The organism is Staphylococcus sp. NWU MK-U1, from assembly GCF_033283505.1.
Taxonomy (GTDB): Bacteria; Bacillota; Bacilli; order Staphylococcales; family Staphylococcaceae; genus Staphylococcus; species Staphylococcus haemolyticus.
The window spans coordinates 57,672-288,357 of the sequence record NZ_JAVSMG010000003.1; the positions used below are offsets into that span (position 1 = coordinate 57,672).

The 230,686-nt window shown below is 33.6% G+C and carries 204 protein-coding genes, 11 pseudogenes and 4 riboswitches (2 of these 219 only partly in view); of the genes and pseudogenes, 150 read left to right on the forward strand and 65 right to left on the reverse strand.

What is annotated here, in order from left to right; genetic code table 11:
• Window positions 1–117 carry the final stretch of a polysaccharide deacetylase family protein gene (locus SBL16_RS05825; RefSeq protein WP_107611209.1) on the forward strand. 1,023 nt of this gene lie to the left of the window's left edge, so only the last 117 of its 1,140 coding nucleotides appear in the window; its start codon lies off the left edge, out of view; its stop codon occupies window positions 115–117.
• Between the two features lie 213 nt (window positions 118–330).
• Window positions 331–1,482, forward strand: coding sequence for a penicillin-binding protein PBP4 (gene pbp4 / locus SBL16_RS05830; RefSeq protein WP_107611210.1), 1,152 nt, complete (start codon window positions 331–333; stop codon window positions 1,480–1,482).
• A gap of 86 nt (window positions 1,483–1,568) precedes the next feature.
• Here the strand turns inward: pbp4 and SBL16_RS05835 are convergent, their stop codons facing one another.
• On the reverse strand, window positions 1,569–2,156 hold the full coding sequence (locus SBL16_RS05835) for a TetR/AcrR family transcriptional regulator (protein ID WP_107611211.1): 588 nt from the start codon (window positions 2,154–2,156) through the stop codon (window positions 1,569–1,571).
• A gap of 162 nt (window positions 2,157–2,318) precedes the next feature.
• Here SBL16_RS05835 and SBL16_RS05840 point away from each other — a divergent pair, with 162 nt between their 5' ends.
• Window positions 2,319–4,100: an oleate hydratase gene (locus tag SBL16_RS05840; RefSeq protein WP_107611212.1), complete on the forward strand. Its 1,782-nt coding sequence runs from the start codon at window positions 2,319–2,321 to the stop codon at window positions 4,098–4,100.
• Window positions 4,101–4,177: 77 nt separating this feature from the next.
• Here SBL16_RS05840 and SBL16_RS05845 read toward each other — a convergent pair whose 3' ends face one another.
• From SBL16_RS05845 to SBL16_RS05870, 6 genes are all read right to left on the reverse strand, one after another.
• Entirely contained in the window at window positions 4,178–6,436 is a 2,259-nt protein-coding gene (locus SBL16_RS05845) for an ATP-binding cassette domain-containing protein (RefSeq protein WP_107611213.1), read from the reverse strand.
• Window positions 6,437–6,480: 44 nt separating this feature from the next.
• Window positions 6,481–7,266: an arylamine N-acetyltransferase family protein gene (locus SBL16_RS05850; RefSeq protein WP_107611214.1), complete on the reverse strand. Its 786-nt coding sequence runs from the start codon at window positions 7,264–7,266 to the stop codon at window positions 6,481–6,483.
• Between the two features lie 165 nt (window positions 7,267–7,431).
• Window positions 7,432–8,067 (reverse strand): ABC-2 transporter permease, encoded by a 636-nt coding sequence (locus SBL16_RS05855; protein ID WP_053016247.1) that lies wholly within the window; start codon window positions 8,065–8,067, stop codon window positions 7,432–7,434.
• Window positions 8,067–8,912 (reverse strand): ABC transporter ATP-binding protein, encoded by an 846-nt coding sequence (locus tag SBL16_RS05860; protein ID WP_107611215.1) that lies wholly within the window; start codon window positions 8,910–8,912, stop codon window positions 8,067–8,069. The genes SBL16_RS05855 and SBL16_RS05860 overlap by 1 nt, the downstream gene beginning before the upstream one ends.
• A 90-nt stretch (window positions 8,913–9,002) precedes the next feature.
• Window positions 9,003–9,719, reverse strand: coding sequence for a DUF3169 family protein (locus SBL16_RS05865; protein ID WP_107611216.1), 717 nt, complete (start codon window positions 9,717–9,719; stop codon window positions 9,003–9,005).
• A complete protein-coding gene (locus SBL16_RS05870) occupies window positions 9,716–9,919 on the reverse strand; it encodes a helix-turn-helix transcriptional regulator (RefSeq protein WP_011274640.1) in 204 nt (67 codons plus the stop codon). The genes SBL16_RS05865 and SBL16_RS05870 overlap by 4 nt, the downstream gene beginning before the upstream one ends.
• Before the next feature lie 53 nt (window positions 9,920–9,972).
• Between SBL16_RS05870 and SBL16_RS05875 the strand changes: the two are divergent.
• The 3 genes and pseudogenes from SBL16_RS05875 to gtfB all read left to right on the forward strand — a co-directional run.
• A pseudogene (locus SBL16_RS05875) lies at window positions 9,973–10,380 on the forward strand (accessory Sec system translocase SecA2); the annotation flags it as partial.
• 16 nt (window positions 10,381–10,396) lie between these two features.
• Window positions 10,397–11,905 carry an accessory Sec system glycosyltransferase GtfA gene (gtfA, locus tag SBL16_RS05880; protein ID WP_107611217.1) on the forward strand — a complete coding sequence of 503 codons (1,509 nt, stop codon included), beginning with the start codon at window positions 10,397–10,399 and terminating at the stop codon, window positions 11,903–11,905.
• Complete coding sequence (gtfB, locus tag SBL16_RS05885) at window positions 11,898–13,235, forward strand: accessory Sec system glycosylation chaperone GtfB (protein WP_107611218.1); 1,338 nt, start codon at window positions 11,898–11,900, stop codon at window positions 13,233–13,235. The genes gtfA and gtfB overlap by 8 nt, the downstream gene beginning before the upstream one ends.
• A gap of 359 nt (window positions 13,236–13,594) precedes the next feature.
• On the opposite strand, the gene SBL16_RS05890 is transcribed toward gtfB, so the two are convergent.
• The 3 genes from SBL16_RS05890 to SBL16_RS05900 are packed head-to-tail and all read right to left on the reverse strand — an operon-like array spanning window position 13,595 to window position 15,478.
• Window positions 13,595–14,605 carry a sensor histidine kinase gene (locus SBL16_RS05890; protein WP_107611219.1) on the reverse strand — a complete coding sequence of 337 codons (1,011 nt, stop codon included), beginning with the start codon at window positions 14,603–14,605 and terminating at the stop codon, window positions 13,595–13,597.
• 3 nt (window positions 14,606–14,608) lie between these two features.
• On the reverse strand, window positions 14,609–15,265 hold the full coding sequence (locus SBL16_RS05895) for a response regulator transcription factor (protein ID WP_158260250.1): 657 nt from the start codon (window positions 15,263–15,265) through the stop codon (window positions 14,609–14,611).
• 21 nt (window positions 15,266–15,286) lie between these two features.
• Window positions 15,287–15,478 carry a hypothetical protein gene (locus tag SBL16_RS05900; RefSeq protein ID WP_053016272.1) on the reverse strand — a complete coding sequence of 64 codons (192 nt, stop codon included), beginning with the start codon at window positions 15,476–15,478 and terminating at the stop codon, window positions 15,287–15,289.
• A 252-nt stretch (window positions 15,479–15,730) separates the two neighbouring features.
• Here SBL16_RS05900 and SBL16_RS05905 point away from each other — a divergent pair, with 252 nt between their 5' ends.
• From SBL16_RS05905 to SBL16_RS05920, 4 genes are all read left to right on the forward strand, one after another.
• Window positions 15,731–16,729: a DUF4352 domain-containing protein gene (locus SBL16_RS05905; RefSeq protein WP_233641236.1), complete on the forward strand. Its 999-nt coding sequence runs from the start codon at window positions 15,731–15,733 to the stop codon at window positions 16,727–16,729.
• Between the two features lie 14 nt (window positions 16,730–16,743).
• Window positions 16,744–17,100 (forward strand): hypothetical protein, encoded by a 357-nt coding sequence (locus SBL16_RS05910; RefSeq protein ID WP_107611221.1) that lies wholly within the window; start codon window positions 16,744–16,746, stop codon window positions 17,098–17,100.
• 74 nt (window positions 17,101–17,174) lie between these two features.
• A complete protein-coding gene (locus SBL16_RS05915) occupies window positions 17,175–17,651 on the forward strand; it encodes a peptide-methionine (S)-S-oxide reductase (protein ID WP_107611222.1) in 477 nt (158 codons plus the stop codon).
• Between the two features lie 141 nt (window positions 17,652–17,792).
• The gene (locus SBL16_RS05920) at window positions 17,793–18,632 is read left to right on the forward strand and encodes an SDR family oxidoreductase (RefSeq protein ID WP_107611223.1); all 840 of its coding nucleotides are present in this window, start codon (window positions 17,793–17,795) and stop codon (window positions 18,630–18,632) included.
• 70 nt (window positions 18,633–18,702) lie between these two features.
• Here SBL16_RS05920 and SBL16_RS05925 read toward each other — a convergent pair whose 3' ends face one another.
• On the reverse strand, window positions 18,703–19,062 hold the full coding sequence (locus tag SBL16_RS05925) for a DoxX family protein (RefSeq protein ID WP_107611224.1): 360 nt from the start codon (window positions 19,060–19,062) through the stop codon (window positions 18,703–18,705).
• Between the two features lie 18 nt (window positions 19,063–19,080).
• Entirely contained in the window at window positions 19,081–20,133 is a 1,053-nt protein-coding gene (locus tag SBL16_RS05930) for an LLM class flavin-dependent oxidoreductase (RefSeq protein ID WP_107611225.1), read from the reverse strand.
• Window positions 20,134–20,365: 232 nt separating this feature from the next.
• Between SBL16_RS05930 and SBL16_RS05935 the strand changes: the two genes are divergently transcribed.
• The 4 genes from SBL16_RS05935 (at window position 20,366) to SBL16_RS05950 (ending at window position 23,755) form a co-directional block, all read left to right on the forward strand.
• Entirely contained in the window at window positions 20,366–21,544 is a 1,179-nt protein-coding gene (locus SBL16_RS05935) for an MFS transporter (RefSeq protein WP_182703519.1), read from the forward strand.
• A gap of 294 nt (window positions 21,545–21,838) precedes the next feature.
• Window positions 21,839–22,840 (forward strand): NADP-dependent oxidoreductase, encoded by a 1,002-nt coding sequence (locus SBL16_RS05940; RefSeq protein ID WP_182477428.1) that lies wholly within the window; start codon window positions 21,839–21,841, stop codon window positions 22,838–22,840.
• A gap of 20 nt (window positions 22,841–22,860) precedes the next feature.
• Window positions 22,861–23,553: a type 1 glutamine amidotransferase domain-containing protein gene (locus tag SBL16_RS05945; protein ID WP_107611227.1), complete on the forward strand. Its 693-nt coding sequence runs from the start codon at window positions 22,861–22,863 to the stop codon at window positions 23,551–23,553.
• A 28-nt stretch (window positions 23,554–23,581) separates the two neighbouring features.
• A complete protein-coding gene (locus SBL16_RS05950) occupies window positions 23,582–23,755 on the forward strand; it encodes a hypothetical protein (protein ID WP_182477430.1) in 174 nt (57 codons plus the stop codon).
• 40 nt (window positions 23,756–23,795) lie between these two features.
• On the opposite strand, the gene SBL16_RS05955 is transcribed toward SBL16_RS05950, so the two are convergent.
• From SBL16_RS05955 to SBL16_RS05975, 5 genes are all read right to left on the reverse strand, one after another.
• Entirely contained in the window at window positions 23,796–24,365 is a 570-nt protein-coding gene (locus SBL16_RS05955; RefSeq protein WP_038812901.1) for a TetR/AcrR family transcriptional regulator, read from the reverse strand.
• 348 nt (window positions 24,366–24,713) lie between these two features.
• Window positions 24,714–25,658 carry a glycine betaine ABC transporter substrate-binding protein gene (locus tag SBL16_RS05960; protein ID WP_107611228.1) on the reverse strand — a complete coding sequence of 315 codons (945 nt, stop codon included), beginning with the start codon at window positions 25,656–25,658 and terminating at the stop codon, window positions 24,714–24,716.
• A 23-nt stretch (window positions 25,659–25,681) separates the two neighbouring features.
• Window positions 25,682–28,363 (reverse strand): MMPL family transporter, encoded by a 2,682-nt coding sequence (locus SBL16_RS05965; protein ID WP_317953235.1) that lies wholly within the window; start codon window positions 28,361–28,363, stop codon window positions 25,682–25,684.
• Window positions 28,364–28,664: 301 nt separating this feature from the next.
• A complete protein-coding gene (locus tag SBL16_RS05970) occupies window positions 28,665–28,832 on the reverse strand; it encodes a hypothetical protein (protein WP_185955913.1) in 168 nt (55 codons plus the stop codon).
• A gap of 330 nt (window positions 28,833–29,162) precedes the next feature.
• Entirely contained in the window at window positions 29,163–30,035 is an 873-nt protein-coding gene (locus SBL16_RS05975; RefSeq protein ID WP_053016281.1) for a LysR family transcriptional regulator, read from the reverse strand.
• A gap of 151 nt (window positions 30,036–30,186) precedes the next feature.
• Between SBL16_RS05975 and SBL16_RS05980 the strand changes: the two genes are divergently transcribed.
• The 3 genes from SBL16_RS05980 (at window position 30,187) to SBL16_RS05990 (ending at window position 34,946) form a co-directional block, all read left to right on the forward strand.
• On the forward strand, window positions 30,187–30,798 hold the full coding sequence (locus SBL16_RS05980) for a metallophosphoesterase (RefSeq protein ID WP_016930621.1): 612 nt from the start codon (window positions 30,187–30,189) through the stop codon (window positions 30,796–30,798).
• A 182-nt stretch (window positions 30,799–30,980) separates the two neighbouring features.
• Window positions 30,981–33,005: a hypothetical protein gene (locus SBL16_RS05985; RefSeq protein ID WP_317953240.1), complete on the forward strand. Its 2,025-nt coding sequence runs from the start codon at window positions 30,981–30,983 to the stop codon at window positions 33,003–33,005.
• A gap of 366 nt (window positions 33,006–33,371) precedes the next feature.
• Entirely contained in the window at window positions 33,372–34,946 is a 1,575-nt protein-coding gene (locus SBL16_RS05990; RefSeq protein ID WP_107611231.1) for a YfcC family protein, read from the forward strand.
• A 79-nt stretch (window positions 34,947–35,025) separates the two neighbouring features.
• On the opposite strand, the gene SBL16_RS05995 is transcribed toward SBL16_RS05990, so the two are convergent.
• Complete coding sequence (locus SBL16_RS05995; RefSeq protein ID WP_107611232.1) at window positions 35,026–37,188, reverse strand: amidase domain-containing protein; 2,163 nt, start codon at window positions 37,186–37,188, stop codon at window positions 35,026–35,028.
• A gap of 209 nt (window positions 37,189–37,397) precedes the next feature.
• Here SBL16_RS05995 and SBL16_RS06000 point away from each other — a divergent pair, with 209 nt between their 5' ends.
• The gene (locus tag SBL16_RS06000) at window positions 37,398–40,214 is read left to right on the forward strand and encodes a YhgE/Pip domain-containing protein (RefSeq protein WP_107611233.1); all 2,817 of its coding nucleotides are present in this window, start codon (window positions 37,398–37,400) and stop codon (window positions 40,212–40,214) included.
• Window positions 40,215–40,307: 93 nt separating this feature from the next.
• Here SBL16_RS06000 and SBL16_RS06005 read toward each other — a convergent pair whose 3' ends face one another.
• Window positions 40,308–40,820 (reverse strand): hypothetical protein, encoded by a 513-nt coding sequence (locus tag SBL16_RS06005; RefSeq protein ID WP_317953243.1) that lies wholly within the window; start codon window positions 40,818–40,820, stop codon window positions 40,308–40,310.
• 201 nt (window positions 40,821–41,021) lie between these two features.
• Between SBL16_RS06005 and isaB (SBL16_RS06010) the strand changes: the two genes are divergently transcribed.
• Entirely contained in the window at window positions 41,022–41,552 is a 531-nt protein-coding gene (isaB, locus tag SBL16_RS06010; protein WP_107611235.1) for an immunodominant staphylococcal antigen IsaB family protein, read from the forward strand.
• A gap of 110 nt (window positions 41,553–41,662) precedes the next feature.
• Here the strand turns inward: isaB (SBL16_RS06010) and SBL16_RS06015 are convergent, their stop codons facing one another.
• The gene (locus tag SBL16_RS06015; RefSeq protein ID WP_037558359.1) at window positions 41,663–42,076 is read right to left on the reverse strand and encodes a YolD-like family protein; all 414 of its coding nucleotides are present in this window, start codon (window positions 42,074–42,076) and stop codon (window positions 41,663–41,665) included.
• A 386-nt stretch (window positions 42,077–42,462) separates the two neighbouring features.
• On the opposite strand from SBL16_RS06015, the gene isaB (SBL16_RS06020) reads away from it, so the two are divergent.
• From isaB (SBL16_RS06020) to SBL16_RS06060, 9 genes are all read left to right on the forward strand, one after another.
• A complete protein-coding gene (gene isaB, locus SBL16_RS06020) occupies window positions 42,463–43,038 on the forward strand; it encodes an immunodominant staphylococcal antigen IsaB family protein (protein WP_037538237.1) in 576 nt (191 codons plus the stop codon).
• A gap of 186 nt (window positions 43,039–43,224) precedes the next feature.
• On the forward strand, window positions 43,225–43,689 hold the full coding sequence (locus SBL16_RS06025; RefSeq protein WP_107611236.1) for an arginine repressor: 465 nt from the start codon (window positions 43,225–43,227) through the stop codon (window positions 43,687–43,689).
• A gap of 356 nt (window positions 43,690–44,045) precedes the next feature.
• Window positions 44,046–45,281: an arginine deiminase gene (gene arcA / locus SBL16_RS06030; protein ID WP_011274693.1), complete on the forward strand. Its 1,236-nt coding sequence runs from the start codon at window positions 44,046–44,048 to the stop codon at window positions 45,279–45,281.
• Window positions 45,282–45,449: 168 nt separating this feature from the next.
• Complete coding sequence (arcD, locus tag SBL16_RS06035; RefSeq protein WP_317953247.1) at window positions 45,450–46,880, forward strand: arginine-ornithine antiporter; 1,431 nt, start codon at window positions 45,450–45,452, stop codon at window positions 46,878–46,880.
• 34 nt (window positions 46,881–46,914) lie between these two features.
• Entirely contained in the window at window positions 46,915–47,598 is a 684-nt protein-coding gene (locus SBL16_RS06040) for a Crp/Fnr family transcriptional regulator (RefSeq protein ID WP_317953249.1), read from the forward strand.
• A gap of 193 nt (window positions 47,599–47,791) precedes the next feature.
• Complete coding sequence (locus SBL16_RS06045; RefSeq protein ID WP_107611238.1) at window positions 47,792–48,553, forward strand: alpha/beta hydrolase; 762 nt, start codon at window positions 47,792–47,794, stop codon at window positions 48,551–48,553.
• Window positions 48,554–48,984: 431 nt separating this feature from the next.
• Window positions 48,985–49,980 carry a LacI family DNA-binding transcriptional regulator gene (locus SBL16_RS06050; protein ID WP_107611239.1) on the forward strand — a complete coding sequence of 332 codons (996 nt, stop codon included), beginning with the start codon at window positions 48,985–48,987 and terminating at the stop codon, window positions 49,978–49,980.
• A gap of 160 nt (window positions 49,981–50,140) precedes the next feature.
• Window positions 50,141–50,989: an N-acyl homoserine lactonase family protein gene (locus SBL16_RS06055; RefSeq protein WP_317953253.1), complete on the forward strand. Its 849-nt coding sequence runs from the start codon at window positions 50,141–50,143 to the stop codon at window positions 50,987–50,989.
• 24 nt (window positions 50,990–51,013) lie between these two features.
• On the forward strand, window positions 51,014–52,141 hold the full coding sequence (locus SBL16_RS06060; protein WP_107611241.1) for a zinc-dependent alcohol dehydrogenase family protein: 1,128 nt from the start codon (window positions 51,014–51,016) through the stop codon (window positions 52,139–52,141).
• Window positions 52,142–52,228: 87 nt separating this feature from the next.
• On the opposite strand, the gene SBL16_RS06065 is transcribed toward SBL16_RS06060, so the two are convergent.
• Window positions 52,229–52,561 (reverse strand): SdpI family protein, encoded by a 333-nt coding sequence (locus SBL16_RS06065; RefSeq protein WP_107611242.1) that lies wholly within the window; start codon window positions 52,559–52,561, stop codon window positions 52,229–52,231.
• Window positions 52,562–52,759: 198 nt separating this feature from the next.
• Between SBL16_RS06065 and SBL16_RS06070 the strand changes: the two genes are divergently transcribed.
• Window positions 52,760–53,902 carry a CapA family protein gene (locus SBL16_RS06070; protein WP_411861523.1) on the forward strand — a complete coding sequence of 381 codons (1,143 nt, stop codon included), beginning with the start codon at window positions 52,760–52,762 and terminating at the stop codon, window positions 53,900–53,902.
• Between the two features lie 62 nt (window positions 53,903–53,964).
• On the opposite strand, the gene SBL16_RS06075 is transcribed toward SBL16_RS06070, so the two are convergent.
• Window positions 53,965–55,605, reverse strand: a complete 1,641-nt coding sequence (locus SBL16_RS06075; RefSeq protein WP_107611244.1) for an alpha-keto acid decarboxylase family protein — start codon at window positions 55,603–55,605, stop codon at window positions 53,965–53,967.
• Window positions 55,606–55,756: 151 nt separating this feature from the next.
• On the opposite strand from SBL16_RS06075, the gene SBL16_RS06080 reads away from it, so the two are divergent.
• A complete protein-coding gene (locus SBL16_RS06080) occupies window positions 55,757–56,206 on the forward strand; it encodes a MarR family winged helix-turn-helix transcriptional regulator (RefSeq protein ID WP_033079678.1) in 450 nt (149 codons plus the stop codon).
• Between the two features lie 63 nt (window positions 56,207–56,269).
• Here the strand turns inward: SBL16_RS06080 and SBL16_RS06085 are convergent, their stop codons facing one another.
• Window positions 56,270–56,896 carry an FMN-dependent NADH-azoreductase gene (locus tag SBL16_RS06085; RefSeq protein WP_107611245.1) on the reverse strand — a complete coding sequence of 209 codons (627 nt, stop codon included), beginning with the start codon at window positions 56,894–56,896 and terminating at the stop codon, window positions 56,270–56,272.
• A gap of 219 nt (window positions 56,897–57,115) precedes the next feature.
• On the opposite strand from SBL16_RS06085, the gene SBL16_RS06090 reads away from it, so the two are divergent.
• The 16 genes from SBL16_RS06090 to SBL16_RS06165 all read left to right on the forward strand — a co-directional run bounded on the left by SBL16_RS06090 (window position 57,116) and on the right by SBL16_RS06165 (window position 73,729).
• Window positions 57,116–57,217 (forward strand): SE2200 family small protein, encoded by a 102-nt coding sequence (locus SBL16_RS06090; RefSeq protein WP_016930637.1) that lies wholly within the window; start codon window positions 57,116–57,118, stop codon window positions 57,215–57,217.
• A 604-nt stretch (window positions 57,218–57,821) separates the two neighbouring features.
• Window positions 57,822–58,484, forward strand: coding sequence for a Wzz/FepE/Etk N-terminal domain-containing protein (locus SBL16_RS06095; protein WP_107611246.1), 663 nt, complete (start codon window positions 57,822–57,824; stop codon window positions 58,482–58,484).
• Window positions 58,485–58,503: 19 nt separating this feature from the next.
• Window positions 58,504–59,202 carry a polysaccharide biosynthesis tyrosine autokinase gene (locus tag SBL16_RS06100; protein ID WP_107611247.1) on the forward strand — a complete coding sequence of 233 codons (699 nt, stop codon included), beginning with the start codon at window positions 58,504–58,506 and terminating at the stop codon, window positions 59,200–59,202.
• Window position 59,203: 1 nt separating this feature from the next.
• Complete coding sequence (locus SBL16_RS06105; RefSeq protein WP_107611300.1) at window positions 59,204–59,971, forward strand: tyrosine-protein phosphatase; 768 nt, start codon at window positions 59,204–59,206, stop codon at window positions 59,969–59,971.
• 29 nt (window positions 59,972–60,000) lie between these two features.
• Complete coding sequence (locus tag SBL16_RS06110; protein ID WP_107611248.1) at window positions 60,001–61,821, forward strand: polysaccharide biosynthesis protein; 1,821 nt, start codon at window positions 60,001–60,003, stop codon at window positions 61,819–61,821.
• Window positions 61,822–61,935: 114 nt separating this feature from the next.
• Entirely contained in the window at window positions 61,936–63,234 is a 1,299-nt protein-coding gene (locus tag SBL16_RS06115) for a hypothetical protein (RefSeq protein WP_107611249.1), read from the forward strand.
• Complete coding sequence (locus SBL16_RS06120) at window positions 63,218–64,432, forward strand: lipopolysaccharide biosynthesis protein (protein ID WP_107611250.1); 1,215 nt, start codon at window positions 63,218–63,220, stop codon at window positions 64,430–64,432. The genes SBL16_RS06115 and SBL16_RS06120 overlap by 17 nt, the downstream gene beginning before the upstream one ends.
• The gene (locus SBL16_RS06125; RefSeq protein WP_107634667.1) at window positions 64,432–65,592 is read left to right on the forward strand and encodes a glycosyltransferase; all 1,161 of its coding nucleotides are present in this window, start codon (window positions 64,432–64,434) and stop codon (window positions 65,590–65,592) included. Before SBL16_RS06120 ends, SBL16_RS06125 begins: the two co-directional genes overlap by 1 nt.
• A 1-nt stretch (window position 65,593) precedes the next feature.
• On the forward strand, window positions 65,594–66,595 hold the full coding sequence (locus SBL16_RS06130; RefSeq protein WP_107611253.1) for an NAD-dependent epimerase: 1,002 nt from the start codon (window positions 65,594–65,596) through the stop codon (window positions 66,593–66,595).
• An 11-nt stretch (window positions 66,596–66,606) separates the two neighbouring features.
• On the forward strand, window positions 66,607–67,971 hold the full coding sequence (locus SBL16_RS06135; protein ID WP_107611254.1) for a phenylacetate--CoA ligase family protein: 1,365 nt from the start codon (window positions 66,607–66,609) through the stop codon (window positions 67,969–67,971).
• Entirely contained in the window at window positions 67,964–69,235 is a 1,272-nt protein-coding gene (locus tag SBL16_RS06140) for a nucleotide sugar dehydrogenase (RefSeq protein WP_317953269.1), read from the forward strand. The genes SBL16_RS06135 and SBL16_RS06140 overlap by 8 nt, the downstream gene beginning before the upstream one ends.
• A 27-nt stretch (window positions 69,236–69,262) precedes the next feature.
• Window positions 69,263–70,393: a glycosyltransferase family 4 protein gene (locus tag SBL16_RS06145; RefSeq protein ID WP_107611256.1), complete on the forward strand. Its 1,131-nt coding sequence runs from the start codon at window positions 69,263–69,265 to the stop codon at window positions 70,391–70,393.
• 23 nt (window positions 70,394–70,416) lie between these two features.
• Window positions 70,417–71,010 carry a sugar transferase gene (locus SBL16_RS06150; protein ID WP_107611257.1) on the forward strand — a complete coding sequence of 198 codons (594 nt, stop codon included), beginning with the start codon at window positions 70,417–70,419 and terminating at the stop codon, window positions 71,008–71,010.
• Window positions 71,010–71,627, forward strand: coding sequence for an acetyltransferase (locus SBL16_RS06155; protein ID WP_107611258.1), 618 nt, complete (start codon window positions 71,010–71,012; stop codon window positions 71,625–71,627). The genes SBL16_RS06150 and SBL16_RS06155 overlap by 1 nt, the downstream gene beginning before the upstream one ends.
• Window positions 71,628–71,633: 6 nt before the next feature.
• Window positions 71,634–72,764 carry a DegT/DnrJ/EryC1/StrS family aminotransferase gene (locus SBL16_RS06160; RefSeq protein ID WP_107611259.1) on the forward strand — a complete coding sequence of 377 codons (1,131 nt, stop codon included), beginning with the start codon at window positions 71,634–71,636 and terminating at the stop codon, window positions 72,762–72,764.
• Between the two features lie 20 nt (window positions 72,765–72,784).
• A complete protein-coding gene (locus tag SBL16_RS06165) occupies window positions 72,785–73,729 on the forward strand; it encodes an LCP family protein (protein ID WP_107611301.1) in 945 nt (314 codons plus the stop codon).
• 52 nt (window positions 73,730–73,781) lie between these two features.
• Here the strand turns inward: SBL16_RS06165 and SBL16_RS06170 are convergent, their stop codons facing one another.
• Both SBL16_RS06170 and SBL16_RS06175 read right to left on the reverse strand, forming a co-directional pair.
• A complete protein-coding gene (locus SBL16_RS06170) occupies window positions 73,782–74,708 on the reverse strand; it encodes an NAD-dependent epimerase/dehydratase family protein (protein WP_107611260.1) in 927 nt (308 codons plus the stop codon).
• Between the two features lie 174 nt (window positions 74,709–74,882).
• Window positions 74,883–76,352, reverse strand: coding sequence for an alkaline phosphatase (locus tag SBL16_RS06175; protein WP_107611261.1), 1,470 nt, complete (start codon window positions 76,350–76,352; stop codon window positions 74,883–74,885).
• Window positions 76,353–76,577: 225 nt separating this feature from the next.
• Window positions 76,578–76,678: riboswitch (SAM riboswitch) on the forward strand.
• A 72-nt stretch (window positions 76,679–76,750) separates the two neighbouring features.
• Here SBL16_RS06175 and SBL16_RS06180 point away from each other — a divergent pair.
• The 24 genes from SBL16_RS06180 to SBL16_RS06295 all read left to right on the forward strand — a co-directional run bounded on the left by SBL16_RS06180 (window position 76,751) and on the right by SBL16_RS06295 (window position 102,858).
• A complete protein-coding gene (locus SBL16_RS06180; protein WP_182477408.1) occupies window positions 76,751–76,921 on the forward strand; it encodes a hypothetical protein in 171 nt (56 codons plus the stop codon).
• A 185-nt stretch (window positions 76,922–77,106) separates the two neighbouring features.
• Window positions 77,107–77,271, forward strand: coding sequence for a hypothetical protein (locus SBL16_RS06185; RefSeq protein ID WP_011274729.1), 165 nt, complete (start codon window positions 77,107–77,109; stop codon window positions 77,269–77,271).
• A 29-nt stretch (window positions 77,272–77,300) separates the two neighbouring features.
• Entirely contained in the window at window positions 77,301–77,969 is a 669-nt protein-coding gene (locus SBL16_RS06190) for a response regulator transcription factor (RefSeq protein WP_107611262.1), read from the forward strand.
• A gap of 2 nt (window positions 77,970–77,971) precedes the next feature.
• Entirely contained in the window at window positions 77,972–78,868 is an 897-nt protein-coding gene (locus SBL16_RS06195) for a sensor histidine kinase (RefSeq protein ID WP_107611263.1), read from the forward strand.
• 172 nt (window positions 78,869–79,040) lie between these two features.
• On the forward strand, window positions 79,041–79,790 hold the full coding sequence (locus SBL16_RS06200) for an ABC transporter ATP-binding protein (RefSeq protein WP_317953278.1): 750 nt from the start codon (window positions 79,041–79,043) through the stop codon (window positions 79,788–79,790).
• 91 nt (window positions 79,791–79,881) lie between these two features.
• Window positions 79,882–81,333, forward strand: a complete 1,452-nt coding sequence (locus SBL16_RS06205; RefSeq protein ID WP_317953279.1) for an ABC transporter permease — start codon at window positions 79,882–79,884, stop codon at window positions 81,331–81,333.
• Window positions 81,334–81,366: 33 nt separating this feature from the next.
• Window positions 81,367–81,783 carry an FtsX-like permease family protein gene (locus tag SBL16_RS06210; RefSeq protein ID WP_317953281.1) on the forward strand — a complete coding sequence of 139 codons (417 nt, stop codon included), beginning with the start codon at window positions 81,367–81,369 and terminating at the stop codon, window positions 81,781–81,783.
• An 89-nt stretch (window positions 81,784–81,872) separates the two neighbouring features.
• Window positions 81,873–83,066, forward strand: a complete 1,194-nt coding sequence (locus SBL16_RS06215) for a DUF4064 domain-containing protein (protein WP_107611266.1) — start codon at window positions 81,873–81,875, stop codon at window positions 83,064–83,066.
• Window positions 83,067–83,421: 355 nt separating this feature from the next.
• Window positions 83,422–83,523: riboswitch (TPP riboswitch) on the reverse strand.
• A 359-nt stretch (window positions 83,524–83,882) separates the two neighbouring features.
• The gene (locus tag SBL16_RS06220) at window positions 83,883–85,082 is read left to right on the forward strand and encodes a 5,10-methylene-tetrahydrofolate dehydrogenase (RefSeq protein WP_107611267.1); all 1,200 of its coding nucleotides are present in this window, start codon (window positions 83,883–83,885) and stop codon (window positions 85,080–85,082) included.
• Complete coding sequence (locus SBL16_RS06225) at window positions 85,079–86,197, forward strand: 5,10-methylene-tetrahydrofolate dehydrogenase (protein WP_107613232.1); 1,119 nt, start codon at window positions 85,079–85,081, stop codon at window positions 86,195–86,197. Before SBL16_RS06220 ends, SBL16_RS06225 begins: the two co-directional genes overlap by 4 nt.
• A gap of 191 nt (window positions 86,198–86,388) precedes the next feature.
• Window positions 86,389–87,186, forward strand: coding sequence for a zinc ribbon domain-containing protein (locus SBL16_RS06230; RefSeq protein WP_107611269.1), 798 nt, complete (start codon window positions 86,389–86,391; stop codon window positions 87,184–87,186).
• Window positions 87,187–87,382: 196 nt separating this feature from the next.
• The gene (locus SBL16_RS06235; RefSeq protein ID WP_037538321.1) at window positions 87,383–88,114 is read left to right on the forward strand and encodes a phosphoadenylyl-sulfate reductase; all 732 of its coding nucleotides are present in this window, start codon (window positions 87,383–87,385) and stop codon (window positions 88,112–88,114) included.
• Window positions 88,115–88,288: 174 nt separating this feature from the next.
• Window positions 88,289–90,157, forward strand: coding sequence for an assimilatory sulfite reductase (NADPH) flavoprotein subunit (locus SBL16_RS06240; protein ID WP_107611270.1), 1,869 nt, complete (start codon window positions 88,289–88,291; stop codon window positions 90,155–90,157).
• An 18-nt stretch (window positions 90,158–90,175) separates the two neighbouring features.
• Entirely contained in the window at window positions 90,176–91,897 is a 1,722-nt protein-coding gene (gene cysI / locus SBL16_RS06245) for an assimilatory sulfite reductase (NADPH) hemoprotein subunit (RefSeq protein ID WP_107611271.1), read from the forward strand.
• A 36-nt stretch (window positions 91,898–91,933) separates the two neighbouring features.
• Window positions 91,934–92,698 (forward strand): uroporphyrinogen-III C-methyltransferase, encoded by a 765-nt coding sequence (gene cobA / locus SBL16_RS06250; protein ID WP_107611272.1) that lies wholly within the window; start codon window positions 91,934–91,936, stop codon window positions 92,696–92,698.
• Window positions 92,699–92,741: 43 nt separating this feature from the next.
• Entirely contained in the window at window positions 92,742–93,353 is a 612-nt protein-coding gene (locus SBL16_RS06255; protein WP_107611273.1) for an NAD(P)-binding protein, read from the forward strand.
• Window positions 93,354–93,373: 20 nt separating this feature from the next.
• Complete coding sequence (locus SBL16_RS06260; RefSeq protein WP_011274744.1) at window positions 93,374–94,243, forward strand: sulfite exporter TauE/SafE family protein; 870 nt, start codon at window positions 93,374–93,376, stop codon at window positions 94,241–94,243.
• 51 nt (window positions 94,244–94,294) lie between these two features.
• A complete protein-coding gene (gene sat, locus SBL16_RS06265; RefSeq protein ID WP_107611274.1) occupies window positions 94,295–95,473 on the forward strand; it encodes a sulfate adenylyltransferase in 1,179 nt (392 codons plus the stop codon).
• Window positions 95,474–95,489: 16 nt separating this feature from the next.
• Complete coding sequence (gene cysC / locus SBL16_RS06270) at window positions 95,490–96,089, forward strand: adenylyl-sulfate kinase (RefSeq protein ID WP_107611275.1); 600 nt, start codon at window positions 95,490–95,492, stop codon at window positions 96,087–96,089.
• Window positions 96,090–96,237: 148 nt separating this feature from the next.
• A complete protein-coding gene (locus SBL16_RS06275; RefSeq protein ID WP_107611276.1) occupies window positions 96,238–97,608 on the forward strand; it encodes a CitMHS family transporter in 1,371 nt (456 codons plus the stop codon).
• A 519-nt stretch (window positions 97,609–98,127) separates the two neighbouring features.
• Window positions 98,128–98,907: a CHAP domain-containing protein gene (locus SBL16_RS06280; protein WP_107613230.1), complete on the forward strand. Its 780-nt coding sequence runs from the start codon at window positions 98,128–98,130 to the stop codon at window positions 98,905–98,907.
• Between the two features lie 181 nt (window positions 98,908–99,088).
• Window positions 99,089–99,355 carry a hypothetical protein gene (locus SBL16_RS06285; RefSeq protein WP_107611278.1) on the forward strand — a complete coding sequence of 89 codons (267 nt, stop codon included), beginning with the start codon at window positions 99,089–99,091 and terminating at the stop codon, window positions 99,353–99,355.
• A gap of 223 nt (window positions 99,356–99,578) precedes the next feature.
• The gene (locus SBL16_RS06290) at window positions 99,579–100,871 is read left to right on the forward strand and encodes an anaerobic C4-dicarboxylate transporter family protein (protein ID WP_107611279.1); all 1,293 of its coding nucleotides are present in this window, start codon (window positions 99,579–99,581) and stop codon (window positions 100,869–100,871) included.
• A gap of 361 nt (window positions 100,872–101,232) precedes the next feature.
• Window positions 101,233–102,858, forward strand: a complete 1,626-nt coding sequence (locus SBL16_RS06295; protein WP_037538340.1) for a BCCT family transporter — start codon at window positions 101,233–101,235, stop codon at window positions 102,856–102,858.
• 60 nt (window positions 102,859–102,918) lie between these two features.
• On the opposite strand, the gene cudC is transcribed toward SBL16_RS06295, so the two are convergent.
• Window positions 102,919–103,473 carry a choline uptake/conversion transcriptional regulator CudC gene (gene cudC, locus SBL16_RS06300; protein ID WP_037551526.1) on the reverse strand — a complete coding sequence of 185 codons (555 nt, stop codon included), beginning with the start codon at window positions 103,471–103,473 and terminating at the stop codon, window positions 102,919–102,921.
• Window positions 103,474–103,736: 263 nt separating this feature from the next.
• Between cudC and betB the strand changes: the two genes are divergently transcribed.
• From betB to mbcS, 9 genes are all read left to right on the forward strand, one after another.
• Window positions 103,737–105,227, forward strand: a complete 1,491-nt coding sequence (gene betB, locus SBL16_RS06305) for a betaine-aldehyde dehydrogenase (RefSeq protein WP_107611281.1) — start codon at window positions 103,737–103,739, stop codon at window positions 105,225–105,227.
• A gap of 141 nt (window positions 105,228–105,368) precedes the next feature.
• Entirely contained in the window at window positions 105,369–107,075 is a 1,707-nt protein-coding gene (betA, locus tag SBL16_RS06310) for a choline dehydrogenase (RefSeq protein WP_053016335.1), read from the forward strand.
• A 303-nt stretch (window positions 107,076–107,378) separates the two neighbouring features.
• Window positions 107,379–109,643, forward strand: a complete 2,265-nt coding sequence (aryK, locus tag SBL16_RS06315; RefSeq protein ID WP_119472102.1) for a transcriptional regulator AryK — start codon at window positions 107,379–107,381, stop codon at window positions 109,641–109,643.
• Window positions 109,644–109,789: 146 nt separating this feature from the next.
• Window positions 109,790–110,965 carry a M20 family metallopeptidase gene (locus SBL16_RS06320; RefSeq protein WP_107611282.1) on the forward strand — a complete coding sequence of 392 codons (1,176 nt, stop codon included), beginning with the start codon at window positions 109,790–109,792 and terminating at the stop codon, window positions 110,963–110,965.
• Window positions 110,966–110,977: 12 nt separating this feature from the next.
• Window positions 110,978–112,360: an MFS transporter gene (locus SBL16_RS06325; protein ID WP_107611283.1), complete on the forward strand. Its 1,383-nt coding sequence runs from the start codon at window positions 110,978–110,980 to the stop codon at window positions 112,358–112,360.
• A gap of 182 nt (window positions 112,361–112,542) precedes the next feature.
• Window positions 112,543–113,724, forward strand: coding sequence for an amidohydrolase (locus SBL16_RS06330; protein WP_053041300.1), 1,182 nt, complete (start codon window positions 112,543–112,545; stop codon window positions 113,722–113,724).
• A 116-nt stretch (window positions 113,725–113,840) separates the two neighbouring features.
• Window positions 113,841–114,053, forward strand: coding sequence for a sterile alpha motif-like domain-containing protein (locus SBL16_RS06335; RefSeq protein WP_037538349.1), 213 nt, complete (start codon window positions 113,841–113,843; stop codon window positions 114,051–114,053).
• 71 nt (window positions 114,054–114,124) lie between these two features.
• Window positions 114,125–114,598, forward strand: coding sequence for an antibiotic biosynthesis monooxygenase family protein (locus SBL16_RS06340; protein ID WP_011274761.1), 474 nt, complete (start codon window positions 114,125–114,127; stop codon window positions 114,596–114,598).
• 165 nt (window positions 114,599–114,763) lie between these two features.
• Window positions 114,764–116,359, forward strand: coding sequence for an acyl-CoA synthetase MbcS (gene mbcS / locus SBL16_RS06345; RefSeq protein ID WP_107611284.1), 1,596 nt, complete (start codon window positions 114,764–114,766; stop codon window positions 116,357–116,359).
• A gap of 117 nt (window positions 116,360–116,476) precedes the next feature.
• Here mbcS and SBL16_RS06350 read toward each other — a convergent pair whose 3' ends face one another.
• Window positions 116,477–117,247: an SDR family NAD(P)-dependent oxidoreductase gene (locus SBL16_RS06350; RefSeq protein WP_317953302.1), complete on the reverse strand. Its 771-nt coding sequence runs from the start codon at window positions 117,245–117,247 to the stop codon at window positions 116,477–116,479.
• A gap of 120 nt (window positions 117,248–117,367) precedes the next feature.
• On the opposite strand from SBL16_RS06350, the gene SBL16_RS06355 reads away from it, so the two are divergent.
• The 4 genes from SBL16_RS06355 (at window position 117,368) to lqo (ending at window position 123,720) form a co-directional block, all read left to right on the forward strand.
• Window positions 117,368–118,249 (forward strand): LysR family transcriptional regulator, encoded by an 882-nt coding sequence (locus SBL16_RS06355; protein ID WP_107613225.1) that lies wholly within the window; start codon window positions 117,368–117,370, stop codon window positions 118,247–118,249.
• Between the two features lie 208 nt (window positions 118,250–118,457).
• Window positions 118,458–121,085, forward strand: coding sequence for a pyruvate, phosphate dikinase (gene ppdK, locus SBL16_RS06360; RefSeq protein WP_317953304.1), 2,628 nt, complete (start codon window positions 118,458–118,460; stop codon window positions 121,083–121,085).
• A 1-nt stretch (window position 121,086) separates the two neighbouring features.
• Entirely contained in the window at window positions 121,087–121,917 is an 831-nt protein-coding gene (locus tag SBL16_RS06365) for a pyruvate, water dikinase regulatory protein (RefSeq protein ID WP_107611287.1), read from the forward strand.
• A gap of 309 nt (window positions 121,918–122,226) precedes the next feature.
• On the forward strand, window positions 122,227–123,720 hold the full coding sequence (gene lqo, locus SBL16_RS06370) for an L-lactate dehydrogenase (quinone) (protein WP_053016342.1): 1,494 nt from the start codon (window positions 122,227–122,229) through the stop codon (window positions 123,718–123,720).
• A gap of 53 nt (window positions 123,721–123,773) precedes the next feature.
• Here the strand turns inward: lqo and SBL16_RS06375 are convergent, their stop codons facing one another.
• A complete protein-coding gene (locus SBL16_RS06375; protein ID WP_107611288.1) occupies window positions 123,774–124,478 on the reverse strand; it encodes a GntR family transcriptional regulator in 705 nt (234 codons plus the stop codon).
• Between the two features lie 214 nt (window positions 124,479–124,692).
• On the opposite strand from SBL16_RS06375, the gene SBL16_RS06380 reads away from it, so the two are divergent.
• From SBL16_RS06380 to SBL16_RS06400, 5 genes and pseudogenes are all read left to right on the forward strand, one after another.
• Window positions 124,693–126,132, forward strand: coding sequence for a 6-phospho-beta-glucosidase (locus SBL16_RS06380; RefSeq protein WP_107611289.1), 1,440 nt, complete (start codon window positions 124,693–124,695; stop codon window positions 126,130–126,132).
• A 172-nt stretch (window positions 126,133–126,304) separates the two neighbouring features.
• Entirely contained in the window at window positions 126,305–127,156 is an 852-nt protein-coding gene (locus tag SBL16_RS06385; protein WP_107611290.1) for a class I SAM-dependent methyltransferase, read from the forward strand.
• A gap of 141 nt (window positions 127,157–127,297) precedes the next feature.
• The gene (locus SBL16_RS06390) at window positions 127,298–127,486 is read left to right on the forward strand and encodes a YciI family protein (protein ID WP_233641257.1); all 189 of its coding nucleotides are present in this window, start codon (window positions 127,298–127,300) and stop codon (window positions 127,484–127,486) included.
• A 116-nt stretch (window positions 127,487–127,602) separates the two neighbouring features.
• Window positions 127,603–128,181 (forward strand): annotated as a pseudogene (locus tag SBL16_RS06395) (PadR family transcriptional regulator).
• Between the two features lie 19 nt (window positions 128,182–128,200).
• Window positions 128,201–129,375: pseudogene (locus SBL16_RS06400) on the forward strand (FAD-dependent oxidoreductase).
• Between the two features lie 326 nt (window positions 129,376–129,701).
• Here SBL16_RS06400 and SBL16_RS06405 read toward each other — a convergent pair.
• Window positions 129,702–130,592, reverse strand: a complete 891-nt coding sequence (locus tag SBL16_RS06405) for a fructose bisphosphate aldolase (RefSeq protein ID WP_107611291.1) — start codon at window positions 130,590–130,592, stop codon at window positions 129,702–129,704.
• Window positions 130,593–130,765: 173 nt separating this feature from the next.
• Between SBL16_RS06405 and SBL16_RS06410 the strand changes: the two genes are divergently transcribed.
• The 3 genes from SBL16_RS06410 to SBL16_RS06420 all read left to right on the forward strand — a co-directional run bounded on the left by SBL16_RS06410 (window position 130,766) and on the right by SBL16_RS06420 (window position 133,833).
• Window positions 130,766–131,248: an AAA family ATPase gene (locus tag SBL16_RS06410; RefSeq protein ID WP_107611292.1), complete on the forward strand. Its 483-nt coding sequence runs from the start codon at window positions 130,766–130,768 to the stop codon at window positions 131,246–131,248.
• A 196-nt stretch (window positions 131,249–131,444) separates the two neighbouring features.
• On the forward strand, window positions 131,445–132,191 hold the full coding sequence (locus SBL16_RS06415) for an HAD family hydrolase (RefSeq protein ID WP_107611293.1): 747 nt from the start codon (window positions 131,445–131,447) through the stop codon (window positions 132,189–132,191).
• 316 nt (window positions 132,192–132,507) lie between these two features.
• Window positions 132,508–133,833: a putative glycoside hydrolase gene (locus SBL16_RS06420; protein ID WP_053016350.1), complete on the forward strand. Its 1,326-nt coding sequence runs from the start codon at window positions 132,508–132,510 to the stop codon at window positions 133,831–133,833.
• A 160-nt stretch (window positions 133,834–133,993) separates the two neighbouring features.
• Here SBL16_RS06420 and SBL16_RS06425 read toward each other — a convergent pair whose 3' ends face one another.
• Both SBL16_RS06425 and SBL16_RS06430 read right to left on the reverse strand, forming a co-directional pair.
• The gene (locus tag SBL16_RS06425; RefSeq protein WP_202112059.1) at window positions 133,994–134,620 is read right to left on the reverse strand and encodes a cell surface protein; all 627 of its coding nucleotides are present in this window, start codon (window positions 134,618–134,620) and stop codon (window positions 133,994–133,996) included.
• A 202-nt stretch (window positions 134,621–134,822) separates the two neighbouring features.
• Entirely contained in the window at window positions 134,823–135,245 is a 423-nt protein-coding gene (locus SBL16_RS06430; protein ID WP_107611295.1) for a hypothetical protein, read from the reverse strand.
• A gap of 147 nt (window positions 135,246–135,392) precedes the next feature.
• A riboswitch (SAM riboswitch) is annotated at window positions 135,393–135,499 on the forward strand.
• A gap of 113 nt (window positions 135,500–135,612) precedes the next feature.
• On the opposite strand from SBL16_RS06430, the gene SBL16_RS06435 reads away from it, so the two are divergent.
• Together SBL16_RS06435 and SBL16_RS06440 are read left to right on the forward strand one after the other, a co-directional pair.
• Complete coding sequence (locus SBL16_RS06435) at window positions 135,613–136,428, forward strand: MetQ/NlpA family ABC transporter substrate-binding protein (protein WP_053016353.1); 816 nt, start codon at window positions 135,613–135,615, stop codon at window positions 136,426–136,428.
• 379 nt (window positions 136,429–136,807) lie between these two features.
• Window positions 136,808–138,145, forward strand: a complete 1,338-nt coding sequence (locus SBL16_RS06440; protein ID WP_107611297.1) for an aspartate aminotransferase family protein — start codon at window positions 136,808–136,810, stop codon at window positions 138,143–138,145.
• 57 nt (window positions 138,146–138,202) lie between these two features.
• On the opposite strand, the gene SBL16_RS06445 is transcribed toward SBL16_RS06440, so the two are convergent.
• On the reverse strand, window positions 138,203–139,654 hold the full coding sequence (locus tag SBL16_RS06445; protein WP_317953308.1) for an APC family permease: 1,452 nt from the start codon (window positions 139,652–139,654) through the stop codon (window positions 138,203–138,205).
• A 740-nt stretch (window positions 139,655–140,394) separates the two neighbouring features.
• Here SBL16_RS06445 and alsS point away from each other — a divergent pair.
• The 3 genes from alsS to SBL16_RS06460 all read left to right on the forward strand — a co-directional run bounded on the left by alsS (window position 140,395) and on the right by SBL16_RS06460 (window position 143,874).
• Window positions 140,395–142,059, forward strand: a complete 1,665-nt coding sequence (gene alsS / locus SBL16_RS06450; protein WP_107619613.1) for an acetolactate synthase AlsS — start codon at window positions 140,395–140,397, stop codon at window positions 142,057–142,059.
• A 34-nt stretch (window positions 142,060–142,093) separates the two neighbouring features.
• Complete coding sequence (gene budA / locus SBL16_RS06455; RefSeq protein WP_037537340.1) at window positions 142,094–142,798, forward strand: acetolactate decarboxylase; 705 nt, start codon at window positions 142,094–142,096, stop codon at window positions 142,796–142,798.
• 140 nt (window positions 142,799–142,938) lie between these two features.
• Window positions 142,939–143,874, forward strand: coding sequence for a zinc ribbon domain-containing protein (locus tag SBL16_RS06460; RefSeq protein ID WP_107612422.1), 936 nt, complete (start codon window positions 142,939–142,941; stop codon window positions 143,872–143,874).
• Here SBL16_RS06460 and SBL16_RS06465 read toward each other — a convergent pair.
• A pseudogene (locus SBL16_RS06465) lies at window positions 143,838–145,525 on the reverse strand (CocE/NonD family hydrolase). The gene SBL16_RS06460 and the pseudogene SBL16_RS06465 sit on opposite strands and share 37 nt — an antisense overlap.
• Window positions 145,526–145,682: 157 nt before the next feature.
• On the opposite strand from SBL16_RS06465, the gene SBL16_RS06470 reads away from it, so the two are divergent.
• From SBL16_RS06470 to SBL16_RS06485, 4 genes are all read left to right on the forward strand, one after another.
• On the forward strand, window positions 145,683–146,276 hold the full coding sequence (locus SBL16_RS06470) for a TetR/AcrR family transcriptional regulator (RefSeq protein WP_053041321.1): 594 nt from the start codon (window positions 145,683–145,685) through the stop codon (window positions 146,274–146,276).
• 575 nt (window positions 146,277–146,851) lie between these two features.
• The gene (locus SBL16_RS06475) at window positions 146,852–147,364 is read left to right on the forward strand and encodes a DUF3278 domain-containing protein (protein ID WP_317953317.1); all 513 of its coding nucleotides are present in this window, start codon (window positions 146,852–146,854) and stop codon (window positions 147,362–147,364) included.
• 3 nt (window positions 147,365–147,367) lie between these two features.
• A complete protein-coding gene (locus tag SBL16_RS06480) occupies window positions 147,368–147,871 on the forward strand; it encodes a hypothetical protein (RefSeq protein ID WP_107612424.1) in 504 nt (167 codons plus the stop codon).
• Window positions 147,872–147,933: 62 nt separating this feature from the next.
• Window positions 147,934–148,650, forward strand: coding sequence for an epoxyqueuosine reductase QueH (locus SBL16_RS06485; protein WP_011274794.1), 717 nt, complete (start codon window positions 147,934–147,936; stop codon window positions 148,648–148,650).
• A 52-nt stretch (window positions 148,651–148,702) separates the two neighbouring features.
• On the opposite strand, the gene SBL16_RS06490 is transcribed toward SBL16_RS06485, so the two are convergent.
• Window positions 148,703–148,996: a hypothetical protein gene (locus SBL16_RS06490; RefSeq protein WP_053041323.1), complete on the reverse strand. Its 294-nt coding sequence runs from the start codon at window positions 148,994–148,996 to the stop codon at window positions 148,703–148,705.
• Window positions 148,997–149,068: 72 nt separating this feature from the next.
• On the reverse strand, window positions 149,069–150,136 hold the full coding sequence (locus SBL16_RS06495) for a quinone-dependent dihydroorotate dehydrogenase (RefSeq protein WP_107612426.1): 1,068 nt from the start codon (window positions 150,134–150,136) through the stop codon (window positions 149,069–149,071).
• Window positions 150,137–150,366: 230 nt separating this feature from the next.
• Here SBL16_RS06495 and SBL16_RS06500 point away from each other — a divergent pair, with 230 nt between their 5' ends.
• Window positions 150,367–151,221 (forward strand): fructosamine kinase family protein, encoded by an 855-nt coding sequence (locus tag SBL16_RS06500; RefSeq protein ID WP_107612428.1) that lies wholly within the window; start codon window positions 150,367–150,369, stop codon window positions 151,219–151,221.
• Between the two features lie 52 nt (window positions 151,222–151,273).
• Here SBL16_RS06500 and SBL16_RS06505 read toward each other — a convergent pair whose 3' ends face one another.
• The 7 genes and pseudogenes from SBL16_RS06505 to SBL16_RS06535 all read right to left on the reverse strand — a co-directional run bounded on the left by SBL16_RS06505 (window position 151,274) and on the right by SBL16_RS06535 (window position 156,198).
• Entirely contained in the window at window positions 151,274–152,221 is a 948-nt protein-coding gene (locus SBL16_RS06505) for an amidohydrolase family protein (protein ID WP_317953323.1), read from the reverse strand.
• A 4-nt stretch (window positions 152,222–152,225) separates the two neighbouring features.
• A complete protein-coding gene (locus tag SBL16_RS06510; RefSeq protein WP_223197237.1) occupies window positions 152,226–152,585 on the reverse strand; it encodes a hypothetical protein in 360 nt (119 codons plus the stop codon).
• Between the two features lie 180 nt (window positions 152,586–152,765).
• Window positions 152,766–152,969: pseudogene (locus SBL16_RS06515) on the reverse strand (bile acid 7-alpha dehydratase); the annotation flags it as partial.
• A gap of 25 nt (window positions 152,970–152,994) precedes the next feature.
• A pseudogene (locus SBL16_RS06520) lies at window positions 152,995–153,830 on the reverse strand (alpha/beta fold hydrolase).
• 73 nt (window positions 153,831–153,903) lie between these two features.
• A pseudogene (locus SBL16_RS06525) lies at window positions 153,904–154,909 on the reverse strand (amidohydrolase family protein).
• A 27-nt stretch (window positions 154,910–154,936) separates the two neighbouring features.
• Window positions 154,937–155,641 carry an SDR family NAD(P)-dependent oxidoreductase gene (locus SBL16_RS06530; protein WP_107612435.1) on the reverse strand — a complete coding sequence of 235 codons (705 nt, stop codon included), beginning with the start codon at window positions 155,639–155,641 and terminating at the stop codon, window positions 154,937–154,939.
• Window positions 155,641–156,198, reverse strand: a complete 558-nt coding sequence (locus SBL16_RS06535; protein WP_107612437.1) for a TetR/AcrR family transcriptional regulator — start codon at window positions 156,196–156,198, stop codon at window positions 155,641–155,643. The genes SBL16_RS06530 and SBL16_RS06535 overlap by 1 nt, the downstream gene beginning before the upstream one ends.
• Before the next feature lie 122 nt (window positions 156,199–156,320).
• Here SBL16_RS06535 and SBL16_RS06540 point away from each other — a divergent pair, with 122 nt between their 5' ends.
• From SBL16_RS06540 to SBL16_RS06550, 3 genes are read left to right on the forward strand one after another with little or no spacing between them, the layout of a single operon-like run.
• Complete coding sequence (locus tag SBL16_RS06540; protein ID WP_107612439.1) at window positions 156,321–156,620, forward strand: DUF2316 family protein; 300 nt, start codon at window positions 156,321–156,323, stop codon at window positions 156,618–156,620.
• A 12-nt stretch (window positions 156,621–156,632) separates the two neighbouring features.
• Window positions 156,633–157,451, forward strand: coding sequence for an NmrA/HSCARG family protein (locus SBL16_RS06545; protein ID WP_107612441.1), 819 nt, complete (start codon window positions 156,633–156,635; stop codon window positions 157,449–157,451).
• Window positions 157,452–157,476: 25 nt separating this feature from the next.
• Window positions 157,477–157,854, forward strand: a complete 378-nt coding sequence (locus SBL16_RS06550) for a VOC family protein (protein WP_107612443.1) — start codon at window positions 157,477–157,479, stop codon at window positions 157,852–157,854.
• 236 nt (window positions 157,855–158,090) lie between these two features.
• Here the strand turns inward: SBL16_RS06550 and SBL16_RS06555 are convergent, their stop codons facing one another.
• From SBL16_RS06555 to SBL16_RS06565, 3 genes are all read right to left on the reverse strand, one after another.
• The gene (locus tag SBL16_RS06555) at window positions 158,091–158,327 is read right to left on the reverse strand and encodes a DUF896 domain-containing protein (protein ID WP_011274805.1); all 237 of its coding nucleotides are present in this window, start codon (window positions 158,325–158,327) and stop codon (window positions 158,091–158,093) included.
• 12 nt (window positions 158,328–158,339) lie between these two features.
• Window positions 158,340–159,284: an LLM class oxidoreductase gene (locus SBL16_RS06560; RefSeq protein ID WP_107612445.1), complete on the reverse strand. Its 945-nt coding sequence runs from the start codon at window positions 159,282–159,284 to the stop codon at window positions 158,340–158,342.
• Window positions 159,285–159,492: 208 nt separating this feature from the next.
• On the reverse strand, window positions 159,493–160,059 hold the full coding sequence (locus SBL16_RS06565) for a TetR/AcrR family transcriptional regulator (RefSeq protein ID WP_016931230.1): 567 nt from the start codon (window positions 160,057–160,059) through the stop codon (window positions 159,493–159,495).
• A gap of 336 nt (window positions 160,060–160,395) precedes the next feature.
• Here SBL16_RS06565 and SBL16_RS06570 point away from each other — a divergent pair, with 336 nt between their 5' ends.
• The 11 genes and pseudogenes from SBL16_RS06570 (at window position 160,396) to SBL16_RS06620 (ending at window position 173,212) form a co-directional block, all read left to right on the forward strand.
• A complete protein-coding gene (locus SBL16_RS06570; RefSeq protein ID WP_390894804.1) occupies window positions 160,396–160,935 on the forward strand; it encodes a M23 family metallopeptidase in 540 nt (179 codons plus the stop codon).
• A gap of 310 nt (window positions 160,936–161,245) precedes the next feature.
• A complete protein-coding gene (locus tag SBL16_RS06575; RefSeq protein WP_016931231.1) occupies window positions 161,246–162,304 on the forward strand; it encodes a PTS transporter subunit IIC in 1,059 nt (352 codons plus the stop codon).
• Between the two features lie 155 nt (window positions 162,305–162,459).
• A pseudogene (locus SBL16_RS06580) lies at window positions 162,460–163,884 on the forward strand (phosphate--AMP phosphotransferase).
• A gap of 452 nt (window positions 163,885–164,336) precedes the next feature.
• Window positions 164,337–165,056, forward strand: coding sequence for a transglycosylase (locus SBL16_RS06585; protein WP_107611604.1), 720 nt, complete (start codon window positions 164,337–164,339; stop codon window positions 165,054–165,056).
• Window positions 165,057–165,223: 167 nt separating this feature from the next.
• Window positions 165,224–165,739, forward strand: coding sequence for a hypothetical protein (locus SBL16_RS06590; RefSeq protein WP_053016384.1), 516 nt, complete (start codon window positions 165,224–165,226; stop codon window positions 165,737–165,739).
• Window positions 165,712–167,220, forward strand: coding sequence for a phytoene desaturase family protein (locus tag SBL16_RS06595; protein ID WP_107611605.1), 1,509 nt, complete (start codon window positions 165,712–165,714; stop codon window positions 167,218–167,220). The genes SBL16_RS06590 and SBL16_RS06595 overlap by 28 nt, the downstream gene beginning before the upstream one ends.
• 13 nt (window positions 167,221–167,233) lie before the next feature.
• Window positions 167,234–168,361: a glycosyltransferase gene (locus SBL16_RS06600; RefSeq protein ID WP_107611642.1), complete on the forward strand. Its 1,128-nt coding sequence runs from the start codon at window positions 167,234–167,236 to the stop codon at window positions 168,359–168,361.
• Between the two features lie 20 nt (window positions 168,362–168,381).
• A complete protein-coding gene (locus SBL16_RS06605; RefSeq protein WP_053018480.1) occupies window positions 168,382–169,239 on the forward strand; it encodes a phytoene/squalene synthase family protein in 858 nt (285 codons plus the stop codon).
• A gap of 9 nt (window positions 169,240–169,248) precedes the next feature.
• On the forward strand, window positions 169,249–170,754 hold the full coding sequence (locus SBL16_RS06610) for a phytoene desaturase family protein (RefSeq protein WP_107611606.1): 1,506 nt from the start codon (window positions 169,249–169,251) through the stop codon (window positions 170,752–170,754).
• 79 nt (window positions 170,755–170,833) lie between these two features.
• A riboswitch (SAM riboswitch) is annotated at window positions 170,834–170,941 on the forward strand.
• 79 nt (window positions 170,942–171,020) lie between these two features.
• Window positions 171,021–172,181 (forward strand): aminotransferase class I/II-fold pyridoxal phosphate-dependent enzyme, encoded by a 1,161-nt coding sequence (locus SBL16_RS06615; RefSeq protein ID WP_107611607.1) that lies wholly within the window; start codon window positions 171,021–171,023, stop codon window positions 172,179–172,181.
• Window positions 172,182–172,213: 32 nt separating this feature from the next.
• Window positions 172,214–173,212, forward strand: coding sequence for a D-lactate dehydrogenase (locus SBL16_RS06620; RefSeq protein WP_107611608.1), 999 nt, complete (start codon window positions 172,214–172,216; stop codon window positions 173,210–173,212).
• Window positions 173,213–173,381: 169 nt separating this feature from the next.
• On the opposite strand, the gene copZ is transcribed toward SBL16_RS06620, so the two are convergent.
• From copZ to SBL16_RS06635, 3 genes are all read right to left on the reverse strand, one after another.
• Complete coding sequence (gene copZ, locus SBL16_RS06625; RefSeq protein WP_029376679.1) at window positions 173,382–173,588, reverse strand: copper chaperone CopZ; 207 nt, start codon at window positions 173,586–173,588, stop codon at window positions 173,382–173,384.
• 88 nt (window positions 173,589–173,676) lie between these two features.
• Window positions 173,677–176,064 (reverse strand): heavy metal translocating P-type ATPase, encoded by a 2,388-nt coding sequence (locus tag SBL16_RS06630; protein WP_107637521.1) that lies wholly within the window; start codon window positions 176,062–176,064, stop codon window positions 173,677–173,679.
• Window positions 176,065–176,273: 209 nt separating this feature from the next.
• The gene (locus SBL16_RS06635; RefSeq protein ID WP_011274822.1) at window positions 176,274–176,480 is read right to left on the reverse strand and encodes a hypothetical protein; all 207 of its coding nucleotides are present in this window, start codon (window positions 176,478–176,480) and stop codon (window positions 176,274–176,276) included.
• Window positions 176,481–176,713: 233 nt separating this feature from the next.
• On the opposite strand from SBL16_RS06635, the gene SBL16_RS06640 reads away from it, so the two are divergent.
• The 3 genes from SBL16_RS06640 to SBL16_RS06650 all read left to right on the forward strand — a co-directional run bounded on the left by SBL16_RS06640 (window position 176,714) and on the right by SBL16_RS06650 (window position 181,057).
• Window positions 176,714–177,583, forward strand: a complete 870-nt coding sequence (locus tag SBL16_RS06640; RefSeq protein ID WP_053016392.1) for an SDR family oxidoreductase — start codon at window positions 176,714–176,716, stop codon at window positions 177,581–177,583.
• 144 nt (window positions 177,584–177,727) lie between these two features.
• Entirely contained in the window at window positions 177,728–178,303 is a 576-nt protein-coding gene (locus SBL16_RS06645) for a sugar O-acetyltransferase (protein WP_107611609.1), read from the forward strand.
• A gap of 249 nt (window positions 178,304–178,552) precedes the next feature.
• Window positions 178,553–181,057: a glycosyltransferase gene (locus SBL16_RS06650; RefSeq protein ID WP_107611610.1), complete on the forward strand. Its 2,505-nt coding sequence runs from the start codon at window positions 178,553–178,555 to the stop codon at window positions 181,055–181,057.
• A gap of 180 nt (window positions 181,058–181,237) precedes the next feature.
• Here SBL16_RS06650 and SBL16_RS06655 read toward each other — a convergent pair whose 3' ends face one another.
• On the reverse strand, window positions 181,238–182,188 hold the full coding sequence (locus SBL16_RS06655) for an NAD-dependent epimerase/dehydratase family protein (protein WP_107611611.1): 951 nt from the start codon (window positions 182,186–182,188) through the stop codon (window positions 181,238–181,240).
• A 277-nt stretch (window positions 182,189–182,465) separates the two neighbouring features.
• Here SBL16_RS06655 and pruA point away from each other — a divergent pair, with 277 nt between their 5' ends.
• Complete coding sequence (pruA, locus tag SBL16_RS06660) at window positions 182,466–184,010, forward strand: L-glutamate gamma-semialdehyde dehydrogenase (RefSeq protein ID WP_317953343.1); 1,545 nt, start codon at window positions 182,466–182,468, stop codon at window positions 184,008–184,010.
• A gap of 873 nt (window positions 184,011–184,883) precedes the next feature.
• On the opposite strand, the gene SBL16_RS06665 is transcribed toward pruA, so the two are convergent.
• Together SBL16_RS06665 and SBL16_RS06670 are read right to left on the reverse strand one after the other, a co-directional pair.
• Entirely contained in the window at window positions 184,884–185,330 is a 447-nt protein-coding gene (locus SBL16_RS06665; protein ID WP_107611613.1) for a VOC family protein, read from the reverse strand.
• 112 nt (window positions 185,331–185,442) lie between these two features.
• A complete protein-coding gene (locus SBL16_RS06670) occupies window positions 185,443–185,991 on the reverse strand; it encodes a TetR/AcrR family transcriptional regulator (RefSeq protein WP_107611614.1) in 549 nt (182 codons plus the stop codon).
• Window positions 185,992–186,311: 320 nt separating this feature from the next.
• On the opposite strand from SBL16_RS06670, the gene SBL16_RS06675 reads away from it, so the two are divergent.
• Both SBL16_RS06675 and SBL16_RS06680 read left to right on the forward strand, forming a co-directional pair.
• Window positions 186,312–186,782, forward strand: a complete 471-nt coding sequence (locus SBL16_RS06675) for a hypothetical protein (protein WP_011274829.1) — start codon at window positions 186,312–186,314, stop codon at window positions 186,780–186,782.
• A 176-nt stretch (window positions 186,783–186,958) separates the two neighbouring features.
• The gene (locus tag SBL16_RS06680) at window positions 186,959–187,909 is read left to right on the forward strand and encodes a CorA metal ion transporter family protein (RefSeq protein ID WP_107611615.1); all 951 of its coding nucleotides are present in this window, start codon (window positions 186,959–186,961) and stop codon (window positions 187,907–187,909) included.
• 56 nt (window positions 187,910–187,965) lie between these two features.
• Here the strand turns inward: SBL16_RS06680 and SBL16_RS06685 are convergent, their stop codons facing one another.
• On the reverse strand, window positions 187,966–188,283 hold the full coding sequence (locus SBL16_RS06685) for a YrhK family protein (RefSeq protein WP_107611616.1): 318 nt from the start codon (window positions 188,281–188,283) through the stop codon (window positions 187,966–187,968).
• Window positions 188,284–188,373: 90 nt separating this feature from the next.
• On the opposite strand from SBL16_RS06685, the gene SBL16_RS06690 reads away from it, so the two are divergent.
• Window positions 188,374–188,895 carry a methylated-DNA--[protein]-cysteine S-methyltransferase gene (locus SBL16_RS06690; RefSeq protein ID WP_317953348.1) on the forward strand — a complete coding sequence of 174 codons (522 nt, stop codon included), beginning with the start codon at window positions 188,374–188,376 and terminating at the stop codon, window positions 188,893–188,895.
• An 89-nt stretch (window positions 188,896–188,984) separates the two neighbouring features.
• Here SBL16_RS06690 and SBL16_RS06695 read toward each other — a convergent pair whose 3' ends face one another.
• Window positions 188,985–190,151 (reverse strand): hydroxymethylglutaryl-CoA synthase, encoded by a 1,167-nt coding sequence (locus tag SBL16_RS06695; RefSeq protein WP_107611618.1) that lies wholly within the window; start codon window positions 190,149–190,151, stop codon window positions 188,985–188,987.
• 294 nt (window positions 190,152–190,445) lie between these two features.
• Between SBL16_RS06695 and SBL16_RS06700 the strand changes: the two genes are divergently transcribed.
• Together SBL16_RS06700 and SBL16_RS06705 are read left to right on the forward strand one after the other, a co-directional pair.
• Window positions 190,446–191,597, forward strand: coding sequence for a thiolase family protein (locus SBL16_RS06700; RefSeq protein WP_053016095.1), 1,152 nt, complete (start codon window positions 190,446–190,448; stop codon window positions 191,595–191,597).
• A gap of 4 nt (window positions 191,598–191,601) precedes the next feature.
• On the forward strand, window positions 191,602–192,879 hold the full coding sequence (locus SBL16_RS06705; protein WP_107611619.1) for a hydroxymethylglutaryl-CoA reductase, degradative: 1,278 nt from the start codon (window positions 191,602–191,604) through the stop codon (window positions 192,877–192,879).
• 102 nt (window positions 192,880–192,981) lie between these two features.
• Here the strand turns inward: SBL16_RS06705 and SBL16_RS06710 are convergent, their stop codons facing one another.
• Both SBL16_RS06710 and SBL16_RS06715 read right to left on the reverse strand, forming a co-directional pair.
• On the reverse strand, window positions 192,982–193,416 hold the full coding sequence (locus SBL16_RS06710; protein WP_107611620.1) for a CHAP domain-containing protein: 435 nt from the start codon (window positions 193,414–193,416) through the stop codon (window positions 192,982–192,984).
• Between the two features lie 530 nt (window positions 193,417–193,946).
• A complete protein-coding gene (locus SBL16_RS06715; protein WP_107611622.1) occupies window positions 193,947–194,162 on the reverse strand; it encodes a sterile alpha motif-like domain-containing protein in 216 nt (71 codons plus the stop codon).
• A gap of 192 nt (window positions 194,163–194,354) precedes the next feature.
• On the opposite strand from SBL16_RS06715, the gene cidR reads away from it, so the two are divergent.
• The 5 genes from cidR to ptsG all read left to right on the forward strand — a co-directional run bounded on the left by cidR (window position 194,355) and on the right by ptsG (window position 200,858).
• Window positions 194,355–195,239 (forward strand): cidABC operon transcriptional activator CidR, encoded by an 885-nt coding sequence (gene cidR / locus SBL16_RS06720; RefSeq protein WP_107611623.1) that lies wholly within the window; start codon window positions 194,355–194,357, stop codon window positions 195,237–195,239.
• A 292-nt stretch (window positions 195,240–195,531) separates the two neighbouring features.
• Window positions 195,532–195,918 carry a CidA/LrgA family protein gene (locus SBL16_RS06725; protein ID WP_107611624.1) on the forward strand — a complete coding sequence of 129 codons (387 nt, stop codon included), beginning with the start codon at window positions 195,532–195,534 and terminating at the stop codon, window positions 195,916–195,918.
• A gap of 1 nt (window position 195,919) precedes the next feature.
• Window positions 195,920–196,606, forward strand: a complete 687-nt coding sequence (locus SBL16_RS06730; protein WP_053016100.1) for an LrgB family protein — start codon at window positions 195,920–195,922, stop codon at window positions 196,604–196,606.
• Between the two features lie 48 nt (window positions 196,607–196,654).
• On the forward strand, window positions 196,655–198,394 hold the full coding sequence (locus tag SBL16_RS06735) for a pyruvate oxidase (protein WP_037538548.1): 1,740 nt from the start codon (window positions 196,655–196,657) through the stop codon (window positions 198,392–198,394).
• A 397-nt stretch (window positions 198,395–198,791) separates the two neighbouring features.
• Complete coding sequence (gene ptsG, locus SBL16_RS06740; RefSeq protein ID WP_107613179.1) at window positions 198,792–200,858, forward strand: glucose-specific PTS transporter subunit IIBC; 2,067 nt, start codon at window positions 198,792–198,794, stop codon at window positions 200,856–200,858.
• Window positions 200,859–200,922: 64 nt separating this feature from the next.
• Here ptsG and SBL16_RS06745 read toward each other — a convergent pair whose 3' ends face one another.
• Entirely contained in the window at window positions 200,923–201,450 is a 528-nt protein-coding gene (locus tag SBL16_RS06745) for a LysE family translocator (RefSeq protein ID WP_107611644.1), read from the reverse strand.
• 231 nt (window positions 201,451–201,681) lie between these two features.
• Window positions 201,682–202,734 (reverse strand): zinc-dependent alcohol dehydrogenase family protein, encoded by a 1,053-nt coding sequence (locus SBL16_RS06750; protein ID WP_107634536.1) that lies wholly within the window; start codon window positions 202,732–202,734, stop codon window positions 201,682–201,684.
• Between the two features lie 202 nt (window positions 202,735–202,936).
• On the opposite strand from SBL16_RS06750, the gene SBL16_RS06755 reads away from it, so the two are divergent.
• Both SBL16_RS06755 and SBL16_RS06760 read left to right on the forward strand, forming a co-directional pair.
• The gene (locus SBL16_RS06755) at window positions 202,937–203,341 is read left to right on the forward strand and encodes an acyl-CoA thioesterase (RefSeq protein ID WP_053016104.1); all 405 of its coding nucleotides are present in this window, start codon (window positions 202,937–202,939) and stop codon (window positions 203,339–203,341) included.
• A 20-nt stretch (window positions 203,342–203,361) separates the two neighbouring features.
• Window positions 203,362–203,694 carry a thioredoxin family protein gene (locus SBL16_RS06760; protein ID WP_053016105.1) on the forward strand — a complete coding sequence of 111 codons (333 nt, stop codon included), beginning with the start codon at window positions 203,362–203,364 and terminating at the stop codon, window positions 203,692–203,694.
• A 170-nt stretch (window positions 203,695–203,864) separates the two neighbouring features.
• Here the strand turns inward: SBL16_RS06760 and SBL16_RS06765 are convergent, their stop codons facing one another.
• Window positions 203,865–204,821: an L-lactate dehydrogenase gene (locus tag SBL16_RS06765; protein ID WP_107611627.1), complete on the reverse strand. Its 957-nt coding sequence runs from the start codon at window positions 204,819–204,821 to the stop codon at window positions 203,865–203,867.
• Between the two features lie 163 nt (window positions 204,822–204,984).
• Here SBL16_RS06765 and SBL16_RS06770 point away from each other — a divergent pair, with 163 nt between their 5' ends.
• The gene (locus tag SBL16_RS06770) at window positions 204,985–205,956 is read left to right on the forward strand and encodes an alpha/beta hydrolase fold domain-containing protein (RefSeq protein ID WP_107611628.1); all 972 of its coding nucleotides are present in this window, start codon (window positions 204,985–204,987) and stop codon (window positions 205,954–205,956) included.
• A gap of 110 nt (window positions 205,957–206,066) precedes the next feature.
• Here SBL16_RS06770 and SBL16_RS06775 read toward each other — a convergent pair.
• Window positions 206,067–206,995, reverse strand: a pseudogene (locus tag SBL16_RS06775) (EamA family transporter).
• Between the two features lie 99 nt (window positions 206,996–207,094).
• Here SBL16_RS06775 and SBL16_RS06780 point away from each other — a divergent pair.
• A complete protein-coding gene (locus SBL16_RS06780) occupies window positions 207,095–207,979 on the forward strand; it encodes an AraC family transcriptional regulator (protein ID WP_233664033.1) in 885 nt (294 codons plus the stop codon).
• Between the two features lie 18 nt (window positions 207,980–207,997).
• Here the strand turns inward: SBL16_RS06780 and SBL16_RS06785 are convergent, their stop codons facing one another.
• Window positions 207,998–208,318, reverse strand: coding sequence for a hypothetical protein (locus SBL16_RS06785; RefSeq protein ID WP_317953362.1), 321 nt, complete (start codon window positions 208,316–208,318; stop codon window positions 207,998–208,000).
• A gap of 426 nt (window positions 208,319–208,744) precedes the next feature.
• On the opposite strand from SBL16_RS06785, the gene pgsB reads away from it, so the two are divergent.
• From pgsB to SBL16_RS06835, 10 genes and pseudogenes are all read left to right on the forward strand, one after another.
• Window positions 208,745–209,902, forward strand: coding sequence for a poly-gamma-glutamate synthase PgsB (gene pgsB, locus SBL16_RS06790; RefSeq protein ID WP_011274856.1), 1,158 nt, complete (start codon window positions 208,745–208,747; stop codon window positions 209,900–209,902).
• Between the two features lies 1 nt (window position 209,903).
• Window positions 209,904–210,356: a poly-gamma-glutamate biosynthesis protein PgsC gene (gene pgsC / locus SBL16_RS06795; protein WP_011274857.1), complete on the forward strand. Its 453-nt coding sequence runs from the start codon at window positions 209,904–209,906 to the stop codon at window positions 210,354–210,356.
• A 23-nt stretch (window positions 210,357–210,379) separates the two neighbouring features.
• Window positions 210,380–211,453: a CapA family protein gene (locus SBL16_RS06800; protein WP_048667803.1), complete on the forward strand. Its 1,074-nt coding sequence runs from the start codon at window positions 210,380–210,382 to the stop codon at window positions 211,451–211,453.
• Window positions 211,428–211,604, forward strand: coding sequence for a hypothetical protein (locus SBL16_RS06805; protein WP_011274859.1), 177 nt, complete (start codon window positions 211,428–211,430; stop codon window positions 211,602–211,604). The genes SBL16_RS06800 and SBL16_RS06805 overlap by 26 nt, the downstream gene beginning before the upstream one ends.
• Before the next feature lies 1 nt (window position 211,605).
• Window positions 211,606–213,201 carry a gamma-glutamyltransferase gene (locus tag SBL16_RS06810; protein WP_107611629.1) on the forward strand — a complete coding sequence of 532 codons (1,596 nt, stop codon included), beginning with the start codon at window positions 211,606–211,608 and terminating at the stop codon, window positions 213,199–213,201.
• A 377-nt stretch (window positions 213,202–213,578) separates the two neighbouring features.
• A pseudogene (gene xylB, locus SBL16_RS06815) lies at window positions 213,579–215,066 on the forward strand (xylulokinase).
• A 412-nt stretch (window positions 215,067–215,478) separates the two neighbouring features.
• On the forward strand, window positions 215,479–216,525 hold the full coding sequence (locus SBL16_RS06820; protein WP_016930797.1) for a PTS sugar transporter subunit IIC: 1,047 nt from the start codon (window positions 215,479–215,481) through the stop codon (window positions 216,523–216,525).
• 2 nt (window positions 216,526–216,527) lie between these two features.
• Window positions 216,528–217,214, forward strand: a complete 687-nt coding sequence (locus SBL16_RS06825; protein WP_011274863.1) for a serine dehydratase beta chain — start codon at window positions 216,528–216,530, stop codon at window positions 217,212–217,214.
• A gap of 13 nt (window positions 217,215–217,227) precedes the next feature.
• The gene (gene sdaAA / locus SBL16_RS06830) at window positions 217,228–218,124 is read left to right on the forward strand and encodes an L-serine ammonia-lyase, iron-sulfur-dependent, subunit alpha (RefSeq protein WP_011274864.1); all 897 of its coding nucleotides are present in this window, start codon (window positions 217,228–217,230) and stop codon (window positions 218,122–218,124) included.
• 323 nt (window positions 218,125–218,447) lie between these two features.
• Window positions 218,448–218,615, forward strand: a pseudogene (locus tag SBL16_RS06835) (hypothetical protein); the annotation flags it as partial.
• 112 nt (window positions 218,616–218,727) lie between these two features.
• On the opposite strand, the gene SBL16_RS06840 reads toward SBL16_RS06835, so the two are convergent.
• Window positions 218,728–219,222, reverse strand: coding sequence for a GNAT family N-acetyltransferase (locus SBL16_RS06840; protein WP_107611630.1), 495 nt, complete (start codon window positions 219,220–219,222; stop codon window positions 218,728–218,730).
• Between the two features lie 158 nt (window positions 219,223–219,380).
• On the opposite strand from SBL16_RS06840, the gene srtA reads away from it, so the two are divergent.
• Window positions 219,381–219,983: a class A sortase SrtA gene (gene srtA / locus SBL16_RS06845; RefSeq protein ID WP_107611631.1), complete on the forward strand. Its 603-nt coding sequence runs from the start codon at window positions 219,381–219,383 to the stop codon at window positions 219,981–219,983.
• A gap of 269 nt (window positions 219,984–220,252) precedes the next feature.
• A complete protein-coding gene (locus SBL16_RS06850) occupies window positions 220,253–221,050 on the forward strand; it encodes a Cof-type HAD-IIB family hydrolase (protein WP_107611632.1) in 798 nt (265 codons plus the stop codon).
• 60 nt (window positions 221,051–221,110) lie between these two features.
• On the opposite strand, the gene SBL16_RS06855 is transcribed toward SBL16_RS06850, so the two are convergent.
• The gene (locus tag SBL16_RS06855) at window positions 221,111–222,103 is read right to left on the reverse strand and encodes a D-lactate dehydrogenase (RefSeq protein ID WP_037538390.1); all 993 of its coding nucleotides are present in this window, start codon (window positions 222,101–222,103) and stop codon (window positions 221,111–221,113) included.
• Between the two features lie 318 nt (window positions 222,104–222,421).
• Between SBL16_RS06855 and SBL16_RS06860 the strand changes: the two genes are divergently transcribed.
• The 3 genes from SBL16_RS06860 to SBL16_RS06870 all read left to right on the forward strand — a co-directional run bounded on the left by SBL16_RS06860 (window position 222,422) and on the right by SBL16_RS06870 (window position 225,962).
• A complete protein-coding gene (locus tag SBL16_RS06860; RefSeq protein ID WP_107611633.1) occupies window positions 222,422–223,078 on the forward strand; it encodes an NAD(P)H-dependent oxidoreductase in 657 nt (218 codons plus the stop codon).
• A gap of 240 nt (window positions 223,079–223,318) precedes the next feature.
• Window positions 223,319–224,812 carry an aldehyde dehydrogenase family protein gene (locus SBL16_RS06865; protein ID WP_107611634.1) on the forward strand — a complete coding sequence of 498 codons (1,494 nt, stop codon included), beginning with the start codon at window positions 223,319–223,321 and terminating at the stop codon, window positions 224,810–224,812.
• A 241-nt stretch (window positions 224,813–225,053) separates the two neighbouring features.
• Entirely contained in the window at window positions 225,054–225,962 is a 909-nt protein-coding gene (locus tag SBL16_RS06870; protein WP_107611635.1) for a phosphate/phosphite/phosphonate ABC transporter substrate-binding protein, read from the forward strand.
• A 352-nt stretch (window positions 225,963–226,314) separates the two neighbouring features.
• Here SBL16_RS06870 and SBL16_RS06875 read toward each other — a convergent pair whose 3' ends face one another.
• Together SBL16_RS06875 and SBL16_RS06880 are read right to left on the reverse strand one after the other, a co-directional pair.
• Window positions 226,315–227,121, reverse strand: coding sequence for a VOC family protein (locus SBL16_RS06875; RefSeq protein ID WP_107611636.1), 807 nt, complete (start codon window positions 227,119–227,121; stop codon window positions 226,315–226,317).
• 238 nt (window positions 227,122–227,359) lie between these two features.
• Entirely contained in the window at window positions 227,360–227,641 is a 282-nt protein-coding gene (locus SBL16_RS06880; protein WP_053016119.1) for a GNAT family N-acetyltransferase, read from the reverse strand.
• A 173-nt stretch (window positions 227,642–227,814) separates the two neighbouring features.
• On the opposite strand from SBL16_RS06880, the gene SBL16_RS06885 reads away from it, so the two are divergent.
• A complete protein-coding gene (locus SBL16_RS06885; protein WP_107611637.1) occupies window positions 227,815–228,777 on the forward strand; it encodes a metal ABC transporter solute-binding protein, Zn/Mn family in 963 nt (320 codons plus the stop codon).
• Between the two features lie 48 nt (window positions 228,778–228,825).
• Here the strand turns inward: SBL16_RS06885 and aldA are convergent, their stop codons facing one another.
• Window positions 228,826–230,253 (reverse strand): aldehyde dehydrogenase, encoded by a 1,428-nt coding sequence (gene aldA / locus SBL16_RS06890; RefSeq protein ID WP_107611638.1) that lies wholly within the window; start codon window positions 230,251–230,253, stop codon window positions 228,826–228,828.
• Window positions 230,254–230,430: 177 nt separating this feature from the next.
• Between aldA and mhqR the strand changes: the two genes are divergently transcribed.
• On the forward strand, window positions 230,431–230,686 hold the 5' portion of the coding sequence (mhqR, locus tag SBL16_RS06895; protein WP_011274878.1) for a MarR family transcriptional regulator MhqR. The gene runs 179 nt beyond the window's last position; only the first 256 of its 435 coding nucleotides appear in the window; it begins with the start codon at window positions 230,431–230,433; the stop codon falls past the right edge of the window.

A 230,686-nucleotide genomic window follows, 5' to 3' on the forward strand; every position in this document is an offset into this window, starting at 1 on the left:
ATCGATGGTTTGAATCTATATGACTTTAAATACAAGTTGAAACCATTTGTAGATCCAGACAAAGTTTATAGCAAAGAAGATCGTAGTTATTTTAAAGGTGAGAAGGGTTATAAATAATTAGTCGAACTCTGAGAATTGCATTATGGTAGTTCTCAGAGTTTCAATTTTTCATTAAAAGCAGGCAAAATTTGATTGATATCAAAAATGTATTGTAAGTAACAACAATATATTTAAGTGGTTATGATTTTGAATGTAGTTGTATTATTCCTATAATATTGTTATAAAAAGTATTGTGCAACATTATTAATATTAAAAAAAGTAGGGGATATTTTGTTTGGTAAATTTGTAAAAGGAATAGGTATTATCGCTACGATTTCGTTATTACATACTTCGATAAGTGATGCGAGTGAATCGCCAGTAACTATTGCTAATAAAGAAAAGAATAGTAATATTAGTACGAAATATCAGCCTAGTGGTGTCATGCTTACTACTGATCAAGGGCAAATTCTATATAATTACCGGGGAAATAATCAGGTTGACCCTGCTTCTATGTCTAAAATGATGACCTTATATTTAACTTATGAAGCGATTGAGAATGGGAAGTTAAAGCTCAATGACAAAGTGAAAATTACAAATAAGTATGCTACCATGTCCAACCTACCAAACCTATCATCAGTATCATTGAAACAAGGTCAAACGTATACTATTGAAGAATTAATTAAACAAACCACTTTAGCATCAAGTAATGCCGCAGCAATGATATTAGGTGAGAAAGTAAGTGGCGATAATAATACATTTACTAATAAAATGAATCAACAAGCTAAATCGTTTAATATGGATAATACAAATTTTGTCAATCCAGCAGGTGCGCAGAATAGTTTATTAGATCAATATGCACCTTCAAAATTTAAGAAACAAGATTACCCTAAAAGTACCGCTAAAGATATGAACCTTTTAATGCAAGCGTTAATTAAGAAGTACCCTCAGATATTACAAATATCTAAGTTGCCACGGGATACTCAAAAAGGAAATACTTTTAAAAGTACGAATCTATCTTTAAAAGGGCAACCACTATATTTACCTGGTACAGATGGCTTAAAGACAGGTACAAGTAATAAGGGTTATAACATTGCACTAACAAATAAGCAAGATCAATTACGTCTAAATGAAACAATAATGAATGTGAAACACTTTGGTGATGTAAATGCGAAGTACAATAGAAATAGAATAGGTAATCAAATCATTAAACAATATCGTCAAAAATATGAATATAAGAAAGTGTTAACTGAAGGAGACCATGAGATAGATGGCAAGAAATATCATGTAAAAAAAGATTTATATGATGTTGTCCCTAAAGACAAATCCAAATGGCATCTGGCTATCAATAGTAAAGGTAAAGTTTATGTTCATTATTATAGGGACTTCTTACCAGGCAGTCATTATCCACGTGTAGCTGCTGATAAAAAATGGAAATGGTTCTAAATCAATAAATTAAATTAGAAAAAATGTCGCTAAGTTTTCATCTTGGCGACATTTTTCAAATAATGAATATCTTAAATAAAGGCGTTTTAGCTCAGTTTCTTCAAATGTACTTCTCTTGCGCCACATATCATATTAACAATTTCTTTCGTCACTTTATCAATCGATTGCTGTTGTCCATGTTGAATCCAATTCATGATGACGCTCAAAATACCTCCAGTTAAAAATTCTCCATATATTGTTACATCTACATAAAATTGACCACTCTGTCGATCAAATTCAATTTGCTTTTGAACTGCTTTATAGATTTGTTCATAAAAAATAGTATAAACTTCGCCGTAAAAATTGAGTGTTATAACGCTACGGACAATGTCTTTATTATCGTGAATAAATGTCAAAACATCTCTCATCAATTTTTCAAAAAATTGTCGTGGATTGTCGGGATTAATGTCGGGTAAATATAGCTCTCTAAAATGATCAATCAACGTGCCGACAACGTGATTTAACAAGTCATACTTATCATTAAAATGACGATAAAAAGTTGATCGTCGTAAATTTGCTTTTGCACATAAGTCTTGAACCGTTATTTGTTCAAAAGATTTAGTTTGTAGTAAATCAGAAAATGAAGTAATTAGGGCTTGATGTGTTTTTTGGACGCGTAAATCTTGTTTGTTCAACTTAATCACTCCTCATATCGGACAGTTTGAATAAATTGTCGCTTATGTTACAAACACACATAAGTGACGCACAATTCTTGCCCCTCGTCATTTTATAATACTATCGAAGGGTAGATTAATTTCTTTAATATTACTTATAGTTTACTACTTTTCAATCTAAAAATTAAAAACTATGAAAACTATGGAAATTATGAAGCATTTGCACGTCCTAAAAAACCAGAAAATGTAAAGCGTAAATCAGCTTATCTTATTGGTTCCGGATTAGCATCTCTAGCTGCTGCATGTTTCTTGATTAGAGACGGACAAATGGATGGGTCAAAAATCCATGTTTTAGAAGAATTATCTAAACCTGGTGGAAGTTTAGATGGAGATGAACTTCCTTTAAAAGGCTATGTTGTGAGAGGTGGAAGAGAAATGGAGAACCATTTCGAATGTTTGTGGGATTTATTTCGCTCCATCCCGTCACTTGAAATGGATAATGCTTCCGTTCTAGATGAGTTTTATTGGTTAAATAAAGAAGATCCTAATTACTCACGTTGTCGTGTTATTGAGAAAAGGGGGCATCAGTTATCTACTGATGGTGATTTTACTTTGACGCCACAAGCCATTAAAGAAATCATTCATTTATGTTTAATGAAAGAAGAGACATTAAACGATGTGAAGATTACGGATGTCTTCTCAAATGACTTTTTGCATTCGAATTTCTGGATCTATTGGAAAACGATGTTCGCATTTGAGCCATGGCATTCTGCAATGGAGATGCGTCGATATTTAATGCGCTTTGTACATCATATTGGAGGATTAGCAGATTTCAGTGCCCTTAAGTTCACCAAATATAATCAATATGAATCACTAGTTCTTCCGATGATTGCTTACTTAGAGTCCCACGGTGTGCAATTTCAATATGATGTTCAAGTGTTGAATATCAAAGTAGATATCACAACGAAAGAGAAGGTTGCGCGTGAAATACAACTTAAGCGTTCAGGTAAAGATGATATCATTCCTCTAACGTCAGATGATTTAGTATTTGTTACAAATGGTAGTATCACTGAAAGTTCAACTTATGGAGATAACAACACACCCGCACCCCCTACAAAAGAAATCGGTGGTAGTTGGACGTTATGGCGTAATCTTGCCAAACAGAGCCCTGAGTTTGGTTGTCCCGAAAAGTTCTATCATCGTTTACCAGACAAAAGTTGGTTTGTATCAGCAACTGCGACGACAAATAACATGACAATTATTAATACAATCGAGCAAATTTGTAAACGAGACCCTCTAGCCGGCAAGACAGTGACTGGTGGTATTGTTACTGTTAATGATTCTAAATGGCAAATGAGTTTTACTGTTAATCGTCAACAACAATTTAAAAGCCAACCCGTAGACGAGGTGAGCGTTTGGATCTATGCATTATACTCAAACGTAAACGGGGATTACATCCATAAACCTATCACTGAATGCAGTGGAAATGAAATTTGCCAAGAATGGTTATATCATATGGGCGTTCCTATCAATCAAATTGAAGACCTCGCTAAAACGCAATGTAATACGATACCAGTCTATATGCCATATATCTGTTCTTATTTCATGCCTAGATCCGTTGGAGACAGACCACTTGTCGTGCCTAAAAATGCTCGCAACATAGCCTTTATTGGTAATTTTGCAGAAACAGAAAGAGATACTGTATTTACCACTGAATATTCGGTAAGGACTGCTATGGAAGCAGTATACCAATTATTGGACATAGATAGAGGTGTCCCTGAAGTGGTTGCAACAGAATTCGACCTTCGTATATTGATGGATGCCTTATATGAACTTAATGATGGTAAAAATCTATCAGAACTCTCAGAACATAACAAAATACAGAAACTCGCTCTTAACGCTTTCTTGAAGAAAATAAAAGGTACCTATATCGAAGAATTGTTGCACCAACACAAGTTACTATAAGTGTAGATAAAATTCATAATGGCAAAATTATGCCCCCACGTGTCTAATCAGCATGTGGGGGTATTTGTTTAGTTTATTTATTGGCCAATATATCGTTTTAAATGTTTAGCGGTTACGGAATTGTCGATGTCAAAAATGCCTTTAGGTTCACCCGCATAAAGTAATTGGCCACCTTTATCACCAGCATAAGGCCCAATATCAATTAACCAATCCGCCTGAGTCATCATCGTTAAATTATGTTCAATCAAGATAACCGTATTGCCTTCTTCAATAAGATGATTAAAGCAATCGATTAGAATTGGCAAATCATCTTCATGTAGCCCAGTTGTTGGCTCATCAAAGATAAAAATCTTATCGGTCACATCTTGTGTCAGGTAACGGCTTAGTTTCACACGTTGAATTTCACCACCTGAAAGGGTATCTAATGATTGTCCGAGAGTCATATAGTTTAATCCTGTATCCGCTAATGCTTGAAGCGGTCGTGTAATACCTGGACTGTCGCTAAATTTCTCAATGGCTTCATCCACGGTTAATGCTAAAATATCCGCAATAGAATAGCCTTCTACTTTTGCTTCTAACACTTCTGGACGATATCTTGTACCACCACATAATTCACATACTTGTGAAAAGTCTGGCATAAATGCAAGTTCCGTTTTTAAAACACCTTTACCATGACATTCCGGACAGGCACCTTCTGAATTATAGCTGAACATACTCTTTTTAAGACCAGTATGTTGACTAAAGAAACTACGTACATCATCAAAGATATCTAAATAAGTAAGTAGATTAGAACGATTTGATGCATGGACAGGTTTCTGGTCAATAAAGATAGCCTCTTGTTCACGTTCAAATCCTGCAGTGATGAGTGAACTTTTACCTGAACCTGCAACACCTGTAACAACAGTCATTGCATGCTTAGGTAGTTCAGTTGAGACATTTTGTAAGTTATTGCGACTAATATTAGCAATTTGAAGCATGTCTTTCGCTTTACGTGGCGTTTTTTTAAGTTGATGCTGTCGGTTCAACGCTTGACCAGTACTTGTGTCCGAACTGAGTAATTCATTATAAGAGCCAGTAAATGTAATTTCACCACCATTTTTGCCTGCTAAAGGTCCTAAATCAATAATATGATCAGCGGTCTTTATAACATCTGGATCATGTTCTACAACGAGGACTGTGTTGCCCTTATCCTTTAAAGATTGAATGATATCGTTGATACGCTGAATATCCTCTGGATGTAGTCCGACACTTGGTTCATCAATAATATAGACTAAGTCGCTTAAAGGACTATTAAGGTGACGAATGAGTTTAATACGTTGTGACTCACCACCAGATAGTGAAGTTGTTTCTCGCGCTAATGTTAAATAATTCAACCCAATATAACTTAATGCTTCTAGTTGTTTCTTAAGTGGCTCTATAATCACACGGGCTTTGTCTGATTTTATTTTTCTTAAAAAGGCTAACGCCTCATCGATTTGTAGGTTTGTAAATTCTGCAATATTTAAGCCATTGATTTTACAGCTTAATACAGTGTCATTAAGACGTTGTCCATGACAATCAGGACAATCATGTTTCGATACTACACGGTCAATATCTTCTTTAAAACGTTTCTTTTCAAAATTATCATTGAGTAAAAATGAACGACGGAAACGATGAATAAGACCTTCAAATTTAGCAGTTCTAGGCCAATTTGAAGGTGGATTCTTTAATTTAGTTGGTTCGGTGTATAAAAACGTATCCATTTCTTCTTTCGTATAATCTTTTAATTTCTTATCATTATCAAATAAACCTGTATATAAATAACGTTTACCTCGCCAACTATCAGGTCTAAATGAAGGGAATTTAATTGCATCCTCATTAAGTGATTTATCATAATCAAGCAATTCATTTAAATCAATATCTTCAACATAACCTAGTCCTGAACATGTTTCACACATACCTTTAGGATTATTGAAAGAAAAGATATCTGAATAACCGACAAATGGTTCGCCGATACGTGACCATAGCAGTCGGACGGACGCGTAAATATCAGAAATTGTACCTACAGTTGAACGAGAGTTACCTCCAAGTCGTTTCTGATTAATAATCATTGCGACAGGAAGATGCTTAATTTGATCGACGTCTGGTTTCTCATATTGTGTCATTTGATGTTGCACATAACTTGAATATGTTTCATTTAACAATCTTTCAGATTCTGCAGCTACAGTATTGAAGACGAGGGAAGACTTACCCGAACCTGAACGCCCTGTAAAAACTGTTAATTGGTGCTTCGGAATTGATACATTTATATTTTTTAAGTTATTTTGTTTGGCACCGATAATGTCTATATTTGTCATAATTACACCTCTTAAATCTAGATTACCTTGCTGGTCATATTAAATTATGCTTCTAGTGGCTTGATTTTAACATCAAGATTAAAGTATTCCTTTAAAATGTTTCGGTAGTTATCTGAAGTTACATCATATTTATCTTTGCCATCTTGTTTGCTTAGCGTAAGATGGTGTAAGGACATCGTTGCACGTCCAAATGATTGTGGTTGAGTAACGATAAGTTGTTGTACAAAAATAGAATCTGGATGTTGTGAATTATATTGAATCATATCTTCAAAATCTTCTATTTGTTTAGGTTGGAAACGAGCCTCGTAACGTGTGATCCAACTATCGTCTTCGAGTTTCTGAATGCTATAAGTTTCTTCATGTTCTGAAATTGCTCGGAATTCACCTGTAATATCTGTAACAGGATGAGTAGGATCTATATTTGTAATAGGTAAGGCCTGTAAAGGTAAGTCACCAAAGCCTACATCTGCAACATAATTTACATCATTAATTGGAACAACAAGTGACATGTGTGAACCTTCTGGACTGCGATTGCCATTAGGCTGTTCTACAGTTGCAGACATACGATATACGGTGAAACCTTTTTCTTCAAGGTAAGTCCCAAAGAAATGATTCATTTCGTAACAGAATCCACCACGATGCTGATTGATCAATTTATCATACAAATCATTAATTTCTACAGAAACAGGCATGCCATTTTGGACATTGATATTTTCAAAAGGAACCGTCAACATATAGCGTTTAATATAATAATTGAGTGCTTCAAGTGAAGGTTCATGATATTTTGATGAATCAATATTTAAATAGTGTTCGATAGCTTGAATATCCATTAGATGAGGACTCCTTTGTTAAAAGCTTTTAGTAATCCATACCCTATAATGATGGAATGACGCATGTAAGAATAGAAACGAAAAAGGTTCTAAACACTTGATAGCAATTGATGCCTCGTGTTTAGAACCAGTATTAATATATTAAACTATGTTATTATTCAAAAATTACAGTTCTTGTTTGTTGAAAATGGCTATTGAAATGAAATAAGAAGCCACTAAACAAATTAAACCGAGTATTGCATATAATCCGATGAAGAGTATATCTGTAGGATTTGTTCCTAAATCAGAGAATGAACCTGAACGTACAATGGCAGACATAATAACACCAAAGTAAGTAATAAAGAATAAAATAAGAACGATAACCGATGTTGAAATCATGATGACATTTGAATTTTCAGGACCAAATTTAAATGTTAACGGGAACATGATAGCATATGTGCCTGCCGCACCAATACCTACTAATCCTGAAATAAGTGTTAACATTAAATTCTGATGTATCGCTAATACTGCAATTAATCCAATAATTAATCCGATAAAGATGAGTATGCCATAAAATGCGAAATAACTTTTAATGTAAGCACTTCGATGTGTTGGCAATGTTGAAATATAATACATCCATTTAGAATCTTTTTCTCGCTTTAAGTTATCCGTCACTGGTGACAATAAGAAAATCATTGGTAAGAAACATGCCATTGCTGGATTTATAAAAGCGAATAAGAAACTTGCTACAATAGCTACAATTAAATATGTGATAAGTGATTTTTTAGATGCATAGAAACTACTTAAAATTAGACCTTTCATTATTTATCACCTCTCATAATTAATTTTGTTGCGTCATCAATAGTGTTAAGTGGGTGAGCGTTTGTCACACTAGACCAATCCTTGACTAAGATTTGGCGTTGACCTTGTCTCACTCTTGATGCAATGATGATGTCTTGTGGAATATTTAAATCATCATGCTCATCAACTTCGACAATACCGTATTGATTTAACAATTCTTCCTTGCTTTCTTGAAGTACAATTTCACCATCACGCATAAAGATTAACTTTGTAGCTAAATGTTCTATATCTTCTGAAATATGAGATGAAATGAGTATGCCATTGCCCTCTGAAATATAGTCTTCCAACATTTCAATGACTTCTTCACGTCCTGATACGTCCATACCAGCAGTTGCTTCGTCCAGTATGAGTAATTTTGTATCATGCGCTAGAGCCATGGCTAAGGCTGCTTTCATACGCATTCCTCTTGAGAACGTCTTAATTTGAGCGTTAGTTGGTAATTCGAAACGCTGAATGACTTCAAAGAAACGATCACTGTTCCACGTTTTGAAAATATTTGCAAAAACTTTATCCATATCTTTAATTTCGAGTTTATCAGGCACACGTAAGTCATCAAATACAACACCAATATGCTCTTTGTATGCATAATCCTTATCTGAGACAACTTGATCAAAAAATGAAATCTCTCCAGAATCTTTAAAACGGTTACCAACTAATGTGTTAATCAATGTTGATTTGCCTGAACCATTCTTACCAATTAAACCAATCACTTCGCCAGGTTGAAGCGTTAAAGAAATATCTTTCAAATGGAAATTCGATTTCTTGTACGACTTGTTGAGATCTTGCACTTGCAATAGATGTTCCATAATAATCCTCTCTTTCTGTTGATTAGTATTAGATTTAATTCAATTAAAGATTAGTTACTTTTATCATAATATAGATTAATTAATAAATAACTAGGATTTGTAAAATTTACGTACTTTTAACATATAACCTAAGCTGTTATATGCGAAAATAATGATTAAGAATAGTATACCTAATGTTTGATTTGAGCCAGTATCAATAGAGAAGATACCTAAAAATATAATTGCGAACATTAATAGTGCTAAGTTTACTCCGTAATTTTTATACATACTTACTATAGCGATATGACGTTCACCTTCATCCAATAGTGCTAAGGTTTTTTCAGTATAATTTTTTTCTCCTATTTTAGGATAACGTGAATCGAAACGACGATTGAAAAAGCCTAGCATTATTGAAGGTATGATGGTCAACATATAAGGGATGATTGCGTACAATACATCAATATTTGAACCATGGCCAAAGACGATTAATAAAAGCGCAACAAAACTTATAATTAATTGAATATATGAGATGATACTAGATTTATTGAAGTTTAAGTTGGATTTCTTTTCGAATAAATCAGCATCATCATCTTCAATCGAATTGAGACTTTGATTTTTAAATTTAAGCGCATCTTTTTGAACTTTCCACAAATAAAATGTAAGACCAATGATAATTAGCGATGCAATGATACAAGTGATTAACCCAAAATGGGTATGTGCAAAATTAACATTTGATAGAAAAGTACTAATACTTCCCATTGAAGAACCCACAAAACCACCAATAATGCCACCAAGTACAAGTAATAGAAGATAGCGTTTTACTTTCATAAATCTCCCTCCTCAAATATAAAGACATTTTCAACTGGTTCATTGAATATACGCGCAATTTTAACGGCTGTTAAAATGGACGGCATAAAATCATTCCGTTCAATCAAAGAAACTGTTTGCCGAGAGATACCGGCTTGTTTAGCGAGTTGTGTTTGATTGAAGCCATCGCGAGCACGTAATTCTTTAAGACGATTTCGCAATATTCATCAACTCCTTGGCTTTTACGTTACATTATCTTTGTCATTTTGACAAGTATATTAGTCAAAAAGACTTATTTTTTTGTCAAAGTAGAGCTATTAGCCAACAGATTCAAACACGTGAACAAACCATTGATTATCTAGTGCAACAATTTAACAAACAATTAAAAGAGAATATGAAAATTGCAAATAACGATTATTTTAAATTACGATTTCTTCAAAAAGCAATATTGAAAGCTATAGATGTAGAATGGATAAATCAAGTTGATCAACTTCAACAACTTAAAGCGAGTGTTAATAATCGACAAAATGGTCAACGTAATGCAATATTCGAATATCATAAAGTGGCTTTAGAAACATATGAAATGATGCTGATAAATATTAAACGGGCAACGATTCGTAATTTATGTTTAAGTATTCTAACGTTTGATAAAGATCAAGATTTAGTAGTACATTTTCCTTAAAATGAGGTGTTCATAGATGACAGTATATAATATTAATTTTGGCATTGGATGGGCGAGCAGTGGTGTAGAATATGCTCAAGCTTATCGTGCCAAATTATTAAGAGAGGTAAATCAACCAGCTAAATTCATCTTTCTAGACTTTATTTCCGCAGAGAACATTCAAACGTTAACTGACAATATCGGGTTTAAAGATGATGAAGTGATATGGCTATATCAATATTTCAGTGATATACCTATCGCACCAACAACGTATACGGTTGATGACTTGAAAAAGGATTTAGGTAATCCTGTTACTGCTCAAACGATTACTGGTAAAACTATGCGCTTATACATCGGGAATGATAAATCCTATGTGAGCTGTTATTTAAAGAATGAAGATGATAATATTGTCGATCGTGCAGAATTTGTCGTTAACGGTATGTTAGTTCGGAAAGATTACTATAGCTATGTTAGAACTTTCTCGGAATATTATGCACCACATGAAAATCGTGCCAAATTATATAAGCGACAGTTTTACAATGAGGATGGCTCTATTGCTTATAAAGAATATATAGACGGAGAATCGAGTGTCTATGTATTTGATGATGCTCGCTTATATAGTAAACAGGAATTTGTAGCTTATTTTATGAAAAAGTTGCATCTGACTGAACAAGATATCGTTATTATTGATAGATCGACTGAAGTTGGTCAAAGTATATTAGAACATAAAGGATCAAGTAAAGTCGGTATTGTTGTACATGCGGAACATTATAGCGAAAATGCTACAAATGATAGCTACATTTTGTGGAATAACTATTACGAATATGTATTTGCACAAGCACCATATATCGATTTTTATATCACTGCGACGGATTTACAAAATCAAGTTTTATCCGAGCAATTCCAAAAATATACATCACATCAACCTCGTGTCAAAACTATCCCGGTAGGTAGTCTACATCAATTAAGTTATCCAATTGGGGAAAGAAAGCGATATTCTATGCTTACGGCTTCTAGGTTAGCTAGTGAAAAACATGTAGATTGGATAGCGAAAGCTGTAATTAAAGCTAAAAAGAAAGTGCCGCAATTAACATTTGATATATATGGTCATGGTAACGAAAGATCGAAAATTGAAGAAATCATTAAAGATAATGAAGCACAAGATTATATTCAACTTAAAGGTCATAAGAAGTTAGATGAAATCTATGCGAACTATGATTTATTTGTATCGGCTTCAACAAGTGAAGGGTTCGGTTTGACCTTAATGGAAGCGGTAGGTTCTGGACTAGGCATGATAGGATTCGATGTGAATTACGGTAATCCAACATTTATTAGTCACGGTGAGAATGGATATCTCATACCAATCGATAAAGATGACCAAGATGTCGAAGTCATTACAAATCATATGGCTGAAAAAATTGTTCAGTATTTTAATGATGGGCCTAAGCATTCGCATGAGAAATCTTATAAAATTGCAGAACCGTTTAAAACTGAGCATATTACGCAAAAGTGGCAAAATCTAATTGATGAGGTGCTATATGATTAATTTATTTGAAATATTTGATGAAGCATCACAAAAACTTCAACAATCACTTCAATTTGCAGGATTCAAACATGAGACCATTGTAATGGATGATGACGGTTTTTTACCCGATAACGTCATGACACCGTATCAATTTTTTGCAAATTATAAACGAAATGACGACGATAAACCAGCATTTTTTAATGAGGTTCAAGTGCCGCCATTATGGGAAATTAAAGGTAATCATAATCATGCAGAAATTATAGATAATGGCAATGTAAGAGGGCGAATATTTTATCGCGAGCATTTTAAAAATCGAATTGTGAGTTTTGTGGAGTGGTTTGATACAAAGGACCGTTTGCGTTCGGTTGATTTTTATAACAAAGATGGATTTAAATTTGCGGAAACGGTATATGATTTAAATAAAAAGCCCATCTTGAAGACTTATGTTGATCGTCAAGGGAAAGAAGTATTATATGAAAACTTTGTCACTAAAGATATTATATTGGATTGGCAAGGTCAATCGCATTTCTTTGCATCAAAACAAGACTTCATTAGCTTTTATTTAGACCAAATAGATGTTGATACTTCAACTGTATTCATCAATTCATTGGCAACACCATTCTTCGTGTTATATCAAACGAATCATGTGTCGAATGCAGTGTTATTCTGGCAAGAACAAAGTCATGGTAATGTCCCGGGAAATATGAAGTTATTGTTAGATAAAGAGACGCTGAATTCAAAAGTAATTATCCCAGATTGTGTAGAATTTGAGGCTATTACATCAAATGTTGAAGCACAGTATCGTCCTTTAATCAGTCAATTGGGCTACTTGTACGATTATCAGAAGTCTAATAATTATAACAAGCAAGTACTTAATTTAACGAATTCTGACGATCTTCCAAATTTAGAAGAAATTATACGACAGTGTGAAGATTATGAATTTCACATTGGTGCTATTACCGAAATGTCAGCTAAATTAATGGGCTTGGGTAAATATGATAACGTTAAACTTTATCCAACAATCACCCAAGCGAAGATTGATCAATTATTCCAAACATGCGATGTTTATTTAGATATCAATAAAGGTGGAGAAATCGTTAATGCTGTTGAACGTGCAATGCTCCATAATCAATTAATTTTGGCTTATGATGAAACTGCGCATCGTCGTTCATTTATTGCTAAAAAGAATATTACAAAGCAAGACGAACCACAGCAATTAATAGATATACTGAATGAAATCGCTAAGGAACCAAGTGTATTTAAAGAGCGAGTCATTGCACAACAAGAACAGAATAATCGTATTGATGAATCTACGTTTAGAAATGTCATTATGACTGCGTTAAATCATTAAATGAGGATAATAAAGCTTTTGAGATGAATGAAGACTTACAAAAAGTCGACTTTTATCTCAAAAGCTTTTTTGTTTTGTAAAGGCGTTCTTAGATAGATGATTACTCACATAAGCTGCTTCGCGTTCCTGGGGTGCCGTCTCTATAGCAGTTCTTTGATTTTAATCATTTGAACTACTTACATAAGTGTGTGAACGCTTACGTTCATTTACGGCACTGCTCCCCTAGGCGTCTTCGCAATTATGTTTCGTATTCTATCTTAGAACTACACACGAAAGAATGTGAACGCTTATGTTTTTTATGTGGTTTTAATTTAAAACAATTTTCAAGAAAGTATATCTAGTTTTAACAAATAAATGATTTATATAAATAGTTGCTCTCTGTTGTTTTCAATAGTGATTATAGTACCGTTAGAATCAGATTTAATATTTAATTTTAAAGAGAATCTTTCGCAAATATCTTTAATAATAGTTAACCCTTTAGATTTAGTAGACATATCATTAAAGCCAGTGCCATTATCCTGAATAGTAATATAATCCTCATTTAGATAAATAGTAATACGCGATGAATTAGAATGTTTATAAACATTAGAAATAATGTTATCGAATAAGCGCTCATACCATAATTGGTCACCAAGCCAATAAATACGGTCACCTTCAACATTTAGAATGGTTAATATGTTCTTTGAATCTAATAGATAGTGCCATTTATCAATTGTTGTGTTTATACATGCTTGTATATCAACTTGGTGGTTAAACGTATAAAATTTAGAAATATCATCTTTGTTAGGTAATGCCTTAATTAAATTAGAAATATAGTTTATCTTTTCATAAGATAATTCTATATCATTATCATTAATTTGGTATTGAAATCCGAGTTGGTATAACTCTAAATTTAATGCAGTTAGAGGCGTATTAATATCATGGGCAAGTTGATTAATGTAATTTTGTTCTTGCTTTTTGTTTTCGATAATTTCTAACTCTCTATATCTTAGTCTGTCTATTAAGATATTTATAGATTGGCCAACTTCATCAATTTCGTCATTTATATGAGTAGGTATGTCTAATTTATTAGGTAATTTGTCACTATTAGCAATGTCTAATAATTTATCATTAAGTAAACGTAAACGATCCACAATTTTATATACATAGCGTGAAGCAATAATAACTAAAGTAATTAGAATTAAGAAGAAAAAGATATAAAAAATTATTGTAAGACCACTGGATTTAAAATTTAAACCGATTGGATAACCCAAGACTTTTTCAATAAATAGAATACATAGTAGTATCATGCTATTGATAGCTAAAAAAACTAGAGGTATCGATAATAAACCCAATCCCATGAACATATAGTATTTTTTTAATAGTCTCATAAATTAGCCCCCATTTAATCTATAACCAATACCATAAATAGTCTCAATAATTGTTCCAGAATCTAATAACTTAGTTCTTAATTTTTTTACATAAGCGTTCAAAGTATTTTCAGAAGCGGATTCAAATTGCCAAACGTAATCAATAATTTGATCCTTAGTTAAAATCAAATCTCTATTTTCATACATATAGAAAAATAATCGACGTTCCGTTTTAGTTAAAGATAATTGGTTTCCATCGTTAGATTTGATTATCTTGTCTTTAGCATTAACTTTAAACTCATAAAATTGAGCCTCTTTATCAGCATAATGGATAGTTAAAAGATTATTAATTCTAGAAATAAGTTCTCTTGGATTGAAAGGTTTGGTAAGGTAATCATCGCCATTATTCAAACCTTTAACTTTAGAATCGATATCAACTCTTGCTGATAAATAAATAATAGGTGTAGTAGAAATGCTTCTTATTTCATCAGTGATAGACAAACCATCATTATTGGGTAACATAATATCCATAATAATGATATGAACGTCATTCAATACGTTAAAAACGCTATCTCCAGTTCTATCTAATGTCACCTGTGCACCTTTTTGTTGTAATATTTGTTTTAAATTTTTAGCGATGGTTTCATCGTCTTCTACTAATAAAATATGAAACCCCTCCATATATTTCACCTCCATGTTTTATTAATTAATTAATATAAATGTTGGTATATAGAATAGCACGTATAAACCAAAGAACAATACGGGAATTTTAAATTTAGGAGAATAATCTTTATCTCTTAACCATGAAAGTATTTCGTATATTCCTGTTAAAAAAGCTATTGCTAAACTCCCCATTGAAATGAGTAATAATACAGATGATATGATACCAGTCATTCATATGCACTCCTTTATCTGATTTTGTAATTCCAGTTTAAAAACTAATTCTGAAAAAGTTATGAATAATTCGTATTATCTTCTTAAATTCATATAAAAGAGTTTGAAAGGATGGGATATCAATTAATTATTAATGTTACTAAAAAATTTAAATCAAATATAAAAAATATATTGCTTTTTAAGTTTTAAAATATAAAATAATATATGTAAATAGTATCTTTTCAATTTACAAAAAAAGATGAGGAGGCTAATATGAAAAGATTATTTTTTATAAGTATTATATTTTTAGTGTTTTTAGGAGGATGTTCCTTCAGTGACAACAAAGATAAAGCAGAAGGTGAAGAAGCCAATAACAAGGCTAAAGCTACAGACAAAATGAAAAAATTTAAAATAGGTCAAGTCGTGGATGCTGACGGTGTAGATATTAAAGTAGTTAAAGCAGAATTCGTAGATAACTATGATGAATATAGTGCGCCTGTAAATGGCAAAGCCTTGAGAGTATACATAAAGTTTAGAAATAATAACGATGATCAAGTTTTAATGGATAATACTGATTTCAGTATGAAAGTAAATAACGAGAATTATGAAGAATGGTATGGTAGTGAAGATATGCATGAAGGATTTAGCCACCAATTAAATCAGCATAACACTGCATCAGGCTACATTACTTATGATGTACCGGATAGTGATCAATATACTTTAGAATTAGATACCGTACCTAATTTCAACAAAGTTAGGGCACAATGGATTATTAATAAATCAGAAATTAAGAATTCAAATAGCACTAAAGATACTTCGGCTAGCTCAACTACAGATGTTGAGGACGAATCAGATACAACATCTTCTAGTAAAAAAGAAAATGATGATTCTGATCAAGCGGACGTGGGCGTGACATACCCTGCTTATATGTACAATGCTTTAGTAGATGAATATAATTCACTCACTGATGGTGAAAAGATGAACCATGTATCTAAAGATGTGTTAGAAATTGAGTATGATCAATTAGAAGCTCGTGTAGAAGCATTGTATGAGAAAGAAAATGCTAAAGCGGAAAAAGAATACGAAAAAGCAATGCAAGATTATGAAGATCAATTGGCACAAGAAGAATATGAACAACAGCAAGCAGAAGAAGCTGAAAATGAAGCATCTGAATCTGATGACAATTCAAATGGTCCTGGTTCTGATGATCCATCATTAGACAGTGGAACAGAAGATACAGAAGATACTTCTTCTGAAGATGACGCAGCATAGAGAAGGAGACAACAATGGAACATAATTATATGAATGAACCTAAGCCAACTAACAGAATTATTGAAATGATTCTTGGAATAATAGGAAGTATATTTGGAATTATTGGTGGATTGATTGCGCTAATTCTAACAAACTATGACAAAAGTTATGGTTCAGAACTTGTTGGATTAATGACTATTGTGGCAACCAGCTCTATTATTTTATCAGCAATAACTTTAACATTAGGCTGTTTAATTAATAAAAGACGTGTCTTAATTGGTATTATACTTATTGTTGCTGCAATAATTCATATATATTTATTAGGATTTTTTGGTTATTTATCAGGTATTTTAATCCTCGTTGCTGGGATTATCGCATTAGTTAGGAAATAATTTGATAGAATAGAAGGAAACTATGACAAAGTCCTTCTATTTTTTTAATTATAAATTGAAATGAGTTGTTAGAGATGGAAACTGTATACATTGCAGGTGGATGTTTATGGGGAGTTCAAGCGTTTATAAAAACATTGCCAGGTGTCTTATCGACTGAAGCGGGACGTGCAAATGGAATATCTGAAACACTCAGTGACAAATATGATGGCTATGCAGAATGTGTCAAAACGTCATTCGACCCTATGCAGACATCAATTACTGACTTAATGAATTATCTTTTTGAGATTATAGATCCATATAGTATTAACAAACAGGGCGTTGATGAAGGACCCAAATATCGCACAGGTATTTATAGTGATGAACAGAAGCATCTTGAAGAAGCACGCCACTTCATCTCAAAACGACCTGATAAAGAGCGAATTGCCGTAGAAGTGTTACCTTTAAATAATTACGTTGCAAGTGCTGAGGAACATCAAGACAGACTCGATAAACATCCAGAAGATATCTCATACTGTCATGTTACGCTTGAAATGTTGAATAAATATCTTTGAAAAATATGAGCTGTTACAATAATCACTATTTTGTGTAGGTTAGTTCGAAACAATGTCATTATGAATACACATATCCAGACAAAATTGGGCAATACAGTACTATAGAAGATAATTTAATTATAAAAGAAAGAAGAGATAGTAATGACAATTTTACTGACAGGCGCGACCGGGCATCTTGGGTCACATATCACTGAACATGCAATTAAAGAACAGGTTCCTGATTTTAATATTGGGATACGTAATCCAGATAAAATGCCATCACACTGGAAAGATAAAGTAGGCGTTAGAGAATTAGATTATTTTAATGAGGAAAGTATGGTTCGTGCATTCAAAGGTATTGATACGGTTATATTTATTCCGAGCATTATTCATCCGTCATTTAAACGACTCCCTGAAGTGGAGAATTTAGTTAATGCAGCTCATAAAGCGCATGTCGCACACATTATGTTTATTGGATACTATGCAGATCAACATAATAATCCTTTCCACATGAGTCCATACTTTGGCTATGCTGAACGTTTACTTGCATCTAGTGGTCTTAAATATACTTATGTCAGAATGGCGATGTATATGGATCCATTGAAACCTTATTTATCAGAACTTGCAGATATGCAGAAACTCATTTATCCAGCGGGTGATAGTCGTATTAATTATATTTCTAGAGGTGATATTGCTAGAGGTATCGTAGCATTATTACAACAACCAGATAAATTTGGGCACAGATACTTACTATCTGGCTATAGTTATTCTATGACAGAGTTAGCAGCAATCTTGTCTGAAGCAGCAGGTTCTAAGATTGAATATAGTCCTGTTTCTTTGGAAAAATTTTCAGAAATGTATGATGAACCTAAAGGGTTTGGTGCATTGCTTGCATCAATGTACGAAGCAGGTGCAAGAGGGTTACTTGATCAACATTCAAATGATTTTGAACAACTAGTGCATGATAAACCACAAACTTTCCCAGAATTTTTAAAAAAGTGAACAATAAAAAAGAGGACGTGTGATGATAGTCATCGCACGTCCTACTCTTACATTATAAAGTTTAACGATATTATTTGTTATCGCAATCGAAAGTATCAGCAAAGCTTAATGCAGCTAAACCTAATAAGTCTAAAGCGTGTTGAGCGCCTTCTTTACCATGTCCAGCTTCAAAGTGTTTGTAAGCAGCAACGCCTAATACACCGAAAGTAGCAATTGAACCTAAACGAGATAAGTTTTTGTTTAAGAAACTAGGAGCATAAAAAGCAGCGGCAGCAGCTTCTACAGTACCAGCTAATTTAACTGAGCTTTCTGGTAAACCGAATACATTTTGGAATGTATCGATCATACCTTGATCACCTTTTAATTTTGGTTTAGCAGAGCTATATAATTCTTTAGCAAGTTTTAAGTTTGCAGCATAACGTAAAATCATAATTTAAAAATCTCCTTTTTATTTGTTTTCAAAGTATTTATCAACAATAGGTTTAACGCGTTCGCCAAATAGACGGATTGATTTCATTACATACTCATGAGGCATTGAACCTACAGGTGTATGAATCATAAAACGGTTAAGACCTAACGTTTCAACAGTTTCAATAATTTTTTGGGCAACTGTTTCAGGACTACCCAGATAGATTGCGCCTTGACTTCCTACTTCTCTTTCAAACATATTCTCGTCAAAGCTAGGCCATCCACGTTCACGACCTAAAATATCATGGTGTGCTTTTAAAGAAGGGAAGAATTCTTTCTTAGCGTCCTCGTCTGTTTCAGCGATGTACCCCCATGAGTGTACCGATACGGATAATTCGTCTGGATTATGACCGTAAGATTCTGCGACAGATTTATAAATCTCAATATTACGTGTAAATCGTCTAGGATTACCACCAATAATCGCATACGTTATTGGTAACCCAAAGGCACCTGCTCTTAATGATGATTCAGGTGTACCACCAGTTGCAATGGAAATAGGTAACTTACCATGTTCGACACGTGGATAAATACCTGTTGGGTCGAAACTTGGACGTAATTTACCATTCCAACTTACAACTTCATGTTCGTTGATTTTTAGTAATAATTGCAGCTTTTCATTAAATAAGTCTTCGTAGTCATTTAAATTATAACCGAATAATGGGAAAGATTCGATGAATGACCCTCGTCCAATCATAATTTCAGCACGTCCATTAGATACTGCGTCTAATGTCGCATATCGTTGATACACACGTACTGGGTCATCTGATGATAACACAGTTACTGCAGATGACAGTTTAATATGCTCAGTACGTGATGCTGCAGCAGCAAGTACGGTCACTGGATCTGATACAGCATAATCAGGACGATGATGTTCACCTAATCCATATATATCTAATCCTAATTGATCAGCTAGTTCAATTTCTTCTACAATATCGCGAATTCTCTGAGCATTTGAAACAGCAGCTTGTGTACCATCAGGCATAACCATATCACCATTATCTGCAAATGAAGTCAATCCTAATTCTATTTTCAACACGTCACCTCCATTGGTATAAATTTTATACTAGAATTGTAGTCCTTATTTTAGGATTAGTCAATAGAAATGTTTCGAATTAGAGATTTTATTTTACAAAGTGAATATGTGATTTTTAAATGAAAGAACTTTAAAAGTATTTTGTCAATTTCAAGTAGTCTTTTGAAAAATAAGTGAAAGTGTCATAATAGAAATGTTGTAGAAAATAGAAAGAAGGGAGAAGCAAATGTCTATCCAAAAAACAATGAATTACAACAAAATAACAACCATATTCTTTATTGCAGGAATTATAGTAATGAGCAGTTTATATACGGCAATTCCATTAACTGCAGAGTTTGCTAAAGACTTCAAAATTCCACAATCAATTGCAACTTTAAATGGTGTTGCATTTTCCGTTACATATTCAATAAGTTGTTTGTTTTATGGGACTATTTCAGAAAAATATGGGAGAATTCGCACCATATTATTTGGAATTTGTGGGCTTGTAATGATTTGTATAGTTATAGGTTTTGTACATTCTTTCGCGATACTGGTCGTTTTAAGAGCGATACAAGGTATATTTGCTGCTGCCTTTTCACCAGTATCTATCACATACGTGACAGAAACTTATTCACCGGTCAAACGTATGACTGCGATTAGTTTCATTAGTACGAGTTTCATGTTATCAGGGATTATTGGTCAAAATTTAAGTGAGATCATAGTAGGTTTTTCAAATTGGCATATGGTTTATTTCACTTTAACGGTGCTATATATCATCTTAGCTTTCGTAATTCATAGACAAATTCCTGAAAGTCCAGTGAAGAATCCCAACATTCAATTACTTAAATTCTTTAATAATTTTAGTGATTTTAAAACGAATAAAGCCGTGCTCTTGTGCTATGGGGTGTCGCTCACATTGTTAACTATGTTTATTAGTATGTATACAGTGTTTAACAATTACGTCACGTCCGATACGATTGGTGGAAATGAAACGACTGCGATTAACGCTAAATTGTTCGGTATTATAGGTATGCTATTGTCACTTGTAGCGGGGCGTATTAGCGACCGTATTGGCGTTAAAAATCTTATCTTAGGTGCACTCATTGTGAGCACAGGTTCGCTTATCTTGATGTCTATGACAACGAATATCGTATTACTCATTTTTTGGAGTGTGCTATTTGTAAGTGGCATTGCCTTCGCAATCCCATCAACTATTTCTAAAGTAGGGTTAACCGTGAATGGTAACCAAGGCTTCTTTTTATCAGTTAATACATTTATTTTATTTTTAGGTACAGCGATTGCACCAGTTTTAAGTATTGTTCTAAATACGATTTCAAGTTTCACAGTACAATTTAACATTATAGCTGTGATTGGTATTATCGCTATCATAATTGCTTTATGCCTGCCACGTAGGAAGAATGAAGTAAGATAACGAACGCGTCTATTATTAGTCTGCTTTGCAAAGTTATAGTAGCTGCCTGAGCTATCAAGTCGCTTATATCAATCTTTTCTAAATTTTAGGTTATCCTTGCGGGAAGGAATCTAACATATAAAATCTCAAAATAGATTTTACAAGCTATGCAAGACAGAGTGGAATAATGAATTCTGAATGAATTCTATTCCACTCTTTTTTGTTTAATCAGATTATTAGTAAACAACTATCAACCGTACTATAATGGATAACAATTCAAATAGAGATAAAGGAGAAGTGCCTATGAAAACGGATATGCGCGCAATGGTTGTACATCAATATGGTGATTACCCAGTACAAGAAACACGTATGCCTTTACCAAACATGAATCCTAACGAGGTTCGTGTTCAAATTAAAGCGGCAAGCGTTAATCCAATTGATTTTAAAATTAGAGATGGCGGACTTAAAATACTGTTGAAATATGAATTTCCATTAATTCTAGGAAACGATTTCTCAGGTGTTATCACAGAAGTGGGTGCTAATGTTACAGCGTATCAGGTCGGTGATAAAGTCTATGGTCGACCACGTAAAACTAAAATTGGTACTTTTGCAGACTATATTTCAATTGATGCGTCAGAAATAGCACCGATGCCTAAAAACTTATCTTTTGAAGAAGCAGCCAGTATTCCATTAGTCGGTTTAACATCATACCAAGCCCTTAATGAAGTCATGCAATTACAGCGTGGTGATAAAGTATTTATTCAGGCGGGATCAGGTGGTGTCGGCTCATTTGCGATTCAATTAGCAAAAGCTATGGGACTATATGTTGCTACTACAGGAAGTCATCGTGGTAAAGCACTTATCGAGTCACTCGGTGCAGATCAATTTATTAATTATAAAGAACAAGACTTCGCACAAGAACTTAATGATTATGATGGTGTCTTCGATACATTAGGTGGAGATAACTTAGAAAAATCATTCGAAATCTTGAAACCAGGTGGCACAATTGCATCAGTGTCTGGTGTTCCAACAGATAAAAATGCTAGAGATTTAAATCTAAATATTGGTAAAGAAGCGTTATTACGCGTTGCTTCTTATAAATTAAGACGACGTGCCCAACAGTTTAACGTCAATTATGACTTTTTATTTATGCATCCAAGTGGCACTCAATTAAAAGAAATTAGTCAATTAATCGAAGAAGGCAAGATCAAATCAATTATTGATAAAGTGTTTGATTTTAAAGACACTCAGGCTGCGTTAGATTATTCAACGAGTGGTCGTGCTAAAGGTAAGATTATTATTAAAATGAATAATTAAGAAGGGTGGGTGTTAAATTTATGAAAAATATTATGATAGTGAACACAAGTGCAGATTATTTTGGTGATAATAGTAAACCAACTGGGCTGTGGTTAGGAGAACTTGTCCACTTTTACAATCAATTCAAAAATGAGGATGTAAATATTGATATTTATAACATGACTGGTGGGAATACACCAATAGATCCAGTTAGTTTATCTCCATTTATGTTAGACAAAGTAACAAAAGCATATTATAAAGATAATGACTTTATGAATCAATTGCGCTATGCACAACCAATATCTGAAGCCCTTGTAGAAGACTATGACGTCATATACTTCACAGGCGGGCATGGTGTGATGTTTGATTTCCCGGAAAATAGTGCCGTACAAAACGCTATCGAAACGATATACAATAAAGGTGGCATCGTTTCAGCAGTGTGTCATGGTATTGCAGCACTACTCAACGCAAAGAATAGCAGTGGAGAATATTTAATTAAAGATAAAGACATCACAGGCTTTTCTAACGTAGAAGAAGTATTAGCCAACCGTGACACATTAGTACCGTTTCATTTACAGAATGAAATAAAAAAACGTGGTGCGCATTATTCATTCCGACGACAACCATTTACGCCATATGTACAAGTTGATGGTCGATTAATTACAGGACAAAATCCACAGTCACCTAAATTAGTTGCCGAAGAAGTAAAAAAACAATTAAATTTAATAGATTAGGTTATAACATAGTAAGAGGTGATGCTAAGTGGATAAATCGTTGATGATTTCAAATGCAATAAATCTTATTTTGATGATAATACTTATTGTATTCAATATGGTTAATATAGGTACTTGGCCAATGGTCATTCTGGCACTATTAATCGTAGCTAATAGTATTTTTATGGTTTATAAAACAGTAGACACTAAAAAACGCAAATGACAAAAAAGCAATCTCACTCTTAATTTATGTGAGATTGCTTTTATTTATCATAACAATATAATGACGTTTCAAGCACATTATTTAATGTTTCAAACACTTCTTCAACAGTATAGTTATAGTCATTTTCTACCCAACGTCGTAGTACTTCTATTACGCCACTACTGTAAAAATCGGCTACAATTTCAGGATGTTTACTTTCTCTAATCTTTTGCGCTAATGGGTCACGCTTACGAGTTGAGTTATTTAACATCATTTCGCGACTCACATTCGTTAAACTTCTAAATACATCTGCCTGTCGAGACGAAACTAATAAATGTTTGAAAATCTTTTTATTATTACCAATGTAATAAATAAAGTCTTCAAATGATTCAGGGGTTGTAATGTCTGCTGATGTGTCACCTTTAGCTATAATTTGTTGTGTAATAAAGTCAGGTAAAGTGTAGAGTAATTCATATTTATCTTGGAAGTATCTGTAGAACGTACTGCGGTTGATTTCTGCAATATCACATATTTTTTGTACGGTGATTTCATCAAAATGATAGTCATGTAAAAGTATAAACACTGTTTCATGAATATGTTTAATCATACGTTTTTGATTTGCTGACGGCATTATCTGATTCTCCTATATATTTAATCTAGTCAGATAGCCTGACGTAATAAGAGTAATTTATCACAATAAAATTGATTTTTCCAAACATAACAACTGATACCACGTTTAAATTTGTTTATAAAAAAAGAGTAAATGAGTTATTTGAAACGTTTAATACTATAAGAGCGATATAAAAAGAGGGAGCGAAACTGAGTTTAGTTTCACTCCCTCGCAATAATAGCTACGATTGAGAAGAGAATGTCTTAAGCGCCTTCTCAACTCGGTTTGCTACTGTAAATTTGCATTATAAGTTTTAAATATGCTGCACCAAACGAGCATATGCTTTATTTGTCTTTCTTAACTATGCAATTAGTTAGTCTCAATACCTTCTAACCATTCATCTACTTTATTATCATTATCATCCACATAGTCTTTAGCTACTTGTTCTGGATTTTTGTTATCAACAAAGATTTTTTTAGCTAATTTGTCTTCGTCAGATTTACTCCAGTCATCTGCGATACGTGTTGCAATTGTGTATGCAGCTGGATGTGCTTCTTTAAAGTCTTTGTTAAATACTAAGTCAATGTGTTGATTATTATTACCATAAATGTTGTCTGGATCTTTCAACATTTTAACGTCTAATTCTTTAGAGAACCAGCTAGGTTCCATTGCTGTGAAGACGATAGGTTCTTGTTGTTTAAAAGCAGATTGAATTTTCTTGAATTGGTCTTGGTCAGAACTTTCTTTCAAGCTATATTTATCCAAGTTGTCACTATCAAGTTCATCTTTAGTTTCTTGCATAACACCATTACGTGCGTCTGTGCCTTGAATTGTCCAGTCTACAGATTTTCCGAATTCACTGTTTTTTAAGTCACTAATTGAGTCGACATCTTGCACGTACTTAGGTACGGCTAAACCTACTTTTGCGTTATCAATTAAATGTTTATCATCATAAATTGTTAATTTACTTTTAAATTTATCGTAGTAACTTTTATCAGTAGTAGGGAAGATACCTGATGCATGGAATGAATCAGAGTTCTCTGATACAGCAGCATATAATGGGCCACTTGCTGTTACTGGTGTTGTTGTTACATCATAACCTGCTTTTTTCAATACTTCTGCTATAACTAGTGAACGTGGTGTTGAATTATCACTCGCGATATAAGGTATTTCGATTTCTTTATTACCAAGTGATGTTTGACTATCGTCTGATGAACCACTACCGCTACCACTATTACCACAAGCACTTAGCACTATGGCTAAGGCTAGTGTGGCTAGTAGTCCTAAGAATTTCGAACTACGTCGTTTTAACATAACGTGTTTCCTCCTTTTTAATTTTAGTCTCTAAGTTCGTCATCATGACGATGTTGAGATGATCGGTTATATCTATCGTAAACACCTTTGTTGTTTTCACGAGCGTATAACATTAATGCTTTGAATAATACATCTTGATCAATATTGCTATCAGTTAATTCTTTGTATAAGTTTGTTGTTTTATCGAAATTTGAATCATGATAATCATCGTTATCATTGTGTTGATCATGATTGTTATGACGATAATCATCGTTTCTATAGTAATTGTCTTGATAGTGTCGATCATTATAATTATGTTCATCATGATGAGTATGGTCGCCATCTTGAGTATAAAGTGATTCATAGTCTATATCATCACGTTGATTATCATAGTGATGTTGGCGATTATGCTGGTCATGATGATTATCTAAATGCACAGAACGGTTATAATCTTCGTCATTATAATTACGATTGTGGTTATGTTTGTCATTTTGATAAACATAGTTATCTTTGTTTTGTCTAGAGTATTCATTATTTTTATCGTTGACATGACCTTTTTCAGAAGATGTGTCGTGATGATTATCTTCTTCTAAAGCTTTACCTTCAACGTCAACGTTTGGCAATACTGCACCTAACCATTTAGGAAGGTACCAAGAAGCTTTACCAAAGAGTTTCGTCAATGCTGGAATTAATGTCATACGTACGACGAATGCGTCGAATAACACACCGAAACCTAGTGCGATACCCATTGACTTAATTGCACTGTCATCTTGGAAGACGAATGCGATGAATACACTGAACATAATAAGTGCAGCAGCTACGATAACAGGTCCACTTTCTTTGATACCTACACGGATTGAATGATCATTGTCGCCAGTCTTACTATATTCTTCATGTACACGTGTCATTAAGAAGAGCTCGTAGTCGATGGCAAGTCCGAATAACAATCCAATTGTGATTACTGGAAGGAATGCAAGTAATGGTCCTGTGTTTTCAATACCAAATAAGCTACCCATAAAGCCATGTTGAATGACTAATGTTGTGAAACCTAATGTAGCCATTAATGAAAGGATAAAGCCTAGTACTGCTTTTAATGGAACTAAGATTGAACGGAACACAATCATTAATAAGAAGAATGCTAATACAACGATAACGCCTGCAAATACTGGAATAGCGTTGTTTAGTTTTTCTGACATATCGATGTTAATAACACTTTGTCCTGAAATTTCAGTGCCATAGTCATATTTTTCTTGTGCTTGGCTATGATAATCACGTAAATCATATACTAGATTTTCTGTTGACTGTGAGTTCGGTCCTTTTTCAGGAATGATTGTGAATAATGCGTAATTGTTGTTGTCAGTTAGTTGTGCTTTTGAAACTGTATCAACATTATCAATGTCTTCTAAATCGCTGCGCATATTATTTAAGTCACGTTCGATAGTGCTTTTACTTCCACCATCTTTTGTATTTACTAACATGACAATTTGTCCGTTATAACCTTCGCCAAAATTATCTGAGATTAATTTGTATGCTTTGTATTCTGATGAGTCAGTTGGTTTTAAACTATCATCTGGAATACCTAAACGCATGCCACTGACTGGTATAGCAGCTAAAATTAAAATAATTAAACTTACAATAACAGCGATAACTGGCTTACCAACAATAAATTTTGCCCAAGGATGATCTTTAGGGTCTTTACTTTTAGATGGTTTATCTTTAATTTTAATACTTTTATGGAAGATACTGATTAGGGCAGGTAATAGTGTTAATGCTGCTAATACTGCAAATAATACACTAATCGCTGAAGCGAATCCCATAACCGCTAAGAAGTCGATTCCTACAAGTGATAAACCACAAACAGCAATCATAACTGTAAGACCAGCGAATATTACAGCACTACCTGCTGTACCCACTGCTGTTGCGATAGCTTCTAAAGTATCGACATCTTTTTTCTTAAGTTCCTTAAATCTAAATAGAATAAAGAGTGAGTAGTCAATACCAACAGCTAAACCTATCATTACAGCTAGTGTAAGAGTGAAGTTTGGAATATCAAAGATATATGTTAATAATGCGATGATACCAACACTTGAACCTAAACCGATGATTGCACTAATAATTGGCATACCAGCTGCGATAAGTGAACCAAAGGTAATAAGTAAGATTACGAATGCTACGACGATACCGACAATTTCTGATGTACCACCAGGTTCAGCATTCATAGCGCCACCTTGAGTTTTTTCAATTTGCACATTGTGGTTGTCAGTTACATCTTTTAATTCTTTGTCGATGATATGTTTAGAAGAATCTTTTAATCCAGTTTGTGGAACTACATAACTTACGTTAGCGATAGCAGTATCGCCTTCATCATTAACTTGACCACTGTCATATGGATTAGAGATATTTTGGATATAATCATCATTTTGTCTGATATTGTCTAAAGCATCTTCAATATCTTTCTTCGTATCTTTATTATTGAGTCCATCATTCTTATTAGAATGGAATACTATTTTCATCGAGGCTTTCTCGCTGTCCTGATGAAATTCTTTACTGATTTTATCGTTTGTGTCTAATGACTTAAGGCCGTTCATAGTGATGTCACTGTCAAACTTCGGTGAGTTTATCATTAATGGCGTGATAATGACACCTAGTATAACAAGCCATCCTATAACACTTAGCCATTTGTTCTTAGCTATAAATTTTCCTAGTTTGTATAATAGCTTTGCCAAGACATTTCCCCCTATTTCATTAATTTATATCGCTTAAAGTATGGGTAGTGTGTTGATGTTTTGTGAGCAATTACATTAAATCGATACCTCAAATTAAGCATATTTAAAATGTTACATTTGATAATGTAACAAGTTATACCCACGTTCGGTACCATTAAAAGTTTTACGTCGTTGGAAAATGCAACACTTTGGAAAAATTGTTGGTGAAAATAGCGTGTATTAAGGGGATATATAAGAAAACAGGTAACCTCGTGATGATGGTATACCTGAAAATAATTTGGTATGTAGACTTGCGATGTAGTTAGTTTATTAAATAAAACAGGAGAAGTAATGCGCCTATTAAGACAAAAATTACGCCAGGAATATAAATTTTTTCTCTGAGGTCAATGTCACGTTGGTATGCAACAAATCTACTAATACCGATTAAAATTAGACCTAAAAGTAATAAAATGATGGAAAGAACGAGCATTAACCGTACCTCCTAATCAAAAAAGTACAAATAGCAAATTGATTAATATGTATATCTTTCTTTCACATCTATTATATTATGTAAGCGTATTTTTTTATAGCGATTTATTAATATATTGTAAAATTGTTATAACTTTTCGGAATGTTTATTAACAAAATTTATACATTCTTAATATTTTATAAAGGTAATAATAAACTGACTTTTCAAACTATACGTACTTGAATTATTTTGAAAAAAGAAACAGAAAGCAACTGTAGAAGGGCGGATAGTATTAAAGAGCAATCATGTTAATAAATATTTAATCAACGTGATTGCTCAAATTTGCAGGAACTATTTAGTGTTATATATTAATGTGATGAAATCTTGGATAATAGAAGTGAGATGTCTATCATTACGGTATATGAGTGAGATGTAACTTGTGGTTGGGGCATTAGGCAAAGTCTTACTAATAATGCTTGAATGATGACTTATAGCATTTTCACTGACTAAACTTAAATAATTTGAATCTTTTATTGTTGTAAGGATACTACTAATACTATTGGTTTCCATGTGAACGTCTAAGTTGATAAAGTTCTTTTTACGCCATTCGTCTATACTGTCTCGAGTTGCTCCGCTATTATGAATGATAAAACGGTAACTACTAATATCTTCTAAAGTAAGATGATCTTTTTGAGCAAGTGGGTGACGTTTGTCCATAGCAAGCACTAATGGATTCTCATGAAGACGTTTAACTTGTAGTTCCCCCTCGTTAAACCCTTTTTCAGCTATGACAGCAATATCAATCTTACGGTTTTTAACTTTCTCGATAATAATTGGCGCAGTATCTACTGTTAAGTTAATATCTATATTCGGATGTTCATGCATATAGTTTTTAAATGTTGATGGTAAAATGCTATAGATCGGAGCGTGACTCGCACCAATTCTTAAAGTTCCTCGTTTAGATTGTTTGAAATCTTCCATCATATCTGTTGTTTCTTCTATTAAATTAAGCATTTTATTCGCATTCCGATAGAGTAATTCACCGGCTTCAGTGAGGTTGAAATGTTTACCTTTTTTGAAATAAAGAGGTAATCCACATTCTTTGCTTAAGTTTTTTAAATGAAAAGTTACCGTTGGTTGTGTGATACCAAGTTTTTCAGCGACGGCGTTTTCGTTTTGTGCTTCAACGAAATGTTTAAAGATGAGTAATTGCTTTGTATTCATAAATTGATTTCCCCAAAATATATATTTTGTTTATACTATTTTCTATAATAAATAAAGAATTTTGAGGATACGTTAATAATTTGTTTAAAGTTAGTTAAACAGTGGTTTTATATTAATATGCAATAAGTCGTAGGTTAGGAGAGAAGAAAGTATGAAAGAAAGGATACTTGTGGTTTCTGATATTCACGGTCATCGGAAGGCACTCGTCACTCTTTTAAAGGCAGTTAATTTTAATGTGAGAAAAGATCAACTCGTTTTAATGGGAGATTATGTTAATAATGGACCCGATTCATTTGGGACTTTGAAGTTAGTGAAACGCTTAAAACGTCGAGGTGCACTTGCCTTGGCTGGCAATCATGAGATGCGTTGGTTAGAAAGTAAAGATAAAAAAATCAAACGCTGGCACAAATTTTTAAGAGAATTGTCGACAATCGAGGTCATAGATAATTACATATTTGCGCATGCTGGTATAGATACGTCTAAGCCTTTAAATAAACAGATTAAGGAATATACTACTGGTCATTATAACCATAATTTAAATAGAAACATCCCTAAAAATAAATATTTGATACATGGACATATTCCAAATTATCGCTATGGGTTAAAAAATGATGAATTATATAAAAAGAAAAATATACTAGATATTGATACAGGTGCTGGTCATAATAAATTCTTATCTCTTATAGATTTAACTAATGCGTACCAATACTCTGTTAAGGTTACAGATACTAAAAAAATCAACACTAAACGTATAAAATTATAAAAATCTAAGACTGGTCAATGTTTGGTACCTTTAATTAATTTTCAAAAAACAGAAGTATAAGTTTTAAATTAAATGTTATATAATGAAGTGGAATATTAATAAAAAGGGTGACATGCGTGAAGAAGCTTAGACAACATTCTAAATTTAATTCGTATTTAAAAGTGTCATGTTCAGTGTTGTTAATGAGTGGAACATTAGTGGGTTATGGATTTACCAAAGATGGATTTGCACAATCAAATGACCGCATTGACAACGTTTCAAGTGAAATGACATCTGTTCAAAATAAACTTGATAAAGCGATAGATAAAGCGAAAACAAAAATTGACCGTTTGAAGTACCTACAAGCCACTGATATTAAGAGTTATAAAGAAGATATTGAAGATGCACGTAATCAGTCTGAAATTGATCAAATTTTAAGGGATGCACAGGAAGAAGACCGTATATCAAATGAGGAAAGTACTAAAGAAACTGGTGAAAAAGCAAGCACTTCAAATGAATCTTCACTCTCAACTGCTAAGCAATCATCAACGAATGAAGAAAATAAGCTAGATGAACTAGATAAAGTAATAGCCGATTTAGATTCTTTATCTGAAAAGGTTGATACCCATCAACAAAATGGCGATATGAAGACGGAACAAGATTCCACAAATAATAATGAAAATAGCCAAATAAGTAGTGGACAATCAGCATCTTCTCAAAACAATAAGAATCAAATGAATGATAAAAATGATGATACCTCAATATTGGATGAAATGGATAATGTTAAAAATGACATAGAATCAACTAAAGAAAGTGCACATTCATCTGTAGAAGATATTCGAGATCAAACTGACTCATCCATTCAAGATGACAATTCAACAAAATCGCATTCAAAAGATAATACTAATACTGCATCAGATAAAAGTATTCTAAATGGTATCAAACAGATAGATAAAGATGATGTCAGCCATAAGTCAAACAAGATTGATTCAAAAGAGGGCCATGTTGATGCATTAACTGACGAATTATCTGCTAATCAAAAAATTGACCAAGCCATTACAAAAGTTGAAAATCAACAAGATAACACATCGAAACGTTATAGTGACCATAAACTTGAGCAATTGAGACAGTTAGAACAACAAGTAAAGCAAAACAACAATTTGACTAATGAGCAAAAGCAAAATGTTGAAAAAGATATTAAAATTGTTCGACAAAATGTTAAAGCGAACCGAGATGAAATAAGTGGTCGCTTAGAACAATCTTCAAATAAGCAAGCAACAGTCGAACAAATCTTAGGAAGTGTCTTTAGTAAAAACGAAGCTCAAAAGATAGCCAAGCAGATTAAAACTAACGGTCAGTCAGATAAGCAAATAACAGATCAAATGATGAAACATATCGACAACCTCAAAACGACAACAAGTGATGATATTTTGGCATCCATGTTTGATCAAGCGCCTGATAATGAGGCCTTAATCAAAACATTGCTTTCAACACGTTTAGGAAATAATGAGGCATCACAAATAGCTAAACAGCTTGCTAAAGAGAACTTATCTAGCTCAGAATTAGTAAATCAAGTGAAGCAAAAAATTAACGCAAATCAAAAAATAACAGCTGATGATATTCTTAAAGACATACTTGATAAATCGTCAGACCCTAAGCAAACCATCGAAACGTTATTAGCTACAAAGTTAAATCAAACACAAGCGAAGGCGTTGGCAGATCTTATTGCTAGAGCTCAAACGGATAAAGCTGATGCGTTAGATTTAGTGAAAAATGCATTAAACGGTACAGCTGGTGATTTATTACAGTTGCAAAATAAACTCGACACTGCAAAAAATAATTTGAATTATATCTTAGATCCTATTACCAATAGACCTTCACTATTTGATCGCATTAATGGTAGTACATCAAGTTCTAATCTTCTTAATCAAGGGCCTCATTTATTAGATGGACTAACTGGTGGTGGTCTATTAGATGGCCTTAATTCAGGAGGAAGTCTGTTAGACAATATTGAAGATATTCCTAATCCTGTACAAGGATTATCATTGGGACAATTAGGCAATGATGATGGATTTTTAAGTGGCTTATTTGATGATGAGGGGAATCTATCTTTACCAAGTACTGGAGAAGTAGTTAAAAAGTCTTGGCTACCAGTAACAGTGTTATTAGTGATTGCTGGGGGCACATTAATAGGGTTAGGTCGACGTAAACAACAAAAAACAAAATAATAAATACAAACTTAAAGCGTAGATAACAGAGTAATCATTACTTACCTATGTTATCTACGCTTATTTTTTGGAAAAGAGGCTCAACATCGGTTAAGAAAGCGTTTGCACAATTTCCTGAAAATAGCAAGTGAATTTTGAGAAATTATTGGTAAAGTTATGTGAAATAATTATGGAATATCAAAAATATTTACACTTTATTTAATATTCATATTGATTGTAAAGTGCATTAGACATACACTAATAGTGGAAAAAGAAATTGAGAAATTTTTCACAAAGTTGCTTAATTAACAAATTTTCACAAAGTATACGTTTTAAATGTGTATAGCATTTTCAAAGATAAAAAAATACTTGAAGGGGTTGAAAAGCATGACACACACTAACGAAGTTACTAATAGCACTAGCAAAGGACGGAAAAAACGATTCTCGCTTAAGATGCCTGGCGCATTTACAATTTTATTCATTTTAACTGTAATCGCTGTTATGGCAACGTGGATGATACCGGCTGGTGCATACTCTAAGTTATCTTATGATGGCGGTGCTCATGAATTTAAAATTGTCGATGCTCATAATAAATCAAAAACAGTCCCTGGAACACAAGAACAATTAGATAAATTAGGTGTAAAAATCGATGTAGACCAATTTAAATCAGGTGCCATCAATAAACCTATCTCAATTCCTGGAACATACGAACGATTAGAACAAAAACCTGCTGGACCAGATCAAATTACATCAAGCATGGTTAACGGTACAATTGAAGCAGTCGATGTAATGGTATTTATTTTAGTATTAGGTGGACTCATTGGTGTTGTACAAAAGAGTGGTTCATTTGAATCAGGACTTTTAGCACTTACTAAAAAAACTAAAGGTCATGAATTTTTACTTGTATTCATGGTATCAGTATTAATGGTACTAGGTGGTACGCTTTGTGGTATTGAAGAAGAAGCGGTAGCATTTTATCCAATACTCGTACCTATCTTTATCGCCATGGGATATGACTCAATTATCTGTGTTGGGGCAATCTTCCTAGCAAGTTCTGTAGGTAGTACATTCTCAACAGTTAACCCATTCTCAGTTGTTATCGCATCAAATGCAGCAGGTACAACATTCGTAGATGGTTTATATTGGAGAATTGTTGGCTTAGTTGTGGCAACAATATTCACAGTAGGTTATTTATACTGGTACGCTAAAAAAATTAAAAAAGATCCTAAAGCATCTTACACATATGAAGATAAAACTAAATTTGAAAATCAATGGTCAGTTATTAACGATGATGGCGGAGAAAAACCATTTACACTACGCAAAAAAATTATTTTAATTTTATTCATCTTACCATTCCCAATCATGGTGTGGGGCGTTATGACACAAGGTTGGTGGTTCCCAATCATGGCCTCAATGTTCCTAGCATTTACAATTGTAATCATGTTAATGGTAGCATTAGGTAAAGATGGACTTGGCGAGAAAGTGGTCGTCGATGCATTTGTAGAAGGTGCATCAAGCTTGGTAGGGGTATCACTAATCATTGGTTTGGCACGTGGTATCAATATGATTATGAATGATGGATTAATCTCAGATACAATCTTGAACTTCAGTTCATCACTTGTACAAGGTGTAAGTGGACCAATCTTCATTGTAATATTGTTGATTATCTTCTTCTTCCTAGGCTTCATTATTCCATCATCTTCTGGTTTAGCAGTGCTTGCAATGCCAATCTTTGCACCACTTGCTGATACAGTAGGTATTCCTAGATTTGTTATCGTAACAGCATATCAATTTGGTCAATATGCAATGTTATTCTTAGCACCAACAGGATTGATAATGGCAACATTACAAATGTTAGACATGAAGTACTCTCACTGGTTGAAATTCGTATGGCCAGTCGTTGCCTTCGTATTCATCTTCGGTGGTGGCATGCTTATCACTCAAGTATTAATTTATTCATAATAGATGAATTAAAAAGGTGGTTCACCCAAATCGGGTGCACCACCTTTTTATATGTTATCTTATTTAACTCACATCAGCATTATTTAGGCTGAATATAGTGTAAGGCTTCAGCTGTGCTAGCATCAATTGTACGATATGACACAATGCCTAAACCTTTGACATTAGATTCTGAGATGACGATAGAGCCATCTTTATTTACTTTTTCAACAAAGGCAACATGACCATATATATCATGCGCACCAGCTTGTCCTGCTTCAAAGACGACTGCGCTATGTGTAGACGGTGTTTGACTGACATCATAGTTATCACGTTCTGCACGATTATCCCAGTTATGGGCATCTCCCCAGTCGCTACCTACTTTCTTACCAAATTGTTGAACACGTTCGTATACATACCATGTACATTGACCTTGAGGATAAGGTGAAGATGAATCTGTGATTTCAAATGATTTAAACTCACTACCTGAAGTATCTTCTCCACTAGATGTTTGTTTAGCATATTGATCTAAATCTGGCATTTTTTTCTTATCAAAATCAGTTAAGTGATAGTGCTTGATTAAGCTATTTAATTTAGTGGCATAGTTAGGATCTGTAGCATACGTACGGCTTAAATGTCGTGTCGCGTCACGATAATCTATAGCTTCATGCTTCCAAGTAGGTTTATAAATTGTTGGATTACCGTCGATACCATTTTTAATTAAATCAGCATAATCTTCCAATGATGCTTTAGTACTTGGATATTTACGGAACCCAGCATTAATACTAAACATACTGTTGTCACTACCAGCTTCTAGCGTATTAAAGTTTACAGATTGTCCTTTATAACTACCTTTAATACCAAATAAATTATAATTAGGTGCTTGTGCTAAGGTACTGTTTCCTGAACTAGATTCAAGAATAGCTTGAGCAATCATAACTGAGGCATAAAGATCTTTATCTTGACCAATCTTATGTGCATCTTTAGCGATAGACTTAATAAAGTCACGCGTACCTTTATTTTCAACAACTGTTATATCGCCATCCGTTACGTCACTACCATTAAGTTGAGGTAATGTTTGGAACAGACTAGTTGAACGCGTATTACTTTGCTTAAAGTCATCTTCAAATGACTGTGCAGGTGTAGTTTTATGTTCAAGCTCTTTCTTAGTTGGCAACTGAGGGTTACTTGCTTTATTAGTGCTCTCTTTTGATTTTTCATCTTTAGATGTGTCTGATGCATTATCCTTTTTAGATGATTCGAAATCTTGATGCGTCTTTTTAGCATCTTCACTGTATTTATCGAGCACAGTGTCTAAGGCGGATTCAGACAGACTGTTACTATCAGAAGATGATGTTTTACTAGAATCATTGTTTGAGTCGGTGCTTGTGTCGTCATTTTTTGATTGATGATCAGTGTCATCTGTATTATTACTTCCTTGGTTATCTTTATCATCATCTGTTTCATCTGAGACGAAATCATCAATGGCATCTAACGCTTTACTAACACTTGCATCGTCCTTATCTTGATTGGCAGTTGATTGTTGATTTGTATCTGCCTCATCTTGTTGTGAAGTCTTATCTGATTGGTTAGTTTGCTCACTACTTTGCTTTATGTCATTTTTGTCGCGATCCGTTGTGTCAGAAGATGAAGCGCTATGTTCTGTTTGATCTTGGTCTTGTGCATCACTATCTTGCTTATTTGTAGAGTGCGTGTCATCAGCTGTTTCATTAGTGCTTGCGGGTTGCTCATAATCTGAAATATCACTATCGAAATTAAATAATGATGCAATTAAATGAGTTAGGCTAAATCCATTTTGATATAAATCAGGATTTAAAAAGTTAGAAGCAGGTAAACCACTAGAATGTGTTGCGTCAAAGATTGGAGAAAGGGGTGTACGGTAAGTGCTATTAGTATCTTTATAACGCTTTTGATGACTGCGAGATGCGCTTGTGTTGTCATCATCTTTCTCCTCTGATGACGTATCTGATGACTTAGACTTTTCTCGTTTTATCTTGTTCTTCGAATCTTCCTTAGTAGGTGCTTCAGAAGATGTGTTATCGGACTGAGTATCGTCTGATTGAGATGTTTCATCAGTATTATTGTCATTTACATCTTTATTATGATCAGTTTGTTCTTCTTGTGTGCTAGATGATTTCACCTTAGCATCTTCGTTTGTGTCTTCAGCATGTGCAATGCTAGTCGTAAATGTTGGCAATACTAGCGTTGTTGTTAAAAAGTAAATCATAAATTTATGCTTCGACATTACACTCTTTTCCTCCTATCAAATTAACTATGGTGGTATGCGAATATATCAGAATTTGATATAATATTTATTATGATTTTTAGTTGATAAGTATCAACTAATTATTACTTTGCTTAATAAAAGTATTATACTAACTCTATAAAGAAAAAAACAATGCTTAATATCATTTTGAGATAAAATCTTAATATTTCATTTTTAGGAGTGTGAAAATGAAAAACGCACTAAAATTATTTATAACGGACTTGAAGCGAGTTGCTAAGACGCCAGCAGTTTGGGTTATACTAACAGGACTTGCGATATTACCGTCTTTCTATGCTTGGTTCAACTTATGGGCTATGTGGGATCCTTATAGTCATACAGGTCATATCAAGGTTGCCGTTGTAAACGAGGACAAGGGTGACAAAGTTCGTGGCAAGAAAATTAATGTTGGTAATACATTAGAAGATAATCTTAAGAAAAACGATAAATTTGATTGGCAATTTGTTAGCCGGGAAAAGGCAGACCATGAAATTAAAATGGGTAAATACTATGCTGGCATATACATACCTAAAGAATTCTCGCATCAAATTACTGGCACATTAAGAAAGAAACCACAAAAAGCCGATATCGAATATAAAGTTAATCAAAAAATCAATGCCGTCGCACCGAAAATGACCGATACAGGGTCAACGGTCATCGTAGACGAAGCGAATAAACAGTTCAATGAAACCGTCACGAAAGCGTTACTACAAGAAGCGAATAAAGTGGGTATTCAACTCGAGGATGAAGTACCTACAATTAATAAAATAAAAAATGCAGTTTATGCGGCACATGACTCATTACCACAAATCAATAAAATTGCGGATCGAATTGAATATTTGAATGATCATCAGGATGATCTTGATAAATATGCAAATCAATTCCGTGCGTTAGGTAACTACAAAGGTGATATTTTAGATGCGCAACAAAAGCTTAATGATGTGAATGCGGCCATTCCGTCACTTAACGAAAAGGCAAAACTCATCTTAGCACTTAATGAATATATGCCGAACATTGAGAAACTATTAGATGTAGCTTCTAATGATATACCGGCACAATTTCCTAAGATTAATAGAGGCGTGGATATTGCTAGTGAGGGGCTTGATTTAGCGAATACGCGTTTAAATGATGCACAAGGTTATCTTACATCTGCTCAGCAACGTGTAGGTGATTATCAAGAAGCGGCAGGGCGTGCTCAAGAAGTAAATAACCAAGCCAATAGTGCATTGCGTCAACAAAGTACATCGGGACTTCCTCAATATCAAATTCAGAAGTTGAGCACAGATAGTAGCCAGGACACGGTAAACGATAATCAAATCGTCTCAAACAATGACGTGAAGTCTATGAATAGTGCGCTTGCAGAAGCATTATTAACACTTTCAAGTAATTCTGATAATCAAGCGAAAGCAACACAGTCAGACATTAAAGCCTTGAAAGATATATCTTATGGTGTTATTGGTTCTAATCGACCAACGGAATTTAATGACATGTTACGTAACTTAAAAACACGTCTTGAAAATAGCTCGAAAAGTAATCAACAATTGATAGACGTGTTAAAAGAATTAGAAAAAAGAGAACATGTCGATTTATCGTCTCAAATTCAACAAGTTGAGAGTGCCAATAATCGTATCAGCGATTCATTACGTTCAACGAATCAACTCATTGATGCACTAAAAAATGGTAGTTCAGGTAAAGCAGAAGCAGTTAACGTATTGCGTTCGTTACCAGATTTAAATAAAGCGTTAGGTAACTATCGTGATTTCATTAAAAATGACTTAAACAATCGTTTGTTAGTTGTATCTAATCAAATTACACAAGAATTAAACAAAGGTCAGAATACGTTATCAGACGTTCAATCTAAATTAAATACGATTAATCGTGTTATCATTGCTGGTCAGGATATAGTTACAGATGGACAGAATCGTATAGCTAACATTCAAAGCGAATTACCTGCTTTAGAACAAACCTATATTAATGCGATGCAAACTGCTCAGAAGTATTTCCCTACATTGAAAAAAGACGTAGCGAATGCAGCTGACTTTGTTCGTAATGATTTGCCAGATTTAGAGCAACAACTTGCTAATGCGACAGCAACTGTAAATGCGAATTTACCGACATTGTTTAATAAGTATGACAATGCAGTTGATTTATTAAATCAAAATCAACCACGTGCGAAAGAGGCATTAGCTAACTTAGCTAATTTCTCTGAAAATCGTTTGCCAGATATTGAAAAGGATTTAAACAAAGCGAATAAAATATTTAAAAAATTAGATGAAGATGATGCGGTAGATAAAGTAATTGATGCGTTGAAGAATGACTTGAAGAAACAAGCCGACGTGATTGCGAATCCTATTCATAAGAAACAAGTAGATGTCTTTCCAGTTAAAGATTATGGTTCAGGTATGACACCATTCTATACGTCATTATCTATATGGGTAGGGGCATTATTACTAGTAAGTTTATTGTCTGTAGATAATAAACATGAAGCCTTGAAAGATGAGTTGACGAAACGTCAAATTTATTTAGGTAAAGGTGCTTTCTTTATAATGATGGGTATCATTCAAACGTTGATTGTAACGATTGGTGACTTGGTTATTTTGAAAGCGCAGGTTGAATCGCCGACCTTATTTATCTTAGTCGCACTGTGTGGTGCCATCGTCTTTAATACGATTGTGTACACATGCGTGTCATTACTTGGAAATCCAGGTAAAGCTATTGCAATCATTTTACTAGTATTACAAATCGCTGGTGGTGGAGGAACATTCCCAGTTGTAACTGCTCCTAAGTTCTTCCAAACGATTTCACCATATTTACCATTCACGTATGTGATAGATTCCTTACGTGAAACAGTAGGTGGCATTGTACCAGAAATTTTAATTACGAAAATGATTATCTTAATACTATTTGGACTAGGATTCTTTATTTTAGGCATCTTAGTCAAACCAGTTCTTGATCCAATTATGCGTAAAATTTCTAAACGCGTGGATGAAAGTAAAGTAACGGAATAGTTACGGAAACGATATTTGTAAAATAAAAAGCATTCTAGCCTTATAAATGGGCTAGAATGCTTTTTATGTGCTATATATTTATTGTTACTATGCTTAATTTTTATCTTTAGAATCACTTGAACTACTTGAACTTTGTGTTGAACTACTGTTAGTTGTCGTTTTATTCTGTGTGCTAGGTTGTGATGTTGATGGCTGTTGCGTAGAAGGTTTTTGTGTACTTGGTTGTTGTGTTGTTTGAGTTTCTTTAGTATTTTTTTCTGAAGTAGCACTTTCTGAACTATTTTGTCTTGAACTGTTTTCTTTTGTTTTAGATTGTTGTGTTCGAGTTGTCGAGTTATTTTGTTGTGTAGAATAACTTTGTTGCGTATTTACAGTGTTGTTTGACGCTGGTTCTGATTGTGCATTTTCTCCATTATCAGATGTAGTAGATTGCTCATCAGTTTGTTCTTCTTTCGTTTTATCTTTCTTCTCTTTTTTATCATGCTTCTCAGTTTTATGATCATCACTCGAATTTGAATGTTTAGTACCAGTTGCTGCAAAGAATATTGAAAAACCTAAAGCAACAACAAGTAATAAAATGACGATACCTGCCAATACTTTTTTCAAGGTGTATCCTCCGTCCTTAATTCATTTCTTTATCTTATTATAATAAAACTTCATAAAATAGATAGTATTTACACAATTTTATAATATTAAATTTTGTTTACTAAAATTTTTGATAAATAGGTCTTAAGTACAGTGAATGTTTGTATGTATTGTGCGATAATATAAATGAAGTGTAATTCTAATATAGAAAGAAGGACTAACATGAATAAAGTAGTTAAAACTATTGCCTCAACAACATTAGCATTTGGAACACTTTTAGGAGTGAGTAGCGCTGTATTACCAGTACAAGATACTGCCCATGCAGCAACGCAAACTAAAGGGTATTACTACTCTTATAATGGTTACGTTGATAAAGACGCTAAATTCTTAACTGACAAGAACTTTATTAACGCAATCAAACACGACAACATTAAATTTAATGGTATCAAACTTGCTAAAACAAATAGCACAACTGTAAAAGAAAAGTATAATCAGAAATTTACTGGCGTAACAAGCAATGGTAAAAAAGCAAATAAATTACAATTTATAGTTAAAGGCGATTTAACGTACAGTCAACTTAAAAAAGCTTATGGTAAAGATTTGAAAAAAGCTAAAGGCAACAATAATGTTAAAGGTAGCGGTATTTACGTTTATAAACCAAATAAAGATGGTTTAGCAACATCATTTGTTCTTAATAACAATAAAGTTGTAGAAGTAGATATTAGTTACGTAGGCTTTACAACAAGTAAATAATATTTAGAAGAGCGCATAAATGGGACTTCCTCATCTATGCGCTTTAATTTATCTCTAGTTAAAATAAAACTCATGTTTCAATGATATGAGTCATTAATTACGCAGCACACTTACTCTACATTACAAATAACCTCAAAATCGAGTTTCATCGTTTGTGAACCGTTCTCGTTACTAATTGTGATACAGCGATTTAGCGAGTCGATACGACGTATATACGCTGCAATTGATTGGATATAGCCATTTCTCCAATAACTAATCATTGCCAGTTGGTGCTGTGTGAATTTATAAGTGAGCTGTCGATTGATATTTTCGAATTGATCATCTGACAATGAAGGCATGGCAATTTTATTCTGTTCCTCAATAAAATCATTCAATCGCTGATATTGTTCTGGCATTGTCGCAAAGGGAGCCCACTTCACCATGCCACGTCCTTGAGGAATGTTAGCGTCTAGATATTGTCTTGGTATTTTACGATAATCTGTTTCATATTTATACTCATCTGGCGCATTAGGATTTGGAATCATGTTAACCACCTCAAATTCATTATAGAACACATGTTCGCATTTTGGAAGTGGTTTTCTACAATATAAATTAATTTTATATTTATTTTGGAAAAGTAAAAAAGACTATATAAAAGAGCCATAAGTTTAACAAAGGGGAAGTAAACTTATGGCTATAGTCATTACATAATATAACTTTTTGTGAAGGAGTTAATGGGGATGTTACTCCTATATTTAGTATAACATAATTTATATAAAAACATTATTTAACGATTTGTGAAATTTAATTTTGTGTAATTATAAACAACATTACATCAAATATGAAACACTTCTAATTAGTTAAACAAAATTGTATAACAGTCATGAATAGCGTATGATATGTTTAGTTATAAAGAAAGAAGGCTTCTAATTTGAGAAAAACTACAAAAACATTAGTCACAACGACATTAGCACTAAGCACATTATTTGGTGTAGGTGTTACGAGTGCACTGACGGAAACATCTATTGCACATGCTGAATCTAAAGCTACGACAAACACAACTCATTCTAAAGCGAACGCGACATCTGCATATTACAATTATAAAGGATATGCAGGTCAAGACGTGTCATTTGTATTAGATAAACATTTTAAAAATGCGGTAAAAGCTGAAAATGTCACATTCAATGGTATTAAATTGAAAGCAACAACATCATCTAAAAATGTGAAAAAATATGATCAATATTTTAGAAACGTTTCGAAAGATGGTAAAACAGCATCATTACTTGATTTAAACGTAACGGGTAAAATGACATTGGATCAATTAAATAAAACTTACGGAAAAGATTTACAAAAGGTAAATAACCATAAGCATAATACAACAGGCATCTATTTCTACCAACCAAATTCAAAAGGAATGACGGTATGGTTTGATGTGGATAACGGTAAAGTTGATCGCGTGGTAATGGGCTATAGCACTGTAAAACAAGCTATGAAAGAAACAAAATAGCATAACTTGAAAGACACCTCAAAAGTTGGATAATAAATCTTACTTTTGGGGTGTTTTTATGTAAATAATTAAATTTATAACAGATTTTATGAAATACCCCACACAAAGAAAGACAAAAAAATGATACGTTAAAAGTAAAACATAAATATAGCAGTAGGCTGTATAGGGATAGAGGGAGTTTATAATATGAAAAAGAATAAACGTCTAGATCTCATCGCAACGGTAGTTAAGAATAACCGATTTAACAAAAAGGAAGAGATTGCAGATTACATCGATACGCATTTCGGGGTACGCTATAGCGTAACTACGATTTCAAGAGATTTGAAAGAATTAAAGATTTTTAAAGTTCCAGCTGTAAGTAGTCAATCCTATTATAAAAAGTTAGATAATACGCAACAAATGGATGCTAAAACGAAACTGCTACATTATTACGACAGTGAAATTAAAAGTATCATAATAAAAGATAGCTACATACTTATCAAAACATCTCCAGGATTTGCGCAATGCATTAATTATTTTATTGATCGAATGAATATTAATGAAATATTAGGGACAGTGGGTGGCAATGACACATTGATGGTACTAACTAATTCTGAAGAAATGGCTAAATATGTGCATTATAAATTATTTAATCATAAATATTCAAATTAATGTATAAAATATAATGTTGATTTACTTTTTTATATTATCTATAATAGAGTGTAACACACCTAAATTATAATGTTCATAACCTAAGTAGTTATATAAATGTAGATACAAATCAAGGGTGTTTATAAATACAAAATAATGCATAAAAAACTTTTCTTAAAAATATTATCATGTGAAAATAAATGGAATATACATAAAAAGCACCAAATACTTAATGATTTTGTATATTCAATCACAAATATGCATTGAATAACCAGAAAGCATGAACTAGCACACATTCATATTGTGAAAACAATCACATAAATATTTTTGAAAGCGCTTTACACTCTAATTGTAGATAAATAAAGGAGGAAATGAATATGACACAAGGACCTATTCAAGTAAACAGTGAAATCGGTAGATTAAAAACAGTATTACTCAAACGACCTGGTAAAGAATTAGAAAATTTAGTACCAGATCACTTAAGTGGCTTGCTATTCGATGATATTCCTTATTTAAAAGTGGCGCAAGAAGAGCATGACAAATTTGCACAAACACTTCGTGATGAAGGTGTGGAAGTTGTTTATTTAGAAAAACTAGCAGCTGAAGCAATTGCAGATAAAGATGTGCGAGAACAGTTCATTGACGATATTCTTGCAGAATCTCAAAAAACAGTATTAGGACATGAAGCTGAAATTAAAACGTTTTTTGCGAAGTTATCAGATCAAGAATTAATCGATAAAATTATGGCTGGTGTAAGAAAAGAAGAAATTGAACTAAAAACAACGCATCTGGTTGAATATATGGATGATAGATATCCATTCTATTTAGACCCAATGCCTAACCTTTACTTTACACGTGATCCTCAAGCATCAGTAGGTAGAGGTATGACAATTAACAGAATGTATTGGAGAGCACGTCGCAGAGAATCACTATTTATGACATACATTTTAAAATATCATCCAAGATTTAAAGATGCAGATGTACCAGTATGGTTAGACCGAAACTCACCATTTAATATCGAAGGTGGAGATGAATTAATTCTATCTAAAGAAGCTTTAGCCATTGGTATTTCTGAACGTACATCAGCACAAGCAATTGAACGCTTAGCACGTAATATATTTAAAGATGAATCTACGACATTCAAAAAAGTAATTGCGATTGAAATTCCAAATAGTCGTACGTTCATGCATTTAGATACAGTATTCACAATGATTGACTACGATAAATTCACAGTGCATTCAGCTATTTTCAAAGAAGAAAATAACATGAATTTATTTACGATTGAATACGATGAAGCAAAAGATGATATCAAAATTACACATTCTAATAAACTACGTGAAACGCTAGCAGACGTACTTGGCGTTGAAAAAATCGAGTTTATCCCAACTGGTAATGGTGACGTGATAGACGGCGCACGTGAACAATGGAATGACGGTTCAAACACGCTATGTATACGCCCAGGTGTGGTCGTTACTTATGACCGAAACTACGTATCAAACCAATTACTTCGTGATAAAGGCATTAAAGTGCTTGAAATTACTGGCAGTGAACTTGTTCGTGGACGTGGGGGCCCAAGATGTATGAGCCAACCATTATTTAGAGAAGATATTTAAAGTATTTCGAGCAAACGTAAGGACTTTTTTGAAAAATACATCGCAGGGAAAGTGATGTAGAAATATAACACAAGGAGAAGGGTTTGAAGCAGGGTTACCAGACAATTGAATAATGATGCTTCAAGCCCTTAATTTAAAAGTAATCCTCCTTAGAAGGGGAAATGAATTATGAATGAATCAGACACAAACAAACTTGGTAAAACGTCACTTATTGGTTTAGTCATTGGTTCTATGATTGGTGGCGGTGCGTTCAACATCATTTCTGATATGGGTGGTCAAGCTGGTGGTTTATCAATTATGATTGGATGGATTATCACCGCAATTGGAATGATTTCACTCGCATTTGTCTTCCAAAATCTCACTAATGTAAGACCAGACTTAGAAGGTGGAATTTACAGTTATGCACAAGCTGGATTTGGCGACTTTATTGGTTTCTCAAGTGCTTGGGGCTACTGGTTTGCTGCGTTTCTAGGTAACGTAGCCTATGCAACATTATTGATGTCAGCAGTAGGTAACTTCTTCCCAATCTTCAAAGGTGGTAATACGCTACCAAGTATTATCGTCGCTTCTTTCTTATTATGGGGTGTGCACTTCTTAATACTTAGAGGTGTTGAAACCGCAGCTTTTATCAATAGTATTGTAACTGTTGCAAAGTTAATTCCTATATTCTTAGTCATCATTTGTATGATTGTAGTATTTAATTTCGATACATTTAAAGCAGGATTCTACGGAATGACAAGCGGTGGTACAGGTATATTTAGTTGGGGCGATACAATGTCTCAAGTTAAGAGTACAATGCTTGTAACCGTATGGGTGTTCACTGGTATTGAAGGTGCAGTGGTATTCTCAGGTCGTGCTAAATCGAAAAAAGACGTAGGTACAGCTACAGTAATTGGACTTGTTTCAGTACTTGTTATTTACTTCTTAATGACTGTATTGGCACAAGGCGTTATTCAACAAAACCAAATTGCTGATCTTGCAAGTCCATCAATGGCACAAGTGTTAGAACATATCGTTGGTCATTGGGGTTCAGTACTCGTTAACATTGGTTTAATTATTTCTGTTTTAGGTGCATGGCTTGGTTGGACATTACTAGCTGGTGAGCTACCATTTATAGTGGCTAAAGATGGCTTGTTCCCGAAATGGTTTGCTAAAGAAAATAAAAATAAAGCACCTATCAATGCATTATTAATTACAAACATTCTAGTACAAATATTCTTAATTAGCATGTTATTTACAGATAGTGCATATCAATTTGCGTTTTCACTTGCATCAAGCGCGATTTTAATTCCGTATATGTTTAGTGCCTTTTATCAATTAAAATACACAATAGAGCATAAAGGACACGCTACAGTGAAACAATGGGCAATCGGTATTATTGCATCAATCTATGCAATATGGCTTGTATACGCTGCAGGTATAGATTACTTGTTATTAACCATGTTGCTCTACATCCCTGGTCTATTTGTTTATCGTTTCGTACAACATAATAACCATAAACCATTAACGAAAGGTGACTATATCTTGTTTGCAGTCATTATCATACTTGCAATAATAGGTATCACTCGCTTAGCGATGGGAAGCGTTTCAGTATTCTAATAAAAAGTTTTAAAAGATTTAGGAGTGTATCTCAATGGCCGGAAAGACATATATCAACAACAGAGATAATGATTTAAGTGAAGGACTCAAACAATTAGCGTCTTACTTAAATATTCCAACAGGTGTCATTCAAGCTTTCAAGAGTGAATGTTTCGTGCGACGTTACAATAAAGGACAAATCATATATTATTCATCTGATCAGCCCACCTATGTGTATTTGTTACTAGACGGTATTGTTTTGCGTGAAACAATTAATGAAAATGGGGACGCTTATCGTAAACTGAATAAAGAGCAGCTATTATTTCCGTTAAATCATCTCTTTCGAAAAATTGAATTAAACGAGATGTGCACAGCTATAACACCATGTAATGTAATAGGCATACCTAAAGATATGTTGGAATATCTTTGTAAAAATCATGACGACATATTTGTTACACTGTTCGAAAAGTTAAATAACGAACTTGAACTACTAATGGAATACAATATGGCATTAACCACAAAGTTGGCGAGAGAGCGCATTGAGAAAGTATTATATTATTTATGTCATGCAATAGGATACGATCATGATGAATTCTACGAAATTAAACATATCATGACCATTCAATTACTGAGTGATTTAGCAGGTATTTCACGTGAAACAACTGGCCATATTGTACATGAATTAAAAGAAGAGAAAAAATTAATAAAAAATGGCAAAAACTGGATGGTTATAAAGTAATAAATAAGACACAAAGACCCCTTATATACAAAAAGCGTTTATATTAAACTACCATACCGATATAAACACAATAATTGCTACTTAAGACGTTGGTGACATCACTAACGTCTTTTTGCATGCTTGGGTAACACCTTTTTCAGAAAAAGTGTAAAATAGATATAATCATTTATTATTAGAAGGGGCGACAATCAACATGGCACTCATGACAATCAATTATTTATCACCATCTTTAGGTATGCAACAATCATTTGTAGCAATTATTCCAGAAGACGCCAGTTTCTTCGACGAAACACAATCACCTAAATCTTATAAATCACTTATTTTATTGCATGGATTATCAAGTGATGCAACGTCGTATACACGCTTTACCAGTGTTGAGCGATATGCAGATGAACATCAATTAGCTATCATTATGCCGAATGCAGATCATAGTGGCTATGCAAATATGACGTACGGTCATAGTTATTATGACCATATATTGGAAGTGTATCACTACGCTCATAAGCTACTTCCATTATCACCAAAACGTGAAGATAATTTTATTGCAGGTCATTCAATGGGTGGTTACGGCACGATGAAATTTGCATTAACACAAGGAAGACTCTTCTCTAAAGCATCACCATTGTCTGCTGTCTTTCAAGCGCAAGGGTTAATGGAACTTGATTATCCTGATTTCGCACCAAAAGCAATTACAGGGGAAGATATAAATATCAAAGGTACTGAACTCGATACATATCATTTAGTTGATGAAGCGGTCGAAAAAGGATTAACCATACCTAAGTTGTTAATTCAATGTGGTACAGAAGATTTCTTATATGAAGATAATCAACAATTTATGACATACTTGGATGATAAAGGAATTGACTATCAATATGAAGAAGGTCCTGGAGAACATGATTATGCATTCTGGGATAAGGCCATCAAACGCACAATTGAATGGTTAGTAGAAGAATAGTAATGAAAATGAATTTGGAATCAAAATGATGAATAAAAGCACGAGGCTGGGACAAAATAAAATGTCTCAGCCTACTTTATCATTTTGTCAGTAGCTGACTGATTTGAAAATGCGCTTGAATCAAGCTTTTTTCAAACCTAGTCATCCTTGCCGGGGTAGGCGGGGCCCCAACAAAGAGAATTTCTTAAAGAAATTCTACAAGCAAAGCAAGTTGGGGTTCGGGGCCCCAACAACAAGAATTTCATTAAGAAATTCTACAAGCAAAGCAAGTTGGGGTTACGACGAAATAAATTTTGAGAAAATATTTTTTCTGTCCCACTCCCGTGCTTTTTGACATATTTAAAATGCTGAATATCTAATTTGAGTGATTGACAAACACTAGGGAACAACCTATCATTAATAATGAAAACGTTTTCATAAAAGGTGGTACTATGGCAACAATTAAAGATGTAGCTCAGAGAGCAGGGTTATCTATATCGACGGTTTCAAGATATTTAAATCATCATCCTTATATTTCTGAGGACAAGAAAATTAAAATCCAACAAGCGATGGATGAACTTGATTATGTGCCAAATTCAGTCGCTATGCAATTGCGTTCTAACAAGTCTTATACGATTGGTATCATTGTACCTAGAATTACGAATCCATATTTCGCGTATTTGATTGATGCAATTGATAAAGAAATTAAAGGCACACCATACCATACGTTAATTATGCAAACATATAATGATAAAGAAGAGGAATTAAGATTATTAAATATGTTTAAGCAAAGACACATTGCTGGTGTGATTATGGGCGCACTTGAAAATGACATAGAGGTTTTAGAGACGTATACGAAATATGGACCTATTATTTTATCGGCAGATCAATCAATGCAGTCTGATAAAGTGAAGATTATACATACCAACCAACGTCAAACGACGTATGATGCCATTCAATACTTAATTAATAAAGGATATCGAAACATAGCTTATTGCACGGACAATAGTTACTATGATCATTGCTTCAATAAACCTAGAAATGTCGGATTTAGAGTAGCGATGAAAGATAATGGTCTAGATATTAGAGATGAATGGATTTTTAACAATGTTCATACAATTGAAGATGGTGAGCAGATAGGGAAAATATTGTTGCGGCAAGAACAGTTACCAGATGCTATTTTTACAGGTAGCGATGAAGTGGCATTAGGGTTAATGCACTTTATGACTGCCCATCAAATAGATATTCCTAACCAAATCGCCATTATGGGATATGATAACCAACCCATTTCTAGTTTGTTGAAGATTCCATTATCGACAGTCAATCAACCAGTCAATGACATTGGTAAGCAATTGATTAACTATTTATTGGCATTACTTGAAGAGACAGAATTTGAAATCAAAGATGATGTATTAAAATTAAATATCGTAGAACGACAAAGCACATAAATAGAGCCTTCCATTTCGAATTTTAAACGAAGTGGAAGGCTTGTTTCTATTTATAAATCAAACAAGGATACTTGAATATTGTAAGTAATCATCGTTATGTGTAAAATGTAAATAACATCTATGTATAATACATGCAAAAGTTAATAAGGGGATGAGTAGCATGGTAAATGTAAAAAAACAAAGAATGAAAATTTACGTACTAGACAATGGACGCATGAAGATGGATAAAAACTTGATGATTGCTAATTCAAACCAAGCGACGATGGATAATCCAAATCAGCCTAATGAAATGCATGAATTTCCTATTTACACTGTATTCATTGATCATCCTGAAGCAAAGATTTTATTCGATACAGCATGTAATCCAAATGCTATGGGAGATAATGGGCGTTGGATTACAGCAACACAAAAAGCGTTTCCATACTTTGCTGACGAAGCATGTCATTTACCTAATCGACTTGAACAAATTGGCATAGACCCTAAAGATGTTGATATTGTTGTGGCCTCTCACTTGCACTTAGATCATGCAGGATGTCTTGAATACTTTACAAATGCGACTGTCATAGTGCATAACGATGAACTCAACGGGACAATGCAATCTTATGCACGAAACCAAAAAGAAGGTGCGTATATATGGGCGGATATAGACGTATGGATTAAAAACGATTTAACTTGGAAGATTATGAAACGAGATGAAGATTATTTAAAACTCGTAGATGGCGTTAAGGTCTTGAATTTTGGCAGTGGTCATGCATGGGGCATGATTGGCTTAGAAATTGAAACTGAAGAACTTGGAACAATTATTCTCGCCTCAGATGCTATTTATACGAAAGAAAGTATGGAACCAACACTTAAGCCTCCAGGTATCTTGTATGATTCTGTTGGTTGGACAAATTCTGTAGAAAAAATAAAAAAATTAGCAGCAGAGAAAAATGCACAAATTTGGTTTGGCCACGATGGAGAACAATTTGCCGAATTTCGAAAATCAACAGACGGATATTATGAATAGGGACTTTCAAGGGAGTGTTTAATTATGAAAACAAGAGCAGCAGTATTATATGAAATGGAAGCATCTCAACCTTATAAAGAATCGAAACCTTTAAAAATTGAGAGCTTAGAGTTAGAAGATGCTCATGAGCATGAAGTATTGCTAAAAATACATGCAGCAGGGCTATGCCATTCAGACTTATCAGTAATTAACGGCAGTAGACCTCGACCTTTACCGATGGCACTTGGTCATGAGGCAACTGGCGAAGTATTAAAAGTTGGAAGTAGTGTCACAAGGGTGAAAGAAGGTGACCATGTAGTTTGTACCTTCATTCCAAGCTGTGGTAAATGTATACCATGTAAAGAAGGACGTCCAGCTTTGTGTGAAAATGGAGCTAAAGCAAATGAAAAAGGCGAAATGCTAGAAGGAGGCATTCGATTATCTAATGAAGATGGACAAGTATATCATCATTTAGGCGTCTCTGGATTTGCAGAACACGCAGTGGTTTCTGAAAATTCTATTGTAAAAATCAGTAATGAAATACCATTTGAACGTGCAGCAGTATTTGGCTGTGCTGTCATTACAGGTATTGGTGCTGTGATGAATACAGCTCAAATTCGTCCAGGTAGTAATGTTGCTGTGGTTGGACTAGGTGGTATAGGATTAAATGCCATTATTGGTGCTAAGTTAGCAGGTGCAAATGAAATTATTGCACTAGATATTAATGAAGACAAATTTGATTTAGCTAAGCAGTTTGGAGCTACCGCGACATTTAACTCTAGTGATGATGATATAGATGAACAAATTAAAGAATATGTGCCTGGCGGAGTAGAATATGCATTTGAAACAGCAGGGGTTGTTCCTGCAATGCAAGTCGCCTATAAAATTACTAAACGAGGGGGTACTACAGTAACAACGGGCTTACCTCATCCTAAAGATGAATTCTCATTTCCTCAAGTAACATTAGCTGCAGAAGAACGGACAGTTAAAGGTTCTTATGTAGGAAGCTGTGTTCCTGATAGAGATATTCCTCGTTTTGTAAGTTTATATAAACAAGGAAGATTAAACATTGATCCACTCATTAGTGAAGTGATTACTCTAGATGATATCAATGAAGGATTTGATAAATTAGCTAGTGGTGATGTCGGTAGAATTATTGTTAAAATGCATTGATTGAAATTAAAAATTAGACACTGAATAACGAAAATTCCTCTATTTCAAATGAATGAAGTAGAGGACCTATGTTGTATAAAGTCAAAATTAAAGTGTTTTCTCCACTTTCAAATAAACAATAAACATATACCATACCATTATGTCAAACTCTATACCTAAACCGGTCATAATGATAGCGTCAGTACTTCTCATAATACCTACAATTTCAATTACGAGTCCGATAATTCCAAACAGTAATAAAAACCATAAGTATTTTAGAGAATAGGTACCAAATTGTTTTTGTGCTTTAATCCAATTGCGATCATTGGCCATGGATTTCTTTGTTCGATACCCATACCAACCGTTGCGCTCGGTAGGTGGATTATTTTTAAAAATATATCCTAAACACCCCATAATGATACTTAGTGGTAATAATATCATGTTTTAACTCCCTTAATAATTTATCGACTATACAACTAAATGATATATTAAAATTTTTTCTTATTCAAATTGCATTAAAATTAGTAATTGTCTAAAATAAAAATCAAAGAGTTCATTAATAAATGTTATGCAACTCAACTAAAATATGTTTTGAATATAAAAGACGTTGGAATTCTTCAATGAAAGAAGGCGTACTTAGTGGTTAAGTATTATGTTAGTTGTTTAGTACTATTTTTTACTTTTGCAATTCTCTGTGGCATGGCACTGGCTGAAGATGTTACTGATGAAGCATCAGTGGTTGCAGTAGGAGATAATTTAATACACCCCGTTGTTTATAATGATGCACTGCAACAAGATGGGTCATTCAATTTTAAGCCTATGTATTCACATATTAAGAACGACATACAATCACCTGACCTTGCATTTATTAATCAAGAATCTCCATTAGGTGGGGATGATCGCCCATTTTCAGGATTTAAGAACTTCAATACTCCGAGTCAGATTGCTCAAGATGTTGTCGAAACCGGCTTTGATATGGTAAATGGTGCCAATAATCATTCCTTGGATCAAGGTGATGAAGGTGTCTTAAATCATCTCAAGACATGGAATAAGTTTGATAAACAAGTTTTATTTACAGGTATTTTTAATTCGGAAAAGGATTCTCAAACGATACCAGTTATGACTGTGAATGGAATCAAGGTGAGTTTACTAAGTTATACATATGGTACAAATGAAATGACATCACAATATCCTTACACGATTAAAAAGTTTGATGAAAAGACGATTCAACGAGATGTAAGACAAGCAAAAAAGCAGAGTGATGTCGTGATGGTGTCTGCCCATTGGGGATTGGAAAATCACCACCAACCTAATCATACGCAAAAGAAATATGCCCAATTATTTGCGGATGAGGGTGTAGATGTTGTTATAGGCACACATCCCCATGTTATCCAACCTGTTGAGTTGGTGAAGAGTCAACATGATAACCATCAAACATTGGTCGCATATTCGTTAGGTAACTTTCTGAATGGACAAGATACTGGAGATGAACATAATCAATTATTAGGAAGATTGAATTTTGAAATTGTTAAAGTGCCTAAAGGTGCACATATTGAAAATGTGAAGTGGACGAGTATGGTCAATCATTACCAACAGTGGCATCCTACCAATAAAGACACGAGACATGATTTTGAAGTGTACAATTTAGATGATTATAATCAGAATTTAGCTGAACAACATGGATTAAGAAACGATAAGAAAAGTCAATGGGACATAAAACATCTTCAAGATATCACGAAAGATGTTATTGATTCTGAATACTTGGATGAAAAGAGTATATAACGCAAATAAGCCTGTGACATGGTAGAACATGCGACAGGCTTATTTTAATAATTGTAGATGACCTATTTATTTTGTGCTGCAAAGGCTTTTGAAATGTCGCGAAGTTTAGCTGGTGCGTCATCCCATTTCATTGTGACTTCAGTGAAGTGTAATTGCTCTGGAGCAGCGTTAATGGCGTTAAAGACATTCTGTAAGTCATTCGATGTCTTCACGTCATGCACAACGACGTTATCGCCACCGAATACTTTCGGTAGAACTTTATAATCCCACATACGGATATCATTGTACGTTTCTTCCATACCGTGGATTAAACGTTCTACTGTATAACCATCGTTATTAATCACGAAGATAATCGGTTTGATATCTTGGCGAATCATCGTAGATAACTCTTGAACTGTAAGTTGTAATGAGCCATCCCCGATTAATAAGATGTTACGGCGATTTGGATCAGCCATTTGCGTACCTAAAGTAGCTGGCAGTGTATAACCGATAGAACCCCATAATGGTTGTCCTATAAACGTCATGTCTTTCGGTAAAGCTAAATCATACGCACCGAAGAATGATGTGCCTTGCTCAGCTAATAAGACATCATCCTCTTTAATGAATTGTTGCATCATGTTAAAGTATGTTGATTGCGTTAAGATATCATCTGATAATGCGACTTCTTTTGATGCACCTTTTTCAAAAGTAGGGAACGAGCCCTCATATCGATAATCAATCGTATTAAGTCCATCAATTAAGCTAGGTAGCGTCACATCTTCAGCAACCGTTTCATTCAATTTAAAGTTATGATGATTAAGCATAACCACATCATCAATATTAAATTCATAAGAGAAACCGGCTGTAGCTGAGTCAGTTAATTTAGCACCAATATTTAAAATGGCATCACTGTTATCGACATAATCTTTAATTTGGTCTTCTGCAATTTTGCCATCATAAATGCCTATATAATATGGATTCTCTTCGTTAAACGCCCCTTTACCTAATGATAATTGAGCGACTGGAATGTGTGTTTGATTAACAAATTGCTCGAGTGCTTCGTGTAAGTGGAAACTGTTGATTTCATGACCTGTGATAATGACTGGTTGTGACGCAGTGCGTAGTTTGTCAGCGACCATATCAATATATCGATCAACATTTACGTCTGGAACTGGTGCGACCTCATACTCTGAATCTACCTCAATTTCAGTCATTGCAACATCAATAGGAAGATGAATGTGCACTGGGCGGCGTTCATGAATAGCAGCATTAATGACTCTAGGAATTTCAGTTGTTGCGTTCTCAGCAGTAATGTATGCTTGCGCTGTCGTAATGTGTTCGAACATCTTTTGATAGCTATCGAAACGACCTTCACCCAATGAATGGTGCACATACTTACCGGCTTGTTCTACTGCTTGCGTTGGTGCACCAGTAATCGCAATCACTGGGACACGTTCAGCATACGAACCTGCGATACCGTTAACAGCACTTAATTCACCAACACCAAATGTAGTAACGAGCACGCCTAGTCCATTGATACGTGCATAACCATCTGCAGCATAACTACCGTTAAGTTCATTAGTCGTTCCTACCCATTCGACACCATTATGACGCACGATGTCATCTAGAAATGCTAGGTTGAAGTCTCCTGGCACGCCAAAGATTTTGTCGACGCCTGCACGATGTACTGCATCCATTAAGTATTGTCCTACACGTTGTTTCATATTCATTCCACCTTTATTTATAAATTAGAATACACTTACAATATAATTATATTGACTAATAAAGTCAATTTTGTTGACCTTTTTTCGACTGTTTTTTGAAAATTGATTATAATATGTATAATCATTCATAAATGGAAAAGGAAAGAAGTCTATGGATAGTAATAAAAATGATTATGAACATATGTTATTTTACTTCGCATATAAGACATTTATAAAAACGGCAGATGAAATTATTGAAAAATACGACATGAGTCGTCAGCACCATCGCTTTTTATTCTTTATTAATAAATTGCCTGGTATTACCATTAAGCAATTATTAAAGACATTAGAAATCTCGAAGCAAGGATCACATGCGACGTTGCGTAAATTGAAGGAAGAAGGGTTAATTGTTGAACAAACATCTGAAGAAGATCGACGTGTGAAACAATTATTTCCAACGCCTAAAGGCAGTAAGTTAGTTGATAAATTAAATAAAGCACAAAATGAATTAATGCAGAGTACCTTTCAGAAGGTAGGACATGATTGGTATGACATCATGGAAGAACTATCGAATTACAGAGAAGGATTTCAAGATATTCAGCACTTGAAAGATGAGAAGTAAATATGACTGAATGGGAAAAAAGGCATTGCGTAAATGACTACGCAACGCCTTTTAATGTTGATATTAGAAATTTTTACCCATTTCTTGTGCTTCAGCAATTGAAGCGGCTTTAATTTCTTCTGTTCTCTCTGGTTCCGCATTATGACCTTCAATAATTACATTTTCGTATGAAGGCACACCTAAGAATGTCATGATTGTTCTTAAGTAACGGTCGCCACTTTCAACATCTGCAGCTGGACCTTCTGAGTAGAACCCACCACGTGATTGAATGTGTAATACTTTTTTATCTGTTAAAAGACCTTGAGGACCTTCAGCAGTGTATTTGAATGTTTTACCTGCAATTGAAATTGCGTCAATGTACGCTTTCAATACAGGTGGGAATGATAAGTTCCACATTGGTGAAACGAAAACATATTTATCAGCTGAAAGGAATTCTTCTAAAATTTCACTGAAACGATCAACTTTTTGTTGTTCATCTTGATTAAGTTCATCGCCATTTCTTAATTTACCCCAACCAGTTAATACATCTTTATCAATAACAGGGATATCTTCTTTGAATAAATCAATATGTTTCACTTCATCACTTGAGTGATTATCTTTGTATGATTCAATAAATGCTTTACCAGCAGCCATAGAATTAGAAGCTAATTCATCTAATGGGTGAGCTGTAATGTATAATAATTTTGCCACAGTCGTGCACCTCAAATATATTTATTTCGAAATCGATATAATTAATATACTCGATTTTTAAAATAATATAATACTTTTCATGAAAAATCAGACCAATGGTGTATAAGATAGTGAAACGTGACTTTAAAAATGAACAATTTTAAGTGTATAATATAGGTAAATTTAGATTTAAATATTTAAGAAATCTAATAAATGTAGAACCTTAAAGGAGTGACAGACATGAAGGGATTATTAATTACAGTAGTTTTAGGCGTAGCTGCATATGTTGGTTTCAAAAAATACCAAAATAAAGTAAACGAAATGCCAAATATTGAATATTAATGTTTTGGGAGCGGGACAGAAATTAAAATAATTTCATTGTCTCGCCCCAGCAAAGATGGCTAGGTTTGAAAAAAGCTTGAGTTAAGCGCATTTTCAAATCAGTCAGCTACTGCTCAAATGATAAATTAGGCTGAGACATTTTTCGTCCAGCCTCTTTTTTGTATGTATTGTTGGGAAATTAGAAGACATATAGTGATGTATTAAATATAAGTTTTTTAAAATATAAAATAATTTATCTCAAGTGGACATATATTGACTTTTCAATATTATATGATGTACGGATAAAGAATTCTGAATCATGTTATCGGAATTGGGATAACACTGACCCAAATAATTAGCAAAAAACTACATATTGCGTATTGATGTAGTTTTTTGACACGCATTTACATGATATTTACATAAACTTAAACATATATTCGAAGTCATATTCTAAGATAAAGTGTAATGGTTTTGTTAATTGTAAAAAATATGTTTTGTCAAGTTGAAGAAAAACAAAATTAATTCACAATTACAAAGAATAATATTAATTATATTTTGAAATTTTGTTGTAAAAACCATGTTAAAAATATAAAATTAATATCGAAATTAGAATTTGGAGGTTGTCATGGAAAATACAGTAGATTTTACTAAAATATGGGGAATTATTAAACAAAATTGGAAATTACTTGTTTTGTTACCAATTATCTTCTTACTCATTAGCATTGTATATACATTTTTTATTGCTAGTCCTAAATATGAAGCTTCTACACAAGTGCTTGTAAATGAGAAAGAAAAAGATAAAGATATGATGGCTCAACAAGTGCAAAGTAATATCCAATTGGTTAATACATATTCGGAAATTATTAAAAGTCCAAGAATTTTAGATAAAGTAGCAAAAGAACACAAAAAATTTTCACCGTCGCAATTGAATAAAATGGTATCTGTTAATACCGAAGCTCAATCACAAATATTAAATTTGAATGTTAAAGCTAATAGTAAAAAAGAAGCGGAGCAGTTAACTAATGATGTAGCTAAAGTATTTAAAAAAGAAATTCCAGTTATTATGAATGTGGATAATGTTAGTGTGCTTTCAAGTGCTGAAGGAACAGCTACTAAAATTTCTCCTAAAGCAATAGTTAACATCATTGGCAGTTTATTACTAGGTTTAGTACTTGCAATTATAGTTATAGCTTTCAAAGAAGTGTTTGATAAAAGAATTAGAACTGAAGAAGACGTTGAAAAAGAGCTTCAAATACCAGTATTAGGATCTATACCTAAAATCAAGTAGTTAAGGAGAAAAAATAGTTATGGCAAAAAAAGAAGTTAGAAAAAAATTAGAAACACCTCTTTATACGCATGATAAACCTAAATCTATTACTAGTGAAAAATTTAGAGGTATTCGTTCCAATATTATGTTTTCAGGAGCAAATGAAGAAATAAAAAGTATCATTATTACTTCAGAAAAAACGGCGGCAGGAAAAAGTATAATTTCTGCAAATATAGCAATTTCTTATGCACAAGCTGGATATAAAACTTTGATTATTGATGGAGATATGCGAAAACCAACGCAGCAATATAATTTTGAAACAGCTAACTACGATGGGCTTTCTAATTTAATTATTGGCAAAAGTGATTTTGATAAAGCGATTCGTAGTACAAGAGTTGAAAATTTAGATTTATTGACATCTGGACCAGTACCACCTAACCCGTCGGAATTGGTTGCATCTGATAGATTTAAGGAAATTTATAATCAGTTAATGGATATGTATGATTTTATTTTAATCGACACGCCACCAGTTAGTTCTGTTACAGATGCGCAAGTATTTTTACAGCTCGTTAAAGATTGCGTAATGATTATCGATACTGAAAAAAATAATAAAAATGAAATTAAAAAAGCAAAACAACTAATAGAACAAGCAGATGGACACATTATTGGCGCTGTTTTAAATAAGACAGAAAGAGACAAATCATCAAATTATTATAACTACTACGGAGATGAAGATTAAAGTGATAGATATTCATAATCACGTCTTAATTGATGTCGACGACGGTCCAAAAAATAAAGAAGAAATGCTTGATTTACTTAACCAAGCAAAAGATGAAGGGGTTACAGAGGTTATTGCAACCCCTCATCATTTAAGTCCTGCTTTTGATAATGAGTATAAAATTGTAGAGCGGAAGCTACATGAACTTTTAGATTTAGAAGAGATTAAAGACTTAGGTATTAAGATATATCCGGGACAAGAAATTAGAATAAGTGATCAAATTATCCAACAACTAGAAAAAGGCGAGGCTATTGGGTTGAACCATTCGAAGTACTTGTTAATCGAGTTTCCTTCTGGACGGGTTCCACACTATACGAATCGTCTTTTCTTTGAATTACAATCTAAGGGATATGTACCTATTATTGCTCATCCTGAACGTAATAAAGAAATAAGCCAAAACTTGGATGTTTTATTTGATTTAGTTAACGGGGGAGCATTAAGTCAGCTTACTTCTGCTTCACTGTTAGGAATACATGGCAAAAAACTACAAAAAATTTCTATTCAGATGATTGAAAATAATTTAGTTCACTTTATTGCATCAGATGCTCATCATGTATCTCAAAGACCATTCATAATGAAAAGCCTACACAGTAACAAAAAACTCAAAAAATATGAAAAAAACATAGAAAGTTTAATTAATAACGCAAAGTACATTATTAATAATGAGGATGTAAAAAGGAAACAACCTACTCAAGATTACAATGAGAGAAAGTTGTTCGGATTATTTTAAAAGGAAAGTAAGTTAAGGGGGAAAGACGTGTGGATAAGTTAAGCGCGAGAGGACGTCTTCTAATATTAATTATAATTGATTCATTAATAGTAGCTTTTTCAGTTTTTATCTGCTATACCATTTTACAACCATTTTTTGAAGGTTATTCACGTAATTTATTGATTGTTAATTCAATTGTTTTATTAATTTCACATCATGTATTTGCATATATATTTAACTTATATCATCGAGCTTGGGAGTACGCTAGTGTTAACGAACTTTTATTAATTGTAGAGTCAGTTACATGTTCAATTATAGCTACAATGATTTTAGTTCCAATATTTACTGCACATCCACCATTCTTCAGATTATATTTAATTACTTGGATGATGCATCTAATACTTATAGGTGGATCAAGAATCTCATGGAGAGTAACTAGAGGTTTCGTAGTTGGTAAAAAGCAAAAGAAAAAACCAACTTTAATTGTAGGTGCTGGTCGTGGTGGATCACTTTTAATTCGTCAAATGTTAAGAAGTCCGGAAATGGGTCTTGAGCCAGTATTGGCAGTTGATGATGACCCCCAAAAGAGAAAACTTACAATTACAGAGGGTGTTAAAGTTCAAGGAACAATAGATGATATTCCCAATTTAGTAAATAGATATCGAATAAAGCGAATTATCATTGCTATTCCTACACTTAAACCAGACCGTCTTAAAGAAATAAACAATATTTGTAACAGTACAGGAATTGAATTATTTAAAATGCCTAGTATCGAGCAAGTTCTTGCTGGTGAATTGGAAGTAAATCAATTAAAACGAGTAGAAGTTGAAGATTTACTTGGACGTGAACCAGTGGAATTAGATATGGCTATGATTTCTAAAGAACTTACGCATAAAACAGTTATGGTCACTGGAGCAGGTGGTTCTATTGGTTCTGAAATTTGTAGACAGGTTTGTAAATTTGAACCAGAACGTATATTGTTGCTAGGCCATGGAGAAAATAGTATATATCTCATTCACCAAGAATTAAATGCAATTTACAAGGATAAAATAGAAATTATTCCTATTATCGCTGATGTACAAAATGCAGCTAGAATGGAAGAAATAATGAATACATATAAACCATATGCAGTTTATCACGCAGCAGCACATAAACATGTGCCATTAATGGAATATAATCCAATAGAAGCATTTAAAAATAATGTGTTAGGTACTAGAAATACTGCAGTTGCAGCCAAAAAAGCTGGAGTAAGAAAGTTCGTTATGGTATCAACAGATAAAGCAGTTAATCCACCAAATGTAATGGGAGCGTCTAAGCGTATAGCAGAAATGGTAGTACAAAGCCTTAATGATGAAAATAGTGTAACAAATTTTGTTGCTGTAAGATTTGGTAATGTTTTAGGTTCTCGTGGATCAGTAATTCCATTATTTAAAAAACAAATTGCAGCGGGCGGTCCAGTAACTGTTACACATCCAGATATGACAAGATACTTCATGACAATTCCAGAAGCCTCACGATTGGTTTTACAAGCTGGAGCGTTGGCTCAGGGTGGAGAAGTCTTTGTTTTAGATATGGGAGAACCAGTTAAGATAGTTGATTTAGCTCGAAATTTAATTAGACTTAGCGGTAAAACTGAAGATGAAATTCAAATTAAATTTAGTGGTATTCGACCAGGTGAAAAAATGTATGAAGAATTATTAAATGAAAACGAAATACATCCAGAACAAGTATACGAAAAAATATATAGAGGAAAAGTTAAAGAAATGAGTGAAGAGGAAGTAAAAAAAATTATAGATAAATTAAATACTCATTTCGACAAGCAATTAATCATTGATTATGCTAATGAACATTTCTCTACTGAAAATAATTAGTACAGTAGGTGATACAAGTTGTATAAATCATCAAAATTAAATTTAATTTTAATAACCATATTTACATTTTCATCTTTAAGTATTTCAATTTATTTGTTTTTTAATAGAGGAGACATGTTAAAAGGGTATGAAAATATGTATTTACTACCCTTAGCTTTTATCTTTTCATATTGGCTGATTATAAGAAAAACACTAAATAAACATGGAATTAGTTTTTTCTTAGCTATTTATCTAGCTGTATCATTTCTAAGATACAATATCCTATCATTATTAGTATTTAAGTCGTCATGGTATTTAGGAGTTTCTGAGTATCCACCGTCTCCAGAACAGTTTAATAATGCAATTTTATTGATGATATATGAAATTTTTATATATAGTTTCGGAATTTACTTTTTTCATAATTGGTTAATTAAAAATCAGTTTAAAAAAATAATACAATTCCAAAAATCAAATATTATCTATTGGATATTTATACTATTAACATGTTTAATCGTAGGGATGTCTCCTAATTCTTTAAGCTTTTTCTCTTTTATAACTATTAATTCTAATTATTCGTCTTTAGACTCTTTAAATACGTTATCTTTAATTGGAATTATGTTCTTAAGCGTTGCTAGGTTATTAATATACTTTATTATAATCAGATGGATAGTAGTGAAACTTAAAGATAAACATTATTTATTATCATTTATTTTAGTAGCATTAGTTTCTTTAATAAATAGTATGATATTCATCGGAGCTAATAGAGCATCATTTTTATTGAATTTTAGTGTTACAATATTGGTTTTACTATACTTATATCGAAAATTAGCAATATCTTTTGTCCTTATAATGGTAATGGTATTACCTACTTTATTAGGTAGTTTATTAGCTTTTAGAAACACTTCTACGGCAACTGATGGTGCAAATAAATTAATTGATATCACTAATACTTTACAAGTTTACTTAGCGGGTATTTACGATGTAGCAATAGGGTTGGATATACAGACATCAAATGGGGGGATATTTTATATGTTTTTGGATATATTACGTTCTGCCATTGGTCCAAATTTATTGGTAAAAAACTTTGATTTTATTAATAGTGTAGATCTATATAACGTGAGGATTTTTCAAAGTAACCTAGTTTCTCAGATTATTCCTATGATAAGCCAAGGACACTTGTACTTAGGAACATTACTTTCTCCAATTTTAGGATTAATATTTATTTTTATAGCTACATATTTTACTAAATTGATAATTGAGAAGAATAGACTTGAATTATTCTTTGTTTTTTCATTAATATGTGGAAGATTAGGCTTTGTTATGGCTCAAAACGGTAATATTTTTATGAATGAATTAACTACTTATCTTCCATTATTTTTAATTGTTTACTATATAAATAATAAGGTTGTACAAAAAAATGAAGAAAATAATTAACATTGCATATACTTTCGTAGGGAATATGATTGGAGCATTTATTAAATGGTTATTGTTAATATTAATCGTGAGGTTTACTAATCCAGAAATGGTAGGATACTATACTTTCGCTATAGCATTGACATCTCCGGTAATGCTTTTTGCTAATATGAGGTTGCGATTGAGGTATGTAGTAGAAGATGACCTTTATTTTAAAGACTTAAAAAAATTACGTTTAATATTAGATGCTTTATGTACGGTTATAATCATTTTGATTACGGTAATCTTTTTAAGAGATTACTTATTAATTACATTATTAATATCTATCAGTAAAGTTCTAGATTTACGATCAGACTTATTGTATGGTATTTTACAAAAATCTGAAGATTTTAAAGTAATAAGTTTAATGATGATAGGTAAAAATTCATTAATTATCACTTTATTTGGAATAAGTATTGTTTTAACTGAGAATCTTTATATAAGTATTTTTTGTCAGATAATAGCTCAAATTGTATGGCTATTGTTAATTGAAAATCAAGCTCAAAAACGAATAAATGAGAGTAACTATATTAAATCAGATAAAAAAATTATATTTAGTATATTCGTAGCAGGCTTGCCTTTAGGGATAGTACAACTATTAAATTCATATAATATATTGATACCTAGATATGTAATTGAAAAATATTTGTCTTTGGAAGCAGTAGGTATATTTGCATCTATAAGTTATCTACTTACTATAATAGGTATATTTATGAACGCATTATCACAAAATTTTATTGTATCTGTTAAAAGAGATGTAGCAAATAATAATTTTGAAAAAGTGAAAAAGTTTGTAAACCAAAATTCCCTGTTAGCAGCGCTTGTTTTAGGTGGAGTAAGTATATTAAGTACTTATTTTTTTGGAAAATTTTTTATTAACCTTGTATACGGAGAAGCATATGCACGTCACAGTTCTATTCTAGTAATAATCTCGATATCAATAATTTTTAATTTTCTAACGTGGATGTATGATACAGCTTTGATGGCGTTAAAAATTTATAACTTTCAATTAATTGTTTCAATTACAACATTGATAGTATCAATTATAGTTTCGTTTATTTCAATAATTAACTTTGGTTTACTGGGGGCTGCTTGGGCAATTGTTATTATTACATTTGTTCAAGCGTTGATTAGATACATTATTGTAAATTATAAATTATCTAGAATGGAGAATGATTAATGAAATTATTATTTGTACATGATTTTCCTGTGGAACATGAAGTTAATACCACAAATTATTATTCGACTGGTTTTTCTTATTCACTTTGGAAGCGATATTTAAATGTATTTGATGAAATAAATATAATCTCTAGATATAAAAGCATCATAGATACGCAAGGTAAGACCTTATCGAGTGGAAACCACGTTAATTTTTATCCAATCAAAGAATTTAAAAAGGGTTTTAAAAACATACCAGGTTTAATCAAGAATCGTAAAGTTATTTTAAGTGAAATTGTTAAAGCTATCAAAGTATCTGATGCAGTATTAGTTAGAGTTCCAAGTATATTAGGATTTTTAACTGCACTATTGTGTAAAAAGTTAAAGGTCCCATACATGGTGGAAGTTGTAGGCGATCCACTAAATGCTTATAAATATCATGGTTCTTTAAGTGGCAAGATATTAGCATTTCCAATGGATATGTTGCAGAAATTTGTGTTGAAAAATGCTACCGTCGCTACTTATGTAACTAGAGAATATTTACAATCAAAGTATCCAACAAACGGAAAAAGTTTTAATGGATTAACAGATGTAGTAAAAGTAAGTACAAATAATACTCATAAAATTAGTAATGATTATTTTAAATTAGGTTTAATAGGATCGACATTCACTAAATATAAAGGTCATGAAGTAGCTATGAGAGCTTTGAAAATCTTGGTAGACAAAGGTTATAACATTAAAATTGATTTGGTAGGTCAAGGAATGAGTCAAAATTTACAAGAATTAATAAATCAGTTAGAACTAAACGAAAATGTGAATTATTTTGGAGTAATATATGATAGAGGATTTTTAAACAACTGGTTTGTTAATTTAGATTGTTATATTCAACCAAGTAAAACTGAGGGCTTATGTAGATCATTGGTTGAAAGTGTATGTTTGAATGTTTGTGCTCTAGCTTCTAATGTAGGTGGTAATAGCGAAATAGTTTCAAAAGAATTTTTATTTGAGAAAAATGATTTTGAAAAGCTTGCTAATTTAATTGAAAGTATTATTATTGATCCATCTATAAAAGATAAGAATATAAAATTAAATAAACAATTAGTTAATAAATTTGATTTGAATAATATAGAGCAAAAAAGATATGACTCATTAAGTTATTATAGAAAAGTTATGGAGGATTAAAATGAAAATTTTAATTACAGGTGTTGCAGGATTTATTGGTTCAACATTAGCAAAGAAATTAATTAATCAAGGTTATGAGGTAATAGGAATCGATAACATTAATGACTATTACTCTATAGAATTAAAAGAAGATAGATTGAAATCAATTGGTAAAGATCACTTTATTTTTTATAAAACAGACTTAGAAGATTATGAAAAAGTGAATCAAATTTTTGAAGATGAAAAACCAGAGGTTGTAGTCAATTTAGCTGCCCAAGCGGGCGTAAGATATAGTTTGGAAAATCCAAGAGCATACATTGACTCAAATATTGTTGGATTTATGAACATCTTAGAAGGTTGCCGTCACCATGAAGTAAAACATTTAATTTATGCTTCTTCAAGTTCAGTCTATGGGGCAAATACAAATAAGCCATTTAAAACTTCAGATAATATTGATCATCCGTTAAGCTTATATGCTGCCACTAAAAAATCAAACGAACTTATGGCGCATACTTATAGCCATCTTTATAATTTACCAACAACAGGTTTACGTTTCTTCACAGTTTATGGCCCGTGGGGCAGACCTGACATGGCATTATTTAAATTCACTAAAGCAGTAGTAAATGATGAAACAATTGATGTATATAATCACGGAAACATGATGCGTGATTTCACGTATGTTGATGATATTGTAGAAGCAATTAGTCGCTTAATTCAAAAACCGGCTCAACCAAATCCTGAATGGTCTGGTGCTAACCCAGATCCAAGTTCTTCATACGCACCTTATAAAATCTATAATATTGGTAATAACAGTCCAGTTCGTCTAATGGAATTCGTAGAAGCAATTGAGAATAAACTTGGTAAAACAGCGAAGAAAAATTATATGGATTTACAACCTGGAGATGTACCAGAAACATATGCGAATGTAGATGACTTATTCAAAAATATTGATTTCAAACCACAAACATCTATACAAGATGGCGTAAATAAATTTATAGATTGGTATTTAAAATATTACAAATAGGAGTTGTAACTATGCTTGAATTTATTTATAATCACTCTCCAATACCATTTCAAAATATTATGGTTTCGGTGAAAGGTAAGTTGTTTGAAAAACAAAGATATACCAAGCATTACTATAATGAACTTGAAATTTTAAAAGAGTGCAAAAACCCTTTTGAACTACAAGAAAAAAGACTACAAGAATTTTATGAATATATAAAAAACAACAGCCCTTTTTTTAATGAAAGATTAGAAACTTATGGTGAGATAATTATCTTAAGTGAATTAAACAAATTTCCAATTTTAACCAAAGAAGATATAAGACAGAATATAGATAAAATCATCACTAAGAACAAAACAAATTTAATTAAAGCGGCAACTGGCGGATCAACTGGAAAAAGTTTGAAATTTTATTCAGATAGTTATGATATGTCTCGAAAAATAGCATATCTTGACTTTTTTAAAGAGCAACATGGCGTAAAAAAAGGTATGCGTAGAGTAAGTATTGGTGGGAAAAAAATAATCCCTAATAAACAAAAAAAGAAAATATTTTGGAGGTTTAATGAACCTCTAAACCAGTTACTTTTCTCTGCTTATCATGTTAATGAAGAAAACCTTAAATTTTATGTTAATAAATTAAATGACTTTAAACCAGAAACTTTAGATGGTTATCCTAGTGTCCTGCATAGAATAGCTAAATATATCTTGAAAAATAAGGTTACATTAAAATTTAAACCGATTGCTATTTTTCCAACTGCTGAAGCGTTAACAGATGAAATGAAAGGTAATATTGAAAAAGCATTTGGTTGTCCTGTAAGAAATCAATATGCCTCTTCAGAAGGAGCCCCTTTTATTACGGAAAATAGTAATGGTAATTTAGAAATATGTCCAATGACAGGAGTTTTTGAACTTAAACAAATACAAGGTAAAATATATGAACTGATTGTGACTGGCTTTTATACTACGACAACTCCAATTTTTAGGTATAAAATAGGGGATTCTGTAGAATTATTCAAAGAATTGCCTAAAAATTACACACAAAAAGACATTAAAATCAAACGAATAATTGGTCGAAATAATGATTATATAACAACTAGAGATAAAAGATTAATTACAAGTGTAAATTTAGTTAGTGCGGTTAAAATGGTTGGAACTAAGTTAGTTGAATCTCAATTCATTCAAAATAAACTTGAAGAAATTGAGGTTAAATTAGTTATGAGCGATGATAATTTTGATAAAGATAGAGTTATTAGTACTTTAAAAAAAGAGCTAAAAGATAGAGTAGGTAATGAAGTCAATTTTAATATTTATTTTGTTGATGAAATTGAAAAAACGAATAGAGGAAAAAAAAGATTTATCATTAACAATCTAAATAAAGGAGAAATAAAAAATGAATAGAAAAATAGCTGTTGTAGGTTTAGGATATGTAGGTTTACCAGTAGCAGTCACTTTTGGAAAAAAACATGAAGTCATTGGTTTTGATATTAATGAAAATAGAATCAAAGAGTTAAAAGAAAATCATGATAGAACAAATGAAGTGACATCTGAAGATCTAAAAGCAACACATATTAATTTCACTTCTAATTCAGAAGATTTGAAAAAGGCTGACTTCATTATTGTAGCAGTTCCAACACCAATTGATAAAAATAATAAGCCAGACTTAACACCACTACTTAAAGCGAGTGAAACGGTGGGTCAAGTGTTAACGCCTGATGCCATCGTTGTATATGAATCAACTGTATATCCAGGCGCAACAGAAGAAGATTGTGTTCCAATATTAGAAAGAGAATCAGGCTTAACTTGTGGTAAAGATTTCTTTGTTGGTTATTCACCAGAAAGAATTAATCCAGGCGATAAAGTGCATACATTTGAAACGATAACTAAAGTTGTTTCAGGACAAACACCAGAAGTATTAGACATCGTTGCTGACGTATATGGTTCTGTAGTTACTGCAGGTGTGCATAAAGCATCATCAATTAAAGTAGCTGAAGCAGCTAAAGTGATTGAAAATACACAACGTGATGTAAATATCGCTTTAATGAATGAATTGGCATTAATTTTTGATAAATTAGATATCGACACGAATGAAGTTTTACGTGCTTCAGGTACAAAATGGAACTTCTTAAACTTCAAGCCAGGCTTAGTTGGTGGACACTGTATCGGAGTAGATCCATATTATTTAACTCATAAAGCTCAAGAAGTTGGTCATCATCCAGAAGTGATTTTAGCAGGACGTCGTATTAATGATAATATGTCTAAATTTATTGCCTCTAATGTCATTAAAGGCTTACTAAAACAAGGTTTAGAAGTTCAAGGGGCAACAGTGAATGTATTAGGTTTAACATTTAAAGAAAATTGTCCAGATTTAAGAAATACAAAAGTAATTAATATCATCAAAAAATTAAAAGACTACGGTTTAGACGTTCATGTTAATGATGTTGAAGCAGATAAAGAAGAAGCACAAAGATTTTACAATCTAAACTTAGAAGATCAAAATGAATTACCTCAAGCAGATGCAATAGTATTTGCAGTTGCGCACAAAGAGTACGTTGAAAATAAGCAAGATTATTTAAAACTTGTGAAAGATAACGGTATGGTATTAGATATTAAAGGTATAATCGAAAATGACGAAATTGGAAACAAAAGCTTATGGAGATTGTAAAAATTTCTATATAGACAAGGTGATAGTATGACGAACAAAAAAATATTTCATCTAGTGACGGTTGCTAAGAGTATCAATTTGATGAAAGGTCAAATTGAATATTTGAGAGATAAAGGTTTAGATGTCCATGTTGTATCTTCTGAAGGACCGGAACAAAATACGTATTCTTCTGATATTACACATGCAATAAACATGGAAAGGGAAATATCTTTGAAAAATGACTTAAAATCATTAATCAATATGGTTAAACTCTTCAAAAAGGAAAAACCTTATATTGTCAATTCAGGCACACCTAAAGCTGGTTTAATTGGTACACTTGCAGCTTTTATAACACGTAGACCCGTCCGTATTTATACTGTTCGAGGACTGAGATTAGAAACTGTTTCAGGGCCTAAGTATAAAATTCTTTATGCAATGGAAAAGTTAGCAATGTATTGTTCTACAGATATAATCGCTGTATCTGAAAGCTTAAAATCTAAAATTGTAGAATTAAAATTGGCTAATAAAAGCAAAATAAAAGTTTTAGGTTATGGTAGTTCTAATGGAATCAATCTTGAAAAGTTTGATAAGAAATTCAACACTATTCCAAATGAATTGCAAGAACAACTTTCAGGACACTTCGTCATAGGGTTTGTAGGAAGAATTGTAAAAGATAAAGGTATTAAAGAAGTAGTTGAAATGTTTAAAATGCTTCAAGCTAAGAACTTAAAGGTTAAACTTTTGCTATTAGGTAATCCAGAGAAAGACGATTCCATTAGTGCCTCAGATTATCAATATTTAGTAGATAATAACGATGTTATATTGGCAGGTCATGTTTCACAACCAGTCAATTATTTTAACCATATGGACGTATTAGTTTCTCCAACGTATAGAGAAGGGTTTGCTAACGTTAGCCTAGAAGCACAAGCTGTAAAAGTTCCAGTTATTACTACACGAGCTACTGGAGCAATTGATACAATTGAAGATAATGAAACAGGATTTTTAGTAGATGTTGGCGACGTTAAAGGACTAGCTGAAAAAGTCGAATATTTAATTAATCATCCTGACTTAAAAAAAGAAATGGGTAAAAAAGGTAGAATCAGAGTAGAAGAAAAATTTACAAATGAAGTTGTTTGGAAACATCTAGAAACAATATATAAACAAAATCTTCCAGTTTAATCTAATCAAAAGGAGATTATAAAATGATAAAACGAATACTTGATATAGTAGTCAGTGCTACTGGTTTGGTTATATCTGCTCCTATAACTTTAACAACTGCAGTATTAATTTCAAAAAAATTAGGCAAACCTGTATTGTTTAAGCAAACACGACCAGGAATAAATGGAAAGCCCTTTGAAATATACAAATTTAGAACAATGACTGACGAACGGGACGAGAAAGGGAATTTACTTCCTAATTCTGAAAGAATGACAGATTTTGGTAGATTAGTAAGAAAAACAAGTATTGACGAAATCCCACAACTTATAAATGTTCTAAAAGGAGATATAAGTTTAGTTGGTCCTAGACCTTTATTGATGGAATACTTACCTCTATATAATGATGAACAAAAGAAGCGTCATGATGTTAAACCTGGTATAACAGGATGGGCTCAAATAAATGGTAGAAATACTATCTCGTGGGAACAAAAATTTAAATTAGATGTATTGTATGTTCAAAATCAATCTATAAAGTTAGATTTATATATACTGTTTAAAACTATTTTAAAGGTCTTAAAAAGGAAAGATATTAATTCTAGTGAGACAGTTTCAATGAAAAGATTTGAGGGAAATAATTAATGCAAAAAGTGATATTAGTAGGAAGCGGCGGACATTCTAAAGTTATAGCAGACATTATAGGATTATCTGATAATTATAAGCTTTGCGGTTACTTAGATCAGAAATATGATAAAAGAGAAGTTGCTAATGGATTAATATTTGATGATATTGATAATTTTAAACAATATATAGAAGATTATTATTTCTTTATTGCTATAGGCGATAATAAAATTAGAAAAAAGATTTATGATACATTGAATTTACATGATGAAAAATATGTAACTTTAATTCATCCTTCGGTTGTAATTGGATCAAACGTAAATATTGGTAAAGGTACAGTTGTTATGGGTAACGCGGTTATAAATGCCAGTACTAATATTGGTAATCAATGTATTATTAACACATTGGCAAGTGTAGGTCACGATATTAATATCAACGATTTTGTACATATTTCTCCAAATTCAACATTAACTGGGGGCGTTACCGTTGGCTCATACACTCAAATAGGAGCAGGTTCTACAATTATTCCGTGTATAAATATTGGAACTAATTGCATGGTTGGTGCAGGATCTACAGTTATATCGAATATTGAAGATAATAAATTAGCAGTAGGAAGCCCAGCCAAAATTAAGGAGTGAATATAAATGGAAGAAGAAAGAATATTCTTATCTAGACCACATATGGGTGGTACGGAGTTAGATTACATACATGATGCATTCGACAAAAACTGGATTGCACCATTAGGTGAAAATGTTACAGAGTTTGAGAATAGTATTAAAAATTATGTAGGAGTTAACGCAGCAGTTGCAGTTGGTAGCGGAACTTCTGCTATTCATTTAGCTTTAATTGAAAGTGGTGTTCAAAAAGACGATATTGTTTTCTGTAGTTCTTTAACGTTTAGTGCTTCAGCTAACCCTATTATTTATCAAGGTGCTATCCCTGTCTTCATTGATTCAGAAATGGATTCATGGAACATGTCACCAAATGCTTTACGTAAAGCATTTGAGAAGTATGCCGAAAAAGGAATCAAACCCAAAGCAGTTGTATCAGTTAATTTATATGGTCAATCAGCTAAGATGGATGAAATTAAAGCGATTTGCGATGAGTATAAAACTACTTTAGTTGAAGATGCAGCTGAATCATTAGGTGCAATTTATAAAGGACAAAAAAGCGGTACTTTCGGAAACTATGGTATCTTCTCATTTAATGGGAATAAAATCATAACTACAAGTGGTGGTGGAATGCTTATTTCAAATGATGAAGAACATATTGCACATGCTCTTTTCGTATCTACTCAAGCGAGAGATAAGGCACTTCATTATCAACATAGTGAGCTAGGGTATAATTATCGTTTGAGTAATATTTCTGCTGGCATTGGAAGAGGACAAATGGAAGTATTAGATCAGCGTATACAACGTCGCCGTGAAATATTCGATAAATATAATGCAGCATTTAGTAGTATTGAAGGTTTTGACTTCCAACCAGAATTACCTGATTCGAAATCAAATCGTTGGTTAACTGCATTAACAATTGACGAAAGTAAAACAGGATTTAGCGCATTAGATTTAATTGATGCTTTACAACAAAATAATATTGAAGCGCGTCCTGTTTGGAAACCAATGCACCTTCAACCATTCTTTGAATCTTATGACTATATAATGAGTGGAAATGATAATGGCGCATATTTATTTAATCATGGTGTATGCTTACCATCAGGTTCTGATATGACAGATGCACAACAAGATCGAGTGATTGAAATTATTAAAAGTCTATAAAAAATGAGTGATCAATGATTATGAAAAAAAAGAAATCAACTACTTTTAAAGTAATTATAACAATTCTGATTGTTTTATTAGTCCTTATTATTGCTGCAGCTATTTTTATCTTTACGAAATTACATTCATTAAATAATTCGATTAACGAATCTTTAGATAGGGAGCATTCGCAATTAAGACATAAGGCTGCTAAAGAAGGGGATCCCATGACAGTTGTACTTTATGGTATAGATGATGATGCAGAGAGACAACAAGAAAATCTCGGTCAACGTAGTGACTCTATTGTATTAATGTCAATTAACCCTGACGATAAAAAAACTGTAATGGTAAGTGTACCCCGTGATACACGAACTAAAATTGTTGGACATGGAACTACCGAAAAAATCAACCACGCTTATGCCTATGGTGGTCCAAAAATGGCTGTAAATTCATTGGAAAATTTAATGAGTGTACCAGTGGATCATTATATAGCTATTAATATGGATGGTGTTAAAACAGTTGTTGATGAATTAGGAGGAGTAGATATAACTAGTAATGGTACATTTACTACTAAGTCACAAACACCATTCCATTTCGAAAAAGGTAAAAAGTATCACATGGACGGTAAAGAAGCCTTAGCGTACATGCGTAGTCGTAAGGAAGATGGTGCTGGCGGCGATGAAGGTCGTCAATTACGACAACAACAAGTCATTACAGCAGCCGCTAAAGAGGCGTTCTCTGTTAATTCAGTAACAAAATTGAATGGTATTTTTAAAGCAGCTCAAGATAACTTGAAAACAGACTTAAGTTTCGTGCAGTTAAATCGCTTCAAATCTGATTATGATAAAGCACAAGACAATGTTGAACGTTTAACAATCAATGGTCAAAATGCGCTTGGCGATGACAACTTGTATTACTTCTATCCTGATAAAAATAGCTTAAATGAAGTAAAACAGAAATTAAAAGAAAACTTAAATCTTAGTTAATAATAAGAAGCACTTCAACGATTAAATATTGTTGGAGTGCTTTTAATCTATATTATTTTGAATTTAAGTATTCTGAAACGCCATCTTCTATTGAGTATGAGGGGATAAACCCTAGTTCTTTTAAAGGAGAAATTTCTGCATAAGAGTATTTAATATCTCCGAGTCTTTCTTCTTTATATTCATAAGGAATAGAATATCCAAAGTTCTTTTCAAAAATTTTAAAGATTTCATTTAGAGTACTTTGGCTACCAGTACCTAAATTATAAACTTTACCATTGCTGTCTTCATTATGTATTACTAGCCATACCGCCTCTACTAAATCTTTGATATAAACAAAATCTCTTGTCTGTTCACCGTCTCCAAAGAAGGTGAAGTTTTCTTTATTACTAAATTTTTTATTTAATATTGATAATACCCCTGAATAGTCTGAATTAGGATTTTGTTTAGGCCCATAAATGTTAAAAAATCTCATTGATACAGTTGGGACATTATATAGATCATGATAGATTTTTGAGTACCTTTCGCTTGCATATTTCTGAACAGCATATGGCGATAAAGGATCAACTTTGGATTCAATAGTTTTTGGTAGGTCTTCTAGTCGCCCATAAACAGCAGCAGAGGAAGCGAAGAAAAACTTTTTTATATTTGGAACATACTTATGTATAGATTCTAATAAATTGATAGTTGAAGTTATGTTATCTTCATTTGATTGAAAAGGTTTATCTATAGTTTCTACTACACTTACCATAGCGGCTAAATGAAGAACATAATCATATTGTTCTTTTTTTAATAACTCTGTCATATACTCTAAGTCGTTAATATCACGTTGGAAAAAACACTCTTTTTTTAGAAAATCAATATTTTCAATCTTACCAGTAGATAAATTATCTACGACGTGAACATTTATATCGTTGTCTATAAATTTTTTAGCTATGTGAGAACCAATGAATCCTGCTCCCCCAGTAATTAGCGCTTTCATATATGCCTCCTAATAACTAGTTATTTTATATAACATTTACATTATACTACAAAATATTATATGATATACAACTAATAATTAAATACAGAATCCGTAGTTAATTAAAATAAAGTATCCACAGTTTTTTCGACTGAGGATACTTTATTTAGTATGCCAAATTTAGTTTAATTATTATTAATTTTGATTTGAAGTGACATCACCGCTAAAGAAATCAAAAATGTTTTTAGCGTTATCAGTGTTATCAATGTTTCCACGGAATTTATCTGAACCTGGGCCTTGAGCATAAATGTCTACGTCTTCACCAGTATGTCCATAAGTTGTCCAACCAGTATGTGATGCTTCATCGATTGGTTTTTGAATCGCATCTTGTAATTTCGTTGTTGCTTTTGCTACATTTTCATCGTCATCACTTTTAGCTTTATCTTGAGCGTCTTTTAATTCTTTAGTAGCGTCTTTAACTTTATCCATTTGTTTAGAAGGGAATTCGATACCATAACCTTCGTCGATTACTTTTTCAGGATCTTTGCCATCTGCAATTTGTTTAGTCATATATGAACCAGAGTGTTTCATATTACGAATTGCTTCTGGTTTCCAAACATATTCGCCACCTGAACCCATTGATAAACCACCAGTAGCATGGTCAGCTGTTGCAACGACTAATGTATCTTTATGAGTTTCAGCATATTCCATTGCTTTTTGGAATGATTGATCGAAACTAGACATTTCTGACATAACACCTGTAATGTCATTTGGGTGTGCAGCTTTATCAATTGATGCACCTTCAACCATTAAGAAGAAACCGTTTTGATTCTTTTCTAATTTGTCTAATGCTGCGTCTTGCATATCAGCTAATTTAGGTTCATCAGCTGAAGAATCAATTTGTAACGGCATATCTTTTTCAGAGAATAAACCTAATACTTGATCACTTTGTGAATTAGCAAGTTCATCTTTATTTGTTACGTAATCATAACCATCTTTTTGGAATTTATCCGTTAAATTACCATTATCTTTACCAAAGTATTTAGAACCGCCACCTAATAATACATCTACTTTATGTTCACCATTGATTTTATCATTATAGAATTGTTGCGCGATTTCGTCTTTCTTACCACGATCATCAACGTGTGATGCATATACGGCTGGAGTTGCGTCAGTAATTTCTGCAGTTGAAACTAATCCTGTTGATTTACCATTTTCTTTAGCTTGTTCTAACACCGTTTTTAATGTGTTTTTGTTAGTGTCTACACCGATGGCACCATTATATGTTTTGTGTCCAGTACTCAATGCTGTACCAGCAGCGGCTGAGTCAGTGATGTTTTCTTTCTCATCATCGTTATGTGTTTGGTGTGCACCTGTTAAGTATTTGTCAAATGATGTTTTTTCAACTTCTTTAGTATCAGGATTATCTGCAAAGTGACGATATGCAGATGTATGCGACTTACCCATTCCATCGCCGACCATGAAGATAACGTTTTTCGGATTCTTTGTGTTACCAATGGCCATGTAATCTCCATCTTGTCCTTGTTGGCCTTGGTTACCTTCGCCAGAACCTGACGCCAATGACACGTGTGTTGTCCCTAATACAGATGCAGCTAAGATTGAACTTGCTACTGTCGTTTTACCAAATTTTTTGATGAAACTCATTTTTAAAAAAGCCCCCTAATATGTATATTGTGTAGTTGTTACACTATTCATATTAAGAAATTTAATTTGATTTTCAGTTAGTATAAAGTTATTTTTAAGTAAAGTAATTGTAAACAATTATTAATGAATAGAATTTATTTTATATTTAGTTTTACCATATGTTGTAAACGTTTTACTTTTATAATTGTTAAAAGTGAGTTAAAATATCAATAAATAAAATAGTTCGTCTTATTAAGAGTGAGTGGAGGGAATTGGCCCTATGAAACTCCAGCAACTGCGTTTGACGTGAGGTGCTAAATCCAACAGGAGTTCCTGAAAGATAAGAAGATGTCCGTGAGCGCTTCTTATTTAAGGAGGGCTATTTTATTTACCCAAATTTAGAAAAGGTGGTAAATTTTATGGAAACATTGAAAGAGCTATTTGAACAATTAGACTATTGGGAGCAATATTCTCCAAAGAGCTATGGTGGAAGTATGTTGAGAGTAGCTAAGATAGGAGATGTCAAAGCACAAATATATGACAGTATTTCAATAGAAGATATTAGAACTTACATCTTAAATAAAAAGTAATGTCTAATCTGTACTTATGAGTCGCAATTAAATTTATAATCTTTATTATGATTGAAGCGGTACGTTGAAATAGTCATTATTTCGGTATCGCTTCAGTTTTTTGATGTTCATTTTATAAGTAAAGTTGTAAAATGAAGACTAAGACGATGTATCAATCAAATATAAAATATAGAGGTGTTCAATGGATGATATTTGTAATGTTATCACCACTACTCATCATTGGATTTATCGCATTATCAATAATGGAAGAACGTAAACGTAAAAAGAAAACTGAACAAAAAGAAGCAGAATTTGAAAAGGAAAAGAATAAAGTTTCAAATCCTGAATATGACGACGACCACAAAGCTTAATAAATCATTAGTAATGAAAGGTGAGCAATATGAAAGTATTCATCGTGGAAGATGATTTTGTCATTGCAGAAAGTTTAGAGCAAGAGTTATCGAAATGGAATTATGAGGTCATCGTGGCTAAACAATTTGATAATATTATCGACGTATTTAATGCAAATCAACCACAACTCGTGTTGCTCGATATCAATCTACCGACATTCAATGGCTATCACTGGTGTCAGGAGATACGTAAGACTTCTAATGTGCCGATTATGTTTATTAGTTCAAGAACCGATAATATGGATCAAATTATGGCAATTCAAATGGGCGGCGATGATTTTATCGAGAAACCATTTAATTTATCGTTAACGGTAACTAAGATTCAAGCATTATTACGTAGAACGTATGATTTAGCAGTGTCTAATAATGAAATTACTGTGAAAGATTGCAAACTTGTTGTAGATGAAGCAACACTTTACCATGAAGGCGAATCGGTTCAATTGTCCTTTACTGAATTACAAATCTTAAATATGTTGTTCCGCAATGAAGGTAAGTATGTCAGCCGTACCACATTGATTGAAAAGTGTTGGGAGTCAGAGAATTTTATAGATGACAATACTTTAGCAGTCAATATGACACGATTGCGTAAGAAATTACAATCGATAGGTGTTATAGATTTAATTGAAACTAAGAAGAATGTTGGATATAAGGTGTCTTAATTATGCTGAAAGCTTTTATTAAATCAATACTAAATGAAATCAGTATAGTCATCACATTTATATTATTATTCTTACTTATCTTCTTTCTATTTAATTTGCCACTGAGTGCGTATCTATTGGGTACCGGAATAATGCTGTTCATCATGATAATTTATTGGTTAGTTCAATTAAGTGGGTTTAGAGAACAAGTTCAGATGAGAGACACTATTCATGAACTAGAGCATGAATTGCAACAGGTGAAAAGTGATCAAACTGAATATCAAGCTAATGTGGAGAATTATTTTTTAACATGGGTTCATCAAATGAAGACACCTATTACAGCATCTAAATTGTTGTTAGAGCGTAATGAAGATAATGTCGTCAATCGAGTGCGTCAAGAAATTATTCAAATTGATAATTATACAAGTTTAGCGTTAAGTTATTTAAAATTAATGAATCAAGAAACGGATATGTCCTTTTCAAAAGTGAAGATTAATGATCTTGTCCGTCCATTAATTATGAAATATTCTATTCAATTTATTGATCAGAAGACAAAGATTCATTATGAACGGTGTGAGGATGAAGTTCTGACTGATGCACAATGGTGTTCAATAATGATTGAACAGATTCTAAATAATGCATTGAAGTATGCGCGAGGTAAGGACATTTGGATTACGTTTGACCAACAACAGCATGTATTAACTATTCGTGATAATGGCGTCGGTATTAGTCAAGCTGACTTACCGAAGATCTTTGATAAAGGCTATTCAGGATATAATGGTCGATTGAATGCTAATTCATCAGGCATTGGATTGTTTATTGTTAAACATATCTCGCAACATTTACATCATCATGTAGATGTACAGTCTGAGTTGAACAAAGGTACGGCATTTAATATTTATTTCCCGAAAAATAATTAAACTTTCAATATTGTAAGCTAGCCAACAACATTTGTAAGAAATTATCAATGTTGTTGGCATTTTTTTGTTTTATGATAGAGATAACAAAAGGAATGAGGTCTTAAATTATTAGATTACATCTGCATTGTGACCATATTGATAAAAAATAATTAAAGAAAGCGAGGTTGAAGTGATGTTATTAGACGTCAAAAATGTAAAGAAAACATTTGGCAGAGGGTTAAATGCGACTACTGCGCTGAATGGCATTTCATTTACTGTTTATAAGGGAGAATTTGTAGCCATTATGGGTGAGTTGGGTTCAGGTAAATCCACTTTATTAAACTTAATTGCAACGTTTGATAAAGTGTCTGAAGGCAACATCACTATTAACAATCAAGATATTCGCAAGTTACGTAATAAGCAAATAGCGCATTTTCGTCGTGATAACCTTGGCTTTGTCTTTCAAGATTTCAACGTCTTACCAACTATGACGAATCAAGATAACATCTTAATGCCACTTGTGCTTGCTAACCGCTCGCATAAAGTAATGGAACAGCGTATGAATACGCTAAGTTCTAAATTAGGTATTGAGAAATTACTTTCTAAATATCCGTATCAAGTTTCTGGTGGTGAACAACAACGAATTGCGATTGGTCGAGAATTAATCAATGAACCCGATTTACTGCTCGCCGATGAGCCGACCGGTGCGCTCGATTCAAAGACTTCGAAACAAATCATGACGCTATTTCGAGAAATTAATGATAATACGCAAACGATATTAATGGTAACACATTCAACTATCGATGCGTCTTATGCTAAACGAGTATTATTTATTAAAGATGGACGTTTGTATCATGAAATTTACCGAGGAGAAGAATCGCAACAAGATTTTCAAAAGCGTATCGCTGATAGTTTGGCTATTCTGAATGAAAGTGGGGACTAACATGACCATACATATGCTCTGGAAGATGATCACTCAAAACTTCAAGATGCAGCGACATGTGATCATGCCCTTTATATTAGCATTGAGCATCATGTTCGCAACGGAATTTATTCTATTATCTTTAAATATGAATGACTACGTCCAAAAGCGAAGTCAGCTATTACCTATATTTATTAGTGTGGGAAATTTCTTTATGAGTGTCTTGGGTTTTATATTTATTTTATATGCCAACCGCTTCATGATGAAACGTCGCCAACAGGAACTTGCGATGAACATGATACTTGGAATGGAGAAGAAACATTTCCGGATGATTATGCTCATCGAGATGGTATATCAATATGTTTTAATTACGCTTATCAGTATAACTGGTGGCTATTTCTTTGGCGTATTAATCTTTATGCTTATGAATAAATTAATGCATCAGACGGGCATGTCGCTATTGGATTATCCTTTTGATGTGAAAGCGATGAGCATTACTTTAATTATTTTAGCAGCGGTGATGTTATTTCTATTCTTGATTAACAATTTAAAAATATTATTCCAAAGTCCTATTAAATTAATACATCAACGTCAAAGAGCTGAAAGAAAATTACCCAAATTTGTATTATACGTTTTACTAGTTATTGGGGTTGTTACGTTATTTAGCAGTTATCACATTGCGCTCTCTAATCAAATGGTATTACGCTCGTTATATAATTTGTTCGGTGCAATTGGCTTGGTTATGATTGGGACATATTGCTTATATTTATCGTTAGGCGTTTTACTATTAGATTGGTTAAAACGAATCCCTAAATTGTATTATAATCCTAAATATTTTTTTACCATTTCAGGATTGCAGTCTAGGATGAATTCAAATGCGATTGGACTTGCAAGCATCACGATGTTATGTACATTTCTAATTGTTACTGTGGGTATGACGATATCAACTTATCGAGGGATATCGGATCAGGTCGATTCTATTATGTCAGATCAATATAGAGTTTCAATAGATGGAAATCTTCACAATAATAAGAAGACTCAGGAGAAAGTACGTCATTTGGAACGTGATATTAAAGATCATGCTAAAGTTGATTTCTTTAAAAAGAATGCAATTTCACTGATTGCGGTGGATTACAAACAACCAGGATTATTTAAACATCGCAATAATAAAGATTATAATATGACGATTAATAGTGCCTATCTCGTGATTATGACACAACACGATTATAATGAGCTAAACACGAAGAAGGTTAAGTTGAAACATGGGGAATTAGGATTTGAAAGTTTAAATCAACCTTTTAAAAAATTAAGAACTGCAACAATGATGGGGGACAAATTTAATATTAAACAAATAGATGGTCATAACTATTCCTATCCAGTTCCAGGATCATTAACTATTATTACTCCAGATGATAAGACATTCCAACAATTAACCAATTATTATGTCAATGCTGATAAGAACGACCATCATGGCACGCAGAAAGTTCAAAATACATTTATGCATTTTAATATCATGACAAAGCATACATCTGACTTTGATAAGTTGAAAAATACATTAATGTAACGCTATAAAGTGAGTATTGATGATAAAAAAGAAGTGGCGGGCACATTATATGAAATTAATGGAGGACTTATCTTTATTGGAACGGTAGTGTCTATCATTTTATTCATTGGCACATTTCTAATGATGTACTATAAAAATGTTGCAGAAGGATATGAGGATCGTAAGAACTATCAAATTATGCAACAAGTTGGTATAGATAATGACAGAATTAAAGATACCATTAATAAACAAATTATATGGATATTTGCATTGCCAATTATTGTCGCAACGATTCATGTCATCTTTGCTTCAAAAATAATATATAACGTGTTAGGTATTCTGAATGTTAATCATGTTGGTGTGTTTGTGACAAGTTATGTCGGTGTTATTATTTCGATTGTTGCTATGTATGCCTTAATGTATTGGATTACATCGCGTATTTATTACATGATTGTTAATCGGTATCACTAAATCGAGTATTAGAAATTTGCCATACTTTTTAAAAATTAAGTGTAACCTAATCATCTGTAGGGTATACAACAAAAAAAGGAGGCGTAAAAATGGCTAATCAAACAAACGATTATACATCACATCACACACAAAATAACAAGATTAAACGCACAGTCGAACATATCCTTACTTGGTTAGGGGTTGTATTGCAAGCATTAGTTGCAATCATGTTCTTAGTTCTTAAACCTTTAATGGGAAATAGTAACTTTAAAGATCAAATGATTAGTGAATCTCAAAAGCAAGGTAACTCAGTATCTACTTCAGAATTGAATCAAGGTATTGATGTTTTAGGTAGTTTCTTTAGTTTCTTAACTTGGGGTGCTGTAATTTCACTAATTTTAGCAATTATTGGCGGTATTTTAATTAGTAAAAAACCTAAAATTGCAGGTATCTTACTAATTATTGCAGGTCTAATCGCATTAATGTCTAACTGGATTAGTGTTATTCTTTGGATCGTAGCTGGTATTATGCTACTTGTAAGAAAAGGTAAGAAAAAAGATAATTACGCTAATGGCTATTATGACAATAATAACCATAATAATAGTCGTAACCATGATTATGATAACAACCGTCATGATGACAGAAATGATGACCGACGTGATCATGATCGTGATAACCGTCATGATGACAGATATAACGATCGTCACAACAATGAGTTTAATGACAATCGTCACAATCATAACGCACACCGTGAACACGATCGTGATAATGACTATAACAATCGTCGTGACAATCATCATGATGATAAAGATGTTAACGCTCAAAACAATGCGTTTATCTTAGATGAAGAAGATAAAGCGAAGGAACAAAGAGATATTAAAGAACATTATTCTAATGATGATGTTCATAATGGTAGTCATGACCATTCAAATCACAATGATAACAATCGTTATGACAATAATAACCGTGACCGTTCTAATTTAGAGCGTAATGATTATCAAGAGTCTAATCGTCGTGATGACTTACATCGTTCAAATGAAGACTTTAACCGTCATAATGATGTAGATTGGTCTTCAGATGACCGTAAAGACAATAATTTTAATCAAAATCAAGAGCACAATCATAATCATGACAATGAAGAACGTAGTCAATTTGGTTCTCGTAGTGATAGATATCAAGATGAAGCACATAAAGATTTAAATGATTTTGATAAAGATCGACATGATCATAAAGATAACGACTTTGTACGTGATGAAGCGGACAAATTGAAAGATAAAAAAGATAACGACCCATATAAATATTAAAATTTGAGTCGTTTAAAGAGTGAGACGAATGTCTCGCTCTTTTTAATTGCAATAAAGAAGTCGGTGACACCCCTAAGTTAGCATCACCGACTTTACGTTAATTTCTATTATATGGATAAATAAATTGGATAAATAAAATGAATTTTCTACAATACTACTAGTCTAAGCTTCTCTCAGACAATGCTTATTTCAACATGACATTTTCACTACTATGATAAAGTTGTCTGGCGGTCACCTCTGTCACTTTTTTAAAGTAAAAAATACGCAACCTTCACTATAGAAAAGTTACGTAAATGATAGATGTGAGTTTTTATGAAATAAGGCATGACATATCTAGACCTTAATCAAGTTATCTACAATTTCATCCACACTTTCCTACGCTAGTACCATCTAGTTCAGGTTCAAAGGGTTTGGAGTAAGACTCCATCTCAGTTTGAAAACACCCCTAGTGCATATTTTTATACTATATATTTAATTTAGTATTTTTAATTTTAGAAGTCAAGACTGTAATTTGACTAGTTAGAGTTAATGTGAAGAGCCGATTATAAAACAATTTCATAAGTCTACAATGCAAATTCGCATTAGCTGACTGAACTGATAAAAAGCTTAAAATTAAATTCTTCTCAGTTCTAGTCATCCTTGCGAGAGTTGAAAAACGAATTCAAAACGAATTCTGTTCAACTCCCTTAATTGCAAAAAGTATTGTTATTATCATAAAATGAACATTGCATAATTTTGACCCCGTTAATTAATACTTTTTTTCAAAAAAAAACAATAGTTAACTTAGCAAATATTAGAAGAGGAAGGAGGTTAATCATGACCCTTACGATTGGATTAGTGCCATCGCCAGGCGTTGCACATAAGCTCGTCGATAATGCGATACCAAAGATTCAACAACATTTACATAACCGGATTAAGGATGTGAATGAATGGCATTTCGAGAGTAAAGTAGATTTATTAATAGGATCTGCTGAGGATGTACATGAGAGTATAGATAAAGCTGCAGAATTGAAGGAAGAATATGATTGGGATTTCGTTATTTGTATTACAGATTTACCAAGTATCTCAGGTAATAAAGTTGTGATTAGTGACTTTAATAGTGAAAAGCAAGTTTCTATGCTTTCATTACCTGCGTTAGGTTGGATTAATTTAGAGCGTAAGTTAGTGAAGAGTATGACAGCACTAGTTGAACAGTTATATCACAATAATACGAAAGAGCGCCCCAAAGTGCATCCACTGATTAAACCTAAAGCTGTTGATCCTAGAGAAGATGAAAGTTCGATAAGACGTTATATTAATCGCTACTTTATATTAGGATGGTTGCAGCTTATTTTGGGTTTAACGCGAGCGAATGAGCCATGGAGGAATTTGTTTAATTTTAAGAAGATAATTTCCGTTGCATTTGCGACAGGAACCTATGTATCTATCTTCTCCATGCCATGGGAATTAAGTGTTCAATACTCAACCTTAAGATTTATTGTCTTAATGATTATTTCTATATTGGGTATGGCCGGATGGTTATTATACGCGCATCAGTTATTTGAAGAAAAAACAGCGAAGTCTCAACGTGTTTATCGTTATGTATATAACGCGACGACATTACTCACTTTAGTCATCATTACATTGATGAATTACGCAGTTTTATATGTATTACTATCTATTAGTATTTCATTATTTGTACCTGTAAGTTTATTTAATAGTTGGACAAGTGCAAACCCTGATTTCACATTTATAAATTATTTGAAATTGTTATGGTTTGTATCATCGCTTGGTTTATTAGCAGGTGCAATGGGCTCAACTGTAGAAAATGAAGAGAAGATTCGACGTATTACGTATTCTTATCGCCAATATCATCGTTATAAAGAAGCGCAACAAGAGGAAAAAGAGAAAAAAGAACAACAATCACAAGATGTATCACAACATGACGTGGAACAATCTTCATCCAACAAAGAAAGTAATGATGATGAACAGTATGACGGTAAAAAACAGGATCATAGGGAGGAGGATGACGCATGAATGAAGCTAAAACAATTGGTTTAGTTGTAGCGCCTGGTGTTACAGAAAAATTAGCTGAGAGTTTAATGGATGATATTCCGAACATCTTATCTCACCAGAATAACAACCAACATGACTGGGAAGTGGATCTCGTGGTTGATCCTCTGACAGGCTACGCAGAATCCGTTGGCAAAATTTTTAAAAAGATACAAGATTATCATGATAAGCGACAATGGGATTATGTCGTTGCAATTACAGATTTACCTATGTTTCATAATGAACGGGTGTTAGCACTGGACATCAATAAGAAGAATGGCGCTGCTGTCTTTTCTTATCCTGCATTTGGTTGGCGCCCAGTTAAGAAACGTTTTAAGAACGCCATCGTTGCGATAATCAATGAAGTGCATCATTCTGAAGCTGAAAAGAATGATTATGATGACAATGATAATGTAACATATGCAGTTAACAAACAATTTCCATTGTCTAAAATAGACAAAACTGAAGTATATTTAGATGAAACAGGTAATGATCATTTACGCTATTTATCTAATACTAGGTCAATGGGAATGGTTCGGCTTGTGAGTGGTATGACATTTGCGAATAATCCACTTAATATGATGGCAAGCCTTAGTAATATTGTGGCAATTGCTTTTACCACTGGCGCATTTGGCTTAATATTTACGACTATGTGGCAGATGAGTATGGAATTCTCAATGTGGCGTCTATTTGGAATATCTATTATCGCAGTCTTAGGTATGTTACTTTGGATTATGATGTCTCATGATTTGTGGGAATCTGTCAAACAAAGTCGTAATAAACGAATCACATGGTTATATAACTTAACTACAGTGATGACGCTCTTTGTAGCTATTATCATTTATTACATTATTCTCTACACATTATTTTTAATTGCGGAACTTGTGTTATTACCATCTGATTTCTTAGGGCAACAAGTAGGTTTAAAAGGACCGGCTGGAATTGATTTATATCTAAGTATTCCTTGGTTTGCTGCTTCTATTTCAACTGTTGCAGGTGCGATTGGTGCTGGATTATTAAATGATCAACTAATCAAAGAAAGTACTTATGGTTACCGACAACAAATGCGATATGATGATAGAGATAAAGATGAAGAATAACTAGATTAAAGTCGAGAAGTGTTAAGCTTTCTTCGACTTTATTTTTTAGATAAATTTATATAAAAAAATTATAGAAAATAATTAGTGCTTAATTTAAAATTAAATATAATGTAGGTGTCAAAATAAATAAGAGACCTAAATTCACAACAACTACTTAGATTTAGCAACATGAAGTGAAGGAAGGTAATATCATGAATTTTTGTCCTAGATGTGGTAATAAAATAACTAAAGAGCAACGATTTTGTAGTAAATGTGGCAATGATTTACGCGTATTTGAAGATGATTCAATTGAGTCACAATATGAAATAGCTGAGCGTAAGTCAAGCATTTGGCCATTTATATTAGTTGGCTTAGTTGTTATTGGGATTATAGTCAGTTGCTGTTTTGCTTATTATCATTTCTTTTTAAAAGAAGGGGAGCAAACGGAGCAGACTACGACTACAACAGCGCATGTGAAGAAAGATAAAGAAACAACGGATGACGGTAAAGTGTCTAACGATCCTATTAAAGCGGAAAAGCAAAAAGCGAAACAAAGTGAAGATGAAAAAGACAAAGATGCAACTCATTCACAAGCACCTAAAATTGATGTCATGAGTGAGGATTTCCATAAGTCATTTATGCAAAAGGATACAAGGGATTCATACATGGGCATTAAACTAGGCATGACCAGAGCAGAAGTAGAAAAAAGATACGGTAGCTCCAATCGTGTCTTTCATAAAACAGGGATGGATTATCTTTATACCATTTATGGAAATTTAGCAGTGGCCTATGAATTGAAAGGTAATACTGAAGTAGTAAGAGAAATTGGTGTATCACCCTCAAATGTTGATGAGCAAACATTTATTAGTAAATACAGTGATTATGATAAAAATAATGATGCTGGAAGTTATATTTATAATACCGTGAAAAATAATGGCTTTGAAATTTTAGTAACTACAAAGAATGGTGAAATTGCTTTGATTCAGTGTATTCCAGAAAATCATTACTAGTGAAAAGTTGAAATGTTTAGGGAGTGTGACGGATGCAAAATGGAATCAATGTCATACTCCCCCCTTCTTTATATAATTCTCCACAGAACCTTGACTTTATAGCAAAATCTCGATAAAGTAGTAACATATTATTCTGACAATTCTGATAGGTATTAGATTAATAAATTTGTGAAATTTTAGGGGGGACCATAAGTTTATGTCAGTACCGACAATTACGTATGAGAATTTTGAAGGTGACCCTTTCATTGATTCTATTTCTACTGACGATGCAACTAAAGGCGCTTATGAAATATTAGAATGGGCGTATCGCACATATGGTGATTCCATTGTTTATTCATGTAGTTTTGGTGCGGAAAGTATGGTTTTAATTGATTTGATTTACCAGATTAAGCCAGATGCACAAATTGTCTTTCTAGATACGGATTTACATTTCCAAGAAACGTATGACTTGATTGATAGAGTGAAAGAACGCTTTCCAAAACTTCGTATTGAAATGAAGAAGCCTGATTTAACGCTTGAAGAACAAGCTGACAAATATAATCCGGCATTATGGAAGAATAATCCTAATCAATGCTGTTATATAAGAAAGATTAAACCTTTAGAAGAAGTGTTAGGTGGTGCTGTTGCTTGGGTTTCAGGTTTACGTCGAGACCAATCGCCAACACGTGCAAATACGAACTTTATTAATAAAGACGAGCGTTTTAAATCAGTGAAAGTGTGTCCTCTAATTTATTGGACAGAAGATGAAGTTTGGGACTATATTAAGAAACATGATTTACCTTATAATGTATTGCATGATCAACATTATCCTAGTATTGGTTGTATACCATGTACCGCTCCTGTATTTGACTCAGATGATTCTAGAGCAGGGCGTTGGTCGAATTTCGATAAAACAGAATGTGGCTTACATGTTGCTGATAAACCATAATGCGTTTGGATAAAAATTTTTAACTATAAAACATAGTATTCTGATATGTTTTAAATAAAACCAACAAAATATGTCCGACAATAGTGTACAGACGGACATATTTCTTACATAATAAAAGTAGTATAAAGCTTTTATAAAATGATTGTTATTTTACGGAATAAGAGGTGGATACAATTGAATTTAAGTGTTACAAATAGTCCTTTTACAGAAGGACAAGCGGCACAAATTAATGAACTCTTACAAACACTTACACCTGAACAAAAGGTATGGTTAAGTGGATACTTAGTTGCTAACCAACAATTAACGTCAAATGGAACTGTACCATCACAAACAGGTTCAAGTTCAACAAATGCAAATGGTCTAACTGAAGGCACAGAAGCGATGCTTCAACAAAACGAACCTGTCATCACGCCGGAGAAACGAGCAATTACACTCTTATATGGTTCTGAAACAGGTAATGCACAAGGGTTAGCTGAAATATTTGAAGAACGCTTATCAAATATAGGTCATAACGTGACATTGAAAGCAATGGACGATTTTAAACCTAAAAATCTAAAAAATGTTGAAGATTTATTCATTATCACTTCTACTCAAGGTGAAGGGGATCCACCTGATAATGCAGCTGAATTACATGAGTTTATTCATGGTCGAAAGGCACCTAAACTTGAAGGTGTGAGATTCTCAGTTCTAGCATTAGGGGATCAAACGTATGAATACTTCTGTCAAACAGGTCGTGACTTTGATAGAAAGCTAGATGAATTAGGTGCAGAACGTATATATGATCGTGTGGATTGCGACGTTGATTATGAAGAAGATGCTGAAAAGTGGATGGCAAATGTAATCAATGCGATTGATACTGCACCAGAAGGCACTCAAAATGAACAAATTGTAAGTGAATCAATTAAGTCTGCAAAAGAAAAGAAATTCTCTAAAGCAAATCCATATCAAGCAGAAGTCTTAGAAAATATTAACCTTAATGGACAAGGTTCAAATAAGGAAACGAGACATATTGAATTTCTATTAGATAATTTCGGTGAAGATTATGAAGTTGGAGACTGTTTAGTCGTTCTACCTCAAAATGACCCAGCTTTAGTTGATTTATTAATTAGCACATTAGGTTGGGATCCAAATGATCAAGTTCAAATTTCAGATGAGGGTGACACATTAGGATTAGAAGAAGCCTTAACAACTCATTTTGAAATTACGAAGTTAACGGAACCGCTTCTTATCAATGCGGCGTCATTCTTTGAAAATGAAGAACTTAATGAAAAAGTTGAAGATAATGAATGGGTTCAAAGTTACATTGAAGGTCGTGACTTAATCGACTTATTAAATGACTTTGCGACAACAGAACTTCAACCAGAAAATTTATATCAATTATTAAGAAAATTACCACCTAGAGAATATTCAATATCTAGTAGTTATGAAGCGCTACCAGATGAAGTGCATATTACAGTTGGGGCGGTTAGATACAACTCACATGGACGTGACCGTTCAGGTGTATGTTCAGTTCAATTTGCTGAACGTATTCAACCAGGTGACACTGTTCCAATTTACTTGAAACGCAATCCAAACTTCAAATTCCCTAAAGAAGGTGACACACCAGTTATTATGATTGGACCTGGTACAGGAGTTGCACCATTTAGAGCATATATGCAAGAAAGAGAAGAACATGGATTTAAAGGTAATACTTGGTTATTCTTTGGTGATCAACACTTTACAACAGACTTCCTATATCAAACGGAATGGCAAGAATGGTTGAAAGATGGCGTGCTAGGTAAAATGGATGTTGCATTCTCAAGAGACACTGATGAAAAAGTATACGTCCAACATCGTATTGCTGAACACAGTAAAGAATTTAATGAATGGCTTCAAAAAGGTGCTTCAATTTACATTTGTGGTGATGAAAAACATATGGCGAAAGATGTACATCAAGCTATCCGCAATGTTTTAGTGAAAGAACAAAACTTATCTGAAGAAGATGCTGAAGCCTACCTTAAACAAATGAAGAAAGATAAACGTTACCAACGCGATGTGTACTAATAGAAAGGGTGGTACTTAATGGCTAAGACAAATAAGCAAATGTCAGAAGAACTTGATAAGAAGCTAGATGCTTTAGAGTATTTAAAAGACGAAAGTAATTATTTACGTGGGACAATTGAGCAAGGCTTAGCAGACCCACTTACTGGTGCTATTTCAGATGATGACACTAAATTATTGAAATTCCATGGTAGCTACCAACAAGATGATAGAGATTTACGTGACGAACGTCGTAAGCAGAAATTAGAACCAGCATACAGCTTTATGATTCGCGTGCGTCTACCAGGAGGAACAGCTACACCTGAACAATGGATTGCCATGGATGACATTTCTAATAATTATGCCAACCAGACGCTGAAATTAACAACACGTCAAACTTTCCAATTTCACGGCATTTTAAAAAGAAATTTAAAAACATCTATGAAGAAAATTAATGAGTCTGTACTTGATACGATCGCGGCATGTGGGGACGTGAATCGTAATACAATGTGTAATCCTAATCCATATCAATCTCATATTCATAAAGAGATTAATGACTATGCAACTAAAATCAGTGACCATCTATTACCTAAGACCAATGCCTATCATGAAATTTGGTTAGATGGGGAGAAAGTATTAGATTCTTCAGAAGAAATTGAACCAATGTATGGTAAGAAATATTTACCACGTAAGTTTAAAATTGGTATTGCCTTACCACCATCTAATGATATTGATGTCTATTCACAAGACATCGGACTTATCGGTATCGTTGAAGATGAAACACTCGTCGGATTTAATGTCACAGTTGGTGGCGGTATGGGTATGACGCACGGAAATACAGATACGTACCCACAAGTTGGTCGTTTAGCTGGTTTCGTTCCTAAAGAACAAGTCGTTGATGTTTGTGAGAAAATCTTAACAATTCAACGTGATTATGGTAATCGTGAGAACCGTAAAAATGCACGATTCAAATATACAGTTGACCGCTTAGGTGTGGATAAAGTTGTAGAAGAACTAAATACACGTTTAGGTTGGGAAATTGAAGAAGCACGTGATTTTGAATTCGAACATAATGGCGATCGTCTAGGTTGGATAGAGGGCGACGAAGGTGTTTGGAATTATACATTATTCATTCAAAATGGACGTGTTAAAGATACAGAAGATTATCAATTAAAAACGGCATTACGAAAAATTGCAAAAACACATACGGGCGACTTCAGATTATCTCCTAACCAAAATTTAATTATTGCAAATGTAACTCCAGAGAAAAAAGAAGAAATTCAAAATCTTATCGATCAGTATGGTTTAACAGATGGTAAAAATTATACGGGATTAAGACGTAATTCGATGGCATGTGTTGCGTTCCCAACATGTGGATTAGCGATGGCTGAGTCAGAACGTTATTTACCATCATTAATCTCTAAGATTGAAGACTTATTAGATGAAGCGGGTGTGAATGATGAAGAAATCACAATCCGTATGACTGGATGTCCAAATGGTTGTGCTAGACCAGCACTTGCAGAAATTGCATTTATAGGCAAAGCACCTGGCAAATATAATATGTATTTAGGTGGTGGCTTCAAAGGTGAACGCTTAAATAAATTGTACAAAGAGAATATCGGAGAACAAGAAATACTTGAAAGTCTACGTCCAATTCTTATGGATTATGGTAAAGAACGTCTTGAAGGTGAGCATTTTGGTGACTTTGTCATACGTTCAGGTGTTGTTGCTAAAGTTCATGGAGGACAAGACTTCCATAGTTAAAGTTTGAGATAAGTTGTTTTAAACGGGGGTGACAACATGGGGAAAGTGTATTTAGTAGGAGCAGGACCTGGTGATCCTGATTTATTAACTATCAAAGGTATGAAAGCCATTCAAATGTCAGATGTGATTTTATATGATCGCTTAGTCAATAAAGACATTTTAGATTTAGCTAAACCGGGGACAAAGTTCTTTTATTGTGGCAAAGACCCGAATAGACATTCATTACCGCAAGAAGAAACGAATCGAATGTTGGTTAATTTAGCGAAAAAAGGACATGTTATCACTCGTTTAAAAGGTGGTGACCCGTTTGTCTTTGGCCGAGGTGGTGAAGAGGCAGAAATATTGGCACAACATCAGATTGCATTTGAGATTGTGCCTGGTATCACTTCGGGTATTGCTGCACCAGCTTATGCAGGCATTCCTGTCACGCACAGAGATTATAGTTCGTCAGTTGCTTTTGTGACAGCAGTTAATAAACCTGGTATGTCTAAAGATGATTATTGGGCACATTTAGCGCATGGTCCAGAAACACTTTGTGTTTATATGGGTGTTAAACGGTTACCAGAAATTTGTGACCTACTTATTGAACATGGTAAATCAATAGACACGCCTGTCGCACTTATTCATTTAGGAACGACGACTTCTCAAAAAACAATTGATGGCACGTTAGGTAACATCGTTGAAAAAGCGTCAGAAATAAAAAATCCCGCTATGATTATTATTGGCGATGTTGTCCAAATGCGACAAAAAATTAGTTGGTTTAAAGAACAAACTACGGATTTAGAAATGACCTTACCTTAATTATTAAAAATAAGAAAGAATAATCATAAAAGGAGGATACAATATGAGCAATATGCCACTTATGATTGATTTACAAAATAAAAAGATAGTCATTGTTGGTGGTGGGAAGGTAGCAACTCGACGAGCAAAGTCATTAGTTGAATACTGTTCTCATGTTCATATTGTTAGTCCTTCAATCACCAAAGAATTACATACTTTATTTCAGCAACAGCGATTGACTTGGGCTGAAAAAATGTTTGAACCACAAGATATTAGTCACGCATTTCTAGTTATTATTGCGACAAATCAACCAGAGGTAAATCAACATGTTAAAGATAATTTGCCAGAAGGTACATTATTAAATCACGCTGCAGATGCTTCAGCGGGGAATGTGACGTTTCCTAGTATGCTTAGACGTGGCAAATTGACTATTAGTGTATCTACAGATGGTGCAAGTCCTAAACTAGGTCGACAAATTATATCGACATTGCAAGACACCTACGATGAACGTTATGAAAGTTATATCGATTTTTTATATGAAAGTAGACAACTTATTAAAGCATCAACGATAGAGCCATCTAGAAAGCAAGCGTTATTACAACATGTATTATCTGAGGACTATTTGGATGAGGAGAAACAAAAAGAATTCAAGCGATGGCTTCAATCACAAGTTTAATGTCAGGGGGCATGTGATATATGAGAAAATTATTTATATTTGCATTAGCTGGTTTTTTAGCCCAACTTGTTGATGGTTCACTTGGCATGGGATTCGGTGCCTCATCATCATCAATATTATTAACTTATGGTATTGCACCGGCCATTGTATCGGCGACTGTACATTTTTCAGAAATAGCTACGACTGCTGCATCAGGAACATCACATTGGAAATTTGAGAATGTGCATAAGCCTACCATGTTAAAGTTAGCTATTCCAGGTGCTATAAGTGGATTTATTGGTGCAGGTCTACTTACACAAATACATGGAGATTATATTAAGCCATATATCGCATTGTTCTTACTTTCAATGGGTATATATATTTTGTATCAATTTTTATTTAAACGAAATAGAGAAATTCATACACATGTTGGTAAGTTGAGTGGTTTCAAACTTGTGCCTCAAGGTGCTATCGCCGGATTCTTAGATGCGATTGGCGGAGGTGGCTGGGGACCAGTAAATACACCTTTGTTATTAGCTAGTCATAAGATCCAACCACGATATGCAATTGGTACTGTATCGGCGAGTGAGTTTTTTGTAACATTATCAACGTCATTGAGTTTCATCATCTTCTTAGGTATTACTCAGATTAATTGGTGGTTTGTTATTGCGTTAAGTGTCGGCGGTATGATTGCAGCACCTATCTCTGCATATTTAACAAAGATATTACCAATTAATATTCTAGCCATTTGTGTTGGTGGCTTAATCATCTTCACAAATAGCAATGCATTAATGACTTATTTCGTACACGATGACACAATTTCAAATATTGTAAGATTCGCAATTATTTGTGCGATTGTGATACTTGTTATTATCACTGTGATTCGCAACAAAAAATTGTCTTTTTCTTGAAAATAAAACCGAGTAAACTAATCTAATTAATTGGAAAAGGAGTTATCAATAATGACAACACATGAACAGATTATTAATTATACGATTAAACCACATGGTGGTACATTAATTAACCGCGTAGTAGAAGGTGAAGAAAGAGATCATCTTTTAGAAGCAGCACAATCATATAAAGTGATTACTTTAAATCCTTGGTCAATTTCTGACTTAGAATTAATCGGTATTGGTGGTTTTAGTCCGTTAACAGGATTTATGGGTGAGGCTGACTACACTAAAGTTGTTGAAGATACACATCTTGAAAATGGATTAGTGTGGAGTATTCCGATTACGCTACCTGTTTCTGAAGAAGAAGCGGATAAATTAGAAATCGGTGATGACATCGCATTATACGGTGAAGATGGCGAATTATATGGCACATTGAAATTAGAAGAAAAGTACACATATGATAAGAAAAAAGAAGCTCAAAATGTGTATGGTACGACTGACGAGGCACATCCAGGTGTTAAAAAAGTTTATGACAAGGGGAATGTTTACCTTGCTGGACCGATTCAATTAATTAATCGACCTAAACATGATGAGTTCTCTGATTTCCATTTAGACCCAGCAGAAACACGTCAATTATTCCATGATTTAGGATGGAAGACTGTCGTTGGATTCCAAACAAGAAATCCTGTACATCGTGCGCATGAATATATCCAAAAATCTGCATTAGAAATTGTAGATGGTCTTTTGCTTAATCCATTAGTAGGAGAAACGAAATCAGATGATATTCCAGCGGACGTTCGTATGGAAAGTTATCAAGCTATCTTAAAGAACTACTTTCCTAAAGATAGAGCGCGCTTAGTCATTTATCCTGCGGCAATGCGTTATGCTGGTCCACGTGAAGCAATTCTACATGCCACAGTACGTAAAAACTATGGTTGTACGCATTTCATTGTTGGACGTGACCATGCAGGTGTGGGCGATTATTACGGCACATATGAAGCTCAAGAATTAATTTCTCAATTTGGAGATGAACTAGATATTCAAATATTGAAATTTGAACATGCATTTTATTGTGAAAAATGCGGCAACATGGCTACTGCTAAAACATGCCCGCACGACGCATCAGAGCATGTACATTTAAGTGGTACTAAAGTAAGAGAAAAGCTTAGAAATGGTGAATCACTACCTACAAAATTCTCTAGACCTGAAGTAGCTGAAGTCTTAATCAAAGGGTTAAAACAAAATTAATTCGGAGGGATTTAGCATGAGTCAATCAAGTAATATTACATGGCATGATTCTGAAGTTACTAAGTCAGATAGACAACAACAAAACGGTCATAAAAGTGTAGTGATATGGTTTACAGGATTATCAGGATCTGGAAAATCAACTGTATCAGTAGAACTTGAAAAAGCTTTGTTCCAATTAGGAAAACATTCTTATCGACTAGACGGCGATAATGTTAGACATGGTTTAAACAAGAATTTAGGCTTTAGTCCAGAAGACCGTAAGGAAAATATTCGACGCATTGGTGAAGTAAGTAAATTACTTGTAGATGCGGGAACAATTGCTATAACAGCATTTATTTCGCCTTACAGAGCTGATCGTGATGAAGTTCGTGAAATTTTAGAAGATGGAGAATTCATTGAAGTTTACACAGAGTGTAGCGTGGAAGCATGTGAACAACGTGATCCTAAAGGTCTTTATAAAAAAGCACGTTCTGGTGAAATAAAAGAATTTACTGGTATAAGTGCGCCGTATGAGGCACCACATCAACCAGAAATTACGATTAATACAGAACATCAAAGTGTAGAAGAATCAGTAAGTACTATTATTAAATATTTGAAGAATAAAGGAATTATTTAAAAGTATTCTGCGTGTTGTCAGTCTTTTTCAAGATTGATAACACGCTTTTTTTGCATATCGTCTTAAATTAAAGTCAGATTTTTGATAAAATTATGAAAACGTTTTCTATATAAATGGAGAGCGTATTACGATATAAGGGGGAATTCACATGCAAGGGGATAATATGTGGTTAACAATAATGGGGATAATCATTATCGGCTCAATTGTTGGACTTTTAATTGCAAAAAAGATTAGTCCAGTCGTCGGTATGATTTTAATTCCTAGTATTGGTGCTTTGCTATTAGGATACGGCATTAAAGATTTAGTTAAATTCTTTAATAGTGGTTTAGAATCTGTGATGAGCGTAGTCATCATGTTTATCTTCGCAATTATATTCTTTGGCATTATGACTGACAGTGGATTGTTCAAACCTATTGTCAAACGACTTATATTAATGACTCGTGGTAATGTGGTCATTGTCTGTATTGTCACAGCATTGATTGGTATGTTTGCACAATTAGATGGTGCAGGTGCTGTCACTTTCTTATTATCAATTCCTGCATTATTGCCACTATATAAAGCTTTAAATATGAACAAATACTTATTAATTCTTTTACTAGCAATTAGTGCCGCAATTATGAATATGGTGCCTTGGGGCGGACCAATGGCGCGTGTTGCTTCTGTATTGAAAGTGAAAAGTGTTAACGAATTATGGTATGGCATCATTCCAGTACAATTGATTGGCTTCGTGTTAGTACTTATCTTCGCAACTTATTTAGGGTTTAGGGAAAAGAAACGAATTAAGAAGGCAATCGATAACGGTGAAGTAGAACCTACATTAAACATTGATATTCATCGACTTGTGAAAAATTATGAACGAGATCAAGACATTAAGTTTCCAGTAAGAGGACGCGCGCTCAAACATGGTTGGGTAATTTGGGCCAATGTACTGTTGACGATTATCGTATTAGTTATGATGTTAGCTAACGTTGCACCGCCAGAATTTGCTTTTATGATTGGTGTTGCAATTGCATTAGTGATTAACTTCCCAAATGTGGATGAACAAATGAACCGTCTAAAGGCCCATGCACCAAATGCATTAATGATGGCCGCAGTTATTATAGCAGCAGGTATGTTCTTAGGTGTTTTAGAAGAAACAGGTATGCTAAAGTCAATTGCTTTAAATTTCATTAAGATTATTCCTGATGCCGTTGGACCATATTTACATATCATTGTCGGTTTCTTCGGTGTTCCACTTGATTTACTTACAAGTACAGATGCGTATTACTTCGCGTTACTTCCTATAGTAGAACAAACTGCAAGTCAATTTGGTATTAATCCAGTTTCAACAGCATATTCAATGGTAATCGGTAATATTGTAGGAACATTTGTAAGCCCGTTTTCTCCTGCATTATGGTTAGCTATTGGTCTTGCTGAGGCAAACATGGGTACATATATTAAGTATGCATTCTTTTGGATCTGGGGATTTGCGATTGTGTTATTAGGCATAGCAGTATTAATAGGTACAGTTACAATTTAAATGACTCGATTTAGTACGTTGTTAAAAGATCTAAATTGAATAATTAAACTCATATTCCTCCTTATAAGCATGTCGCTAATGTCTTATAAGGGGGATTCGATTTTTATCATTATTATTATAAAAAATACTTCCAAAATATCCTCGCCAAACTTTGAAAACGCTTCATAGTTCCCACTTTTCATGAAATAAAACATCTTTAAAATTATCAGATATTTTACAAGTCGAGTATATACACTGTTGATTAATATAGTATAAGCACTGTCATAGAAGTGTTTTTATAATTGTAATATAAGTCTATGTTTATTACATGCAAAGTAAAATTATTATGATTCATTTACAAACCCTTAACATTCCACACAAACCCTTGTGTGTCTGTTAGAGTATGTCTTGTCGTTATTTAACGAGGAAAAAATTTCTTAAAACTATTTTGAATCAAATTGATTTGAAATTTCTAATATGTCAATTGCAGGTAGCCACGAGAAAAAATAAGCTTTAAACATTCTAGGAGGATATTTTATTATGAAAAAGATCGCTACAGCTACAATCGCAACAGCAGGTATTGCAACATTCGGATTAGCACACCAAGATGCAGACGCAGCGGAAAATAATAATGGATATAACCCTAATGACCCATATTCATATAGTTACACTTACACAATTGACCAACAAGGTAATTATCATTATGAATGGCAAGGTAACTGGAGCCCATCTCAAGCTCAACAAGGTGGTCAACAAAACACTGGCAACCAAGCAGTAAACAATACTCAATCAAACAATAACTACAACTATAATTACAATAACAATCAATCAAACCAAAACACTCAATCATACACAGCAAACAATAATGCTGGCGGTGGTTTAGGTGCTAGTTATTCAACTTCAGATCGTAACGTTAAAGTCACAACTCAAAACGCACCAACTACACAATCAACTAGTTCAAGTTCTAGTAGCGAAGCATTAGCTGGTAAATCAAGTGGAGGTTCAAACCTTTACACTGCAGGTCAATGTACGTATTATGTATATGACAAAGTAGGCGGTAAAATTGGTAGCACTTGGGGTAACGCAAATAACTGGGCAACTGCAGCAGCTGCAGATGGCTACACAGTTAATAACACACCTAAAGCAGGTGCAGTAATGCAAACATCTCAAGGTGCATACGGTCACGTTGCATACGTTGAAAGTGTAAACGATGATGGTTCAGTTAAAGTTTCAGAAATGAACTATAATGGTGGACCTGGTGTCGTTTCATCACGTACAATCTCAGCTAGCCAAGCTGGTTCATACAACTACATTTCATAATTTGAAATAACTTTTAACCACGATTCCTTATCATGCGGAGTCGTGGTTTTTTCTTTTGAGAAAAGACTGTGACAAGATAGGGCTTCGTGTGATTGAAGCCCAAGCATAAAGGGAAACATAATATAAAGAAAAAGAATACTTAAAGAATATTATGTTTAATTGTGAAGGAGGGTGAGTAGAGATGATGTTTGATGTAATTAAGTGGATTATATTAGCTCTAATTGCTATTGTAACTATTGCGATTATTTGTGGCCTAATTTGGGGTTCATTATTAGAAGAACGAGCATATGATAAACGCTCTAAAAAAGAAAAACGAAAAGAAACTGAGAAAAATTTAGAAATGGCAAAAGGTCATACTGATGATAAAGGCGTAGATGGTGACTATGAAGACGCGCCAACTAAAGAAGGAACACTCAAAGATGAGCATATAAATCATCGTGAGAAATAATGATTATAAAACCCTTGGAAGATGCTATATCAAGCATACTTTCAAGGGTTTTTAAATTGAAATTGATGAGAAATAAATTGAAGAGTAAGGTTGAATGTTCACATTTTATTTACATTTAATATCTCAATTTTTCTTCAATTCTATACTTTTAGCATCTGCAAGTGATAAACTATGTATGTTAAAAAAATCACAATAATTTTCAGAAAAGTTAGGAGCTTTCATCATGCTACTGTTTGTAGTAGAAATCATCATAATGATACTGGCTATTATATTAGGGCTTCGCACAGCTGGTGCATTAGGGTGTGGTATCTTCGCCATTGTGGCACAACTCATTATGATTTTTGTTTTTCAATTGCCTCCAGGTTCAGCGCCTGTCACTGCAGTTTTAATCATTTTATCTATTGGTATCGCAGGTGGTACTTTACAAGCTACAGGAGGAATAGACTATTTAGTCTTTCTTGCTTCTAAAATTATCGAGCGTTTCCCGAAATCCATTATTTTTATCGCACCAATGATTGTCTTTCTGTTTGTATTTGGTGTAGGTACCGCAAATATTGCGTTATCTTTAGAACCTATTATTGCTAAGACTGCTGTTAGAGCAAATATCCAACCTAAACGACCACTCACCGCATCTGTTTTGACTGCAAATTTAGCCTTATTATGTAGTCCTGCAGCATCGGCAACAGCTTATATCATATCAGTAATGGCTGGTTACCATATATCAATGGGACAATATTTAAGTATTGTATTACCTACAGCGATTATTACGATGCTAATGTTGAGTGTCTTTTGTACATTTGTGGGTCGTAAGACAAAGGTCACTGCAAGTGAAATTGCACATACGCCTGAAGTGTCAGTCAAACAATCATTTACAACGAAAACCAAATTAGGCGTAGTTGGATTTTTATTATGTGTTGCAGGTATATTAACTTTTGGTATTTTTCCAAATTTAATGCCTTCATTTAATGTTGATGGTGAACAAGTTAAAGTAACTATGACGGAAATCGTCCAATTCTTTATGTATTTGAGTGTCGCAATTAATTTATTAATGATGAAGATTAACACGAGTGATATATTGTCATCTAATATTGCGCAATCAGCTATTGGTGCACTCTTTGCAGTACTTGGTCCAGGTTGGTTAGGTGCTACTGTATTTAATGCACCGCAAAATTTAAAAATTATACAAGACGATATTGGACAAACAATTCAATCTATACCTTGGCTAGTCATTGTCTTAGTTGCCATAGTGTCAATGATCGTTATCTCGCAAACTGCAACAGCCTCCATTATGGTGCCGATTGTCATGAGTATGGGTATTCCACCAATGTATTTCATTGCAATGGTTCAAACGCTTAATGTCAATTTCGTCATTCCAGCACAGCCAACATTATTATTTGCAGTTAATCTAGATGAGACCGGACGCACACGTGCAACAAGTTTTATTATTCCAGGGTTCTTTGCGATTGGTGTATCAATCGTGGTTGGATTCTTAATTAAATTTTTATTGGGATTATAGATTATAAGACCACTAATTTTGGGCAAATGCTCAAAGTTTAGTGGTCTTTTTTTGAAAATAAACAGGTATTTTAAAAGAATTCAAATAAATATAAATTCACAATAACAGTATTATTATGCAAAATTAATGCAATATAAAATTTGTTAAATACGTTAAGTTTAAATTTAACACTGTTGTTATGGCGATTTTTAAAGCTTTAAAATATGTCTGAAATATATATTTATTCAATAAACAGAAAAGTATAATTTGAATGGAATTTGCATTTTTATTTAATTTTAGATATCGTCAATATGTGAATAAACCGTGACAAGAAAGTGGTTTTTAATTTTTATCGAAACAACAATTTTGAGGAGGAACATAATTGAAACGAGAAAAAATTATGGATTGGCCGACTTTTATAGGGACGGTAATCGTATTACTTGTAGCTGTTACACCGATGATGGTATTTCCTAAAGCTAGTGAAAAAGTAATTACCGATATCAATAGCGCAATTTCCAATTCAATTGGCTCTGTGTATTTATTTATGGGATTAGTTATTCTATTCTTTGTACTATATATTGCATTCGGTCGTTATGGCAATGTAACACTTGGAAAGGCAACTGACAGACCAGAATTCAATAACTTTAGTTGGGCGTCTATGCTCTTCTGTGCAGGTATTGGATCGGATATTTTATATTGGGGTGTCATTGAGTGGGCTTTCTATTATCAAGTACCACCGAATGGTGCGAAAGCGATGTCAGATGAAGCACTTACATATGCAACACAATATGGGATGTTCCATTGGGGACCAATCGCTTGGGCAATCTATGTGTTGCCAGCATTACCTATTGGTTATTTAGTGTTTGTTAAGAAACAACCAATTTATAAAATCAGTCAAGCATGTCGTCCAGTTTTAAAGGGGCAAACGGATAAATTCCTAGGTAAATTAGTGGATATATTATTTATTTTTGGTTTACTAGGAGGCGCAGCAACATCACTCGCACTTGGCGTGCCCATGATTTCTGCTGGTATAGAGAAACTTACAGGAATCGATGGAGAGAATATGGTTGTGCGTTCAATCATCTTATTAACAATCACAGTAGTATTCGCAGTCAGTTCGTATTCTGGCTTGAAAAAGGGAATTCAAAAATTAAGCGATGTTAACGTATGGCTATCATTCTTATTGTTAGGCTTTGTATTTATTGTTGGCCCTACCGTATTTATTATGGAAACAACGATTACAAGCTTTGGTAATATGTTGAGAGATTTCTTCCATATGGCCACTTGGATGGAACCTTTTGGTGGCATTAAAGGACGAAAAGAAACGAATTTCCCACAAGACTGGACAATATTCTATTGGTCATGGTGGTTAGTATATGCACCATTTATCGGTCTGTTCATCGCACGAATTTCAAAAGGACGTCGTCTTAAAGAAGTCATTCTAGGTACTATTATTTATGGTACATTAGGCTGTCTATTGTTCTTTGGTATATTTGGTAACTATGCTGTGTATTTACAAATTACAGGTGAATTTAACGTGATTAACTTTTTAAACACACATGGTACTGAAGCAACGATTATTCAAGTAATGCATCAATTACCATTCTCATCATTAATTGTTGTATTGTTCTTGATTTCTGCTTTCTTATTCTTGGCGACTACATTTGATTCAGGTTCATATATTTTAGCTGCCGCATCTCAGAAAAAAGTTATTGGAGAACCATTAAAGGCTAATCGTCTATTCTGGGCGTTTGCGTTATGTCTATTACCGTTCTCTCTTATGTTAGTTGGTGGCGAACGTGCGCTAGAAGTATTGAAAACAGCATCCATACTGGCGAGTGTACCATTAATTGTCATATTCATTTTTATGATGATATCGTTTATTATTACGCTTAATAGAGATCGGATTAAACTGGAGACAAGAGCGGATAAACATAAAGAAATTGAGAGACGTTCATTACGTATTGTGCAAGTTAAAGAAAAATCAGATGATGATGATAACTTATAAATAAAAAAAGAGCTAGCAGATTCTTCAAAGTTTTACACTTTAGAAAATCTGCTAGCTTTTTTAAATATCTTCTTTTTCTGGAATTGGGTAATGTTCGAATATCTGTCCACTTTCAATGGCATTACTTAGGTTTTCTAACCATTTACAATATTGCTTTGTGTGATCTAATTGAGCTTGGATTTTATCGACTTCTGCTTTAGCATGCTCGTCTAAGTCAGCATTTTTTAATGTTTCGTCTAACAGTAATTGTGCCTTTTCGACCGCTTCTAAATTAGTATCAACTTCACGTTCCCACTTTTGTGTAAAGAAATTTCGGAAAAAATGGAAGAAGTTTTTTTCAGCAATAAAATGTTGTTTTCTGCTACCACGCGTAAATTGTTGTTTTACGATGTCGAATTCTTGTAATTTCTTGACGCCAGCACTCATGCTAGGTTTGCTCATTTGTAAATGCTCACGCATCTCATCAAGCGTCATGCTTCCTTCGAAGACCATTGTGCCGTATAAATTACCAACGCTACGATTCGTACCGTACAAATCCATCGTTTCACCGATTGAGTTAATTACAAGGTCTTTTGCTTCTTCAATTTTTTGATCATAATTCGTTGAACGTGCCATAGTGCACCTCCATTGTTACTTAGTAATTTTTCAAAAGAGAAATAAACGTTGATGTTCATTTTTCGATTCTAAATCATTATAAAGTGTTTGATGAAAAGTTTCAAAATCGCATATTCATTATTAGCACTTTTGATACTAAATTTTCAAGTTTATGTAAAAAATTGCCTAGTTCTGTCTCGTTTGCAAGGCTGTGAAAAGTGTGATAACCTAGTTTTGTAAAATTCGTTAAATAAAAATTTAACAAACTTAACGGAGGTCGTTTGATGGAACTTGTAGAGAAATTGTCTAATCGTCAATATATCGATGGTGAATGGGTAGAAAGTTCAAATAAAAATACAAGAGATATTATTAATCCTTATAACCAAGAAGTTATCTTTACGGTTGCAGAAGGTACTGCTGAAGATGCAGAAAGAGCAATACTTGCAGCACGTCGCGCATTTGAAGATGCCGAGTGGTCACTAGAAACAAGTGAAGTCAGAGGTAAAAAAGTAAGAGCAATTGCGGATAAAATAACAGAAAACCGTGATGAATTAGCCAAATTAGAAACTTTAGATACTGGTAAAACGTTAGAAGAATCATATGCGGATATGGATGATATAGCTAATGTATTTACTTACTTTGCAGGTTTAGCAGATAAAGATGGTGGTGAAATGATAAATTCACCAATTCCTAACACTGAGAGTAAAATAGTTAAAGAACCTGTAGGTGTAGTTACTCAAATCACACCTTGGAACTATCCATTACTTCAAGCTTCATGGAAAATCGCACCAGCTTTAGCTACAGGATGTTCACTCGTTATGAAACCAAGTGAAATTACGCCATTAACTACCATTCGTGTATTCGAATTAATGGAGGAAGTTGGCTTCCCTAAAGGCGTTATCAACTTAGTATTAAGTAGCGGTGAAGAAATTGGAGATACGTTATCAGGTCATGAAGAAGTAGACTTAGTTTCGTTCACAGGCGGAATTGAAACAGGTAAACATATCATGAAGAATGCGGCCAATCATGTAACTAACATCGCTTTAGAACTTGGTGGTAAGAACCCTAATATCATTTTTGATGATGCTGACTTTGAAGTTGCAGTAGATCAAGCGCTAAATGGTGGTTACTTCCACGCAGGTCAAGTATGTTCAGCAGGTTCACGTATATTAGTACACAACGATATTAAAGCTGACTTTGAAAAGGCATTAATCGATCGTGTAGGCAAAATTAAACTTGGTAATGGTTTCGATGATGATACAGAAATGGGACCAGTGATTTCTACAGAACATCGCAATAAGATTGAAGGTTACATGGAAATTGCAAAAGAAGAAGCCGCTACAATCGCGATTGGTGGTAAACGTCCAGAACGAGAAGATTTACAAGCTGGTTTGTTCTTTGAACCAACAGTGATTACAGATTGTGATACTTCAATGCGTATCGTTCAAGAAGAAGTCTTTGGACCAGTTGTGACAATTGAAGGATTTGATAGTGAAGAAGAAGCAATTAAATTAGCTAATGATTCTATTTATGGTTTAGCCGGTGCAGTATTCACTAAAGATATCGGTAAAGCACAACGTGTAGCTAATAAATTAAAACTTGGTACAGTTTGGATTAATGATTTCCATCCATACTTTGCACAGGCACCTTGGGGTGGCTATAAACAATCAGGTATTGGACGTGAACTAGGTAAAGAAGGCTTGGAAGAGTACTTAACTAGTAAACACATCTTAACTAACACAAACCCAGAACCAGTCAACTTCTTTAGTAAATAACAAGTCCATGCTAGAACTTTAGAGTCGTTATATTAATTAACTATGCGACTCTATTTATTTGAGTTATAAAGTTGTACGTATCGAACTTAAAACATGAAATAAAAAGACATAATAATCAATTTAAGGGAGGACGAATTTATAATGAGTAAAAAGAATTCATATGATTACGTCATTATTGGCGGCGGTAGTGCAGGATCAGTATTAGGTAATCGTTTAACAGAAGATAAAGATAAAGAGGTATTAGTGTTAGAGGCAGGACGTAGTGACTATCCTTGGGATTTATTCATTCAAATGCCAGCAGCATTAATGTTCCCATCAGGTAATCGTTTTTACGATTGGATTTATCAAACGGAAGAAGAACCGCATATGGGACGTAAAGTAGACCATGCACGTGGTAAAGTGCTTGGTGGCTCTAGTTCAATTAACGGTATGATTTACCAAAGAGGGAATCCTATGGACTATGAAGGATGGGCTGAACCAGAAGGTATGGAATCATGGGACTTCGCACATTGCTTACCATACTTTAAACGTCTAGAGAAAACATACGGTGCTACACCATTTGATCAATTCAGAGGACATCACGGTCCAATTAAATTAAAACGTGGACCTGCAACAAATCCATTGTTCAAATCATTCTTTGATGCCGGTGTAGAAGCAGGTTACCATAAAACAAAAGACGTGAACGGATATAGACAAGAAGGGTTTGGACCATTTGATAGCCAAGTGCATAATGGTCGTCGTGTTTCAGCATCAAGAGCTTACTTACACCCAGCAATGAAACGTAAAAACCTAACTGTTAAGACTCGTGCATTTGTCACTAAAATTCATTTTGATGGTAACAAAGCAACAGGGGTAACATTTAAACGTAATGGTAGATATCATACTGTTGACGCTGGTGAAGTTATCTTATCTGGTGGAGCATTCAACACGCCTCAATTATTACAATTATCAGGTATTGGTGACGCAGAATTCTTGAAATCTAAAGGTATAGAACCACGTATGCATTTACCAGGTGTTGGTGAAAACTTCGAAGACCACTTAGAAGTATATATTCAACATGAATGTAAAGAGCCTGTGTCACTTCAACCTAGCTTAGATGTTAAACGTATGCCATGGATTGGTTTACAATGGATATTCGCGCGTAAAGGTGCAGCAGCATCAAACCACTTTGAAGGCGGTGCCTTCGTAAGATCAAATAATCAAGTTGCATACCCTAACTTAATGTTCCACTTCTTACCAATTGCTGTAAGATATGATGGACAAAAAGCACCAGTAGCACATGGTTACCAAGTTCACGTAGGTCCTATGTATTCTAATTCACGTGGTAGCTTGAAAATTAAATCAAAAGACCCGTTTGAAAAACCAAGTATTGTCTTTAATTACCTTTCAACTAAAGAAGACGAACAAGAGTGGGTAGAAGCTATTCGAGTAGCTAGAAATATATTAGCACAAAAAGCAATGGATCCATTTAATGGCGGTGAAATTTCACCAGGACCATCAGTTCAAACAGACGAAGAAATCTTGGATTGGGTACGTAGAGATGGTGAAACAGCATTGCATCCATCTTGTAGTGCTAAAATGGGACCTGCTTCAGATCCAATGTCTGTTGTAGACCCATTAACAATGAAAGTTCACGGTATGGAAAACTTACGTGTTGTTGACGCTTCGGCTATGCCTCGTACAACAAACGGTAATATTCATGCACCAGTATTAATGCTTGCTGAAAAAGCAGCAGATATCATCCGTGGTAAGAAACCATTGGAACCACAATACGTAGATTATTATAAACATGGCGTAAGCGATGAAAACGCAGGCGCAATGGAATTTGATCCATATTACCAACACTAATTATAAAACACTATATTAATACTCTAGAACTAGTATAATTAATAAATCAATGCTACTTTACAAATTTGCAGTAGCTAATTGAACTGAGAAGGCGTTTAAATCAAGCTTTTCTTAGTTCTAGTTATCCCTGCGGGGGGAGTGGGACAATGAATTCAAAATGAATTCTGACTCACTCCCCCCTTTTCTATTTAACTTTTGATTTTAAACATTCAGAACAATATCACGTTATTAAAATCTTCTTAGTCATCAAAATTTGATATTATAGATTGGAAGAAGTGATTGAGAAGGGCGGGTGAATACCTCTTGAATACTAACTATGAAATCACGTTCGACACTAAAAAGGAAGATATTGCCTCTGATTATTTATCGCTAAATTTAATTTTAAAAGGTAACGTCACATGTCAGAGTGAAAATCAAAATAAGCACTATCATGTTGGAGATTTAATATTAATCAATAGCTATCAAAATTTTTTGATTTTAGAAGATTCAGATGTAAGTTATATGTCGCTTCGACTGTCTAATAATTATTTTTCTCATTACATAGAAGATAAGAATATTTATTTTCATTTTGAAGAAGTATCTCAAAAAATACATGATGACATCAAAACATTGTTAGCTAAAATAGGGATTACATATTTAAGAAAAGGGAAGTTTCATCAATTACATATAGATCAAATGATGATTCAATTAATTGAAATGCTGGTGAAATTTATTCCATATCAATCTAGACAAGAGTTGATTCATGAACATAATAAAGATGATGTGTTTGCTAGTCTCGCTTCGGAATTCATTAATCAACATTATATGGAACGTATTGGTTTGGATGATTTGTCAGACTATATTAATTTGTCTAGTTCGTACACTTCTAGATTATTCACGAAAAAATTAGGAACGTCGTTTAATAGTTATCTTAATAAAGTGAGAACGAGAAATGCTGAACATGATTTGAAATATAGTGATATTTCAATTACTGACATAGCAATGAAGAATGGTTTTTCTAATTCAACGTCATTAGCTAAACATTTTAAATTATGGTATCACATGACACCGGGTGATTATCGTAAGGAATTTCAAGTTAAAGACTTGAATCAGTTGAAAATGAAACCTTTAAATAAGCAAAGTATTAAGGGGTATATTCAATATTTGTCGTCATTTGTGAATAATCAAATGGATGTAATCATTCATTCGGCAGAACCCCAAAAAGAAATCGATATTCAATTAGAAGACAGTCTTGGATATTTAAATAAATACAATCATATCGTTCAAATTGGAAGTATCGTCAATATGCGCGTGCATCGTTATAGAGAGCAATTATTGGAAGTGAAAGATAGAGTTGGTTTAGATACTGTATTGGTACAAGATTTAGTAAATGATACTTCTTGGAGAGAACATGTCGTTGCATCTGATGAAATTATTCCGCATAGCCACCAATATATGACTTTAGATGAGTGTTTGTTATTTTTAATGAACCATCAAATACATTTGAGTATTCGTTTGAGACCGCCACATAGTGCAACAGCATTTCAAGCGTATTGTGATACATGGTTACAGATTCTTAAACATTTTATAAATATGACAACACATAGCAGTAGAATGCAACTTTCAGTAATTATAGACGCCATAGATCTGAAACAGTACATTCAATTATATGAAGTATTTAATCGTTATATATCTAACGTGAAATTTATTGTAAATTATCAAGATTTCAGTAATCAAAAAAATAACTTGAAGTTACTCATTAAAGATCATCCTGAACAAGTTAACATGTTAGCGTTTGAAGCTAATCAGAATGACGTAGTCAATTTAGAAGTTTCTGAAGATATACAGTATCAGTATGCTAAAAATCATATCAACGAGACAGTAGAAGCCATAGTCGAATGGCTCCCGACAAAGCAGAAAGCTATGCCGTTAATGTTACTCAACTGGAATACCTTAACTGGTAATTCAAATCTTACTAATGGCGAATATTTTAGAGCGGGTATTATATTTAAACAATTATTAGATATTAATGAAAAAGTGTGTACGGTGGGTTATTGGCTGAATTATGAATTACACCAAAAATATGGTGTCATGAATGAACATCAATTAATGGGAATTGACTTATATCATCAATTTGATGGTAAACGCCCTGCATTCTTTACAAGTAATTTCTTTAGAATGTTGCAAAATAATGTGAGATTCAGAAATGAAGAATGTATGGTTGTTGGCGACGATACACATCTTCAAATTGTTGTATGGGATGCGGATCATTACAATCCTTACTACACGATTTCAGAGCAGCCGAATGTAATGGAAAAGAGAAATTTTAAAATAGAAATTAATCAACTTCAAAGTGGCCTATATAAAATTAAACACTACACGTTAGATAAAGAGAACGGTGCTTTATATCGGGTATGGCAACAACACAATACAACATATGGTATGGATCAGGAAACGATTGATTATGTTAATCGTATTTCATATCCTAAATTGGATATCGCAGAAGTGGAGGTAGAAGAAACACTTACCTATCATTTAAAAGTAATGACGAATTCCATTCATATTATAGAAGTGAATAAGTATGTATAAGTTGGATAATGACAAAAATTAATCATTAATTTTTGTCATTATCCTTTTTTAATTCGAAAATAAATAAATTTAGTGCTGAATAGGACAATGATTGAATATTAAATTTAGAGATAAACGATACAATAATAAGTGAGGAGAGATGAATTATGAATAAACAATTAATTAACACTTTACAAGAAAAAGAAGAACGTATGATTGAAATAAGAAGATATTTACATCAACATCCTGAGTTATCATTCAAAGAACAGGAAACGCCAAAATATATCGCTGATTTCTACAAAGATAAAGATTGCGAAGTAGAGACTAATGTAGGACCTAATGGCGTCAAAGTGACGATAGATAGTGGTAAACCTGGTAAAACGATTGCGATTAGAGCAGACTTTGACGCTTTACCAATTCAAGAGGCTACGGGCTTACCTTTTGCTTCAAAAAATGAAGGTGTTATGCATGCTTGCGGCCATGATGCACACACAGCTTATATGTTAATTTTAGGTGAAACATTAATAGAAATGAACGATCAATTTAAAGGTAAAGTTATTATTATTCATCAACCAGCAGAAGAAATGCCTCCAGGTGGTGCGCAAGGCATGATTAAAGATGGCGTGCTTGATGGTGTAGACCATGTGTTAGGTGCACATGTAATGAGCACAATGGAAGCAGGAAAAGTATTCTATAGAGAAGGCTTTGTACAAACTGGACGTGCTTACTTTAAATTAAAAGTACAAGGTTCAGGTGGTCATGGATCTTCACCACATATGGCAAACGATGCGATCGTTGCAGGTGCTCAATTTGTTACGGAAGTACAAACGATTGTATCAAGACGTTTAAGTCCATTTGAAACGGGCGTTATTACAATCGGTTCATTTGATGGTAGAGGTCAATTTAATGTTATTAAAGATGCGGTAGAACTTGAAGGTGATGTAAGAGCGCTAACTGATGACACACGTGACACAATTGAAAAAGAATTGAAACGCTTAGTAGAAGGTCTTGAATCAACGTTTGGCGTTACATGTGAGTTCGAATTTAAAAAGGATTATCCAGCATTATATAATGACCCTGAATTTACACAATATGTTGCACAAACAATTAAAGAAGCGGATGCAGATGATATTCAAGGTATTGAAGTTTGTGAACCTCAACCACCTTCAGAGGATTTCGCTTTCTATGCAGCGACATTACCAAGTACATTTATTTATTCAGGCGCTGCAGCTAAAGATGGCAAGATTTATCCACATCACCATCCAAAATTCACAATTGATGAATCATCAATGTTAGTAGCTGCAGAAGCAGTAGGGACAGTCGTTTTAGACTACTTAAGTTAAGGGGAGAGCATTATGGAAATGAAACAACAACAATTCACTGGAAATAATAAGCTTTTATTAGGTATTGTACTCGGCGTAATTACATTTTGGTTGTTTGCGCAATCATTACTCAATTTAGTGCCAACAATTCAACATTCATTTTCAAGTAGTATTGGTACAACAAGTATTGCGATAAGTATTACGGCGTTATTTAGTGGTATGTTTGTCGTTGGTGCAGGTAGCTTCGCCGATAAATTAGGCCGCGTAAAAATGACGTACATTGGTTTAATATTGAGTATTATTGGCTCATTATTGATCATTGTAACACCATTTACACTAATGTTAATTCTTGGTCGTATTATTCAAGGGTTATCAGCAGCAGCAATTATGCCATCTACATTAGCGATCATTAAAACGTATTATCAAGGTTCAGATCGACAACGTGCGTTGAGCTTCTGGTCAATTGGGTCTTGGGGTGGCTCAGGATTTGCTTCTCTATTTGGAGGTATGATTGATACAGCAATTGGTTGGCGCTGGATTTATATTATCTCTATTATTGTTGCGATTTTAGCTATTCTATTAATTAAAGGTACTCCTGAAACTAAAGCGAACCAAACAACAAATACTAAATTTGACTTTGTAGGACTTACGTTGTTTGTCATCATGATGCTAAGTATTAATGTTGTAATCACTCAAAGTGCTAAATTAGGTTTATTCTCACCAACGATTTTAGCTTTAATTGCAGTGTTTATTATTTCAACAATCATCTTTGTTCGTGTCGAAATGAAAATGCACTACCCATTAATAGACTTTAAATTATTTAATAATAAAGCGTATACGAGTGCAACAGTTTCTAATTTCATGTTGAATGGAGTTGCCGGTACGCTAATCGTTGCTAATACATTTGTTCAACAAGGGTTAGGTTTCTCAACATTTCAAACCGGACTACTTTCAATTACGTATTTAATTACAGTATTATTGATGATTCGTGTCGGTGAAAAGGTTCTCCAAAAAGTTGGCGCAAGAAAACCAATGTTACTGGGTACTGCATTGAATATGGTTGGTATTTTATTAATATCATTTACATTCCTATCTTCACAAATGTATGTTGTCGTATGTGTCATTGGTTACTTACTATACGGACTAGGATTAGGTTTCTATGCGACACCATCTACCGATACAGCCATTTCAAATTCTCCTGAAGATAAAGTAGGTGTGGCATCTGGTATTTATAAAATGGCATCTTCACTTGGTGGTGCCTTTGGTATTGCCCTTTCAGGTACGCTATATGGTATCGGGGCAGCGATGGTTAATATTAACTTTGGTGCAATGTTAGGATTATGGTTGAACATTTTAATGGCAATCATTTCATTTACAGTTATACTTATCGGTGTTCCTAAACAACAATCTAAATAATTAACGATAACCATTTAACAGAAGTATATGCAAGCATTTATCAATGTTCGCATATGCTTCTTTTTTCGGGAAAAGAAGACTATAAATGAATGTAACATTGAATCATGTTTGGAACATATGAAACCGTGACGCAACATTGTTCAAAGAGAAAAGCATATAATGAGGAAAAAGGAGTGGATATAATGATGAAAGATCTAGTAAAACGTCTACAAGAGAAAGAAGAAAAAATGATTGAAATTCGTAGACACTTACATGAACATCCAGAATTATCATTCCAAGAATCAGAAACACCTAAATATATTGCTGATTTCTATAAAGACAAAGACTGTGAAGTTAAAACGAATGTCGGTGAAAATGGTGTGAAAGTGACTATCGATAGCGGCAATCCTGGAAAAACAATTGCGATTAGAGCAGACTTTGATGCTTTACCAATCCAAGAAGATACTGGATTGTCATTTGCGTCTAAAAATGATGGTGTGATGCATGCATGTGGTCATGATGCGCATACTGCGTATATGTTAATTTTAGCTGAAACGTTAATTGAAATGAAAGATCAATTTAACGGTAAAGTGATCGTTATTCATCAACCAGCAGAAGAAATGCCTCCAGGTGGTGCCAAAGGCATGATTGAAGATGGCGTGCTAGATGGTGTCGATCATGTGCTAGGTACACATGTAATGACGAATATGGAACCGGGTAAAGTGTTCTACCGTCCTGAAAATGTTCAAACAGGTCGTTCATACTTTAAGTTAACGATACAAGGTGAAGGTGGTCATGGTTCATCACCTCATACAGCAAACGATGCGATTGTCGCTGGTGCTAACTTTGTTACTACTGCACAAACAATCGTTTCACGTCGCCTTAACCCGTTTGAAACAGGTGTTGTAACAATTGGCTCATTTGATGGTAAAGGTCAATTTAATGTCATCAAAGATAAAATCGAGCTTGAAGGTGATGTGCGTGCATTAACCGATGCTACACGTGATAAAATTGCTGACGAATTACAACAAATGGTCAAAGGTCTTGAAGCAACATTTGGTGTTAAATGTGACTTTGAGTTTAGTAAAGACTATCCAGCACTATATAATGACCCTGATTTTACAAATTATGTTGCAGAAACTATTAAAAAAGCTGATTTAGATGACGTAAAAGGGGTAGAAGAATGTGAAGCACAACCGCCATCAGAAGATTTCGCATTTTATGCTAAAACATTGCCAAGCACATTTATTTATTCAGGTGCTGCGCCTCAAGATGGAAAAGCGTACCCTCATCATCACCCTAAATTTAAAATTGATGAGAAAAGTATGTTAGTCGCAGCAGAAGCTGTGGGTGCAGTTGTGTTAGATTACTTAAATTCTAAATAAAAAATGCTTATCTCAACATAGCCAACAAAAGTTCAGAAATTGTTGGCTTTCCAGTACTAGTGTAAAGCTATGTATCATGATAGTATTAGCGTATATCTAAACACTGGGGTGAGATAATGAGTTTTTACGAATTTATGCAAGGATTTATTGGTGACCAAACCCCTTTAGGCGAACTTGCACATTGGATTAGCCAAGATCAGCATTTCCCAAAGTATGAACGAATTTCTGATAACATACTTAGTTATTTTACGAAAATTACAACATTGGACCACGAATTTTTAGAAATCGTAAAGCGTTCTATCTCGCTTTATGAACAAAGCCAATTATAATGACAGAACGCATATAGATATACAAATTTAATAGTAGCTCAGTGCTAGTTTAGAAATGAAGGATAAGAATCATGATTTTAAAAGATAGTTACAAAACTTATGTAGTAGAAGAAAAAGGCGATAACACGATTTCAATAAAGAAAAATAATGATGAACATCAATATGATGTGTTAGAAGTGATTGATGATTTATCAAATGATTCTTTTTGTGTGTTAAATCATTTATTTGTTAATGAAGGTATGGAAGATGCATTCGAGAAGAAATTCTTAGAACGTCCTAAATACTTACAAAATGTTCCAGGATTTAAAGCTTTAAGATTTTTACGTCCACAAGTAGCAGGACGACACTATATTATTTTAACTTTATGGGAAGAACGTCAGGCATTTTATGATTGGCAGAATTCTAATGAATATAGTCAAACCCATAAACATAGAGGCACTGAACGTGGTGTTGATCGCAACATTGTTAATCGTGATTTATCTTATAATGTGCGTATTGAGCTATCTGGTTTAGAGTCAAAATTAGATTTAAGTCATATTTTCTAGTACAGATATAAAGATTAAGCCAATGTCATTGTTATCGACATATGTGCTAATCTTTTTCAATTTCAAATCAAATTGTAAAAACGTTTACATAAATGATTTTGATTTCATCAGACTAAAGCGTTTGATAAGATAATAAATAAGGTCGAACTGAAAGGGAGTATAGTAATGGATAATTCAAGTTTATTAGCACCAGAGACTTACAATATTGTTTCAGAAATTGAGAAACATGCTTCTAATACATCGAAGAAAGCCCTAATTTATGAAAATGGGGTAGACGAACCAATTACAGTGACATATTCAGAATTAATTAAAAATGCCAATAAAGTGGGACATGTCTTATTAAATCACGGGCTCAAAAAAGGAGATAAAGTATTAATCATGATGCCGAGAGCAATTATGACATATGAACTTTATCTTGCTGCATTAAAACTGGGTATTGCGATCATTCCTAGTTCAGAAATGCTAAGAACTAAAGATTTACAATATCGAATTACACATGGTGAGATTAAAGCAGTAATTGCTAAATCTGATTTTATTGAAGAGTTCAAAGGCGTTAAAGAGTATGACGCATTAACGAAATTTATCATTGACGGACACGAAACGGACTGGATTAATATTGAAGATGAAAAAGCGTCTCAAAGTGATGCGTTAGATATTGAAAAAACTTCAAGAGACGATTTAGCCATCTTATCATATACATCTGGAACGACAGGAAATCCTAAGGCTGTTACACATTCTCATGGTTGGGGCTTTGCACACATGAAAATGGCGCCAGAACATTGGTTATGTATTAAAGAAGACGACTTAGTGTGGGCGACAGCTGCACCAGGTTGGCAAAAATGGGTATGGAGTCCTTTCTTATCAATTATGGGTTCAGGCGCAACAGCATTTGTTTATAATGGTAAATTCAACCCTTCTCGTTATCTTGAATTATTACAAGGCTTTGAAATCAATGTCTTATGTTGTACACCAACAGAATATCGTATGATGGCGAAATTAGACAATTTACAAGAATATAACTTAGAACACCTTCACAGTGCTGTATCAGCAGGCGAGCCATTAAACCGTGAAGTTGTAGAACAATTCCGCAATAACTTTAATTTAACGGTGCGTGATGGTTATGGACAAACAGAGAGTACTTTATTAATCGGGTTCTTAAAAGACACTAAATCACGACCAGGTTCAATGGGTAAAGAAATCCCAGGTAGCCGTGTTACGATCGTTGATGATGAAGGACAACCGGTTGAAACAAATGTTAAAGGAAATATAGCTTTACCACTTGATTTCCCTGGTTTGTTTAAAGGTTATTATAAAGATGAAGAACGTACGAAAGCAGCTCAAGCGGGTGACTATTACATTACTGGAGACTTAGCGCATATAGATGAAGATGGCTATTTCTGGTTTGAAGGTCGACGAGATGATATTATCATCAGTTCAGGCTATACGATTGGACCGTTTGAAGTTGAAGATGCCTTAACAAATCACCCGGCCGTTAAAGAATGTGCTGTTGTAGCAAGTCCTCATGAAATTCGAGGCAACATTGTTAAAGCATTCGTTATTTTACAAGATAATTATCAAGGTAATGTTGACCTTGTTAAAGAATTACAAACTTTCGCGAAGAATGAAGTAGCACCATATAAATACCCACGTGCAATTGAATTTGTAGACTCATTACCTAAAACAAATTCAGGTAAAATCCGTCGTGTTGAATTACGCGATGCTGAACGTGAGAAATATAATAAAGAAAATGGATTTAAATAATATCGATTTCAATGTATAAAAGACACCTCGTTAAATGCTTTGGTCATCTAACGAGGTGTTATTTTTGTGTATCAGTTTGTATTTGATTGAGTAATCGATACCAATTGATGAAGCATATTATCTGGCAGTGTATCCACCGTCTACAGTTAATGCTGCACCTGTAATAAATCGAACTTCATCACTTGCTAAGAATAATACTGCATTGGCAACATCTACAGGTTCACCTAAATAGCCAATTGGATGACGTTTAGACATTTTAGCAGTATAGGCTTCTAAACCACCTTCTGTTTCTGCACCGAGTTTTTTCACTAAAGGTGTTAATATTGTACCTGGATGAACAGAGTTAACACGAATGTGATCTTTACCAAAGCTGATGGCATCTTGTCGTGTCATATTTGTAACAGCACCTTTAGCAGCTGCGTATGGTGTGAGTTCATCTGTACCCACTAAACCTAAGATAGATGAGAAGTTGACGATTGAACCGCCACCATTTTCACGTAAGAGTGGTACAGCATGTTTAGTACAGAAGAATACGCCTTTTATATCGACTGCAAATACCTGATCCCATTCTTCTTCTGTGAGTTGGTCTGTCGTTTTGTCAGTACCAGTTATACCCGCACAATTAATGAGTATGTCTAATTTACCAATATCATGCTTAATATTCGAAAATGTATCTTCAACGCTAGCTTCTTTAGAAACATCTAAGACATAACCGTATACCTTTTGATTAGTTTCTTTAGAAAGTGTGTCAACCGCTTGATTGACTACATCTTCTTTAAGGTCTGAAATGATAACTGTTGCACCCTCTTCAACAAAACGCTTAGCAGTTTCGAAGCCCATTCCACCACCTGAACCAGTAATTAAAGCTACTTTGTTTTCTAGTCTCATAATAATCCCCTTTTCAAAAATAGTCTCATCACAATTTAATGGTATCATCGCCAATATATAATGTATAATGCGTAATAATTATATTTTTATAACTTAAAGTTATGAATTGAGGTGTAGCATTTGGAGATTACAAAGCTAAAATATTTTAAAGTGGTAGCTAATATGAATAATATTACAGAGGCGGCAAAGCGACTGAATATTTCTCAACCAGCACTAAGTAAGGCAATTGCAACAATTGAAGATGAGTTGGGTGTGGCATTATTTGACCGGAAAGGCAGACATATCTACTTAAACCGATATGGTGAATTAATGCTGAATTATATAGATAGTGCATTTAGGGAATTAAATGAAGGTGAACGTATAATCAAGGAATTGACAGGTATCGAAAGTGGTCAAGTTACTTTTGCAGTAACATTTCCACATGTCATGCCATTACTCATTCAAAATTATGTGTCACGACATCCCAATATTAAAATTAAGCAATATCAAGCAATATCTGAACGAGCCACTCATTTGATTTTAAATAACGAAGTAGATTTTGCTATATCATCTTCTAAAATTGAACATCGCGATATTAGTTGGGAACCTATCATACAAGATGATATTTATTTAACTGTTAGTAAAGAACATCCTCTCTCTCAATGTACTTCTATTGAATTAATACAAATTAAAGATGAACGATTGATAGGTCAAATTGAAGGTTATGGTTTTCGAGATACGATAGATCGCATTTTAAAACAAGAAGGGATTGTTCCTAATTATCAAGTAGAGGTTGAGGATTCGAGCGCTATCTTAAAACTAGTAGCTATGAATATAGGCATCTCATTCACACCCAAACAAGCCTTAAGAAATTTGGATAAGCAAATTGTAGCAATACCTATTAACAATGAACATTGCTATCGGGAGATTGGTTTAGCTTATAAAAAATCTCATTACTTTACAGAAGTAGCGTCGTCATTTAAGACTTTTGTAACTGATTATTTTCAGAATCATATCACTTAAACTGAATAACATATATAAATAGTATGACACAATTAAAGCGTGTAAAACAGACTTTTAATTATTATCATAAGGCTGTTTTATGCTTTAATTGTGTCTTTTTTATAAATCTTGAAACTAAATGTGATGTTTTTAATTGTATTTATTTTAATTATATGACATACTCAATATTAATTAGTATGACATAATAATTAATTGAGGTGACATTATAATGACGAAATATATTTATGCTTTTGATGAAGGACAAAAATCGATGAAAGATTTACTTGGAGGTAAAGGTGCTAACCTATCTGAAATGAAACGTTTAGGTTTACCTGTGCCTGATGGTTTTACAATAACAACTGCAGCTTGTATTGAATACTTAAGACAAGGTAAATCATTATCAACTGATGTAAAAACACAATTAATTGATCATCTTGCTGACTTCTCAGAGAGAACTGGGAAAGCATTCTCTTCAGATGCTAACTTATTACTTGTATCAGTACGAAGTGGTGCGAAAATATCGATGCCTGGTATGATGGATACAATTCTTAACTTGGGATTAAATGACGATAACGTAAAGAAACTTGCAGACAAAACAGGTGATGCTCGCTTTGCATATGACTGTTACCGTCGCTTACTACAAATGTTCGGTGAAGTGGTATACAACGTTCCGATGCAAGCATTTGATACATATTTTGAAGATTATAAACAACGTCACAACTTTGAAAATGACGCTGCAATTACAGCTGAAGGTTTACAAGAAATTTGTGAACGTTTCAAAGACATTTATATGGAAGAAGTGTATAAACCTTTCCCTCAAGAACCTTTGAAACAATTAGAAGAAGCAATCGAAGCAGTCTTTAAGTCTTGGGATAATGACCGTGCACGAATTTATCGTGATTTAAATGATATTCCACATGACATAGGTACTGCTGTTAATATCCAAGAAATGGTATTTGGTAATAGTGGTAATAATAGTGGAACAGGTGTTGCATTCACACGTAATCCTGTGAGCGGAGAAAATAAATTATTTGGTGAATATTTATTAAATGCACAGGGTGAAGATGTTGTAGCAGGTATTCGTACACCAAAAGACATTTCAACTTTACACGATCAAATGCCTGACGTACATCAAGAATTTGTTGAAGTAACGAAACAACTTGAACAGCATTATAAAGATATGCAAGATATTGAATTTACAATTGAAAATGGAAAGTTATACTTATTACAAACTCGTAATGGTAAACGTACGGCACGTGCAGCAATTAAGATAGCAGTAGATTTAGTAGATGAAGGTGTCATTAAAAAAGAAGAAGCGATGTCAAATGTAGATGTGAAATCAATCGATCAATTATTACATCCTAATTTTGATGAAAAAGCATTAAAACAAGCGACTGAAATTTCAAAAATAGGTTTACCTGCAAGTCCAGGGGCAGCTACAGGACAAATTGTATTTTCAGCTGAAGATGCTAAGGCACAAGCCGATGCAGGTAAGAAAGTTATCTTAATGCGTCCGGAAACGTCTCCTGAAGATATAGAAGGTATGATTGCGAGTGAAGCAATCGTAACAACACACGGAGGTATGACATGTCACGCAGCAGTTGTAGCTCGTGGTATGGGTAAATGTTGTGTGACAGGTTGTTCGGATTTAGAGATCAATACTGTAGCGAAGACAGTTTACTATGATGGCGGGGAACTTCATGAAGGCGATACAATTTCAGTTGATGGTTCTAAAGGTGACATCTACATAGGTGAGATTGAAACAGTGAGTGCTGAACACAGTGAAGAGTTCACTCAATTTATGGAATGGTCAGAGGATATTGCACGCTTGAATGTTCGAATGAACGCAGAGACGCCTCAAGATATTAAAGCGGGTTATGACTTTGGTTCTAAAGGTATTGGTTTAGTTCGTACGGAGCATATGTTCTTCGGAGCGGAACGTTTAGTTGAAATGCGACGATTTATTCTTTCATCTTCATATGAACAACGAGTAGAAGCTTTGAATAATATTCGTAAGTATCAAGTAGAAGACTTTGAAGCAATATTCCGATTATCTGGAGAGCGTCCTACAATTGTCCGTTTGCTTGATCCACCTTTACATGAGTTTTTACCTAATTCTGATGAAGATGTTGAAAATGTAGCACGACAACTCAATATTCCTAAAGAAGTATTGAATAAACGCATTGTAGATCTTCATGAAGTGAATCCAATGCTAGGACATCGTGGTTGTAGACTTGCAATCACATACCCTGAGTTATATGAAATGCAAGTTGAAGCGATTATGGGAAGCGTATTAAAACTTAAAAAAGAGGGTATAACATGTAAACCTGAAATTATGATTCCGCTAGTATCAACTGTGGAAGAATTCACAACGCTTAAGGAGAAACTGGTTAAAACCATCGAACAATTAGAGAATGAACAAGGTGACAGCGTACCGTATTTAATCGGCACAATGATTGAAACGCCGCGCGCATGTTTAGTAGCAGATGAATTAGCAAAACATTGTGATTTCTTTAGTTTTGGTACAAATGATTTAACACAATTGACATTTGGTTTCTCAAGAGATGATGCAGGTAAATTTATAAATGTGTATACTGAAAGTAATATATTGAAGCTTGACCCATTCCAAACGTTAGATAGAGATGGTGTCGGAAAATTAATCGAAATTGCAGTTGAACAAGCTAAAAAAGTGAATCCGAAAATCAAAATCGGTGTATGTGGTGAATTAGGTGGAGATGCTAAGTCAATTCGTCGCTTCAATCAATTAGCGATAGACTATGTTTCATGCTCACCATTCCGGGTTCCAGGTGCAATTTTAGCAACAGCTCAGAGTCAAGCGGAGGAAAGCGAGCAGTAAAGTGAACCAAACTCAATCAAATGAACAAATTCTAAAGTTATTTATCGTATCAGATTCCATTGGCGAAACAGCACAACGAATGATTCATGCAACATTAACACAATTCCCTGATTTGCATAATGTTGAAATTAAGAAATTTCCATATATTAAAGATGAAGAGGAATTCTTAAATATTTTAAATTTAGCACGTGAACAACATGCGATTGTAGCGACGACGTTAGTAAGTGAATCCTTTAACGCATTGGGACATCAATTTGCGCATGAACATGATATTCCTTATGTTGACTACATGTCTGATTTAATTAGCATTATTGAGAAGGTAACACACAGTCAACCGCTTATGGAGAGTGGTGCGTTACGTAAATTAAATGATGAATATTTCAAGCGTATTGAAGCGATTGAATACTCTGTTAAATACGATGATGGTAAACATTTTACTGATATAGGTGAAGCGGATGCATTAATTGTTGGTGTGTCACGAACATCCAAAACACCATTAAGTATGTATTTAGCTAACAAAGGTTATAAAATAGCTAATATTCCATTGGTACCTGAAATTGAAATTCCTGATAATGTTTATAAACAAAAAGGATTAAAAGTATTTGGATTAACTGCGAGTCCACAATATATTGCAAACATACGAAAGAATCGTGCAGAAACATTAGGTTTATCTAGTGAATCACGATACAATAACTTGGATCGTATTAAGAAAGAACTTGTATATGCTGAGGAAGTCTTTAAGAAATTAAGTGCGACAGTCATCAATACGGAATATAAATCAATTGAAGAGTCAGCATTCTATATTGAGAAGTTTTTACAACCTAAATTGTAATTGCAAGAAGAAAGAAGTCTTTGATTGCAATTTAGATAGTGGAATGTATATAAATTTAAACACTTAGTTGCATATTTGTAACTAAGTGTTTTTATTTTAAAACTAGGTAGCGATAATGCTTTCAATTTTATATAAAAAAATAATTTTAATTAAGTTTCTCCAATTTACAATTTACCATATTTGTTTTAACATAGAAATGAAAGGCTTAACAATCTTAATATAAAAAGATATTACTTTATATTAGGGAGAAAGAGTAGTAAGTAATAACTTTTTAGTTGTTAACTAATAAATTTGGAGAGGTGTACAACCATGGCAGAATCAAAAGACGTCATTTTAATTGGTGCGGGTGTCTTAAGTACAACATTTGGTTCTATGTTAAATGAGCTTGAGCCTAATTGGAATATCAAGCTTTATGAACGTATGGATCGACCAGGTCTAGAAAGTTCTAATGAACGCCACAACGCTGGTACTGGTCATGCTGCACTTTGTGAATTGAACTATACTGTTCAACAACCTGATGGTTCAATTGACATTGATAAAGCAAAAGAAATCAACGAAGAATTTGAAATTTCAAAACAGTTCTGGGGTCACTTAGTGAAAGCAGGACATATCGAGAATCCAAGAGAATTTATTAATCCTCTTCCACACATTAGTTTTGTTAGAGGCGTTAACAATAAAGAATTCTTGAAGAAACGTTACGAAGCAATGAAACAATCACCAATGTTCGATAACATCGAATATACTGAAGACATTGAAGTAATGAGAAAATGGATTCCATTAATGATGCAAGGTCGCGTTGATGACGGCAAAATGGCCGCTAGTAAAATCGACGAAGGTACAGACGTTAACTTTGGTGAATTAACACGTAAAATGGCACGTCACTTAGAATTAGACGAGCATGTTGAAGTTAAATATAGTCACCAAGTACTTGACTTTGAACGTTTATCAAATGGTAAATGGCAAGTTAAAATCAAAGACCTTAAAACTGGTAACGTATTTGAAGAAGTTACTGACTATGTATTCATTGGTGCAGGCGGTGCTGCAATTCCATTACTACAAAAAACAGGTATCCCTGAAAGTAAACATTTAGGTGGATTCCCTATTACTGGTCAATTCTTAGCATGTACTAATCCACAAGTGATTGAAGCACATGATGCGAAAGTATATGGTAAAGAACCACCAGGCACACCACCAATGACAGTACCTCACCTTGATGCGCGTTACATCGAAGGTAAACGTACTTTATTATTTGGACCATTTGCGAACGTTGGACCTAAATTCCTTAAAAATGGCTCAAACTTAGATTTATTCAAATCTATTAAACCTTATAATATTACAACGATGTTAGCTGCTGCAGTTAAAAACTTACCATTGATTAAATATTCATTTGATCAAATTATCATGACTAAAGAGGGTTGTATGAACCACTTACGTACATTCTATCCTGAAGCTCGTGATGAAGATTGGGAATTATACACAGCAGGTAAACGTGTACAAGTAATTAAAGATACTGAAAAAGAAGGTAAAGGATTTATCCAATTCGGTACAGAAGTGGTTAACTCTGAAGACCATTCAGTAATTGCTTTACTTGGTGAATCACCAGGGGCATCAACTTCAGTTTCAGTAGCTTTAGAAGTTCTTGAGAAAAACTTCCCAGAACAAATCGGCCAATGGAATGCTAAAATTAAAGAAATGATTCCATCATACGGTCAATCATTAATTGAAGATGTTGAATTAATGAGAAAAATACGTCGTCAAACGTCTAAAGATCTTGAATTAGGATACTATGAAGACGCTAAATAAGATGTTTTAATAATAAGAGTCGCTTGAGAGTTTATAGCTCAAGCGACTCTTTTTTAATTTTCTATAGGGATAAAGAAGTTAGCATATTCATAATGGTAAACAATCTTCGAATAATCGAATGGTATTCCTTTATTAGTGTAAAAGGTCAAATCATGACGCATACAAGGATCATTTAGATTGAGATCCAATTGTGGCGCTTCACCTTCAGTTAGAAAATCAATATAGAAATAGATATCTGAAAAGCCGATATTGATCTTAAGTTGTGATTGAAGATAGTCAAATATTGAATGTTCCGCACTGTCACGATCAAGGTGAGTAACTAATGTTTTATTGAAGTAAGATGTTTCAATACATAAAGGGTTATGATCTAAATAGCGAATACGTTCGACATAATAAACTTCTTCATCTTGTTCCGTTAAACGTAAGTGCGCTCTTACTTCATCATCAGGTTTTATCGTCTCAAACGTTAGAACTTTACTTGTTACTTCATGACCTTGTAAATTATCTGAGAAGCCCTTTGTTTTCAAAAGGTTGATATAACCGGATTTATTTTTATTTCGTACATAAATACCACTGCCTCTTGTTTGGAAAATTATACCATCTCTTTGGAGTATCCCTAATGCTTTAATAATGGTACTTTTGCTAACTTCATATCGTGCTTTTAATTGTTCGACACTTGGAAGTTTATCACCAACATTATATTCATCATTTGCAATGGCACTTGTAATATCTTGAGCAATTCGTTCGTACTTTAACATCATTTAACTCCCTTAATGCGTAATTTATATTTATTATAACAAATGTAAAACCCTATTAGTAAATTGTACCGGTATAATTTTGATTATTCTGTTTACAAATTGTACCGGTATAATTATAATAGTTTTTGAAAGGGTTTGCATTCTAATAAAAAATATGACAGTTGTTAAAAAATAAAAACGTATGATTAATAATTTGGAAGAGGAGTTTTGGAATATGTCTAAATTACCTAATGATTTCTTATGGGGTGGCGCTTTAGCGGCTAATCAATTCGAAGGTGGCTATGACCAAGGTGGAAAAGGACTAAGTGTCATTGATGTTATGACAGCTGGCGCACACGGTAAAGCGCGTGAAATCACACAAGATGTAGAACCTGGCAAATATTATCCAAATCATGTTGGCATTGATTTCTACAATCGCTATAAAGAAGATGTGAAAATGTTTAGTGACATGGGCTTAAAATGCTTAAGAACATCAATTGCTTGGACTCGAATTTTTCCAAAAGGTGACGAAGTTGAACCTAATGAAGAAGGTTTACAATTCTATGATGACTTATTTGATGAGTTATTGAAATATAACATTCAACCTGTTATCACACTTTCACATTTTGAAATGCCGTTACACTTAGCGCGTGAATATGGTGGTTTCAGAAATCGTAAAGTGGCAGATTTCTTTGCTCATTTTGCGGAAACAGTATTTAACCGTTATAAAGATAAAGTGAAATATTGGATGACATTTAACGAAATTAATAACCAAATGGACATTAATAATCCAATCTTCTTATGGACAAACTCAGGTGTCTCATTAAAAGAGGACGATAATAAAGAAGAGGTATTGTACCAAGTAGCTCATAATGAATTAATCGCTAGTGCTAAAGCAGTTAAGATTGGTAAAGCGATCAATCCTGAATTCGAAATTGGTGCGATGATTTCACATGTTCCAATCTACCCATATAGTTGTAATCCAAATGATATTATGGAAGCAGAAGTGGCTAGTCGTATGCGTTTCTTCTTCCCTGATGTTCATGCGCGTGGTTATTACCCAGGTTATGCGACGAAGATGTTTGAACGTGAAGGTTTCGACATTGGTTGGCAAGAGGGTGATGATGAAATTTTACGTGATGGTAAAGTGGATTACATTGGATTTAGCTACTATATGTCAACTGTCGTAAAACATGATAATGAAGCAAGTGTCGAAGATAATATTGTTAATGGTGGTTTACCTAATTCAGTAGATAACCCTTATATTAAGAAGAGTGATTGGGGTTGGGCAATCGATCCAGTAGGGTTACGTTACACATTAAATGCCTTATATAATCGCTATCAAATTCCATTATTTATTGTTGAAAATGGCTTTGGTGCCGTGGATGAGTTTGATGAAAACGGTAAAATCCATGATGATTATCGTGTAGATTATTTACGTGAACATATCAAAGCAGCTATTGATGCAGTTGACAAAGATGGTGTTGATTTAATGGGCTACACACCATGGGGTATTATTGATATCGTGTCATTTACAACAGGTGAAATGAAAAAACGTTATGGCTTAATTCACGTAGATCGTGATAATGAAGGAAATGGCTCACTAGAACGTACAAAGAAAGATTCATTTGAATGGTACCGTAATGTGATTGAGTCAAACGGTGAAGAACTATAACTTTTGAAATTATTAGGAATAATAGAATACAACATTAGCTTTCAATCATTTTCAAAGCGTAGCTAACTTGCTTTGGATTGGTTGAAAGCTTTTTTTAATAAGAATGCGAATTAGTTTATGAACTATACAAGAGTGGTTAAGATGAGGGTATCAAATAAAAAGGAGATTACTTATGACAAAAGATATATTTAGTAATCAATATTGGGAGAAAGAGTGGGAAGCTGACCCTAATACTCAGGATAAAAGGATGAAACGTGCAGGTTTAGGTGATCCATCGGCACCAGGTTTTGAAAAGTGGGCTGAAAACTTTAATAAAAATTCTTTTACAGAAGAAAGTCAGCAACGTACGAAACGTATTATGAATTGGATTGAACAACAAACAGGTCCATTTAGTAATTTAAGTGTGTTAGATGTAGGGGCTGCGTCAGGAGTGTTCAGTGTCCCGTTTGCTAAAGAAGGTGCAAAAGTTACAGCGTTGGAACCATCGCCAATTTTACATGACATGTTAAAAGATAATGCAAATCATTACGGTGTAGCACTTAAAACATTAAATCAATCGTTTGAAGATGCTCAGCTAGAAGAATTAGGGCAGCATGATTTAGTTTTTGCGTCAATGTGTCCAGCAGTGACGACGTGGGAAGCGGTTAGCAAGGCAATCGATATTGCACAGAAATATGTTTATGTCAGTTTAATTGCAGGACCTAAGGAAAACTCAATTGTCGATGAAGTCGTGGCATTTTTAGATGAAGAAAGTCAACCTATGACGGCGGATATGTATTATTTATTACAGTTGTTATACTTTAATGATTATACTTATGAAACATTAATCGAACGCCATACGCAACATAATGACAAACCAATTGAAGATGTGATGCAACAATTGCCACAATGGTTAAAAGAAGTAGAAGTGGAACTAGATGAACAGCAACTTGCAAGCGTAGAACACTATTTACGAGATAAATATGGCGATACCGTACTTGTTATCACTGGGGGTAAATTTGGTAAAGTATTGATTCAAGTTTAGAGGAGCATTCGATGAAACACTACATCGTAAAATTTGAACACACTGATTTAAAAAGATGGAAAAAGTACGTTGTTCCACATGTTTTATATTTGAAGAAATTAATCAAACAAGGACATTTAATCGTTTCTGGTCCTACAGTGAATGCGCGGAAAAGATATAAAAGAAGCTTATTTAATATTTAAAGTTAAAAATCGAGACGAATTAATGACATTACTTGAGAAAGATCCATTTTGGTATAAGGGATTGATTTCAAATTATACCATTGAAGAGTGGAAACCATTATTCGGTAATCTCGAGCAACTCACAAACGAAGAATTTAATAATGAATAATAATCTTAAATACTATTCTGACAGGGTTTGTTGGTGTAGTATTTATTTTTATTATAATTATTTCGATATATCGAAAAAGCAATTAATTAAATATAAAAGAAAAGGTGATTTTAATGATGTTTAGAAGACATATGCAAGATATAAGACAAGGAATGGATCATTTTGAACAATTTGGTAGAAGTAAAGGGCCACAAGGTTTTGAGGGATTTGGTGGTTTTGGACGACGTGGTGGAGGTCGAGATAGATTCTTCAAAAAAGGTAATCTACAATTTATTATTTTACAAATGTTAGAAGAGTAATCACGTCATGGTTACCAAATCATTAAAGATTTAGAAGAACGCTTCAAAGGTTTCTATTCACCAAGTCCTGGTTCAGTTTATCCAATATTACAAATGTTAGAAGATAGAGATTTTGTATCAATTTCTAAAGAAGGTAACAAAAAAATCTACACAATTACAGATGAAGGTAAAACTTTTTTAAAAGAGAATGTAGACCAAGATGAATTCACAAAACGCTTAGAACAATTTAAAAATGTAGATTTTGAACAGATGAAAGCATCTCGTGAACAATTACAAGGATTATTCTATGGATTTATGAAAGCAAGTCAAAGCGCATTACAAGATGAAGAAAAACAAAAAGAATTAAATGTATTTATTGAGGAAACTAAACAAAAATTAGAACGTTTCTATAAATAATCATTTGGGGGTAAGGGTTATGAATATTAAAGATGTAAAAAATGTAGGTATCATTGGTGGAGGGCCTGGCGGTTTAATGCTTGGTCTTCTCTTACAACAACAAGGATTTGGGGTTAAAATCTTTGAAAAAGCAGGCTTAAATGTTAATAGTGATCGTGGAGGTTCTTTAGATATTCACGAAGAAAGTGGTCAATTGGCACTAAAAGAAGCTGGTATTATTGATGAATTTAGAGAACTTGCACGTTTTGAAGGTGAAGACACACGCGTATTAGATAAAGCTGGAAACCTTTATTATGAAGAAACAGCAGACCTTGAAATTGAAGGCGGTCGTCCAGAGATTGATCGTGGTGAACTATGTGATATTATTTCAGCACAATTGAATGATGGCACAGTTATATATGATAAGGCGTTTAATTCATTGAAATATTTAGAAAATGAACAAATTGAAGTGATGTTTGATGATGATAGTAATGAAATATTTAATTTTGTTATTGGGGCTGATGGTGCCTTTTCAAAAGTAAGACCATATTTGGCTAATGTGATGCAGAATATAATGGTATTTCAATGGTTGAATTGAATGTAGAAGACGTATTTAATCAATATCCCGATTTAGCAAGATTTAATAAAAACGGTAAAATGATGGCCTTTGGAGATAATAAAGCAATACTTGGACAAGTTAATGGCGACGGACGTATTAAAGTTTATATGTCTTATAAAATGGATTATGAGACATTTGATGAATTTAAAGCAATGTCTAAAACTGAAATTAAAAATCAGTTAATGAAAGATTTTGCAGATTGGGATGAAGATTTAAAAAAATATATTGAATATGCAGGTGATGATTTATTATTACGTCGTATTTATAAATTGCCAATAGGGTTTAAATGGGATAATCAACCAAATTTAACATTAATTGGTGATGCTGCGCATTTAATGAGTCCATTTGCGGGTGAGGGCGTTAATATGGCATTTTACGATGCATATTTATTAGCTGAAGCGTTAAAAGGTCATGCTGACTTACAAAGTGCATTAAAAGCTTATGAAGAAAATATGTATGAAGCATCTGAACAAAGTGCAAGTGAATCACAAGCTAATTTAGAAATAATGTTTAGTAACAATGCTGCGAAAACGTTTGGCGATTTCTTCAATCAAGTAGGGGATTTGTTTGAGGAGCATCAAACACATAATCAATAATAGAATATATTAGAAAAGCCGGCCGGTTGAAATAACCAGTCGGCTTTTAAATATTCGAGTGAAGTTGTAGAGCACTTCGCCGGAATGATAAACGGGCTACAGTGAGCAGTCTGCTCAACAATTATACGCATCGCGCTAAAACTAAAGAACAGTTTTCGCTTGATGCTAGTAATTGTTCGCAACCTAAACGCTCACTTTCGCACCTAGTGATAAACGGGCTACGAAAAGCAGATCGTTCGACAATAATACGCTAATCGCTAAAATCAGAGAGTGATTTTTGCTCATAGCTCTTTATTGCTCACGACCTGAACGCTTTTCTTCGCACCTTAGTTTTTATTTACTGATGCGTCGTAGATTGAATCTACTGCGTCACCTAATGCTTTATCAAACTCTTCTTGTGATTGGCTAGCGCGTAAGTCGCTTGCTAATGCACGTGAGAAGCTTGCGATTAATTCATCATTGTCTTTCAATAATTTGTTAGCTTCGTCTCTGCTGTAACCACCTGATAATACAACCACGCGTACAACATTTGGATGATCTGCTAATTCTTTGTATAAGTTAGCTTTAGTTGGGATAGTTAATTTTAACATTACTAATTGATCATCGTTTAAAGCATCTAAGCCTTTTTTAAGTTCAGCTTTTAATACTTCTTCAATTTCAGCTTTATCTTTAGCGTTAATGTTAACTTCAGGTTCAATGATTGGTACTAAACCTTTAGCGATGATTTTTTTAGCGAATTCAAATTGTTGTTCAACAACATCTTTGATACCTTGTTCATTTAATTCTAAGATATTAGAACGCATTTTAGTACCGAAGATATGACGTTCAACCGCACGGTCTAAAGTATCGTCTAAATCATCGATAGGTTTCATTAATTGAACACCGTTTTGTTGTTTAGCTAAACCTTTGTCGACTTTTAAGAAAGGTACAACACCTTTGTCTGCTAAGTAGTCACCAGTGTATTTGCCTTCAACTTCACGATCCATAGTTTGTTCGAAAAGGATAGCACCTAAAATTTTGTCTGGAGAGAATGAAGGTGAAGTTACAACTCTAGTACGCATATCGTGCACAAGTTGGAACATTTCGTCATCATTGCTATATTCGTCCTCGTTTACACCATACTCTTTCAATGCTTTAGGAGTACTACCGCCACTTTGATCTAACGCTGCGATAAAACCTTTCCCATTTGTCATTTTTTCTACTTGTTCTTTATTCATTACTCTTTCCACTCCTTTAATTAACTTTAATATTTATTATGATAAAAATAAAGCTCATTCTCAAGTTATAAAACTTATATTTATTGAAAATTCATATTTTACAGTTTATAGTTTCATAAATTAGACGCATTTAGCGATAATAAAGTTAATAAATCTTATTAAGTGAGGGGAAAATGGAAAAACGTATTTTAATTATTGGAAGTCCAGGCTCTGGTAAATCGACATTAGCGCATCATCTACATAAAACGTATGGCATACCTTTATATCATATGGATAACATCAATTGGATTGATAACAAAACGACGATTAGACAAGAAGAATTAATTGAACAGCTTAATCAAATTATTGCTAAAAATACTTGGATTATTGATGGTAATTATTCGGACACACTACCTTTAAGGTTGGAGAGAGCAACTGTCGTTATATGGTTAAAAGAACCTAGATGGAAGTGTATTTACCGTGTCATAAAAAGGGTGATTATTCACAATTTGAAACGTCATCGTATTGGGGGTAATCCGAATACAATTAGTTTTGAATTTATAAAATATGTGTGGCAATTTCCTGAAAATAATAATGAATTCATCAAGTTACAACAACTGAAAACGCAAGATCATATCAAATGGGTTATAAGTAATTCACGTCTCAAAAACCTATAACATAATCAGCAAGATGTTCATTAGTTTAAAAAACACCTACAAATATTTAACATAGTTTCTTATTATTAACGACATAAAAAACGAATAAAAACGAACTATTTGTATGAAAAGTGAATAATAGTTCGTTTTATGTTATCATTTGTTTTAAAGGTAGGGAGTTTTTTAACCTTCATTCATTTAAAAAGGCGTGTGAGTAATGATTAAAAAAGTTAAATTGGTTATTTTTGATTTAGATAATACGCTATTTTCTTTTAATAAATTATGGATAAAAGCGAATAAAGATACGTTTGAAGCGTATACGTTGTTTAAAGATATAGATTATAGTGACTTTATGAAATTATTTAAAAAATATGATTTATACTTTTGGAAACAGCATGATGAAGGGGTTATTACCTTAGATGAATTGCGAGAGTTAAGACTAATTAAAACTTTACAGCATTTTGATATAAATATTTCTCGCGAAGAAGCCAACGAGTATTTCGAATCCTTTTTTACTAAGTTATTGTCTAGTATAACTGTTAATAGAAAAATGAATGATTTACTTATGTCATTAAAAGAAAATGTAAACATCGCCATACTTACCAATGGAAAGCTTAAAGAACAGAATATTAAAATTGATAATCTCGATATTAGATCAATTTTTGAAAAGAATATTTTTATATCTGAAAATATAGGTTGCGAAAAGCCTGATCCTAAAGCATTTTTAAATGTCACGTCTAGACTAAACGTTAATCCTGAAGAGTGCTTGTTTATAGGAGATTCTTATAGAAATGACATCTTGGGTTCATTAAATGTTAATATGGCTGCCATTTGGTTAACGAGTTCTGATAAAGATACAGAATTAAATATAAAAGATGGACTTTATTATTGCGAAGATAATATAGAAGTTCTACTAAAAAAGCTCCTTGATGATGAATATAAAGATTTAACAATTTATAACTAGTTTAATACGAAAAATAGAGTGTGTAGAAAGTAACCATTTTCTGTACACTCTATTTTTATGCGTGATAGACAATTCTCATCTCAGAACTCTTGTAACATAATCAGGGTATTATTAATTTTAAAAAATTAAATGCATGCAAATATTAGATAATTTATTATATAAAATTTTGCCATATTGATTAATAGTACATAAAGTATGCTATTCTATAAGAAAGTTAGGTTCTCTTATTTAGGATAATTAAACTATTCAAATCGCTTACTATTCTAAATAATGAGAAACTAATTATACATATAAAGCATATTCGGAGGCTAAGGGAATGAAAAAGAACAAAATATTTGCTGTATTAACAACAAGTGCTTTGTTACTCGCTGCGTGCAGTAATGGTGATAATTCATCTAGTAGCGGGCAAAAAGGGGACAGCCAGAAGAACGAACAAACTAACAGTCAAAGCGAGAAATTAAAAAAGAATAATGACAAAAACAAGAATGAGAACAAAGTCGATTACCCTAAAGATGGCGTTAAAGGTATTTATGTCACAAGCAATTCAACACAAGGCGATAAGATCGATGAATTAATAAAGTTCATTAAAGATTCTAAATTAAATACAATGGTTATCGATGTTAAAGATGATGAAGGTAATATCACAATGAAACTTAACACTGGAAATAAACAAGTGGATAAGAACACATTAGATATTGTAGATGGTAAGAAATTGTTGAAAAAATTACATGATAACAATATTTATCCAATTGCTCGTATCGTTACATTTAAGGATACTAAATTAGCTGAAGAACACCCTGAGTGGTCATTTAAAGAAAGTGATGGGTCAGTTTGGACTAATGGTAAAGGCGATAGCTTTGTTAACCCATTCATGAAGGAAGTATGGGATTATGATATTACTGTCGCTAAAGCAGCAGCTAAAGCTGGATTCCAAGATATCCAATTTGACTATGTGCGTTTCCCAGAAGGCTTTGAAAATGAAGCAGACAGTTTAACTTATAGTAAGGGTGACTACAAAAATAGCAAGTTAAGTTCAGGAGATCAACGTGTTGATACAATTACAAAATTCTTAGAACATGCTAATAAAGAGTTGAAACCAATGGGTGTTAACGTATCGGCAGACGTATTTGGCTATTCTGCATTAGTTAAAAACGCACCAGGCATTGGTCAAAGTTTCCCTAAAATGTCTGAAAATGTAGATGCGATTTCATCAATGATTTATCCTTCACATTGGAGTAACGGTGACTTTGGTTTAGATGCTCCGGATACAGAACCGTACAAAACAGTAAATCGATACATTCAAAAAGAAAATAGTTTACTAGATTCACTTGGTAAGAAAAAACCAATTTCTCGTCCATGGATTCAAGATTTCACGGCATCGTATTTAGGTGATGGTAATTATATTGATTATGATGCGAAAGCAGTATCTGAGCAAGTTCAAGCTTTAAAAGATAATGGTGTGAATGAATTCTTACTATGGAATGCGGGTAACGAATATACTGAAGGTGCAAACTATAATCCTAAAAAAGGTAGCGCGAAAGAACGTGACCCAGAAGGTGTAGAGCAAGATACAAAACAGCAAGACAATAAAGACGACAATAAAAAAGATAGTAATGAAGAGAATGGGAACAGCAATCAATAAAAAAACAGTCTGGGACATAAATAATATAATAATGCTATTTAGCAAATTCGCAGTAGCTGACTGAACTGAGAAGGCGCTTAAATCAAGCTTTTCTCAGTTCTAGTCATCCTTGCGGGGGTGGGACGACGAATTTTAAAAGAATTCTGTCCCACTCCCTTTTCTATGAGATTTTTTTATGAGATTGTTTAGCTACTAACGCACCGCCTAGTAATAAGAAAATGCTACCTAATAATTGAGTGGATTGTTCACTGTCTGAATGACCAGTTTCAGGTAATGAAGATTGAGAGTTAGTGCTATCATGGTTTTCTTGTTTTTTTACTGATTGAGACGAAGGCACTTCGTTAGATTTAACGTTACCGACATAATATGAATTTAATTCACGCGCACAATCTACAGAATTAATTTTAGATGCTTCTTCCTTTTGATCATCTAATTCAGCAGCATTTGCAATACCGTGTTCAACATATGTTTCTCCACTTTGAAGTTGATTAAAGTTACTATATTTATCGTTTTTATATTCGACTTGGCCATTTTTATGAACTTTATAAACACCTAAACCAGCATTTGCTTTATTATGGCTTTTAATTTCAAAATAGTCCCCTTTGTCGATTGCTTTTCCAAAGTTTTGTAAATCTGGATTACCTCCACTATTTGATAACGCCTCTGAAGCAACTTCTTGTGCGTTATTCTTAGTAACGATATCAGCAGCAAAAGCTTGATGTCCGCTAAACGCAGTTAATAATACTGTACTTGAAATAAGTGTTGACGCAAATAGAGAAACCTTCATCACAATGAAAACCTCATTTCATTATTTATCGTTTACAGCCTTAGTGTAACACTCAGAATTAATTAAAATAGGGCTTTAAAGTAAACCATATTGAAACTTTAAATTAGCTTAAAGAATGACATATTTGTAAAGTTAGATTTACAATATTAAAGTTTTTATGAATATAAGTAATCGTGATACTAAATTTAATGATGCTAACTTATCATTTCTTTTTAGAAAAGTAAGGGATAGACCATACCATGCAAACAGTGAAAATCAAATGTGCAATCATCCATAAGCCATATTCTGTCCAACTAAATTGGAAAAATGAACGTTGTGCCAATAGAATAAGTAATGGATATAATAGTAGAAATATGAGTATCAGTAATAAATAACTTATTTTGTAAAAAGGTTTGAAAAATTTATAAATAATTAGAAATGTGATGTAAATTAAAAATCCAATGACAATATGAATCAATAGTTCTAAAATCAGTGGTGTTTGATTTGGGTCAGCGATGAAATCGATATTGATCAATAACAAAGTTAGGTGCGTCGTGTGTGTTACGACATCCATAATAAACATAATAAGTAATAATAAAATGCTAATTAGCAATGCGCTAAGAAAGTGGTAGCTGTATCGTATCATAAATATCCATCCTTCAAATGTGTTTAACAAGCTATTCCCTATGGCAATGTGAATCACACATTTTAAAAATTTAGAATATTTAAAAAATGATATTGACCAAGACAAAATCCAATGCTAATATGATATCAATTCAATAAAACTTGTTAACTCTTATCAAGAGTGGTGGAGGGATGTGCCCTAAGAAGCCCAGCAACCGTCGTTTAACGAAATGGTGCTAATTCACATAAAGTAGACAATACTTTAAGAGATAAGAGAAAGTGTATCGATACTTTCTCTTAAATAATAGAAAGTATTTTTTTATGTCTTCTAACTATTTAAGAGTTGAAGTGTAATTGAATCATTTATTAAAAAAGAGGTGTCGATATACATGAAAAAATGGTTAAGTGTGATAAGTATTTTAGTTTTAGTTATTGTATTGGCAGGATGTGGCAAAGATAAAGAGGATAGTAAAAAAATCACGGTTGCTGCTTCACCTGCACCCCATGGAGATGTGTTGAAGAAAGCTAAAGAACAATTAAAGAAAAAAGGTTATGATTTAGAAGTTAAAGAAGTCAATGATTATAAAGTACCAAATAAATTATTAGATAAAGGTGATGTAGATGCCAACTTCTTCCAACATGTACCTTATTTAAAAGCTGAAAAGAAAAGTCATGGATATAAAATAGAAGAATTAGGTAAAGTATTTACAACTCCAATGGGCGTATACAGTAAAAAATATAAAAATCTAAAAGATATTCCTGAAGGTTCAACGATTTATGTTTCAAATAATCCAGCGGAAGAAGGACGATTTTTATCATTCTTTGTAGATGAAGGTCTCATTAAGTTGAAAAAAGGTGTCAAAATTGAAGATGCTAAGTTTGAAGATATCGCTGAAAATAAAAAGAATTTAAAATTCAATCACCAACAAGGGGCTGAGTTTTTACCAAAGACATATAAAAATGGTGAAGGAGCAGCAGTGATTATGAATTCTAACTATGCCATCGATAATGGTTTAAAACCTTCTAAAGATGCAATAGTTATGGAAGGTAAATCATCTCCGTTTGCCAATATTATTGCTGTTCAAGAAGGACATAAAAATGATAAAAAGTTCCAAGAATTATTAAAAGTTATGCAATCGAAAGAAATTAAAGATTATATTAAGAAAGAATATGGAGACGATGTAATTCCATACGAAAGTAAATAATTATCCATATTAAACTGGGAGTAGGACAGAAATAATATTTTCTCAAAATTTATTTCGTTGTCCTACCCCGGCAAGGATGACTAGGTTTGAAAAAAGCTTGATTCAAGCGCATTTTCAAATCAGTCAGCTACTGACAAAATGATAAAGTAGGCTGCGACATTTTATATTGTCACAGCCTCTCTTTTTAGAAAGAAAATAATAAATACCAAAAATTACAAACTTTAATTATTTTTGATTATTCAGAAAATATTTACAAATCTGACAATTATTAGTAAGATATTGAATATTATCACTTAAATAGTGTTTATTTAGAGGGCCGACGAACTTTTTAAATAGAGGGAAGCAAAAGGGATGGTCTATCTTGGGAGGATGAGCCGATATGAGTAAAGCAGAGGAATTAATTAATGAAGATGGGAAATACTTCGCCGCATCAGGGAGAATAAAATATTATCCATTAGCCATTGACCATGGTTATGGTGCGACACTAGTAGATGTGGATGGTAAAGAATATATTGATTTATTATCAAGTGCAAGTTCACAAAATGTAGGACACGCACCTAAACCAGTTACTGAAGCGATTAAGAAACAAGCTGAGAAATTTATTCATTATACACCCGCATATATGTATCATGAACCAGCAGTAAAATTATCTAAAAAGCTATGTGAAATTGCTCCAGGTGACTATGAAAAGCGTGTAACGTTTGGATTAAGTGGGTCTGATGCGAATGACGGTATTATTAAATTTGCGAGAGCTTATACGGGGCGCCCTTACATTATTAGTTTCACAAATGCATATCATGGGTCAACATTTGGATCATTATCCATGTCTGCCATTAGTTTAAATATGCGCAAACATTATGGACCATTATTGAATGGATTTTATCATATTCCATTCCCTGATAAATATAGAGGGATGTTTGAGCAGCCAAATGCAAATACAGTTGAAGAGTATCTTGCACCATTAAAAGAAATGTTTCCGAAATATGTGCCAGCGGAAGAAGTGGCTTGTATTGTTGTAGAAACAATCCAAGGTGACGGAGGTCTATTAGAACCTGTAGATGGTTACTTTGAGGCATTAGAAACGTTATGCCGTGAACATGGTATTCTAATTGCTGTAGATGATATTCAACAGGGGTTAGGGCGAACTGGGACATGGAGTTCAATTGATCACTTTAATTTCACACCGGATTTAATTACATTTGGTAAATCACTAGCAGGTGGGTTACCGATGTCAGCTATTGTTGGGCGTAAAGAAATCATAGAGACACTTGAGGCACCGGCACATCTATTTACAACTGGTGCGAATCCTGTAAGTTGTGAAGCGGCTTTAGCTACATTAGGTATGATTGAAGATGAGGATTTATTAACTGCTAGTTCTGAAAAAGGGGCTTACGTGCGCAAGCGAATGGATCAATGGGTGAATGATTATGATTTCGTTGGAGATGTGCGTGGTAAAGGTTTATCAATTGGTATTGATATCGTATCAAATAAACAAGCTAAGACGAGAGCTTCTGACGAAGCACTTAAAATATGTAATTATTGTTTTGATCAGGGTCTTGTATTGATTGCAGTAGCTGGTAATGTACTACGTTTCCAACCTCCATTAGTTATTACGTATGAACAATTAGATTATGCGTTAAATACAATAGAGAATGCATTGCAAGCGTTACAAGATGGACAACTGGATAACTATAATATTGATGGTCAAGGTTGGTAATACGTAAAGAAGAGGCTAGGAATGATGTCCCAGCCTCTTCTAGTTTATTTGATTATATTAATCTTTCGGTACAATATAGTCTTCTTCTTCATTTTTCTTAGAGTGTCGAACACCATAACTTAAATAGATGATGATACCAACTACGAACCAAATTAAAGTATATAGTTTAGCATCGAAACTTAATCCCCAGAATACAAGTAATACTAAAATAAACGTGATTATTGGTAAAACAGGGAAGAATGGTACTTTAAACGATGGTACTGGTAAATCTTTGCCTTCACGTTTTCTTAAACGATACATTGCAAGGGACACAAACATAAATGCGACTAATGTTCCTGCAGAGATAAGTTGTGCTAAGAATGCGAATGGGAACATTGAACCAATTAATACACCGATAATTGTTAGAATTAAAAGTGCTCTGTTTGGTAAATGTTTATGATTTAATTTTGATAACCAAGATGGTAATAAACCATCACGACCAAATGAATAAAGTAAACGTGATCCTGCTAACATCATACCAATTAAAGCAGTGAACATACCGATTACTGAAATAGCTTGGATGACAGCGGCGATAATACCGTGGCCACTTTGACGAAGTGCCCAACCAACAGGTTCAGCATTACCTGCATATCTAGAGTAATGGAACATACCAACCAATACTAGTGCTACACCTACGAATAATACTAATGCTACAGCTAATGAACCAAGAATACCACGAGGCATTGTTCTTTGCGGGTTAATGGCTTCTGCAGAGTTGGCAGCGATTGAGTCGAAACCAATGTAAGCTAAGAATATCATAGAAACCCCAGCATAAATACCTTGCCAACCACCAAAATCACCATTTTCAGTCACTTTATGTTCTGGAATAAACGGAACATAGTTTGATGCTTGGATAGCAGTTAAACCTACGATAATGAATAATACGATTGCAAATACTTTTAAGATAACTAAGACGTTTTCTACACGTGCTGTTTCAGACATACCACGTGATAAAATGATTGCTGTAATAATGATTACAACAGCAGCGATGATATCAATGACACCACCATCAGCTCCGAATGGATTCGATAATGCTTTAGGTAATACAATACCTAATGGCGAAATGAGTCCTCTTAGATTGGCTGAGAATCCGGATGCTACAAAGGCTACGGCAATAAAGTATTCAGCTAAAAGTGCCCAACCTGCGACCCATCCAGCGAATTCTCCAAATAAAACGTTAATCCAAGAATAAGCTGAACCGGCGAAAGGCATTGTTGATGCCATTTCGGCATATGAGAAGGCAACTAAACCTGCAACAATCGCTGCAAGTAAGAATGATAATGCAACGGCAGGGCCTCCATGTTCAGCAGCTACAACGCCAGGCAATGTGAAAATTGCAGTTGATACAATCGTACCAACACCTAATGCAAGAAAATCTCGAACGCGTAATGTACGTTTTAAATGACCATCTTTATTTTGATAGATTGTGGGATCTTCTATTCGAGTTAAATTTTTGAAAAAACTGGCCATAATTATGAACCTCCACTTACTAATATATTGAGTTATAAGATTAGCTTGTTATCTCTGGAATATTTATTATATTAGCACAAAACTTTATATTTTTGTCTAAAATTTCTGAAAATTTTAAGTTTTCTTACTTTTTATAAAATGACAGAGTGTAACAAGGAAATTTTAAATGATAGATTTGATTATAACAGATTAATAAGAAATAAAAACAACAAAAAAGAGTAAAATTATCCTTAAAATATAAAAAGTGGTCTTTTGACCGAGAATAACATACTAAAAATACACAATAAGTCAAGTAATTAGACCTTTATTTAGTGGTATTTTACTAAAAAATTAAAGTTTGTTGACCTATTCCATTATGGAATAGGTTCTATCGAAAATATGTATTTTATTAATAGTTCAGTGCATACTATAATTAGTTATGTAATAAAGTTACATCATATTTAAATGCTTCTATTTCGTGTAGTAAATCCATCCCCTTATATTGTATTAGCATAGTAGTGCTAAACTTTATGATTTATTACACCCATTGACATAGATAGAAGACTCCCATCTCGCATTTAAATATGTATCCCTAACTGAGATTACTAGCAACAATGAAATAATGAAGTAACTTTAAATATAAAGAAGCCACAACTCATGTAACTAAGTCTTTCCCTCTTTTTCCCTTAAAAAATAGACATGTAGGTGGCTTCTTTTTAATATTAAAATTTAAAACGGAACTTGAAAGGATATGAATTCAGATGACTAAAGAAAACTACTCTGCTGCAAACATGGTCATTGATACTTTAAAAAATAATAATGTAGATTACGTATTTGGTATTCCAGGAGCTAAAATAGACTATCTCTTTAATGCTCTTGAAGATGATGGTCCAGAACTTATTGTGACACGTCACGAACAAAATGCTGCCATGATGGCACAAGGGATCGGTCGTTTAACTGGTAAACCAGGTGTAGCATTAGTAACAAGTGGCCCTGGAGTAAGTAACTTAACAACTGGATTATTAACAGCGACTTCAGAAGGTGATCCAGTGTTAGCTATCGGTGGTCAAGTTAAACGTAACGATTTATTACGTATGACGCATCAAGCAGTAGATAACGCTTCTCTTTTAAGATCATCTACGAAATATAGCGCAGAAGTACAAGATCCTGAGTCTCTATCTGAAGTAATGACAAACGCTATTCGTACAGCGACTTCAGGTAAAAATGGTGCAAGTTTTATTAGTATCCCACAAGATGTTATCGAGTCACCAGTAACATCTAACGCAATTGATTTATGTGAACAACCACAACTAGGTGTCCCAAATTTAGAAGACATTCAAGACGTTATCAAAGCTATAAAATATGCGAAATTCCCAGTGTTGCTAGTAGGTATGAGAAGCTCAAGTGAGAAAGAAACTGAAGCAATTCGTCAATTAGTTGCTAAATCAAACTTACCAGTTGTTGAAACATTCCAAGGTGCCGGTGTACTTAACCGTGAATTAGAAAATCACTTCTTCGGAAGAGTCGGTTTATTCCGTAACCAAGTAGGTGACGAATTATTAAGAAAAGCTGACTTAGTTGTTGCAATTGGTTATGATCCAATTGAATACGAAGCAAGTAACTGGAATAAAGAATTAGATACAGAAATCATAGTTATCGATGAAGTACAGGCTGAAATCACTAACTTTTTACGCCCTAAAAAAGAATTAATTGGTAATATTGCAGGCACAATTCAACTCCTATCTGAAAATGTGCATGAACCTATTATTAATCAAAATCGTTTAGATGACTTAGAACGTTTGAGAGCAGAAGTCATTGAAGCAACAGGTATTAAGTACACACATGAAGATGGCGTAATGCATCCATTAGAAATTATTGAAACAATGCAAAAAACACTAACTGACGATACAACTGTTACTGTAGACGTAGGTAGCCATTATATTTGGATGGCACGTAAATTTAGAAGTTACAATCCAAGACATTTACTATTTAGTAATGGTATGCAAACACTTGGTGTTGCTTTACCTTGGGCAATCGCAGCTGCATTAGTGCGCCCAAATACTCAAGTTGTGTCAGTAGCTGGAGATGGCGGTTTCCTATTCTCAGGTCAAGATTTAGAAACAGCCGTACGTAAAAATTTAAACATCATCCAATTAATTTGGAATGACGGTAAATATAATATGGTAGAGTTCCAAGAAGAAATGAAATATAAACGTTCAGCTGGAGTTGAATTTGGACCAGTTGATTATGTGAAATATGCTGAATCATTCGGTGCAAAAGGGTTACGTGTTACTAATCAAGAAGAATTAGAAGCGGCTTTAAAAGAAGGCTATGCAACTGAAGGCCCTGTATTAATTGATATCCCAGTGAATTATAAAGACAATATCAAATTATCAACGAATGTATTACCAGATTCTTTAAATTAATTATTAGTCAAACAAACATAGGAGTGAATATTCAATGAGTCACGTATTATATCAACATGGTACTTTAGGTACATTAATGGCAGGTCTATTAGAAGGAACTGCGTCTATCGATGAACTATTAGAACATGGTGATTCAGGACTAGCTACATTAACAGGTTCTAATGGTGAGGTTATCTTTTTAGATGGTGAAGCATTCCATGCTAACGAGCATAAGGAGTTTAAGAAACTAAATGGTGATGAAATGACGCCATATGCAACGATTACTCGTTTTGAAGCAGATCAAACATATCAAACTTCAAATAAAAACTCTGAAAAAGTGTTAAACGAAGTTAAAGAACATATGCTAAGTGATAATTTATTCTCTGCAGTGAAAATAAGTGGTACGTTTAAAAAAATGCACGTACGCATGATGCCTAAACAAGAACCACCTTACACTAGATTAATTGATTCAGCACGTAGACAACCAGAGGAAACGCGTGAAGATATTAAAGGAACAATTATTGGATTCTTCACTCCAGAATTATTCCACGGTATTGGATCAGCTGGCTTCCATATTCACTTTGCTAATGATGATCGCAACTTTGGTGGTCATGTATTAGACTTTGAAGTAGACGATGTAACTGTTGAAATACAGAATTTCGAAACATTCGAACAACATTTCCCAGTTAATAATAAAACATTTACAGAAACAGAAATTGATTATGCAGATGTAGATGCAGAGATTAGAGAAGCTGAATAATTAATAATCATACCTAAAGTTGAAAGATGAATCCTCATTGAATTCATCTTTCTTTTTTTAATTTATAAAATATAATATATGACACAATATAAAATAATGGTATAATGATTTAGAATTTTATATTTATGGAGGTAGCCCTAATGCAATGTCCAAATTGTGGTCAGACATATCAACAAGGAGATCAATATTGCGGTAGTTGTGGTAATAAATTAAATGGTTCATTATCTCAATCAACGCAATCGACAACAGAATCATTCAATTCGGAGATTCAATCTACAAGTCATTCTACAGCTATTAAGCAAGAACAAATTAATGGAGAACAGAATCATAGTGAGTACGATCGTGGTGAATTTGCACATAGATATATGTCTTATGAACACCGTTATGCTGAAGGTCCATTCACGATTAAGGTGAAATCGACCTTTAATGAAAGTAAGCAATTTTTTAAGCAAGCTTTTACTTCTCATGATGTAGTGATGAAAGGGAATAAGTCATTTAGTATTACTTTGCTATCATCATTAGTTATTATTGGTTTACTTATATTGGGAATGTTATTACACCTACTTTCAGCAAGTTTATTTGATGGTTATTTTGTTGATACTGCAACAATTATCTTGAAATTTGTATTAACTACTATGCTAGCACTTGCGTTTTTATTTATCGTAACATTCGCCGTTATTCGCTTAATGATAGTAGAAAGCATTTCCTTTAAAAAGATTTTATCTGATTATATATTAGTTAATACATTATCAGTAAGTATACTATTTTTAGGATTTATTGTGTTTTTCCTTGAAATGTATATTTTCAGTGGTATATTGATTGCCTTTTCAGTGATTTTACTTTTAACATCATCAGTGTATTTAATTTCAAAATATAGTGTAAATCATACGTTACGTTTTGCGAGTTTCTATAGTGTTATGATTTTCTTTGTTATTATTGGATTTGCCTTACATTTATTTGGTTCAACTATCATTCATCGATATGATGATTTAGGTATTGAGAAAAGGAAAATATTTAATGTTGGTTTTACTTTAAATAATTATTCAATTACTGGAATAATTAAGTGTGAATCATAATCGCCACCAGTATAAACAAGGTGATTGCCTTTGTTTACTGTATCTTCGTGTTCATAACGTGTTTTCATATTAGGTAAAGGAGTGCTATTACCTTTGATAATTTCGTTACCTTTAACAACAACTGCTAATGACTCACCTTTTTTAAATAATGTACCAGATGGTAATAATTCTATTTCGACTGGCACGATTTCATTTGGACTAACTTTTTGTTCATGTTCATGTGTATGCCATGGTTGTGCAATTGTTGATTTCGTTTCATCTAGTTCGCGATGAGAAACGCGCAACCAACCTGTTGCGACTTGACCTTTTTCAATATGATTGAAATCAGGGAAATGCACCTCATTACCGCGACGGTCTAACTTTTTAATGCCTGCAAAGATATCTAAATCTTCAGCATTTTCTGCAGCTACCCACAGTTTTAATTTCATATTACCAGTCAATTCTGTATCTTGTTCGAAAGTATAAACATAACGTAATTCATCGTCATCACTTTCAGAATCGTATGCAGCGACTAAGTCATTTGATACTTGTGTTTTACTTAATGACATATCTGAATTATTTAAATATAGTGCTTTATAATTTGTGTTTGGAAGTGGGAATTGATCAGCATTTTTGAATTCACCACGATAGAATTGATCACGTACTTCGTAAATTACACGAGGTGTTTCTAACCAATCATTGTCTTCTTCTTTTAAGTAATAATCAAAGAATTCTCTTTGTCTTTCAAGATTTTCTCTTGCGTAATAACTTTCCCATTCTTTACGGCCATGAATATATAACCATTTGTCTTTAGAACTTGCTTGTTTAAAGCCTTCAAAGCTACCTCTATTGTGTAAACCTTGTGTAGACCAACTAGCACAAGTTAACAATGGTGTAGTGATATTAGATAATGGTGCCTGACGTTGTTTCCAAAAATCATCAAATAATGGATGATCTTGTTGTGCTTGAATTAGGCCTTCGATATTTGGATTGTCTGTCCATCTAGCAAAGATACCTTGTATCCAGAAGTGGAAGAAACCAGTATCTGGAATACCACCATGAAATGCGACTTCACGATACATATCATTTAGTCCTTCCCAAGGAATCATCGCTTTTAAATGTGGGGATTCAATGATGCTACCCACCATTGTGTTACTGCTAAATAAGACACGCCGTTTGTACCAATGTTACCATTGCTCCACTCTTGTTGTGCGGCCCATTCTATAACTTCGTAATAGTCTTCAGCTTCACGTTTAGACCAAGGTGATAATACGCCATTTGAACCTGCACTACCTCTGAGTGCAACTTTAACTACAACGTAATCATTTGGCACCCAATAGCCAGGATCTGGAGATTCTTCAGGTGTAAAACTTGAAGTAGGTATAGCACCTAATGTAGGCCAAGCGGCACCCATATTTGTAATTTTTGGTTTATTGTCTTTACCATAAGTATCAGCTGACATGACAACTGGGAATTGGCCATCTTTCTTTGGACGGAAGATGTTGACGTATAATATTTCGCCATCTTTCATAGTTACTGGAACATTTTTTTCCATAATCATTTCTTGATTTCCATATTGAATACTATCTACAACAATTTGATTGATGCCATCTTTTACATCTTCAACATGTGTTACTTCTAATTGTGGATTGCCTAAATTATTGTTAATCATATGTTTCATCCTCTCTTTAAAAAGCTCATTTCGAATACAAGGTTATGTTAAACCGTGACGTTGAACGTTTCAACAATCAATATGCATGCAATTGTACGAAAACCAACAAAGCCGATATAATTGTACAAAAACAAACATTTAAAGTGAGGTCTATCAAATGACTCAAGATCGTAGAATTAGAAAATCTCAACAAGCGATTAAAACAGCATTCATAGATTTATTACATAAGTATGATTTCAATGATGTTACTGTACAACAAATTTCTGATTTAGCTGATATTAATCGTGGTACGTTTTATACGCATTATTTAGATAAATATGACTTGCTAGATAAGATGGAAGATGAACATGTAGATATTGTGCGTAATTTTATTAAAGAGAGTAAAAAGAGTAGTGGTGGAAAGTTCTCAACAGAAGACTTAAGACACATAATGGAATTTCTTATTGTACATATTGAAGAAAATATAACGTTTTATCAATTAATGTTCAAAATAGGCACGGAATCTAGATTGCATGAAAAATTATATGGCTTGCTAACGAACTATTTAAATAGTTTTACTAATTTAGATGGTGATATTAGTGGTATACCTTTCTCATATTTTATGAGCTATGTTTCAGGTGCAGGATTATCGTTCTTAAGACATTGGGTTGAGGATGGTAACCGCATCCCTAAAGAAGATTTAATTCAATACTTCTATGATATTGTTAATAATGGACCAGCTACAATTATACAAAGAGAGATTAATAAATAATGTATGGCTTCTAATTACTGATATTAGTGATTAGGAGCTTTTTAATTTTAAAAAGATTATTATAAATTGTTGAATTAAGCATATATTATTGAGTTTTATATAATAGCATACGATGTATAATGAAACGCATAAAAATGAGGGAACCTATTACGTTGTTATGTATCTCTAACTCTATAAATCCAATTGTGAGAGAGGGGGGAGCATGATGACAATAGATATAATGGTTCATCTCCCATTAAATGACATTCTATGTATCTAGGGTTATATAATTATTTTAATATTTGAAATAAAGTATAAAAAATAACGTTTTCTTAACTCGCAATTAAGAAAACGTTAGCCCAATAATAGAAATTGGAGATACATATTGGCTTACCTATAAGTCAGTAATATGTCCTTTATTTTTACACCTAGTACCAAGTCACAAACGTGCTAGGTGTTTTTTATTAAAGATATTTTAGCATAACACTTGATGTTAAGCAAATTAATCAATGTGTGTGTCGGCTATATTTGACATTCATCTTAATGTCGTTTATATTTTACATAAAGGGTTATCAATAATCTTGAGGTGGTTGAGGATGACTAATTTTAGAGATAAGATGATTAATCGAATCATCGGTACAACGACTGAACTTGATGAACGTGAAAAAGAAGAATTATACGGACACGTCACTACAACATTTATTATCACTTATTTAGGCTTACTAATCCTAGCTTTTATAAGTTTAATTAATGATTATGTTGTTCAACATGTTAATGTACCGACCATAGGTATATTTGTTTTATTCTTTATTGCTAGTATTTTCTTATCGAGAGGCATCCGAAAAAATAATTTAGATGAAAATCGAGTTTATTCTAAAGAAGCATATCAAAGACTATTAAAGAAGCATAAGTTAGGCAGTATTTTCGGTGGAATTATGTTCGGTGTAATTATGAGCCTACTTAATTTAACGCGACTATATTTTTCAGATCAAAAGATTGAATTAGGATTTTTCATAACACTTAATTTTATTTCTGCTTTAATTTTCGGCGTAATAAGTTATTTCGTTGGAAAAGGTAAAATTGTTAAAGAATATGGTGAGGGGGATTAAGAAATGGATAAATTTAGTCAAATATTATTTAATTGGTTCACTCAAAATCCCACAGGTCGTGATGAGCGTGAGCAAGGTGTGCTTGAACATAAGTTAGCGGTTATGTTTTTATTGACATATATTACAATAGTTATCTTAGGTACAATAAGTTTGGTTATTGATATGAAGAGAGAAACAGTGAATTTTGGAACAATATGCTTATTAGCGTTAAGTGTTATTTTAACGTTTGTATCTCTTTGGATTAATAGAAGAAACCGTTTAGATGAGTTAAAAGCTCATTCAGCTGAAGAATACAAACAATGGGTGAAAAAGCTTGCAATAAAATGCTCGTTTTTCGTCGTTTATTTTGCAACGGTGATGTTTATTATTACGGGGGTTATCTTCGCTTATATTTTTAATGACGGATTTGACTTCAAAGAACAATTAATCAAATGTGCATTTTCTGGTGTGCTATTCGGCGGTATCATGTTTATTTACTATATGATTATGCTCAAAAAAGAATATTAACTATTATTCAACTCCTTAATTATTATATAATAAATTTATATAATGCTTAAGGAGTCATTTTTATGTTAAAAGCTGATCCAATTATTGCTAAAATGAAAAATCAAAAAATCAACTACGATAGGGTATTGAAAAAATTAATTAATCAATGGGAAAGGGAAGGTTTAAGACCTAAAATCTTACTACATAGTTGTTGTGCGCCATGTAGCACTTATACGTTAGAATATTTAACGGAGTATGCTGACGTGGCAATTTATTTTGCGAATCCCAATATACATCCTAAAAATGAATATTTAAGACGTGCAAAAGTTCAGGAACAATTTGTTAATGATTTTAATGAGAGAACCGGAAAGAATGTTAAATATATTGAAGCGGAATATAAACCGCATGAGTTTATGAAAATGGCAAAATCACGTGGCCTCACTGAAGAACCAGAAGGAGGGTTACGTTGTACAGCATGTTTCGAAATGCGTTTGGAGCTAGTTGCTGAAGCTGCTGTGAAATACGGGTATGACTACTTTGGAAGTGCACTCACACTATCACCTAAAAAGAATGCGCAACTTATAAATGAACTGGGTATGGAAGTACAACATTTATATGACGTGAGCTACTTGCCGAGTGACTTCAAGAAAAATAAGGGCTATGAACGTTCAATAGAGATGTGTAATGACTATCATATATTTCGACAATGCTATTGTGGATGTGTCTTCGCAGCGATGGCTCAAGGCATTGATTTTAAACAAATCAATCAAGAAGCTAAAGACTTTTTACAGCAATTTTAAAGAAAATGACTCCTAATTTGAAGTTTAATCTTTTCAAATTAGGAGTCGTATTTTATATTGTTCGATTAATAAAACGTATAATGGCTAGAATGGCAATCACAAATGCAGATAGGATACCTGCAATTTTTAAACCTTTTTTCTGCTTCTCAGGTTCTGGATCTTCATTTTCCATCATTTCAAGCAACTCGCGTTCGATTTCAAGATCAAGTGCGGTCTTCTTTTCGCCATTATAGCCAATGCTATTATCGTCATCTTTTGTCACTTTATCATTTTGATTTGAAGGCTGTTCTTTACTTTTAGACGGTTGGTCTGCATTTTGTTTTGTATTTTTATCTTCTGCAGTCATACGTATACCCCTCCGGTAAACTTGTTATCTTTGGCTTAAGTATAGTACTTTTTATAATTAAGTAAAGCTATATTATTTCGCGTCTAATCCAATAATATCACTCACATAATTATAATTATGTTGCTTTAAGTAAGCAGCGATGTCTTTATTTATCTTCTTAGTCAAACCAGGACCTTCAATAACTAATGAAGAATAGATTTGAACAAGAGATGCACCATTTCGCATCATTTGAATGGCATCTTTAGCACTAAATATACCGCCTGTGCCGATAATTAAGAATTCGCCATTTGTTTGTTGATATGCCCATTTCACTAACTCTAAATTTCTTTTGAAAAGGGGTTGTCCACTTAATCCGCCATCTTCTACTTTATTAGAAGAAGTGAGACCATCACGCTTACGAGTTGTATTCGCTAGAATCATACCATCAAATGTTTCAGTAATTGCTGGTAGAATATTTTTAAAACCATCTAGTTCTAAATCAGAAGTTAATTTTAAGAAAATAGGGACATTTACTTCTGTATTGGCTTTAAAGTCTTTCAAAGCTTTGCATAACATTGAAAATTCATCTTTATCATGGAAACTTTGTAAATTCTCAGTATTTGGTGAACTTATATTAACTGTAAAAAATGAGACATCAGCTTTAAATGTATCAATTACTTTAATGTAATCTTGATAACGCTCATTATAAGGTGTCGTTTTATTTACACCAACATTTAAGCCAACAGGGATATTGTATGAATGGCGACGTAAATTCCATAATGCTCTGTTCATACCAATATTATTAAAGCCCATACGATTGATTAATGCATTATCTTCAACTAGACGATACATACGAGGTTTTGGATTACCATCTTGAGGTTTAGGTGTAATGCCACCTAATTCAAGTGCACCGAAGCCAACATTTTCAAGTGCTTTAGGTACTTCGCAAGATTTGTCAAAGCCAGCAGCTAAACCAACTGGATTGTTAAATGTGATACCTTTAATTGTTTGTGCTAAAGAAGGATCTTCATAGTTAAAGATTTTGTGCATAATAGGTAGTAAAAAGGGGCGTTTTTGGGCAAGTTTTAAAGCATCAATGGTCATGCCATGCGCTTTTTCAGGGTCGAATTTAAATAATAGTGGTTTAATTAATTTATACATTTTAATGCTCCTGTTTCATTGTATTTGAGGCTTACTATCCTCATTTAATATCATTGAAAAAACATTCCTCTCTAAGACTAGCATGTTCAACAATAATTGCATAGTTAATTTAGAAACTGTTTAAAAATTTGCCTCAACTTAAATGTGGATATATATGCTTACGATTAAATAGTCCTTTTTCAGGAAATATAATAATAAAGTGAGAAGATGTATTCGAAGGAGGAAACATCATGAAAAAAGATTGGCAAGAACAATTACCATTAAACCATATACGAGACATTAAGCCGATGAGTGGTGGAGATGTGAACGAAGCATTCAAAGTAATTACAGAAGATGACGTGTATTTCTTGTTAGTTCAACGCAATCGTGATAAATCATTCTATGCTGCTGAAATTGCTGGACTTAACGCTTTTGAAGAAGCAGGAGTTACAGCACCACATGTGATTGATAGCGGTGAAATTAATGGTGATGCTTTCTTAATATTGAGTTACTTAGATGAGGGAACGACCGGTAGTCAACGAGAACTAGGTCAATTAGTAGCCAAAATGCATAGCCAGCAACAATCTGACGGCAAATTTGGATTTGATTTACCTCATGAAGGTGGAGATATTTCATTTGATAATACTTGGTCTGATTCGTGGATTGAAATCTTTGTCGAACGTCGCATGGATCATTTGAGAGATGAACTCATGCGGAAAGGATTATGGAATGACGAAGATAATAAAGTCTATGAACAAGTCCGTACAGTGATGGTAAATGAACTAGAAAATCACAATAGTAAACCGTCATTGTTGCATGGAGACTTATGGGGTGGCAATTATATGTTCTTAACAGATGGTAGCCCCGCTTTATTCGATCCTGCACCGTTTTATGGCGATAGGGAGTTTGATTTAGGAATCACTACTGTATTTGGTGGATTTACCCGAGAATTTTATGACGAATATGAGAAGCACTATCCTTCAGGAAAAGGTGCTCGTAAGCGTTTAGAGTTTTATAGACTATATTTATTTATGGTCCATTTACTAAAATTTGGTGGAATGTACGCTAGTAGCGTAAATCGATCAATGGATGAAATATTGGCGTAAAAAATAAGCATGGGCAGTACAGGTACAGTGATACCCGTGCCGCTCATGCTTATTAATCTTCTTTAATTGTTTTTAATAACTGCTTACCATTATCATATAACATTTTCTCAAGTTCATGATGTGATACTAAATCAGTTTTTTCAAGTTCATCAGCTAACATCGTAACAACTTGATCGGTTGTATAAAGTGCATCTGAACCATATACAATTTTATCCATGTCTACACATTGAGCAATATTTGGAAGCTGATAAGGTAGGACTTTTCCAGCTAAATCAAAGTATAACTCTTTCATAACTTGTTCTAAATCATCAGGTTGACGTTCACTTCCAAACATCTTATTACCCATTGCAACACGTTGAGCAATAACAGGAAGTAACGCACCACAATGTGGAATAATCCACTTAATATTTGGATATTTGCTAAACACATTGTTTTGACTCATATAAATGACCGTACGTGTTGTATCAAAGATGAATTCCATTAACGGTGCAGGAACAACGTCGCTCATTGCTTCTATATTAGGCTTAGGTTCATTCGGATGAAGTGCAACAACGGCATGACGCTCATCTAATTTAGTTAAGACTTTATTTAGGCGGTCATCACCAACATAAATACCACGTGCATTCGTAGGTAAAGTGAAACCTAAAGCACCTTGCTTATCTAATGCAGTATCAATCGTCTCAATGCTTTCATCCACTAATGGCAGTGGTAACGTCGCAAAGAAACCTAACTGTTCTGGATATTTATGTGTAAATTCAGAAGCATACGCATTGACTTCTTTAGCCAAATCAACCATTTCATCATCTGGTGCAGCGCTAATATGGGGACTTGAAATAGACAATACTCCATATTCAATATCCATACGTGTCATTAAATCTAAATAACCTTCAGGAGAGAAGTTCGGTGTTGCTACACCGTCTCCCTTGCCATCGAAATAATCATCTAGAAATTTCGAGAATCCAGGTGAAATATAATGAGCATGTAAATCAATTTTTTTCATATTTTTACGCTTCTTTCTTTTCGTTTTTAAAAGTTAGCCAATCATCGATTTCATCATAATACGCATTGACTTCATTTGGTCTATCGATACCTTGTAACTCACTGTTTACATCATAACCAATGGCATTTAATGCATAAGATAAGCAAGCATAGCTTGGACGATAATCTGTAAAGTCATCCTTTGGTAGATTAATCGTTGTTGGTTTAACTGGTGTTAAGCTATCTTTCTCATATATACATTCAAGACGAGTAATATACCAAACGCCTTGTTGATTTTGTTCGAGACAATATACCAATTTAGCATCTGATTGTAATTCCATTTCAACATTTTGAATTGGAAGGCGTGTTTGAATGGTCGCTTGCATAATCGCTACAGCACGCGTGTCATTAATCCAAATTTGAGGGAGTGGGACAGAATTCTTTTAAATTCGTCTTCCCACCCCCGCAAGGCTGACGAGAACTGAGAGAAGCTTGATTTAAGCGTCTTCTCAGTTCAGTCAGCTACTGCGAATTTGCAAAATAACAATATTACACTATTTATGTCCTAGAATCCTGGATGAAGCGACAAATTCATTACCATTTCCTTTGAACCAAGAAATATTGATATAAGAATCATCTGCGAAACATGTTTCCATACTCTCCCAAAGGGCATTATCACGACAGAAACGTTCAAATTGAATGAGCTCAAGAATATCTTCTTTAGCTAGTAACGTTTCATTTGTATATGGTTTATTTCTAGTGAAAAGCACTATAATGACACTCCTTTAATTCCAATTAAGCCCACATTTCAAGTAATACTTTAGCGAAACCTTCAGAGTCTTGAACGTATCCTAAGTGACCACCTGGAATGTCGATAATTTTGATGCCAGTTTCTTCAGAAATGAAGAAGTTGACTTCTTGCGGGAATGAACCTTTTGAAGCTAAACCATTTAATAAAGTAATAATGTCTTATGTTTATTGAAATCGTCTATTGAAATATCAGACTCTGTGTATTGACGAATTTCATATTTAAACCAGCCTAACATCTCGTCGAAACGTTTTTGGCTATTAGCATCACTTTCAGCTTCTGCTGGTTTTGACATGTATTCTTGGTCTAATTTACTTATTTGTAATGTTTCACCAAATAATTTCATAGCTTGAGGCATACCTTCATTTATTGCAATATCAATGATTTCGGCGTTTTTATCTTGCCAATATTTTGCATCTGGCAAGAATGTATTAATAGGTGGTTCATGGAATGCGATTTTTTTAACAACTTCAGGATGTTCTTTTAAAACATGCATTGCTACGATTGAACCGGAGCTTGAACCTAATACATATACTGGCTCATCACTTAATGATTTTGCCAATTCAGCGATATCTTGCGCATCACGTTTAACTCGGTAACGACTATCTGGATTGATTGCTTCCTCAGGTAGTGGTTCAGTTAATTCACTTTGTCCATATCCACGTCGATCTACAGCGACAACAGTGAATTTATCTTTTAATTGTTGTGCAAGTGGCATGAAGATATCTCCAGTTCCGTTTGCACCAGGGATGAAGATGATAACAGGACCATTACCCACTTTGTGATAACGTAATTTAGCGCCTTGTAATTCTAATGTTTCCATTTATAAAACCTCCGATAAAGTTTGATTATGCGATTGAATTTGTATGATTTATTATTTGATTGTAGTTATATGATTATTTATCTAAACCCAATAATTTAGCACCATTGGTATAACTAATTTTCTCTTGTTCTTCTTCTGTTAAACCTAAATCGCTTAAGAAAGTTCCAAGTTGGTCAGGTTCTACATATGGATAGTCAGCTGAATATAAGATTCTATCAACACCGACTTCTGCTTTAACTAGATCAAATTGTGGTTTTGTTAACATGCCACTTGGTGTAATGTAGAAATTATTTTTGAAATAGTGACTAATTGGATGTTGTAGGTGATCTGCAAATAAAATTGAATCCATACGTTCTAAGAAGAAGGGTACAAATTCGCCCCAATGTCCAATAATAATATTTAAGTTTGGATGACGATCAAATACACCTGAAAGTACTAAATGAATTGCGTGAATACCTACATCTACATGCCAACCATAACCGAAACAAGCAAATGTAGCTGCTGTTACATCAGGATAGTTACCTTTATAGTAAGCTTGATATACATCACTTTGAATTGGAGATGGATGTAAATAGATTGGTGCGTTTAATTCTTCTGCAGCCGCAAATAATGGTTCGTATTCGTCCTGATCAAGGAAACCATTTTTAGGGTGACCCATAATTAAAGCACCTTTGAAATTTAAGTCATTGATACAACGTTTAAATTCTTCAACTGTTGCCTCTGGTTCATTAATTGGTAAAGTCGCAAATCCAACAAAGCGTTCTGGATTTTTTTTCAACATATTCTGCTAATGTATCATTCGCTTTTTTACATAAATCAATTGCACGCTGACCTTCTAAGTTTGAAGGTGCACCATTACCGTATGATAGTACTTGCATTTCGACATCGTGTTTGTTCATAAAATCAATACGTTTATCATGATATGAGATTTCATCAGCATCTGTGAAACCTGATTTTTGTTCAAGACCTTCAAGCATTGTTTTCATGGGTACGCCTTTAGGATCAGATGACATATATTTCATTGTTTCTTTTTGAATCTCTTCTACAACATAATGTTCTTCAAAGTTAATACTTTTCATTAGAAAAGCCTCCTAAAATTTAAATAATTACCAAGGCATTGTGCCATTACCATCAATAAATGTACCTGTAGGACCATCTTTATCGATAGTGGCAAGTTTAACGATAGGGATAATGCCTTCTGATGCTGGTTTAGCGTTGTTACTAAAGTCACCAACTAAATCAGTGTTGGTTGAACCAGGATCCGCAGCATTGATTTGAATATGAGGTAGTCCCTTCGCATACTGCACTGTCAACATAGTTACCGCGGATTTAGATGAACAGTAAGCTAATGAGTTCACTTTTGATTCTTGTGTATCAGGGTTAGTTACCATTCCAAATGAACCTAAACCACTACTTACATTGACTACGACAGGTTGGTCGGATTGCTCTAAGAGTGGAATGAATGTGTGCATCATTCTAACGATGCCAAAGACATTAGTATTGTAAACATTTTGAACATCTTCTACTGTTAACTCTGCAGGTTTTTTAAAACCACCTGAAATACCAGCATTATTGATTAATACGTCTAGACGTCCTTCTTGCGCTTGAATGGTTTTAAATGCATTTTGGACGGAATCATCATCAGTGACATCTAATTGAACAAACTCGACATCTAGATCTTCAGCAGCTTTACGTCCACGCTCAGCATCTCTAGAGCCAATATAAATTTTATGTCCTTCAGCTTTGAGTGATTTAGCAGTTTCAAAGCCTAAGCCTTTGTTTCCGCCAGTTATTAACGTGATTCTTTCCATTATTGCGTCACCTCATTTGGCAAGTATAGTTTGATTAAGTTATTTCTAAAAGTTTCATTAGTGAGTTGTCGTTCGTTTTTTTGAAATTCAAATGTATTAGTTGTTAAAGATTTTAAAAGCATATCTGTTTTAAATATAGCCCATGCTTCATCTCCGTAATCATTAAACAAATCAAAGTAATATTGATTTAAATGTTTGAAGAAGTTGCTTGAACGGAATAATTTGGCATTGTCTTTACCTTCAATACAATTTAATAAATCACTATTGTCCGTTTTGAATTTTAAAAATATATCAAGAGAATGAGCCATGATGTCTGTTCTAGACGTATACTGTGATTTAATTTCTATCATTTGGTTCATAATATCATCAAAATCATGTTCTATAATGCGATAACATAAATCGCTTTTATCCTTAAAATGTCGGTAGAGCGTCCCCATACCGATATTTAATTCTTTAGATATTCGATTCATACTCACATTATTCACGCCTTTAGATTTAAATAACTCAAGCGCTTTATCTTCTATACGTTGTCGATTCTTTAATGCATCTTTACGCATCGTATCACCTCTTAAATTGATTTCGTTGACAAACGGATAAGTGTCCGTTTATTATAAATCTTGTTAATGATGATTACAAATATAAAGGCTTATTTAAATTATTTTTGAAAAGAGGGGTTAATATGTCGTTGAATAAACAACAAAGACAAGTGACGAGTGAAGAATTGAAAGTACATTTCCATGAATCAACATTAAGTTTTGAAAATATTGCTAATGAAATGAATATTTCAGTAGAAGAAGTGGAAAGGGTATTAAACATGGATGCCCCTAATGGGTTCTTTGGTAATAAATTACAAAAATTTATACACTTAGTATGGGATATTCGTGATTTAATTAATGACAACATTAGACAGAATGGTGACCAACCAAAAGATTATACGTATTTAAAAGGTGAAAAAGAAGATTATTGGTTTTTACAATAGGAGAGATAAATAATGGGTAAAAGTATATTAGTTATAGGTGCTACAGGTAAACAAGGCAATGCTGTAGTAAAACAATTATTGTTAGATGGTTGGAAAGTTCGTGCTTTTACACGTAATAAAAATAATGAAAAATTAGCTTCAATAGATAATGACAATTTAGAAATATTTGAGGGCGATTTAAGTAACCAAGAAAGTTTAACAAATGCTATGAAAGGGCAATATGGTGTTTATAGTGTTCAACCAATTATTGTAGATAATATTCAAGAAGAATTACGCCAAGGTAAGATGATTATTAAAACGGCAGAAGAACAAAATATTGACTATGTTGTTTATAGTACTGCAGGTGGCGTCAACCGTGATCGTACAGGTCCCCATTTCGAAGCCTTAGCTGATATTGAGAATGAACTTAAAGACAGTTCATTAAATTATACAATCATCAAACCATCGTTCTTTATGGATAATTTCTTAAGAATTACTAAAGTCGAAAACGGAGAAATTATGATTCCTGAATTTATTAATCAAGATGTTAAATTCGCAATGATTTCTTCAATAGATATCGCTAGAATTGCATCCAATGTATTTGCCAATGCAGAAAAATATAACCATCAAGCTATTGAAATCGCTTCTGATGAACTTACATTAAAAGAAGTTGTTAAAACATTTGCAACGGTAACTGGTAAACCTACAGAAATTAAAGGTTCGTTCTCAAGTGGTACAGCAGAACGTGGATGGCTTGAAGAAAAAGGTTATATAATTGATTTTAATCAAATGGATGAGATCAATCCCGGTCGTTTAACGCTTGAGCAATGGATTAGTGAAGTGAACTTTTAATTTTTTCAAAATGAGGGGGAAGATTATGATTCAGTCAATGTGGTTTAATTTACATGTCGAAGATTTAGAACGTAGTGAACAATTTTACAAAAATTTAGGATTTGAGATTAATAAAAATCCAGATATGCTAGACAAAATGGTTGGTATTAAAATCGGACAAACGATTGTGATTTTAATTGAAAATAATCATTTTGAAAAAGTGACGCATGAATCCGTTTCGAAACAACCTAATGAAGTCATTATATCTTTAGGTGTAAAAACGAATGATGAAGTAGATGAGTTAATGCGAAAAGTGGAATCATCAGGCGGTAAAGTGATTGATGAACCAGGAACTTATCAAGGATACTACGGTGCAACATTTGTAGACCCAGATGGACATAAATATAATTTCTTAGTTTGTTAGCTAAAAATCAAAAGGGAGTGGGACAGAATTCTTTTTAAATTCGTCGTCCCACTCCCAACTTGCTTTGCTTGTAGAATTTCTTAGTGAAATTCTCTTTGTTGGGGCCCCGACCACAAGGATGATTAGTACTGAAAAAAGCTTGATTTAAGCGCATTTTCAGTTCAGTCAGCTACTGCGAATTTGCAAAATAGCATCATCATATTATTTATGTCCCAGGCTCCTTACTTTGTATACAATTAGTTTTCTTGAATATTGCCGTATTCTTCTCTTAAGTCATACACTTTATCAGGTGTAACGTCTTGACCAAGTGGGTCTAAAACTTTCATCGTTGAGAAAGTATGAAGTACTTGACCTCTTATCATACCTAAATATTCTTGTCTTAATTGATGTTGTTCTTGTTTTTCTTCAACGCTTAAACTTTCAACTTTTTCTTTATTTGCTAATTGGTTAATTCTATCTAATAGTTCTCTCATTATTTATTCCTCCTAAATTGTATGAGCTGGAAAATGCGGAACAATATACATTCCAACTTCTTCTATTATTTCTTCGATATCACGATCATCATTTGTAAATCTTAAGATAATATGATTTGTATTAATTGATTCATAAGCTTTTAATATTTGTAATAAATTCTTACGTCCAGTACGGAAACCACCTTTAATTGGTTTAACGGTTTCGTTTGGATTTTGGGATAAATCAATCATTAGAATATTCATAAATGGTTTGAAGCGGTCAGTACCACTGTGCCAAGCTTCAACTAATTTCTTTTGCTCTTGAAAAGGTTGAGCGTAAAATAACCAACCATCCATATTTTCTTGAAGCCAAGCCATTGATTGTTTTGAATATCCCGTACCAAACATTGGAATCGTATGATGTTTTGGCAATACTTGTAACCCTGAATCTTCATATAATTCGAAAATTGAATTTGAGATTTTGGGAGAATGTGATTGCCACAGTTCTCTTATTGAGTGAATGGTTGTTTGATAACGTTCTGTTAATTCATTTTCATCTACTTTAAATGCAGGGAATTCAAAAGAGCGATCACCGGTAGCCATACCGAGTAATAAACGTTGATTGGAAATGAGATCAAGTGAGGCAGCTGATTTAGCTAGATGAATGGGATGTCGTAAGGTTGCTACGGTACTACCAGTACCCAGTGCAATCTTTGAGGTAAAGGCACTCAGATAGGTTAAATAGACGAACGGATCATAATTCGTAGTAACGTTGCCTAAATGAGGGCTATACAATGGATTATCTCTCACAGACAAACTTGTAAATCCCAAAGACTCTGCCTTTTGAGCGAGTCTCACTTGCTCATCAAAATCAATATTGTTTTGTTTTTTATTATCAAACGGTATGGATAAACCTAGCGTCAATTTATTATTTTTAAACGTACGTTTAAATCCCTCGTGTTCATCAATATCTGACATGTCCTTACCTCCCAACTTCATTTAATATTTATACAACATTTATTATCTAACTAACATGTGTTGTATAAATGTAATATACGCCCCATTTAAATAATATGCAACATACATGCTTATGAAATTTGTTGCTTAGACAACAATGCTCAGTATTTGTTGATTAGATTAGCTTTTTCCATAAAAAAACCTCTAAGGCAATGCCTCAGAAGTTGAATTATAAGTGTGTTATATGATGAATTAAGAAAGGTAAATTTTTATCTATAAAAGCTTCTGCTGTAAGCGAACTGGTATCGAGCCAATGTCTAGCGAGACCACATAATCCTGAAGCTAGAAAACTAGCACTATTAACGAGTACATCAATATCCTGTTCAGGATAGCTATTACGAAGCATAATGGTAAAAATATCTTCTAATTCATTATTAATACGTTGATGGGCTTGGTTACAAAACGTTTCACTATTCATCTTGCATGAATCTTGTACTTCAACCATATAATTGGCAATAGATATAAATAGATTAGTAATGACGGCTTCATTAATCATATCAGAAATAGCTAACGTGTCATTTAAATCTTTCAAAATTGTTTCGGATAAAGTGTAATCGAGAATATCATATTTATCTGTAAAATGTGCGTAGAAAGTAGCACGGTTGACCGTGGCACGTTCAGTAATATCTTTAACAGTGATTTGTGACATCTTTTTCTCTCGGGAAACCTCTTGAAACGCTTCTACCAGCAGTTTCTTTGTTCTGATAATACGAGGATCCACTTTAGTCGTAGTCAATATAGGCACCTCCCTTGTTGACCTATAGCTTACATTAAATTATCTGTCGAAAAGAGAAGGTTGTCAAAGTTCACGCTTACAATGATATGTAACTATCAACCTAAACTGTAGAGTAGTCAAACTTCAATTTCCTAATAAAATTTTTAATTTCATTATGGTTAAAATTAATTATGAGACGAGTTTCTACTATTATAATAGTCAATTTTGTTCATTATCTAGTCAATTAGTCTGAATGTAAGCAAAGTATACACTTTCTTGTCGTGATGTTTGATAACATACAAAATAATAATGAATTAAAAAGGAGAGCGATGTTTGAAACAATTTATCAAAATAGTTATGACTATACTGATATGTGTAGGTATCGGTGTATCCGTAACATATTTAATTCGTGAAATTGATATGCAACCATCTCAAATGTCTTTAAATGATGATAATCAATATGGTGATTGGAATAGAGATGGACGTTTGACGCATGGTTATGGCACATATAATCATGGTTTAGAGTTTGAAGGTAATGACAAACATTATGGGAATGATTATGACTTACCTGAAGATACTGAAGTGTTAGCAGCGACAGATGGTGTTGTCACAAGGTTATTTGAAGATGATTTAGGTGGTAAAGTGATACAAATCTCTGAAGATAATGGCCAATATCATCAATGGTATATGCATTTAAATGATTTCAAGGTAACTCAAGGTCAACAAGTTAAAGCTGGTGATGTGATTGCTTTATCTGGTAATACAGGTGAACAGACAACTGGCTCGCATTTACATTTTCAAAGAATGAAGGGTGGCATAGGCAATGATTATGCCGAAGATCCTCAATCATTTATTGATCAACTACCAAAAAAAGAAAAGAGTTTATTTAATATCTGATATGAAAAACAAAATAGATAGTATTAAAAATCTGAAGCCTGAGTCATGTTTCAGATTTTTTAATATCAAAAAATTCATACCTATTAATCAAGAAGTAAATTTTGGAATCCAATCATTATCGTTAAATGTTACTTTTTAAAGAAAAAATAAAAATAATATTCTGAAAATTTAGAATTTATGATATAGTAAAATCTATCATTACTTATTCAAATGATTGACGTGAGTAGTTGTTTACATGTGACATCAATCATCAGTAAGTAGGCTGATCAACATATTAAGTGTGCAGATTAAACAATAGGAGGTTTTTTATATGACATCAACACTTAGAGAAATAGGCGTTAAAGATTTTACATTTAGAGTGCTATCGGGCGTAGCTATCGGTATCGTTGTTGGTTTAGTACCCAATGCCATTTTGGGAGAAATCTTTAAAGCATTCATGCATCACCATCCATTCTTTGGAACTTTGTTACATGTCGTACAAGCAATGCAATTTACAGTACCCGCATTAATCGGAGCGCTCATTGCTTTGAAATTTGATATGACACCATTAGCGATTGCAGTTGTTGCTTGTGCATCTTATGTAGGAAGCGGGGCAGCACAATTTAAGAACGGTGCCTGGGTAATTGCAGGCATTGGTGACTTGATTAATACGATGATTACTGCAACGATTGCTGTACTATTTATTTTATTAATTGAAAAACGTGTCGGTAGCATGGCACTGATTGTGTATCCAACTATCGTAGGTGGTTTGTCCGCTACAATTGGTGTACTTATATTGCCATACGTACATATGATTACAACTGGCATTGGTAATATGGTTAATAGCTTCACAGAACTACAACCTGTATTGATGTGTATGCTTATTTCTATGGTCTTTAGTTTTATTATTATTTCACCATTATCAACAGTTGCGATAGCCATTGCTATAGGGATTACAGGTCTTGCAGCAGGTTCAGCATCTATTGGTATTTCAGCTACTGAAGCAGTATTACTTATTGGGACAAGCAAAGTGAACCGAGTTGCAGTACCAATTTCTATATTCTTCGGCGGTGTGAAAATGATGATGCCTAACATGGTGAAATATCCAATTATAATGTTACCAATTCTTATAACTGCTGGTATTTCAGGAATTGCAGGTAGCTTGATTGGTATTGCAGGGACAAAAGAGTCTGCAGGATTTGGTTTCATTGGGATGATTGGACCAATTAGTGCTTTTAAATTCTTACATGTAGATTCTGCAATATTAAGTATCTTACTCATTATTTTGGGATTCTTTGTTGTACCATTAGTAACTGCATTTATTTTAGATATTATTTTCCGAAAAGTATTACGTCTTTATACAAACGACATATATAAATTTATGGGTTAACCATTTGTTAAATAAGAATTGATAAAGTGTTGATTATCGCATTTTATCAATTCTTTTTTGAAAATGAGAATACATATAGAGATTAAGATAAAATATGAAATAAATAGTGTTACAATAAAAATGAAATAATACGTTACATAAAGGGTGAATGGTTAATGGCTAATAAAATCGAAAAATTAGCACTAAAGACAGCTGAACTTACAAGACAGACACACGAATTAGCTATTCCAGTTATGATTTTATTTGAAGGTGTCCCTGCTTCTGGAAAAACACGACTTTCAAATGAATTATTACTCAATTTTGATGCCAAATATACACATTTTATTGCGACACAATCACCACAAAAGGATGATTTGCGTTATCAGTTTTTACAAAAATATTGGAATACATTACCTAAAAAAGGTGATATCAATGTCTATTTTAGAAGCTGGTACTCTCATTATTTAGATTATCGAGAAAACGAAATTAAACACGATAGATATAAAAATTATGATGTTTTAACAGAACAAATTGCATCTTTTGAAGATATGTTAATCGAAGATGATTATGAAATCATCAAATTCTTTATTGAAATCAATGAAGATAAAAGACAAGAACATATTAAACAAACAAAAGAAAATCCACTGATGCGTTGGAAAGTTCAAGAGTATGGAAGTGTACTATCAACAGAAACGTATTTAGAAGATATGCATCAATTTATTAAACAGGATAAACAATGGAAGATTATTGACTATACAGAACGCCAAATGGCGATTGAAAAGATGTATGAACACATAATTGAACGTTTAGAACAAGCCATAGCAAAACATCATGCGAAGGATAAAGCCTATGATGGTGAATTCTCAGAGCACTTTGCTACTGAACTGTTTGATAAAGATGTAGAAAAAGTTTCTAAAGAAGAATATAAAACATTAATTACTGAACTGCAGAAACGTATGCGCGAAATACAATTTGCTTTATATGATAGAAAAATTCCGTTAATTCTTGTATTTGAAGGAATGGATGCAGCAGGAAAAGGCGGTAATATTAAGCGTATTAGAGAAAAGCTTGATCCTACTGGTTATGAAGTTAATGGCATCAGCGCACCTACAGATGTTGAACTGAAACATCATTATTTATGGCGCTTTGCAAAGGATATGCCAAGAAGCGGTCATATCGAATTATTTGATAGAAGTTGGTATGGACGTGTATTAGTTGAGCGAATTGAAGGATTTGCAACAACGAATGAATGGCAACGTGCCTATGATGAGATCAACGCATTTGAAAAGATGTGAACCGATGAAGGTGCAATTATCCTAAAATTCTTCCTGACATTAGATAAAGACGAACAGCTTAAACGTTTTAAAGATCGCCAAAATAATGTAGATAAACAATGGAAAATCACTGATGAAGATTGGCGTAATCGTGACAAGTGGGATTTATACGTTGAAGCCAGCCACGACATGGTTAAAAAAACAAATACAACACATGCACCATGGCTAGTCGTACCAGCAGATCATAAGAAAACATCAAGAATAGAAATAATGAAGTATATTATTCGTAAATGTGAAAAAGTGTTATGGGGCGTCAAGGATTATTAATTTATAAGATTATAATGTAATAAGTTGATTAATAAACCAAGAAACGGTTGAATATAGAATCGTTTCTTGGTTTTTCTATGTTATATAAATAAATTGAATATATTCTAAGTTGTTAGAAATATTACGGTATTGTAACAAAACGGCAGTTTGTAATATTACAGAATATGTAAAATTGTTGTAAATTTCTTAAAAGAGTATTGTAAAACCTTATTTCATGATGAAATTTTAAACGATTTGTTCAAAATATAATATTACAGAATGAAATATAAATATTTCAATGTTACAAAACAAGTCGTTCAATGTAATTTTTTGTAAGATAAGCGCAATACTATTGGCGTTTTTTTATGATATAGTACTTATTGTCAAAAGTTAAACACAGAGCAAAACACAATAACTTAAGAATTTAACAAAACGAAAATATAAACTAAATTTTTTTGGAGGAATTTTTTATTATGAAAAAAACAGTAATCGCGTCGTCATTAGCAGTAGCTTTAGGAGTAACAGGTTATGCATTAACTACAGATAACAGTGCACATGCATCTGAATCAACTACAAACTATGCACAATTAGCTAACTTAGCTCAAAACAACCCATCTGAATTAAATGCTCACCCAGTACAAGCTGGTGCATACAACATCACATTCGTTAAAGATGGTTTCAAATACAACTTCACTTCAGACGGTCAATCTTGGTCTTGGGATTACACTTACGTTGGTGGTGCTGACACAGTAGCAACTACACAAGCTGCTCCAGCTGCTCAATCAACTGACTACTCAGCTTCATACAGCAACGAAGCTTCAACTCAATCAGTAAGCTCAAACCAACAATCAAGCAACACTAACGTTGAAGCAGTATCTGCACCAAAAACAACTTCATACTCAGCTTCAACTTCATCATCATCTTCATCAGCTTCAACTGGTGGATCAGTTAAAGCTCAATTCTTAGCTAATGGTGGTACTGAAGCTGCTTGGAACGCAATCGTAATGCCTGAATCAGGTGGTAATCCTAACGCAGTTAACCCAGCTGGTTACAGAGGTTTAGGTCAAACTATGGAATCATGGGGTACTGGTTCAGTAGCTTCACAAACTAAAGGTATGATTAACTACGCTAATAGCCGTTACGGTTCATTAAATGCAGCAATTGCATTCCGTGCTAGCCACGGTTGGTGGTAGGATTTACTAAGGTAACTGGATAGTACATCGAGTTATCGAGAAAAGAGGTCGACTTTAAGGTCGGCCTCTTTTTTTGTGTTTTAATAGACACTGTAGCATAATGTTTACCGACCGCGATTATAGGGAAGATACTAAGACAATATACAAATCGAAAGTGTTGAATATCAATGACATTAAGAAAAGTATTAAAACTAGGTTTAATACATAGTGTGTTCTGGACAACCGTACAATTATCACTATCTAATATCATGTTACGATGCCCGTCCTCTTTATTTGTGAGGTATGCATCAGTTTTTAAAATATGGTCGTGGGAAAAGAGAGGCGCTTTATGGAATAAACTATTTCGTATTAATAAATGGAAACATTACATTCCAGAAGCAGCTCAATTCAATTATCGTATCTATAATAAAAGGCGACTGGCTTCATTTAAATTAGAAGATATACATTTTATGATTTTAGAAATGCGCCGTGCAGAACTTGTTCATTGGTTATCAATGATCCCTGTAGTTGTTTTTATCAAAGCGCCTAAATATATACTATTCATTAATTTTTGTTATGTGATTTCGGCAAATTTACCGATCATACTCACGCAACGATACAATCGTCCTAGGTTAGAACATTACTATCAACTAAGAATGAAAAGAGGTGAACGTACATGTCGCAAAAGAAAATCATCATTATAGGTGGAGGACTAGGTGGGATATCAGCTGCTATTCGTCTTGCTCAAAGTGACTTTGATGTTTCGCTTTATGAGAAGAATAACCACATTGGTGGGAAAGTAAATCGTTTAGAAACAGAGGGATTCGGTTTTGATTTAGGTCCATCTATTTTAACGATGCCATACATATTTGAAAACTTATTTGACTATAGTGATAAGCAAATGAAAGACTATGTTACTATTGAACGATTACCTTTACAATGGCGTAGTTTCTTCACTAATGGTGAAGTTATAGATTTATATGAAGACTTGTCTCAAATGTTAAATGCCAATACCTATCTTACCAATGGCGATATTCAGCAACTTCATCAATTTTTAAATTATGCAGAAAAAATCCATCGCTTCACGGAAAAAGGCTACTTTGCACTAGGGCTTGATACAGTTTCTGAAATTATTAAATACCAGGGACCATTGCGTTCACTTAAAGGTGTGGATTACTTCTCAACAATGCAACAAGCTATTAATCGTTATATTGAGAAACAAGAATTAAGAGATATGCTTGGCTACTTTATAAAATATGTTGGGTCTTCTTCTTATGATGCACCAGCAGTACTTTCGCTTTTAATTCACATGCAATATGAACAAGGATTGTGGTACGTTAAAGGTGGTATTCATAAACTTGCACGTGCATTGGAACAATTAGCAATTGAAGAGGGCGTAACCATTCATACCGGTACGGATATACGTAGTATTGATACGTATTTTAATCATGTTACAGGCGTTAGATTAGATGATGGTTCACATGTGAGTGCAGATTACATTGTTTCTAATAGAGAAGTGATACCTACGTATCGTGACTTACTGCACTTTTCAAATAAAAAAATAGCGCAATTAGAGACAGTTTATGAACCTGCAGCATCTGGCTATGTGATGCATTTAGGAGTAGACAAAGCATATTCTCAATTGGCACATCATAATTTCCTCTTCTCAAGTGATTCTAAGCGTAATTATCGAGAAGTGTTTCATGACAAAGTATTGCCACAAGACCCAACGATTTATCTTGTTAATTCAAATAAATCGGATCCATCTCAAGCGCCAGAAGGACATGAAAATTTAAAAGTATTACCACATATTCCGTACATTCAAGACGAACCGTTTACAGAGGAACAATATCGTGACTTCCGAGAGCGTGTATTGGATAAATTAGAGCAAATGGGGCTTACAGATTTGCGTCAACATATTATATATGAAGATATTTGGACGCCACATGATATTGAACAAACGTATGGTTCAAATAAAGGTGCCGTTTATGGTGTAGTCGCAGATAAGAAGAAAAATAAAGGATTCAAGTTTCCTAAACAAAGTCAATACTTTGATAACTTATTCTTTGTAGGAGGATCTGTTAATCCTGGTGGCGGTATGCCAATGGTAACATTAAGCGGACAACAAGTAGCGGATAAAATTAATGCACTTGAAAGTAAAGTTACTAATGCTTCAAGAGATTAGAGGTTATGCAACTATGACTAAATTGGAGTCACTTCTTCATGCAAGTACAGGTCTATCATTAGTCAGTGGTTATTTAATGTATAGTCGTCGTCATTTACTCTCGTTTAATAAGAAACATAAGGGCGAAACAACTCAATCAATAAGTGTGATTATACCAGCGCGCAACGAGGAAATGAGATTACCCAAATTGTTAAAAAGTTTGTCTCGGCAATCAATACGAGTTGAATGTATCGTCATGGACGATGATTCAAATGATGGAACAGCTGAGATAGCACGAGAGATGGGCGCGAAAGTGTATAATGTGACGTATGACGACAATGACAATACCTGGGTTGGTAAGTCATATGCATGTTATCTAGGTGCTTCTCATACAGCGTCAGATATTCTTATCTTTATGGATGCAGATGTAGAATTGAATAATAAATATGCCCTAGAGGCAATTATTCAGTCATATGCACGACAACAGTATCGTGGCTTAATGAGTATTCAACCGTATCATGTTGTTCATCAACCTTATGAACACTTATCGGCTATGTTTAATCTTATGACAGTTGTAGGTACAAATAGTTTTTCAACTTTATCTAAATCTAAAGGAGAGTCATTAGCATTTGGACCTGTTACAGTCATGAACAAATCCGATTATATCCTGACACAAGGACATAAAAATGCTGCATCTCATATTATTGAAGGATTTTCTTTGGGAAAAGCCTTTCATCGTTGCCATTTGCCAGTGACGCAATTTGAAGGTCAGGGATTTGTTAGCTTTAGAATGTATGAAGCGGGATTTAAAACAATGATAGAGGGATGGACGAAACACTTAGCGGTAGGTGCTTCGTCAACACAATCTCATATCATGATGTTAATTATCTTATGGATGGTGGGAAGTATCACCTCATTTAGCGGATTAACACTTAGTTTATTTATGAAAACTTTGTCATTTAAGCGAATGGCGTTATCATATAGTTTATATACATTACAATTTATTCGATTACATCGTCGAGTAGGACGTTTTTCAATTTTATTTTTAGCTATTAACCCAATATTGTTTTTAGTGTTTGTTTTAATTTATATAAATTCATATCGTCACATTCATTACACGAAACAGGTAAAATGGAAAGGACGACAATTTAGTATTAAATAATATTTAGCAGGGGGTTCTCCATGAGCACATTAGAAGAAAATTATCAATATTGTCATCAAATTATGAAAGATTACTCTAAGAGTTTCTCATATGCGTTTGATATGTTACCAGAACAACAACGACGAGCAATCTGGGCGATTTATGCAGTTTGTAGAATTGTTGATGATAGTATCGATGTACACCAAGACGTGGAATATCTACATAAGATTAACCGTGATGTTAAAGCTATTGAACATCAAACAACAACGACATTTGAAAGTGATGACCGCATTATGATGGCATTTGCTGATGCAGCTACACATTTTCAAATGAATTTCCAAGCCCTCTATGACTTAATTGATACGGTTGAAGCAGACCAGCATTTCGAAATGTTTGAAACAGATCGTGGTCTACTAGATTATTGTTATGGTGTTGCGGGAACTGTAGGCGTATTACTGATCCCAATACTAGCAACGCCACCGTCAGATGAAGCATATGAGTATGGAAAGCAATTAGGTGAGGCGCTTCAATTAACGAACATACTACGTGATGTTGGTGAAGATTATCGCAACGGGCGTATTTACTTTAGTAAAGCACGTTTAAATGAATTTAATGTTTCAATTGCTGATGAAATAGAACGTGATCAACCCTCTGACAATTACATTAAAATTTGGGAATTCTACGCTACATTAGCCGATAATAACTATGACATGGTTTTAAATCATCTTGATGTATACAATGAAGAATCTCGAATGATTATTGAGTTAGCAGCCCAAGTATATCGAGGTATATTAACCGAAGTACGTAAAGCAGATTACTCATTGAAAGACCGTGCGTACGTTTCTAAATGGAAAAAACATAAAATCTACCGCAATTTAAAGAAAAAATATAAAGATTAGGTGAGATATATGAATATAGCAGTAGTAGGCGCTGGCGTTACCGGCTTAGCAGCTGCAGCACGATTAGCCGCTAAAGGTCATCAAGTTACAATATTTGAGAAGAATGAACAAGTTGGTGGCCGTATGAGCCAATTTAAGAAAGATGGTTTTACTTTTGATATGGGACCAACCATAGTGATGGTACCGGATGTTTATAAAGCTGTATTTGAAGAAAGTGGCAAACGTTTTGAAGATTACGTAGATATGAAGCCACTAACACATATTTTTGATATTTATTTTTCTGATAAAGATAAAGTGAGTGTATCAACTGATTTAGCACAACTTAGTCAAACGTTAGAAGCGATAGAACCAGGTTCTACTCAAGGTTTTATGCAATTTTTAACGGATGTGTATAAACGATATGAAGTGGCGCGCAAATACTTCCTTGAACGAACATTCCGTAAACCAAGTGAATTTTATAACCCATTGACGCTATATCGTGGATTAAAATTAAAGACATTTAATAATGCGAATCAATTAATAGATAATTATGTATCCAATGAAAAAATACGTAAGTTACTCGCATTTCAAACGTTATACATAGGTATTGATCCTAAACAAGGGCCTTCAATTTATTCTATTATTCCAATGATTGAAATGGTACATGGCGTTCATTATATAAAAGGCGGTATGTATGGCTTAGCACAAGGTTTATTACAACTTGGTCAAGACCATGGTGTTAAAGTGGAACTTAATGCAGATGTACAAGAAATCATTATTGATCCTAAATTTAAACGTGCAGATGGTCTACGTGTTAATGGTGATATTCGACGTTTTGACAAAGTGCTATGTACTGCTGACTTTCCATATGTGGCACAAAACTTAATGCCTGCGCACTCACCTTTAAAGAACTATTCTCCTGAAAAGGTAGATAACATGGACTATTCATGTTCAGCATTTTTAATTTATGCAGGTATTAATCGTCAATTACGTGATAAATTACATGTACATAATGTTGTATTTGCTAAAGATTTTAGAGGCAATATTGATGACATTTTTAGTGGTAAGATGCCTGATGACCCATCATTATATCTTTACCTCCCATCTGTAGAAGACGAAGCATTAGCGCCTAAAGATCAGACAGGGATGTATGTCTTAATGCCAGTCCCTGAGTTGAAGACAGGTGAAATTGACTGGAACGATCCTAGTATGGTTGAACAAGCGAAAGATGTCATTTATAACAAATTAGAAACGATTGAGGCACTTAAAGATATACGTCAAGATATTGTATCTGAAACAGTATTTACACCGCTTGATTTTGAGAGTCGTTATAATGCCAAATTCGGCTCAGCATTTGGACTTATGCCAACACTTACACAAAGTAATTATTATAGACCCCCAAATGTATCAAGAGATTATAAAGACTTATACTTCGCAGGGGCAAGTACGCACCCTGGTGCAGGTGTGCCAATTGTGTTGACTAGTGCTAAAATTACTGCCGAAGCAATGTTAGAAGATATAGAACACGGAAAATAAAGTAAAACTTGCTATAAATCTGAAAATTATAAATATTGACAATACTTATTGAACTGATACAATAAATATTAATTCAATAGACTTATCCAGAGAAGTGAAGGGATTTGGCCCAATGAAACTTCAGCAACAGACTTAAAAGACAAAAGTACTGTGCTAATTCCAAAGAGGTATGCCTCAAAGATAAGTGTCATAGTCATAACTAAGCTATATGTCACTATCAATTGAGAGTGATATATAGCTTTTTTAATTTTAAAAGGGGGTAAATAATGACAATTTCTAATAAACTAGCCAATATTCCTGATAGTTACTTTGGTAAGACAATGGGACGTAAGGTTGAGCATGGACCACTACCGTTAATTAATATGGCAGTTGGTATCCCGGATGGCGAAACGCCTAAAGGCATCGTTGATCACTTTGCTGATGCTGTTCGAATTCCTGAAAATCAAAAATATGGTGCATTTCATGGTAAGGAATCCTTTAAGGAAGCAATTGTTAATTTCTATCAAAGACAATATGGTGTTGAGCTACATAAAGATGATGAAGTGTGCATACTTTATGGTACTAAAAATGGTTTAGTGGCTTTACCTACATGTATTGTTAATCCTGGAGAAAGCGTGCTACTTCCAGACCCAGGTTATACGGATTATCTCGCTGGTGTCATGCTTGCTGATGCCAATCCAGTACCACTTAATTTGGAGCCTCCACATTATTTGCCAGATTGGAGCAAAGTAGATGCACAAACATTAGCACGTACGTCACTCGTTTATTTGACTTACCCAAATAATCCTACTGGATCAACGGCTACTAAATCAGTGTTTGACGAAGCGATTCAAAGATTTAAAGGTACACATACAAAGATCGTTCATGATTTCGCTTATAGTGCTTTTGGATTTGATGCAAAGAACCCAAGTATACTTGCTTCTAAAGATGCAAAGGAAGTAGCAATTGAAATCTTTTCATTATCCAAAGGCTATAATATGTCAGGATTTAGAGTAGGTTTCGCAGTAGGTAACAAAGACATGATACAAGCGCTTAAGAAATATCAAACACATACTAATGCTGGTATGTTTGGTGCCCTTCAAGATGCAGCAACATACGCACTTAATCACTATGATGACTTTCTAGATCAACAAAATGAAACATTCAAACGTCGTCGTGACATGTTTGAAAAGCAATTAAAAGATGCCAATTTACCATTTGTACATTCTAAAGGTGGCATTTACTCATGGCTTCAAACACCACCAGGGTATGATAGTGAATCATTTGAACAGTATTTGTTGAAAGAACAATCGATCTTAGTGGCGCCTGGCATTCCATTTGGTGAAAATGGTCGTCATTACGTCCGTATTTCCCTAGCATTAGATGATCAATTATTAACTGAAGCGGCTAAACGATTAGCTTCTTTATCCTATTTATATAACGAGTAATAAGAAGTCACAAATAGAAAGGATGAAATTTTATGACTAAAATTAAAATAATGAGTGTACGAGACGAAGATATTCCTTACATTGAAGAGTGGGCGGAACAAAATAATGTCGAAGTAGAGTTAAATAAAGAAATATTAACAGAAGATAATGTCGAAGGTGTTCAAGGATTTGATGGCTTATCTTTATCTCAACAACATCCAATATCGGAAGATGTATTTGCCAAATTGCAACAATTTGGTATTAAACATATTGCACAACGTAGTGCTGGATTTGATACTTACGACTTAAATTTAGCTACACAATATGGCATTATCATATCCAATGTACCGTCATATTCACCGAGTTCAATTGCAGAGTTTGCAGTAACACAAGCGATTAATATTGTAAGAAATCAGAACGATATTCAACGTAAACTTCGAGAATATGATTTTAGATGGGAACCTTCAATATTGTCACGTTCAATTAGTGATTTGACCGTAGCTGTTATAGGAACAGGACGTATTGGTTCGATAGCGGCAAGCATTTTTGCAAAAGGGTATGGAAGCCATGTTGTTGCATATGATCCATTTCCTAATGAAAAGGTTGCGCAATATGTTGAGTATAAGGATACGTTGGAAGAAGCCTTACGTGATGCAGATATTGTTACAGTTCATATTCCAGCAACGAAATATAATCCACATCTCTTCAATAAAGATTTATTTTCAAAATTTAAAAAAGGTGCCGTATTTGTAAACGCAGCTAGGGGATCGATTGTTGATACGAGAGCATTACTTGATGCAATTGATAGTGGTCAAATTAAAGGTGCTGCATTAGATACATATGAGCATGAAAGAGGATTATTCCCTGGAGATTACCGTGATAAAGTGATTAATGATGATTTATTAGATGAATTAATTGCTAGAGAAGATATTTGGTTAACACCACATATTGCGTTTTATACTGATGCGGCAGTTAAGAATTTGATTGTTGATGCACTTGATGCAGTCATTGATGTTATTAATACAGGTACTACTAAATTAAGAGTGAATTAAAAAATGGAGTTGGGTGTGGGACAGAATTATTTGTGAATTCATTGTCCCAGACTCAACTCCTTTAATTAGCTTTAGCGAATGCTCACTTCTTAAAATTCGCTTATATTTTAAATCACTTTTATCCGGGTTAGATTGACTGCCTAACAAAAGCAGGTTTCTTATCCAGATCTTATTTTACATCGTAGCCTTGATCTTCAATAGCTTCTTTCATTTGTTCAACTGATACTCTGTTTTCGTCGTAATCTACGCGAACTTGATTCTTATCTAAGTCTACTTCTGCTGAAGTCACACCATTTAATTTAGCTAATGCAGATTCCACAGCGTTTCTGCAATGGTCACAGCTCATACCTTCAACGTTAATTACTTTATTAATCATACCTGTCACCTCCGTTGTTCTTACTCATATATACCCATATTTTACTCCTTTTTAATAAACAAAGAAATAAAATAGAAATGCATCATAATTATAATTTCATTCGTTTTAGTCTTAGGGCATTACTTACAACACTAACTGAACTTAAGGCCATCGCAGCACCAGCTATCCAAGGTGCAAGTAATCCCATTGCCGCAATAGGGATGCCTGCAATGTTGTATCCAAATGCCCAGAATAAGTTCTGTTTAATATTGCGAATTGTTTTCCGGCTTGCATGAATGGCCTTAGGAACTAATTGGATATCTCCTCCAAGAATGGTGATATCTGCAGCTTCTATTGCTACTTCTGTACCCGTTCCCATTGCAATGCCGATATCTGCTTTGACAAGTGCAGGAGCATCGTTAATTCCATCGCCTACCATAGCAACTCTATGCTTCTGTTCTTGTAATTGCGTTATATGTTGTGCTTTATCTTCAGGTAGGACGCCAGCAATGACTTGATCAATACCGACTTCTTTAGCAATAGCTTTTGCAGTTCGTTCATTATCACCAGTTAGCATAACCGTTCTAATATTCATAGATGATAATTGTTGGATAGCTTCTTTAGCAGATGTTTTAACAGTGTCAGCTACAGCAACCATGCCCTTTAGTTCGTCGCCATAGGCAATTAGCATAACAGTATGTCCATCAGTTTCCATATGTTCCATTTTCTGCTTAATGCTTTGTATATTGATTTGGTGTTCTGTCATTAACTTTTGATTGCCTACAAGTAACTTAGTATTATTTATAACAGCCTGTATTCCGTGACCTGGTAATGTTTGATAATTTGTGACATTTACTAAGTTAACTTTGTGTTGTTTGGCGTAGTTAACAATTGCAGTAGCAAGCGGGTGTTCAGAGTTATTTTCAGCTGAAGCAACTAAAGCTAAGATATCCTTGTCACCTTCGAAATAAGTTACCTCTGGTTTGCCGTGTGTAAGTGTTCCTGTCTTGTCAAACACAACTGTATCAACTAGATGTGTACGTTCAACATATTCGCCACCTTTAAACAAAATACCATTTTCAGCGGCGCGACCAGTTCCAACCATTATTGAAGTGGGTGTAGCTAAACCAAGTGCACATGGACAAGCAATCACTAGAACTGATATCGCAGCAACAAGTGCATCTTCAAATTGACCAGGATGTACAAGTGTAATCCAAATTAAGAATGTCAGTAAAGCAATGGCAATAACAATTGGAACGAAATAGCCTGATATAATATCAGCTAAACGTTGGATAGGTGCTTTAGAACCTTGGGCCTCCTCAACCACTTTAATAATATTGGATAGGGCAGTATCTTTGCCAACTTTAGTTGCCTTAATTGTAATAACACCATTCGTATTCATAGTTGAGCCTATCACTGCATCATCAACATATTTATCAACTGGCATTGATTCACCTGTTAGCATTGATTCATCAATAGCAGTTTCACCCTTAATAATTTGACCATCGACAGGTATCTTTTCACCGGGTTTAATTAACAGAATATCATCTACATTAACTTGGTTGAGCGGTACCATTTTCTCGATACCATTATCATCAATTAGGCGTGCCTCTTTTGCTTGTAAGTTAAGTAATTCACTTAACGCATTCGTCGTTTGTGATTTAGCACGTGCTTCTAAATATTTTCCAAAAAGAATTAATGTGATAAGTACAGCACTTGTCTCAAAGTAAAGGTGAGGCATGTTTGTGGCTCCTGTTAACCATTTAATCATCTCATAAATACTGTAAAAGTATGCTGCACTAGTGCCTAATGCAACGAGCACATCCATATTAGCGCCACCGTTACGTAAATTTTTATAAGCACCAACATAGAACTGCCAACCAATTATAAATTGGATAGGTGTCGCAAGGATAAATTGGAACCAAGGATTCATTAATATGTCGGGTAAATGCATATTAAAGAGATGGACGAGCATTGTCATTAATAGAGGTAATGACAGAATAGCAGAGATCATTAATTTATTTCGCTTATGCTTAAGTTCTTGTTGTTTTCGTGTTGCTTGATCTTCTTCAGATTGTTTAGGCTGTGCGTCGTAACCTAAGTTTCTAATTCGTCCAATTAAGGTATCTAAATCCGTTTGTCCAGGATAATACGCTATCATAGCTTGTTCAGTCGTTAAATTAACTGTCGCATCTTTAACACCTGGCGTTTTATTTAATACTTTCTCTATACGATTTGAACATGCTGCGCAGGTCATACCAGTAATGTCTAACTCAGCTTTGTCAATGGCTACATCATACCCAAGCTTTTGAACCGTCGTAACAAAGTCATTTATTGCATAGTCATTAGTATCATATTCAATCGTTGCTTTTTCCGTTGTCAAATTAACTTGTGCTTTTACGTTATCCATTTTATTTAATCGTTTTTCAATACGATTTGAGCAAGCTGCACAAGTCATACCAGTAATGTTCAATGTGGCATTTTGTCTATTGATCATTAAGACACCTCCATTACAATTCATACATAATATACCCCCTTAGGGTATTCAAGTCAATGTTTCTGTCTTACTTTTTCGCATAAAAAAGTAGGACAGAATTCTTTGTGAATTCATTGTCCTACTACTTCGAATTTGCAAAATAGCATCATTATATTATTTATGTCCTAGACTACTAACTACTATTGTATTGTAATAATTATATAGTTTACTTAGAAAAAATCAGATGGCTTAAAATTTTCTAAATTTAAGTCTTTATAATTATTAAAATCAAAGTTGGATATATTTTGAACAAGTTCACCGTTTTTCGCTTGATTATAATAATAATTTGCTTCGTTCATTACATCATGATCTTGGAATGTCTTTACAACGCCAAGAATGATAAGCAATGCAATAATACCTTTCAATAAACCTCTCATAGAATGTCGCACTCCTTTTTCTGTAATATCTCGTTAGTGGCTTTAATTGGTTTCTTTAATAGAAGTTTAATTTAATTATATAGGCTTTCTAATAAAATTGCATGAGACTAGGGGACTGACTTTTTATCGTTCCAAAGTTGTAATAATTTGACCGGTTCTATGCACATTGATCTATTGTTTCAAAAAAGTCTTTATTGGGAACGGTTAAGTAAATGGATAAGGAGTGAAAATGAATGAATCTATTAGAATTCCATAAACAAATTAAAGGTTATACTCAAAATCGTCAACCAGGAACAGAGAAAGACATGGATCCTAGACCCATTTCAGAACTAGATGAATATAAAGCAGCTGGTAAATTGCAAGGTAAAGTTGCATTAATTACTGGTGGTGACTCAGGGATTGGTCGCTCTGTTGCAATCTTGTTTGCTAAAGAAGGCGCTAATGTAGCTATTGGTTATTATGATGAGCATGAAGATGCAGAGGAAACTGTTAATCGTCTTAAAGAGATTGGCGTAAAGGCTAAAGCATATGCTCATGATTTAAAAGATGCACAGCAATCTAAAGAATTAGTGCAACAAGTTGTTCAAGACTTTGGTAATTTAAATATTCTAGTTAATAATGGTGCGGTTCAATATCCTCAAGATAGTTTCATGGACATTACGCCTGAACAATTTAAAGATACATTCGAAACAAATATATTTGGCATGTTCTTCTTATCACAAGCTGCCGTTCCATATTTAAGTGATAACGATACAATTATTAATACAACAAGTGTGACGGCGTATCGTGGTTCTGGACATTTAATTGATTATGCTTCAACTAAAGGTGCGATTGTTTCATTTACACGTTCACTAGCAACTACGCTAATGGAGAAAAATATTCGAGTTAATGGCGTGGCTCCTGGTCCAATTTATACGCCATTAATTCCTGCTACGTTTGATGAGGACAAAGTAGAGAACCAAGGTGGCAACACACCAATGGGTCGACGTGGACAACCGGCTGAACTAGCGCCAGCCTATGTGTTCCTTGCGACAAATGCAGATAGTTCTTACATCACTGGTCAAATTATACATGTTAATGGTGGAGACTATATTACAACTTAAAAGTAAGCTTTCTTATATTGAGCCATAAAGGTGTTGAGTGCCTTTATGGCTTATTTTATGTTGGAAAAGAGAGTGTTTCTGTGCGAAAACTACTTAATTTGTTTAAACTGTAATATAAATATTAAATGAAGGTGGGTAAGTACAATGACAGAAAAAGAAAAGATGTTAGCACACCAGTGGTATGATGCTAATTTTGATAAAGATTTGGAAGATGAACGAGTACGTGCAAACGATTTATGTTTTGACTTTAACCAAACGCGTCCGAGTGATGACACTAAAAGACAGGCTATATTAACTGAATTATTTGGTTATACATTAGAGAATGTCGCAATTAATAGTCCGTTCGATACAGATTATGGTTGGAATGTTAAATTAGGCAAAAATGTGTTTGTTAATAGTAATTGCTATTTTATGGATGGAGGAGGCATCACAATCGGTAATGATGTATTTATAGGGCCATCTTGTGGATTCTATACTGCGCATCATCCATTAACATCTAAAGAACGTAATGCAGGATTAGAGTTAGCACAGCCGATTACTATTGGAAATAATATTTGGTTTGGTGGAAATGTCGTTGTCACACCTGGTGTAACGATTGGAGATGGTTCAGTTATAGCTGCAGGAAGTGTCGTAACTAAAGATGTACCACCAAATAGTTTAGTTGCCGGTGTACCAGCTAAAGTAATAAGAGAGATAAATGAAAATGATGCGCCTAAATAGTCATTTCATAGATCAGGTATAAATAACCTTTGAGTCGTCCAGTGGCTTAAAGGTTTTTTGTATCTAAGAATTTAATATATAAAATAAATTAGTTATATAATATATAAGATAGATAAATGATATAATATATTTGGACTGTATATGGGAGTTCATCTCCATACATACTTAAGAATCAAAATGTAACTCAAAGCATTCATTTTATGACAACAACTTAAGAGAACGAAATACAACTTAGAAAGGAAAATGAATATGACACTGAAGACATTTATACAAAATCAAAGTCGACGTAAATTCAAATTTATAACGACGCCTTTACAAAGAAGAAATAACTCAGCTTATACACGTAAAATAATGCGTTATGCGCAAAATTATGAAGCGAATAGAGTTAAACAACACGATATTCTATACCAAGTAAGAGATGGAAAGAGTATTTCAGATAGTCCTTATGCTATCTTTAAACGTTTGATTCATCATCCCAAATATCGTAAATATACGCATAAATGGGTTGTCGACACTACCGAAACGTTAGAATTTTATAAAAAGAAATTTGAGAATTACAAAAATATTGAATTCGTGATTAAAGAATCTCCAGAATATTTAAGAGCACTAACCGAATGTAAGTATCTATTTAACAATTCAACATTTCCAGCCTATTTCATTAAAAAGTCTGATCAAATTTATGTGAATACATGGCATGGTACACCACTCAAATATATGGGTCTAGACCTTGAAAATGGCTTGCGTGGTTCGCAAAATATTATTAAAAACTTTTTATCGAGTGATTATATTATAAGTCCTAATCGTCATACGTCAGAAATTTTTGAAAGGGCATTTAGATTGGACAACATTTATGGTGGGCAAATTTTAGAAATTGGCTATCCGAGAATGGATCTTACATTGAATGGTGATTCAAAAACGCTCATTAATGAATTAAGATCATACATAGATATTACTGATGAAAAAGTATTGTTATATTGTCCTACCTGGAGAGGTGATGATGTCAACGCGCCTGAGGAAAGTTTAAATCATATTGTGGAAGAAGTTGAAAAGTTGAAACTTCATCTTGATTATCAAGTATTAGTAAAGGTTCATCCATTTATTTATAAAGAAGCAATTAAAAATGAGGCGCTAAAACCATATCTTATTCCAGATTATTTTGATACAAATGAAATATTGGCGTTTGTTGATTTAATGATAACGGATTATTCAAGTATCTTCTTTGATTATTTAGTCACAAATAAACCCATTGTCTTTTATACACCTGACTACGAAACATATCAATTTGAAAGAGGAGTGTATATCAACACTCAGGATTTACCGGGACCGGTTGTGCATACCATTGATGATGTTGTACAAGCTATACAACAAAAAACATATCAATTAAGTAAGGTGAAACATAACTATCAAACGTTTAAAAAGACGTATGCTTATCTAGATGACGGAAATGCTGTTGACAAGGTGATTGAGCGGGTATTCACCTCAAAACATAAACGTAAAAAGAAAAAGAAATGTGCTAAAAAACGACTATTAATTTATCCTGGCGGGATGAAAAATAATGGTATTACATCGTCTGTTATTAATTTATTAGAAAATATTGATTACAATCAATACGACGTTACTCTATTTACAAATAGAAGTAATAATGAAGAAATCTTGAATAACCTGAATAATGTTAATCAAAATGTAAGAATTATTTTAAGAGTTGGACCATTAGCAGCGTCGTTAAAAGAGACGTATAAAGTAGACTTCGTCAGACAACGAGGGCTAAAAAGTGCATTAGAACGTTTCTTATATCCAAAACATGTATATGAACGTGAGATGCGTAAAATATTAGGTGAAAGTCAATTTGATTGTGCGATAGATTTCAGTGGGTATTCTATGTTTTGGGCGAATCTTATTTTAGCTACGACTGCTAAACGTAAGTTGGTCTACCTTCATAGTGATATCAAAGCGGACATGGAGAGAACCGTAAATGGTGTGAAACCGCATTATCAAAATTTAAAAGGTTTGATCACATTGTATGATCAATTTGATAAACTGGTATGTGTTTCTGATGCATCAAAAGAACAAAATATGCGCAATATAGCTAAAAAAGCACTAAATAAGAAATTTGTAGCGTCAAGAAACACGATTAATTTAAGTAAAATATCGAAATTCATGTTAGATGATGCTGATCAATTTGAGAAAAATAATGTACCGGTGCTCGTCAGTGTGAATAAAGGGAAAGTAACGTCGGTGCCTTTTAAAGAGGATGATTTTAAAATTGTGTCGGTTGGCCGTTTATCACCTGAAAAAGGATTTGATTTATTAATTGAAGCGGTTGGCAAAGTTATCGTGCACTATCCTAATACGAAATTATATATTATGGGAGAAGGTCCATTAAGACATAAATTAGAACAACAAATCCGTAAGTTGAAGTTAGAACAGCATGTCTTTTTATTAGGACAACGAAAAAATCCATTCTATATTATGAAACAAGCAGATGTCTTATCGTTAACGTCTTATTATGAAGGCCAATCAATGGTTCTACTTGAAGCACTATCACTTGGTATGAATGTATTGGCATCCGATATCATTGCGAATCGTTATGTATTAAATAATGGTAAGTATGGTATGTTAGTGAGTCATGATGTCAATGATATTAAGCACGGCTTAGAGCGTTTTATCAAACATCAAACACCACATTATGAGACGTTTAACGCTCAAGAATACAATCAATTAGCGATAGAAGAGTTCTATAAACTTCTAAAATAATCAGTAAATACAATATCTATTAAACTTAAAGAATTCTTGATCCAAAAAGCGTTTGAATGTGTATTAATCATGATTGGATAAAGAATGTAGTATTTCCATTGGTTAATAAAAATGATAAAAAGACAATTTCTATTGAAATTAAATAGAGATTGTCTTTTAAATTTATCTGAGTCGATTGTTTTATAATCTTACTTCATGTTCTTTATTATATGCTAAATAAGATTGAATGCCTTTAGCTATATCATATTTAGGGTGATAACCTAATGATTCAAGTGGTGTAATGTCAGCACAAGAATGCTTAATATCTCCAAGTCTTGGTGCTTTAAATTGGCATGGGATACTGTACTTGAAGCCCTTCTCAAACGCTTTAAAAACTGCTTTCAGATTTGTTTGTATGCCCGTACCTATGTTGAATATTGAACCACTAGTTGTTGGGGTATTAAGCACAAGCCACATAGCGTCAATTAAATCATTAATGTAAACAAAATCACGAGTTTGTTCACCATCACCATAGAAGGTAAATTCAGTTTGATTGGTAAATTTATGATTCATTATTGAGATGACACCTGAATAATCCGAGTTAGGATTTTGTCTTGGGCCATAAACATTAAAGAATCTGAGACAAGCGCAGGGAATGTCGAACAAATGATTGTAAATCTTTGCATACTGTTCTCCAGCGTATTTCTGTATTGCATATGGAGATAATGGCGACGGTTTAGAGAGAGAAACGGATTTAGGTAAACTTGGTAGATCACCGTAAATGGCTGCCGATGACGCAAATATGAATTTCTTAATTTGCTTATTATACGTTCGAATGGTTTCTAAAAGATGAACTGTGGCATCAATATTAATTTGATTAGATAATGATGGTTTCTCAATCGTTTCAACAACACTCACCATGGCTGCTAAATGAATAACATAATCAAATTGTTCTTGACGTATTAATTGCGTTACAAACTCAAAATCGGTGATATCCTTTACGTAAATATGTTCTTTATTAACAAAGGGAATATTATGTAAGTATCCGGAACTTAAATTATCTATGACATGTACCTCGATATTTTGCTTAACAAAATGTTCGGCTACATGTGAGCCAATGAATCCTGCTCCGCCTGTAATTAATGCTTTCATGTGTGTACTTCCTTTTCTTGATGTCGTTAAATTGTGTAAATTTATTATACTTTATTTTTATAAAAATATAAAATTAGAATAATATAGCTAGGTTGTATCGAAAAATAAGCCACCTTTGACTAATAATTAAAACTTTTCAGATAATGTTAATGTAAGCGATTGCAAAAATAACCCTAAGCATAGTAGAATGAAATTAATGACACAAATTATCATTTTAAGTAAGTCATTGTTTTACTGATTTTTATAATTCTTACAAATACATAGGGGGTAATTAAGAATGGTAGTACCTTTCAAAAATGAACCTGGGATTGATTTTTCAGTACAAGAAAATGTAGAAAGATTTCAAAAAACGTTAGAGCAAGTTAAAAATGAACTTGGTCAAACACTTCCAATTGTGATTGACGGAGAGCAAATTACTAAAGATGATACATTTGATTCAATTAATCCAGCTAATACATCGGAATTAATTGCTAAAGTATCTAAAGCTACTAAGGAAGATGTAGATAAAGCGTTTGAATCTTCAAACAAAGCTTATAAAGCATGGCGTCAATGGTCACATAAAGATCGTGCAGAGTTATTATTACGTGTTGCAGCAATTATTCGACGTCGTAAAGAGGAAATCTCTGCAGTCATGGTATATGAAGCAGGTAAACCTTGGGATGAAGCTGTAGGCGATGCAGCAGAAGGTATCGACTTTATCGAATACTATGCACGTTCAATGATGGAATTAGCAGATGGTAAACCGGTATTAGATCGTGAAGGGGAACATAACAAGTACTTCTATAAATCAATTGGTACTGGTGTTACAATTCCACCTTGGAACTTCCCATTTGCAATCATGGCTGGTACAACATTAGCACCAGTTGTTGCTGGTAACACGGTTCTGTTGAAACCTGCTGAAGACACAGTATTAACAGCGTATAAATTAATCGAAATCTTAGAAGAAGCGGGTCTTCCTAAAGGTGTTGTTAACTTTGTACCTGGTGATCCGAAAGAAATCGGTGACTATTTAGTTGATTCTGTTCATACACACTTTGTTACATTTACAGGTTCACGTGCAACAGGAACTCGTATTTACGAACTCAGCGCAGTTGTTCAAGAAGGACAAACATTCTTAAAACGTGTTATTGCAGAAATGGGCGGTAAAGATGCGATTGTCGTTGATGAAAATATTGATACTGATTTAGCTGCAGAATCAATTGTAACGTCAGCATTTGGTTTCTCAGGCCAAAAATGTTCAGCATGTTCACGTGCCATCGTACACAGTTCAGTGTATGATGAAGTATTAGAAAAAGCGGTAGCATTAACTAAAGAATTAACAGTTGGTAACACTGTAGATAATACATTCATGGGTCCTGTTATTAATAAAAAACAATTCGACAAAATTAAAAAATATATCGAAATTGGTGGAAAAGAAGGTAAAATTGAAATCGGTGGCGAAGCTGATGATTCAACAGGTTACTTCATTAAACCAACAATTATTTCAGGATTAAAATCATCTGATCAAGTAATGCAAGAAGAAATCTTTGGTCCAGTGGTTGGCTTTACTAAATTTGATAATTTCGAAGAAGCGATTGAAATTGCGAATGATACAGACTATGGCTTAACAGGTGCAGTTATCACAAATAATCGTGAAAACTGGATTAAAGCTGTTAATGAATTCGAAGTAGGTAACTTATATCTTAACCGTGGATGTACTTCAGCAGTTGTAGGTTATCATCCATTTGGTGGATTTAAAATGTCTGGTACAGATGCCAAAACAGGTAGCCCAGATTACTTATTAAACTTCTTAGAACAAAAAGTAGTTTCAGAGATGTTCTAAGCAATTAAGATCAATATATAACATGTTCAATAAATTTTAAAATAACATTTCTAAGTAAATAGTCAGTAGATGAATGCAGTCCATTCATTTACTGACTTATTTTTATTTCATTAAACTTGAGATGCTTGCCTAGGGGGTAAAGAAATTCTTAATTGTTTTACATTTTATAATTACTTACCTAAGTGTCAAAGCACATAGGTTCATTATTTAACTTAAATTATTTCGCATTCCAGTGGGAAAGGCTCGTGCCTGTATTCCTCTAAAGGCGCTCTTAGATAGATGATCCACTCACTTAAGTTGCTTCGCGTTCCTGGGGTGCCGTCTCAGCCTGTAGTCTTCGACTGGCACTGCTCCCCTAGGAGTCTTCGCAACTATGTTTCGTATTCTATCTTAGAGCGCCTTACCTAAGTGACATAGCACTTAGGTTCATCTAATAATGGTTCCACTAGGAGTCTCATAACTATGCTACGCTAACTATCTTAGAACTACTTACGTAAATGTTTGAACACTTAAGTTCCTTTTCCCCAGCTTGCTTAGCTTGAAGATTTTCTTATTTAACATCTCTTTGCTGAGCTTCATTCCCAAACTCTATTTATTATCTATATCAACGCTACTTTCTTAAATGAGTATGACTTTAATGTTATATAAAAAAAGAGCCTGGGACATAAATAATATGATGATGCTATTTTGCAAATTCGCAGTAGCTGACTGAACTGAAAATGCGCTTAAATCAAGCTTTTTTCAGTTCTAGTCATCCTTGCGGGGGTGGGACGACGAATTTAAAAAGAATTCTGTCCCACTCCCTTCTAACTAATCTATGAATAGGATGTCATAACATCTTTGATTAGTAGTTTAATAAAATCAATGTGATTATTAATTAAGTTGTGTATAGTCTTGACCATGTAACATCCAACGTACGCCATATTTATCTGTAAAGGCGCCCATTTTTCCACCCCAGAATTGTTCTTTGAGTGGCATTTCAATGTCTATTGAGTCATAATCTTTAATTTTATCGTAAAATTGTTGAACTTTATCTGAATCGTCTTGATTGTTAACATCGAAATCAATAAGTAATGAAATTCCATTATTGATGTTCTCTACACGTCCGAATGAATCAGAGCATAAAATTTTAACACCTAACACTTCAAATTCAGCGTGCATTGTAGCTTCTGCAGCCTGTTCTTTTGTCATGCCAAATTGTTCCGCTTGTTCTTCGCTCACTTCTAATCTTTTGACGTTTGTAGCGCCAAATACTTCTTCGTAATATGCTATTGCATATTTTGCTTTTTCAAATGCTAAATATGGAAATAATTCAGTCATGATAAAACCCCTTTAGTTAGTTTGTAACCCAGTCCATTATATAATGAATAGATGTAAATAGCGATTAATATACGGTCGTGAAACTTTGAATAAAATAGAATGAGTATTCTAATTAATCATGTGCTTTGACATTGATAAGTTTATGAAAGATTTGGTCCATTTGCTTAGGTTTAATCTCGACATTTTCATTCTTTTTCCAATCGATAAATGCATTTAGTACCGAACCGAACACATAGAATACTAGGCTTTTCGGTACTACATTATCATCAGTAATACGATGCATGTTGGTTTTGAAATCCTTTTGCATTATTTCAATTAAATAATTATTGCGAACATCTTCAAACTCTTTATCGTTATATTGCTTGAGTTCAATTCGAGATATCTCTTCTTTATTGAAGGAATTAGCTAAAGTTTGAAAAGGATTATTCAAACGTTCTTTAATATCAGTTGCAAAGTAGTCATCGTGTGTTAATTTTAATAGGTATTTAAGCAATTCATATTTATCGTAAAAATGTTTATAAAAAGTAGTGCGATGAACACTAGCATGCTTACAAATTTTATTAACCGTTAATGTTGTAAACATCTCTTGTTCAAGCAATGAATATAAGCTATCAGTTAATGCCTTTTTAGTTTTAATTACCCGTAAGTCTTTATCATTCAAAATTGTTCTCCCCTAACATAGATAGAAGAATCTAATAAATTTGGTGAAACATAATATTTAATTATAGATTATATAAATACATAAATAAACATGCATTTACATTAAAAATGTAAATTACGTATAAAAAATAAACTGATTAAAAATTTGAAATGTATTGTGTAATGATTTTGACATAGCGTTTTAAAGCGTTTTGAAAGGGTATATTATATCCAAATAGAAACATTGTTTAACTATTAAAAATAAAATTGTAATTTTTATGAATTTATTCTATTTTCCAAGTCTAAATTTATAAATTTATTCTATATGGGAGGATTTTAATTATGAAAGGCACTAAACAATTAGATCAAATTAAAGAAGATAATAAGAAGCAACTTAAAAAATTATTCAAATATGATAAAGATAATGCATTAACATTTAGCAAAGAAGATCGTGAGAAAGTTCAAGATAAATTTGGCGTATATGTTATCTTCGATAAAAAGACGCCTATCTTCGTTGGTCAAACAGGTGGCTATTCTACTGGTTACCAACTTATTACAAAAGACTTATTCAATAAATTAGGTCAATATAATTTAAAATCAGGTGTCGGCACTACCAAATTTAAAAAAGGTTTAGCACAGAAAAAAGGTGTCAATGAAGAGGATATTAAATCAATTACAGCTGAAGATTATAATTTGAAATTCCAATATGTCAATGTTAAAGATGAACCAGCGTTCATTAATGTTTTAGAAATCTTAGCAATTGAGTATGCTAAAGATAAAGGTTATGAATTATATAATTTTAACCAAAACTAATGACATCAATTGATAAGTATAAATGAATTGTTATAAGAGGTTAGGACGATTGAGGGGCTAGGACTTTGAATGAATATTGAATTCTTTCCTATTCCACATGATAGTCCTAACCTTTTTGTTTTCATTTTCTGAAGAGTGGTATTGATGAGTAAAACTTATCTAAAGTAGGAGATACTATGGCAATTCGTGTCCATTTTCAAGACCAAGCAGATCACTTCCATACTGCATGTACATTTTCAGCTATTCCTGAGGATGCCAAACTTGTGTGGATTGATTTTGAGAATCCGACAAAAAACGATCAAGCATTACTTACTCAACGATTCAATATTGCTAGACACCACATTGAGGAATCTGTATTTACAGTTACGAGACCTAAAGTTAGTTATCACCCACAGAAACAGCATTTATATTTAATATTGCATGCGATTAGCCATAATAATTTCTCAGCAGAACCACTGAGTATTACTGTTAAGGGTAATTGGATAATCACGGTCCATAAATATCCTATGGATGTATTATTAGATATCATTACGTCATTCAATAAGTCACCTAAAGCTATAACTGCGATTGAACTAACAACTATCATGGTTGATAAGATTACACATCAATATTTTAAATATGTGGATCATGTTGAAGACACTGTTTTCTCTTTTGAGGATCAAAATGTAGATAAAGTCAATAACCGTAAATTAATGGATGATGTATATAATATTCGTTCTGAAATTATTAAACTGAAACGTGTGCTCATTCCTATGGAACAACTCCTAAATGAAATAATAGATGAATCACCATTAGACGTATCACACGAATATCAACTATTGATTAAACATATTCATAGTAGAATATTAAGACAAACAGATACGTTGATGGCATGTGAGCACATCACAGATGATATTAAAGATAATAATGAGTCTTACCGTTCTAATAGAATTAACGGTGTGATGAATGTCTTAACCATTATTTCGTCTATATTCTTTCCGCTATCATTTTTAACAGGTTGGTATGGCATGAACTTCTCTTATATGCCAGAACTTGATTGGCATTATAGTTATTTCGTCTTTATTGCTATTTCATTAGTGGTTGTTGTGTCGCTCATTACTCTTTTCAAAAAGAAGGACTGGTTCTAACACAAACAAAATAAGCGTATGATTCTACAAGTGCTAGATTCATACGCTTATACCTATTAATGTTGATTCTCTTCATCTAGGAGCCGTTTATATTTGCGTTTGTAATATTTAGACAGTTTCATGTCATGGACAAAAGAAATCACAGGTCGTGCTGTCATTTGAATACTTCCAATCACAAATAGTATCGTGCCGGCAATCATTGTTTGGTCACTAAAGAATAGAAAACTACCTATTAAAAATATAATGCCCAGTACGATATCGTTGATTTGGTATAGGGCTTTGTAGAAGAATGAGATTTGCTTCGCATGATCATCTTCATTAAATTGATTGGTATTAAAATGTAAATCAACATCATCTTTATTTAAACCAGCCATTTTAACACCTCCATTATTTTAAGTAATAACATACTTCCCGTTGTACTTTGATATGAAACTTCTTCATAATGGTCAGAAAGGAGTGGTATGATGTCTTATTCAATGCTTTACGAATCTCCCGTACAAAATTTAGAACTCATTAGTGATGGTGAGTCACTTACACATGTACTCTATAAATATAACGACACAACGGATACTCATCCAACTAATCCTGATTTAGATATTTTTAAAAAAGTGGTTGAGTGGTTAAATGAATATTTCTCAGGAAATCGTCCGCAAATTGATTTTTCACTTAAACCGGAAGGCACTGATTTTCAAAAAAGTGTGTGGCGAAAGCTACAAGAAATAGAATATGAACAATTAAAAACGTATGGTGATCTAGCGAAACGCGTAGGTGAAGAGCGTAATAAGCCGAATATGTCTGCACAAGCAGTAGGTGGTGCAGTAGGTAGCAATCCGATTTCTATTATTATTCCATGTCATCGCGTGGTTGGAAAAGATGGAAGTTTAACAGGATATGGTGGCACGATTAATCATAAAATTAAATTACTTGAGCTTGAGAAAGTAGATATGACTAAATTGTATAGACCTAAAAATTCAACTAAACCATAACACCTTTATATTTACCCAAAAATAAAGAGGCGTTCGAGACAAGAGCCTAAATTGCTCTTATTTCGAATGCCTCTTATTTAATGTTAACGTTATTGAGGAATATGATATTGACGAATATCCTCCTGAATATTTTCTAAGTAGTAAATAGACTTATCGTCATCTGTTTGTTCAGTAGCGTGGTCGAATTCTAAATCATCGAATCGCTTGAAGAAACTTTCATAGTCTTCAACTGAAACTTCTTGACGTTCATTCAATAAAGCTTTATGTCGTTCAATATCTAGTTGTTTTTCATAGCCTTCGACTAACGTAGCACTAAAGAATTCTCCTACAGAACCAGATCCATAGCTAAACAATCCAATAGTTTGACCACCCTTAAGCGATCTATTCTCTAATAATGAAATTAAACTTAGATATAAAGAGCCAGTATAAATATTACCTACATAACGATTATAATATACTGCATCTTCATATCCAGATGTTAAACGTTCTTGCGTCGTTTCATCGGCATCATTGATAATTGAGTCTAAAGCTTTTTTACCCATTTTAGTGAAAGGTACGTGGAAACATAATGACTCAAAGTCAGATAATGTTTTACCTTCACGTCGAGCATATTCGTTCCAACTTTCTTGGAATGATTTAATATATGCATCTTTAGATAACGCACCGGCAACTAATGGATATTTATGTCCAGTTGGTCTCCAGAAGTCATACACATCTTCAGTATATGCAACGGCATCATCATTCAATTCTAAGATACTTGGATTATTTGAAATCAACATAGCTACGGCACCAGCACCTTGTGTCGGTTCGCCACCAGATTGAATACCGTAACGAGCTGTATCACTTGCGATAACAAGTACCTTTTCATTAGGTCGTTTCTCAATGTAGTCTTTAGCTAATTGAATTGCAGGTGTTGCAGCATAGCAAGCTTCTTTCATTTCGAAGCAGCGTGCGAATGGCTGAATACCTAGTAAATTGTGAATTTGTACTGCAGCAGCTTTTGCATTATCGATTGCAGATTCAGTTGCTACAATGACCATTCCAATATGTTTTTTATCATCATCTGTTATAATATCTTTAGCAGCATTAGCCCCCATAGATACAATATCTTGTGATACTGGACTTACTGCCATTTGGGTTTGACCAATCCCAATTAAAAATTTATTTGGATCAACTTGGCGAGCTTCTGCAAGCTTAGCCATGTCTACATAGTATTTAGGTACGTAAAAGTTAATTTTATCGATTCCTATACTCACGGGCACTACATCCTTTCGTTATTCTAATTTTATAAGTCATATTAATAGTAGCTTTTTGAGACAATTTCATTTAAAATGTTCACTAATAGAAAGCGTTTTCATACGGAAAGTTAAATGCAATAACGCATGTCGTTTAATATAGTAATATAATAAAATATGTGAAACTGCATGGTATAACATTGAGTGTGAGATAACTTCTATCGGCTATTATTAATAATCATATTAATAGTTATTTTACCAAATTAAATAACTAAATTACAATTTATATATAAACTACATATAAGGAGATAAAGAATGAAAAAAATTGCTATAGTTAGTGCTAAAAGAACGCCAATCGGTAGATATAAAGGTAAATTAAGAAATTATTCTGCAGTTGAATTGGGAACGACAGCTTTGAAAGGTGCAATCGATTCAGCAAATATTGACCCTAATATAATTCAACAAGTTATCTTTGGTAACGTGCTACAAAGTGGTGTAGGACAAAACCCAGCACGTCAAATTGCGATTAAAGCGGGTGTACCTGATACAACACCAGCTATGACAATTAATGAGGTATGTGGATCAGGTCTTAAAGCAATTATATTAGGAAAACAGTTAATTCAATTAGGTGAAGCGGATGTTGTTGCAGTGGGTGGAGTTGAAAGTATGACAAATGCCCCACAATTAATCTTAAAAGAAGGTCAAGAACCAGTGGAAAGTTTTATGCATGATGGTTTAACAGATGCCTTTCATTATGTACCAATGGGTGTAACAGCTGAGAACATAGCTGAAAAATATGACATCACGCGTGAAATGCAAGATGAGTTCGCAAATCATTCACAAGCTAAAGCAGCTAAAGCGACGCAAGATGGTAAATTTAATAATGAAATCATCGGTATGACTGACGCAGAAGGGGAACAAATGACTTCTGATGAAGGTGTTCGTCCAAATAGTAGTGTTGAGAAGCTTGCGACATTAAAGACAATTTTCAAAGAAGATGGAACAGTAACTGGTGGTAATGCTTCAAGTATTAATGATGGTTCATCTGCACTCATTTTAATGGAGGAATCATATGCTAAAGCGCATGGTTACGACATTTTAGGAATCGTTGGAGATTATGCAGAAGTAGGTTGTGATCCTCAATATATGGGCTATGCACCATTCTATGCTGTTGAGAAGCTACTTGATAAAACGGATAGCAAAATCGATGATATTGATATTGTAGAAATGACTGAAGCATTTGCTGCACAAAGTATACCTGTCAAAGACAATTTGCATATTCCGGATGAAAAATTAAATATCTATGGCGGTGCTATTGCACTAGGACACCCAATTGGTGCCAGTGGTGCTAGATTAGTCACTACTTTAGTGAACGCACTTGAACAAGAAAATAAACGTACGGGTATTGCTACAGCATGTATTGGTGGAGGACTAGGTATCGCTCTAATGATTGATAAAGGGGAATAATGTTATGAAGAGTTTAGATAAGACATTTCGACATTTATCTCGTGAAGATAAATTAAAACAACTTGTTGATTATGGATGGTTAACTGATGAAAGCTACGATGTTTTACTAAAAAATCCATTAATTAATGAAGAAGTTGCAAATAGTTTAATTGAGAATGTAATTGGTCAAGGTACATTGCCTGTAGGTTTATTACCTAAAATCATTGTCGATGATAAAGAATATGTTGTACCGATGATGGTTGAAGAACCTTCTGTAGTAGCTGCTGCAAGTTATGGCGCTAAGTTAGTCAATAATACAGGTGGTTTTAAAACTATTAAGAGTGAACGACTAATGATTGGTCAAATTGTATTTGATGACGTAAGTGATACCGATGCCTTAGCACAAGCAATTTACGATTTAGAACCACAAATTGAACAGATTGCAGCTGAAGCTTACCCATCAATTATAGAACGTGGCGGTGGTTACAGACGTATTGAAATTGATACGTTCCCAGAGAATCAACTATTGTCTTTAAAAGTATTTGTAGATACTAAAGATGCAATGGGCGCCAATATGCTCAATACAATCTTGGAAGCTATAACTGCACATATGAAGAATGAGTTTCCAGATCGTGATGTGCTTATGAGCATTTTGTCTAACCATGCCACAGCCTCAGTAGTACGAGTTCAAGGTGAAATTGATATCAAAGATTTAAATAAAGGTGATCGTTCTGGTGAAGAAGTAGCACAACGCATGGAGCGTGCTTCTGTACTAGCACAAGTCGATATACATCGTGCTGCAACACACAATAAAGGTGTTATGAATGGCATTCACGCCGTAGTATTAGCAACTGGTAATGATACACGCGGAGCAGAAGCAAGTGCACATGCATATGCCAGTCGTGATGGACAATATAGAGGTATTGCGACTTGGAAGTTTGATAAAGAACGTGGTCGCTTAGTCGGAACAATAGAAGTACCGATGACATTAGCAATCGTCGGTGGCGGTACTAAGGTATTGCCAATTGCGAAAGCATCACTTGAATTATTAAATGTTCAATCAGCACAAGAATTAGGTCAGGTTGTTGCTGCTGTTGGATTGGCACAGAACTTTTCAGCATGTAGAGCCTTAGTTTCTGAAGGTATTCAAAAAGGTCATATGAGTTTACAATACAAATCATTAGCAATCGTAGTAGGTGCTCAAGGTGATGAGATTGCTCGTGTTGCCGAAGCATTGAAAACTGCGCCTAAGGCTAATACTGCTACGGCTCAACAAATTTTAAAAGATTTACGACAACAATAACAATATATAGAAAAAGCCACTAATTACGAGTAAGGTTCTTAAATCAAGACCTTGATTCATAAATAGTGGCTTTTATTTATCATTTATATGTCAATATTTATTTTAGTAGATGTAATTAAAATTACGTGCAGACCATTTACTTAAGTAGCGAGTTCCGTATGCGTTCGGTCTATTGTAATTGTATTCAGAAACTTTAATACTACCGTTACTATATACACGTTCAACTACAGCAACGTGGCCATAATAGCCTGCAGTAGATTGCATTACTGCGTAGCGTTTAGGCGTGTGACCAGTTCTATAACCAGAGCGTTTTGCATTGTAATACCAGTTCTTTGCATTTCCCCAACGATTTGATACAGGTTTACCTAGTTGAGCACGACGTTGGTATGCCCACCAAGTACATTGACCTTTCGTATAGTAGTTATATGAAGCGGCTTCAGATACGTGCGTGTGTTCAATGTTTTGATATGTAAAAGTTCCTGCGAACATGATTCCAGTAGCGAGTAAAAGACGTAAAAATAATTTTTTAAATTTCATTTTTGTTCCCCTCAAAATATAAAAGAATTAAAAACTGTATTAATCATATTCGTTAAAAAGGTCTAATACAATATAAGAAACGAATTATACAAGTAACTGTAATATATGAAATATAACAGCGTAATTTGTAACTTATTTTACATTAAAGTAATTTTGCACAATTTAAGATAGTAGCACGGTAATGTCTTAAAGTTCAAAGCATTACTTAATTTAAATGTGAAATTTTTTAAGTTTACCCTATAAAAAAAGCACCATAAAGGCGCTTAGAAATAAAAATAATATATTAAATTCAACTATTATATTCGCAGTAGCTGACTGAACTGAGAAGATGTGCTAATCAGCTATTCTCAGCTCTAGTCATCTTTGCGGGGGTGCGGGGCCCCAGCAAAAAGAATTTCACTAAGAAATTCTACAAGCAATGCAAGCTGGGGCAACGAATTCAAATAGAATTCTGTCCACTCCCAAAAAAAAGCGCCATAAAGGCGCTTGGTGAGATGATACGTCCATGATGTATAATAACAAGTTAGAAATCATACATTTGTGAATTGGTTAAAAACAGCCAATGCTCTTTTAACGATAGTCACGGGTATGTATTCTGGACATGGATTATTTCGAAAATATGACAATACTTCTACTTGGCTCTTCACTTCTTTAGGGAAATTGCTATCTTGATTAATCCAATTTACCAATTCACCTAATGGTGTGTCATCACCAACAAAATTTTGCATAAATTCGTAAAAGCTCAATGCCTCACCTCTTCAATCAATTTGAGCCTATGTGATTATAACATTTTTTTAAAATGAAACATATAGGGTCTGACATTGAATTTGAATTAGACTTGTTCTCGGAAACATTTAGTTTAACTTTACATATTTTTATTTTCTCAAAAATATTTCGTGTATAATGAAATTACAATAATGAACAAAGTGGGTGAGCATTTGGACATCAAACATATGAAATATTTTATGGAAGTAGTTAATCAAGGTGGTATGACAAATGCTTCGAAATCTCTATACATAGCGCAACCGACGATTAGTAAAGCAATTAAAGATATAGAAAATGAATTGAAAATGACATTATTTGATCGTCAAAAGCGTTACCTCGTACTCACTGATGCGGGTAAAATATTTTATAAAAAGTGTGAGGAAATCATAGCGTTATATGATAATATTCCTTTCGAAATTAATGGACTATTAGGATTAGAAACAGGTCATATCAATATAGGTATGTCTGCAGTAATGGACATGCAACAATTTATCTATATACTAGGTGAGTTTCACAAGCTCTATCCAAACGTTACGTATAATTTAAATGAAAGTGGCGGTAAATCTATTGAAACGCGACTTATCAATGATCAAATTGATATTGGAATTACAACTATTCCAATAGATGAGAACGTCTTTGACTATTTACCATTATATAGTGAAGATTTGAGATTAGTTGTAAGTAAAGAACATGACCTTGCATCACGTGAATCTGTTACAATGGCAGAACTTAAGAATGAAGATTTTATATTGTTTAACGAAGACTTTTACCTTAATGATAAAATTATTGCCGCAGCTAAAAATGCAGGTTTTCTCCCAAATACGGTTTCAAATGTCTCGCAATGGAACTTTATTGAGTATCTGTTGCTGGCACGTTTAGGTGTAAGTATCTTACCAGAGCACATCGCTAACATGCTCAAAGACAACATCAGAAGTATTAAGATTGAGGATACTGGCATGAGTTGGGAATTAGGTGCAATTTGGAAAAAGGATAAACTATTAAGTCATGCTACCTCTAAATGGATAGAATTTATGAGCAAGAGATTAAAATATGACTAAATGATACTTCATAACAACAAACACAATAAATAGATAAATAAAAATAGAGAAGCGTTTAAACGAAACGCTTCTCTATTTTTTTATCGTAAAGCCATTATGGACATAATAATATTGTCATCGACATTCAACTACACCAATACGTATAGATATTAAAGCGATTACATAGAAAAAAACTATAGGTGGTATTTAAAATGGATATTTTTCTATTTTCTTAGGTTGAATTAGAATGATGAATATAGGTTTAAATTTCACTGTAACAATTTCGACATATTTTAGTGGGAGGTCAGTCATCTTGAAAAAAGTATTATTTATTTCAAAAGTTATCATACAAATTGCCATTATCATAGTCATTAGTTACTTAGGTAGTTTATTGCAAACATTATTGCATATACCACTAGCTGGAAGTATCGTAGGCATGATATTGTTGTACATTTTACTTGAACTGAAAGTGATAAGTATGAATTGGATATCTGACGGCGCAGAATTTCTATTAGCTACAATGGTGTTTTTCTTTATACCTTCTGTAGTAGGAATAATGGATGTTGTTTCTGATATTACGAAGAGTTATATCATTTTCTTCTTATTAATTATTGTAGGTACAAGTTGCGTTGCACTAGCTTCTGGTTACATCGCTGAAAAGATGGTTAAACAACCTAACGTTAAGAGAGGTCATCATTAGTATGACATTCATTCAAGCTATCTTAATGATATTGTTGACCGTCGTTATGTATTTTGCTGCAAAAAAGCTTCAACAAAAATATGATAATCCATTTTTGAACCCAGCGTTAGTAGGTTCGGTTGGTGTCATTATTGTATTATTGTTAACACATCAAAACTATCATGATTATATGACAGGTGGTAAATGGATCAATCATTTATTGAATGCCACTGTTGTATGTTTAGCTTACCCACTATATAAGAATCGACATAAAATTATTGAGAATTTAAGTATTATCTTTTCAAGCGTGATGGTTGGCGTAATACTTAATTTTGTGTTAGTGTTTACCTCGTTAAACTTATTGGGTTACGACGAGGAGACGATAGTAACAATATTACCACGTTCAATAACAGCTGCTGTAGGTATCGAAGTATCACAGGAATTAGGTGGTACTGATACGATTACAGTATTATTCATTATAACTACAGGTTTAATAGGTAGTATGATGGGATCAATGTTATTGAAAGTAGGTAATTTTAAGACCTCTATTGCCAGAGGGTTAACATATGGGAATGCATCACACGCTTTCGGTACCGCAAAAGCATTAGAACACGATATTGAATCTGGTGCATTCAGTTCAATTGGAATGATATTAACTGCTGTAATTAGTTCAATACTTATTCCAATTATGATTATTTTATTCTACTAAAGGGAAGATATTGTACTCGTTTAAAAAGAGAAAGGAGCTATTGTAATAATGGCGAAGATAAAAGCAAACGAAGCATTAGTTAAAGCGTTAGAAGCATGGGATATTGATCACTTATATGGTATTCCAGGGGATTCAATTGACGCAGTAGTAGATAGTTTACGTACTGTTAGAGACTCATTTAAATTCTATCATGTACGTCATGAAGAAGTAGCAAGTTTAGCTGCAGCTTCATACACTAAAATGACAGGTAAAATTGGGGTAGCATTAAGTATTGGTGGTCCTGGTATCGTTCACTTATTAAATGGTATGTATGATGCAAAAATGGATCGCGTACCTCAATTAATTTTAGCAGGTCAAACAAATAGTACTTTATTAGGTACAAAAGCGTTCCAAGAAACAAACATAACTGATATGGTTTCAGATGTATCTGTATATAATCACCAAATTCAAAAAGGTGATAACGTATTTGAAATTGTTAACGAAGCTATTCGTACAGCATACGAAAAACGTGGTGTAGCAGTAGTTGTATGTCCTAATGACTTATTAACTCAAAAAATTAAAGACACAACTCATCGTGCTATAGACACTACTAAACCAAAAGCACCAACTCCAACATTACGTAGCATTAAAAAAGCTGCAAAATTAATCGATAAAAGTAAAAAACCAGTAATGATTATTGGTGTAGGTGCACAAAATGCTAAAGATGAATTACGTGAATTTGTAGAAGCGGCTAAAATTCCAGTAATTCATACGTTACCAGCTAAAACAATCATTCCTGATGATCACCCATATAGCATCGGTAACTTAGGTAAAATCGGTACCAAAACATCTTACCAAACAATTCAAGATGCCGATTTATTAATCATGGCAGGTACTAACTACCCTTACGTTGACTACCTACCTAAGAAAAATATTAAAGCAATTCAAATTGATACAAACCCAGATGTAATTGGACATCGTTTCAGTGTCAATGTTGGTATCGTTGGTGACGCTAAACTTGCTTTCCATCAATTAACTGATGTTATCAAACACGTACCACAACGCCCATTCTTAGAAAAAACATTAGAACGTAAAGCTGTTTGGGATAAATGGATGGAACAAGACATGAATCAAGAAAGCACACCAATCCGCCCAGAACGTTTAATGAAATCAATTAGTAAATATAGTGACGATGACGCTGTATTCTCAATCGATGTAGGTACATCTACAGTTTGGTCAACACGTTACCTAAACTTATCAGTAAATAATAAATTTATTATATCTTCTTGGTTAGGTACAATGGGTTGCGGACTTCCAGGAGCAATTGCTTCTAAAATCGCTTTCCCTAAACGTCAAGCTATCTCAATTAGCGGTGACGGTGCATTCCAAATGGTAATGCAAGACTTTGCAACTGCTGTTCAATATGACTTACCAATGACAATCTTTGTTATGAATAACAAACAATTATCATTTATTAAATATGAACAACAAGCTGCAGGTGAATTAGAATATGCCATTGATTTCTCTGATATGGACCATGCTAAATTCGCTGAAGCTGCAGGCGGTAAAGGTTATGTATTAAAAGATCCTAGCCGTATCGATGAAGTAGTAGAAGCAGCGTTAAATGAAAATGTACCAACAATCGTTGATGTACATGTTGATCCAAATGCTGCACCATTACCAGGTAAAATTGTTAATGAAGAAGCAATCAACTATGGTAAATGGGCTTACAGATCAATCACTGAAGATAAAAAATTAGACTTCGACGAAATCCCACCAATTTCTGTCGCTGCTAAACGTTTCTTATAATAGATACTTCAATCGCTAATAGCGCTTGATAAATGTTGTCGGCAAACTTTTGATTTTGTCGGCAACAATTTTTATAAAAAAGTATTGAAAACGTTTTATCAAATGTATATAATATAAATTAATTGAAAAAAGAACTGCGTGTTACTATTAAATTAGGCATAAGCAATCAATGAGATTAGGGCATTTAATAGCCTTAATTAAAATACAATTCTCTGTTAGACGATGTTATAGCGTCACATGGCCTTGTATTTTGAAAGTAGAAGAGAGATAAAAGGGACAAATATACATGATGTAAATCAACGTATAGTAATTTTATTTCTTAAACTTACTTTTCTCAGTATTGCTTATGTCTTTTTTGTGTCATCAAGTTCAATATGAGTAGAAGGGAATAAGGATTATGTTTAAGAAATTTTTCGGTCAATTGCAACGTATCGGTAAAGCATTGATGTTACCTGTTGCAATCTTACCAGCTGCCGGGATTTTATTAGCATTTGGTAATGCAATGCACAATGAACAACTTGTTAAAATTGCACCATGGCTAAAAATGGATGTCTTCGTTATGATTTCGTCTGTAATGGAAGCAGCCGGACAAATTATATTTGATAACTTACCATTGCTATTTGCAGTTGGTACAGCACTTGGATTAGCTGGCGGTGACGGTGTTGCGGCTTTAGCAGCATTAGTTGGTTACTTAATTATGAATGCCACTATGGGTCAAATCATGCATATCACGATTGATGATATTTATAGTTACGCTGATGGCGCTAAAGAACTTAGTCAAGCGGATAAATTACCAGCATATGCTTTAATCTTAGGTATACCAACACTTCAAACGGGTGTGTTTGGTGGTATTATCATGGGGGCACTTGCTGCTTGGTGTTATAACAAGTACTATAATATTACGTTACCTCCATTCTTAGGATTCTTTGCAGGTAAACGCTTCGTGCCAATCGTAACATCATTAGTTGCAATCGTTACAGGTATTGCATTATGTTTCGTTTGGCCTCCAATTCAAGAAGGATTAAATAGCTTATCAAACTTCTTATTAAATAAGAACTTAACATTAACAACATTTATCTTTGGTATTATTGAACGTTCATTAATTCCATTTGGTTTACATCATATTTTCTATGCACCGTTCTGGTTCGAATTTGGCCATTACACAAACCATGCAGGCGAACTCGTTCGTGGTGACCAACGTATTTGGATGGCACAATTGAAAGATGGTGTACCATTCACAGCGGGTGCATTTACTACAGGTAAATATCCATTTATGATGTTTGGTTTACCAGCAGCAGCATTAGCAATTTATAAAAATGCTCGCCCTGAACGTAAAAAAGTGGTTGGTGGTTTAATGTTATCAGCTGCTTTAACATCATTCTTAACTGGTATTACTGAGCCATTAGAATTCTCATTCTTGTTCGTAGCACCATTATTATATGTTATTCACGTATTCTTAGCAGGTTCATCATTCTTAATCATGCACTTACTTGATGTTAAGATTGGTATGACATTCTCAGGTGGATTTATCGACTATGTCCTTTATGGTTTATTAAACTGGGATCGTACACACGCCTTATTAGTTATTCCAGTTGGATTAGTTTATGCAGTTGTTTACTACTTCTTATTCAACTTTGCAATTAAGAAATTTAATCTTAAAACACCTGGCCGTGAAGATGAAGAACAAGAAATCCGTAACTCAAGTGTTGCGAGATTACCGTTTGATGTATTAGATGCAATGGGTGGTAAAGAAAATATCAAACATTTAGATGCTTGTATCACACGTTTACGTGTTGAAGTAAACGATAAATCTAAAGTAGATGTTCAAGGATTAAAAGCATTAGGTGCTTCTGGTGTCCTTGAGGTTGGTAATAACATGCAAGCAATCTTTGGTCCAAAATCAGACCAAATTAAACATGATATGTCACTTATCATGAAAGGTGAAATTACGAAACCTAGTGAAACAACAGTTACTGAAGAAGTTTCTGATGAACCTGTTCATGTTGAAGATATTAAAGAAACTGAAATCTATGCACCTGGAACTGGACATATTATTCCATTATCTGAAGTGCCAGACAAAGTATTCTCTGAAAAAATGATGGGTGACGGTGTTGGTTTCGTTCCAGAAAAAGGAGAAATCGTGGCACCATTCGATGGTATAGTTAAAACAATCTTCCCAACTAAACATGCGATTGGATTAGAATCTGAAACTGGCGTAGAAGTTCTTATCCATATCGGTATTGATACGGTGAAATTAAACGGTGAAGGTTTCGAAAGTTTAGTTAATGCAGATGAGCCTGTAACACAAGGGCAACCATTAATGAAGATTAACCTAGCTTACCTTAAAGAACATGCGCCAAGCACAGTTACACCAATCATTATTACTAACTTGGGCGATAAAACATTAACAGTTGAAGATGTTGAATCAGTAGACCCAGGAAAAGCAATTATGAAAATTAAATAATATTAAAATAAACCTCTTGTCAGAAATAATGACAGGAGGTTTTTTGCAATACAGTGATTGAGTTTTACCATAGTTCTACAGCACTATAGAGTAATAAAACTGTGATAATTACATTAATGATTTTATAATGTTGTTGATAGATTCGATTCATCATTTGTCCTAAAAGACTCCATACGATTGCGCCTGCAATACCAATAACAATGAGTAAAACCGAGCGTACAAAAGTAGAATTCCAAGTATCAGGTAAAGTGAACGTTGTTAAACCAGTTAAAAAATATAACATTGCTTTAACATTCGTAGCTTGAATCAATATACCTTTGAGTACAGGGCGATCTAAAGCCTCTTTTGCACTATCAGGTTTTGAAATCAACACATGATACGCAAGATATAGTAAGTAAATCGTACCTATAATTTTCATGATAAAAATAAAGCTATGATTATGTTTTAAAGGTTCTGAGAACACTAAAGCGATCGCCAATGTAAATAAAATACCTATAAGTACACCCAAATTAAAAGGTAAGGCTCTAATAAATCCTTTACGTTGACCTTCGGACATTGCCATGATGGTGTTAGGTCCGGGAGTGAATGACATGGTAGTAATAAAAAGCAAGTAAGAGAACAAACACATCGCTCCTCTCAAAAAGTTGAATAAGACTATTCTAAAACCAATGGATATGAAAATGATATAAAATTTAGATAATTCTGATAAATAAGATTTGATTTTATCAAAATAAGACATTTAACCACTAATTGCACTTAATCGAAATACGCATAGAATGGTAAAAGGTCATTTTAAATTTATATATTAAATGTGTATAAAGAATTACTGAGTGATATCATTTTCTATAAGTAATTTAATTGCTTTGTGATCCGTTGCATTTCTGAATAATTCATAAGCATGTTCAATATCACTTAATTTGCTATAATGTGTCACCAATTGTTCAGGTTGAATAATTTTACTTTTCAAAGCTTCTAATAATTCTTCAGTAGTATTGGCTGAAACTAAACCTGTTGTCACATTAATATTCTTAATCCATAATTTATCAATATCAAATTGTACTGGTAATCCATGAACGCCAACATTAGCGATTGTACCGTCAACACCAATTAACTTTTGACATAAATCAAAGGTTTGTGGAATACCAACAGCTTCAATGGCTACGTCCACACCACGATGGTTCAATGTTTTTACTTGAGCAACAGCATCTTCAACATTCGTTGAATTAATTGTATGTGTAGCACCTAATTCCTTGGCAGTTGCTAAACGATTATCATCCAAATCGAGCATAATAATTTTAGAAGGTGAATAAAATTGTGCTGTTAATAATGCAGCTAATCCAACTGGACCTGCACCCACTATCGCAACCGTACTACCTGGTTTAACTTTACCTTTTAAAACACCAATTTCATAACCCGTTGGTAAAATGTCGGAGAGCATAACGAGTGCTTCGTCTGGTAAAGATTCTGGTGCATGGTATAAAGAGTTGTCTGCGAAAGGTACTTTAACATATTCTGCTTGTGTACCATCGATGAGGTGACCTAATATCCAACCGCCATCTTTTTCACAATGTGCATAAATACCTTTTTTACAGTAGTAACATTTACCACACGACGAGATACAAGAAACAATGACTTTATCTCCAACTTTGAAGTTGTTTACACTTGAACCAACTGATTCAACGATACCAATACCTTCATGGCCAAGTGTTGTGTTTGATGGTACTTCCGGTGTATCGCCTTTGATAATATGTAGGTCTGTACCACAAATCGTTGTTTTGACCATTCTAATAATTGCATCTGTACTTTCCGTAATGACTGGCTTCTCTTTATCAATCAGTTTTGCGACCCCTGGCTTTTCATAAACATAAGCTTTCATATGAATCATCCTCCTAAAATATGTGAATATTTTCACAATTATTATACCATGTAAATTTGCTTATGTATTTAATAAAAATAATATATAATAAAATAGACATATATAGTTCGCGCATTAAATGTTGTATAGTTAAATTAGATGAAAAATGCATGTAAACGTCGTAAAATATAATTGAATGATGACTTAAAGGAGATTATATTTTATGGAACATGAAGGCTTGTTAGTCGCCGAAAGAGAAATCGAAGTTAACAATTACGATATCGATGCAATGGGGATTGTAAGTAATATCGTCTATATACGTTGGTTTGAAGATTTACGTACAATATTTATTAATGAATATATGACATTTTCAGAAATGATGAAGCAACATATATCGCCAATATTAATGAAGACAGAAATAGAGTATAAAGTTCCAATTACGATACACGATAAACCTGTTGGGCGTTGCTGGTTTGTTAAAGGCGGAAGAATGAAATGGGTATTTAAATTTGAAATTACGTCTGGAGACAAAGTGCATTGTATTGGACAGCAAACAGGTGGTTTCTTAGATTTAGAACGTCAAAGAGTAACTAAGATGCCAGAGGTATTTCAAAACTTATTAAAATAAGTGAAAGTATAGGTGAGGATATGGCAAAACATTTGAGTAATATGGAAGCATTCCATCAAATTATTAATAATAATCAGTTAGTAGTAGTCCACGTAATGCGGGATCATTGTTCAGTGTGCCATGCAGTATTACCACAAATTGAAGATATTGTAGCATCTTACCCTAATGCAAAACTCGCCGTCATAAATCAATCAGATGTCGAAACCATTGCAGGTGAATTATCTATATTTACTGTACCCGTTGATTTAATCTTTATGAATGGTAAAGAAATGCATCGCCAAGCACGATTTATAGATATGCAACGCTTCGAACATCAATTGAAATTAATGTATGATAGTTGCTTTGAAACATAAAGTGAGAGCTGGGCCCCAGCAAAGAGAATTTCATAAAGAAATACTACAAATAAAGCAAGGTGGGGTTCGGGGCCCCAGCAAAGAGAATTTCACTCAGAAATTCTACAAGCAAAGCAAGCTGGGGTTAAGAATTAATTTCTTTCCCGCTCCCCACTCACTTACTTTTAATATCAGCGCATTTGATCAATGATTGCATCCGCTTGTCGCTGATAGTCTAAGATGATATCAGCAGAATGATGTAACTGTGATAATTCTTCCTTTGAGAGAGCTAATTCAATAACTCGGTCAGCACCATTTCCGTTAATAACGGTAGGTACACCGATATATACATCACTCAACCCATATTCACCTTCAACGTAACTTGAAACATTCATAATGATATTTTTATTAAATAAGATGGCTTCTACGATTCTAACTAGACTTAGTGATATTCCGAAATTGGTTGTGCCTTTTCGAACATAAATATCGTAACCAATTTGAGTTGTACGGTTGGAAATGGAAGTCTTAAATGCTTCTAAATTCGTATTAGAAGGTAATAAATCTAACACCGGCTCACCTGCAATTTGTGCGTGTGACCATACTGCGACTTGTGAATCACCATGTTCACCAATAATAGGTGCATAGACTTGATTCGGTGCTACATCGAATTCTCGACTTAAAAAGAATTGGAAACGCGCAGTATCTAAAGAAGTGCCTGAACCAATGATTTTATTTTTAGGAAAATTCGACACTCGTTTAACGACATAACTCATAATGTCAACGGGATTGGAAGGTAACACAAAGTAGCCATCGAAACCACTATCGACAATGCGTTGAATCATTGGTACAAAAATGTCTACATTATCTTCTAGTAGCTTAAGACGTGTTTCACCTTTAGCAAGTTTAGCACTTGCACAAATCACTACAATATCAGCGTCTTTACAGTCTTCATACTGTCCGACATGCACATTTACGAAGTTATCGCCAAATGGAGTCGCATGATTTAAATCCCACACATCTGCTTTAGCTTTATCCTCATCAATATCTATAACTGCCATCTCATCCACTAAACCTTTAGCTACGATTGCATGTGCAAACGCAGATCCTACATAACCACTTCCAATAAGTACAATTTTATGACGTGCCATAAATCGTTGCCTCCTTTTATAATTTGAAAATTCAGATAATTTATATAAGGATAGCATGTTTGCCTTAAAATGAAAATATTGTTTAACGATAACAGTGTTAATTACTAAATGAATTGTCATTTAAGGTTTATAATATAGACATGTATAGGAGGTCGTTTAAGCTATGAAAAAAAGTATGATAACCGTAGCAACATCTGCGATATTAGGAACATTAGCATTTATTAAAGTTAAAGAAAAACGCAGTTACAAAAGTTTTATAACTGAAAAATATATACGTATGTCTGGCATGAAAAAAACGTTTGAAAATGAAGCGGACGCGAAAAAAGCATTGGAAGAAACGAAAGAAATTACAGCTGGAAAATATGGCGGCACTAGTTATGAATTTAAACATGACGTTCGAACAAAAAGTTGGAATGGGTGTGTCACATATATTGTGAATGACCAACGTAATCATCAACAAAAAGTTGTTTTATATATTCATGGTGGCGCATGGTTCCAAGATCCACTAGATAATCATTTTAATTTTATAGATGAACTCGCAGGACAACTTGATGCGAAGGTCATTATGCCAATTTATCCTAAAGTACCTCATCGTGATTATCGTACTACATTCGAATTATTAAAACTTATTTATGATAAACCAGCTGCCAAAGTTGAAAGTAGTGAACAGCTTATTGTGATGGGAGATTCTGCAGGGGGACAAATTGCATTGTCATTTGCCGAATATTTAAAAGCAGAAACTACACTTCCACAACCGGGACATATTGTAATGCTATCTCCAGTGTTAGATGGTACGTTAAGCAATCCAGATGCTAAAACGTATGAACGCATTGATCCAATGTTAGGTATAGAAGGTAGTAAATACTTTATAAAATTATGGGCTGGCCAACTACCTATTGAGGACTATAGAATATCGCCGATTAACGGTGACTTAGAAGGATTAGGTCGATTATCCATTTTTATTGGTACAAAGGAAACGTTATACCCTGACGCTTTAAAATTATCCCAAATGCTTAATGATAAAGGTATTGAACATGATTTTATGCCAGGATATAATTTATTCCACATTTATCCTATCTTCCCATTACCAGAAAGACAGAAATTCTTTACACAACTTAAATCAATTATTCTATAAAAATTAAGCGCCGAGGACGAGATAATTACCAGAGTGACACGATGAATTCATGAAGAATTTTGCGCCATTCAGGCTAGTTATCGTTCAATTCCTTGGCGCTACTTTATTGATTACATTTCTTCCGGTTGTTTCTTAAGTGACAACATTAAAATTAAAATAAGAATTAATACGATTCCAATGACTTGGACTGATTGGAAAGTAACACCCAGCCATAATGCACTTGTAACAACTGCTATGACTGGTTCAATCGTACCTAATAACGTTGTCTCCTTAGGTGATAAGTATTTAAGACTATCTATAAATAGATAAAATGCGAAAGCAGTCCCAGCAATAATCCCAAAAATTAAATAAATGATTGTAGATGCACTCATGTTGCTAAAGCTAACATCCCATATAGGATGCTTGAAACTCATTGCACAACCTGAAATAATCATTGCCCATCCTACGATTAAAATTGAAGGGAACTTTTCAAGTAAGCCTGTGGCATAAATCGTGTAAAACGCAAGTGCTAAGCCAGAGATGATTCCCCAGAACAAACTCGTAGGTGATACGACTAAATGAGAGATAGATCCATTTGTTAAAAGTAGAAAAGTCCCAATTAGCGTCATGGCAATGGCTAAAATATCAAAAGGACGAAATACATCAAGACCACGTATGACGAACCAAATAATGATATAGACTGGTGCAATGTATTGGAGAAGTGTAGCTACTGCTACATTGCCGGTTGCGATGGATGCCATATAAGCGTATTGGACAAAAGCATCCCGATTAAACTATATATAAACAAACTAACGATTGTTTTGGGCTTCTTAAAAACAATAAACATAGATTGCTTAGGATGTAATAGTTTGTACAGACTCAATAAGAAAATGCCACTTATTAGTAGGCGAGCAGTAACATACCAATCCACTTCAATATCTCGTTGATTAAAGAGTAAGTCGGAAACAGTCCCACCTAATCCCCATAAAGTAGCACCTATAATTGCAAATAATACTCCTTTTAATCTGTGTTGTGTGTGATTCATTGAATGCACCTCCATCTGTATTTTGTTTTATTATAAATCTCATAATATAATGTATATAAATTTGATAATACTCAAATAATGAGTAAAAGTATCAAGATATTGAGGTGGTGTGATATGGTTTCTGAAATTATTATTAATGAAGACTTAGAAGAAAAGATTAATTATCCTGATCGACGTTGGCCACATGTCATTCTACATACATCATTGAGTGAGACATTACTCAGATATATACCTTTACATTGGCATTATGCCTTGCAATTTATGTATGTCACAAACGGTGTGATTAAGGTAAAGTTAGCAGAAAATACATTGGAGATACATGAAGGGGAAGGATTATTTATTAATTCAAACGTTGTACATGAAATTCGTGACGCGAATGAAGGCGCGCGTTTCTATTGCTGGAACATTGGGTTGCCCAATGTCACGGAATATATCAATTTTACTTATGTTAGTCGAATTGTTGATCAAGCACAGTCCATTCCATTTATTAAATTAATACCAAAAGGTGAAGAAAATGTAAGTTTGTTACGGCGTATTGAGAGAGTAGGACATATTTACTTATCACAAAGAGATTATTATCAACTGCAAATTCTTAGCGAATTTTATCAATGTCTAAATCATCTTTTAAATATTTTTGATCAATATGAACAAATCAATCAATATTTCTTTGATCCAAGAGTTAAACAATGTATTCAATACTTACAAAGTCATTATCATAATAAAGTAAAACTAAGTGAGTTAAGTCATATGGTTCATATGAGCGAAGCGGAGACGATTAAGTTGTTTAAACGATTTGCAGGGGACACGCCATTCAATTTCTTACAAAATTATCGACTAGAGCAAAGTGCTAAGCAACTCATGTATCATCATAAAAATGTGACTGAAGTGGCAATGGATTGTGGATTCTCAACTACAAGTTACTTTATACAAAATTTTAAGCAGAAATATTCACTTACTCCTAAGCAATTTCAAATAAAATATGCAAAGTATTTAAAATAAAGTAGGTGCATAGTGTCATCAATCAGATGAACTTGCACCTACTTTTTCAGTATCTGTATTTGAAATTGTATCATTTGTATTTGAAATGGTTTCTTCTTTGGCAACATCATCACTTGTTGCTGAAGCCTTATTTAACTTTGTATCATTTATGCCTTCGTTAGAATCTTTAGTAACACTATAAATGTGTTGATGGTCTGTGTCTAAAACTGAGCTACTCATATCATTGCCTTGTAAGCTACCCACAAGAATCAATACCAAATAGCTTGAACAAACTAATAATACCATTGCTAAATATATGCTAATTGCTATCTTAACAGGTTTAGTCAAAGGTTTACCCATCAGTATCCTCCTAAAGTTGTATCTTTAATACCTTTAAATTAACATCAGAATTTTAATCTAATGTAAATGCGACGTAAATATTTGATGATTTCTCAAATAACTAGAACTAGATTTAAATTTTAGAAAAATATTTTTAAATTTATTCTTTATTTGTAAAAGTAAAATATTGAATATTTCTAAAAAAATTAATCTTTGTTAATATAATTTTACATTAGATTTACAATGTTAAAACTGACTAAATACGCACATGATAGCATACCCTTATTAGAAGTAATAATTTATTTATTATGTTCATATGAAGTAAGAGCGTTTGGATTTATTAGTCACTTCTATAGAAAATGTTTAAAGACATTTTTGATATACATAGCAATGAAATACGTATTTAGACAACTTAATATTAAAACAATTAAAGAGAGGTACTACACTGTGATTCTCATTATAATTTGTATCGCATTGATTTTATGGCTTGGTATTAAAGAGAAGAATCGCCATACTAATCGACTCAATAAGATTCCAATTAGAATCAACATTAATGGTATTCGTGGTAAATCAACGATTACGAGAATGATTTATAGCGTTTTAAGAGAAGACCATTACCATGTTATTGGTAAAACCACAGGAACAGATGCTCGAATGTTGTATTGGTTTACTGACAAGGAATACCCCGTTATTAGAAAACCACAAGGCGCGAATATTGGTGAACAACGTGACATTGTGCGCAAAGTTGTTAAACAAAAAGCTGACTCTTTAGTTAATGAATGTATGGCAGTTAATCCAGACTATCAAATTACTTTTCAAAAAGATTTAGTTAAAGCCAATATAGGCGTTATCGTCAATGTCATGGAAGACCACATGGACGTGCTTGGACCTACACTTCAAGATGTTGCTCAAGCGTTTACTGCAACAATTCCTTACAAAGGGACTTTAGTTGTTATGAAAGACGACTATACGAAATTCTTCGCAAAAGAAGCTAAGAAACGTAAAACAAAGTTAATTGTCGTAGATAAAGATGAAGTTCCAGAATCATATTTAAGAAAGTTTCCATATCTTGTCTTCCCAGATAATGTTGCTATTGCATTAGGCGTTGCAGAAGCTGTTGGCGTTGATAAGGAAACTGCATTGAGAGGTATGTTAAATGCACCACCTGATCCTGGTGCGGTTGAAATCAAATATTTTAATGCAAATCGCACACGAAATGTATTTGTTAATGCATTTGCTGCTAATGAACCTCAATCGACAAAAGCTATTTTAAATAAAGTTGAATCTTATAACTATCCATATACGAAAAAAGTAGTGATTTTAAATTGTCGTTCAGATAGGGTAGATAGAACGCGTCAATTTGTTGAAAACTTTATTGATGATGTAGACTTTGACACACTCATTTGTACAGGTAAAAGTACACAAATGGTGACAGACTTAATGCAACACTTACCTGATAAAAAATATCTTAATTTTGAAAACCGTGAGTTCCCAGAAATTGAGAAAGCCATTTTGCAAGAATCACAAAACGCACTCATATTCTGTGTAGGAAATATTCATGGTCCAGGTGGTAGAATAGCAGAATTTATAGAAGGGATAGAATAAAATGATTGGTTCAGAATTATACTTCTCCCTATTTGTCGGTATTGTATTAAGTTTAATATTTGCCGAGAAATTTGGGATTAATCCAGCAGGACTCGTTGTACCGGGTTACTTAGCACTTATATTCGATCAACCCATCATGTTGTTATCTGTGTTAGTCATTAGTTGTTTAACATTTTTCATAGTTACATACGGTATTAGTAGATGGGTTATTTTGTACGGAAGAAGAAAATTTGCGGCGATGATTTTAACTGGGATGGTACTTAAATTCCTGTTCGACTTGATTTATCCATTGACGCCATTTGAAATGGTTGAAGTGTCTGGTATTGGTGTCGTTATTCCTGGAATCATTGCGAATACAATTCAAAAGCAAGGTGTCGTGATTACGTTATCAACAACGATGTTACTTACATGTATCACGTATGTCATCTTATTCTTATATAGCTTTATTAATTAATCGCGAGCAAGGAGCGCAGAGTAATGAAAAAGAAAAAACGGTTATCAGCGAGCGAATGGTTACTTAAGCAATCGAAACGTCACAAACGTTTCAATTTTAGTTATACACTTATCGTTTTAATTGTGGCACTTGTACTTCTAGTATTCGCTATTAGAGCTGTAAAAGTTGAGCCAGTCGAGGCAATGCCAAGCTCAGGTAATGATTATATTCGTAGTACATATTTAGGTAATATCACATTGAATAAACATTTTCGACAAATGGATCTTAACGAAGTGTTTAAAGGGTTAAAACAACCACTTCAACAAAGTGACTTTTCAACTGCTTCACTTCTAGTGAGCCATTTCTCAAACGATCCAAAAACGAACATCAAGAAGAATATTGAGAACATTATGTTCTTGAAAAAAGAAAATGTTAAAAGTGTCAATTTAATTAATAATACGATTGATAACGTGCAAGCCCAAGATTTAAGTAAACAAGTGGAAGCACAAACGGATTATAACTTTATGACTGGTAATGGTTCTAACCCAATTAATAGTAAGACGGTGCAACAAACGGTTAAAGGTAAAAAAATAGCTAACGTGTCATTCACTGACGTAGGTTCAAACTATGAAGATCCACTTAAAAATACAACATCTATTAGTTTAGACCCAAAAATATTTGTTCCATTAATCAAAAACTTAAAAGAAAATAACGATTTAGTTGTCGTAAACGTGGATTGGGGTATTACCAATGAACGTAGTGTGACGGATCGTCAAAAAGAATACGCACATGCGCTAGTGAAATCCGGTGCAGATGTAATCATTGGTCATAACTCAGTTGTCCAAAAAGTTGAAAAATATAAAAATGCAAGTATCTTCTATAGTTTAGGTAATTTAACATCAGATTCATTCTTATCTAAAAACCAAAAAGGTATGGTAGTTCAGCACGATTGGAATGGGCAGCATAATAAATTTAGCATTACACCTGTACGTGGTGCAGATGGCAAAATAACGAAAGACAACATGAATAAGATGGAGGCACAACGTTATTACAATAATATAAATGATAAATCAATTCACCTTAAAGAGGAGAATGGAGGATATACCTTTGAATATTAAAAAACATTGGTTAGGTATTGTAACAACGCTCATTATAATTGCAATTCTATTGATGGTGACGTTTGCCAAAGCGAACGAAGGCCTTGATAACTATGAGAAAAATGAATTAAAAGATGCAACGGAGCAATATTTATCTAAAGGGGCCAGTTAGTATGAATATTTATAGTAAAGTGACATTATCAGTCATTTTAGTTATCACCATTTTAATATCATTCGTCTTTTACTACTTTAATAAAGAAGACAGACCTGATAAAGATACATTATTCGAAAATAAAATTGCAGATCATAAATCATCTGGCAGTAAAAAGAAATATGGTGTAGCATCTAATAATGCGATTGCCACGCGTGTCGGTAATAAAATTATTGAAGATGGTGGTAATGCAGTAGATGCAGCTATGGGTGTTTCTTATGCGCTAGCGGTAACAGAGCCACATTCTTCAGGTTTAGGTGGCGGTGGTGCCACGCTTACATATAATGGTAACGAAGGCGAAGAACCAAAGATGTACGAATATAAAACGCTATCTTCTTATAATTATAAGAAAGGCGATGAAATTGGTACACCTGGATTTGTGCAAGGTATGCATGATATGCATCAACGAGAAGGTAAAATGGATGAGAAGAAAATTTTTAGTTACATCGTACCATTAGCCGAAGATGGCTTCGAAGTTGATTCAGAATTAGAACGTAGTTTGAAAATCTACGGTTCTGATATCGATCGAAATTCACCTTTCTTCAAAGGAAAACGTACAGTACGTGAAGGCGATGTAGTTAAACAGCCCGCTTTAGCTAAAACACTTAAAGGTATTAGAGATAAGGGGCCTAAATATTTCTATAAGGATATTGCTAAAAGTGTATCTAAGCAAGTTGATAGTGAATTAATTGAGAAGGACTTTTCAACATTTAAAACTGAAGAAAAGAAACCAGTATCAACTAAATATTTAAATAATACAATATACTCTGCATCAAATCCTTTAGGTGGGGTTTTAATGTTACAAGGTTTAAAAATTGATGAAAGTGCCAATTCAAATAATGATAGAACAGATTATATCAATGGCATTATTAAATCACGTGATGTAATGTACCGAAATAGAGATATTGTTAATGGTCAGGAAGCGAATAACGACTCACACTTATCGGAAAATTATTTATTAGACAATTTAAATAATGTAAATAGTGGCGGTAATGAAATGAATAGTGATTTTGATACGTCATTAGATACGACGAGTACAACTCATTTTGTTGTCATTGATAAGAATGGTAAGCTTGCTAGTACTACAAATACACTATCTAGTTTCTTTGGTTCTGGTAAATTTGTTAAACAAGGTTTCTATATGAACAACTCTTTAACAAACTTCTCAAGTGATCCTAATAGTCCAAACTATGGTGGAAAACATAAAGCACCACGTTCTTATACATCACCATCCATTGTTGTTGGTCCGGATTTCTATATGGGTATTGGTACACCAGGTGGAAACAAAATTCCTACCATCTTAAATGAAGTGTTGATTGACTATTTAAGAGGTGACGGTACTCTACAAGAATCTATTGATAAACCACGTTTTTATAACGATGGTGGTACAGTCTATTATGAAAATGCGACAAGTGATGAAGATATCAATACATTCAAGAGTATGGGATATGGTGTTAAAGAAAAACGTAATGACGCAAACTTTGGTAGTGTTCAAGGTGCAATATATAATAAAAATGATCAAACTGTTGAAATCGGACAAGATGTTGGTAATAGATAATGGTTTGGTAAAAGCAAAATAATATTTTTTGGGAGACTGGGACATAAATAATATGATGATGCTATTTTGCAAATTCGCAGTAGCTAACTGAACTGAGAATGCGCTTAAATCAAGCTTTTTTCAGTTCTAGTCATCCTTGCGGGGGTGGGACGACGAATTTAAAAAGAATTCTGTCCCACTCCCTTTTTCTAAATAGGAATAAAGGGATAAGAATTGAAATCATAGTTTACTATTGAAATTATCATTAAAATCGATATGATGAATATATAGGTTATAGAATTTAATATTAAAATTATATAAAATAAATATATATTGAATTGTTTACTTGATATGTAAGATGAGCGCCTCTTATAATGATGGACAAAGGTGGAATGGTTATGGAAGATGTAGTATTAGGAATAGACTTAGGTACGAGTGCAGTTAAAATTATAGCTGTTAATCGACAAGGAGAAGTAATTGCATCAACGAGTGAACCTTTAACGTTGATACAAGATCGTGCCGGTTATAGTGAGCAAGATCCTGAAGAATGGTTTGAAGCGGTTAAGAAAGGTATTAAATATATTAATGAAGTGCCTGAAATGGCGAATTATACTGTCAAAGGGATCTCGTTCTCAGGACAAATGCATGGTTTAGTGCCATTAAATAGCGAATATAAACCTGTACGACATGCCATTCTATGGAATGATACCCGTAACTCTGAACAATGTGCGCAAATCAAAGAAGTATATGGAGAAAGATTGAATGGTAACCCTATTCTTGAAGGATTCACACTTCCAAAAATGCTTTGGATGAAACAAAATGAGCCATCACTTTGGGAACAAGTAAGTGTCTTCGTATTGCCTAAGGATTACGTACGCTATTGTTTAACAGGTCATATTCACATGGAATATTCTGATGCAGCCAGTACATTACTATTAAGTCCAAAAACACATGATTGGACTAGAGATGTAGGTGAACGATTAGGCATCGGTGATATTTATCCACCTTTAGTACGTTCAACAGAGGAAGTTGGAGTAGTACGTTCAGAATTAGAACAAGAGCTTGGTTTCAAAGCTCCTGTGAAGGTTTATGCTGGTGGTGGAGATAACGCATGTGGTGCCATTGGTGCAGGTATCATTAATGGTAACGATACGCTTTGTAGTATCGGGACATCAGGTGTTGTACTCAACGTTGAGAGCGAAGGCTACACTGAATACAAGAACAACATACATTTCTTTGATCATAGCGTTCCACAAACATTCTATGCTATGGGCGTAACCTTAGCAGCAGGTTACAGTTTAAATTGGCTTAAACAAACGTTCTTTGAACATGAGAGCTTTGACGATATCGTTCAACAAGCAAGTACGTCAACGATTGGTTCTAATCACTTATTATTCGCACCTTATTTAGCAGGCGAACGGACGCCACATGGAGATGCATTTATAAGAGGAAGCTTTATTGGTATTAGTGGTAGCCATAATAGGGCGGATTTTGCTAGAGCAGTATTAGAGGGTATTACCTTCTCGTTATATGACTCTATACAATTAATGCGAGAAGCTGGTAAAGAGATTACGCATATTACTTCTATTGGTGGCGGTGCGAAAAGTTCATTTTGGTTGCAGATGCAAGCAGATATCTTTAATGCTACAATAAGAAAGCTAAAACATGAAGAGGGGCCTAGCATGGGCGCTGCGATGATTGCAGCATATGGACTGAAATGGTTCGAAAGTTTCGATGAATGTGTAGATAAGTTTATAGATATTGCTTAAACATTTGAACCTGACGCTAAAAGACACGCACAATATGAAGCATATTATAAAGTATATAAAGATATTTACCGTCAAACACATCAATTAACTGAAGCATTATTAAAAATTGAAGATTAATTCAATCATAATAAACTGGAGCAGCAATGGTTGTTCCAGCTTTATTATGTTTAAAACTAAATCGTTTCAATTTTGCAACAATTTTAAATGTGAGCAATTTGTTATGTAATGATTAGTTGTCACGTTAAAGTGAAAATATCAACAAAGAAATGTATACAATTTAACCGAAATTTCAAATAATAAATACGCTGTTGAAAAGGTTTACAAAGCAGTTTGCGTTAGTGTAAAATAACACATATTATTTATTTATTTTCAAAAAATTTAAAACTAAAAATATTTTAACCTCAAAAAGTCTCTAAATGTGATTTATTTCACAATTTTATTTTTTTGTCACTGAATATGTCTTGAAATCGTTTTCTACAGGGTGTAGTATGACTATGGTTGTTAAATAAATAGAAAGAGGTTTTGGGGAATGAATATCATTTTAGGAGTAGGAACACTCGTATTAGTGCTTATCGTTATGACGCTATTCTTAAACTTTGCGCCATATGGTAAACAAGGACTACAAGCTTTATCAGGAGCTGCTTGTGCAACTTTCTTACCACAAGCATTTCTAAGTTACGCTATTGGTGGCGTATTCCATATCGAGTTTTTACAAACAATAGGAGATTTAGCAGGAAGCCTTGCAGGTGTTGCAGTAGGTATCTTAACTGGCTTGAAAATGGGCATCTCACCTGTTTTTGCAGTAATCATAGGACTAGTATTACACGACTTTAAATTATTACCAGCATTTATAGCAGCGTATATTATTTCATTCGGTATTAAATTTATCGAGAAAAAAGTCCCAGAAGGGTTGGACTTAATTGCTGTGATTTTAATTGCTCCAGCACTTGTATTTGGCTTAGCTACAGTTATTAGCCCAGGGGTTATGGCTGTATTAACTCAAATCGGTGGTGCAGTTACATCAGTAGGAGACAGCAATCCATACGCATTAGCAATTATTTTAGGATTAGTAATTCCAGTAACGGGTATGACACCACTAAGTTCAATGGTATTAACTAGCTTATTAGGACTAACTGGTATACCAATGGCTATCGGTGCTTTAACATGTACTGGTTCATCATTTGTTAACTATGTATTATTTAGCAGACTTAATATTGGCGGAAGTAAATCAAAAGCATTCGCAGTATTTGTTGAACCATTAACACAAATCGATTTAATCGCAAAATACCCTCTACAATTATATGGCACGAACGCAATTATCGGTGTTGTAAACGCTTGTATCGTTACATTTAGTGGACTCGTAATCGGTGTTAAAGGTATGGCAACACCAATTGCAGGTGCAATCGTATTATTCGGATTTAACGATGCTACAAAATCAATTATTACAATCATCGTCGTTGCAGTAGTAAGTGTGGTATTAGCATTTATCTTCAGTACGTTAATTAAAAAATTCAACCTAATGAATATGAGTATAAAATTGCCTAGTAAACAGAAACAACCTAAGGAGAGTGTTTAATTATGGCTACTAAAAAAAGCTACGATTATCAAAGTGCATTTGATATTATTGGCCCTGTAATGATGGGACCTTCAAGTTCTCATACAGCAGGTGCAGTTAAAATCGGTAATGCTGCTTATGCAGTATTAGGTGGTATGCAGCCAGATAAATTAACAATTCATTATTACGAATCCTTTGCTCAAACACATCAAGGACACGGTACAGATTTAGCTATCGTTGGTGGTGCAATGGGCTATAGCACATTCGATAGTCGTATTAAGAGTTCATTAGCAATCGCAAAAGATCAAAACATCGAAGTAAATATTATCGAAGAAGAAGGCGACAGTATTGGTGAGCATCCTAACTGTGCGTATCTTGTTGCAGAAGGAAATGGTCGTCACATCGAAGTAATTGGTAACTCAATTGGTGGCGGTACAATCAAATTAAAACGCATCAGTGTAGAAGGACTAGACATTGATTTTAACTATGGTTTACCTATCCTAGAAATGGATGGAGCGGCAAATAAATCAGAAGTTAATCACTTTATCAATGATGTGAATGAACTTGGTGCAGACATTAAAGAGGAAATGACACAAACGGGCGATAATTTTAGTTTAGCAGTATTACCACTAAACAAAGCATTATCTGAATCAACGTTAGATCAAATTAAAGAAAAATATAGTCACTTAAATATATCCTATATTAAATAGAGGGGGATTAAAGATGTTTGATTCAATTAGAGAAACTATAGACTACGCAGTCGAAAATAAAATGTCTTTTGCAGATATTATGATTCAAGAAGAGATGGAACTTTCAGGCAAGACGCGTGACGAAGTTAGAGAAACAATGAAACAAAATTTAGACGTCATGAGAGATGCCGTAATTAAAGGATCAACTGGCGAAGGCGTTAAAAGTGTAACAGGTTATACTGGTCAAGATGCCATTAAACTTGCTAAATATAACGAGAATAATCATGCCTTATCAGGACATGAAATGGTTGAAGCAGTTAAAGGTGCGGTTGCTACTAATGAAGTAAACGCAGCTATGGGTATCATTTGTGCAACTCCAACAGCTGGATCCTCCGGAACGATTCCGGGCGTATTATTTAAATTAGAAAAAACACATGACCTTACAGAAGAACAAATGATTGATTTCTTATTCGTTTCATCATTATTTGGTCGCGTTGTTGCTAACAATGCAAGTGTTGCAGGTGCTACAGGAGGTTGCCAAGCAGAAGTAGGTTCAGCTTCAGCAATGGCAGCAGCAGCTGCAGTATCAATCTTCGGTGGCGAACCGGAAGCATCTGGTCACGCTATGGCATTAGCGATTAGTAATTTACTAGGTCTAGTTTGTGACCCAGTAGCAGGTTTAGTAGAGATTCCTTGTGTAATGCGTAATGCAATTGGTTCTGGTAACGCATTAATTTCTGCAGACTTAGCATTAGCTGGTGTTGAAAGTAGAATTCCAGTAGATGAAGTTATCGAAGCTATGGATAAAGTAGGACGTGGCTTACCAGCTGAATTAAGAGAAACAGGACTTGGTGGTTTAGCAGGTACACCAACAGGTGAAGCAATCAAACGTAAAATCTTTGGTGAAGCTGAAGTTAATAGCTTTTCATAATATAACTTAAATTAGAAGCCATTCTTAAATGTCAATATGACATTTGAGAATGGCTTTTTTAATCCTTATGACAGATTTATCATTCTGGCAGTAGCAGACTGATTTGAAAATGCTTTGAATTATGTATATTCAAATCTAGTCGGGGCCCCAGCAAAGAGAATTTCATAAAGAAATTATACAAGCTAAGCAAGCTGGGGTTAAAACGAATTCAATTTTGAGAATATATTAGATATGTTCTACTTCCATATATTTATCAGAAAATTAAAAAAGTTATTGCAAAATTTCACTAATACGTTTAAAATAGCCGAAAAGGGGATGATGATATGCTAAGGTTATGTATCATCTTTTTTATATTCGTGACTAACACAACCATTACACAGTTATGGACAGTTGAGGGAACATGGGAGAATCTCTTATTACAATCAATGTCACTAAGTATGATTATTGTATTCCTGTTTTATTATGTGGGTTTTGTGATTGCGGAGAAAAAGAGGAAACAAATAGAAACTTTATTTAAGAAAGAATTCTTTCATGAGAAGGAAGACTTTTTTGAAAAAGACGATAAAAGAAAAGTAAGTGAGTAAAAGGGACTCACTTACTTTTTTATTTGTCATGCAAATCATATTGGTAAAAAGCTAAATCTAACCAGCGATCAAATTTGTAGCCAACATTTTGAATGATACCTGCATGTTTGAAGTTAAACTTTTCATGTAATTTGATGCTGCTATCATTGGAAGCATCGATACCAGCTACAATAGTACGATAATTTTTATCTCTAGCATCTTCAATAAGATGTTGTAATAATTGAGAAGCAATGCCTTTGCCTCGATTTGATTTATCTACGTAAATCGAATGTTCAATAGAATATAAGTAAGCCGGCCAGTTTCTAAATTGACCGTAAGTCGCAAAACCAACAGCCTTGCCAGCTTGTTCAAATACATATATAGGTTCATTTGCTTTATTCTTCATGTCAAACCAAGCTTTACGTTCATCTAAAGTTTGAATATCGTATGTGTAAACAGCTGTAGTATGCAATATTGCATCATTATAGATTGATAGTATTGCCGGTAAATCTTCAATTTTTGCTTCTCTAATCATTATGGCACCTACTTTTCTAAGTTTGTATCAGTTTAAAACGAGATTTCAATTGTTGCAACTATATGTAATTAAATATGACACGATAAATTAAATTAAACTTACGAAATAAACATGATATACTATGACCTAAGAAAGCCACGTTAAAGGAGTAACACATAATGAAGAATTGGATTAATCGATTGATGACGATACTTGGTGTCATACTCATCTTAGTAGCAGTGTATCTATTTGCTAAACCACATATCGATAATTATTTACATGAAAAAGATAACGACAACAAAATAGAACAATATGATAAACAGGATAAGTCTAGCAATAAACAAACACCAACCATTCCTAAGGATAAAATTAAAATGGCAGGGTATATATCAGTGCCAGATGCAGAGATTAAAGAACCAGTGTATCCTGGACCAGCGACACCAGAACAGTTAAATCGTGGTGTAAGTTTCGCTGAGAAAGATGAATCGCTAAGTGATCAAAATATATCAATCGCAGGTCATACATTTACCGATAGACCACATTACCAATTCACAAACTTAAAAGCAGCTAAAAAAGGTAGCAAAGTATACTTCAAGATAGGAAATGAAACACGCGAATATAAAATGACTAGTATACGTGATGTCAATCCAGACGAAGTTGAAGTATTAGATGAACACAAAGGTGAAAAGAATCAATTAACATTAATCACATGTGATGATTACAATGAGCAAACCGGTGTTTGGGAAAAACGTAAAATCTTTGTAGCGAAACAAGTTAAATAAATATATTTTAAAAAATTTGAAATAGATCTTTAATAAATACCAATCGTTACATAAAACATAAATGCTAAGTCATTAGGAGTGATACAAGACGTCTAATATAGATCTTGTGTCACTCCTTTAAATTTAGCATTAGAAATCATCATGCTATTTTTATTAATTGTATTTAATTTCAGAATGTGAATATAGTTTCATCATGTTAGTGTGAACTTCAACCCTAATTAGATGACATATATAATAAATGTGAATACAACGGACTAGGGGGATTGCACATGGTTAAAGCTATTGCAGTAGATATGGATGGTACATTTTTAGATTCTAAAAAGAATTATGATAAAGACCGTTTTGAGAAGATATTTAAAGCATTGAAAGAACGCAATATAGAATTCATTGCTGCAAGTGGAAATCAATTTGCTAAATTACAATCTATATTTGGAGAAAGAGATATGTTCTTTATTTCTGAAAATGGTGCGGTTATTTACAAAGGTAAAGACTTATATAATTATCGAAGCTTCAATCAAACAGACTACAAAGAAGTTGTCGATTATTTAAATATCGATAGAAATATTAAAGAATTTATAGTTTGCGGATTAAAGAGTGCCTATATATTGAAAGACACGAGTGAAGCATTTAAGGAAGATGCGCATTTCTACTATCATCAGTTAGAGGAAATTGATTCTTTTCAACCATTACCGGATGATGAATATGTCAAGATTGCGTTAAATATTAATCGAGATACGCATTCAACACTTGATACTGATTTAGAAGAAAAGTTTAGCAATACTATTAAACTTGTATCGAGTGGACATGATAGTATTGATATTATTATGCCTAATATGACAAAAGGACAAGCGCTTCAACGTTTATTGGAAGAGTGGCATATGTCTGCTTCTGATTTGATGGCATTTGGAGATGCTAACAATGATAAGGACATGCTTGAATTAGCCGAGCACAGTTATGTAATGGCTAATAGTCATGATGAATCACTATTTGAAGTTGCCAAGGCAGTTGCTCCAAGTAATGATGAGCAAGGGGTATTACAAATTATAGAGCAAGAAGTATTAAAATAGCTTAAAAAAGGAGAACTCTCAACTTTGAGAATTCTCCTTTTTATTTATTAAACACATATCTTAGTTTAATTGAGTTTCACATTTACCAGTATTAATAACTGATAATGCTGCGTTTAATCCGCCTTCAACTAAATTTCTCACAGCTTCATCAGAGAAGAATGCGATATGTGGAGTGACCAAAATGTTTTCATGTTTAATTAATTCTAATAAAGTTTCATCTTCGATCTCTTTTCCTGTCCAATCATAAGTAAAGTACGGCGCTTCGTTTTCATAAGTATCAATAGCAGCACCATATAATGTACCGTCATTAACAGCTTTAATTAATTCAGGTGTATCAATTACAGCACCACGAGCCGCATTAACTAATACTGCGCCTTTTTTAACTTTAGAGAACATATCTGCATCGAATAAGTGGAAACTTTCTTTATTCGCTGGAACATGTAATGAAATGATATCAGCATCAGCAATTGCTTCTTCAACTGTATCTTTATATTCTAAGAAGTCTAATGAATTGTTAGGGTATGCATCATAACCTACAACTTTAGCTCCGAAACCAGCATAAATTTTACCAGTTGCAGCACCAATACGTCCTGTACCGATAATAGCTACTGTCATATTTTTAACAGGGGTAGACATAATAGGTGCAGCCCATTTGAAATTATGTTCTTGAACACGTTTTTCAATTGCAGGGAAGCGACGAACTAATTGTAAAGCGATAGAAACTGAATATTCAGCAATAGTTTCTGGTGAATAACTAGGTACATTTGAAATGATAATGCCATGTTTTTTAGCTAACTCTAAATCGTACATGTCGAAACCAGCAGTACGTTGAGCAATTTGTTTAATACCATATTCTTCAAGTTTAGGGTAAACAGAGTCTGCTAATTTACCAAATTGCATTGTAGTAACACCATCGAAACCTTTAGCTAAATCAACTGTATCTTCACTTAAAATTTCTTCAGTTGTAACAACTTCAACATTGTTCGCTTTACCCCAGTTTAAAGCGTCATTTTTCTCGTAATCACGAGTTCCATAAAACATAATTTTTGTCATTTTAATAACCTCACTTCATTTTGTATGAATTTATAATTAATAAATAAGTTTTCTTAAGTTGTCTATAGAAATGTGAATTATTAATAGGAATAATGATTTAAAACATCTCTATTACTTAACTTACAAATATATTATATTGTGAATTTATTCACAAATCAATAGGCAATATGAAATTTATTTTTCGATTGTTAAAAAATTCACATAAAAATAGTAAATTTTCATTTATTTTTTAATGATAAGTTTTGTAAGCGTATAACTTTAGGCTAAAGGAAACGTACTTTATAATCAAATTAGTACTATCTAAGGAGGATATATTTCATGAGTTCAATGCAAGAGACAATAATCAACGCATTTAATTTTAGACATGCAACAAAGGAATTTGATCCTGAAAAGAAAGTTAGTGAGTCAGACTTCCACACAATATTAGAAACAGGTCGTTTATCACCTAGTTCACTAGGATTAGAACCTTGGCGTTTTGTTGTTATTGAGAATGAAGATTTAAAAGAAAAATTAAAACCTTACAGTTGGGGAGCACAAAAGCAATTAAATACAGCAAGTCGTTTCGTTATTATTCTTGCACGCAAAAATGTCACTGCAGACTCAGAATACGTACAACATATAATTCGAGGTATTAAAAAATACGAAGAAAGTACGATTCCAGCAGTTGAAGATAAATTTAATAATTTCCAAACGAATTTCCATATTAACGATAATGAGCGAACGTTATTAGACTGGGCAAGTAAACAAACTTACATTGCATTAGCTAACATGATGACTTCAGCAGCATTATTAGGAATTGATTCATGTCCTATGGAAGGATTTGATTTAGATAAAGTTACTGAAATCTTAGCTGAAGAAAAAGTTATCGATACGGAACATTTCGCACCATCAGTTATGGTTGCATTTGGTTATCGAAAAGAAGAACCAAAAGATAAAGTTCGTCAACCCGCCGAAGACGTTATTGAATGGATTTAATATAGAATCAAAAAGGAGAGCAAAGACTCTCTTTTTTATTATCCATAAGTGATAGATTCTATAATTAGAATCAATGATGTTTAAAGAGCTTAATACACGGAAAAATATTACAAGCAAGTTAGTGTATTTAAAAATGTAAATAAGGTAAAATGATAGTAGTTTTAAGTAAACGCTTACATTACAATGTAAACACAACGCACATAAGGTTTTTCATAAATTTTTATAAAGGGATGATGAAAAATGGCAAAAGTAAACGTTAGAGATTTCATAGAGGGACAATACGGTTTATTTATCAACGGTGAATTTCAAGCAAGCGAAAGTGGAGACACATTAACTGTAACTAACCCTGCGAATGGTGAAGATTTAGCTAAAGTAGCTAAAGCAAGTAAATCTGATGTTGATAAAGCAGTACAAGCTGCGCAAGATGCTTTTGACAGTTGGAGTAAAACATCTAAAGAAGAACGTGCGGACTATTTATTAGAAATTAGTCGTCGAATTCATGAAAAAGTGGAACACTTCGCGACAATTGAATCGTTACAAAATGGTAAGCCTTATCGAGAAACGTCAACAATTGATGTGCCATTAACAGCAAATCAATTTAAATATTTTGCGAGTGTATTAACAACAGACGAAGGTTCAGTCAATGAAATTGATGAGAATACAATGAGTTTAGTTGTCAATGAACCAGTAGGTGTTGTTGGTGCTGTAGTTGCATGGAACTTCCCAATTTTATTAGCGTCATGGAAATTAGCACCAGCATTAGCTGCGGGTAATACAATTGTGATTCAACCATCTTCTTCTACACCGTTATCATTAATTGAACTTGCGAAGATCTTCCAAGAAGTATTACCTAAAGGTGTCGTAAACGTATTAACTGGTAAAGGTTCAGAATCAGGCGATGCAATCTTCAATCATGAAGGTGTAAACAAATTATCATTTACAGGATCAACAGACGTTGGTTACGGCGTTGCGAAAGCAGGTGCTGAACGTATCGTTCCAACTACATTAGAACTAGGTGGTAAAAGTGCTAATATCATCTTTGACGATGCAAACTTAGATCAAGTTGTTGAAGGTGCGCAATTAGGTATTTTATTTAACCAAGGTGAAGTATGTAGTGCTGGTTCACGTTTATTAGTACAATCTTCAATTTATGATAAAGTAATGCCTAAATTAAAAGAAGCTTTCGAAAATATCAAAGTGGGAGACCCATTTGATGAAGACGTTAAAATGAGTGCTCAAACTGGCCCAGAACAACTTGAAAAAATTGAAAGCTACGTAAAAATTGCAGAAGAAGATTCAAATGCAAATATCTTAACAGGTGGTCATCGCTTAACAGATAATGGACGTGACAAAGGATACTTCTTCGAGCCTACAATCATCGAAATTAAAGATAATAGTCATCAATTAGCACAAGAAGAAATTTTCGGACCAGTTGTAGTAGTAGAAAAATTTAAAGATGAAGCTGAAGCAATTAAAATTGCGAATGATTCAGAATACGGCTTAGCTGGTGGTATCTTTACGACTAATATTAACCGTGCATTAAATGTTGCTAAAGCGATGAGAACTGGTCGTATTTGGATTAACACTTATAACCAATTCCCAGCTGGTGCGCCATTCGGTGGATATAAAAAATCTGGTATCGGTCGTGAAATTTATAAAGACGCTATTAAAAACTATCAACAAGTTAAAAATATCTTCATTGATACTAGCAATCAAACAAAAGGATTATACTAAGATAGTTAGTTTATAAATAAAAAATGAATATCATTTAAATTGAATGAGAGCTATCTGCAAAGCTGAGACTTTGCAGGTAGCTCTTTTTATGAGTTTAAAAGATAAGCGTATATGATTTAGTTACAAATTGCACATTGTAAAAGTTTTATTTAGAAATTGATAGATTGAGACTTTTTTTAAATTAAATAAGTTATAATACAATTTAAGTCTTTAAAGTCTATATTTTGCAAAAGGAAAAATAATGAAAAAATTACATGTATTATTAATTAGTTTTATAGTATTAGTACTCACCCTGAGTGGTTGTTCTAAACATGATGAGAAACATTCGAAAGACCATGAACCAAAAGAATTAAAAGTAGAATTTGTACCATCCCAAAATTCAAAAACGTTGAATGCTAAAGTGAAACCGTTACAGCAACAGTTGTCAAAGGAATTAGGCATTCCAGTTAAAGTACATGTGGCAACTAATTATAATGCAATGGTAGAAGCTTTAAGATCAAAGAAAGTGGATGTTGCATTTATTTCACCAGTGTCTTATACCATCGCACATGACAAAGGTGCTGCAGATGTTCTGTTGAAGTCCAAAGGTTATTTAGTAGATAATAAAGGTAATCCAACTAATAAATTAGTCGATTATTATCGCTCACAAATCGTAGTTCGTAAAGACAGTCATTTACATAAGTTAAAAGATTTAAAAGGGGCCAAAGTAGGCTTACAAGACCCAGAATCTACTTCAGGATATATTTATCCAATGGCAAGCTTAAAAAAAGTTAATGTTAATCAGAATGATATCAAAATTGCTCAAATTAAAGGGCATGATCAAGCATTGATTGCATTATTAAACGGAGATGTGGATGCTGTAGCTACATATCAAGATGCACGTGCTGATTTAAAGCAAGATTATCCAAAAATATATAAAGACACTAAAGTGATTTATCGCACGGATAAGATACCAAATGATACGATTTCTGTGCGTGGTGATATGAGTAAACAGTGGAAAACAAAAATCAGTAATGCCTTTTTAGATATTAGTAAATCTGAAAAGGGTAAGAAAATTCTTACAGATATTTATGGGCATCAAGGCTATGAAAAAGCAAAAGATAGTGACTTTGATACAGTAAGAAAGTATAGAAAACTTGTTGAGGAATAAAAATATAAGATTAAGGGAGTGGGACAGAATTCTTTTAAAATTCGTCGTCCCCACCCCCGCAAGGATGACTAGAACTGAGAAAAGCTTGATTTAAGCGCCTTCTCAGTTCAGTCAGCTACTGCGAATTTGCTAAATAGCATTATTATATTATTTATGTCCCAGACTGTACAAATATATATTGGCAGTAGTTGACTCAATTAAAATACACTTGTAGCAAGCTTCTTTTTAATTCAAGTCAACCTTGTTGTCGGGGCAGGACCACGAAATAAATTTTGGAAAAATATTATTTCTGTCCCGCCCCAAATCTATTTAAAATGACATGTTTTATAAACGATGCCAAATATGAATCATTCTATCCTGGAACGACACTTGTATCACTGTGAACTGTAATATCAAAGCCTTCAGGAGATGTAATATGTTCTTCTTTAGCATTTGGTTTATATATATCGAAATGAACTAAGCCATAAGTAGTCTCGTTGTCTGTTCTAGCTTGGTTAGATTGCCATACATTAGTAGCGATATGATGATGATATTTTTGAGTAGACATGAACAAAGCTTGTGGGAAATTAGAAATGTGTTCTAAACCTATTTGTTCCACATAAAAGTCACGTGCTTGCCCGATATCATGTGTTTTAAGATGTAAATGTCCAATTTTGCCATCTGCTGGCCAACCGTTCCAACCTTCTTCAGTACGTTGCGCAATTAAATCATCCGCATCTACTGCAAGTGTATCCATTTTTACAAAATTACCATCCCATTGCCAATCTTCAGATGGACGATCTTGATATACTTCAATGCCGTTACCTTCTGGATCATTAAAGTATAACGCTTCACTTACAAGGTGATCTCCACCACCTACAGGCACATTTAAACGACTAGCGTGGAATAAAAAGTTTGCTAAATCTGTGCGTGTTGGAAGTAAATAAGCGATATGGAATAAACCAGCTTCTCTAAATCCAGGACGGCGACCATCTTCTAAATAATGTAGTGTTAATGTATGACCATTAGCACCAACATTAAAGATGACATGATTGTCGTCTTGTTCTTTAATTGAAAATCCTAGTATATTTTTATAGAAGTTTGTCATTTTATTTAAGTCTTCAACGTTTAATGTAATATTAGTAACTTGTGTTGCTTCAATAGTGTGAAATGCATTCATAATGTAGTGCCTCCTAAGATGAATAAGTCATCTTTATTTATTATTTATATTAAGTATAATAAATATACTACTAATTGTTAAATTAATCAAGACAGTTGCTTTAAAACTTTAAAAGCATACAAAAAAGCTTTTAGACTAATGAAATAAAGGTGTATAAAAACCTCATTCAAGCCTAAAAGCTAATTCTGTAAAACATTTCAGTTAACTTCAAATTGTAAGTCAACGAATATGAAATAGATTATCCTAAATAAACATCTTGATAATCATCATTTTTCTCTAGAACGTCTTTCGCAAATGGACAAGATGCGATGATTTTTAAGTTGTTTTCACGTGCATAATTAACGACAGCTTCAACTAATTGTTTACCTAAACCTTGACCACCTAATTCATCAGCTACACCAGTATGGTCAATATCGATTTCATTATTATCTACTTGTTTAAATGTAATGACAGCTTGAGCATTTTGTTCATCTTCGCCAACATAAAATTGTTGATGTCCTTGTTTAATTTCTTGTGCCATAAAACGTCACTCCTTTAATAATGTCATATTACTATCTATCACTTTTGAAGAAATCTAAAACATTTTATAATTAAATATTTAATCTTAAATAATATAATAAACATAGATATTGCATTATTACATTATTAAAGATATAGTTAAAAACGAATTTATTACGCTTTGGAGGGTTCTGTGTGAAGAGGATTGGCTATCTCATTATCGTCCTGTGCATTTGTATTGCTTTATCAGCTTGTAGCACAGGTCAATATTCGGATGCGAAAAAGAAAGATGTTTCAACCAACAATAAAATAAATATCTATACTACAGTATTTGCATTTGAAAGTTTCACCAAACAAATAGGTCGCAAATATGTCAATGTAGATACGATTTATCCTCCAGGTGCAGACACCCATACATATGAACCAACTCAAAGAGATATGATTAATATTGCTAAAAGTGATCTATTTATATATTCAAGTGATGACTTAGATCCAGTGGCGAAGACGATTACGCAATCAATGACCAACGATGATATGAAATTAGCAGTTGCAGCTGATTTAAATCATCATACATTGCTTGAAGAAGACCATGATCATGAAGATCACGACCACCATCATAGTCATGAAGAGGAAAGTCACGACCCGCATGTTTGGCTTGACCCAGTCTTAGACAAGCATTTTGCAGAAAAAATAAAGAATGATTTAGTTAAAAGAGATCCTCAACACAAAGCATATTATGAACAAAATTTTAAGAAATTAAATCAAGATTTAACAGATTTAGACAATAATTTGAAAACAATTACTAAAAATCCTAAAAGACAAAAAGTAACCATCTCTCATGATTCATTAGGTTATTTAGCAGAGCGCTATCACTTTCAACAAGAGGGTGTCAGTGGTATGAATAACGAAGAGCCTAGTCAAAAGGATATTCTTGCGCTTATTAAACAAATCAATCAATCGAAGCAACCTTATATCCTTTACGAACAGAATATCACTTCAAAGATAACTGATGTCATTCGTGATGAAACCAATGCAGAACCAGTAAGTTTTAATAATTTGTCTGTGCTATCTAAAGAACAAGCTAACGACAAAGATTTAACTTTCCAATCAATCATGAAAAAGAATATTAAAGCGTTGGATAAAGCGTTGAATCAATAAAAATATCCCCAATCCTTTCATTAGGAGATGGGGATATTTTATACCTATTTATTCATATCTAATATAGCTTACCGTTGTATTATAGTATTCTTCGAAACCATGAATACCATCTGCACCACCTAAACCTGATTCTCTCCAACTAGCATGGTAACCATTAACAACTTCTTCTGCTTCACAATTAGCGTAAACTTCACCGAATTTTAAACGTTCTGTAGCTTCCATCACTTCTTTTAAATTCTCTGAAAAGATATAAGAAGATAAACCTGCATTTGTATCGTTTGCGGCATCAATTGCTTCATCGAAATCATTATAAGTTGTAATTGCTAGAACAGGACCAAAAATTTCCTCTTTAAAGGCACTGTCATCTTTTTTAACATTATCAAGAATTGTAGGTTCATAGAAGTAACCAGCGCGATCTAATTTATGGCCACCTAAAACTAAGTCTGCACTATTATTAACGGCTTCTTGCACTTTATCATCAATACTGTCCAACTGTGTTTGATTGATAATAGCACCATAATCGGTGTTATCGTCTAATGGGTCGCCGACTTGTAAGTCGCTCATACGTTGTTTAGCCTTGTTTACAAAGTCATCATGAACATCTTCGTGAACAAAGATACGCTCTGGACAAGTACATACTTGACCAGCATTATTTATTCGTGCTGTGACAATGTAGTCCACCGCTTTGTCTAGGTTAGCATGAGGTGTAACTAAGACAGGTGCGTTACCACCTAATTCAAGATTCACTTTTTTTACTGTATCTGCTGCATTCTTATAAACTGCTTTACCAGCACGCATACTTCCTGTTAAAGAAATGAGTTGTACATCTTTATGTGTGGCTAATTGTGTGCCAACTGTTTCGCCAGTACCAGGCACAATTTGAACTAAACCAGCTGGAATCGTTGAGGCACGGAATAGCTCAGCCAATCTTAACGTTAATAATGTTGTTTCTTCACTTGGTTTAATGACGATTGAGCATCCCGTTACTAGTGCTGGAATCACTTTACGCATTAAGACCATAATTGGTGCATTCCATGGCACAATACCTGCAGTTACGCCAATTGGCTTTTTAATTAATTGAATCATTTCATTCGAAACACTATTTTGTAGTACTTCGCCTTTATTACGCATACTTAAACTTGTCATATAATCAATAAATTGCACAGCTTTATCGATTTCACCTTCAGCTTGTGCTAATGTTTTACCTTGTTCTTTAACATATAATTGGGCAAGTTCATCTTTGTTTTGCTCTAATAAAGGAATTAATAATTTTACATGCTCTGCACGTGTTGGTGCTGGTACTTTTTCCCATTCAAGTTGTGCATGTTTAGATTTTTCGATTGCCTCGTTAACTTCTTCCTCAGTTGCGAAAGTAATGGTATCAAATGCTTCTCCTGTAGCAGGATTGATGACTTCCATCGTGTCACTAGATTTACTCTCTACAAATTCATTATTTATAAATAATTGATTGGTCATTTGAGACACCTCCAATGTTTGTATTCCCTGTAACAACCGTTTTCATGCTTATTTCATTTTGAAAAAAGATAGAAATAAATAGATATTGAAATTATAATAGAGCTAACATATTGACGATTAATTGAAACGCGTGTACAATTTATCTCGAAATCGAAATAAATTAAAGGTGGTGAGTAAATGGATCGCACAGAACATTCATTAAAAGCATTTATTGGTCTAAATAGAGCATTAGATACATTAGAAAAAATCGTGCAACAAGATGTGAAGAATTACGGGCTCAACGTGACGGAATTTGCAGTGTTAGAGTTACTCTATAGTAAAGGTCCACAACCTATTCAACGTATTAGAGATAGGGTGCTCATCGCGAGTAGTAGTATTTCATACGTTGTGAGCCAATTAGAAGACAAAGGTTGGATTACACGTGATAAAGATC

Bases quoted from the DNA above. Each gene is read 5' to 3' on its own strand.
- SBL16_RS06805 (WP_011274859.1), top strand. From the start codon at position 211,428: ATGGAGGATATACCTTTGAATATTAAAAAACATTGGTTAGGTATTGTA.
- SBL16_RS06260 (WP_011274744.1), top strand. From the start codon at position 93,374: ATGAGAAAATTATTTATATTTGCATTAGCTGGTTTTTTAGCCCAACTT.
- SBL16_RS06290 (WP_107611279.1), top strand. From the start codon at position 99,579: ATGCTACTGTTTGTAGTAGAAATCATCATAATGATACTGGCTATTATA.
- SBL16_RS06185 (WP_011274729.1), top strand. From the start codon at position 77,107: ATGATATTTGTAATGTTATCACCACTACTCATCATTGGATTTATCGCA.
- betA (WP_053016335.1), top strand. From the start codon at position 105,369: ATGAGTAAAAAGAATTCATATGATTACGTCATTATTGGCGGCGGTAGT.
- SBL16_RS06280 (WP_107613230.1), top strand. From the start codon at position 98,128: ATGAAAAAGATCGCTACAGCTACAATCGCAACAGCAGGTATTGCAACA.
- SBL16_RS06055 (WP_317953253.1), top strand. From the start codon at position 50,141: ATGGTAAATGTAAAAAAACAAAGAATGAAAATTTACGTACTAGACAAT.
- SBL16_RS05910 (WP_107611221.1), top strand. From the start codon at position 16,744: ATGGAACATAATTATATGAATGAACCTAAGCCAACTAACAGAATTATT.
- SBL16_RS06495 (WP_107612426.1), bottom strand. From the start codon at position 150,136: ATGTATAAATTAATTAAACCACTATTATTTAAATTCGACCCTGAAAAA.
- SBL16_RS06620 (WP_107611608.1), top strand. From the start codon at position 172,214: ATGACTAAAATTAAAATAATGAGTGTACGAGACGAAGATATTCCTTAC.
- SBL16_RS06195 (WP_107611263.1), top strand. From the start codon at position 77,972: ATGCTGAAAGCTTTTATTAAATCAATACTAAATGAAATCAGTATAGTC.
- SBL16_RS06145 (WP_107611256.1), top strand. From the start codon at position 69,263: ATGACGAACAAAAAAATATTTCATCTAGTGACGGTTGCTAAGAGTATC.
- SBL16_RS06175 (WP_107611261.1), bottom strand. From the start codon at position 76,352: ATGAGTTTCATCAAAAAATTTGGTAAAACGACAGTAGCAAGTTCAATC.
- SBL16_RS05960 (WP_107611228.1), bottom strand. From the start codon at position 25,658: ATGTTAAAACGACGTAGTTCGAAATTCTTAGGACTACTAGCCACACTA.
- SBL16_RS06765 (WP_107611627.1), bottom strand. From the start codon at position 204,821: ATGGCACGTCATAAAATTGTACTTATTGGAAGTGGTTATGTAGGATCT.
- SBL16_RS06540 (WP_107612439.1), top strand. From the start codon at position 156,321: ATGTCGTTGAATAAACAACAAAGACAAGTGACGAGTGAAGAATTGAAA.
- SBL16_RS06875 (WP_107611636.1), bottom strand. From the start codon at position 227,121: ATGAATGCATTTCACACTATTGAAGCAACACAAGTTACTAATATTACA.
- SBL16_RS06690 (WP_317953348.1), top strand. From the start codon at position 188,374: ATGTCTTATTCAATGCTTTACGAATCTCCCGTACAAAATTTAGAACTC.
- SBL16_RS06685 (WP_107611616.1), bottom strand. From the start codon at position 188,283: ATGGCTGGTTTAAATAAAGATGATGTTGATTTACATTTTAATACCAAT.
- SBL16_RS06645 (WP_107611609.1), top strand. From the start codon at position 177,728: ATGACAGAAAAAGAAAAGATGTTAGCACACCAGTGGTATGATGCTAAT.
- alsS (WP_107619613.1), top strand. From the start codon at position 140,395: ATGACTAAAGAAAACTACTCTGCTGCAAACATGGTCATTGATACTTTA.
- SBL16_RS06630 (WP_107637521.1), bottom strand. From the start codon at position 176,064: ATGATCAATAGACAAAATGCCACATTGAACATTACTGGTATGACTTGT.
- SBL16_RS06735 (WP_037538548.1), top strand. From the start codon at position 196,655: ATGGCGAAGATAAAAGCAAACGAAGCATTAGTTAAAGCGTTAGAAGCA.
- SBL16_RS06075 (WP_107611244.1), bottom strand. From the start codon at position 55,605: ATGAAACAACGTGTAGGACAATACTTAATGGATGCAGTACATCGTGCA.
- SBL16_RS06100 (WP_107611247.1), top strand. From the start codon at position 58,504: ATGGCAAAAAAAGAAGTTAGAAAAAAATTAGAAACACCTCTTTATACG.
- SBL16_RS05920 (WP_107611223.1), top strand. From the start codon at position 17,793: ATGACAATTTTACTGACAGGCGCGACCGGGCATCTTGGGTCACATATC.
- SBL16_RS06405 (WP_107611291.1), bottom strand. From the start codon at position 130,592: ATGAATAAAGAACAAGTAGAAAAAATGACAAATGGGAAAGGTTTTATC.
- SBL16_RS05945 (WP_107611227.1), top strand. From the start codon at position 22,861: ATGAAAAATATTATGATAGTGAACACAAGTGCAGATTATTTTGGTGAT.
- SBL16_RS06700 (WP_053016095.1), top strand. From the start codon at position 190,446: ATGAAAAAAATTGCTATAGTTAGTGCTAAAAGAACGCCAATCGGTAGA.
- SBL16_RS06750 (WP_107634536.1), bottom strand. From the start codon at position 202,734: ATGAAAGCTTATGTTTATGAAAAGCCAGGGGTCGCAAAACTGATTGAT.
- SBL16_RS06880 (WP_053016119.1), bottom strand. From the start codon at position 227,641: ATGGCACAAGAAATTAAACAAGGACATCAACAATTTTATGTTGGCGAA.
- SBL16_RS06155 (WP_107611258.1), top strand. From the start codon at position 71,010: ATGCAAAAAGTGATATTAGTAGGAAGCGGCGGACATTCTAAAGTTATA.
- SBL16_RS05995 (WP_107611232.1), bottom strand. From the start codon at position 37,188: ATGTCGAAGCATAAATTTATGATTTACTTTTTAACAACAACGCTAGTA.
- cysC (WP_107611275.1), top strand. From the start codon at position 95,490: ATGAGTCAATCAAGTAATATTACATGGCATGATTCTGAAGTTACTAAG.
- SBL16_RS06350 (WP_317953302.1), bottom strand. From the start codon at position 117,247: ATGAGACTAGAAAACAAAGTAGCTTTAATTACTGGTTCAGGTGGTGGA.
- SBL16_RS06080 (WP_033079678.1), top strand. From the start codon at position 55,757: ATGGATAGTAATAAAAATGATTATGAACATATGTTATTTTACTTCGCA.
- SBL16_RS06380 (WP_107611289.1), top strand. From the start codon at position 124,693: ATGTCTAAATTACCTAATGATTTCTTATGGGGTGGCGCTTTAGCGGCT.
- SBL16_RS06090 (WP_016930637.1), top strand. From the start codon at position 57,116: ATGAAGGGATTATTAATTACAGTAGTTTTAGGCGTAGCTGCATATGTT.
- SBL16_RS06255 (WP_107611273.1), top strand. From the start codon at position 92,742: ATGAGCAATATGCCACTTATGATTGATTTACAAAATAAAAAGATAGTC.
- SBL16_RS05985 (WP_317953240.1), top strand. From the start codon at position 30,981: ATGAGTGGAACATTAGTGGGTTATGGATTTACCAAAGATGGATTTGCA.
- SBL16_RS06045 (WP_107611238.1), top strand. From the start codon at position 47,792: ATGGCACTCATGACAATCAATTATTTATCACCATCTTTAGGTATGCAA.
- SBL16_RS06560 (WP_107612445.1), bottom strand. From the start codon at position 159,284: ATGTCAGATATTGATGAACACGAGGGATTTAAACGTACGTTTAAAAAT.
- cobA (WP_107611272.1), top strand. From the start codon at position 91,934: ATGGGGAAAGTGTATTTAGTAGGAGCAGGACCTGGTGATCCTGATTTA.
- SBL16_RS06015 (WP_037558359.1), bottom strand. From the start codon at position 42,076: ATGATTCCAAATCCTAATGCGCCAGATGAGTATAAATATGAAACAGAT.
- SBL16_RS06555 (WP_011274805.1), bottom strand. From the start codon at position 158,327: ATGAGAGAACTATTAGATAGAATTAACCAATTAGCAAATAAAGAAAAA.
- SBL16_RS06325 (WP_107611283.1), top strand. From the start codon at position 110,978: ATGGAAATGAAACAACAACAATTCACTGGAAATAATAAGCTTTTATTA.
- SBL16_RS05940 (WP_182477428.1), top strand. From the start codon at position 21,839: ATGCGCGCAATGGTTGTACATCAATATGGTGATTACCCAGTACAAGAA.
- SBL16_RS05855 (WP_053016247.1), bottom strand. From the start codon at position 8,067: ATGAAAGGTCTAATTTTAAGTAGTTTCTATGCATCTAAAAAATCACTT.
- SBL16_RS06730 (WP_053016100.1), top strand. From the start codon at position 195,920: ATGACATTCATTCAAGCTATCTTAATGATATTGTTGACCGTCGTTATG.
- SBL16_RS06120 (WP_107611250.1), top strand. From the start codon at position 63,218: ATGAAGAAAATAATTAACATTGCATATACTTTCGTAGGGAATATGATT.
- SBL16_RS06530 (WP_107612435.1), bottom strand. From the start codon at position 155,641: ATGGAAAGAATCACGTTAATAACTGGCGGAAACAAAGGCTTAGGCTTT.
- sdaAA (WP_011274864.1), top strand. From the start codon at position 217,228: ATGTTTGATTCAATTAGAGAAACTATAGACTACGCAGTCGAAAATAAA.
- SBL16_RS06205 (WP_317953279.1), top strand. From the start codon at position 79,882: ATGTTCGCAACGGAATTTATTCTATTATCTTTAAATATGAATGACTAC.
- SBL16_RS06125 (WP_107634667.1), top strand. From the start codon at position 64,432: ATGAAATTATTATTTGTACATGATTTTCCTGTGGAACATGAAGTTAAT.
- SBL16_RS06650 (WP_107611610.1), top strand. From the start codon at position 178,553: ATGACACTGAAGACATTTATACAAAATCAAAGTCGACGTAAATTCAAA.
- SBL16_RS06385 (WP_107611290.1), top strand. From the start codon at position 126,305: ATGACAAAAGATATATTTAGTAATCAATATTGGGAGAAAGAGTGGGAA.
- SBL16_RS06330 (WP_053041300.1), top strand. From the start codon at position 112,543: ATGATGAAAGATCTAGTAAAACGTCTACAAGAGAAAGAAGAAAAAATG.
- SBL16_RS05850 (WP_107611214.1), bottom strand. From the start codon at position 7,266: ATGGATATTCAAGCTATCGAACACTATTTAAATATTGATTCATCAAAA.
- SBL16_RS06610 (WP_107611606.1), top strand. From the start codon at position 169,249: ATGAATATAGCAGTAGTAGGCGCTGGCGTTACCGGCTTAGCAGCTGCA.
- SBL16_RS06755 (WP_053016104.1), top strand. From the start codon at position 202,937: ATGGAACATGAAGGCTTGTTAGTCGCCGAAAGAGAAATCGAAGTTAAC.
- SBL16_RS05990 (WP_107611231.1), top strand. From the start codon at position 33,372: ATGACACACACTAACGAAGTTACTAATAGCACTAGCAAAGGACGGAAA.
- SBL16_RS06190 (WP_107611262.1), top strand. From the start codon at position 77,301: ATGAAAGTATTCATCGTGGAAGATGATTTTGTCATTGCAGAAAGTTTA.
- pgsC (WP_011274857.1), top strand. From the start codon at position 209,904: ATGATTGGTTCAGAATTATACTTCTCCCTATTTGTCGGTATTGTATTA.
- SBL16_RS06180 (WP_182477408.1), top strand. From the start codon at position 76,751: ATGGAAACATTGAAAGAGCTATTTGAACAATTAGACTATTGGGAGCAA.
- SBL16_RS05865 (WP_107611216.1), bottom strand. From the start codon at position 9,719: ATGAAAGTAAAACGCTATCTTCTATTACTTGTACTTGGTGGCATTATT.
- SBL16_RS06745 (WP_107611644.1), bottom strand. From the start codon at position 201,450: ATGTCATTCACTCCCGGACCTAACACCATCATGGCAATGTCCGAAGGT.
- SBL16_RS06850 (WP_107611632.1), top strand. From the start codon at position 220,253: ATGGTTAAAGCTATTGCAGTAGATATGGATGGTACATTTTTAGATTCT.
- SBL16_RS06870 (WP_107611635.1), top strand. From the start codon at position 225,054: ATGAAAAAATTACATGTATTATTAATTAGTTTTATAGTATTAGTACTC.
- SBL16_RS06505 (WP_317953323.1), bottom strand. From the start codon at position 152,221: ATGAAAAAAATTGATTTACATGCTCATTATATTTCACCTGGATTCTCG.
- SBL16_RS06200 (WP_317953278.1), top strand. From the start codon at position 79,041: ATGTTATTAGACGTCAAAAATGTAAAGAAAACATTTGGCAGAGGGTTA.
- SBL16_RS05970 (WP_185955913.1), bottom strand. From the start codon at position 28,832: ATGCTCGTTCTTTCCATCATTTTATTACTTTTAGGTCTAATTTTAATC.
- sat (WP_107611274.1), top strand. From the start codon at position 94,295: ATGACAACACATGAACAGATTATTAATTATACGATTAAACCACATGGT.
- SBL16_RS06135 (WP_107611254.1), top strand. From the start codon at position 66,607: ATGCTTGAATTTATTTATAATCACTCTCCAATACCATTTCAAAATATT.
- SBL16_RS06840 (WP_107611630.1), bottom strand. From the start codon at position 219,222: ATGATTAGAGAAGCAAAAATTGAAGATTTACCGGCAATACTATCAATC.
- SBL16_RS06320 (WP_107611282.1), top strand. From the start codon at position 109,790: ATGAATAAACAATTAATTAACACTTTACAAGAAAAAGAAGAACGTATG.
- SBL16_RS06050 (WP_107611239.1), top strand. From the start codon at position 48,985: ATGGCAACAATTAAAGATGTAGCTCAGAGAGCAGGGTTATCTATATCG.
- SBL16_RS05980 (WP_016930621.1), top strand. From the start codon at position 30,187: ATGAAAGAAAGGATACTTGTGGTTTCTGATATTCACGGTCATCGGAAG.
- ppdK (WP_317953304.1), top strand. From the start codon at position 118,458: ATGACGAAATATATTTATGCTTTTGATGAAGGACAAAAATCGATGAAA.
- SBL16_RS06570 (WP_390894804.1), top strand. From the start codon at position 160,396: ATGACTATACTGATATGTGTAGGTATCGGTGTATCCGTAACATATTTA.
- SBL16_RS06335 (WP_037538349.1), top strand. From the start codon at position 113,841: ATGAGTTTTTACGAATTTATGCAAGGATTTATTGGTGACCAAACCCCT.
- SBL16_RS06665 (WP_107611613.1), bottom strand. From the start codon at position 185,330: ATGACTGAATTATTTCCATATTTAGCATTTGAAAAAGCAAAATATGCA.
- SBL16_RS06225 (WP_107613232.1), top strand. From the start codon at position 85,079: ATGAATGAAGCTAAAACAATTGGTTTAGTTGTAGCGCCTGGTGTTACA.
- SBL16_RS06095 (WP_107611246.1), top strand. From the start codon at position 57,822: ATGGAAAATACAGTAGATTTTACTAAAATATGGGGAATTATTAAACAA.
- srtA (WP_107611631.1), top strand. From the start codon at position 219,381: ATGAAGAATTGGATTAATCGATTGATGACGATACTTGGTGTCATACTC.
- gtfB (WP_107611218.1), top strand. From the start codon at position 11,898: ATGATTAATTTATTTGAAATATTTGATGAAGCATCACAAAAACTTCAA.
- SBL16_RS06430 (WP_107611295.1), bottom strand. From the start codon at position 135,245: ATGATACGATACAGCTACCACTTTCTTAGCGCATTGCTAATTAGCATT.
- SBL16_RS06160 (WP_107611259.1), top strand. From the start codon at position 71,634: ATGGAAGAAGAAAGAATATTCTTATCTAGACCACATATGGGTGGTACG.
- isaB (WP_107611235.1), top strand. From the start codon at position 41,022: ATGAATAAAGTAGTTAAAACTATTGCCTCAACAACATTAGCATTTGGA.
- SBL16_RS05845 (WP_107611213.1), bottom strand. From the start codon at position 6,436: ATGACAAATATAGACATTATCGGTGCCAAACAAAATAACTTAAAAAAT.
- SBL16_RS06585 (WP_107611604.1), top strand. From the start codon at position 164,337: ATGAAAAAAACAGTAATCGCGTCGTCATTAGCAGTAGCTTTAGGAGTA.
- SBL16_RS06285 (WP_107611278.1), top strand. From the start codon at position 99,089: ATGATGTTTGATGTAATTAAGTGGATTATATTAGCTCTAATTGCTATT.
- SBL16_RS06235 (WP_037538321.1), top strand. From the start codon at position 87,383: ATGTCAGTACCGACAATTACGTATGAGAATTTTGAAGGTGACCCTTTC.
- SBL16_RS06435 (WP_053016353.1), top strand. From the start codon at position 135,613: ATGAAAAAATGGTTAAGTGTGATAAGTATTTTAGTTTTAGTTATTGTA.
- SBL16_RS06115 (WP_107611249.1), top strand. From the start codon at position 61,936: ATGTTAAAAGGGTATGAAAATATGTATTTACTACCCTTAGCTTTTATC.
- SBL16_RS06485 (WP_011274794.1), top strand. From the start codon at position 147,934: ATGTTAAAAGCTGATCCAATTATTGCTAAAATGAAAAATCAAAAAATC.
- SBL16_RS06410 (WP_107611292.1), top strand. From the start codon at position 130,766: ATGGAAAAACGTATTTTAATTATTGGAAGTCCAGGCTCTGGTAAATCG.
- budA (WP_037537340.1), top strand. From the start codon at position 142,094: ATGAGTCACGTATTATATCAACATGGTACTTTAGGTACATTAATGGCA.
- SBL16_RS05975 (WP_053016281.1), bottom strand. From the start codon at position 30,035: ATGAATACAAAGCAATTACTCATCTTTAAACATTTCGTTGAAGCACAA.
- SBL16_RS06545 (WP_107612441.1), top strand. From the start codon at position 156,633: ATGGGTAAAAGTATATTAGTTATAGGTGCTACAGGTAAACAAGGCAAT.
- SBL16_RS06760 (WP_053016105.1), top strand. From the start codon at position 203,362: ATGGCAAAACATTTGAGTAATATGGAAGCATTCCATCAAATTATTAAT.
- SBL16_RS06440 (WP_107611297.1), top strand. From the start codon at position 136,808: ATGAGTAAAGCAGAGGAATTAATTAATGAAGATGGGAAATACTTCGCC.
- SBL16_RS06680 (WP_107611615.1), top strand. From the start codon at position 186,959: ATGGCAATTCGTGTCCATTTTCAAGACCAAGCAGATCACTTCCATACT.
- SBL16_RS06510 (WP_223197237.1), bottom strand. From the start codon at position 152,585: ATGCAAGCGACCATTCAAACACGCCTTCCAATTCAAAATGTTGAAATG.
- SBL16_RS06605 (WP_053018480.1), top strand. From the start codon at position 168,382: ATGAGCACATTAGAAGAAAATTATCAATATTGTCATCAAATTATGAAA.
- SBL16_RS06490 (WP_053041323.1), bottom strand. From the start codon at position 148,996: ATGACTGCAGAAGATAAAAATACAAAACAAAATGCAGACCAACCGTCT.
- SBL16_RS06480 (WP_107612424.1), top strand. From the start codon at position 147,368: ATGGATAAATTTAGTCAAATATTATTTAATTGGTTCACTCAAAATCCC.
- SBL16_RS06500 (WP_107612428.1), top strand. From the start codon at position 150,367: ATGAAAAAAGATTGGCAAGAACAATTACCATTAAACCATATACGAGAC.
- SBL16_RS06865 (WP_107611634.1), top strand. From the start codon at position 223,319: ATGGCAAAAGTAAACGTTAGAGATTTCATAGAGGGACAATACGGTTTA.
- SBL16_RS06820 (WP_016930797.1), top strand. From the start codon at position 215,479: ATGAATATCATTTTAGGAGTAGGAACACTCGTATTAGTGCTTATCGTT.
- ptsG (WP_107613179.1), top strand. From the start codon at position 198,792: ATGTTTAAGAAATTTTTCGGTCAATTGCAACGTATCGGTAAAGCATTG.
- SBL16_RS06340 (WP_011274761.1), top strand. From the start codon at position 114,125: ATGATTTTAAAAGATAGTTACAAAACTTATGTAGTAGAAGAAAAAGGC.
- SBL16_RS05905 (WP_233641236.1), top strand. From the start codon at position 15,731: ATGAAAAGATTATTTTTTATAAGTATTATATTTTTAGTGTTTTTAGGA.
- SBL16_RS06165 (WP_107611301.1), top strand. From the start codon at position 72,785: ATGAAAAAAAAGAAATCAACTACTTTTAAAGTAATTATAACAATTCTG.
- SBL16_RS05895 (WP_158260250.1), bottom strand. From the start codon at position 15,265: ATGGAGGGGTTTCATATTTTATTAGTAGAAGACGATGAAACCATCGCT.
- SBL16_RS05915 (WP_107611222.1), top strand. From the start codon at position 17,175: ATGGAAACTGTATACATTGCAGGTGGATGTTTATGGGGAGTTCAAGCG.
- SBL16_RS06060 (WP_107611241.1), top strand. From the start codon at position 51,014: ATGAAAACAAGAGCAGCAGTATTATATGAAATGGAAGCATCTCAACCT.
- SBL16_RS05860 (WP_107611215.1), bottom strand. From the start codon at position 8,912: ATGGAACATCTATTGCAAGTGCAAGATCTCAACAAGTCGTACAAGAAA.
- SBL16_RS06065 (WP_107611242.1), bottom strand. From the start codon at position 52,561: ATGATATTATTACCACTAAGTATCATTATGGGGTGTTTAGGATATATT.
- SBL16_RS06635 (WP_011274822.1), bottom strand. From the start codon at position 176,480: ATGAGAGGTTTATTGAAAGGTATTATTGCATTGCTTATCATTCTTGGC.
- SBL16_RS06655 (WP_107611611.1), bottom strand. From the start codon at position 182,188: ATGAAAGCATTAATTACAGGCGGAGCAGGATTCATTGGCTCACATGTA.
- cysI (WP_107611271.1), top strand. From the start codon at position 90,176: ATGGCTAAGACAAATAAGCAAATGTCAGAAGAACTTGATAAGAAGCTA.
- SBL16_RS06470 (WP_053041321.1), top strand. From the start codon at position 145,683: ATGACTCAAGATCGTAGAATTAGAAAATCTCAACAAGCGATTAAAACA.
- SBL16_RS06825 (WP_011274863.1), top strand. From the start codon at position 216,528: ATGGCTACTAAAAAAAGCTACGATTATCAAAGTGCATTTGATATTATT.
- cudC (WP_037551526.1), bottom strand. From the start codon at position 103,473: ATGGCACGTTCAACGAATTATGATCAAAAAATTGAAGAAGCAAAAGAC.
- SBL16_RS06150 (WP_107611257.1), top strand. From the start codon at position 70,417: ATGATAAAACGAATACTTGATATAGTAGTCAGTGCTACTGGTTTGGTT.
- SBL16_RS06040 (WP_317953249.1), top strand. From the start codon at position 46,915: ATGGCCGGAAAGACATATATCAACAACAGAGATAATGATTTAAGTGAA.
- SBL16_RS06170 (WP_107611260.1), bottom strand. From the start codon at position 74,708: ATGAAAGCGCTAATTACTGGGGGAGCAGGATTCATTGGTTCTCACATA.
- SBL16_RS06640 (WP_053016392.1), top strand. From the start codon at position 176,714: ATGAATCTATTAGAATTCCATAAACAAATTAAAGGTTATACTCAAAAT.
- aldA (WP_107611638.1), bottom strand. From the start codon at position 230,253: ATGACCAATCAATTATTTATAAATAATGAATTTGTAGAGAGTAAATCT.
- SBL16_RS06770 (WP_107611628.1), top strand. From the start codon at position 204,985: ATGAAAAAAAGTATGATAACCGTAGCAACATCTGCGATATTAGGAACA.
- lqo (WP_053016342.1), top strand. From the start codon at position 122,227: ATGGCAGAATCAAAAGACGTCATTTTAATTGGTGCGGGTGTCTTAAGT.
- SBL16_RS06535 (WP_107612437.1), bottom strand. From the start codon at position 156,198: ATGCGTAAAGATGCATTAAAGAATCGACAACGTATAGAAGATAAAGCG.
- SBL16_RS06705 (WP_107611619.1), top strand. From the start codon at position 191,602: ATGAAGAGTTTAGATAAGACATTTCGACATTTATCTCGTGAAGATAAA.
- SBL16_RS06425 (WP_202112059.1), bottom strand. From the start codon at position 134,620: ATGAAGGTTTCTCTATTTGCGTCAACACTTATTTCAAGTACAGTATTA.
- pruA (WP_317953343.1), top strand. From the start codon at position 182,466: ATGGTAGTACCTTTCAAAAATGAACCTGGGATTGATTTTTCAGTACAA.
- SBL16_RS06140 (WP_317953269.1), top strand. From the start codon at position 67,964: ATGAATAGAAAAATAGCTGTTGTAGGTTTAGGATATGTAGGTTTACCA.
- betB (WP_107611281.1), top strand. From the start codon at position 103,737: ATGGAACTTGTAGAGAAATTGTCTAATCGTCAATATATCGATGGTGAA.
- SBL16_RS06025 (WP_107611236.1), top strand. From the start codon at position 43,225: ATGAAAAAGAATAAACGTCTAGATCTCATCGCAACGGTAGTTAAGAAT.
- SBL16_RS06000 (WP_107611233.1), top strand. From the start codon at position 37,398: ATGAAAAACGCACTAAAATTATTTATAACGGACTTGAAGCGAGTTGCT.
- SBL16_RS06390 (WP_233641257.1), top strand. From the start codon at position 127,298: ATGCGCGGAAAAGATATAAAAGAAGCTTATTTAATATTTAAAGTTAAA.
- SBL16_RS06590 (WP_053016384.1), top strand. From the start codon at position 165,224: ATGACATTAAGAAAAGTATTAAAACTAGGTTTAATACATAGTGTGTTC.
- SBL16_RS06785 (WP_317953362.1), bottom strand. From the start codon at position 208,318: ATGGGTAAACCTTTGACTAAACCTGTTAAGATAGCAATTAGCATATAT.
- SBL16_RS06215 (WP_107611266.1), top strand. From the start codon at position 81,873: ATGGCTAATCAAACAAACGATTATACATCACATCACACACAAAATAAC.
- SBL16_RS06780 (WP_233664033.1), top strand. From the start codon at position 207,095: ATGGTTTCTGAAATTATTATTAATGAAGACTTAGAAGAAAAGATTAAT.
- SBL16_RS06220 (WP_107611267.1), top strand. From the start codon at position 83,883: ATGACCCTTACGATTGGATTAGTGCCATCGCCAGGCGTTGCACATAAG.
- SBL16_RS06575 (WP_016931231.1), top strand. From the start codon at position 161,246: ATGACATCAACACTTAGAGAAATAGGCGTTAAAGATTTTACATTTAGA.
- SBL16_RS06710 (WP_107611620.1), bottom strand. From the start codon at position 193,416: ATGAAATTTAAAAAATTATTTTTACGTCTTTTACTCGCTACTGGAATC.
- SBL16_RS06420 (WP_053016350.1), top strand. From the start codon at position 132,508: ATGAAAAAGAACAAAATATTTGCTGTATTAACAACAAGTGCTTTGTTA.
- arcA (WP_011274693.1), top strand. From the start codon at position 44,046: ATGACACAAGGACCTATTCAAGTAAACAGTGAAATCGGTAGATTAAAA.
- SBL16_RS06675 (WP_011274829.1), top strand. From the start codon at position 186,312: ATGAAAGGCACTAAACAATTAGATCAAATTAAAGAAGATAATAAGAAG.
- SBL16_RS06855 (WP_037538390.1), bottom strand. From the start codon at position 222,103: ATGACAAAAATTATGTTTTATGGAACTCGTGATTACGAGAAAAATGAC.
- SBL16_RS06615 (WP_107611607.1), top strand. From the start codon at position 171,021: ATGACAATTTCTAATAAACTAGCCAATATTCCTGATAGTTACTTTGGT.
- SBL16_RS06550 (WP_107612443.1), top strand. From the start codon at position 157,477: ATGATTCAGTCAATGTGGTTTAATTTACATGTCGAAGATTTAGAACGT.
- SBL16_RS06445 (WP_317953308.1), bottom strand. From the start codon at position 139,654: ATGGCCAGTTTTTTCAAAAATTTAACTCGAATAGAAGATCCCACAATC.
- mbcS (WP_107611284.1), top strand. From the start codon at position 114,764: ATGGATAATTCAAGTTTATTAGCACCAGAGACTTACAATATTGTTTCA.
- SBL16_RS06475 (WP_317953317.1), top strand. From the start codon at position 146,852: ATGACTAATTTTAGAGATAAGATGATTAATCGAATCATCGGTACAACG.
- SBL16_RS05925 (WP_107611224.1), bottom strand. From the start codon at position 19,062: ATGATTTTACGTTATGCTGCAAACTTAAAACTTGCTAAAGAATTATAT.
- SBL16_RS06595 (WP_107611605.1), top strand. From the start codon at position 165,712: ATGTCGCAAAAGAAAATCATCATTATAGGTGGAGGACTAGGTGGGATA.
- SBL16_RS06230 (WP_107611269.1), top strand. From the start codon at position 86,389: ATGAATTTTTGTCCTAGATGTGGTAATAAAATAACTAAAGAGCAACGA.
- copZ (WP_029376679.1), bottom strand. From the start codon at position 173,588: ATGATTAATAAAGTAATTAACGTTGAAGGTATGAGCTGTGACCATTGC.
- gtfA (WP_107611217.1), top strand. From the start codon at position 10,397: ATGACAGTATATAATATTAATTTTGGCATTGGATGGGCGAGCAGTGGT.
- SBL16_RS06810 (WP_107611629.1), top strand. From the start codon at position 211,606: ATGAATATTTATAGTAAAGTGACATTATCAGTCATTTTAGTTATCACC.
- SBL16_RS06800 (WP_048667803.1), top strand. From the start codon at position 210,380: ATGAAAAAGAAAAAACGGTTATCAGCGAGCGAATGGTTACTTAAGCAA.
- SBL16_RS05955 (WP_038812901.1), bottom strand. From the start codon at position 24,365: ATGCCGTCAGCAAATCAAAAACGTATGATTAAACATATTCATGAAACA.
- SBL16_RS06460 (WP_107612422.1), top strand. From the start codon at position 142,939: ATGCAATGTCCAAATTGTGGTCAGACATATCAACAAGGAGATCAATAT.
- SBL16_RS06415 (WP_107611293.1), top strand. From the start codon at position 131,445: ATGATTAAAAAAGTTAAATTGGTTATTTTTGATTTAGATAATACGCTA.
- SBL16_RS06375 (WP_107611288.1), bottom strand. From the start codon at position 124,478: ATGTTAAAGTACGAACGAATTGCTCAAGATATTACAAGTGCCATTGCA.
- SBL16_RS05890 (WP_107611219.1), bottom strand. From the start codon at position 14,605: ATGAGACTATTAAAAAAATACTATATGTTCATGGGATTGGGTTTATTA.
- SBL16_RS06130 (WP_107611253.1), top strand. From the start codon at position 65,594: ATGAAAATTTTAATTACAGGTGTTGCAGGATTTATTGGTTCAACATTA.
- SBL16_RS06275 (WP_107611276.1), top strand. From the start codon at position 96,238: ATGCAAGGGGATAATATGTGGTTAACAATAATGGGGATAATCATTATC.
- SBL16_RS06860 (WP_107611633.1), top strand. From the start codon at position 222,422: ATGAGTTCAATGCAAGAGACAATAATCAACGCATTTAATTTTAGACAT.
- arcD (WP_317953247.1), top strand. From the start codon at position 45,450: ATGAATGAATCAGACACAAACAAACTTGGTAAAACGTCACTTATTGGT.
- SBL16_RS06600 (WP_107611642.1), top strand. From the start codon at position 167,234: ATGACTAAATTGGAGTCACTTCTTCATGCAAGTACAGGTCTATCATTA.
- SBL16_RS05900 (WP_053016272.1), bottom strand. From the start codon at position 15,478: ATGACTGGTATCATATCATCTGTATTATTACTCATTTCAATGGGGAGT.